Source organism: Phenylobacterium sp., assembly GCF_030679875.1.
In the GTDB taxonomy this organism is placed as follows: Bacteria; Pseudomonadota; Alphaproteobacteria; order Caulobacterales; family Caulobacteraceae; genus Phenylobacterium.
Genome location: NZ_JAUXSP010000012.1, coordinates 1 through 194,792, shown reverse-complemented (window position 1 = coordinate 194,792; position 194,792 = coordinate 1). Strand labels below are relative to the sequence as shown.

At 67.2% G+C, this 194,792-nt stretch carries 196 protein-coding genes and 3 tRNA genes; 130 read left to right on the top strand and 69 right to left on the bottom strand.

The features are described 5' to 3' along the window. The 39 genes from Q8K84_RS07940 to Q8K84_RS07750 form a co-directional block, all read left to right on the top strand. On the top strand, positions 1-71 hold a 71-nt coding region (locus Q8K84_RS07940), incomplete at its 5' end, for a hypothetical protein (protein WP_305282071.1). 192 nt (positions 72-263) lie between these two features. Next, positions 264-1,124 (top strand): GIN domain-containing protein, encoded by an 861-nt coding sequence (locus Q8K84_RS07935; protein ID WP_305282062.1) that lies wholly within the window; start codon positions 264-266, stop codon positions 1,122-1,124. A 289-nt stretch (positions 1,125-1,413) separates the two neighbouring features. Then, positions 1,414-1,722: a 30S ribosomal protein S10 gene (gene rpsJ, locus Q8K84_RS07930; protein WP_199616223.1), complete on the top strand. Its 309-nt coding sequence runs from the start codon at positions 1,414-1,416 to the stop codon at positions 1,720-1,722. Between the two features lie 12 nt (positions 1,723-1,734). Continuing rightward, complete coding sequence (gene rplC / locus Q8K84_RS07925) at positions 1,735-2,481, top strand: 50S ribosomal protein L3 (RefSeq protein ID WP_305282061.1); 747 nt, start codon at positions 1,735-1,737, stop codon at positions 2,479-2,481. Next, complete coding sequence (gene rplD, locus Q8K84_RS07920; protein ID WP_305282060.1) at positions 2,481-3,119, top strand: 50S ribosomal protein L4; 639 nt, start codon at positions 2,481-2,483, stop codon at positions 3,117-3,119. The genes rplC and rplD overlap by 1 nt, the downstream gene beginning before the upstream one ends. Continuing rightward, on the top strand, positions 3,119-3,418 hold the full coding sequence (locus Q8K84_RS07915) for a 50S ribosomal protein L23 (protein ID WP_305282059.1): 300 nt from the start codon (positions 3,119-3,121) through the stop codon (positions 3,416-3,418). Before rplD ends, Q8K84_RS07915 begins: the two co-directional genes overlap by 1 nt. Before the next feature lie 4 nt (positions 3,419-3,422). Continuing rightward, a complete protein-coding gene (gene rplB / locus Q8K84_RS07910) occupies positions 3,423-4,259 on the top strand; it encodes a 50S ribosomal protein L2 (protein WP_304755440.1) in 837 nt (278 codons plus the stop codon). A 3-nt stretch (positions 4,260-4,262) separates the two neighbouring features. Continuing rightward, positions 4,263-4,541: a 30S ribosomal protein S19 gene (gene rpsS / locus Q8K84_RS07905; RefSeq protein WP_305282058.1), complete on the top strand. Its 279-nt coding sequence runs from the start codon at positions 4,263-4,265 to the stop codon at positions 4,539-4,541. Between the two features lie 2 nt (positions 4,542-4,543). Next, positions 4,544-4,924, top strand: coding sequence for a 50S ribosomal protein L22 (gene rplV, locus Q8K84_RS07900; protein ID WP_304715935.1), 381 nt, complete (start codon positions 4,544-4,546; stop codon positions 4,922-4,924). Continuing rightward, a complete protein-coding gene (gene rpsC / locus Q8K84_RS07895; protein WP_293319372.1) occupies positions 4,924-5,676 on the top strand; it encodes a 30S ribosomal protein S3 in 753 nt (250 codons plus the stop codon). Before rplV ends, rpsC begins: the two co-directional genes overlap by 1 nt. A gap of 12 nt (positions 5,677-5,688) precedes the next feature. After that, positions 5,689-6,117, top strand: a complete 429-nt coding sequence (gene rplP / locus Q8K84_RS07890; RefSeq protein WP_293319370.1) for a 50S ribosomal protein L16 — start codon at positions 5,689-5,691, stop codon at positions 6,115-6,117. Next, the gene (gene rpmC, locus Q8K84_RS07885; RefSeq protein ID WP_305282057.1) at positions 6,117-6,311 is read left to right on the top strand and encodes a 50S ribosomal protein L29; all 195 of its coding nucleotides are present in this window, start codon (positions 6,117-6,119) and stop codon (positions 6,309-6,311) included. The genes rplP and rpmC overlap by 1 nt, the downstream gene beginning before the upstream one ends. A gap of 11 nt (positions 6,312-6,322) precedes the next feature. Further along, positions 6,323-6,574: a 30S ribosomal protein S17 gene (rpsQ, locus tag Q8K84_RS07880; protein ID WP_305282056.1), complete on the top strand. Its 252-nt coding sequence runs from the start codon at positions 6,323-6,325 to the stop codon at positions 6,572-6,574. 16 nt (positions 6,575-6,590) lie between these two features. Beyond that, positions 6,591-6,959: a 50S ribosomal protein L14 gene (gene rplN / locus Q8K84_RS07875; RefSeq protein WP_056018090.1), complete on the top strand. Its 369-nt coding sequence runs from the start codon at positions 6,591-6,593 to the stop codon at positions 6,957-6,959. Further along, positions 6,959-7,273, top strand: coding sequence for a 50S ribosomal protein L24 (rplX, locus tag Q8K84_RS07870; RefSeq protein ID WP_296567842.1), 315 nt, complete (start codon positions 6,959-6,961; stop codon positions 7,271-7,273). The genes rplN and rplX overlap by 1 nt, the downstream gene beginning before the upstream one ends. Further along, positions 7,266-7,823 (top strand): 50S ribosomal protein L5, encoded by a 558-nt coding sequence (gene rplE / locus Q8K84_RS07865; protein WP_305282055.1) that lies wholly within the window; start codon positions 7,266-7,268, stop codon positions 7,821-7,823. The genes rplX and rplE overlap by 8 nt, the downstream gene beginning before the upstream one ends. A 21-nt stretch (positions 7,824-7,844) precedes the next feature. Next, positions 7,845-8,150, top strand: coding sequence for a 30S ribosomal protein S14 (gene rpsN, locus Q8K84_RS07860; RefSeq protein ID WP_305282054.1), 306 nt, complete (start codon positions 7,845-7,847; stop codon positions 8,148-8,150). 9 nt (positions 8,151-8,159) lie between these two features. After that, positions 8,160-8,555 carry a 30S ribosomal protein S8 gene (rpsH, locus tag Q8K84_RS07855; protein ID WP_305282053.1) on the top strand — a complete coding sequence of 132 codons (396 nt, stop codon included), beginning with the start codon at positions 8,160-8,162 and terminating at the stop codon, positions 8,553-8,555. A 1-nt stretch (position 8,556) separates the two neighbouring features. Continuing rightward, positions 8,557-9,090 (top strand): 50S ribosomal protein L6, encoded by a 534-nt coding sequence (gene rplF, locus Q8K84_RS07850; protein ID WP_305282052.1) that lies wholly within the window; start codon positions 8,557-8,559, stop codon positions 9,088-9,090. 3 nt (positions 9,091-9,093) lie between these two features. Further along, positions 9,094-9,450 carry a 50S ribosomal protein L18 gene (rplR, locus tag Q8K84_RS07845; protein WP_305282051.1) on the top strand — a complete coding sequence of 119 codons (357 nt, stop codon included), beginning with the start codon at positions 9,094-9,096 and terminating at the stop codon, positions 9,448-9,450. A gap of 10 nt (positions 9,451-9,460) precedes the next feature. Further along, complete coding sequence (rpsE, locus tag Q8K84_RS07840; RefSeq protein WP_293319343.1) at positions 9,461-10,072, top strand: 30S ribosomal protein S5; 612 nt, start codon at positions 9,461-9,463, stop codon at positions 10,070-10,072. Positions 10,073-10,077: 5 nt separating this feature from the next. Continuing rightward, positions 10,078-10,257, top strand: coding sequence for a 50S ribosomal protein L30 (gene rpmD / locus Q8K84_RS07835; protein WP_370867854.1), 180 nt, complete (start codon positions 10,078-10,080; stop codon positions 10,255-10,257). Between the two features lie 97 nt (positions 10,258-10,354). Continuing rightward, positions 10,355-10,843, top strand: a complete 489-nt coding sequence (gene rplO, locus Q8K84_RS07830) for a 50S ribosomal protein L15 (RefSeq protein ID WP_305282050.1) — start codon at positions 10,355-10,357, stop codon at positions 10,841-10,843. 147 nt (positions 10,844-10,990) lie between these two features. Next, positions 10,991-12,343, top strand: coding sequence for a preprotein translocase subunit SecY (secY, locus tag Q8K84_RS07825; RefSeq protein WP_305282049.1), 1,353 nt, complete (start codon positions 10,991-10,993; stop codon positions 12,341-12,343). 60 nt (positions 12,344-12,403) lie between these two features. Continuing rightward, on the top strand, positions 12,404-12,976 hold the full coding sequence (locus tag Q8K84_RS07820) for an adenylate kinase (RefSeq protein ID WP_305282048.1): 573 nt from the start codon (positions 12,404-12,406) through the stop codon (positions 12,974-12,976). 219 nt (positions 12,977-13,195) lie between these two features. Further along, positions 13,196-13,564: a 30S ribosomal protein S13 gene (gene rpsM / locus Q8K84_RS07815; protein ID WP_305282047.1), complete on the top strand. Its 369-nt coding sequence runs from the start codon at positions 13,196-13,198 to the stop codon at positions 13,562-13,564. Positions 13,565-13,580: 16 nt separating this feature from the next. Continuing rightward, the gene (gene rpsK / locus Q8K84_RS07810; RefSeq protein ID WP_183777088.1) at positions 13,581-13,970 is read left to right on the top strand and encodes a 30S ribosomal protein S11; all 390 of its coding nucleotides are present in this window, start codon (positions 13,581-13,583) and stop codon (positions 13,968-13,970) included. 74 nt (positions 13,971-14,044) lie between these two features. Beyond that, on the top strand, positions 14,045-15,061 hold the full coding sequence (locus Q8K84_RS07805) for a DNA-directed RNA polymerase subunit alpha (protein ID WP_305282046.1): 1,017 nt from the start codon (positions 14,045-14,047) through the stop codon (positions 15,059-15,061). A gap of 48 nt (positions 15,062-15,109) precedes the next feature. Beyond that, positions 15,110-15,523, top strand: coding sequence for a 50S ribosomal protein L17 (gene rplQ, locus Q8K84_RS07800; RefSeq protein WP_305282045.1), 414 nt, complete (start codon positions 15,110-15,112; stop codon positions 15,521-15,523). 152 nt (positions 15,524-15,675) lie between these two features. After that, positions 15,676-16,629: a VOC family protein gene (locus Q8K84_RS07795; protein WP_305282044.1), complete on the top strand. Its 954-nt coding sequence runs from the start codon at positions 15,676-15,678 to the stop codon at positions 16,627-16,629. After that, positions 16,626-16,952, top strand: coding sequence for a helix-turn-helix transcriptional regulator (locus Q8K84_RS07790; RefSeq protein ID WP_305282043.1), 327 nt, complete (start codon positions 16,626-16,628; stop codon positions 16,950-16,952). The genes Q8K84_RS07795 and Q8K84_RS07790 overlap by 4 nt, the downstream gene beginning before the upstream one ends. After that, entirely contained in the window at positions 16,949-17,422 is a 474-nt protein-coding gene (locus Q8K84_RS07785) for an SRPBCC domain-containing protein (protein ID WP_305282042.1), read from the top strand. The genes Q8K84_RS07790 and Q8K84_RS07785 overlap by 4 nt, the downstream gene beginning before the upstream one ends. Positions 17,423-17,488: 66 nt before the next feature. Continuing rightward, positions 17,489-18,757, top strand: coding sequence for a TCR/Tet family MFS transporter (locus tag Q8K84_RS07780; protein WP_305282041.1), 1,269 nt, complete (start codon positions 17,489-17,491; stop codon positions 18,755-18,757). 66 nt (positions 18,758-18,823) lie between these two features. After that, positions 18,824-20,239 carry a Do family serine endopeptidase gene (locus Q8K84_RS07775; protein WP_305282040.1) on the top strand — a complete coding sequence of 472 codons (1,416 nt, stop codon included), beginning with the start codon at positions 18,824-18,826 and terminating at the stop codon, positions 20,237-20,239. 49 nt (positions 20,240-20,288) lie between these two features. Further along, positions 20,289-21,596 (top strand): replication-associated recombination protein A, encoded by a 1,308-nt coding sequence (locus Q8K84_RS07770; protein ID WP_305282039.1) that lies wholly within the window; start codon positions 20,289-20,291, stop codon positions 21,594-21,596. After that, complete coding sequence (locus Q8K84_RS07765) at positions 21,593-22,402, top strand: RluA family pseudouridine synthase (protein WP_305282038.1); 810 nt, start codon at positions 21,593-21,595, stop codon at positions 22,400-22,402. The genes Q8K84_RS07770 and Q8K84_RS07765 overlap by 4 nt, the downstream gene beginning before the upstream one ends. Positions 22,403-22,406: 4 nt before the next feature. Then, positions 22,407-22,892 carry a hypothetical protein gene (locus Q8K84_RS07760; protein WP_305282037.1) on the top strand — a complete coding sequence of 162 codons (486 nt, stop codon included), beginning with the start codon at positions 22,407-22,409 and terminating at the stop codon, positions 22,890-22,892. 55 nt (positions 22,893-22,947) lie between these two features. Next, positions 22,948-23,328, top strand: a complete 381-nt coding sequence (crcB, locus tag Q8K84_RS07755) for a fluoride efflux transporter CrcB (RefSeq protein ID WP_305282036.1) — start codon at positions 22,948-22,950, stop codon at positions 23,326-23,328. Then, on the top strand, positions 23,328-24,317 hold the full coding sequence (locus tag Q8K84_RS07750) for an RluA family pseudouridine synthase (protein ID WP_305282035.1): 990 nt from the start codon (positions 23,328-23,330) through the stop codon (positions 24,315-24,317). Before crcB ends, Q8K84_RS07750 begins: the two co-directional genes overlap by 1 nt. Here the strand turns inward: Q8K84_RS07750 and Q8K84_RS07745 are convergent. Continuing rightward, entirely contained in the window at positions 24,314-25,558 is a 1,245-nt protein-coding gene (locus Q8K84_RS07745; RefSeq protein ID WP_305282034.1) for a DUF1501 domain-containing protein, read from the bottom strand. The two genes, Q8K84_RS07750 and Q8K84_RS07745, sit on opposite strands and share 4 nt — an antisense overlap. Beyond that, positions 25,555-26,964: a DUF1800 family protein gene (locus Q8K84_RS07740; protein ID WP_305282033.1), complete on the bottom strand. Its 1,410-nt coding sequence runs from the start codon at positions 26,962-26,964 to the stop codon at positions 25,555-25,557. The genes Q8K84_RS07745 and Q8K84_RS07740 overlap by 4 nt, the downstream gene beginning before the upstream one ends. Before the next feature lie 83 nt (positions 26,965-27,047). On the opposite strand from Q8K84_RS07740, the gene Q8K84_RS07735 reads away from it, so the two are divergent. The 4 genes from Q8K84_RS07735 (at position 27,048) to Q8K84_RS07720 (ending at position 31,149) form a co-directional block, all read left to right on the top strand. After that, positions 27,048-27,779, top strand: a complete 732-nt coding sequence (locus Q8K84_RS07735) for an ATP12 family chaperone protein (RefSeq protein WP_305282032.1) — start codon at positions 27,048-27,050, stop codon at positions 27,777-27,779. Between the two features lie 91 nt (positions 27,780-27,870). Further along, entirely contained in the window at positions 27,871-29,397 is a 1,527-nt protein-coding gene (locus Q8K84_RS07730; RefSeq protein WP_305282031.1) for an acyl-CoA carboxylase subunit beta, read from the top strand. A gap of 103 nt (positions 29,398-29,500) precedes the next feature. After that, positions 29,501-30,307 (top strand): BON domain-containing protein, encoded by an 807-nt coding sequence (locus tag Q8K84_RS07725; RefSeq protein WP_305282030.1) that lies wholly within the window; start codon positions 29,501-29,503, stop codon positions 30,305-30,307. 44 nt (positions 30,308-30,351) lie between these two features. Beyond that, entirely contained in the window at positions 30,352-31,149 is a 798-nt protein-coding gene (locus Q8K84_RS07720) for an aminoglycoside phosphotransferase family protein (RefSeq protein ID WP_305282029.1), read from the top strand. Here Q8K84_RS07720 and msrB read toward each other — a convergent pair. Then, positions 31,146-31,637 carry a peptide-methionine (R)-S-oxide reductase MsrB gene (msrB, locus tag Q8K84_RS07715; RefSeq protein WP_305282028.1) on the bottom strand — a complete coding sequence of 164 codons (492 nt, stop codon included), beginning with the start codon at positions 31,635-31,637 and terminating at the stop codon, positions 31,146-31,148. The genes Q8K84_RS07720 and msrB overlap by 4 nt on opposite strands. Positions 31,638-31,714: 77 nt before the next feature. Between msrB and Q8K84_RS07710 the strand changes: the two genes are divergently transcribed. The 3 genes from Q8K84_RS07710 to Q8K84_RS07700 all read left to right on the top strand — a co-directional run bounded on the left by Q8K84_RS07710 (position 31,715) and on the right by Q8K84_RS07700 (position 34,473). Beyond that, a complete protein-coding gene (locus tag Q8K84_RS07710; protein WP_305282027.1) occupies positions 31,715-32,035 on the top strand; it encodes a heavy metal-binding domain-containing protein in 321 nt (106 codons plus the stop codon). Between the two features lie 11 nt (positions 32,036-32,046). Continuing rightward, positions 32,047-34,026: an acetyl/propionyl/methylcrotonyl-CoA carboxylase subunit alpha gene (locus tag Q8K84_RS07705; protein WP_305282026.1), complete on the top strand. Its 1,980-nt coding sequence runs from the start codon at positions 32,047-32,049 to the stop codon at positions 34,024-34,026. 84 nt (positions 34,027-34,110) lie between these two features. Continuing rightward, the gene (locus Q8K84_RS07700) at positions 34,111-34,473 is read left to right on the top strand and encodes a PRC-barrel domain-containing protein (protein WP_305282025.1); all 363 of its coding nucleotides are present in this window, start codon (positions 34,111-34,113) and stop codon (positions 34,471-34,473) included. A gap of 3 nt (positions 34,474-34,476) precedes the next feature. Here the strand turns inward: Q8K84_RS07700 and lipB are convergent, their stop codons facing one another. Next, complete coding sequence (gene lipB, locus Q8K84_RS07695) at positions 34,477-35,208, bottom strand: lipoyl(octanoyl) transferase LipB (protein ID WP_305282024.1); 732 nt, start codon at positions 35,206-35,208, stop codon at positions 34,477-34,479. A 72-nt stretch (positions 35,209-35,280) separates the two neighbouring features. On the opposite strand from lipB, the gene Q8K84_RS07690 reads away from it, so the two are divergent. The 6 genes from Q8K84_RS07690 to Q8K84_RS07665 all read left to right on the top strand — a co-directional run bounded on the left by Q8K84_RS07690 (position 35,281) and on the right by Q8K84_RS07665 (position 40,301). Next, complete coding sequence (locus Q8K84_RS07690; RefSeq protein WP_370867853.1) at positions 35,281-35,535, top strand: FliM/FliN family flagellar motor switch protein; 255 nt, start codon at positions 35,281-35,283, stop codon at positions 35,533-35,535. Between the two features lie 60 nt (positions 35,536-35,595). Next, positions 35,596-35,680 (top strand) — tRNA-Leu (locus Q8K84_RS07685). A gap of 55 nt (positions 35,681-35,735) precedes the next feature. Next, positions 35,736-37,157 carry a magnesium transporter gene (mgtE, locus tag Q8K84_RS07680; protein ID WP_305282022.1) on the top strand — a complete coding sequence of 474 codons (1,422 nt, stop codon included), beginning with the start codon at positions 35,736-35,738 and terminating at the stop codon, positions 37,155-37,157. A 67-nt stretch (positions 37,158-37,224) separates the two neighbouring features. Beyond that, positions 37,225-38,691, top strand: a complete 1,467-nt coding sequence (locus Q8K84_RS07675; RefSeq protein ID WP_305282021.1) for a lysozyme — start codon at positions 37,225-37,227, stop codon at positions 38,689-38,691. A 100-nt stretch (positions 38,692-38,791) separates the two neighbouring features. Next, entirely contained in the window at positions 38,792-39,958 is a 1,167-nt protein-coding gene (locus tag Q8K84_RS07670) for an isovaleryl-CoA dehydrogenase (RefSeq protein ID WP_305282020.1), read from the top strand. A gap of 136 nt (positions 39,959-40,094) precedes the next feature. Next, positions 40,095-40,301, top strand: a complete 207-nt coding sequence (locus Q8K84_RS07665; protein ID WP_305282019.1) for a hypothetical protein — start codon at positions 40,095-40,097, stop codon at positions 40,299-40,301. Between the two features lie 289 nt (positions 40,302-40,590). On the opposite strand, the gene Q8K84_RS07660 is transcribed toward Q8K84_RS07665, so the two are convergent. Beyond that, on the bottom strand, positions 40,591-42,360 hold the full coding sequence (locus Q8K84_RS07660) for a patatin-like phospholipase family protein (protein ID WP_305282018.1): 1,770 nt from the start codon (positions 42,358-42,360) through the stop codon (positions 40,591-40,593). A 46-nt stretch (positions 42,361-42,406) separates the two neighbouring features. On the opposite strand from Q8K84_RS07660, the gene Q8K84_RS07655 reads away from it, so the two are divergent. Genes Q8K84_RS07655 through Q8K84_RS07640 form a run of 4 tightly spaced genes read left to right on the top strand, consistent with a single transcriptional unit; the run spans position 42,407 to position 47,175 of the window. Continuing rightward, complete coding sequence (locus Q8K84_RS07655; RefSeq protein WP_305282017.1) at positions 42,407-44,014, top strand: carboxyl transferase domain-containing protein; 1,608 nt, start codon at positions 42,407-42,409, stop codon at positions 44,012-44,014. A 15-nt stretch (positions 44,015-44,029) separates the two neighbouring features. Beyond that, positions 44,030-44,869, top strand: coding sequence for an enoyl-CoA hydratase-related protein (locus Q8K84_RS07650; RefSeq protein ID WP_305282016.1), 840 nt, complete (start codon positions 44,030-44,032; stop codon positions 44,867-44,869). Then, positions 44,866-46,755, top strand: a complete 1,890-nt coding sequence (locus Q8K84_RS07645) for an acetyl/propionyl/methylcrotonyl-CoA carboxylase subunit alpha (RefSeq protein WP_305282015.1) — start codon at positions 44,866-44,868, stop codon at positions 46,753-46,755. Before Q8K84_RS07650 ends, Q8K84_RS07645 begins: the two co-directional genes overlap by 4 nt. 9 nt (positions 46,756-46,764) lie before the next feature. Continuing rightward, entirely contained in the window at positions 46,765-47,175 is a 411-nt protein-coding gene (locus tag Q8K84_RS07640) for a DUF1489 family protein (protein ID WP_305282014.1), read from the top strand. A 4-nt stretch (positions 47,176-47,179) separates the two neighbouring features. On the opposite strand, the gene panC is transcribed toward Q8K84_RS07640, so the two are convergent. Next, the gene (panC, locus tag Q8K84_RS07635; protein WP_305282013.1) at positions 47,180-48,037 is read right to left on the bottom strand and encodes a pantoate--beta-alanine ligase; all 858 of its coding nucleotides are present in this window, start codon (positions 48,035-48,037) and stop codon (positions 47,180-47,182) included. Positions 48,038-48,202: 165 nt separating this feature from the next. Here panC and Q8K84_RS07630 point away from each other — a divergent pair, with 165 nt between their 5' ends. Both Q8K84_RS07630 and Q8K84_RS07625 read left to right on the top strand, forming a co-directional pair. After that, positions 48,203-49,027, top strand: a complete 825-nt coding sequence (locus tag Q8K84_RS07630) for a division plane positioning ATPase MipZ (RefSeq protein ID WP_305282012.1) — start codon at positions 48,203-48,205, stop codon at positions 49,025-49,027. A gap of 73 nt (positions 49,028-49,100) precedes the next feature. Next, complete coding sequence (locus Q8K84_RS07625; RefSeq protein ID WP_305282011.1) at positions 49,101-49,481, top strand: molecular chaperone DnaJ; 381 nt, start codon at positions 49,101-49,103, stop codon at positions 49,479-49,481. A 23-nt stretch (positions 49,482-49,504) separates the two neighbouring features. Here Q8K84_RS07625 and Q8K84_RS07620 read toward each other — a convergent pair whose 3' ends face one another. After that, positions 49,505-50,770 (bottom strand): D-alanyl-D-alanine carboxypeptidase, encoded by a 1,266-nt coding sequence (locus Q8K84_RS07620; RefSeq protein WP_305282010.1) that lies wholly within the window; start codon positions 50,768-50,770, stop codon positions 49,505-49,507. A gap of 320 nt (positions 50,771-51,090) precedes the next feature. Here Q8K84_RS07620 and Q8K84_RS07615 point away from each other — a divergent pair, with 320 nt between their 5' ends. The 5 genes from Q8K84_RS07615 to Q8K84_RS07595 all read left to right on the top strand — a co-directional run bounded on the left by Q8K84_RS07615 (position 51,091) and on the right by Q8K84_RS07595 (position 54,488). Then, a complete protein-coding gene (locus tag Q8K84_RS07615) occupies positions 51,091-51,534 on the top strand; it encodes a phasin family protein (RefSeq protein WP_305282009.1) in 444 nt (147 codons plus the stop codon). A 100-nt stretch (positions 51,535-51,634) separates the two neighbouring features. Then, positions 51,635-52,096, top strand: coding sequence for a RidA family protein (locus Q8K84_RS07610; RefSeq protein ID WP_305282008.1), 462 nt, complete (start codon positions 51,635-51,637; stop codon positions 52,094-52,096). Then, the gene (locus Q8K84_RS07605) at positions 52,093-52,839 is read left to right on the top strand and encodes a glycerophosphodiester phosphodiesterase (protein ID WP_305282007.1); all 747 of its coding nucleotides are present in this window, start codon (positions 52,093-52,095) and stop codon (positions 52,837-52,839) included. Before Q8K84_RS07610 ends, Q8K84_RS07605 begins: the two co-directional genes overlap by 4 nt. Next, positions 52,836-53,987 (top strand): GNAT family N-acetyltransferase, encoded by a 1,152-nt coding sequence (locus Q8K84_RS07600; RefSeq protein ID WP_305282006.1) that lies wholly within the window; start codon positions 52,836-52,838, stop codon positions 53,985-53,987. Before Q8K84_RS07605 ends, Q8K84_RS07600 begins: the two co-directional genes overlap by 4 nt. 63 nt (positions 53,988-54,050) lie before the next feature. Then, a complete protein-coding gene (locus tag Q8K84_RS07595) occupies positions 54,051-54,488 on the top strand; it encodes an HIT family protein (protein ID WP_305282005.1) in 438 nt (145 codons plus the stop codon). A 76-nt stretch (positions 54,489-54,564) separates the two neighbouring features. On the opposite strand, the gene clpA is transcribed toward Q8K84_RS07595, so the two are convergent. The 5 genes from clpA to Q8K84_RS07570 form a co-directional block, all read right to left on the bottom strand. Continuing rightward, positions 54,565-56,889 (bottom strand): ATP-dependent Clp protease ATP-binding subunit ClpA, encoded by a 2,325-nt coding sequence (gene clpA / locus Q8K84_RS07590; protein WP_305282004.1) that lies wholly within the window; start codon positions 56,887-56,889, stop codon positions 54,565-54,567. A 10-nt stretch (positions 56,890-56,899) separates the two neighbouring features. Further along, positions 56,900-57,229, bottom strand: coding sequence for an ATP-dependent Clp protease adapter ClpS (gene clpS / locus Q8K84_RS07585; RefSeq protein WP_293322967.1), 330 nt, complete (start codon positions 57,227-57,229; stop codon positions 56,900-56,902). Between the two features lie 155 nt (positions 57,230-57,384). Beyond that, positions 57,385-58,659, bottom strand: a complete 1,275-nt coding sequence (locus Q8K84_RS07580) for a DNA polymerase IV (protein WP_305282003.1) — start codon at positions 58,657-58,659, stop codon at positions 57,385-57,387. Further along, positions 58,656-59,552 (bottom strand): ROK family protein, encoded by an 897-nt coding sequence (locus tag Q8K84_RS07575; protein ID WP_305282002.1) that lies wholly within the window; start codon positions 59,550-59,552, stop codon positions 58,656-58,658. The genes Q8K84_RS07580 and Q8K84_RS07575 overlap by 4 nt, the downstream gene beginning before the upstream one ends. A gap of 17 nt (positions 59,553-59,569) precedes the next feature. After that, the gene (locus Q8K84_RS07570; protein WP_370867852.1) at positions 59,570-60,298 is read right to left on the bottom strand and encodes a hypothetical protein; all 729 of its coding nucleotides are present in this window, start codon (positions 60,296-60,298) and stop codon (positions 59,570-59,572) included. Positions 60,299-60,409: 111 nt separating this feature from the next. Here Q8K84_RS07570 and Q8K84_RS07565 point away from each other — a divergent pair, with 111 nt between their 5' ends. Both Q8K84_RS07565 and Q8K84_RS07560 read left to right on the top strand, forming a co-directional pair. After that, complete coding sequence (locus Q8K84_RS07565) at positions 60,410-60,775, top strand: response regulator (RefSeq protein WP_300577463.1); 366 nt, start codon at positions 60,410-60,412, stop codon at positions 60,773-60,775. A gap of 6 nt (positions 60,776-60,781) precedes the next feature. After that, positions 60,782-62,146 carry a PleD family two-component system response regulator gene (locus tag Q8K84_RS07560; RefSeq protein ID WP_305282001.1) on the top strand — a complete coding sequence of 455 codons (1,365 nt, stop codon included), beginning with the start codon at positions 60,782-60,784 and terminating at the stop codon, positions 62,144-62,146. A gap of 89 nt (positions 62,147-62,235) precedes the next feature. Here Q8K84_RS07560 and rpmG read toward each other — a convergent pair whose 3' ends face one another. From rpmG to Q8K84_RS07540, 4 genes are all read right to left on the bottom strand, one after another. Beyond that, on the bottom strand, positions 62,236-62,403 hold the full coding sequence (gene rpmG, locus Q8K84_RS07555; RefSeq protein WP_111458827.1) for a 50S ribosomal protein L33: 168 nt from the start codon (positions 62,401-62,403) through the stop codon (positions 62,236-62,238). Between the two features lie 119 nt (positions 62,404-62,522). Further along, positions 62,523-63,356, bottom strand: coding sequence for a pirin family protein (locus Q8K84_RS07550; protein ID WP_305282000.1), 834 nt, complete (start codon positions 63,354-63,356; stop codon positions 62,523-62,525). Between the two features lie 6 nt (positions 63,357-63,362). Beyond that, the gene (locus tag Q8K84_RS07545; protein ID WP_305281999.1) at positions 63,363-63,920 is read right to left on the bottom strand and encodes an NADPH-dependent FMN reductase; all 558 of its coding nucleotides are present in this window, start codon (positions 63,918-63,920) and stop codon (positions 63,363-63,365) included. Between the two features lie 20 nt (positions 63,921-63,940). After that, complete coding sequence (locus tag Q8K84_RS07540; protein WP_305281998.1) at positions 63,941-64,651, bottom strand: NUDIX hydrolase; 711 nt, start codon at positions 64,649-64,651, stop codon at positions 63,941-63,943. A 151-nt stretch (positions 64,652-64,802) separates the two neighbouring features. Here Q8K84_RS07540 and Q8K84_RS07535 point away from each other — a divergent pair, with 151 nt between their 5' ends. Further along, on the top strand, positions 64,803-69,566 hold the full coding sequence (locus tag Q8K84_RS07535; RefSeq protein WP_305281997.1) for a DUF3320 domain-containing protein: 4,764 nt from the start codon (positions 64,803-64,805) through the stop codon (positions 69,564-69,566). 9 nt (positions 69,567-69,575) lie between these two features. On the opposite strand, the gene rnr is transcribed toward Q8K84_RS07535, so the two are convergent. Genes rnr through topA form a run of 3 tightly spaced genes read right to left on the bottom strand, consistent with a single transcriptional unit; the run spans position 69,576 to position 75,740 of the window. Then, on the bottom strand, positions 69,576-71,867 hold the full coding sequence (gene rnr, locus Q8K84_RS07530; RefSeq protein WP_305281996.1) for a ribonuclease R: 2,292 nt from the start codon (positions 71,865-71,867) through the stop codon (positions 69,576-69,578). Positions 71,868-71,927: 60 nt separating this feature from the next. After that, positions 71,928-73,067, bottom strand: coding sequence for an AAA family ATPase (locus Q8K84_RS07525; protein WP_305281995.1), 1,140 nt, complete (start codon positions 73,065-73,067; stop codon positions 71,928-71,930). Between the two features lie 6 nt (positions 73,068-73,073). Continuing rightward, positions 73,074-75,740: a type I DNA topoisomerase gene (gene topA, locus Q8K84_RS07520; RefSeq protein WP_305281994.1), complete on the bottom strand. Its 2,667-nt coding sequence runs from the start codon at positions 75,738-75,740 to the stop codon at positions 73,074-73,076. A 166-nt stretch (positions 75,741-75,906) separates the two neighbouring features. Between topA and Q8K84_RS07515 the strand changes: the two genes are divergently transcribed. Then, on the top strand, positions 75,907-76,089 hold the full coding sequence (locus Q8K84_RS07515; RefSeq protein ID WP_305281993.1) for a hypothetical protein: 183 nt from the start codon (positions 75,907-75,909) through the stop codon (positions 76,087-76,089). 4 nt (positions 76,090-76,093) lie between these two features. Here Q8K84_RS07515 and dprA read toward each other — a convergent pair whose 3' ends face one another. From dprA to ruvX, 5 genes are all read right to left on the bottom strand, one after another. After that, positions 76,094-77,188: a DNA-processing protein DprA gene (gene dprA, locus Q8K84_RS07510; RefSeq protein WP_305281992.1), complete on the bottom strand. Its 1,095-nt coding sequence runs from the start codon at positions 77,186-77,188 to the stop codon at positions 76,094-76,096. Next, a complete protein-coding gene (gene plsY, locus Q8K84_RS07505; RefSeq protein WP_305281991.1) occupies positions 77,185-77,841 on the bottom strand; it encodes a glycerol-3-phosphate 1-O-acyltransferase PlsY in 657 nt (218 codons plus the stop codon). The genes dprA and plsY overlap by 4 nt, the downstream gene beginning before the upstream one ends. A gap of 137 nt (positions 77,842-77,978) precedes the next feature. Next, positions 77,979-79,274 carry a dihydroorotase gene (pyrC, locus tag Q8K84_RS07500; protein ID WP_370867851.1) on the bottom strand — a complete coding sequence of 432 codons (1,296 nt, stop codon included), beginning with the start codon at positions 79,272-79,274 and terminating at the stop codon, positions 77,979-77,981. Beyond that, positions 79,274-80,251: an aspartate carbamoyltransferase catalytic subunit gene (locus Q8K84_RS07495; RefSeq protein WP_305281990.1), complete on the bottom strand. Its 978-nt coding sequence runs from the start codon at positions 80,249-80,251 to the stop codon at positions 79,274-79,276. The genes pyrC and Q8K84_RS07495 overlap by 1 nt, the downstream gene beginning before the upstream one ends. Positions 80,252-80,315: 64 nt before the next feature. Beyond that, the gene (gene ruvX / locus Q8K84_RS07490; protein WP_305281989.1) at positions 80,316-80,798 is read right to left on the bottom strand and encodes a Holliday junction resolvase RuvX; all 483 of its coding nucleotides are present in this window, start codon (positions 80,796-80,798) and stop codon (positions 80,316-80,318) included. Positions 80,799-80,929: 131 nt separating this feature from the next. On the opposite strand from ruvX, the gene Q8K84_RS07485 reads away from it, so the two are divergent. The 3 genes from Q8K84_RS07485 (at position 80,930) to gatA (ending at position 83,776) form a co-directional block, all read left to right on the top strand. Next, the gene (locus Q8K84_RS07485) at positions 80,930-81,859 is read left to right on the top strand and encodes a sulfotransferase domain-containing protein (protein WP_305281988.1); all 930 of its coding nucleotides are present in this window, start codon (positions 80,930-80,932) and stop codon (positions 81,857-81,859) included. 156 nt (positions 81,860-82,015) lie between these two features. After that, a complete protein-coding gene (gatC, locus tag Q8K84_RS07480; RefSeq protein ID WP_305281987.1) occupies positions 82,016-82,303 on the top strand; it encodes an Asp-tRNA(Asn)/Glu-tRNA(Gln) amidotransferase subunit GatC in 288 nt (95 codons plus the stop codon). Continuing rightward, on the top strand, positions 82,304-83,776 hold the full coding sequence (gatA, locus tag Q8K84_RS07475; RefSeq protein WP_305281986.1) for an Asp-tRNA(Asn)/Glu-tRNA(Gln) amidotransferase subunit GatA: 1,473 nt from the start codon (positions 82,304-82,306) through the stop codon (positions 83,774-83,776). 51 nt (positions 83,777-83,827) lie between these two features. Here the strand turns inward: gatA and Q8K84_RS07470 are convergent, their stop codons facing one another. After that, positions 83,828-84,112, bottom strand: a complete 285-nt coding sequence (locus tag Q8K84_RS07470; protein ID WP_305281985.1) for a hypothetical protein — start codon at positions 84,110-84,112, stop codon at positions 83,828-83,830. 124 nt (positions 84,113-84,236) lie between these two features. Between Q8K84_RS07470 and gatB the strand changes: the two genes are divergently transcribed. Next, a complete protein-coding gene (gatB, locus tag Q8K84_RS07465; protein WP_305281984.1) occupies positions 84,237-85,730 on the top strand; it encodes an Asp-tRNA(Asn)/Glu-tRNA(Gln) amidotransferase subunit GatB in 1,494 nt (497 codons plus the stop codon). Between the two features lie 69 nt (positions 85,731-85,799). On the opposite strand, the gene Q8K84_RS07460 is transcribed toward gatB, so the two are convergent. Further along, positions 85,800-86,324, bottom strand: coding sequence for an RcnB family protein (locus Q8K84_RS07460; protein WP_305281983.1), 525 nt, complete (start codon positions 86,322-86,324; stop codon positions 85,800-85,802). A 148-nt stretch (positions 86,325-86,472) separates the two neighbouring features. Then, positions 86,473-86,811 (bottom strand): RcnB family protein, encoded by a 339-nt coding sequence (locus tag Q8K84_RS07455; RefSeq protein WP_305281982.1) that lies wholly within the window; start codon positions 86,809-86,811, stop codon positions 86,473-86,475. Between the two features lie 296 nt (positions 86,812-87,107). Here Q8K84_RS07455 and Q8K84_RS07450 point away from each other — a divergent pair, with 296 nt between their 5' ends. Then, complete coding sequence (locus tag Q8K84_RS07450) at positions 87,108-87,383, top strand: sel1 repeat family protein (RefSeq protein WP_305281981.1); 276 nt, start codon at positions 87,108-87,110, stop codon at positions 87,381-87,383. Positions 87,384-87,410: 27 nt separating this feature from the next. Here Q8K84_RS07450 and Q8K84_RS07445 read toward each other — a convergent pair whose 3' ends face one another. Beyond that, complete coding sequence (locus Q8K84_RS07445; protein WP_305281980.1) at positions 87,411-88,166, bottom strand: polysaccharide biosynthesis/export family protein; 756 nt, start codon at positions 88,164-88,166, stop codon at positions 87,411-87,413. A 90-nt stretch (positions 88,167-88,256) separates the two neighbouring features. Between Q8K84_RS07445 and Q8K84_RS07440 the strand changes: the two genes are divergently transcribed. From Q8K84_RS07440 to rsgA, 4 genes are all read left to right on the top strand, one after another. Next, the gene (locus tag Q8K84_RS07440) at positions 88,257-89,759 is read left to right on the top strand and encodes a GumC family protein (protein ID WP_305281979.1); all 1,503 of its coding nucleotides are present in this window, start codon (positions 88,257-88,259) and stop codon (positions 89,757-89,759) included. A 70-nt stretch (positions 89,760-89,829) separates the two neighbouring features. Then, positions 89,830-90,531 (top strand): sugar kinase, encoded by a 702-nt coding sequence (locus tag Q8K84_RS07435; protein WP_305281978.1) that lies wholly within the window; start codon positions 89,830-89,832, stop codon positions 90,529-90,531. A 41-nt stretch (positions 90,532-90,572) separates the two neighbouring features. Further along, positions 90,573-91,799, top strand: a complete 1,227-nt coding sequence (locus Q8K84_RS07430) for an O-antigen ligase (protein ID WP_305281977.1) — start codon at positions 90,573-90,575, stop codon at positions 91,797-91,799. A 46-nt stretch (positions 91,800-91,845) separates the two neighbouring features. Next, complete coding sequence (rsgA, locus tag Q8K84_RS07425; RefSeq protein ID WP_305281976.1) at positions 91,846-92,913, top strand: ribosome small subunit-dependent GTPase A; 1,068 nt, start codon at positions 91,846-91,848, stop codon at positions 92,911-92,913. Between the two features lie 7 nt (positions 92,914-92,920). On the opposite strand, the gene Q8K84_RS07420 is transcribed toward rsgA, so the two are convergent. From Q8K84_RS07420 to Q8K84_RS07405, 4 genes are read right to left on the bottom strand one after another with little or no spacing between them, the layout of a single operon-like run. Further along, positions 92,921-93,697 (bottom strand): polysaccharide deacetylase family protein, encoded by a 777-nt coding sequence (locus Q8K84_RS07420; RefSeq protein ID WP_305281975.1) that lies wholly within the window; start codon positions 93,695-93,697, stop codon positions 92,921-92,923. Next, positions 93,697-94,617: a glycosyltransferase family 2 protein gene (locus tag Q8K84_RS07415; protein ID WP_305281974.1), complete on the bottom strand. Its 921-nt coding sequence runs from the start codon at positions 94,615-94,617 to the stop codon at positions 93,697-93,699. Before Q8K84_RS07415 ends, Q8K84_RS07420 begins: the two co-directional genes overlap by 1 nt. Further along, a complete protein-coding gene (locus tag Q8K84_RS07410) occupies positions 94,614-96,056 on the bottom strand; it encodes a lipopolysaccharide biosynthesis protein (RefSeq protein ID WP_305281973.1) in 1,443 nt (480 codons plus the stop codon). Before Q8K84_RS07410 ends, Q8K84_RS07415 begins: the two co-directional genes overlap by 4 nt. A 9-nt stretch (positions 96,057-96,065) precedes the next feature. Continuing rightward, on the bottom strand, positions 96,066-97,640 hold the full coding sequence (locus Q8K84_RS07405) for an exopolysaccharide biosynthesis polyprenyl glycosylphosphotransferase (protein WP_305282068.1): 1,575 nt from the start codon (positions 97,638-97,640) through the stop codon (positions 96,066-96,068). A gap of 214 nt (positions 97,641-97,854) precedes the next feature. Here Q8K84_RS07405 and Q8K84_RS07400 point away from each other — a divergent pair. After that, positions 97,855-97,944: transfer RNA gene (locus tag Q8K84_RS07400), tRNA-Ser, on the top strand. A 90-nt stretch (positions 97,945-98,034) separates the two neighbouring features. Here the strand turns inward: Q8K84_RS07400 and Q8K84_RS07395 are convergent. Continuing rightward, positions 98,035-99,462, bottom strand: a complete 1,428-nt coding sequence (locus Q8K84_RS07395) for a hypothetical protein (protein ID WP_305281972.1) — start codon at positions 99,460-99,462, stop codon at positions 98,035-98,037. Positions 99,463-99,826: 364 nt separating this feature from the next. Here Q8K84_RS07395 and Q8K84_RS07390 point away from each other — a divergent pair, with 364 nt between their 5' ends. The 7 genes from Q8K84_RS07390 (at position 99,827) to Q8K84_RS07360 (ending at position 107,918) form a co-directional block, all read left to right on the top strand. Next, positions 99,827-100,879, top strand: coding sequence for a sensor histidine kinase (locus Q8K84_RS07390; RefSeq protein ID WP_305281971.1), 1,053 nt, complete (start codon positions 99,827-99,829; stop codon positions 100,877-100,879). Between the two features lie 120 nt (positions 100,880-100,999). Next, positions 101,000-102,694: a GMC oxidoreductase gene (locus Q8K84_RS07385; RefSeq protein ID WP_305281970.1), complete on the top strand. Its 1,695-nt coding sequence runs from the start codon at positions 101,000-101,002 to the stop codon at positions 102,692-102,694. Between the two features lie 2 nt (positions 102,695-102,696). Then, positions 102,697-103,428: a sugar phosphate isomerase/epimerase gene (locus Q8K84_RS07380; RefSeq protein WP_305281969.1), complete on the top strand. Its 732-nt coding sequence runs from the start codon at positions 102,697-102,699 to the stop codon at positions 103,426-103,428. A gap of 47 nt (positions 103,429-103,475) precedes the next feature. Next, a complete protein-coding gene (locus tag Q8K84_RS07375) occupies positions 103,476-104,534 on the top strand; it encodes a sugar phosphate isomerase/epimerase (RefSeq protein WP_305281968.1) in 1,059 nt (352 codons plus the stop codon). After that, complete coding sequence (locus tag Q8K84_RS07370) at positions 104,531-105,682, top strand: Gfo/Idh/MocA family protein (protein ID WP_305281967.1); 1,152 nt, start codon at positions 104,531-104,533, stop codon at positions 105,680-105,682. The genes Q8K84_RS07375 and Q8K84_RS07370 overlap by 4 nt, the downstream gene beginning before the upstream one ends. Further along, the gene (locus Q8K84_RS07365) at positions 105,679-106,452 is read left to right on the top strand and encodes a TIM barrel protein (RefSeq protein WP_305281966.1); all 774 of its coding nucleotides are present in this window, start codon (positions 105,679-105,681) and stop codon (positions 106,450-106,452) included. The genes Q8K84_RS07370 and Q8K84_RS07365 overlap by 4 nt, the downstream gene beginning before the upstream one ends. Beyond that, positions 106,449-107,918, top strand: a complete 1,470-nt coding sequence (locus tag Q8K84_RS07360) for an MFS transporter (protein WP_305281965.1) — start codon at positions 106,449-106,451, stop codon at positions 107,916-107,918. Before Q8K84_RS07365 ends, Q8K84_RS07360 begins: the two co-directional genes overlap by 4 nt. Positions 107,919-107,927: 9 nt before the next feature. On the opposite strand, the gene Q8K84_RS07355 is transcribed toward Q8K84_RS07360, so the two are convergent. From Q8K84_RS07355 to Q8K84_RS07345, 3 genes are all read right to left on the bottom strand, one after another. Beyond that, on the bottom strand, positions 107,928-108,533 hold the full coding sequence (locus Q8K84_RS07355) for a DedA family protein (protein WP_305281964.1): 606 nt from the start codon (positions 108,531-108,533) through the stop codon (positions 107,928-107,930). 8 nt (positions 108,534-108,541) lie between these two features. Then, positions 108,542-108,778, bottom strand: a complete 237-nt coding sequence (locus tag Q8K84_RS07350; protein WP_305281963.1) for a hypothetical protein — start codon at positions 108,776-108,778, stop codon at positions 108,542-108,544. 76 nt (positions 108,779-108,854) lie between these two features. After that, on the bottom strand, positions 108,855-109,379 hold the full coding sequence (locus Q8K84_RS07345) for a sigma-70 family RNA polymerase sigma factor (protein ID WP_305281962.1): 525 nt from the start codon (positions 109,377-109,379) through the stop codon (positions 108,855-108,857). A gap of 218 nt (positions 109,380-109,597) precedes the next feature. Between Q8K84_RS07345 and egtB the strand changes: the two genes are divergently transcribed. Further along, a complete protein-coding gene (egtB, locus tag Q8K84_RS07340; protein ID WP_305281961.1) occupies positions 109,598-111,817 on the top strand; it encodes an ergothioneine biosynthesis protein EgtB in 2,220 nt (739 codons plus the stop codon). Between the two features lie 128 nt (positions 111,818-111,945). On the opposite strand, the gene Q8K84_RS07335 is transcribed toward egtB, so the two are convergent. The 4 genes from Q8K84_RS07335 to Q8K84_RS07320 form a co-directional block, all read right to left on the bottom strand. Next, complete coding sequence (locus Q8K84_RS07335) at positions 111,946-112,167, bottom strand: general stress protein (RefSeq protein WP_305281960.1); 222 nt, start codon at positions 112,165-112,167, stop codon at positions 111,946-111,948. Positions 112,168-112,339: 172 nt separating this feature from the next. Next, on the bottom strand, positions 112,340-113,692 hold the full coding sequence (locus Q8K84_RS07330) for an ATP-binding protein (protein WP_370867850.1): 1,353 nt from the start codon (positions 113,690-113,692) through the stop codon (positions 112,340-112,342). Beyond that, positions 113,689-114,438: a response regulator gene (locus tag Q8K84_RS07325; RefSeq protein ID WP_305281959.1), complete on the bottom strand. Its 750-nt coding sequence runs from the start codon at positions 114,436-114,438 to the stop codon at positions 113,689-113,691. Before Q8K84_RS07325 ends, Q8K84_RS07330 begins: the two co-directional genes overlap by 4 nt. A 56-nt stretch (positions 114,439-114,494) precedes the next feature. Beyond that, a complete protein-coding gene (locus Q8K84_RS07320) occupies positions 114,495-115,166 on the bottom strand; it encodes an MBL fold metallo-hydrolase (RefSeq protein WP_305281958.1) in 672 nt (223 codons plus the stop codon). 137 nt (positions 115,167-115,303) lie between these two features. Between Q8K84_RS07320 and Q8K84_RS07315 the strand changes: the two genes are divergently transcribed. Both Q8K84_RS07315 and hrpB read left to right on the top strand, forming a co-directional pair. Then, positions 115,304-116,740, top strand: a complete 1,437-nt coding sequence (locus Q8K84_RS07315; protein WP_305281957.1) for a sodium-dependent transporter — start codon at positions 115,304-115,306, stop codon at positions 116,738-116,740. Positions 116,741-116,773: 33 nt separating this feature from the next. Next, positions 116,774-119,206 carry an ATP-dependent helicase HrpB gene (gene hrpB / locus Q8K84_RS07310; RefSeq protein WP_305281956.1) on the top strand — a complete coding sequence of 811 codons (2,433 nt, stop codon included), beginning with the start codon at positions 116,774-116,776 and terminating at the stop codon, positions 119,204-119,206. A 31-nt stretch (positions 119,207-119,237) separates the two neighbouring features. On the opposite strand, the gene Q8K84_RS07305 is transcribed toward hrpB, so the two are convergent. Together Q8K84_RS07305 and Q8K84_RS07300 are read right to left on the bottom strand one after the other, a co-directional pair. After that, on the bottom strand, positions 119,238-120,026 hold the full coding sequence (locus Q8K84_RS07305) for an RNA methyltransferase (protein ID WP_305281955.1): 789 nt from the start codon (positions 120,024-120,026) through the stop codon (positions 119,238-119,240). Continuing rightward, a complete protein-coding gene (locus Q8K84_RS07300; protein ID WP_305281954.1) occupies positions 120,023-120,937 on the bottom strand; it encodes a class I SAM-dependent methyltransferase in 915 nt (304 codons plus the stop codon). The genes Q8K84_RS07305 and Q8K84_RS07300 overlap by 4 nt, the downstream gene beginning before the upstream one ends. Positions 120,938-121,102: 165 nt before the next feature. On the opposite strand from Q8K84_RS07300, the gene Q8K84_RS07295 reads away from it, so the two are divergent. Continuing rightward, a complete protein-coding gene (locus tag Q8K84_RS07295) occupies positions 121,103-121,738 on the top strand; it encodes a TetR/AcrR family transcriptional regulator (protein WP_305281953.1) in 636 nt (211 codons plus the stop codon). Positions 121,739-121,744: 6 nt separating this feature from the next. Here the strand turns inward: Q8K84_RS07295 and Q8K84_RS07290 are convergent, their stop codons facing one another. Beyond that, on the bottom strand, positions 121,745-123,835 hold the full coding sequence (locus tag Q8K84_RS07290; protein ID WP_305281952.1) for a lytic transglycosylase domain-containing protein: 2,091 nt from the start codon (positions 123,833-123,835) through the stop codon (positions 121,745-121,747). Positions 123,836-123,977: 142 nt separating this feature from the next. Here Q8K84_RS07290 and dapA point away from each other — a divergent pair, with 142 nt between their 5' ends. Genes dapA through Q8K84_RS07275 form a run of 3 tightly spaced genes read left to right on the top strand, consistent with a single transcriptional unit; the run spans position 123,978 to position 126,077 of the window. Then, positions 123,978-124,862, top strand: a complete 885-nt coding sequence (gene dapA / locus Q8K84_RS07285) for a 4-hydroxy-tetrahydrodipicolinate synthase (RefSeq protein WP_305281951.1) — start codon at positions 123,978-123,980, stop codon at positions 124,860-124,862. A 7-nt stretch (positions 124,863-124,869) separates the two neighbouring features. Next, positions 124,870-125,325: an SsrA-binding protein SmpB gene (gene smpB / locus Q8K84_RS07280; RefSeq protein WP_305281950.1), complete on the top strand. Its 456-nt coding sequence runs from the start codon at positions 124,870-124,872 to the stop codon at positions 125,323-125,325. Further along, the gene (locus tag Q8K84_RS07275) at positions 125,322-126,077 is read left to right on the top strand and encodes a GNAT family N-acetyltransferase (RefSeq protein WP_305281949.1); all 756 of its coding nucleotides are present in this window, start codon (positions 125,322-125,324) and stop codon (positions 126,075-126,077) included. The genes smpB and Q8K84_RS07275 overlap by 4 nt, the downstream gene beginning before the upstream one ends. On the opposite strand, the gene Q8K84_RS07270 is transcribed toward Q8K84_RS07275, so the two are convergent. Then, complete coding sequence (locus Q8K84_RS07270) at positions 126,074-126,733, bottom strand: uracil-DNA glycosylase (protein WP_305281948.1); 660 nt, start codon at positions 126,731-126,733, stop codon at positions 126,074-126,076. The genes Q8K84_RS07275 and Q8K84_RS07270 overlap by 4 nt on opposite strands. Continuing rightward, complete coding sequence (locus Q8K84_RS07265) at positions 126,720-127,319, bottom strand: NYN domain-containing protein (protein WP_305281947.1); 600 nt, start codon at positions 127,317-127,319, stop codon at positions 126,720-126,722. Before Q8K84_RS07265 ends, Q8K84_RS07270 begins: the two co-directional genes overlap by 14 nt. A 4-nt stretch (positions 127,320-127,323) precedes the next feature. Between Q8K84_RS07265 and folK the strand changes: the two genes are divergently transcribed. The 3 genes from folK to Q8K84_RS07250 all read left to right on the top strand — a co-directional run bounded on the left by folK (position 127,324) and on the right by Q8K84_RS07250 (position 131,058). Further along, positions 127,324-127,851 (top strand): 2-amino-4-hydroxy-6-hydroxymethyldihydropteridine diphosphokinase, encoded by a 528-nt coding sequence (folK, locus tag Q8K84_RS07260; RefSeq protein ID WP_305281946.1) that lies wholly within the window; start codon positions 127,324-127,326, stop codon positions 127,849-127,851. Positions 127,852-128,440: 589 nt separating this feature from the next. Next, positions 128,441-128,800, top strand: coding sequence for a DNA-directed RNA polymerase subunit omega (gene rpoZ, locus Q8K84_RS07255; protein WP_305281945.1), 360 nt, complete (start codon positions 128,441-128,443; stop codon positions 128,798-128,800). 23 nt (positions 128,801-128,823) lie between these two features. After that, positions 128,824-131,058, top strand: a complete 2,235-nt coding sequence (locus Q8K84_RS07250; RefSeq protein ID WP_305282066.1) for a bifunctional (p)ppGpp synthetase/guanosine-3',5'-bis(diphosphate) 3'-pyrophosphohydrolase — start codon at positions 128,824-128,826, stop codon at positions 131,056-131,058. A gap of 27 nt (positions 131,059-131,085) precedes the next feature. Here the strand turns inward: Q8K84_RS07250 and Q8K84_RS07245 are convergent, their stop codons facing one another. Further along, positions 131,086-131,631: a GNAT family N-acetyltransferase gene (locus Q8K84_RS07245; protein WP_305281944.1), complete on the bottom strand. Its 546-nt coding sequence runs from the start codon at positions 131,629-131,631 to the stop codon at positions 131,086-131,088. Positions 131,632-131,729: 98 nt separating this feature from the next. Between Q8K84_RS07245 and pyrE the strand changes: the two genes are divergently transcribed. The 10 genes from pyrE (at position 131,730) to aspS (ending at position 142,336) form a co-directional block, all read left to right on the top strand. Next, a complete protein-coding gene (gene pyrE / locus Q8K84_RS07240) occupies positions 131,730-132,314 on the top strand; it encodes an orotate phosphoribosyltransferase (protein ID WP_305281943.1) in 585 nt (194 codons plus the stop codon). Further along, on the top strand, positions 132,311-133,072 hold the full coding sequence (locus tag Q8K84_RS07235) for a pyridoxine 5'-phosphate synthase (protein ID WP_305281942.1): 762 nt from the start codon (positions 132,311-132,313) through the stop codon (positions 133,070-133,072). The genes pyrE and Q8K84_RS07235 overlap by 4 nt, the downstream gene beginning before the upstream one ends. Then, the gene (acpS, locus tag Q8K84_RS07230) at positions 133,069-133,467 is read left to right on the top strand and encodes a holo-ACP synthase (RefSeq protein ID WP_305281941.1); all 399 of its coding nucleotides are present in this window, start codon (positions 133,069-133,071) and stop codon (positions 133,465-133,467) included. Before Q8K84_RS07235 ends, acpS begins: the two co-directional genes overlap by 4 nt. Positions 133,468-133,593: 126 nt before the next feature. Then, positions 133,594-134,373, top strand: a complete 780-nt coding sequence (gene lepB / locus Q8K84_RS07225; RefSeq protein WP_305281940.1) for a signal peptidase I — start codon at positions 133,594-133,596, stop codon at positions 134,371-134,373. Between the two features lie 11 nt (positions 134,374-134,384). Beyond that, positions 134,385-135,083, top strand: a complete 699-nt coding sequence (gene rnc, locus Q8K84_RS07220; protein WP_305281939.1) for a ribonuclease III — start codon at positions 134,385-134,387, stop codon at positions 135,081-135,083. After that, a complete protein-coding gene (era, locus tag Q8K84_RS07215; RefSeq protein WP_305281938.1) occupies positions 135,080-136,012 on the top strand; it encodes a GTPase Era in 933 nt (310 codons plus the stop codon). Before rnc ends, era begins: the two co-directional genes overlap by 4 nt. After that, positions 136,012-136,743 (top strand): DNA repair protein RecO, encoded by a 732-nt coding sequence (gene recO, locus Q8K84_RS07210; protein ID WP_305281937.1) that lies wholly within the window; start codon positions 136,012-136,014, stop codon positions 136,741-136,743. Before era ends, recO begins: the two co-directional genes overlap by 1 nt. A 43-nt stretch (positions 136,744-136,786) precedes the next feature. Then, the gene (parC, locus tag Q8K84_RS07205; protein WP_305281936.1) at positions 136,787-139,036 is read left to right on the top strand and encodes a DNA topoisomerase IV subunit A; all 2,250 of its coding nucleotides are present in this window, start codon (positions 136,787-136,789) and stop codon (positions 139,034-139,036) included. 82 nt (positions 139,037-139,118) lie between these two features. After that, the gene (locus Q8K84_RS07200) at positions 139,119-140,447 is read left to right on the top strand and encodes a serine hydrolase (RefSeq protein WP_305281935.1); all 1,329 of its coding nucleotides are present in this window, start codon (positions 139,119-139,121) and stop codon (positions 140,445-140,447) included. A 107-nt stretch (positions 140,448-140,554) separates the two neighbouring features. Beyond that, on the top strand, positions 140,555-142,336 hold the full coding sequence (aspS, locus tag Q8K84_RS07195; RefSeq protein WP_305281934.1) for an aspartate--tRNA ligase: 1,782 nt from the start codon (positions 140,555-140,557) through the stop codon (positions 142,334-142,336). A 26-nt stretch (positions 142,337-142,362) separates the two neighbouring features. Here aspS and Q8K84_RS07190 read toward each other — a convergent pair whose 3' ends face one another. The 3 genes from Q8K84_RS07190 to Q8K84_RS07180 all read right to left on the bottom strand — a co-directional run bounded on the left by Q8K84_RS07190 (position 142,363) and on the right by Q8K84_RS07180 (position 146,372). Continuing rightward, positions 142,363-143,229 carry a pentapeptide repeat-containing protein gene (locus tag Q8K84_RS07190; protein ID WP_305281933.1) on the bottom strand — a complete coding sequence of 289 codons (867 nt, stop codon included), beginning with the start codon at positions 143,227-143,229 and terminating at the stop codon, positions 142,363-142,365. An 84-nt stretch (positions 143,230-143,313) separates the two neighbouring features. Next, positions 143,314-143,802, bottom strand: a complete 489-nt coding sequence (locus tag Q8K84_RS07185) for a pentapeptide repeat-containing protein (RefSeq protein WP_305281932.1) — start codon at positions 143,800-143,802, stop codon at positions 143,314-143,316. A gap of 74 nt (positions 143,803-143,876) precedes the next feature. Next, positions 143,877-146,372, bottom strand: a complete 2,496-nt coding sequence (locus Q8K84_RS07180; RefSeq protein ID WP_305281931.1) for a ribonucleotide reductase — start codon at positions 146,370-146,372, stop codon at positions 143,877-143,879. Between the two features lie 169 nt (positions 146,373-146,541). Between Q8K84_RS07180 and Q8K84_RS07175 the strand changes: the two genes are divergently transcribed. Both Q8K84_RS07175 and Q8K84_RS07170 read left to right on the top strand, forming a co-directional pair. Next, the gene (locus tag Q8K84_RS07175; RefSeq protein ID WP_305281930.1) at positions 146,542-146,937 is read left to right on the top strand and encodes an NADH:ubiquinone oxidoreductase subunit NDUFA12; all 396 of its coding nucleotides are present in this window, start codon (positions 146,542-146,544) and stop codon (positions 146,935-146,937) included. 10 nt (positions 146,938-146,947) lie between these two features. Continuing rightward, the gene (locus tag Q8K84_RS07170) at positions 146,948-147,544 is read left to right on the top strand and encodes a DUF2155 domain-containing protein (protein ID WP_305281929.1); all 597 of its coding nucleotides are present in this window, start codon (positions 146,948-146,950) and stop codon (positions 147,542-147,544) included. On the opposite strand, the gene aat is transcribed toward Q8K84_RS07170, so the two are convergent. From aat to Q8K84_RS07150, 4 genes are read right to left on the bottom strand one after another with little or no spacing between them, the layout of a single operon-like run. Continuing rightward, complete coding sequence (gene aat / locus Q8K84_RS07165; protein ID WP_305281928.1) at positions 147,490-148,137, bottom strand: leucyl/phenylalanyl-tRNA--protein transferase; 648 nt, start codon at positions 148,135-148,137, stop codon at positions 147,490-147,492. The two genes, Q8K84_RS07170 and aat, sit on opposite strands and share 55 nt — an antisense overlap. Before the next feature lie 5 nt (positions 148,138-148,142). After that, complete coding sequence (gene accC / locus Q8K84_RS07160; RefSeq protein WP_305281927.1) at positions 148,143-149,495, bottom strand: acetyl-CoA carboxylase biotin carboxylase subunit; 1,353 nt, start codon at positions 149,493-149,495, stop codon at positions 148,143-148,145. Positions 149,496-149,499: 4 nt separating this feature from the next. Beyond that, positions 149,500-149,970: an acetyl-CoA carboxylase biotin carboxyl carrier protein gene (gene accB / locus Q8K84_RS07155; protein WP_305281926.1), complete on the bottom strand. Its 471-nt coding sequence runs from the start codon at positions 149,968-149,970 to the stop codon at positions 149,500-149,502. 27 nt (positions 149,971-149,997) lie between these two features. Then, positions 149,998-150,435 (bottom strand): type II 3-dehydroquinate dehydratase, encoded by a 438-nt coding sequence (locus Q8K84_RS07150; RefSeq protein ID WP_305281925.1) that lies wholly within the window; start codon positions 150,433-150,435, stop codon positions 149,998-150,000. A gap of 89 nt (positions 150,436-150,524) precedes the next feature. On the opposite strand from Q8K84_RS07150, the gene thiS reads away from it, so the two are divergent. Both thiS and Q8K84_RS07140 read left to right on the top strand, forming a co-directional pair. Next, positions 150,525-150,725 (top strand): sulfur carrier protein ThiS, encoded by a 201-nt coding sequence (gene thiS, locus Q8K84_RS07145; RefSeq protein WP_305281924.1) that lies wholly within the window; start codon positions 150,525-150,527, stop codon positions 150,723-150,725. A 1-nt stretch (position 150,726) separates the two neighbouring features. Further along, positions 150,727-151,527: a thiazole synthase gene (locus Q8K84_RS07140; protein WP_305281923.1), complete on the top strand. Its 801-nt coding sequence runs from the start codon at positions 150,727-150,729 to the stop codon at positions 151,525-151,527. On the opposite strand, the gene Q8K84_RS07135 is transcribed toward Q8K84_RS07140, so the two are convergent. The 3 genes from Q8K84_RS07135 to Q8K84_RS07125 form a co-directional block, all read right to left on the bottom strand. Next, positions 151,524-152,237 carry a DsbA family protein gene (locus Q8K84_RS07135; protein WP_305281922.1) on the bottom strand — a complete coding sequence of 238 codons (714 nt, stop codon included), beginning with the start codon at positions 152,235-152,237 and terminating at the stop codon, positions 151,524-151,526. The genes Q8K84_RS07140 and Q8K84_RS07135 overlap by 4 nt on opposite strands. Before the next feature lie 75 nt (positions 152,238-152,312). After that, positions 152,313-153,752, bottom strand: a complete 1,440-nt coding sequence (locus Q8K84_RS07130) for a M48 family metalloprotease (RefSeq protein ID WP_305281921.1) — start codon at positions 153,750-153,752, stop codon at positions 152,313-152,315. Positions 153,753-153,799: 47 nt separating this feature from the next. Further along, complete coding sequence (locus Q8K84_RS07125; RefSeq protein ID WP_305281920.1) at positions 153,800-156,520, bottom strand: Rne/Rng family ribonuclease; 2,721 nt, start codon at positions 156,518-156,520, stop codon at positions 153,800-153,802. Between the two features lie 408 nt (positions 156,521-156,928). On the opposite strand from Q8K84_RS07125, the gene Q8K84_RS07120 reads away from it, so the two are divergent. From Q8K84_RS07120 to prfB, 3 genes are all read left to right on the top strand, one after another. Next, a complete protein-coding gene (locus Q8K84_RS07120) occupies positions 156,929-158,119 on the top strand; it encodes an N-acetylmuramoyl-L-alanine amidase (protein WP_305281919.1) in 1,191 nt (396 codons plus the stop codon). 102 nt (positions 158,120-158,221) lie between these two features. Further along, on the top strand, positions 158,222-160,606 hold the full coding sequence (locus Q8K84_RS07115) for a penicillin-binding protein 1A (RefSeq protein WP_305281918.1): 2,385 nt from the start codon (positions 158,222-158,224) through the stop codon (positions 160,604-160,606). Positions 160,607-160,692: 86 nt separating this feature from the next. Continuing rightward, a protein-coding gene (gene prfB, locus Q8K84_RS07110; RefSeq protein WP_305281917.1) for a peptide chain release factor 2 occupies positions 160,693-161,806 on the top strand; the annotation gives its coding sequence in 2 pieces (ribosomal slippage) (positions 160,693-160,761 and positions 160,763-161,806; 1,113 coding nt in all). Positions 161,807-161,844: 38 nt separating this feature from the next. Here the strand turns inward: prfB and Q8K84_RS07105 are convergent. The 4 genes from Q8K84_RS07105 to tyrS all read right to left on the bottom strand — a co-directional run bounded on the left by Q8K84_RS07105 (position 161,845) and on the right by tyrS (position 165,549). Next, entirely contained in the window at positions 161,845-162,372 is a 528-nt protein-coding gene (locus tag Q8K84_RS07105) for a polymer-forming cytoskeletal protein (protein ID WP_305281916.1), read from the bottom strand. Further along, complete coding sequence (locus Q8K84_RS07100; RefSeq protein ID WP_305281915.1) at positions 162,350-163,516, bottom strand: M23 family metallopeptidase; 1,167 nt, start codon at positions 163,514-163,516, stop codon at positions 162,350-162,352. Before Q8K84_RS07100 ends, Q8K84_RS07105 begins: the two co-directional genes overlap by 23 nt. Before the next feature lie 271 nt (positions 163,517-163,787). Beyond that, positions 163,788-164,258 (bottom strand): peroxiredoxin, encoded by a 471-nt coding sequence (locus Q8K84_RS07095; protein ID WP_305281914.1) that lies wholly within the window; start codon positions 164,256-164,258, stop codon positions 163,788-163,790. Between the two features lie 31 nt (positions 164,259-164,289). Then, positions 164,290-165,549 carry a tyrosine--tRNA ligase gene (gene tyrS / locus Q8K84_RS07090; protein WP_305282065.1) on the bottom strand — a complete coding sequence of 420 codons (1,260 nt, stop codon included), beginning with the start codon at positions 165,547-165,549 and terminating at the stop codon, positions 164,290-164,292. 255 nt (positions 165,550-165,804) lie between these two features. Between tyrS and Q8K84_RS07085 the strand changes: the two genes are divergently transcribed. After that, positions 165,805-166,932 (top strand): anhydro-N-acetylmuramic acid kinase, encoded by a 1,128-nt coding sequence (locus Q8K84_RS07085; protein WP_305281913.1) that lies wholly within the window; start codon positions 165,805-165,807, stop codon positions 166,930-166,932. A 1-nt stretch (position 166,933) separates the two neighbouring features. Beyond that, positions 166,934-168,250: an amidohydrolase gene (locus Q8K84_RS07080; RefSeq protein WP_370867849.1), complete on the top strand. Its 1,317-nt coding sequence runs from the start codon at positions 166,934-166,936 to the stop codon at positions 168,248-168,250. A gap of 15 nt (positions 168,251-168,265) precedes the next feature. On the opposite strand, the gene Q8K84_RS07075 is transcribed toward Q8K84_RS07080, so the two are convergent. Further along, a complete protein-coding gene (locus Q8K84_RS07075; RefSeq protein ID WP_305281912.1) occupies positions 168,266-168,916 on the bottom strand; it encodes an alpha/beta hydrolase in 651 nt (216 codons plus the stop codon). A 155-nt stretch (positions 168,917-169,071) separates the two neighbouring features. Here Q8K84_RS07075 and Q8K84_RS07070 point away from each other — a divergent pair, with 155 nt between their 5' ends. From Q8K84_RS07070 to Q8K84_RS07030, 9 genes are read left to right on the top strand one after another with little or no spacing between them, the layout of a single operon-like run. Further along, entirely contained in the window at positions 169,072-169,512 is a 441-nt protein-coding gene (locus Q8K84_RS07070; protein WP_305281911.1) for an Rrf2 family transcriptional regulator, read from the top strand. Then, positions 169,509-170,651 (top strand): cysteine desulfurase family protein, encoded by a 1,143-nt coding sequence (locus tag Q8K84_RS07065; RefSeq protein ID WP_305281910.1) that lies wholly within the window; start codon positions 169,509-169,511, stop codon positions 170,649-170,651. Before Q8K84_RS07070 ends, Q8K84_RS07065 begins: the two co-directional genes overlap by 4 nt. 10 nt (positions 170,652-170,661) lie before the next feature. Further along, a complete protein-coding gene (gene sufB, locus Q8K84_RS07060; RefSeq protein ID WP_305281909.1) occupies positions 170,662-172,131 on the top strand; it encodes a Fe-S cluster assembly protein SufB in 1,470 nt (489 codons plus the stop codon). A 26-nt stretch (positions 172,132-172,157) separates the two neighbouring features. After that, the gene (locus Q8K84_RS07055; RefSeq protein WP_305281908.1) at positions 172,158-172,529 is read left to right on the top strand and encodes a hypothetical protein; all 372 of its coding nucleotides are present in this window, start codon (positions 172,158-172,160) and stop codon (positions 172,527-172,529) included. Further along, positions 172,529-173,275, top strand: a complete 747-nt coding sequence (gene sufC / locus Q8K84_RS07050; RefSeq protein WP_305281907.1) for a Fe-S cluster assembly ATPase SufC — start codon at positions 172,529-172,531, stop codon at positions 173,273-173,275. The genes Q8K84_RS07055 and sufC overlap by 1 nt, the downstream gene beginning before the upstream one ends. Continuing rightward, entirely contained in the window at positions 173,272-174,309 is a 1,038-nt protein-coding gene (gene sufD / locus Q8K84_RS07045) for a Fe-S cluster assembly protein SufD (protein WP_305281906.1), read from the top strand. The genes sufC and sufD overlap by 4 nt, the downstream gene beginning before the upstream one ends. After that, positions 174,309-175,523: an aminotransferase class V-fold PLP-dependent enzyme gene (locus Q8K84_RS07040; RefSeq protein ID WP_305281905.1), complete on the top strand. Its 1,215-nt coding sequence runs from the start codon at positions 174,309-174,311 to the stop codon at positions 175,521-175,523. The genes sufD and Q8K84_RS07040 overlap by 1 nt, the downstream gene beginning before the upstream one ends. 5 nt (positions 175,524-175,528) lie before the next feature. Then, positions 175,529-175,888 (top strand): SUF system Fe-S cluster assembly protein, encoded by a 360-nt coding sequence (locus tag Q8K84_RS07035; protein ID WP_305281904.1) that lies wholly within the window; start codon positions 175,529-175,531, stop codon positions 175,886-175,888. A 15-nt stretch (positions 175,889-175,903) separates the two neighbouring features. Then, entirely contained in the window at positions 175,904-176,311 is a 408-nt protein-coding gene (locus tag Q8K84_RS07030) for an iron-sulfur cluster assembly accessory protein (protein ID WP_305281903.1), read from the top strand. A gap of 24 nt (positions 176,312-176,335) precedes the next feature. Here Q8K84_RS07030 and Q8K84_RS07025 read toward each other — a convergent pair whose 3' ends face one another. From Q8K84_RS07025 to Q8K84_RS07000, 6 genes are all read right to left on the bottom strand, one after another. After that, positions 176,336-177,145, bottom strand: coding sequence for an enoyl-CoA hydratase/isomerase (locus Q8K84_RS07025; protein WP_305281902.1), 810 nt, complete (start codon positions 177,143-177,145; stop codon positions 176,336-176,338). Positions 177,146-177,227: 82 nt separating this feature from the next. Further along, positions 177,228-178,283 carry a diguanylate cyclase domain-containing protein gene (locus Q8K84_RS07020; RefSeq protein ID WP_305281901.1) on the bottom strand — a complete coding sequence of 352 codons (1,056 nt, stop codon included), beginning with the start codon at positions 178,281-178,283 and terminating at the stop codon, positions 177,228-177,230. Between the two features lie 120 nt (positions 178,284-178,403). Continuing rightward, positions 178,404-180,032 carry a DEAD/DEAH box helicase gene (locus Q8K84_RS07015; protein ID WP_305281900.1) on the bottom strand — a complete coding sequence of 543 codons (1,629 nt, stop codon included), beginning with the start codon at positions 180,030-180,032 and terminating at the stop codon, positions 178,404-178,406. Positions 180,033-180,198: 166 nt separating this feature from the next. After that, positions 180,199-182,268, bottom strand: coding sequence for a DNA topoisomerase IV subunit B (gene parE, locus Q8K84_RS07010; protein ID WP_305281899.1), 2,070 nt, complete (start codon positions 182,266-182,268; stop codon positions 180,199-180,201). A gap of 138 nt (positions 182,269-182,406) precedes the next feature. Then, the gene (gene glnA, locus Q8K84_RS07005) at positions 182,407-183,816 is read right to left on the bottom strand and encodes a type I glutamate--ammonia ligase (RefSeq protein WP_305281898.1); all 1,410 of its coding nucleotides are present in this window, start codon (positions 183,814-183,816) and stop codon (positions 182,407-182,409) included. Between the two features lie 37 nt (positions 183,817-183,853). After that, positions 183,854-184,192, bottom strand: a complete 339-nt coding sequence (locus Q8K84_RS07000; RefSeq protein WP_293317003.1) for a P-II family nitrogen regulator — start codon at positions 184,190-184,192, stop codon at positions 183,854-183,856. Positions 184,193-184,429: 237 nt separating this feature from the next. On the opposite strand from Q8K84_RS07000, the gene Q8K84_RS06995 reads away from it, so the two are divergent. From Q8K84_RS06995 to Q8K84_RS06970, 6 genes are all read left to right on the top strand, one after another. Beyond that, the gene (locus Q8K84_RS06995) at positions 184,430-185,965 is read left to right on the top strand and encodes an acetyl-CoA acetyltransferase (RefSeq protein WP_305281897.1); all 1,536 of its coding nucleotides are present in this window, start codon (positions 184,430-184,432) and stop codon (positions 185,963-185,965) included. A gap of 4 nt (positions 185,966-185,969) precedes the next feature. Next, the gene (locus tag Q8K84_RS06990) at positions 185,970-186,539 is read left to right on the top strand and encodes a histidine phosphatase family protein (protein WP_305281896.1); all 570 of its coding nucleotides are present in this window, start codon (positions 185,970-185,972) and stop codon (positions 186,537-186,539) included. Between the two features lie 18 nt (positions 186,540-186,557). Next, positions 186,558-188,003: an NAD(P)H-hydrate dehydratase gene (locus Q8K84_RS06985; RefSeq protein WP_305281895.1), complete on the top strand. Its 1,446-nt coding sequence runs from the start codon at positions 186,558-186,560 to the stop codon at positions 188,001-188,003. Positions 188,004-188,103: 100 nt separating this feature from the next. Beyond that, positions 188,104-188,188: transfer RNA gene (locus Q8K84_RS06980), tRNA-Leu, on the top strand. Positions 188,189-188,332: 144 nt separating this feature from the next. Beyond that, positions 188,333-189,691 carry a trigger factor gene (gene tig / locus Q8K84_RS06975; protein ID WP_305282063.1) on the top strand — a complete coding sequence of 453 codons (1,359 nt, stop codon included), beginning with the start codon at positions 188,333-188,335 and terminating at the stop codon, positions 189,689-189,691. Between the two features lie 200 nt (positions 189,692-189,891). Continuing rightward, the gene (locus Q8K84_RS06970) at positions 189,892-190,506 is read left to right on the top strand and encodes an ATP-dependent Clp protease proteolytic subunit (protein ID WP_305281894.1); all 615 of its coding nucleotides are present in this window, start codon (positions 189,892-189,894) and stop codon (positions 190,504-190,506) included. Here Q8K84_RS06970 and Q8K84_RS06965 read toward each other — a convergent pair. Together Q8K84_RS06965 and Q8K84_RS06960 are read right to left on the bottom strand one after the other, a co-directional pair. Then, complete coding sequence (locus Q8K84_RS06965; RefSeq protein ID WP_305281893.1) at positions 190,503-190,757, bottom strand: hypothetical protein; 255 nt, start codon at positions 190,755-190,757, stop codon at positions 190,503-190,505. The genes Q8K84_RS06970 and Q8K84_RS06965 overlap by 4 nt on opposite strands. Before the next feature lie 118 nt (positions 190,758-190,875). Further along, entirely contained in the window at positions 190,876-191,493 is a 618-nt protein-coding gene (locus tag Q8K84_RS06960) for an HAD-IB family hydrolase (RefSeq protein WP_305281892.1), read from the bottom strand. Between the two features lie 377 nt (positions 191,494-191,870). Here Q8K84_RS06960 and clpX point away from each other — a divergent pair, with 377 nt between their 5' ends. Both clpX and Q8K84_RS06950 read left to right on the top strand, forming a co-directional pair. Beyond that, complete coding sequence (clpX, locus tag Q8K84_RS06955) at positions 191,871-193,133, top strand: ATP-dependent Clp protease ATP-binding subunit ClpX (RefSeq protein WP_305281891.1); 1,263 nt, start codon at positions 191,871-191,873, stop codon at positions 193,131-193,133. Positions 193,134-193,357: 224 nt separating this feature from the next. Next, positions 193,358-194,792: LON peptidase substrate-binding domain-containing protein (locus Q8K84_RS06950; RefSeq protein ID WP_305281890.1), on the top strand; the 1,435-nt coding region annotated here is incomplete at its 3' end.

Below are 194,792 nucleotides of genomic sequence, written 5' to 3'. Positions count from 1 at the left end.
GCCTGCGCTTCGCCATCCGCGAGGGCGGCCGCACCGTCGGCGCCGGCGTCGTGGCCAAGATCACCGAATAGTCGAAGGCCTCACAGCCAGACACGAAGGCCAAGGCCGTCGGGGGAAACCCCGGCGGCCTTTTCCTTGGGCTGCGAGCTTGCTAGAGCCCGGTGACCCCCGCGGGTGACGGCGATGTCATGACCGCGAATTAAGCTGTGCGGGGCGCCGTCCAGGGCTAGCTTTTCCCCAGATAGACAAAAGGGGAGCAGCCCATGGGCCGTTCGATCACCGTTTTCAGCCTGGCCCTCGCCAGTCTCGCCGTCGCCAGTCTCGCCCTCCCAGGCGCCGCTCAGGCCGCGTCCGTAGAGGTTCGCGATGCGGTCGCCCGGGTTGTGGTGACCCCAGAGGCGCGCAGCGATATCCGCGTCGATATCCTGACCACCAATCCCAGCCTGCCGCTGAGCGTCCGCACTCAAGGCGATCTCGTGCTGATCGACGGCAATCTGAACCGGGGCATCCGCGCTTGCGGCGCCAGGGCGGGCCGCCCCTCGGCGACCGTGACGGGTGTTGGCGAGGTGGCCTATGCCGACATGCCGCAGATTCTGATCCGCACCCCTATGGACGTGGATATCAAGGTCGGTGGGGCGGTGTTCGGCGCCGTCGGCCGAAGCCAGAGTCTCAAAATCTCCAACGCCGGCTGCGGCGACTGGACCCTGGCCAACGTCACCGGGGCCCTGGAGGCCTCGCAGGCCGGTTCTGGCGACATGCGCATGGGGTCGGCGGGCTCAGCCACCCTGCGCGTGGCGGGTTCAGGGGACATGGCCGTGCGTCGGGTCAACGGCCCCCTGGAGGCCGACGTGGCGGGCTCTGGAGACATCAAGGTGGCCCACGTGTCCGGACCGCGCCTGGAGGCCCGGGTGGCCGGCTCAGGCGACGTACAGGTGGGTGAGGGACAGGTCGACGCCATGACGGCCACTGTGGCCGGGTCAGGGGACGTCCGCTTTGACGGCGAGGCCGGCGCCTTGAAGGCCTCGGTGGTGGGATCGGGCGACGTCCGCGTCCGCCGGGTCCGGGGGTCTGTCGACCGATCGGTCATCGGATCGGGGGAAGTGCGGGTCGAGCAGGCATCTTAAGGGGAGGGGAGGGCTCGCAGGCCTTGACGCAGGCGAGTCGCCTCTGTACTACCGCGCTTCCTGTTGGACCGGCTGTGCGGCTTCTGTCGCAGACGCGGTCCGCGGAACGACCTTAGGCCGCGACATATACAGCGGTCTTGGGGGTAGCCTTCGCGGCGACGCGCGGGCCGAATTCGTTTTTGCGGGCTACGCGTACGGCGCCTCTTGCTTTGGGGGTTCCGGAGTTGGTCTTTGAAATGGTCAAAGTCACGCGGGCGGACCGCCGTCTGTAGGGAAAATTAAGAGCGATATGGATCGTCAGAACATCCGCATCCGGCTCAAGGCCTTCGATCACCGCGTGCTGGATCATTCCACGCGCGAGATCGTAAACACGGCTAAGCGCACCGGCGCCACCGTCAGGGGTCCCATCCCCCTGCCGACCCTCATCGAGAAATTCACCGTCAACCGCTCGCCGCACATCGACAAGAAGTCGCGCGAGCAGTTTGAAATCCGCACGCATAAACGCGTGCTCGACATCGTCGACCCCACCCCGCAGACCGTGGACGCGCTCATGAAGCTCGACCTGTCCGCTGGCGTGGACGTCGAGATCAAGCTCTAAGGGGTCCAGCCGATGCGTACCGGCGTGATCGCCAAAAAGCTGGGCATGGCGCGCTTCTTCGATGAAAGCGGCGTCCATGTTCCCGTCACGGTCCTGAGCCTCGAAGGCTGTCAGGTCGTGGCGCAGCGCACCCAGGAGAAGGATGGCTACGTCGCCCTCCAGCTCGGCGCTGGCTTCAAGAAGCCCAAGAACACCACCAAGGCCCTGCGCGGCCACTTCGCCAAGGGCGAGGTGGAGCCGAAGCGCACGCTCGGTGAATTCCGCGTGTCTGAAGACAACCTCGTCGATGTCGGCGCTGAATTGAGCGCTGAACACTATGTCCCCGGCCAGAAGGTCGATGTGACGGGCGTGACCATCGGTAAGGGTTTCGCCGGCGCCATGAAGCGCTGGAACTTCGGCGGCATGCGCGCCACCCACGGCGTGTCGGTGTCCCACCGGGCCCACGGCTCGACGGGGCAGCGGCAGGATCCGGGCAAGACCTTCAAGGGCAAGAAGATGGCCGGCCACTACGGGGTCGAGACCGTCACCACCTTGAACCTCACGGTCTGGCGGGTGGACGCTGAGCGCAACCTCATCCTGGTCAAGGGCGCTGTCCCCGGCTCGGAAGGCTCCTATGTCAAGATCCGCGACGCGGTGAAGTCGGCCCTGCCGGCTGACGCGCCGAAGCCGGCTGGCGTCCGCACGTCCGGCGCCCAGGCGTCCGCGCCTGCGGCCGAAGAAGCCCCGGCTCAAGAGCCGGCTGCGGAGGGGCAGGAATAATGAAGCTCGACGTCATCACCCTCGACGGCGGCAAGGGCGGCTCGATTGAGCTGTCCGACGCCATCTTCGGCATCGAAGATATCCGCGGCGACATCCTGCAGCGTTGCGTGACCTGGCAGCTCGCCAAGCGCCGCGCCGGCACCCACAAGATCCAGGTGCGCAACGAAGTCTCGCGCACCGGCAAGAAGATGTACAAGCAGAAGGGCACCGGCGGCGCCCGTCACGGCTCGCGCCGGGCGGCTCAGTTCGTCGGCGGCGCCAAGGCCCACGGTCCCGTGGTCCGCAGCCACGCCTTTGACCTGCCCAAGAAGATCCGCGCCATGGCGCTCCGTCACGCCCTGTCCTCCAAGGCCAAGGCCGGCGCCCTCGTGGTGCTGGACTCCGTGGTCATCACCGAGGCCAAGACCGCGGCGCTGCGCGCCAACTTCGCCAAGCTCGGCCTGACCAATGCTCTGGTCATCGCCGGTCCCGAGGTGGACGGCAACTTCCGGCTGGCCGCGCGCAACATCCCCAATGTGGACGTCCTGCCGAACGCCGGCCTGAACGTCTACGACGTGCTGCGTCGCCACACCCTGGTCCTGACCAAGGACGCGGTGGATGCGATCAATGCGCGGTTCTCTGAGAAGGAAGCTGCGTGATGGCTGAGCCGACCGCCCGCCACTACGACACCGTCCTGGCGCCGGTGATCACCGAAAAGGCGACCCTGCTTTCCGAGCAGAACAAGGTCGTCTTCCGGGTCGCCGCCGATGCGTCCAAGGATGAGATCGCCGCCGCTGTCGAAACGCTGTTCAAGGTCACCGTGACCAAGGTCAACACCTTGAACGTCAAGGGTAAGACCAAGCGTTTCCGCGGCATCACCGGTCGTCGTTCCGACGTCAAGAAAGCCATCGTGACGCTGGCCGAAGGCCAGTCGATCGACATTACTACGGGGCTCTGATCCGATGGCCTTGAAGCAATTTAATCCGACATCGCCTGGCCGTCGCGGCCTGGTGCTGGTCGACAAGTCCGAGCTCCACAAGGGCCGGCCTGAGAAGTCCCTCGTCGAGGGTCTGACCAAGTCCGGCGGACGTGGTGGCGGCGGCCGTATCGCGGTGCGTTTCCGCGGCGGCGGCGCCAAGCGTCTGTACCGCAAGGTCGACTTCAAGCGTCGCAAGTTCGACGTGGTCGGCGTGGTGGAGCGTCTGGAGTATGACCCCAACCGTACCGCCTTCATCGCTCTGGTGAAGTATGCCGATGGTGAGCTGGCCTATATCCTGGCCCCGCAGCGCCTGAAGGCCGGTGACGAGGTGATCGCCTCCGAAAAGGCTGACGTGAAGCCGGGCAACGCCATGCCTCTTCGCGGCATGCCCATCGGCACGATCATCCACAACATCGAGCTGAAGCCCCTCAAGGGCGGCCAGGTCGCCCGTTCGGCCGGGGCCTACGCCCAGCTGGTCGGCCGTGACGCCGGCTACGCTCAGATCCGCCTGAACTCCGGCGAGCTTCGGATGGTCCAGGACACCTGCATGGCTACGGTCGGCGCAGTGTCCAACCAGGACCATATGAACGAAGTCCTGGGCAAGGCTGGCCGCTCGCGTCACAAGGGCCGTCGTCCTCACGTTCGCGGCGTCGCCATGAACCCGATCGACCACCCCCATGGTGGTGGTGAAGGCCGGACCTCCGGCGGTCGCCACCCGGTGACCCCGTGGGGCAAGCCGACCAAGGGGCGCAAGACCCGCACCAACAAGACGACGGATAAGTTCATCATCCGCTCGCGCCATGCTCGGAAGGCCCGCTAAGTCATGACCCGCTCCGTCTGGAAAGGTCCGTTTGTCGACGGATACCTGCTCAAGAAGGCCGAAGCTGCTCAAAGCTCCGGCCGCAAGGACACGATCAAGACCTGGTCGCGTCGCTCCACCATCATGCCGCAATTCGTCGGCCTGACCTTCGGCGTCCATAACGGCCACAAGCATGTGCCGGTGATGGTCTCCGAAGAGATGGTCGGCATGAAGTTCGGCGAATTCGCTCCGACCCGGTATTTCCCGGGCCACGCGGCCGACAAGAAGGCCAAGAGGAAGTAGTCATGGCCAAGCAAGCGAAAGCGCGCCGCCTGGCGTCCGTCGAGGCCATGGCCAAGGTTCGGACCCTGCGGATCAGCCCTCAGAAGCTGAACCTGGTGGCCCAGTCGATCCGTGGCCTCAAGGTCCAGCAGGCGCTGAACGAGCTCGAATTCAGCCATAAGCGCATCGCCCGCGATGTGCGCAAGGCTCTGTATTCGGCCGTCTCCAACGCCGAGAACAACCACAACCTCGACATCGACACCCTCGTCGTCGCCGAGGCCTTCGTGGGCAAGAACCTGGTGATGAAGCGCTTCCATGCCCGTGCGCGTGGACGCGCCTCGCGGGTCGAGAAGCCCTTCTCCGAGATCACCATCGTGGTCCGCGAACTTGGTGAGGCCGCCTGATGGGTCAGAAAATCAATCCAGTCGGGCTTCGCCTCGGCATCAACCGCACCTGGGACAGCCGCTGGTTCGCCGACGGTCGTGACTATGGACGGCTGCTGCACGAAGACCTGAAGATCCGCAAGGAACTGAAGAAGCGCCTGCTGCAGGCCGGCGTTTCGCGCATCATCATCGAGCGTCCGCACAAGAAGTGCCGCATCACCATCTATGCGGCGCGTCCCGGCGTGATCATCGGCAAGAAGGGCGCCGACATCGACAAGCTCCGCAAGGACCTGTCGGCCCTGACTGATGGTGATGTGCACCTGAACATCGTCGAGATCCGCAAGCCGGAAACCGACGCCCAGCTGGTGGCCGAGAACATCGCCCAGCAGCTCGAGCGCCGGATCGCCTTCCGTCGCGCCATGAAGCGTTCCATGCAGTCGGCCATGCGCCTGGGCGCCAAGGGCGTCCGCATCAACGTTTCGGGCCGCCTCGGCGGCGCGGAAATCGCCCGGATGGAATGGTACCGCGAAGGTCGCGTTCCGTTGCACACCCTGCGTGCGGACATCGACTACGGTTTCGCTGAAGCCAAGACCACCTACGGCATTATTGGCGTGAAGGTCTGGGTCTTCAAAGGCGAAGTCCTCGAGCACGACCCCATGGCTCTGGATAAGCGCCTGGCCACCGAGTCCGGCCCGGCCGGCGAGGGTGGTGGCCGTGGTGATCGTGGCGACCGTGGCCCGCGCCGCGACCGCCGCGACCAGGCTGGCGCGTAAGGATTACTTGTCATGCTGTCTCCTAAGAAGACCAAGTTTCGGAAGCAGTTCAAAGGTCGCATCCATGGTGCGGCCAAGGGCGGCTTCACGCTGAACTTCGGCTCGTATGGCCTGAAGTCCCTCGAGCCGGAACGCGTCACCGCGCGCCAGATCGAGGCCGCTCGTCGGGCGATCACTCGCCAGATGAAGCGTCAGGGCCGGGTGTGGATCCGGATCTTCCCGGACCTTCCCGTCACCGACAAACCGGCCGAAGTCCGTATGGGCAAGGGCAAGGGGTCGGTGGAATATTGGGCCGCCCGGGTTCACCCCGGCCGTATCATGTTCGAGATCGACGGGGTTCCCGACGATATCGCCCGTGAGGCCCTGCGCCTCGGCGCCGCCAAGCTGCCGGTGAAGACCCGTATCGTCACCCGCATCGATCCTATCGCGGAGCACGCGTGATGAAAGCCGCTGACGTCCGGGGCATGAGCCCCGACCAGATCGCCGACTCGCTGCTGAACCTGAAGAAGGAGCAGTTCAACCTGCGCTTCCAGGCGGCGACCGGCCAGGTGGAGAAGACCCACCGAGTCAACGAGATCCGCAAGGACATCGCCCGGCTGAAGACCATCCTGCGCGGCAAGCAGGCTTCGGCCTAAGGAGACCATTGATGCCGAAACGTATTCTGGAAGGCGTGGTCGTTTCCGATAAGGGCGACAAGACCATCGTGGTCCGTGTCGAGCGCACCATCCTGCACCCGGTTCTGAAGAAGATCGTCCGTCGTTCGAAGCGCTATCACGCGCACGACGAGGGCAACACGTACAAGCTCGGCGAGCGTGCTCGGATCATCGAGTGCGCACCGAAGTCCAAGCTCAAGACCTGGGAGGTTCTGCCTAAGCAGACCGCCCAGTCAGCGACATAAGAGAGGATCGCTTCTAATGATCCAGATGCAGACTAACCTCGAAGTCGCCGATAATTCCGGCGCCCGTCGTGTGATGTGCATCAAAGTCCTGGGCGGCGCCGGTCGGCGTTACGCCGGCGTGGGCGACAAGATTGTCGTCTCCGTTAAGGAAGCCATCCCGCGTGGTCGCGTGAAGAAGGGCGACGTTCTGCAGGCCATCGTGGTCCGCACCTCGTCGGCCATCAAGCGCAAGGATGGTTCGGTCATCCGCTTCGACAAGAACGCGGCGGTGATCGTCAACAAGCAGAGCGAGCCGATCGGCACGCGGATCTTCGGCCCGGTTCCCCGTGAACTGCGCGCCAAGAACCACATGAAGATCATCTCGCTCGCGCCTGAGGTGCTGTAATGGCCGCAAAGATCAAGAAGGGCGACCGCGTCGTCGTCCTGACCGGCAAGGACAAGGGCCGTCAGGGCTCCGTCGTCCGCGTGATGCCGAAGGAAGAACGCGTCGTGGTGGAAGGCCTGAACATGGTTCAGCGTCACACCCGTCCGACACAGGGCGATCCCCAGGGTGGGATCAAGAACAAGGAAGCGCCGCTTCACGTCTCGAACGTGGCCATTGTCGACTCCAACGGTAAGCCGACCCGCGTCGGCTTCAAGGTGGATGGCGACAAGAAGGTTCGCGTCGCCAAGACGACCGGCGAGGTTATCAATGGCTGATCAGGCTTATGAACCCCGGCTGAAAACCGAATATCGTCAGCGCATCCGCGCGGCGATGAAGGAACAGTTCGGCTACACCAACGAAATGCAGATCCCCAAGCTGGACAAGATCGTCCTGAACATGGGCGTCGGCGAAGCGGTGGCTGATAGCAAGAAGATCCAGTCGGCCATCACCGACCTGACCAAGATTGCTGGTCAGAAGCCCGCGTCCACCCGCGCCCGCCAGTCCATCGCCGGCTTCAAGCTGCGCGAGAACATGGTGATCGGCGCCAAGGTGACCCTGCGCAAGGATCGGATGTACGAGTTCCTCGACCGCCTGGTGACCATCGCCCTGCCGCGGGTGAAGGATTTCCGCGGCCTGAAGCCGACCTCGTTCGATGGCTATGGCAACTACGCCATGGGCCTGAAGGAGCACCTGGTGTTCCCCGAGATCAACTATGACCAGATCGATCAGGTCTGGGGCATGGACATCATCGTCTGCACGACTGCGAAGACCGACGACGAAGCCCGACAGCTTCTCCGGGAATTCCAGTTCCCGTTCAACGCTTAGGAACGGGGAAGGATAGAAGACATGGCCAAGAAAAGCGCAGTCAACCGCAACGAGAAGGTCAAGGCCCTCGTCAAGCAATACGCCGAGAAGCGCGCCGCGCTCAAGGCGATCGCCAACGACGAGAGCCTGCCTCTGGAAGAGCGTTTCGAAGCTCGCCTGAAGCTGGCCGAGCTGCCGCGCAGCTCGTCCAAGGTGCGTATTCGCAACCGTTGCGACGTCACCGGCCGCCCGCGCGGCTACTATCGTAAGCTGAGGATGAGCCGGATCGCCCTGCGCGATCTCGGTTCGGCGGGGTTGATCCCCGGCCTCGTCAAGTCGAGCTGGTAGGAGGGGCCCATGGTGAACGACCCCATTGGCGATCTGATCGCCCGTATCAAGAACGCCGCGATGCGCGGCCGCAGCAAGTGCTCTACGCCGGCTTCGAAGATGCGCGCGCGCGTCCTCGACGTGCTGGCCGAGGAGGGCTACATCCGCGGCTATCAGCTGGTGCAGAAGCCAGGCGCCTTCCCGGAGTTCGAGATCGAACTCAAGTACTTCGACGGCGCGCCGGTGATCGTTGAGATCCGTCGCGTGTCCAAGCCGGGCCGCCGCGTCTATTCGTCGATCAAGGACCTGAAGCCGATCAAGAACGGCCTCGGGATCTCGATCCTGTCGACGCCCAAGGGCGTCATGTCCGACACCGCCGCCCGCGACGCTAATGTGGGTGGTGAAGTGCTCTGCAGGGTCTACTGATATGTCTCGTATCGGAAAGAAGACGGTTCCCGTCCCGAACGGGGTGCAGGCGACGATCGCCGGTCAGAAGGTCACAGTGAAGGGCCCCAAGGGGCAACTTTCCTGGACGGTCGCCGACGAGATCGAGATCCGCGAGGAAGGCGGCGAGCTGGTTCTGGCCAAGAAGGTCGAGACCACCCGCGCCCAGTCCATGTGGGGTCTGTCCCGCACCCTGGTCAGCAACATGGTCGTCGGTGTCACCGAGGGCTATGAGCGGACCCTGGAACTGGTCGGCGTCGGCTATCGCGCAGCGATGAAGGGCGAAGCGCTCTCCATGCAGCTGGGCTTCAGCCATGACGTCGAGATCAAAGCCCCGGAGGGGGTGGCCTTCGCCACGCCCAAGCAGACCGAAGTCAAGATCAGCGGCATCGACAAGCAGCTGGTCGGTGAAACTGCGGCCCGCATTCGCCGGATCCGTCCGCCTGAGCCTTACAAGGGCAAGGGTGTTCGTTACGCGGGCGAAAAGGTCCGTCGTAAGGAAGGCAAGAAGAAGTAAGCCATGGCGCTCTCTCCTCGTGACACCTCCAAGCGCCGCGCCGAGCGGAATCGCCGGCGTCTTCGCTCGCTCTCCAACGGCCGTCCGCGTCTGTCGGTCTTCCGTTCGGACAAGAACATCTACGCCCAGGTCATCGATGATGAACGCGGCGTGACCCTGGCGGCGGCCTCGTCCTTGGAAGGCGATAAGCCGGCCAAGGGCTCCGACAAGGACGCCGCGGCTCGCGTCGGCGCCCTGGTTGCTCAGCGCGCCATCGAAAAAGGCGTCAAGGACGTCGTCTTCGATCGGGGCGGCTACATTTTTCACGGCCGGATCAAGGCGCTGGCCGATGCCGCGCGTGAAGCCGGCTTGAACTTCTAGGGGTAAGCGAATGGCTCGTGGAAACGAACGCGGCGGCGGCGATCGCCGGGACCGCAATCGCGGGAACCCCGCTGACGATCGCGCCGACAGCGACATCGTCGAAAAGCTGGTGCACATCAACCGCGTCGCGGCGACCGTGAAGGGGGGCCGCAGGTTCTCCTTCGCCGCCCTGATGGTTGTGGGCGATCAAAAGGGCCGGGTCGGCTTTGGTCATGGCAAGGCGCGTGAAGTGCCTGAGGCCATCCGCAAGGCGACCGAAGAGGCCAAGAAGTCCATGATCCGCGTGCCGCTGCGCGAAAGCCGCACGCTGCACCACGACGGCAATGGCCGTTGGGGCGCGGGCAAGGTGATGGTCCGCGCGGCGCCTCCCGGCACCGGCGTCATCGCCGGCGGTCCGATGCGCGCGGTTCTGGAAACCCTCGGGGTCCAGGACGTGGTCGGCAAGTCGGTGGGCTCCTCCAACCCCTACAACATGGTGCGCGCCACCTTTGAGGCCCTCAAGGCCCAGGCGTCGCCGCGCCAGGTCGCCGCCAAGCGCGGCAAGAAGGTCAGCGATGTGATCGGCCGCCGTTCTGACGGCGCCTCGGCCGAGAGCGCCGTCGCCGCCGACGCCGAAGGATAAGCGATATGGCCAGCATCACTGTTCGTCAGACCGCCAGCCCCATCCGCCGGGCCAAGGATCAGCGCGCCACCCTGGTGGGCCTGGGCCTGAACCGGGTGGGTCGGGTCGCCACCTTGGATGACACGCCCTCAGTGCGTGGCATGATCCGCAAGGTGCAGCACATGGTTGAGGTGGTGGAGGGCTAGACCTTTCATCCCAAGACCCTGGCTCCCATATGGGGAGCTGGATTTCAGCCGAGTCGGGGCCATGCCCCGGCGACAGATCTCGTCAGGAGAGGCGACTATGACCAAGCTTAATGAACTTGCGCCCCGCGAAGGCTCCGTCAAGGGCCGCATGCGCGTCGGCCGTGGCCCGGGTTCGGGCAAGGGCAAGACCGGCGGCCGTGGCGTCAAGGGCCAGAAGTCCCGGACCGGCGTGTCCATCGCCGGGTTCGAGGGCGGCCAGATGCCGCTCCACATGCGCATGCCCAAGCGCGGCTTCAACGTCCATCGCCCGAAGGATTTCGCCGAGGTGAACCTGTGGCGCCTCGAGCAGGCCATTACGGCCGGCAAGCTGGACATCAAGTCGGCCATCGACGCCAAGGCCCTGGTGGCCGCCGGCGTTCTGCGCCGCGAGCGGGACGGGGTCCGTCTGCTCGGCAAGGGCGAGATCACGTCCAAGATCGACATCACTGTCTATTCCGCCTCGGCCTCGGCGATCGCCGCGGTCGAAAAGGCGGGGGGCAAGGTGACCACCCTGCGCCCGCAGGCTGAAGCCGAATCGGAAGGCTGAGGCCGACGGACGCCCCTAAGCGCTTTCCGCTTTCCGCCGGGCGACCGGCGGGGGCGGGGACGCATTCATCGCGCATCTGGCCTTGGCCAGATGACATGCGCCCGGGCCTCCCCTATGTGTGACCGGTTCTTAGACGCGGGGATCTAAATGGCTTCGGCCGCCGAACAACTCGCAGCCAATCTCAACTTCGGCGCCTTTCAGAAGGCGACGGAGCTGCACAAGCGGATCGGTTTCACGCTTCTGGCGATGATCGTTTATCGCCTGGGCACCTATATTCCGATCCCGGGCATTGATCCCATCGCCTTCGCCCAGGCCTTTGAAGGCCAGGCCAGCGGCATTCTCGGCATGTTCAACATGTTCTCCGGCGGCGCCGTGGAACGTATGGCGATCTTCGCCCTGAACGTGATGCCCTACATCTCGGCCTCGATCATCGTGCAGCTGCTCGGCGCGGTCTATCCGCCCTGGGAGAAGCTCCGGAAAGAGGGCGGGGAGGCTGGCCGCAAGACGCTCAACCAGTACACCCGCTATCTCACCGTCGTGCTGGCGGTGTTCCAGTCCTTTGGTATCGCCATGGGCCTGAGCGCGAGCCAGGGCCTGGTCCAGAGCCCGGGACCGTTCTTCATTGTCTCCACCGTGGTCACCCTGACCGGCGGCACGCTGTTCCTGATGTGGCTGGGTGAGCAGATCACCAGCCGTGGGGTTGGCAACGGCATCTCCCTGATCATCTTCGCCGGGATCGTCGCGGTCCTGCCGCGAGGCATCTGGCAGATGTTCTCCATGACCCGCACCGGGGCCCTGTCCGGGGTCGGTATGCTGCTGATCATGGGTATCGCCATCGCCGTGGTGATCGCCATTGTCTTCATGGAGCGCTCGCAGCGGCGGCTCCTGGTGCAATATCCCAAGCGCCAGCAGGGCAACCGCATGGTGGGCGGCGACACCTCTTTCCTGCCGCTGAAGATCAACACCGCCGGCGTCATTCCGCCGATCTTCGCCTCCAGCCTGCTGCTGCTGCCGACGACGGTGATGGGCTTCCTGGCGACAGCGGACCTGCCGCCCTGGGCGCAGTGGCTGCCCGGGACCGTCGGGGCCCTGCAGCATGGCCAGCCGCTGTTCATGGTGCTCTATGGCGCCCTGATCGTCTTCTTCTGCTTCTTCTACACCTCCATCGTTTTCAATCCGGACGACACGGCCGAGAACCTCCGAAAATACGGCGGCTTCCTGCCAGGAATCCGGCCCGGACGACGAACGGCGGAATATCTGGACTATGTGCTGACCCGTCTGACGGTGATCGGCGCGGCCTACATCACCATCGTCTGTCTGTTGCCTGAGGCTTTGATCGGATTTTACAACGCGCCCTTCTATCTTGGGGGCACATCGATCCTCATCGTGGTCACGGTCACCATGGATACGGTGACGCAGATCCAATCTCATTTGCTCGCCCACCAGTACGAAGGCCTCATCAAGAAGTCGAAACTGCGGGGCGGCCGCGGTCGGTCCTAAAGGAGGGCTGGTCGCCATACGCCGCGCCATTTCCGGCCGGTGGGGGAGGGTATTTCGAAAATGAATCTCATTCTGTTCGGACCGCCGGCGGCGGGGAAGGGCACCCAGGCCAAGCGGCTGGTGCAAGAGAAGGGCATGGTCCAGCTCTCCACCGGCGACATGCTGCGCGCGGCGATCGCTTCGGGCTCCGAGCTCGGCAAGCGGGTCGAGGGCATCATGCAGCGGGGCGACCTGGTCTCGGACGACATCGTGATCGCCCTGATCGAAGAACGTCTGGCTGAGGCTGAGAAGGCCGGCGGGGCCATCTTTGACGGCTTTCCGCGGACGCTCGCCCAGGCCCAGGCCCTCGACGCCATGCTGTCCAAGCGTGGCGCAAAGATTGACCTCGTCATCCGACTCAAGGTTGACGACCAGGCTCTGATGGAACGGATCGCCAGCCGGTATGCTGAGACGGGCCGACCTGACGACAATCCCGACAGCTTCAAGGTTCGCCTCGGAGCCTATAACGACCAGACCGCCCCCCTGCTGCCCTACTACCAGGACCAGAACAAACTGGTTGAGGTCGACGGCATGGAGACGATCGAGGCGGTGGCTCAGGCCATCGACCGGGCCATGGGGGCTCCGGCGTCCTAGGGCGCCGGGACCTTCGCAACCCAAAACGAAGGCTTCGGCATCCCCGGAGACTTCACCTTCGCCCACCGGGACCCACAGAAATGTGGCGTTCCGCCATTGACGGAAACGCAACGATCCATATAACGGAGCGCTTCCGCGAAAGGGCGCGAAGGACGCACGGCAACCTCCGGGTCGCCAGGCGCCGTTCGCGCATCTCTGCGTGACCAGGAGATTACCCCAGTGGCCCGCATCGCAGGCGTCAACATTCCGACTAACAAGCGCGTCGTGATCGCGCTGCAGTACATCCACGGCATCGGTCAGGCCAAGGCCGCCGAGATCGTCCATAAGGTTGGTCTCGAGCCCGCGCGGCGCGTGAACCAGCTGACGGACGCCGAGGTCCTGCAAATCCGTGAGACCATCGACCGCGACTACCTTGTCGAGGGCGATCTGCGCCGTGACACCGCGGTCAGCATCAAGCGTCTGATGGACCTGGCCTGCTATCGCGGCCTGCGCCACCGTAAGGGGCTGCCGGTTCGTGGTCAGCGGACCCACACCAATGCGCGCACCCGCAAGGGTCCATCCAAGCCGATCGCCGGCAAGAAGAAATAATAAGAGAGCTTAGCCGATGGCCAAAGAACCGGCGCGCGTCAAACGGCGTGAGCGCAAGAACATCACCTCTGGCGTGGCGCACGTGAACGCCTCGTTCAACAACACCATGATCACGATCACTGACGCGCAGGGGAACACCATCTCCTGGTCGTCGGCCGGGATGATGGGGTTCAAGGGCTCGCGGAAGTCGACTCCTTATGCCGCCCAGATGGCTGCCGAGGATGCGGGCCGCAAGGCCGCTGAGCATGGCGTCAAGACCTTGGAAGTGAACGTTTCCGGCCCGGGTTCGGGACGGGAATCGGCCCTGCGGGCGCTGCAGTCGGTCGGCATGACCATCACCACCATCCGTGATGTGACGCCGATTCCGCACAATGGCTGCCGTCCGCCGAAGCGCCGGCGCGTCTAAGGACTGGCCTCCGCATCCCCCAACGCCGGCCCGCGTTTCGCGGCCGGCGATCCTGCGTTTAGGGACACCCATCCGTGATCGAAAGAAACTGGAACGAGCTCATCCGTCCCGAGAAGCCGCAGATCGAGACCGGTACCGACGCCAGCCGCAAGGCCCGCATCGTCGCTGAACCTCTCGAGCGCGGCTTTGGCGTGACGCTGGGCAACAGCCTGCGGCGCGTGCTGCTCTCGTCGCTTCAGGGCGCGGCCGTGTCCGCCGTCCAGATCGACGGCGTCGTGCATGAGTTTTCCTCCCTCGAGGGCGTCCGCGAGGACGTCGTCGACATCGTGCTGAACATCAAGCAACTGGCGGTGCGCATGCACGCCGAAGGCCCCAAGCGCATGACACTGCGCGCCACGGGCCCGGGCGTGGTGACTGCCGGGCAGATCGAGACTCCCTCGGACATCGAGATCCTCAACCCCGACCACGTGCTCTGCACCCTGGATGACGGCGCCAATGTGCGCATGGAGTTCACCGTGCAGACCGGCAAGGGCTATGTGCCGGCTGAGATGAACCGCCCTGAGGACGCCCCCATCGGCCTGATCGCCGTGGACGCCCTCTATTCGCCGGTCAAGCGCGTCGCCTATCGCGTCGAGCCGACCCGTCAGGGCCAGAGCCTCGACTACGACAAGCTCATCATGGAAGTGGAGACCAACGGCGCGGTCAGCCCCGTTGATGCGGTGGCCTATGCCGCCCGCATTCTCCAGGACCAGCTGCAGATCTTCATCACCTTCGAAGAGCCGAAGAAGAAGGTCGAAGGCGAGGCCAAGCCGGAACTGCCGTTCAACCCGGCCCTGCTCAAGAAGGTCGACGAACTCGAACTGTCGGTCCGTTCGGCCAACTGCCTGAAGAACGACAATATCGTCTATATCGGCGACCTGATCCAGAAGACCGAAGCCGAGATGCTCCGCACCCCGAACTTCGGCCGCAAGTCGCTGAACGAGATCAAGGAAGTCCTCGCCGGCATGGCGCTGCACCTGGGCATGGATGTGCCCAACTGGCCGCCGGAAAACATCGAAGACCTCGCCAAGAAGTTCGAAGACCAGATGTAATCGCCTCGGCGCGTCGAGAGACGCCCCGACCTCCAAGGAGATACCGCCATGCGCCATGGTTATGCGCACCGCAAGCTGGGCCGGACCAGCGCCCACCGGACGGCCATGTTCGCTAACATGGCCGCCAGCCTGATCAAGCACGAGCAGATCGTGACCACCCTGCCCAAGGCGAAGGAACTGCGTCCCTTCGTTGAAAAGCTGGTGACCCTGGCCAAGCGCGGCGATCTTCACGCCCGCCGGATCGCCATCAGCCGCGTCCGCGACGTCGAGCAGGTGGGCAAGCTGTTCGCCACCATCGGGCCCCGTTATGGCGCCCGGAGCGGCGGCTATATCCGCGTGCTCAAGGCCGGCTATCGCTACGGCGACAATGCGCCCTTGGCCGTGATCGAGTTCGTGGACCGCGATCCGTCTGAAAAGGGCAAGGACAGCGGCCCCAAGGCCGAGGTCTACGGCGAGGACTAAGGTCCCGCGCGCATCTCCTGAGAATTTTGAGAAAGCCCCGGGCAGCGATGTCCGGGGCTTTTTCGTGCCTCGGCGCCAGCGGCGGGGAATAGGGCCTTGACCATATAGTTGCGAAACAGGAGAACTATTATAGAAAGATGGAAGGAATGGTCATGGACACCGCGCAACTGACGGCGACACCCATCTACCGCGATCCTCAGCAGGCCCTGGAATGGCTGGAGGCGGCGTTCGGTTTTGAGATCACGACTCTGCTGACCGATGAGCAGGGGGCCATCGCCCACGCAGAGATGGGCTTCCATGGCGCCCGCATCGGGGTTTCGGGCCCCTGGAGCGGCGGCCCGCTGGGACCCACACGCCTACAGAGCCCGGCGCTCCTCGAGGGGCAGGCCACCCAGCTCTGCCGGATTGATCTGCCCGAGGCTGTGGATATCGACGCCCACTGCGCCCAGGCCCGGGCGGCCGGCGCGGAGATCACCCAGGCGCCGGAGGACCAATTCTACGGCGCGCGAACCTACCGCGCCCTGGACCTCGACGGCCACGTCTGGACCTTCAGTCGGGAGGGCCGCAATGTTTCCACCGCAGAGATGGAGGCCGCCACGGGCCTGAAGGTGGTGATGATCCCAGATCCCGCGCCAGCCCAGGAGGCGCCCCGCTCGGCGGTCACGCCCTATGTCTCCTATGCCGATCCTGTGGCCGCCTATGACTGGCTGGAGCGCGCGTTCGGCCTTGAGCCACGGATCTATGTCACCGACGATGACGGGGGGCTCGTTCATGCGGAGATGGCCTTCCGCGAGCACACGATCGGCGTCTCCAAGGCCTGGTCGGAGCGGCACGCCACCCCCGGCGACATCGGCGGTCGCAACACCCAGTCGGTGCATCTGCAACTCGCCCAGGACATCGACGCCCACCATGCCAGGGCCGTCGCCGTCGGGGCGGAGATCATTCGGCCCCTGGAGACCCAGGCCTATGGTGACCGCACCTATCTGGCGCTCGATCTGGAAGGTCATATCTGGTCGTTCGGCCAGACGGTGGCGCCTATGTCGGTCGCTGAATGGGACGAGAAGCTAGGGACCCAGACCCGTCTGCGGCCGTCTGAGACCCCATGACCACGGCCCTGGACCGCACCCTGTCGGCCCTGGCTGATCCGGCCCGCCGTCAGGTGGTGGAGTTGCTGCGGGAAAGGCCACGCCCGGCCGGCGAACTGGCGCGGGAAACCGGCCTGTCGCCGCCGGCCATGAGCCGCCACCTTAAGGCTCTGCGTCAGAGCGGCCTGGTGGAGGACACCCATCCGGCCTTTGACGCCCGCGTCCGGGTCTATGCCCTGCGGCCCGAACCCATGGTCGAGCTGATGGCCTGGCTGGAGGAGAGCGAACGGATGTGGAGCCAGCAGCTCCTGGCCTTCAAGGCGCATGTGGAAGGCCAGCCGTGACGTCAAAGGTCTATGTCGCCCTGCGCGTAAAGGCCTCGCCGGCCCGCGCCTTCAGCGCCTTCGTCGAAGAGATCGGCGCCTGGTGGCGGCCGAATTCCCTCTTCCAGACCACGCCGCGGGCCCCGGGCCGACTGGCCTTTGAAGCGGGAGCAGGGGGCCGCCTCACCGAGACCCTGGCCAGCGGCAAGGTCTTCGAGATCGGGCGTATCCTTCACTGGGCGCCGCCGGAACGGCTGGTGTTTTCCTGGCGCCAGGCGAACTTTCCCCTGGACCTTCACACCGAGGTCGAGGTCCGGTTTGATCCCATCGGCGATGAGACCCGGGTCAGCATCGAGCATCGAGGCTTCACCCGCGTGCCCGTCGACAGCGCGGCCCGGCATGGCTTCCCTGACCAGGCTCTGCAGATGCGGCTGGCCGACTGGTGGACGCGGCAACTGGCGAGCCTGGACGCCCGTGTCGCGGGGGCGTAGGGGTCGTTCCGCTTTTGTTTCTAAGCGTCCATGGGGATGTGTGGTGGTGTTGCAGGGTGCGGGGCGATGAGTGCTGTGAGCGGGCCCAGGGGCGGCGGTCGGGCGGCCTTCGGATTCATCTTCGCCACGGCGCTGATGAACAGCATTTCGTTCGGGCTGATCATTCCGGTCCTGCCCAACCTGATCAAGGCTTTCACCGGCGGCGATACGGCGCAGGCGGCGGAGTGGAACGTGGTCTTCGCCGTGACCTGGGGGGCCATGCAGTTTGTGTGCGGGCCCTTGCTGGGTCTGTTGTCTGACCGGATCGGACGCCGCCCGGTGCTGCTGGTCTCCATCTTCGGCCTAGCCCTGGACTTTCTGATCATCGCGGTGGCGCCCAACCTCATGTGGCTTCTGGTCGGCCGAATCCTCAATGGGATGACGGCGGCCAGCTTCGCCACCGCCGGCGCCTATGTGGCTGATGTCACCCCGCCAGAGGGGCGAGCCAAGGCCTTCGGCTGGATGGGGTCGGCCTTCTCGTTCGGATTCCTGATCGGACCGGCCGTCGGCGGGGCGCTCGGCGACATTGATCTCCGGCTGCCCTTCTATGTGGCGGCCGGCCTGTCCCTGCTGAACGGCCTCTATGGCCTGTTCGTCCTGCCGGAATCCTTGCCGCCGGAACGACGGACCAGCCGGTTTGACCTGGCCAGGGCTAATCCCCTGGGGTCGCTTCGCCTGCTGCGCTCCCACCCGGATCTGCTGGGGCTGGCGACCGTCGGCCTGCTGTTCCAGCTCGCCCACACAGTGTTGCCGGCCATCTTCGTGCTCTACACCGGCTATCGCTACGGCTGGACCCCGTCGGTCATGGGGCTGGCCATGATGGCCACCGGCGTGGCCGGCGTGATCGTCCAGGCCTTTCTGGTGGGCCCAGTGGTGGCCCGGATCGGCGAGCGGGGCGCCCTGATGCTGGGGGCGGCGGCCGGGGCCGTGGGCTTCGCCTGGTACGGATTTGCGCCCACGGGTCTGCTCTACCTGGCCGGTGTTCCGGTCTTCGCCCTGATGAACTTCCTGATGCCCGGCCTGCAGGGCCTGATGACGCAGCGCGTGGCGCCCGACCAGCAAGGTCAGCTCCAGGGCGCCAATCAGAGCCTGCAGGGGATAGCCTCTATGATCGGTCCAGCCCTGTTCGGGCTCACCTTCGCCTGGTCGATCCGCCATGCCGACCTTGTCCAGGCGCCAGGCCTGGCTATTTACCTGGCCTCCGCCCTCCTGGTGATCGCCTTGATCCTCGGGACCCGGGTGGCGAGGTCGCCCCCCGCGGCCCCCACGACGGACGGGGTGAGCCCTGTGCTATAGGGCGCGTCATCATTGCGCCCGAAAGCTTCGCCAAACGGCGAGATCCGACTGTCCCACGGAGACTCCATGCGCGCCGCACGTCTGCTTCTTCCGGCCCTGGTTCTACTGGCCGCCTGCACTGATCCCGCCAGCCGCAGCGAGGCCCAGCCTGCGCTCGCCCAACCGACGCGCTCGGCGCCGGAAACCGCAGCCGACATGAAGACCTCCTTCGCCCCTGTGGTGAAGAAGGCGGCGCCGGCCGTGGTCAACATCTCGGCCCGGCGGATCGTCCGGCGGCAGGCTGATCCCTTCTGGGATATGTTTGGTCTGGGCGCCCCCCGGGGGCGAGTGGAGGGATCCCTGGGCTCCGGGGTCATCGTCCGCGCCGACGGGGTGATCATCACCAATAACCACGTGGTGGCCGGCGGGCAGGAGATCATCGTCGCCCTGGCCGACCGCAGGGAGTTCCCCGCCAAGCTGCTATTGGCTGATGAGCGCACGGACCTGGCCGTTCTGAAGATCGACCTGGGCGAAGAACGCCTGCCGGTCCTGGCCATCGATGACTCCACCGACGCCGAAGTGGGTGACCTGGTGCTGGCCATCGGCAACCCGTTCGGGGTCGGCCAGACCGTGACCAACGGCATCATCTCGGCGCTCAACCGCACCGCCGATCCCAGCGGCGACGCCGCGGCCAGCTACATCCAGACCGATGCGGCCATCAATCCGGGCAATTCCGGCGGCGCCCTGGTCGATATGGACGGCGACCTGATCGGCATCAACAGCTTCATCGTCTCCCGTTCGGGCACCTCCAGCGGCGTCGGCTTCGCCATGCCCGCGGCCATGGTCCGCCGGGTGGTGGAGACCGCCGTGGGCGGCGGTCAGCGGGTGGAGCGCCCCTGGCTCGGCGCGCGCACCCAGACCGTCACGGCCGAGATCGCCCGCTCCATCGGCATGAGCGCGCCGCAAGGGGTGCTGGTGGCCGACATCTGGCCCGGCGCCGCGGCGGCCCGGGCGGGTCTTCGCCAGGGGGACGTGATCCTGTCTGTCGATGGCCAGAGCGTCAGCGATGTGGGCGGGCTGAACTACGCGGTCGGCACTCGGCGGCTAGGGGAGACCCTACGCCTGGGGGTCCGTCGCGAGAACGGCGCCAACGCCGATATCAGCCTGCGGGCCGAAGCTCCGCCGGCCACGCCGGCCCGGGACGAGCAGGCGCTGAGCGGTCGCAACCCCTTTGACGGGGCCACCGTGGTCAACCTGTCGCCGGCGGTGGCCGACGAACTGGGGGTCGACGCCTTCCAGGGGCCTGGCGTGATGGTGATCCGGGTCGGCCGCGGCTTCTCCATGAACGCCGGACTGCGCCCGGGCGACATGATCCGTTCGGTCAATGGCCGCGAGATTCGCAATGTTCGGGATCTGGTGGCGGCGGCCGGGGCGGACACGGCCGCCTGGCAGGTGACAATCCTGCGCAATGGCCAGCCGGTGACGGCCAACTTCCGGCTCTGAGGGCGTTGAGAGCCGCGCGGGGGCGGCGCGCATTTGCTATGAGTCGCCCATGGCCGATCTCTTCGAAGCCGCCGGGCTGACCCCGCACGCGCCCTCGCCCTTGGCGGACCGGCTTCGACCGCAGGCCCTGGCTGAGGTGGTCGGGCAGGACCACCTTCTGGGGGCGGACGGCCCCATTGGCCGCATGGCCCAGGCGCACCGCCTCGCCTCCATGATCCTGTGGGGGCCGCCGGGCACCGGCAAGACCACCATCGCCCGATTGCTGGCCAAGGCGGCGGGCTATGAATTTCAGCAGCTGTCGGCGGTCTTCACCGGCGTGGCCGATTTGAAAAAGGCCTTCGAGCAGGCCCGCGCCCGAAGGCTGGCTGGCCAGTCGACCCTGCTGTTCGTCGATGAAATCCACCGCTTCAACCGCGCCCAGCAGGACGGCTTCCTGCCCTTCGTGGAGGAGGGCATCGTCACCCTGGTTGGCGCCACCACTGAGAACCCGTCCTTCGAGCTGAACGGGGCGCTGCTGTCGCGCTGCCAGGTCTTCGTGCTCAAGCGCCTGGACGACGAGGCGCTGACCGCGCTCCTGGCCAAGGCGGAGGCCTTCGAGGGCCGCGGCCTGCCGCTGGAGCCCGAGGCCCGCCAGGCCCTGGTGGCGCTGGCCGACGGGGACGGCCGCTACCTGCTGACGCTGGCGGAGACCCTGTTCAACATCGGCACGGCCAAGGCGCTCTCCACCAAGGAGTTGGGGGCGATCCTGCAGAAGCGCAGCCCGGCCTACGACAAGGACCGGGAGGAGCACTACAACCTCATCTCGGCCCTGCATAAGTCGATCCGCGGGTCAGACCCGGACGCGGCTCTCTACTGGCTGGCCCGCATGTTGGCCGGCGGCGAGGACCCGCTCTACCTCGCCCGGCGCCTGATCCGGACCGCGGCTGAGGACATCGGCGCGGCCGATCCCATGGCGCTCGTTCTCGCCAACGCCGCCAAGGACACCTACGACTTCCTCGGCAGTCCCGAGGGCGAGATCGCGCTCGCCCAACTGGTGGTTCATCTGGCCACCGCGCCCAAGTCCAACGCCGTCTATATGGCCTTCAAGGCCGCACAGAAGGCCGCCAAGGCCACCGGCTCCCTGATGCCGCCAGCCCACATCCGCAACGCGCCGACCCGGCTGATGCGCGACCTGGGCTATGGCAAGGGCTACGCCTACGATCACGACACCGAGGAAGGGTTCTCCGGCCAGAACTACTTCCCCGACGACATGGAACGCCCGGTCTTCTACCGCCCCAAGGGCGAGGGGGCCGAGGAACCGATCAAGGCGCGCCTGGATCGCTGGGCTGAGCTCCGCGCCCGGAAGTCTCAGGGATGACCCGACCTCCCGTGGCCCGCGCCACACGGCCGGCGCCGGCCCCAATTCTACTATCTGCCGAGGAGATCGCCTGGGTGACCTCGATGGTCATCTACGAGGACGATGATCTGCTGGCGCTCAACAAGCCGTCGGGCCTGTCAAGCCAGGGGGGGCGGGGCCAGGTCCATACTCTGGATGAACTGCTGTTCGCCTTCGCCAAGCCAGGCAAGGCCCGGCCGCGATTGATCCACCGGCTGGACCGGGACACGTCCGGCGTCATCCTGACGGCCAAGACCAAGCCCGCCGCCTCGGCGCTGGGCAAGGCGATGATGGCGCGACGTTTCGGCAAGACCTATCTGGCCGTGGTCAGCCCTGGCGCGCCGGAGCCCCGCGAGGGGCTGATCGACAAGGCGATGCGGCGCGAGGAGGTCGGCCGCGAGGCCTATATGCGGATCTGCGCGCCCGACGCCGAGGGGGCCGAGAGCGCTCAGAGCCGCTACCGCACCCTCAGCGCCGCCGCCGGCGCGGCCCTGCTGGAACTTTCCCCAAAGACTGGCCGCATGCACCAGCTTCGGGTGCATCTGGCTTCGATCGGCCGACCGATCGCCGGCGACGCGCGGTATGGCGGCGCGCTCAGACTGGGAGACCAGACCGCCGCGCGGCTGATGCTGCACGCCGCGGCCCTGGACGTGCCGCTGGCTGGGGGCGAACGCCTGCGGATCACAGCCCCGCCACCGGTCGATATGCAGACCTTTTGCGCCGGTCTGGGACTGGCGCTGCCCGCCGTCGAGGCGCCAAGGAACAGCGATAGGCCGCAGACGTTGTAGGGATATGAAGCACCTTATCGCCTCGCTGTCCCTTTGCGCGCTGCTCGGCGCCTGCGCCATGGCCGACACCGCCTATGGCCCTGCCTACGGCCCCCGCGGGGCGGGCTTCTCGGATTACCGGATCGAACCGGGACGTTTCCGCGTGACCTACCAGGGTGGTCCTGGCGCCCCGCCACAACAGGTCGCCGACTACGCCCTTCTGCGGGCTGCGGAGCTTACTGTCGCCGAGGGCTATGACTGGTTCCGCATCACAGATCGCGCCACCTCGGGCCGGCCCGGCGCCGGGCCGAGACTGTCAGTGGGCGCTGGTGGCGGTTCGCATGGCGGGCGCACCGCCATCGGCATGGGGGTGGGCACCAGCATGTCCTTAGGCGGCGGCTCCTCGGTGATCCAAAGCCTGGAGGTGGTGATGGGGCAGGGCCAGCGGCCCGCCGACCCCAACGCCTATGACGCACGGGGCGTCATGGCGTCGCTGCGGCCCCCTCTCTGAGCGCTGGGCGCAATCGCCGCTTGGCGGCGGGAAGTCTCCCCCGGCATAAGGGGCCATGGATAAGCTCTTTCTGGTGGCCATCGGGGGCGGGGCCGGCGCGGTGATGCGCTACCTCCTCGGCGTGGCCAGCCTGCACCGCTTCGGGTCCGCCTGGCCTATGGGCACCCTGCTGACCAATGTGTCGGGGGGCCTCCTCATGGGCCTTCTGGTCGGATGGCTGGCGCAGCGTAGCGGCGCCGACCAGGAGCGGATCCGCCTGCTGCTCGGGGTGGGGCTGCTGGGCGGTTTCACCACCTTTTCCGCCTTTTCCCTGGAGACGGCCTTGATGATTGAGCGCCGCGCCTACGGCGAGGCCTTTGGCTACGCCCTGGTTTCGGTGGTGGTGTCCGTCACCGCCCTGTTCGCAGGCCTGATGCTGATGCGCAGGTTCGCCTGATGCGTGAGGTCCTCAACATGGTCGTCGATCCCGCCGAGGGCGGGGTGCGTCTGGACCGCTGGTTCCGCCGCCGCTGGCCGCACCTGACCCAGGGCCAGCTGCACAAGCTGATCCGCTCGGGGCAGGTCCGCATCGACGGCGCTCGGGCCAAGCCCGATACCCGCCTGGAGGGCGGTGAGACGGTCCGCGTGCCGCCCCTGCCGGACGCCCCGGCCAAGGGCGACAGCCGCAAGGCCGTCGAGCTGCATCCCCGCGACGTGGCCTTCGTGAAGAGCCTGGTCATCTACGAGGACGATGAGGTCCTGGTGCTCAACAAGCCCTCTGGCCTGGCCGTCCAGGGCGGCACCAAGACCACGAGCCATGTCGACCGCCTGCTCGGGGCCTGGGGGGAGGGGCTGGCGCGCCCCCGGCTCGTCCATCGCCTCGACCGGGACACCTCGGGCGTTCTGGTGCTCGGCAAGTCGCCCTCGGCGGCGGCCAAGCTGGCCGGCGCCTTTGCGCGGCGCAAGGCGCAGAAGACCTACTGGGCCCTGGTCATGGGCAATCCGCGACCCACCGAAGGGGTGCTGGAGCTACCCCTGGTGAAGCGGGGCGTTGGCGACCGCGAGATGATCGTGCCGGCCGAAAAGGGCGACAAGGACGCCGACCCCGCCGAGACGGAGTTCGTGACCGTCAGCCGGGCCGGACCCCGGGCCGCCTGGATGGCCCTGCGGCCCCACACTGGACGCACCCACCAGCTCCGCGCCCACATGAAGGCCATGGGCCATCCGATCCTGGGCGACCCCAAGTACGGGGACGAGGCCTCGGCCCAGCTGTCAGGCCAGCTCAAGCTTCAGCTGCATGCCCGGCGACTGACCCTGCCGCATCCCTCCAGCGGCATGCTGATCCTCGAAGCCCCGCTCAGTCCGGAGATGAAGGCCGGCTTCGCCCGCTTCGGCTTTGACGAGCACGAGGCCGACCCTGAGCCCTTCGGCCGCAAGCGCCGCTAAACCAGGCCGAGAGCCGGCCGCGCCGCGGCGCTATCGGGAAAGACCGTGGTGTCCAGCGCCCGGCGCTCGACGCCCATATGGTCGGCCAGCACGCCCTTGAACAGGCTGCGCAGGTCAGTGGTGGCCGCTAGGTCGCGGTTATCGACCAGGCGGGCCTCCTGCAGGCCCGGCCAGTCGCCGATGATTCCGCCGGGCTTCAGCCCCCCGCCCAGCACCAGGGCGGTCGAGGCGGTGCCATGGTCGGTGCCCAGGGTGCCATTGGTTCTCGCCGTGCGTCCGAACTCGGTGACCACCAGCACCACCGTGTCGCGCCAGCCCTGACCCAGACCCTGGTGGAGTCCGTCCAGCAGGGCGTCCACATAGGCCAGACGCCGCGACAGCGCCCCGGCCTGATTGGCATGGGTGTCGAACCCGTCCAGGGAGATGGCGACCATGTCGGCGCCAGCCTCCTGCTGGACGAACCCCGCCACCGCCCCGCCCAGCCGGCCGGCCGCCTCACGGCTGTCCCCCACCAGGCTGCGGCTCAATTGTGAGGGGTTCGCCGCGCTGGACGTATCAGAGGTGTCCGCAGCCAGGCGAGCCAGATTGGCCTGGGCCAGGACCTCGGTCTTCAGCCCCCGGGCCAGGGCCGCGCTGAGCAGGGCGTCGTCGGCATAGAGGTCCTGGATCAGCATGGGCAGACGCGCCTGCGTCTCCACCGCCCGCCCCGGCGACCAGGACGAGGTGGCGACCTCGCCGCGCAGCACCAGGGGCGCCACCGGGCCCACTGACAGGCCCTCGACGGGCCCGGACCCTGCCAGGCTGGCCATGGCGCGGTTCAGCCAGCCTGAGCTCACATCGTCTCCCGAGGCCGCCTCCAGTCGGTCCTGGGCCTCAAAATGGGATCGGCCCACCGCGGGCATGGCGACCGCCGGGGCGATGCGGGCCTGTCCGGCTGCAAGCAGCCGGTGGACGGTCTTCAGCTCCGGATGCAGTCCGAAATCTCCGTCGACCCGGAAGGCGTCATCGGTGATCGCCAGTTCGCGCCGCAGGGCGACATAATTGGCGTCGCCGAGGGGCGGAGTGATCGACAGGCCATCGGCCGCGCCCCGCAGAATGACGAGGATGAACTTGCCCCGTCCCTGGGCGGCCATGGCGCCGCCGCCCCACATGTGCAGGCCGAGTCCCAGGCCCGCCCCGGCGGCCAGCAGGCGGCGGCGTGACAGGTTCAGGTGCGCAGGTGACAGGGCTGGAGGGATCATCGGCGCTGAAACTCCGGGCTCATGAGCAGGAGGGCGAAGCCTTCGCCGCGGGATTCGGCCCGCGCCACAGCCTTGGCCGTGGCTGGCGACAGGCGGGCGCCCAGGGCCTGGGCGGCGACCTCGGAGGGATCGGCTGGTCCGATCCCCCGCGGCGCGTAGCCCTGCGTCCAGACCAACCGCTTGATGATCCCGTCCGGCGTCGCCCAGGCGGCCTGCTCGTCGGACCAGCCCTCGGGCGAGGGGGCATGGAAGGGCCGGTGTCCCATGGCGGTCAGCATGGCGAGGTCCGCCGGCGCCTTGGGCGCCGCGCCCACGGCCCGCCAGCTGGAGATCATGAACTCATAGGGCGTCTTGAACTTGGCAGGGTCGGGCGTCCAGGCCTCGGGCGCGGAGATTAAGGCGGCGGCTACCTGGTCGAGGGCGCCATCGGTGTCTCGCCAGACCGTCTCCAACCGCGTCACCAGCGATGGCGGCGGATCATCGGCGACGAAATGACGGGCGATCTTGGGGGCGATAAAGCGTGCGGTCTCTGGGCGGGCCGCCAGGTCGTTCAGGATGGCCAGGGCCTGGGCCTCGCCTTCGATCTCATAACGAACCCCCATCACCGAGCGTGGTCCCGGCTGGTGGGCGATCTGGCGGAAATAGCTTTGCCCCACCTGCTCGGCGGGCCCGTTGAAGCCGCGGAAGGTCAGGCCGGTGAGCGCCCGGGCGAATTCGGTGACATCGGCCTGGGTGTAGCCGCCATTCACCCCGACGGTGTGTAGCTCCAGGATTTCCCGGGCCAGGTTCTCATTGAGACCGACCTGACGCCGGGAGGCCTTCGCCCCGGCCATACGCTGGGCCAGCGGGCTGTCGGGTCCCACCGACCCGTTCTGGTCGAGATAGAGCAGCATGGCGGGATGGGTTTCGGCGGCGACCAATAGGTCCGCAAAGCGGCCAAAGACGTTGGGGCGGACAGCGGCGGCCTCAAAGGGACCGATCGTGGCGGTGCGCACGAAATTCCCCGCGCCGACGGTGAAGTGGTTGGCCCAGAATAGCGCCCAGCGCTCGGCGAACCCCTGATCGGTGGTGGCGCCGGTCACCGCCCGCTGGAGGACATCGGCCGCGATCTGATCGCGCAGGATGGCGCGGCGAGCATTGAGCTCCGGTCGCAGGGCCTGCGCCTTGCGGTCCTGCTGTTGGTTGGCCCGCGAAAAGGCCGACTGCGCTTGGCGAAAGTTCTGCATGGCCTCGGCCCGCTCCAGCGGCAGGGCGCGGACGGGCAGGGCGGCGGTGAGGGGTCTGGTCTGGCCGAGGAGGAAGCCCTGCGGGTCGCTGCGCGCCGCTGCGATCTCCCCTGGCCGCGCGCCGAGGCCGAATCGGGTCGCCGCAATTGCGGCCTGGAGATCACGGTCGGGCAGGGCCATAAGGCGCCTCCTTGCGCGCGGCGGGGCGATCCCCCATTCCACGATCATCCACCCCATCTCCGTCGCATCCAATGGAGTCGAATTTGAGACGTGGTTATCAAGAGGCCGGCGACCGGCCGCGACGATTCTACAAGACCGTGTCCGTCTCCGAGGCAGAGGACGGCCATGCCATCCTGCTTGATGAGCGCCAGGTGCGCGGACCCCGGGGCGGTCGACTGGTCACGCCTACCCGGGCGCTGGCGGACCTGATCGCCGAGGAGTGGGCCGGGCAGGGCGAGACCCTGGACGTCGCCGGGATGCACGCCACGCGACTGGCCAATACCGCCATCGATTCCATTCCCCAGGCCCGCGAGGCCACGGCCCAGTCTGTGGCCGACTATGCGAGCTCTGACCTGCTCTGCTATTTCGCCCAGGAACCCGAGGCCCTGGTTCACCGCCAGACGGCCCACTGGGAGCCGGTGCTTCAACGGGCCGAGGGGGAACTCGGCCTGCAGTTTGTCCGCGCGGCCGGGATTATCCATTGTCCGCAACCGGAGGCCACCCTGACGAAGGTCCGCGATCTGGCGCGGTCCCTGGATGATTTCCATCTGGCCGGAGTGGCCTTCGGCGCCTCCCTCTATGGTTCCGGCGTCCTGGCGCTGGCCCTCCAAAGGGGCTGGCTGGATGGCGCCCAGGCGCTCAGCCTCTCGCGTCTGGACGAGATCTTCCAGGAGGAGGCCTGGGGCGTGGATGAGGAGGCCGCCGAGCGGGTCGCCCGCCTGTCGGTGGAGTCGGCCATGCTGGACGCCTGGTTCCGCGCCCTGGACGCAGGGTAAGGGCCAATTCTGCTGACGCGGGGTGAACTTGCGCGGCCTTGCGGCGCCCATTACGGCTGAGCGGTCAGTGGTCGCCAGGGAGGGGTTCGGCATGAAGCAGGTCCTCATAGAGCTCGAAGCCAAACGGGAAACCGCACGCCAGGGGGGCGGGGCCCGGCGGATCGAGGCCCAGCACGCCAAGGGCAAGCTGACGGCCCGGGAGCGGGTCGACCTGCTGCTGGACGAGGGGTCGTTTGAAGAGTTCGACATGTTCGTCGAGCACCGCGCCACCGACTTCGGCATGGCCGAGCAGAAGGTGCCCGGCGATGGCGTGGTCACCGGCTGGGGCACGATCAACGGCCGCACGGTCTTCGTCTTCTCCAAGGATTTCACGGTCTTCGGCGGATCACTGTCCAGCGCGCATGCGCAGAAGATCCTCAAGGTCCAACGCCAGGCCCTGAAGATGGGCGCCCCGATCATCGGCCTGTTCGACGCCGGTGGGGCCCGCATCCAGGAGGGCGTCGATTCCCTGGCCGGATACGCCGACATCTTCCTGGAAAACACCCTGGCCTCAGGGGTCATCCCGCAGATCGCCGTGATCATGGGCCCCTGCGCCGGGGGCGACGTCTATTCGCCGGCCATCATGGACTTCATCTTCATGGTGAAGGACACGAGCTACATGTACGTCACCGGTCCCGACGTGGTGAAGACCGTCACCCACGAGGACGTCAGCCACGAAGACCTGGGCGGCTACCGGGTCCACGCCATGAAGTCAGGGGTCGCCGACGGCGCCTTCGAAAATGACCTCGAGGCCATGACCCAGGTTCGCCGTCTGGTGGACTTCCTGCCCACATCGAACCGCGAGCGGCCGCCCGTGCGGACCAGCTTCGATGAGGCCGAGCGGGATGAGCCCAGCCTGGACAGCCTCGTGCCGGCCAATCCCAACAAGCCCTACGACATGAAGGAACTGATCTCGAAGGTCGTGGATGAAGCCGATTTCTTCGAGATATCCCCCGACTTCGCCAAGAACATCATCTGCGGCTTCGCCCGCATGGACGGCCAGCCGGTGGGCATTGTCGCCAACCAGCCGCAGGTGCTGGCGGGCGTCCTGGACATCGACGCCAGCCGCAAGGCCGCGCGGTTCGTGCGCTTCTGCGACGCCTTCGAAATCCCCCTGGTGACCTTCGTCGACGTGCCGGGCTTCATGCCGGGCACCCGTCAGGAGCAGGGGGGGCTGATCCGCCACGGCGCCAAGCTCCTGTTCGCCTATGCCGAGGCCACTGTGCCCAAGATCACCATCATCACCCGCAAGGCCTATGGCGGGGCCTATGATGTGATGAGCTCCAAGCATATCCGCGGCGACCTCAACTATGCCTGGCCCACCGCCGAGATCGCCGTCATGGGCTCCAAGGGCGCGGTGGAGATCATCTTCCGCAACCAGACCCCTGAGGAGCTTGTGGCGCGGGAGGCGGAGTACAAGGATCGCTTCGCCAACCCCTTCGTGGCTGCAGCCCGCGGCTATATCGATGACGTCATCATGCCCCATGGCACGCGGCGCCGCATCGTTCGCGGCCTGCGATCCCTCAAGGGTAAAACCCTCTCCAACCCCTGGAAGAAGCACGACAATATCCCGCTCTGAGGCCTCCCGCCTCAACGGGCGTGTCGGAACAAGGTCGGCCTGAACCTGTTGTCTTGAGAGAGCGCGACGCGCGCATCGAGACCAAACAACGGGAGAACCAGCCATGGCCGACAGGTGGACCGAAGACCAGGAATACGAACGCATTCGCCGTATGCGCGGCGACCAGGACCGGCGCTCGGGGCCCTATGGACAACGGGACGACGAGGCCCGCAGCTTCGCCCCGCAACAATCCCCCCGCGGCCCGGTGTTTGGCGAGCGTGAGAGCGGCGCCGCCTATGGCCGAGACGCCAGTGGGCGCACCCCACCTCGCGAGGGCGCTTCAGGGCCAGATCGCGACCGCATCTATGGCGAGGGCTATTTTGGCCAGGAAGGCTACGCGATGGAGCAGGGCGGCTTCGGCGGCCCGGCCGCCCCGCAGCAGTCCTCGACCCGTGACGCCTATGCCCGCGTCTATGGCGGCCACGAACGGCGGATCGACCGCGGGGACGACCGGGGCTTCTGGGATCGCACCAGTGACGAGGTGGCTTCCTGGTTTGGCGATGACGACGCTGAACGCCGCCGCGACCGGGACCACGCCCGCAGCCACCGGGGCCGCGGCCCCAAGGGCTATGTCCGGCCCGACGACCGAATCAGCGATGACGTCCATCACCACCTGGCCGACGATCCCTGGCTCGACGCTTCGGAGATCCAGGTCCAGGTGAAGGACGGCGAAGTGACCCTGAGCGGTACGGTGGATGACCGCCGGGCCAAGCATCGGGCCGAGCGCTGCGTGGAGGACATCCACGGGGTGAAGCACGTGCAGAACAATCTGCGGGTTCAGCCCCGGGTCGATCAGGCCTCCATCACCGGCCAGCCTGCCCGTATGGCCACCAACTCCACCCTCGCCAAGGTCACCGACGGCGAGGAATAGAGCCGAGATTGCCCCCGGCGCCGCAGCCAGCCTAGGCTCGCGGGATGGGCGGTGCTCTAGATGATTTCGAACCGTGGCTCGCCCTCTGGAACCTCGTTCCGGAGGGCGATGTCATGTTTATGCCAGTGACACGCTCACGTCTGCTTCCAGTGCGAGCGGGCTCGCAGGCCGCCATGCTGAAACTGGCCCACAGCCCCGATGAGCGTCGGGGCGGCGGCGTCATGGCCTGGTGGAACGGGCAGGGCGCAGCTCCAGTGCTCGCCGTGCAGGGCGAGGCGCTGCTGATGGTCCGTGCGCCGGGCGATACACTGGCGCCTATGGTTCGAGCCGGCCGGGATGAGGCGGCCACGGCGATCCTGTGCCAGGTGGTCGCCCGGCTGCATGCGCCACGGGACTCCCCACGGCCGGCCGCGCCGCCCCTGGCCAAGCTGTTTTCCGCCCTGACCCAGTCGGGCGACCCGACCCTGGCCCGCGCGCGTCAGGTGGCCGCAGGCCTGCTGGAGACCGCCCGTGACCCCGTGCTCCTGCATGGGGACATCCACCACGGCAATGTGCTGGACTTCGGCGCTGACGGGTGGCTGGCCATCGATCCCTGGGGGCTGGTGGGCGAGCGGGCCTATGACTACGCCAACATCTTTCCCAATCCCGACCTGGCCTCAGTCACCCTCGACCGCTTCGCCGCGCGCCTGGAACAGATCGCGCGGACGGCCGATCTGGAGCCGGCCCGGTTGAGGGCCTGGGCCCATGCTCACGCCGGCCTTTCAGCCGCCTGGCACGCCCAGGACGGCAGCGACCCGGCCACGGCCAGGGCGCTGCTCGCCCTCCTTGAGGCGGCCGGTTAGGCCGCGCCGCTATGGGCGTTGTCGCCACGGCCCAGGGGATCGCGCAGGGGCTCGCCGTCCGGCACAAACTCCAGCGACACCGAATTGATGCAGTAGCGCAGGCCGGTCGGGGGCGGGCCGTCGGGGAAGACGTGGCCCTGATGGCTGTCACACCGGGCGCAGCGGGTCTCCACCCGCACCATCCCATAGCTGACATCGCGCACGGCGATGACGTGGGCCTCGGTCATCGGGGCGAAGAAGCTGGGCCAGCCGGTGCCGCTCTCGAACTTGGTGTGGGCGCGGAAAAGGGGCAGTCCGCAGAGGCGGCAGCAGTAGGCGCCGTCTTCCTTGTTATCGAGCAACCCGCCGCAGAACGGCGCTTCTGTGCCATGCCGGAGCAGGACATCGGCCTCTTCCAGCGTCAGGTCGGCTTCCAGGGTCTTGCGTTCCGCAAGGTCGGGGGGCGTCAGATCAAAGGGCGTCGCGGGGGACTCGGCTGGCTTGGTCATGTGAGCCAATCTAAGGTCGCCCCCGACGGATCGGAAGGACCCCCTGTCAATTGGGGGCGATGTCGGAGAGCCCAGGAATGATCACCGCCACCACCCCGAGCATCGCCGAGCGCGAGATCGCAAGGACCCTTGGGGTCGTCACCGGAGAGGCGATCATTGGCGCCCACATCTTCCGGGACATTTTCGCCGGCATCACCAACATCATCGGCGGTCGGGCTGGGGGATATGAGAAGGCCCTGGGCGAGGCGCGGACCATCGCCCTGCGCGAAATGTGCGCCGAGGCAAGCGGCCTGGGCGCCGACGCGGTGGTCGGCGTCGACCTCGACTACGAGACCCTGGGGGCCGAGAACGGGATGCTGATGGTCAGCGCCTCGGGTACGGCGGTGAAGCTGCGTTGAGTTCAGTGACCATGTTTTCAAAAATCCTGATCGCCAACCGCGGCGAAATCGCCGTTCGCATCATCAAGACCTGCCGCCGGATGGGGATCGCCACGGTGGTCGTCTATTCCGAGGCTGACGCTGACTCCATGGCGGTCGAGATGGCCGATGAGGCGGTCTTCATCGGACCGGCCGCAGCGTCGGAAAGCTATCTGGTGGCGGACAAGATTGTCGCCGCCTGCCGCGAGACCGGCGCGCAGGCCGTCCATCCGGGCTTTGGCTTCCTGTCGGAAAACGCCGGCTTCGCCCGGCGGCTCGCCGACGAGGGCATTGTCTTCATCGGCCCCAATCCCGAGGCCATCGCGGCCATGGGCGACAAGATCGAGAGCAAGAAGGCCGCCGGCCGCGCCGGGGTCTCCACAGTGCCTGGCCATGTGGGGGAGATTTCCGACACCGCCCACGCCATCCAGATCGCCGAGGAGATCGGCTACCCGGTGATGATCAAGGCGTCCGCCGGGGGCGGGGGCAAGGGCATCCGGGTCGCCTGGACCCGCAAGGACGTGGAGGAGGGCTTCCCCGCCGTCCAGGCCGAGGCGAAGTCCAGCTTCGGCGACGACCGCATCTTCATCGAGAAGTTCATCGAGAGCCCGCGCCATATCGAGATCCAGGTGCTGGGCGACAAGCACGGCCATGTGGTCCACCTGTTTGAGCGGGAATGCTCAATCCAGCGGCGCAACCAGAAGGTCATCGAGGAGGCGCCCAGCCCCCTCCTGGACGAAGCCACCCGCAAGGCCATGGGCGACCAAGCCATCGCCCTGGCCAAGGCCGTCGGCTACGACAGCGCGGGCACTGTGGAGTTCGTGGCCGGGCAGGACCGCAGCTTCTTCTTCCTGGAGATGAACACCCGTCTGCAGGTGGAGCACCCGGTCACCGAGCTGATCACCGGGATCGACCTGGTGGAGCAGATGATCCGCTCGGCCGCAGGTGAGCCGCTGCCGTTCGCTCAAGGCGATCTTTCGATCAATGGCTGGGCCATCGAAAGCCGCATCTATGCCGAGGACCCCTATCGGGGCTTCCTCCCCTCCATCGGTCGGCTGGTGCGCTATCGGCCGCCCGAAGAGCGGACCGGCGCGGACCTCACGGTGCGCAACGACGCCGGCGTCCGTGAGGGCGACGAGATCTCCATGTTCTACGACCCGATGATCTCCAAGCTGTCGACCTGGGCGCCGACACGGCTGGCGGCGGTCGACGCCATGGGCGAGGCCCTGGAGACCTTCCATATCGAGGGGCTGGGGCACAACATCCCCTTCCTGGTCGCGGTGATGGACGAAGACCGGTTCCGGTCAGGCGACCTCTCCACCAGCTATATCAAGGACGAGTTCCCGGACGGCTTTCAGGGGACCGCGCCCACCTCACGCCAGACCGATATCCAGATCGCCGCGGCCTGCGCCATGCATCAGGTCATGAGCGAGCGCGCCTGGCCGGGCCGCGGCCGCCACGACTGGGTGGTCAATCTCGGCGGCGCCGATCACCCCGTGCGCCTCGGCGTCGAGGGGAAGACGGTCACGGTGGAGTTGACCGAGGCCGGGCGGCGCCTGGTGCTGTCCGATATCGACTGGCGGCCAGGCCGGCCGGTCTTTTCGGCCACCCTGGACGGGGCGCAGTTCAGCGCTCAGGTGCGGCCAGCCGCCGAGGGTTTCATCATCCGCCACCGGGCCGCTGAGGCTCGCGTGCTGGTGCTCACGCCCGTTTCGGCCCTGCTGCACAAGCGACTGCCCCCCAAGCTCGCCGCCGATACCGCCAAACTGGTGCTGTCGCCCATGCCTGGCCTTGTGGTCAGCCTCGATGTGGTCGAGGGCCAGGAGGTCAAGACCGGCGAGGTGGTGGCTATCATCGAGGCCATGAAGATGCAGAACATCATCCGCGCCGAACGGGATGGAACGGTGAAGATGGTCGGTCCCAAGGCCGGGGACTCCGTCGCCGCCGACGAGGTGCTGGTCGAGTTCGCCTAGACTGATCTCTGGAGCGTGGCCTTCGGAACACCGGCGCCTGTGGAGGGTTCCCTTGGGGAGACCCACCACACAAAGGAGCCAGACATGGCAAACGATCCCGCCGACCGCACCGACATGCGCCTGATCGCCGCCGACAAGGTGGAAGGCGTCAGCGTCTACAACCCCCAGGGCGAGAAGCTTGGCACGGTGGAGAACATCTTCATCGACAAGCACTCGGGCCAGGCCGAATTCGCCACCATGGCCTTTGGCGGCCTGCTGGGCATGGGCGAGAAGCACTATCCGCTGCCCTGGTCGGTCCTGACCTATGACACTGAGCAGGACGGCTTCGTCGTCGCCCTCGAGAAGGACACCCTCGAAGGCGCGCCGGGCTATGACAAGTCCCGCTTCAGCGGCGCCGACTATGGTTGGCGTGAGGAAGTGACCGGCTATTACGGCGCGACAGCCTAAGGCCTAAGGCAGGGACGGCGGCTCAGCAGCCGCCGTCGCGCCGAACAGGGATTCGAAGCCGGCGCGCAGAGCCGCGTCGGCTTCATCCATGGTGACCGGCAGCCCGAGGTCCACAAGGCTGGTCACCCCGTGCTCAGTGACCCCACAGGGCACAATGCCGGCGAAATGGCTGAGGTCGGGTTCGACGTTCAGCGCAATCCCGTGGAACGACACCCAGCGCCGCAGCTTCACGCCAATGGCGGCGATCTTGTCCTCCTGCGGCGCAAAGCCCGGCGTCCGACGCTCGACCCAGACCCCCACGCGACCAGGGCGGATGGCGCCCTCCACATTGAAGCGGCCCAGGGCCTCAATCACCCAGCCCTCCAAGGCGGCGACGAAGGCCCGGACGTCCCGGCGACGGGCGGTGAGGTCGAGCATCACATAGGCCACCCGCTGACCTGGGCCGTGATAGGTGAACTGTCCCCCCCGACCACTCTGAAACACCGGGAATCGGTCGGGCTGCAGCAGATCGCCCGGCTTGGCCGAAACCCCGGCGGTATAGAGCGGGGGGTGCTCCAGCAGCCAGACCAGCTCGCCGGCCTCGCCATTGGCGATCGCGCTGGCGCGGGTCTCCATCGCCGCCACAGCGGACTCGTAGTCCACCAGCCCCGGTGAGACGGCCCAGCCCACGGGCGCGCCGTCTGGGCGATGAAACTTTGTCGGGGACGGCTCTGGATTTAACGCGCGGTCAAGCATGGCAAGGGCAATGTGGGGCCTCAAGCCGCCGGCTGCAAAGTCGCAGATGAGGCGGCGCTCAGGGGTGTGGGTTTGTCCAGTCAGGTTCAGGCGGTCAATGTGGAGATCTCGGTCGTGCTCGGCCGTGCCTCCCTGCCGATGCAGCAGTTGTTGCGCATGGGCCGTGGGGCGGTGATTCCCCTCGACGCCACTGTCAACGAGGAGGTCTGGATCCTGGCCAACAATCATCCGGTGGCCCGAGGCGAGATCCAGATCAGCGACGACAAGATCGCCATTGCGGTCACCCGGGAGGCCAATGTGTTCGACTACATGGCCGGCGGAAGCTAAGGCGCAAAACTCTCCTTCACAAAGCAGCGGCGGTTTGCTACGCCCCGCGGCTCACCACGGGCGGTCGTGGCGGAATTGGTAGACGCGCAGCGTTGAGGTCGCTGTGGGGCAACCCGTGGAAGTTCGAGTCTTCTCGACCGCACCAGTGAGCCAGGAACAGCAGAAGCGGTAGATTTCGATAGCAGAGCAGGGGAGGCCAGATGAGCCGTGAACGGGCCGACCCTGCCGCTGAAGTCGAGATTGACCGCGAAGAAGACCTGGAAGACCTCGCCCTGGGCGAGGACTATGCGCTCAATCCGCAGTTCGTCTCCATGGTGGTGGACGCCGCTGACCGCGGTGACTCCGAGCGCCTGCGCGAACTGCTGAGCGCCCTGCATCCTGCCGACGTGGCCGACCTGATCGGCTTTCTGGCCGCCGATGATCGCAAGGAAATCCTGCCGCACCTGGATCCCGAGGCCCTGGCCGAGATCCTGTCGGAGCTGGATTACGAAATTCGCGAAGAGATTCTCGAGGCCGTCTCCCCCGAGGTCCTGGCCCGGGCGCTCGGCGAACTCGATTCCGACGACGCCGCCGACGTGGTCGAGGACCTGGAGGTCCACAAGCGGGCGGAGGTTCTGGCCGCCCTGCCCGAGGGCGAGCGCGCCGCTATCGAGAGCGCCCTGTCCTACGGCGAGGAGACCGCTGGCCGCCTGATGCAGCGCGAGGTGGTCGCCGCCCCGCAGTTCTGGACCGTCGGCCAGGCCATCGATCATTTTCGGCGCGAAGCCGACGACCTGCCCGAACTGTTCTTCGACGTCTATGTGGTCGATCCGTCCTACAAGCCGGTGGGCGCGGTGCCGATTAGCACCCTGCTGCGCAGCCGTCGCGACGTGCCCCTGGCCCAGATCATGGAGTCGCTGTCCGAAATCCCGGTCGATATGGACCAGGAGGAGGTGGCCTACATCTTCGACAAGTACCACCTGATCTCCGCCCCGGTGGTCGAGCCGGGGGGCCGCCTTGTCGGCCAGATCACCGTCGATGACATTGTCGGCGTCATCCATGAGGAAAGCCGCGAGGACATCCTGGCCCTGGCTGGCGTCTCTGACAGCGGCCGGCACGGCGGGGTCTGGGACATGGTCGCCTCGCGCCTGCCCTGGCTGCTGCTCAACACCCTCACCGCGGCCCTGGCGGTCAGCGTCATCCAGGGGTTTGAGGCGCAGATCGCCGAGGTCGTCACCCTGGCGGTGCTGATGCCGATCGTCGCATCCCTGGGCGGCAATGGCGCGACCCAGACCCTGACCGTGGCTGTGCGCGCCCTGGCCAGCCGCGAACTGTCTGCGGTCAACGCCGTACGCACGGTGAGCCGTGAGATGATCGTCGGCGTCGTCAATGGCGTCGTCCTGGCCGTGGTCACCGGCGTGGCCATCTATCTGATCTTCGGCGACCTCCGCCTCTGCGTCGCCTTCGCCGCAGCGATCGTCATCAACATGTTCGTCGCCGCGGCGGCAGGCGCCCTCGTGCCCCTGGCCCTGGAGCGGATGGGCCGGGACCCTGCGGTCTCATCTGCTGTCTTTGTGACCTTCGTCACCGACTTCACAGGATTTTTCGCCTTCCTGGGGATTGCCGCCCTGATCCTGTTGTAAGCGGCCCCTATCTTGCGGCTTGAGGCCCAGACCCCGTGTTTGTGTCTCAACATGGATCAGGACGGCCATGAAACCGCGTCACCAGATCTCCCGCGCTGCGATCGACCTGATCAAGCGCTTCGAAGGCTACCGAGCCAAGTCCGCCAGGCTGGCCGATGGTCGATGGACGATTGGCTATGGCCATACCCTGACGGCGCGGGAAGGGGCCGAGGTCTCTGAACGGGACGCCGAAGCCCTGCTGCTCTACGACCTGATCGCCGTGGCGCATCTGGTGAACGAGATCACCTACGCTCCCCTGACCCAGAATCAGTTCGACGCTCTGTGCTGCTTCGCCTTCAATATCGGGCTCGACAATTTCCGCCGCTCCGCCGTGCTTCGCCGGATCAATGAGGGCCAGCTGCTGCAGGCGGCCTGCGCCATGGAGTTGTGGCGCAAGGCCGATTTCGAAGGCGAACGGATTGTCATCGACGCCCTGGTGCGCCGCCGGGCCGCAGAGAAGACCCTGTTCCTGACGCCGATGGACGGCTGGGTGCCGGCCCCGTCGCCGATCCTCCGTCCCAATATTGACGCTGACATCGCCGGCATCGTGCCGCGGGACACGCCCCTGGCCGTGCGCGCCGCCCTCGATGGGCTGAACGCCGTGGCCGAGCGGGATCCAACCGCGGTTGTCCTGCGGCCGGCGCCGCCGGAAGACGAGGCCATAGCGCCCAGTCCCGCCCAGGCCGCCGCCGCGGCTGTCAGCTATCGCCTGGCCTCGATCTTCCGCGATGAGCCCGCCGAGCCGCAGGCCGCTTCGGAGACGCCAACGCCTAACCCCGTCCCTGACGCAGAGCCCGAGACGACCTCCGACGAGCCGCCTGCAATGGCCTCGCCGGTTGTGGACGCCCCGCCTGTGACGGAACTCGACGCCGAGATCCCTGAGGCGACGACAAGCCTTGCCGAAGACCTGCCCGCGCCTGCCGATCCTGCCGACGTGGAGCCCGAGCCCCCCCGCGCCGCGGCCCTGGCCAGTTGGGGCGGGACGGTCGGGCTGGTCGGCGGCGGGGCCGAGCGGGCCTTTGTTCTGACATCCCCGGACCTGGACCAGGATGAGACGCCGCAGGCCCCGCCCGCGGCGACCTCCGCCGGGACCTCGCGGCTGACCGACCCGATGCTGGCGGCCAATGATCCCCTGGAGGCGCCGTCTGCGCCCCCCGAGGCGCAGGCCTCGCCCGAGGAAGCGCCCCGTCTGTTTATCGACGACACGATTTCCGAACCGTCGGTCATGACCTTCGAACCTGTCCCAAGGCCTGTGGACCGGGCTGATCTCGGCGCTCTGCTGACCCTGGCTGGCGCGGGCCTCGCCCTGTTCGCCGGCGGCCTGTTCTGGGCGTTCAACGCCCGGGTCACCGACGGCGGGCTGATCAGCCCCCTGACCATCGGCTGGATCGCCGGGATCGCCGGGGTCGGCTTCTTCGGTGTCGCCGCCTATCTGGTGCTCCAGCGGCTGAGCGGCGGCGACGAGCTGGACGAGATGGGCGAAGGGCCGAACTGACGTCGATACCTGCCCTCGCGGGCAGGACCTGCCGCTAGGTGCGCAAACGGGGGGCGATTGTCCCCTCGCGAGGCTTGGCGGCCCGTGATAGCCCTTGGGCATGAGCACGACCTCCGGCCCCGCCCTCGAATTCGGCCTCGGCGAATCCGCCGACGCCATCCGTGAGACCACCGCCCGCTTCGCCGCGGGCGAGATCGCCCCGCGCGCGGCCGATATCGACGCCTCCAACACCTTTCCCCGAGATCTCTGGCCGCAGATGGGCGCCCTGGGACTGCACGGCGTCACGGTGGAGGAGGCCTATGGCGGGCTTGGCCTGGGCTATCTCGAACACGTGGTGGCCATGGAGGAGGTCAGCCGGGCTTCGGCCTCGGTCGGCCTGTCCTATGGGGCCCACTCCAATCTCTGCATCAACCAGATCCGCCGCTGGGGGTCTGAAGCGCAGAAGCAGCGCTATCTGCCCCGGCTGATCAGTGGCGAGCATGTCGGCGCCCTGGCCATGAGCGAGGCTGGTTCCGGCTCCGACGTGGTCTCAATGCGGCTGCGCGCCGAGCGCCGCGGGGACCGGTATGTGCTGAACGGGACGAAATTCTGGATCACCAACGGGCCGCACGCCGATGTGCTGGTGGTCTACGCCAAGACTGACCCGGAGGTCACGGGACGGGCCATCACGGCCTTCCTCATCGAGAGGACGTTTACGGGGTTCAGCTGCGCTCAGAAGCTGGACAAGCTGGGCATGCGCGGTTCCGACACCTGTGAACTGGTGTTTGAAGATTGCGAAGTGCCGGACGAGAATGTGCTTGGCCCCCTGGGCGGCGGCGTCGGGGTGCTGATGAGCGGCCTGGACTACGAACGCGCCGTCCTGGCCGGCGGCCCCCTGGGCATCATGCAGGCCTGCCTGGATGCGGTGCTGCCCTATGTGCGCGAACGCAAGCAGTTCGGCGCGCCTATCGGCTCGTTCCAGCTGATGCAGGCCAAGGTCGCTGACATGTACGTCGCCCTCAACGCGTCGCGGGCCTATGTCTATGCCGTGGCCAGAGCCTGCGACGCGGGCCGCACCACCCGGTTTGACGCGGCGGGCGCCATCCTGATGGCCTCGGAGAACGCGGTGAAGTGCGCCCTGGAGGCCATCCAGGCCCTTGGTGGGGCGGGTTATACGAAGGACTATCCCGTCGAGCGGCTTCTGCGGGACGCCAAGCTCTACGATATCGGCGCCGGGACCAATGAGATCCGTCGCTTCCTGATCGGCCGGGAACTGATCGGCGGGTGAGGCGGCGTGAAAGCGCCTGTCGACGGGGCTTGTGAGAACTTCAGTCTGAGGTTCGTCCGCCGCTGAGCGGTCGATTTGGGGGAACCCGGGGGCATGCCGACGGCTTGCCTATAGGGAAACCCAGAGGAGCCTCCCCATGCGCAAGACCCTGATCGCCATCCCTGTCGCCCTGTCCGCCCTGGCGCTGGCCGCCTGCGGCACCACCGTGACTGAGCGGGCCGCCACGGGCGCCCTGGGCGGCGCCGCCATCGGTGGAGCCGTAAGCGGCGACCTCACGGGCGCAGCGGCCGGCGCGGCCATCGGCGGTGTCGCCGGCGCGGCCACCACCGATCGTCGCAACTAAGGCGCGGACCACGCCATGATCCCGCGGCCCGGCTGAGCGCCGCTGGATATCCAGATACGAAAAAGGGCCGGCCCATTGTCGGGGCCGGCCCTTCCATTGTCGGACCGCAAGCGCGGCGGCCCGCAACCTTAGCAGCGCTTAAGCGCAAACCTCGTGGGAGGCCCAGGCCACGGTCACCGACTGCGACAAATGACAATGAGACACTGGATCACCTCCTTTCAGTTGTTGAACACCGACTCGAATATGGGGTCAGTTCCCAGGAATGGCAATTCCCCCAGCACACGGGCGTTTAGCGCCATCTTTTTCCTGTTCCCTCACACAGGGCCTCGCGGCGGCGTAGCTCAGTCACGGGCTTGGTCAGTCCATCCAGGGCCTGGCCCATGGCCAGGTATCCGGCGCTCACCGCCGGGTCGTAGGCTTCCCAGTTGCGAATTTCGACGCCGGTCATGTCCGGGGTCACCAGCAAATCCACACTCTCGCGCGCGGCGCGCAGGTCGCGGCCTGTGGGCACCGTGGCGGCGCGCATCAGTAGCGAGACGATGGGCGGACCCTGTCGCCAGGCGCCCGAGGCGATCCAGCGCAACACCGATTCTGGACGGGCGACGTCCCGGGCGGTGATGCTGCGCCCCCGGGTGACATCGACCCCGACCACAGGCCCCAGGTGCAGTGCGCTCATCACGTCGGCAGGGAAATTGTTCAGCACCGCCCCGTCCACCAGCACCTCATCGCCCTGAGTGGCGGGGGGCATGACCCCAGGCAGGGCGATGCTGGCGCGAAGGGCGTCCACCAGTCGGCCGCTACGGTGGATCTGATAGGCCCCGGTGGTCAGGTTCGATGAGACTGCGAAGAAGGGCAGCCAAAGGTCAGAAATGCTCGTATCGCCGAAGTGCTCATGCAGCCTGGCGCGCACCTTCTCGCCCCGGGTCATGGCCACCAGGGGAAAGGCGATATCATCCAGCGGGCTGGAGGTGACAAAGGCGTCGCGAATGCGCCGGTCAGCCTCCTCATCGGACCAGCCCATGCCCAGGCCTGCCGCGACGATGGCCCCCATGGAGGAGCCGCCGATGAAGTCGATCGGCACGCCGCGCTCCCGCAGGACCCGGATCGCGCCCACATGGGCATAGGCCCGGGCGCCGCCGCCCGACAGCACCAGCCCCACCGACTGGCCGGTCAGCACCCTGGCCAGGCGGGCCGCGTCGTCCTCGTCGTCCCGGCGCATGTGAAACAGTCGGGCCGGCTGGGCGGCCTTGACCCAGGCCTCCGACGTGCGCGGCGCGGGGCTTTCCCGAGGGTGCAGCAGGATCAGGTCGACCAGCTGATGGGCCTGCAGGGGCTGGGCTGGATGCAGGATGATGTTTGAGGGCGGCTGGGCCGAGGCCTTGCCGATCCGAAACAGTCGGTCCACCTGCCGGGCCACGACCGCCCGCCATCCCAGGTCCTGGCCCTCGGCGGCGTAGAGCACGAAGTCGTGGGTGCGCTCGACCTCGGAATACCATTCTGTCGGCGCCATGGCCGCCTCGACGCCCACGACGGTGACGCTATAGCCCTGGCGCATGATGTGGCGGGCGATCCGGTCCACCAGCGGACGCACCGCGACCGGTTGGCCGACGGTGACAAAGCCATAGACCGAAGGCTCGGCGCCCGTGGTGCGATGGGTTTGGCGGCGGCTGCGCCGGACAATCAGCTGGGCCAGTTCCAGCATCACGCCGGGGTCGTCCTCGGCGGCCTCCAGGAACAGGTCCCGGGGCAGGGCGAAGACTTCAGAATCCCGCAGGGCGACCACCCGCGCGGTGTGCGGAGTCCCTGACAGCAGGGACATCTCACCGGCCGGTTCGCCCGGGCGGATCACGCCGAGAAATTCCGGCTCCTGGCCCTCGTCCCGGCGGAAGGCGCCCAGGCGCCCGGCGCGGAGAAAATAGAGATGGTCGGCGGCTTCGCCCGGCTCAAACAGCACCCCGCCGCCGGGAAGCGAGAACCATGTGGCATCGCCTTCCACCTGTTCATTGAAGAACAGCTGGGCCAGGGCGGTGTCGCTGGGAAGGTCCGGCAGTCGTGCCACATCGGGGAGCCTAGCGCGCAACCGCGTGCGCGGCTATGCCATGCATATGACGAGGCTAACTTCCTCCATCGACCCGGCTTCCGAGGCATTTAAGACCCAGGCGCAGCTGAATCGCGGCCTGGTTGACCAACTTCGGGCTCAAACGGCGCAAGCCGCCTTGGGTGGGCCTGAGGCGTCGCGCATGCGCCACGAATCGCGAGGCAAGCTTCTGCCAAGGGATCGGGTGATGCGCCTGCTCGATCCCGGCGCGCCCTTTCTGGAGATCGGCGCCCTGGCCGCCCACGGTCTCTATGATGGTGAGGCGCCCGGCGCAGGCCTGATCGCCGGAGTCGGCAAGGTGTCCGGCCGCGAGGTGATGATCCTTGCCAATGACGCCACGGTGAAGGGCGGCGCCTATTTTCCGATGACCGTGAAGAAGCATCTGCGGGCCCAGGAGATCGCCCTGCAGAACCGGCTTCCCTGCGTCTATCTGGTGGATTCCGGCGGCGCCAACCTGCCGCACCAGGCCGAGGTGTTTCCCGACCGGGATCATTTCGGGCGCATCTTCTTCAACCAGGCTCAGATGAGCGCGGCGGGCGTCGCCCAGATCGCCTGCGTGATGGGATCTTGCACCGCCGGCGGCGCCTATGTGCCCGCCATGTCCGACGAGACCGTGATCGTCCGCGGGCAGGGGACGATCTTCCTGGGCGGCCCGCCCCTGGTGAAGGCCGCCACCGGCGAGGTGATCAGCGCCGAGGAGCTCGGCGGCGCCGACACTCACGGCCGGCGCTCCGGCGTGGTCGACCATGTGGCCGAGAATGACGAGCACGCCCTGGTGATCGTCCGCTCCATTATCGGCAACCTGAACACCACCAAGAGCCACGGGATGACCCTGGCCGAGCCGCGGCCGCCCGCCTTCGATCCTGAAGAGCTCTACGGGGTCATCCCCGGTGACGTGCGCGCGCCCTATGATGTGCGCGAGGTCATCACCCGCATCGTCGATGGCTCGGACTTCGATGAGTTCAAGGCCCTCTACGGGACCACGCTCGTCTGCGGCTTCGCCCGCATCTGGGGCTATCCTGTCGCCATCCTCGCCAACAACGGCGTGCTGTTTTCCGAGAGCGCGCTGAAGGGGGCCCACTTCATCGAGCTGGCCTGCCAGCGGAAGATCCCCCTGGTCTTCCTGCAGAACATCTCCGGCTTCATGGTCGGCGGCCGCTATGAGGCCGGCGGTATCGCCAAGGACGGCGCCAAACTGGTGACCGCCGTGGCCTGCGCCGAGGTTCCCAAGTTCACCGTCCTGATCGGCGGCTCCTTCGGGGCCGGCAACTATGGCATGTGCGGCCGGGCCTATTCCCCTCGCTTTCTCTGGACCTGGCCAAACAGCCGGATCAGCGTCATGGGGGGCGAGCAGGCCGCCAGCGTTCTGGCCACCATCCGCCGTGACGGCCTCGAGGCCCGCGGCGAAACCTGGTCGACTGAGGACGAGGCCGACTTCAAGGCGCCGGTCCGCAATCGCTATGAGACCGAGGGCGACCCCTATTTCGCCACCGCCCGCCTGTGGGATGATGGGATCATCGATCCCGCCCAGACCCGCGACGTGCTTGGCCTGTCGATTTCTGCGGCGCTCAATGCGCCAGTACCCGAGACGCGCTTTGGCGTCTTCCGCATGTGACGGAGCCTTTTGACCATGAGCCATCCCATCGCTGATCCCCTGGTGGAAGGTCTCGACACCGACGCCACCTCGCCCCTGGTGCGCCTGGAGGCCACCGTCGAGGGCGTCGCCATCGTGACCATCAACCGGCCCGAGCGTCGCAACGCCTTTGATGGCGCCCTGATCGCCGCCCTGTCGGAAACCTTCGAGACCCTGCACGGGGCCGAGCATGTCCGGCTGGTCTTCCTGCGCGGCGCGGGCGGCACATTCAGCGCCGGGGCCGATCTCGACTGGATGCGGGCGGCCGCGGGCCACACCGAGGACGACAACCGCGAAGACGCCATGGCCATGGCCAGGATGCTCAAGCTCCTGTGGGACATCCCGGCCCTGACCGTCGCCCTGGTGCAGGGCGGCGCCTATGGCGGCGGGGCGGGTCTGGCCGCGGCCTGCGACATGGCCATCGCCACGGCGGACGCCCAGTTCAGTTTCGCCGAGGTCAAGCTGGGCCTGGTGGCCGCCACCATCAGCCCCTATGTGGTCGCCGCCGTCGGTCCCCGCACGGCCCGCGGCCTGTTCGCCACGGGGCGCACCTTCGACGCCGCCCATGCTGAAAAGATTGGCCTGATCACTCAGGTGGTCGCCGATGACACGGCCCTGGACGCCGCCATCGCCGACCTCTCCACCGAAATGATGGCCTGCGGCCCCATGGCGGTGATCGAATCCAAGAAGATCGTCGAGCACGTGGCCTATCAGGAGATCGACCACGGCCTGATGGAGGACACCGCCAAGGTCATCGCCCGGGTGCGGGTGAGCGACGAGGGACAGGAAGGCGTGCTGGCCTTCCTCGAGAAGCGTAAGCCCCGCTGGTCCGAATGATCACGACCCTGCTGGTCGCCAATCGCGGCGAGATCGCCAGACGCATCTTTCGCACCGCCCGCCAGATGGGCCTTGCGACCGTCGCGGTCTATTCCGACGCCGACGACGGGGCCCTGCATGTCCTGGAAGCCGACCAGGCCGTGCGCCTGGGCCCGGCGCCGGCGCGGGACAGCTATCTGAAGGTCGAGGCCGTGCTGGAGGCCGCCCGCGCGAGCGGCGCCGACGCGATCCATCCCGGCTACGGCTTTCTCTCGGAAAACGCCGACTTCGCCGAGGCGGTGGTGGCTGCGGGCCTGACCTGGGTCGGCCCGCCGCCTGCGGCCATTCGCGCCATGGGGCTGAAGGACGCGGCCAAGGCCCTGATGACCGCGGCGGGCGTGCCGGTGACCCCGGGCTATCACGGCGAGAACCAGGACCCCGCCCACCTGGCCCGTGAGGCCGCGGCGATCGGCTATCCCGTGCTGATCAAGGCCGTGGCCGGTGGCGGCGGCAAGGGGATGCGCAAGGTCGAGCGCGCGTCGGACTTCGCCGAGGCCCTGGGTTCAGCCAAGCGCGAAGCAGCGGCCGCCTTCGGCGATGACCGGGTGCTGCTGGAGACCTATGTCACCCGGCCCCGCCACATCGAGGTGCAGGTGTTCGGCGACGCCCACGGTCAGGTGGTCCACCTGTTCGAACGCGACTGCTCCCTGCAACGGCGCCACCAGAAGGTGATCGAAGAGGCGCCGGCCCCGGGCATGAGCCCTGAGGTCCGCGAGGCCGTCTGCGCCGCCGCCGTCCGCGCCGCCCAGGCCGTGGACTATGTGGGCGCCGGCACCGTGGAGTTCATCGCCGACGCCAGCGAGGGCCTGCGCGCCGACCGCATCTGGTTCATGGAGATGAACACCCGGCTGCAGGTGGAACACCCTGTCACTGAGGCCGTCACCGGCCAGGACCTGGTGGAATGGCAGCTCCGCGTGGCGGCTGGCGAGCCTCTTCCCTTGCGCCAGGACCAGATCACCCTGAGCGGCTGGGCCATGGAGGCCAGGCTCTATGCCGAGAACCCCGCTGCGGGCTTCCTGCCGTCGATCGGCGATCTGGAGCATTTCGTGCTGCCAGACACCGTCCGGGTGGACACCGGCGTCGAGGCCGGCGGCACGGTCAGCCCGCATTATGATCCGATGATCGCCAAGCTGATCGCCCATGGCCCGACCCGCGAGGCCGCCGCGCGGCGTCTGGGAAAGGCCTGTGGCGAGGTTCAGGTCTGGCCGGTTCGGACCAATGCCGGCTTCCTCGCCCGCTGCCTCGGTGAGCCTGACTTTCTGCGCGGCGAGGTGGACACCGGCTTTATCCCCGCCCGCCAGGAGGCCTTGGCCCAGGCGCCCGACCCCAGCCCCGCCGTCCTGTCAGCGGCCGCCCAGGGCCTGTTGTCTCAGGCCCAAGCCTCGTCGGTCGAACCCGGCGGCCCCTGGAAGGCGCTGACGGGCTTTCGCCTGAACGCTGCGCCTGCGGCGACCCTGCGGCTCTACCGCGACGGCGCGCCCATTGCGGCGCCCCTGGCGGCGGGGCCTCTGTCCGCTGACGTCCTGCTGGACGCCTCTGGCGCCATCATCGTGTTCGAGGCCGGCGAGGCCTACGCCTTCTCGGGCGTAGCGCCCGCCGCCGTGGCGGGCGAGGGGCCCGCGGGCGACGGCGTCGTCATCGCCCCCATGCCGGGCAAGGTGGTGGCCGTGGCGGTGGCCCAGGGGGACGCGGTGGTTCGTGGCCAGACCCTGGTCACCCTGGAAGCCATGAAGATGGAGCACGCCCTGACCGCGGCCTTTGACGGCGTGGTCGAGGCGCTCTCGGTCTCCGCCGGCGATCAGGTCAGCGAGGGCGTGGTGCTGGCGCGGCTGACCCCGTCGGCCTAGACACCGGCCATGACCGTGCATCTGATCAAGCTCGTCGTCGGCTGCGACACCGTGGAGGATCTGCTGGACTGGCGCGCCTCCCAGGGGACCGCCGGCCAGCCCTGGATCCTGCGCACCCGCCAGACGCCAAAGCGGGCGGCTGAGCTCACCGATGGCGGCTCCCTCTACCGGGTCTACAAGGGCGCGATCCTGACCCGGCAGCTGATCCTGGATGTGACCACGGTGGGCGAGGGGCAGGACGCCCGCTGCGAGATGGTGCTGGACGAGACCCTGGTGCGGGTCGCGCCGACCCCGCGTCGGCCTTTCCAGGGCTGGCGCTATCTCGACATCAAGGACGCCCCACCGGACCTGGGCGGCGACAGCGGCCAGGAGACGCCGCCGGAACTGGCCCGCCAACTCCGCGAGGCTGGCCTCTGGTAGGGGCTCAGACGGCCCTATTGTCGATCAGCCGTGTCTGGCCCAGGTGGGCGGCGGCGAAGATGCGCACCACCCCCTCATAGGGCGGCGGACCGGCGGGGCTGAGGTCTCCGACCTGGCGGACCTCGAAATAGTCCACCCGTTGAAAGCCGTGCCGCTCCAGCGCCGCGCGCCCGGTGGCCTCGACCTTTTCCACCGAATCACCGGCCTTCAGCCGGGTCGCGGCGTCGGCCAGCACCGTGTTCATCATCCCGGCGACGGCGCGCTCCTCGGCGCTGAGATAGGCGTTGCGTGAGGACAGGGCCAGGCCATCTGCATCGCGGGCGATGGGCGCGCCGACGATCTCCACCGGCAGGTCGAGGTCGATCGCCAGCCTGCGGATCAGCTGCAGCTGCTGGAAGTCCTTCTCGCCAAACACAGCCACATCGGGCTGGGCCTGGTTGAGCAGCTTGGCCACTACGGTCGCCACCCCGTCGAAATGGCCGGGCCGGGCGGCCCCGTCCAGGGGCTCGCTGACCCCGGAGACACTGACCTTGGTGGCGTAGCCTTGCGGATAGATCTGGCTGACGTCCGGCGCGTAGAGCAGGTCGCAGCCGGCGCTGGCCAGCAGGGCTGAGTCACCCGACTCATTGCGGGGGTAGCGGTCGAAATCCTCATGGGGCCCGAACTGGGCCGGGTTGACGAAGATGCTCGCCACCACCCGCTGCGCCCGGGTCCGGGCCAGCCGCACCAGCGACAAGTGCCCCTCGTGCAGGGCGCCCATGGTGGGCGTCATGGCGACGGTGAGCCCTGCGGCGCGCCAGGCGCGAACCTGGGTCCGCAGATCGGCGACCGTACGGACGATGGGCAGGATATCGGCGGACATGGGGCCTCATCAGACTTCGAAAAGCAGCCCGCGGCTTATGGCCGACGCCTGGGGGGTGCGTCCATCCGTCCACAGGGCCAGGGGTCTGCCAAGTTGACGTGGCGGTCGGCATAAGCGTCTCGTTAACCTATAGGCCCGCCTGGCCGAATCGATGGAGCAGGACTGATGTCCCAACCCCGTGTGATCGTCGTCGGTAATGAGAAGGGTGGTGCTGGCAAATCCACCATCGCCCTGCATCTTGCCGTGGCCCTGATGTATGGCGGCGCCAAGGTGGCCGTCCTCGACCTGGATCTTCGCCAGCAGTCCCTGGGCCACTTCTTCGCCAGCCGAAGCGCCTGGCTGGCAGCCAATGAGGCTGAGGCGCCCATGCCTCTCGAATTCCCCTTGAGCCCCGATCTTGCGGTGGCCCCAGACGGGGAAGCCCTGGCCGCCTTCCATCAGGCCTTCGAGGCCGCCAATGAGGCGGCGGACTTCGTGCTGATCGACACTCCAGGCGGCGACACCGCCATCTCGCGGGCCGCCCACGGTCTGGCCGACCTCATCGTCACCCCGATGAATGACAGCTTCGTCGACTTCGACATGCTGGGCGTGGTCGATCCCGTCTCCCTCGATCTCAAGCGCCCGGGGCTCTACTCCGTCACCGTCTGGGACAGCCGCAAGGCCCGCGCCGTGGCCGACGGCCGCTCCATCGACTGGGTGGTGCTGCGTAATCGCCTGGCGCCGACCGAGGCCCGCAACCGCCGCCGCCTGGACGAACGGGTCAAGGCTCTGTCGCGCCGGGTCGGCTTCCGCGTCGGGCCGGGTCTGCGTGACCGGGTCATTTATCGCGAGCTCTATCCCTTCGGCCTGACCATCGCCGATCTGTCCCCAGCTATCCGTCCGGTGGCGATCTCGCTGCAGCACGTGGCCGCCCGGCAGGAGCTTCGCGCCCTGATCGGCGCGCTCGGCCTGGGCGAGGTGACCGGTCAGACCCTGATGGCGGCCGAATAGGCCCATGCTCTATCTGGCGCTAGGGTGCGCGGCCCTGGCCTTGTTCGTCTGGATGGGCCGCAAAGGCCGGCCAATGTTCCAACGTCGCGAGTGGCGGGTTCTGTCAGGACTGGCCAGCGTGGCGGCGTTTGCGGCCGCGGCCTTCCTGGCCGTGCGCGGCGGCTGGGCGTTCGCGCCGGTCCTGGTGGTGATGGGACTATGGCTGGCCATGAGCGCGCGCAGCGCAGGCGCAGGGCCAGGGCTCGGCGCAGACCGAAAGCCGCCGCGAGGGGGCAGGTCCGGCATGAGCGAGCGTGAGGCCCGTGACATTCTGGGGGTCGGCGCCGCGGCGGGGCCCGAGGAAATCCAGGCGGCCTATACGCGCCTGATGCGTCGCACTCACCCTGACGCCGGCGGCTCAGCTGGCCTGGCGGCCCAGATCAACGCGGCCCGCGACCGCCTGCTGCGGCCATAGCCCGCTTCGGTGGGTGAGCCGCCTCAGGCCGGTCCGATGACCATGCAGGCCTGGTTCTTGGCTTTCAGGGTCTCGCAGGCGGCCTTGGCCCGGGCCTCGGTCAGGCCGGAAAACCGCGCGCGATAGAAACCCGCCGTCGCGTCGGTGACCAGGGTCCCGGCGCCAGAAAAAGCCTCGGAGAACCGCCGCCGGCTCAGCTTCAGCTGCTCCTCGGCCAGAGACTTGGACTTGAACGCGCCGACCTGCACCTGCCACTTGCCGGCCGGCGGGGCCTGGGCGGCCGCGCGGCTGGGGGCGGGCGGGGGCGGGGCGGTGGCCAGCACGATCTTCAGGCCGTCCTGTTCGCCATCACCCTGTTCGCGGGAGGGGCGCATGATCGGGCCGGTGGGCTCGGGTTCGAACAGGTTCTGGGCCACGGTGATCCGCTCCCCCCGGGACCGGCGGTCAGCCACATCGAACCCGGTGAGCAGCAGGTCCTGGGCGTGATTGTCTCGGGCCGCCGTCGAGGCGCCGCCGAGGACCACCACGATCAGGCGCCGGTTATTCTTCACCCCGGAGATGGCGATATTGTAGCCCGAGGCGTTGGTGTAGCCCGTCTTCAGGCCGTCCACCCCGAGCTCGCGGCGCAGCAGGCTGTTGTGCCCGCGAATGAGGGTGCCCCGGAAGGTGAACTGCGACGTGCTGAACAGGGTGTAGTACTGCGGGAAGTCCCGCATGATCGCCCGCGATAGCACCGCCAGATCCCGGGCGCTGGACAGTTGCCGGCTGTCGGGCAGGCCCGAGGCGTTGACGAACGTGGTGGAGTCCATGCCGAGCTCACGGGCCCGCAAGGTCATCAGGGCGGCGAAGCGCGCCTCGCTGCCACCGAGCTTCTCAGCCACGGCCACCGCCACGTCATTGGCCGAGCGGATGGCCAGGGCATGCATCGCATCTTCCACCGTGATCGAATCGCCAGCCTTGACGAACAGCTTGGTTGGCGGCGCGGCGGCGGCCCGCGGCGAGAAGACCACGCGGTCTTCCAGGGTCATTTCGCCGGCGGCCAGCTGCTCGAACATCAGATAGAGGGTCATCACCTTGGTGATGGAGGCCGGGTAGCGGGCGCTGTCGGCGCGCTTGCCATAGAGGACCTCGCCGGTTTCGGCGTCCACCACGATGGAGGCGTACTTGGGCTGCTGCGCCGGCAATTGCAGATAGGGGATCTGGGCCTGGGCGGCCGGGGCTGAGAAGCCGACAAGGGTCGCCGCGGCGATGAGGCCGGCGAGAATCTGGCGGCGGGCGTGTTTAAGCATCGCGTCGTCCGTCACGTTTTGGGTTTCTGGCGAGCCCCCCGAGGTGCGCGCCAAGGATCAAAGGCTAACATGGCACGTCCCGCCTTGCGCGAGGGTAAACACCTGTTGAGCATCCCAAAAAGTCGCAGAGCCCGCGTATCAGGCGAGCGCCATGTCATTGTGCGGTGCACAAAAACTTGGTTGACTGCTGCGGTGCAGCATGAGATGTTGCGGTTGCGTAGAGCTTAGTATCGATCGAGCGTTCGCGTGGCCGCCGCCGCGCACCCTGACATCCCCCGCGCGGCCGCTGCCGCGCATCTGACTTCTGAAGGAGTTCAGCCATGGCCGCCGCCGACAACGCCAAGACCGCCAAGACCGCCGCCGAACAATTCTCCCTCGCGGGCAACCACGCCTTCAAGGACGCCATGGAGAAGTCCATGACCGCCCTCGCCGAGACTAACACCTATTCCAAGCAGAACCTGGAGGCCATCGTCGCCTCCGCCACGGCCGCCGCCAAGGGCGCCGAGGCCGTCGGCGCTGAGGCCCTGGCCTTCGCCAAGAAGAACGTCGAAGAGCAGATGGCCGCCGCCAAGACCCTGGCCTCGGCCAAGAGCCTGCAGGAAGCCATGGAGCTCCAGTCCGCCTTCACCAAGAAGGCGATGGAGTCCTACATGTCGGAAATGACCCGCATGTCGGAGCTCTTCACCGCCTCGATGAAGGACTCCATGAAGCCGATCAACGAGCGCGTCACCGCGACCGTCGAGCGTCTGCAAGCCGCCCGCTAAGGCGTGCTGGCGCCTCCGGGCGCCGCCTGAACTTCCAAGAGCCCGGTCCGGCGACGGACCGGGCTTTTCTCATGGCGATGCGGGCGCTACAGACTAGGGCATGTCCACCGTCGAAGAACGTCTGGCCGCGCTTGGCGTCCGCCTGCCCGAGCCCTCCGCCCCCGTCGCCAACTATGTGCCCTTTGTCCGGGCTGGCCGGTTCCTGCACATTTCCGGACAGGTGTCCCGCGACGCCCAGGGCGGCGTCACCGGCGTCGTCGGCGAGGATGTCGATCTGGACTCCGCGCGGTACGCCGCCCGCCTGTGCGCCATCAACCTGATCGCGCAGATGAAGGCGGCCTGCGGCGGCGATCTCGGCCGCGTGGTCCGGGTGGTCAAGCTCGGCGGCTTTGTCCAGGCGGGCCCCGACTTCTTCGATATTCCCCAGGTGGTGAACGGCGCTTCGGACCTGATGGTCGACGCCTTTGGCGACATCGGCCGTCACGCTCGCTCAGCCGTCGGCGTCTACCGCCTGCCGATGAACTTCGCCGTTGAGGTCGACGCCGTGGTGGAGCTGTCGTGAGGGACCGCTTCGGCGAGGCCTGGGACCTTCTGTTCCACCCGCCGGTGGCCCACCGGGGCCTGTGGACGCCGGACGGCGCCCCGGAAAATTCCCTGGGCGCGTTTCAGGCCGCCTGCGCGGCCGGCTACGGGATCGAGCTCGATGTCCACCTGTCGGCGGACGGGGAGGCGATGGTCTTCCACGACAACACCCTGACCCGGATGACCGGCGCCGAGGGGCGGTTGCGGGACCACACGGCCGCCGAGCTGGGGCAGATGTCCCTCAAGGGCACGGACGAGACCATCCCCACCCTGCTGGAGACCCTGGCCCTGATCGGCCACCGGGCCATGGTGCATATCGAGCTCAAGACTCCCTGGGGCGAGGTTGGCCCGCTGGAGCGCCGGGTCCACGAGATCATCATCGACCACGCCGGCCCGCTTTGCGTCATCGGCTTCAATCCCTATTCCCACGCCTGGTTCGCCGACCACTATCCGGGCGTCCTGCGGGGCCTGGATTCCTTCAGCTACAAGGACGTGAAGCATCTGAGCGAGGACCAGCGCCAGGCCTATGCCCGCCTCGAGCAGGTGGAAATCGCCCGCCCGCATTTCCTGGCCCTCGGCCTCGACATGCTGCCCAACGCCCGGGCCGACGCCTACCGGGCGCAGGGCATGCCGGTCGTGGCCTGGACCGTCCGCCAGCCCGAGCAGTGGGCGGCGGTGAAGGACCACTGTGACAACCTGATCTTCGAGGGCTTCCACCCGTGAGCCTGAAGCCGGCGGTCCGCGTGAACCGTCGCATCGCAGATATTGGCCGGGCGGCCTGGGAGGCTTGCGCCGGGGCCAGCGGCAATCCCTTCGTCGCCTACGACTTCCTCGACGTGCTCGAACAGGCTGGTTGCGCCGTCGAACGCACGGGATGGGGGCCCCAGCACCTGGCCATTGAGGACGAGGCCGGCGAGGTGGCGGCGGTCATGCCCCTCTATCTGAAATCCCACAGCCAGGGCGAATACATCTTCGACCACAGCTGGGCCGACGCCTATGAGCGGGCCGGGGGCCGCTACTATCCCAAACTCCTGTCGGCCGCTCCCTTCACCCCGGCCACGGGACCCCGCCTGCTGGTGCGCCCCGACATTTCAGCCGAGGCGGGCTACGAGATGCTGCTCGGGGGCGCCCTGACCCTTTGCCAGCAGATGGGGGTCTCTTCGGTCCACATCAATTTTCCCACAGCATCTGAGTGGGACTGGCTGGGCGCCCAGGGCCTCGCCCAGCGGCAGGGCCAGCAGTACCACTGGTTCAACAGGGGCTACGGGAGCTTCGACGACTTTCTGGCCGACCTGTCCTCTGGCCGGCGCAAGACCATCCGCCGGGAGCGTCGCGACGCCCAGGCGGGGCTGGAGATCGTATGCCTCACAGGGGCCGAGCTGACCGAAGACGCCTGGGACGCCTTCTTCGGCTTCTACATGGACACCGGCTCGCGCAAGTGGGGCCAGCCCTATCTGAACCGCCTGTTCTTCTCCCTGCTCGGGGAGCGGATGGCTGACAGGGTCCTGCTGATCATGGCCAGACGTGACGGCCGCTGGATCGCCGGCGCCCTCAATCTGATCGGCGCCGACGCCCTCTATGGCCGCAACTGGGGCTGCGTCGAGGACGTCCCGTTCCTGCATTTCGAGCTCTGCTACTATCAGGCCATCGAATGGGCCATCACCCGGGGGCTGGCGCGGGTGGAGGCCGGCGCCCAGGGCCAGCACAAGATCGCTCGCGGCTATCTGCCGACGCCGGTCTATTCGGCCCACTACATCGCCGATCGGGTCCTGCGCGGCCCCGTCGAGGACTTCGTGGCCCGGGAGAAGGCCGCCCTCGACGGCGAGATGGAATGGCTCTCTGAGGAATACTCCCCCTTCCGCCAGGGCTGAGGCCGTCGCCGGCCCGCCGGCGATTTGCTAAGCACGGGGATCAACGCCAGAGGAGCGCGCGCCATGAGCCTGGACGGGACCTACGACCCCAACAATATCTTCGCCAAGATCCTGCGCGGCGAGGCGCCCTGCGCCCGGGTGTTCGAGGACGACCACGTCCTGGCCTTCATGGACGTCTTTCCGCAGGTGAAGGGCCACACCCTGGTGATTCCCAAGCACTCCACCGCCCTGAACCTGCTTGAGGAAGACCCCGCCGTCCTCGCCCCGCTCATTCTTGGCGTCCAGCGGGTGGCCCGGGCGGTGCGCGCGGCCCTTGAGCCAGATGGGATCGTCATAAGCCAGTTCAACGGGACGGCGGCCGGCCAGACCGTCTTCCATCCGCATTTCCACATCCTGCCCCGGTGGGACGGGGTCGCGGTGGGCCGCCACGCTTCGGGCGGCATGGCCGACCCCGCGGAGCTCAAGGCCCTGGCCGAGCAGATCGCCGCCAACATCGCCTGATCCAGGCGTCCTTCGCGCCCACGAAAAAGCCCCGGCCGATTGGCCGGGGCTTTGACGTTTCAACAGGCCGTCCGCCTTAGTCGGCCAGTTCGGCCGCTGCGTCCTTGGACGGGTTCTCGATCGTCGGCGCCCCGGGCTCGCGGGCGTCGCCCTCGATTTCGAAGTCCAGCTTGCCGTCCTTGAGCACCACGCGGACGTGGCCGCCCTTGACCAGCCGGCCAAACAGGATCTCGTCGGCCAGTGGCTTCTTGATGTGCTCCTGGATGACCCGGGCCAGCGGCCGGGCGCCATAGAGCTCGTCGAAGCCGTTGTCGGCCAGCCAGCCGGCCGCCTCGTCGCTGGTCTCGATCGTCACATGGCGGTCGGCCAGCTGGGCCTCGAGCTGCATGACGAACTTCTGGACCACCTGACGGATGATCGAGGAGTCCAGCGGACGGAAGGCCACGACCGCGTCGAGGCGGTTGCGGAATTCCGGGGTGAAGACCCGCTTGATCGCCTCTTCGGCCTCGTGGTCAGCCTTGCCCCGGCCAAAGCCGATGGTGTTGCGCTGCGCATCGGCCGCCCCCGCATTGGTGGTCATGATGAGCACCACGTTGCGGAAGTCGATCTTCTTGCCGTTGGAGTCGGTCAGCACCCCGTGGTCCATGACCTGGAGCAGGATGTTGTAGACGTCCGGGTGGGCCTTCTCGATCTCGTCCAGCAGCACCACGGCGTGGGGATGCTGGTCGACGGAGTCGGTCAGCAGGCCCCCCTGGTCGAAGCCCACATAGCCGGGAGGCGCCCCGATCAGGCGGCTGACCGTGTGCCGCTCCATATACTCCGACATGTCGAAGCGCAGGAGTTCGATGCCCAGGGTCGAGGCCAGTTGCCGCGCGGTCTCGGTCTTGCCGGTGCCGGTCGGCCCTGAGAACAGGTAGCAGCCGATCGGCTTGTTGGGATCGCGCAGGCCGGCGCGGGCCATCTTCATGGCCGCCGACAGCTGATCGATCGCCTCGTCCTGGCCGTAGACCGCCCGCTTCAGGTCGGTCTCCAGCTGCTTCAGCGCCTCGGTGTCGGTCTTGGAGACCGACTTGGGCGGGATGCGGGCGATCTTGGCCACCACGGCCTCGATCTCCTTGACGCCGATGGTCTTCTTCCGGCGGCTCTCGGGCAGCAGCATCTGGCTCGCGCCGGCCTCGTCGATCAGGTCGATCGCCTTGTCCGGCAGCTTGCGGTCGTTGATGTACTTGGCCGACAGCTCGACGGCGGCCTTGAGCGCGTCGTTGGTGTAGCGGAGCTTGTGGAACTCCTCGTAGTAGGTCTTCAGGCCCTTGAGGATCTTGATCGTGTCCTCGAGCGTCGGCTCATTCACGTCGATCTTCTGGAAGCGCCGGACGAGCGCCCGGTCCTTCTCGAAGTGCTGACGGAACTCCTTGTAGGTCGTCGAGCCCATGCAGCGCAGGGCGCCGGAAGCCAGGGCCGGCTTCAGCAGGTTGGAGGCGTCCATGGCCCCGCCGCTGGTGGCGCCGGCGCCGATCACCGTGTGGATCTCGTCGATGAACAGGATGGCGTCGGGGTGATTCTCCAACTCCTTGACCACCTGCTTGACCCGCTCTTCGAAGTCCCCGCGATAGCGGGTGCCGGCCAGCAGCGCCCCCATGTCGAGGGAGAAGATGGTCGCCCCGGCCAGGACCTCAGGGACCTGGTTGTTGACGATCTTGCGGGCCAGGCCCTCAGCGATGGCGGTCTTGCCCACGCCGGGGTCGCCCACCAGCAGGGGGTTGTTCTTGGTCCGCCGGCACAGGATCTGGATGCAGCGCTCAACCTCGGCGGCCCGGCCGATCAGGGGATCGACCTTGCCCTCCTTGGCCTTCTCGTTGAGGTCGACGCAATAGGCCTCAAGGGCCTCGCCGCCGGTCTTCACCGAGGGCTTCTCCTCGTCGTCGGCGCCCTTGACGGGCTTGCTCTCAACGCTGGCGCCGGCCTTCTTGGCGATGCCGTGGGCGATGTAGTTCACCGCGTCGTACCGCGTCATGTCCTGCTCCTGCAGGAAGTAGGCGGCATGGCTTTCCCGTTCGGAGAAGATGGCCACCAGCACATTGGCGCCGGTGACGTCCTCCCGCCCGGACGACTGGACGTGGATGACCGCGCGCTGGATCACGCGCTGGAAGCCCGCCGTCGGCTTGGCGTCCTCCCCGTCATCGACCACCAGCGAGCGGAGCTCATTGTCCACATAGCCGGTGAGGGTGCCCCGAAGGGCGCCCAGGTCGACTTCGCAGGCGCGCATGACGGCTGCGGCTTCCTCATCGTCGATCAGCGCGAGGAGCAGGTGTTCCAGGGTCGCATACTCGTGCTTTCGCTCATTGGCGTAAGCGACCGCGCGATGCAGTGATTCTTCTAGGGGGCGCGAAAACGAGGGCAATCTGAGCCTCTCAATCCTTTTCCATGGTGCATTGAAGCGGGTGTTGATGCCGCCTGGCGGTATCTACGACCTGCGCGACTTTGGTCTCGGCCACCTCGAAGGTGAAGACACCGCAAACGCCCACGCCATACTGATGTACGTGCAACATGATCCTTGTCGCATCTTCGCGCGACTTGTTGAAAAACTGCTCCAGGACATAAACGACGAACTCCATCGGCGTGTAGTCGTCGTTCAGCAGCAGGACTCGGTACATGGACGGCTTTTGCGTCTTCGGCTTGGTCTGAGTGATGACCGCCGATTTGACGCCCGTCGACACATCACCTTGCTTGCGCTCGGCCATCGAAAACGTCTCCTGGCGGGAGTCTGGTTCCCGCCGCTAAGTGATTAGATATGGAAAAGGGACGCGTTTGAAAGGGTTGAAATCGTCGAACCCCGACCCCAAGCACCCGACGCCCATCTTTTTATCGTTCCGCCTGTAGGCTTTTTCGCCCCGCCTTACTCGTGATCGCGGGGTTTTAGGCGCAGGGCGCGACCGCGGGTCAGCGCCTGCGGCCCAAACCGCGCCCTTATGGCGTCGGCGGTGCGCTCCTCGGTAAGAACCCTCTGCTCGTCGTCGCCGAACAGCCCGCCGCCGGCCTGTGAGGCGGGGGAAAGCTCGCTCAGGCCCACCCCGATCAGGCGGAAGGTGCGACCATCGGCCTCGCGACGCAACAGTTCCCGGGCCGCGGCGAACAGGGTTCGGGCGGTCTGGGTCGGCTCGCCCAGCGCCCGCCGGCGGGTCAGCAGCCGAAAGTCCGGGGTCTTGAGCTTCAGGGTCACCACCCGGCCGGTGACGCCGGCGGCCCGGGCCTGGATCGCCACCCGCTCGCAAAGCGGCGACAGCCGGTCCTCCAGCGCGTCATAGGCGGCCAGATCGCTGTTGAAGGTCGTCTCGGCGCTGATTCCCTTGCGAACCTGATCGGGGTCCACCGGCCGGTTGTCACGGCCATGGGCCAGATCATGGAGTCGCAGGCCGTGGGCCCCGAAGCGCCGGGCCAGGTCCTTTTGATCGCACCGCGCCAGATCGCCGATGGTCTTGAGGCCGGCGGCCTCCAGGGACTTGACCATGGCTGGCCCCACCCCGGGCAACAGACCTACCGGCCGCGGGGCCAGGAAGGTCTGCGCCTCAGCCGCGCCAATCACTGAAAAGCCCCTCGGCTTGTCGAGATCGGAGGCGATCTTGGCCAGGAACTTGTTGGGGGCCAGGCCGATGGAGACGGTCAGGCCGGTTTGCGATTCGATCCTGGCCTGCGCCCTGGCCAGGGTCACCGCCGGGGGGGCGCCATGCAGGCGTTCAGTGCCCGACAGGTCCATCCAGGCCTCATCCAGCGACAGGGGCTGCACCAGGGGCGTCAGCTGCGCCAGCAGGCCCATGATGGTCTTGCTCTCGGCCTTGTACTTGGCGAAGTCCGGCTTGATCACCACAGCCTGGGGACAGGCGGCCAGGGCCTTGAACATCGGCATGGCCGAGCGCACCCCATAGACCCTGGCCATGTAGCAGCAGGTGGTCACCACCCCGCGGACCCCGCCGCCGACGATCACCGGCCGGTCGCGCAGCTCAGGCCGGTCACGCTTCTCCACCGAGGCATAAAAGGCGTCGCAGTCCAGATGGGCCATGGACAGCTGGAAGAGCTCCTCATGCGCCACCAGCCGCGGCGAGCCGCAGGACGGGCAGCGCCGGGCGACGGGCGCAGCGCCTGTCCACAGGCAGTCGCGGCACAGGGCGCTCATGGGCCGCCCAGGGGCCACAGCCAGGCTGCGCCCCTGACTCCGGATGAATCCCCGTGAACCGCTGGTCGGACTGGCGTGTCGAAACCGTCGGCGAAGACGTGCGGCGCGATGGCGGTTGGCAGCCGTTCATAGAGCTCAGCCACATTGGACATCCCCCCGCCCAGGACGATGACGTCGGGATCGATCAGGTCCGCCACCACGGCCAGGGCGCGTCCGAGACGATCGATGTACCGATGCAGGCTCGCCTGGGCCTCGGGCGCCCCTTCCCGGGCCAGGGCGATGATGTCGGGAGCCGCCAGTCCCGTTCCATGATCTCTGGCCAGGGCTGGACCAGAGATCCAGGTCTCCAGGCAGCCGCGCCGTCCGCACCAGCAGCCAGGGCCCGGATGCTCCTCCACCGTCGGCCAGGGCAGGGGGGTGTGGCCCCATTCGCCCGCCACGCCGTTTCGGCCTTCAATGAGCTTGCCATCCACCACCACGCCGCCGCCGCAACCGGTGCCCAGGATGGCGGCGAACACCACGCCCGCGCCTGCGCCGGCCCCATCGGCGGCCTCCGACAGGGCCAGGCAGTTGGCGTCATTGGCCAGACGCACGGGGCGCAGCAGGCGGGCTTCCAGGTCACAGCCGAATCGCTGACCGTTCAGCCAGACGGAATTGGCGTTGCGGATCAGGCCGGTGGCCGGGGAGATCGAGCCGGGCATGCCCACCCCGATCTGCCGGGCCCGGGCGCCAGCCTCGCGCTCCACAGCCGCCACCAGTTCGGCCACTACCGTCAGGGCCGGTTCGTAGGCGCCCGGATTGGGCGCACGCAGGCGGGCGAGGATGGCGCCGTCCTGGTCCAGGGCGGCGGCTTCGATCTTGGTGCTGCCGAAATCGACCCCGATGCGGATCATGGTCTCGCCCGGTCGGGTCAGGAGATGGAGTCGGCGATGGCGATGCGCAGGGCGTCCCAGTCGTCGATTCGGGTGTGCCGATCAGGCGCCGCCGGCGCCAGCGGGCGCAGGCGCGGGTCGGCCACATGCTGGAAGCGCGCGACCTTCGGCGCGGTCTCAGCCACCGAGTCCAGATTGGGCAGCAGATCGTCGATGAAGGCCGCCGGCCCCCGCACCTGGTCGGCCAGGGCCGCGGCCAGCGGCCCCTTGGGCCCCGTATTGAGCAACAGCGGATAGTCCAGCCCATGGCGGCCCAGCCAGCGGGCCCGGGCCAGGCGTCCCTGTCCGGGCGCATTGGTCAGGATCACCACCCCGGCCTGCTCGGCCAGCCGTCGCAGGGCCTCGGCCGCGCCTTCGGCCACCCGCATCTCGCCTGAGCCATAACGGAAGAAGTCGTCATAGTGTCGGCGGCCTTCCTCGATCGCCAGGTGCGCGTCCTCTCCAGGGCGATAGATGTTCTGGAACAGGGCGAAGCGTTCGACCCGGAACTCCAGGCCGCGGCCTTCCAGGAAGGCGCCGAAGCCCTCCATGAAGTGGCCCAGCACCTCATCCACATCGACGATCACCAGGGGACGGCCGGGGTCCAGCCCCAGGGCCTCCACCTGCCGGGCCCGGGCGGTGTCGCCGCCGGCCGCAGTTTGCCCTGCCGTCCGCGTTGGGGTCACGGTCTCAGCGATGGGCGGGGAAGGGTGCGACGTGTCGACCACTGGCTCTCTCGTGCGGCTAACGCCAGTTTAAGGATATCCGTGGGATCAATGGAACCAAAGGTGGGGCCGGCGACACATTCGCCGTCCGAAAAGAGCATCGTCGGGATGACCATGGCCAAGAAGGTCCTCATCGTCGAGGATAACGAGCTGAACATGAAGCTGTTTCATGACCTGCTCGACGCACAGGGGTACGAGACGCTGCAGACCCGCGAAGGACTGCAAGCCCTCTCTTTGGCCCGTGAGCACCGTCCTGACCTCATATTGATGGACATCCAGCTTCCCGAAATCTCGGGGCTGGAGGTCACCAAGTGGCTCAAGGAAGACGACGAGCTGGCCCACATCCCTGTGGTCGCCGTCACCGCCTTCGCCATGAAGGGCGATGAGGAGCGCATCCGCGAAGGCGGGTGCGAGGCCTACATCTCCAAACCCATTTCCGTGTCGCACTTCCTCGACACCATCCGCCGACTCCTGGGGTAGGCCACCATGTCCGCACGCATCCTTGTCGTGGACGATATCGAGGCCAATGTCCGCCTGCTCGAGGCCAAGCTGAGCGCCGAATACTACGAGGTGCTGACGGCCTATGATGGCCCCACAGCGCTGGCCATGGCCGCGGCCGAACAGCCCGACATCGTACTGCTGGACGTCATGATGCCCGGCATGGACGGCTTCCAGGTCTGCCGCCGGCTGAAGGACGACCCTGAGACCCGCCATGTCCCCGTTGTGCTGGTCACCGCCCTGGACGGCCGCGCTGACCGGATCGCGGGCCTTGAGGCCGGCGCCGACGAATTCCTCACCAAGCCCATCGACGACGTCATGCTGTTCGCCCGGGTGCGCAGCCTGACCCGGCTGAAGACCGTCATCGACGAACTGCGGGTGCGTGAGGCCTCGGGCCGCCGCATCGGCGTCATCGCCGGCGCGGGTTCGCGCCTGGGGGGCACAGGCGGCCGGGTGCTGATCGTCGATGATCATGAGCGTCAGGCCCAGCGGATTTCCGCCGAACTCTCCATCGAACACCGGCCGGTCATCGAATCGGAGCCGGAAAAGGCCCTGCTGACCGCCCGCGGACCTGTCGACCTGGTGATCGTCAATGTCACCGCCCGCAGCTTCGATGGCCTGCGGTTCTGCGCCCAGCTGCGCTCCGACGAGGCCACCCGCCACCTGCCGATCCTGGCCATTGTCGATTTCGACGAGCGGCCGCGGCTGATGAAGGCCCTGGACATCGGGGTCAATGACCTGCTGTCCAAGCCCATCGACCCCCAGGAGCTGTCGGCCCGGGCGCGGACCCAGATCCGCCGCAAGCGCTACACCGACTATCTGCGGGACAATCTCGACCATTCCCTGGAGCTGGCGGTCACCGACCAGCTCACTGGCCTGCACAACCGCCGCTACATGTCCGGCCAGCTCGAAGCCCTGGTCAAGCGCGCCGCCCATGGGGGCGAGCCGGTAGCGACCCTGCTGATCGACATCGACCACTTCAAGAAGATCAATGACGGCTACGGCCACGATGTCGGCGACGAGGTGCTGCGCGAATTCGCCGTGCGCCTGGCCTCGAACGTCCGGGCCGTGGACCTGCCCTGTCGCTATGGGGGCGAGGAGTTCGTGGTCGTCATGCCCGGCACCCGGATCGAGGACGCCGAGCGAATCGCCGAGCGCATCCGCCTCCATGTGGCCGGCTCACCCTTCCGGGTGGCGCACGGAACCGAGCTCCTGACCGCCACCATCTCCATCGGCGTCGCCGCCACCATCGGCCCCGAGGACACCCCCGACACCCTGCTCAAGCGGGCCGACGAGGGGCTCTATGAGGCCAAGTCCTCAGGCCGCAACAGGGTCATATCCCGGGCGGCTTAAAACGATCTGGGAATCGTCCAGGGTAGAAACGCAAAACGCCCGGCTGATCCAGCCGGGCGTTTTCTTGTTCGCGTGCGCGGACAGCGATCCTACTTGATCTTGCCTTCGCGGAACTCGACGTGCTTGCGCACGACGGGGTCGTACTTCTTCATGACCAGCTTGTCGGTCTTGGTGCGGGCGTTCTTCTTGGTCACGTAGAAAAAGCCGGTGTCCGCCGAGGAGTTCAGGCGGATCTTGATGGAAGCTGGCTTCGCCATGGTCGGTCCTCGCGGGGCCGGGCAAGCGCGCTTCCCCGGTCGTCAATTCGAATGAGCCGCGGACAATACGAATCCGCAGACCAAAGTCAATGCGTGAGGTTGGGTCAGCAGCCTACTGTTCACGCTCCCGCCGTCGTCAGCCGTCCCGTCTGATAATCCAGGAACGCCTGCCGGATCTCGTCCACCGTGTTCATGACGAAGGGGCCGTGGGCGACGACGGGCTCGTCGATGACCGGGGCGGCGTAGAAGAGGGCGCGGGCAGGCGTCTGGGCCTTTACGGGCAGGATGTCGTCGGCGTCCGCAGCATGGGCCCAGGCGTGCTGGTCGGTGCGGACGGGGGTGGCGGCGGCGGCGACCTTGGCCTCGCCCTCCAGGACCAGCAGGAAGCCCCGCCAGCCGGCCTTGAGGGGCAGGTCCAGGGTGGCGCCCGCCTCCAGGCGCAGATCCATCAGGGCGAGCGGCCAGAGGCTGCCATGGGGGCGGACCTGCCCGCCCAGGTCGCCGGCATAGAGCCGCACCTCATAGCCCTGGCCGGTGACCAGGGCTGTCTCGCTGGCCCGCTGATCGCCGTAGCGGGCCGGCGTCATCTTCTGGGCGGCCGGCAGGTTGAGCCACAGCTGCAAGGAGTGGACGCCGCCTAGCCCTGGCATCTCCGAATGCATCACCCCGCCGCCAGCGGTCATGAACTGGACGTCGCCGGCCTCCAGCTCCCCATGGGCGCCGGTGTGGTCCTCATGCAGCATCTGGCCTTCGAGGACGAAGGTCACCGTCTCCATGCCCCGGTGCGGATGGGTGGGGAAGCCGGCCGGCGGGGCGAACCAGTCCTCGGCCAGGAACAGGAAGGGGCTGTAGGGACGGTGGTCCTGCGGCGCGATGATCAACCGGTTCTGGTGGCGGGGACCCAGCACATTGCGCGGGCCGGCGGTCTCAATGCGCTCGACGGAGAGGGCCATGGGGGCTCAGCCTTTGATCTTGGCGATCCAGGCGGCGAACTTGTCGGCCCAGCCCTCGATGAAGGCGGCGAACTTGGGATCGGCAAAGCCGCCGTCTTCGGTGAAATGCTCGTCCTTGTGGGTGAAATAGATCTGCGGCATGCCCATCACCGCCACATTGATGGCCGTGAGCACGTTGCGCAGGTCAACTTGCGCCGCGGCCGTACCGACCGCGCCAGGGGTTGCGCCGGCGATGGCGGCGGGCTTGCCCGACCACACCCCCTGGCCTGGGGGCCTTGAGGCCCAATCGATGGCGTTCTTCAGCACCCCGGGCATGGAGCGATTATATTCCGGGGTCACGAACAGGACCGCATCGGCCGCCTTTATGGCGTCCTTGAAGGCGATGACGGCGGCCGGCGGGTCGGCCTCGTGGTCCTGGTTGTAGAGCGGCACGTCGGCATATTCGAGGATCTGCAGGTCGAGCTTGGCCGCCGCGGTCCTGGCGATGGCTTGGGCCAGGCGCCGGTTCACGGACTGGGCGCGAAGACTGCCGATGATGACAGCGACCTGGGGACGATCGGACATGCGGACTCCTGGATGGTTTTCTAGAGGTGGCCGAGCTTATGGCCCTTCACCCCGAAACGCATATAGGGGGACGGACGCTCCGGATCATCCAGGCGAAGCACCGCTTCCTTGATCATGGTCCGGGTGACCATGGGCAACTCCAGGCCCAGCGCATCGTCGAAATCGACCCAGGCGATCTCTTCCAGTTCGCCGCAGTCGGGCTGTCGGTCGAGGCTGACGAGCCGCTCGGCGTCGGCCATCAGGAACCAGGTGTCGAACCGCTTGGCCAGCATGGGCGGGGTCACCGCCCGGGCGATGATCTCCATGGCCTCCAGGTCGGCCATGGCCCCTTGCGCCAGGAACTCCCGCCAGGGGCCGACGCCGGGCCTTGATGGGGTCTTCTTGGCCAGCAGCAGGCCGGCCTCCTCGAAGGTTTCGCGGATGGCGGCCATGGCCAGGGCGCGGCCCCGGCCAGGCTTGATGTGCCGGTCGAACTTGGCCGCCACCTCAGGGCGCAGGTCGGTGGCGTAGGGGGCGCGGAAGTCGGCCCGGTCGATGCGGCCGCCGGGAAACACCCAGAGATTGGGCATGAAGTCGTGGCCGCTGTTTCGCTTGCCCATCAGGACACGGGGCTTGGCGGCGTCCCGGCGGACCAGGATGATGGTGGCGGCGTCCCGGGGCTTTACGGCTCGGGCGCCTTCGGGGCGCATGCGGCCGCCCTCGGGGCGGCGGGGAATCTCAGTGTCGCTCATGAAACAACTGTATGACCGCCCGGGGACGCAGAGGAAGCGTGACGTAAGGGAAGGGGGCGGGCGCCTCGCCGGGCCCGGCCGGTGCGACTGGCCTATCTCACTTCACTGATTGTAGAGTTCTGGCATTTGCAACCTCGGGGGGAGGCAGAGCATGGCCGCCGAAGGCGACGCCTCGATTTCCATTCGCGACCGGCTGTTGAAGGAGCGCAATGCGCTCCTGGACCTGTCCACGCGCAATCGTCTGCTGAACACGCCTCTGCGGACCAAGAACAATCGCGCGATCGAGATTGTGGATGAGAAGGCTTCCGAGGTCTTTCGGTTGCTCACCTCGAACAAGGCGCTCAGTTTTGTCCCGGGCGTCCAGCTAAGCGACTCGGAGCGCGCTGAACTTGATCCTGATGACGCTGTCACGGGCGGTATTCCGCAGCCGACGGATGACACCCTCGACGATGAGGGGCGAGCCGCCCGTCACGTCGATACACGCCTACAGACGCGCCTGACATCCGAGGGCCTGCAGAAGCGACTGTTCGATGTTTGGTACGACGCCCAGACTCTGGAGCAGGAACAGGGCGTCAACATTCTGTACCTGGCCCTCGGTCTCTTGAGATGGTTTGACTCCGACGCCTCCGACATCGCCAGGCATGCGCCGCTTGTCCTGCTGCCGGTGAAGCTCGAGCGGACCAGCGCGGCCGACAAATTCAAGCTGCGTTGGCGTGAAGAGCCGCCGTCTCCGAACCTGACGCTTCAGGCCAAGATGAAGGCGGAGTTCGCCCTCACCATCGAAGACTTCAAGGATGAGGACGAGGTCGATCTGGCGGGCTACTGCGCCCGGATCGCCGAAACGGTGGCCAACAACAAGCGCTGGGAGGTTCTGCCTGACTCCATGGTGCTGGGTTTCTTCTCGTTCTCGAAATTCCTGATGTACCGGGACCTCGATCCGGAGAACTGGCCCGCCGAAGACGGCATCGACAGCCGCCCGATGATCAGCGCCCTGCTGCGTGACGGCTTCCCGGAGAGCGCTGCCCTCGTGGGGGAGCACGACGCCATCGACGACGTCATCAAGCCCCTTGAACTCCACCACGTCGTCGATGCGGACAGCTCACAGACGGTGGTCATTGCGGAGGCCGCGGGTGGACGCTCTCTGGTGGTGAAGGGGCCGCCCGGAACAGGCAAATCCCAGACCATCACAAACATCATCGCCGCGGCCGTGGCGCGTGGGAAAAAGGTACTGTTCGTCGCCGAGAAGATGGCGGCGCTGGACGTCGTCCATCGCCGCCTTCGACAGGTCGGCCTCGGTCCGCTGACCCTGGAGCTTCATTCGAACAAAGCCAATAAGCGCGCTGTTCTGGAGGATCTGAGGCGGACGCGGGACGCACAACACAAGCCAGCACGGGGCGATCTGAGCGTCATCGAAAAGTTGGGGGAGACCAGCAGCGCCCTGAACGCGTTCGCCCGTCGGCTGCATGAACCGCTCGAGCCCAGCGGCCTCAGCCCGCATGCGATCTTGGGGCTCTTGGGGCGGTCGCAGGACTCGGCGGCGGCGGCCGGCTATAGGCTGGCGGGCGCTGATCAGTGGGGGCGGGAGGACATCGCTGCACGGCGAGCCCTCATCGTCGATGTGGCCGACCGCGCCCGTGTGCTTGGGCCAGTTCCGGCAAACATTTGGCGAGGCGTCCGTCGTGACGCCCTCGACCCGGTAGAGCGCGAGGCGCTTGGGGAGAAAATTCGTGCGCTGTCCGTCGCGAAGGCCGAAGCCGAGCGACACGCCATCCTCAGCGTAGACGCCTTGGGAGCCCCGCCGCCTCAGTCCGTCGGTGACCTGAAGCGGTCCCTGGCCTATCTTTCCGTGACGCCACTTCCGCCTCTTCTTGATCGTTCCGCGCTGACCTCCCCCTTATGGAGCGACCTCGACGCCCTGCAGCGGGTGATCGAAATGGGCCGCACCTATGTGAACGCGTGGGGAAAGGCCGAGGCGGCATTCAACGAGGCCGGGCGAACCGCAGACTTTGAGCCTATTCGCGTAGCGGTCGTCACCAAAGGGGCGAGCCTGTTCCGTTTCCTCGATGGCGGCTATCGCGCTCAGATCGCGCTGCTCCGATCTTACCTGACAACACCCTTGCCCAAGTCCTCCGCCGAGAGGGTTGCGCTGATTGATCGCATGACGAGCGCCCAGAGCGCCAAGGCCGCCTTCGCCGCCGCCGAACCGGTCGGAGGCGCATTCGGTTCGGCCTGGAAGGGAGAGCGATCCAACTGGGACCAGCTCGACGTCATCCTGGCGTGGCGTCGTGCCCATGCCGCTCTCCCGGCATCCCTATGGAGCCGACTCGCAGATCCCGGGGACCTGACGCCGATCGAGGTCGCGCGAGCGGGCCTGGAGGCGGGACTGTCGGACTTTGAGGCAAGACTGGAGGCGGTCTTCGGTGAACTCGATCTTGATATCAAAAGGGCGTTTGGCGTCAGCGCCGTCGCAGATATAGCGCTTGAGGGTCTCGCCGACCGTCTGGCCGCGTGGCTCGCGGATCTTGAGGGTCTCAGCCGCTTCATCGCCTTTGCATTACGCGCCAGAGTACTGAGCGATCTCGGCGCGGCCAGTCTGGTCGACGGCCTGCATGACGGGCAACTCGATCACAGGACGCTCGGGCCAGCCTTCGAGCGGGCATATGCGGAAGTCCTGCGCGTTGCTCTGTTCGCCGCCTGGCCCGAACTGCGCGCCTTCGACGGCGACAGCCACAACAATCAGGTGGCCGCCTTCCGGCAATTGGACAGGGCGAGGATCGGACTTGCTCAGGAGCAGATCGTCGCCGCCCACGCCGAAGGGCGTCCGCGGGGCTCGGCGGGGATCGGTCCACTCGGCGTGCTCAACGCCGAAATCGCCCGCAAACGGGGCCACAAGCCCATTCGTGTTCTGCTGGACCAGGCCGGACCAGCGATTCAGCAGCTCAAGCCCGTCTTCATGATGAGCCCTCTGTCCGTCGCTCAGTTTCTGAAGCCGGGCGGTATTCAGTTCGACCTTCTGGTCATGGATGAAGCCAGCCAGATCGAGCCGGTGGACTCGCTGGGGGCCATTGCTCGCGCCAAGCAGATTGTTGTCGTCGGTGACGAGCGCCAGCTGCCGCCAACCGCATTCTTCAAAAAGCTGACAGGCGAGGAAGACCCCGACGAGGCTGATGACGCCGTCATCATCCAGGCCAAGGACGCCGAAAGCATCCTCGAGCTTTGCCTGGCCAAAGGCCTGCCTCATCGAATGCTGAGCTGGCACTACCGCTCAAAGCATCAATCCCTGATCGCCGTCTCCAACCGAGAGTTCTACGAGAACAAACTATTTATCGTGCCCAGCCCCTATGACGCCGTCGCCGGCATGGGGCTGAAGTTCAATCTTATGAAGGACACCGCCTATGACAGAGGCGGAACCCGGACGAACCCGATGGAAGCCAGGGCCATCGCCGAGGCCGTCATCCACCACGCCCGCACCAGCCCCGAGCAGACCTTGGGCGTCGCCACCTTCTCCGTCGCCCAGCGGCAGGCGGTCCTGAAGGAACTGGAACTGCTGCGACGGGAGAACCCCGACGTCGAGGACTTCTTCAGCGGCGCCTCTCACGAGCCGTTCTTCGTCAAGAACCTCGAGAACATCCAGGGCGACGAGCGCGACGTCATCTTCATCTCGGTAGGCTACGGCAAGACCGAGACGGGATATCTCGCCCACGCCTTCGGCCCCCTCAGCGGTGAAGGCGGAGAGCGGCGGCTTAACGTTCTCATCTCGCGAGCGAAGCTGCGGTGCGAGGTTTTCTGTAACTTCACCGGCGCCGATATCGACCTGGAGAGGTCGAGGGCCAGGGGCGTCGCGGCGCTCAAACTGTTCCTGACCTTCGCCGAGACAGGCCACTTCGGCCTGGGCGAAGCTACGGGCGAGGACTTCGACAGCGAGTTTGAAGCCCATGTTTGTGCGCGGCTTCAGGCTCTCGGCTACGCCGTGAAGCGTCAGATCGGAGCATCCGGATTCCGGGTGGACCTGGCCGTCTCGGACCCGGACAAGCCGGGTCGCTTCACCCTCGGGATCGAGTGCGACGGCGCCCAGTTTCATTCGTCTCGGTCAGCGCGCGATCGGGACCGGTTGCGTCAGCAGGTCCTTGAAGCTCATGGCTGGATCATTCACCGGGTCTGGAGCGCCGACTGGTATCTGCGTCCGAACACCGAATTGCAGAAGATCGAAGACGCCATCTCCGCCGCCAGGGCAGAATGGTCGGCTCGCGACGAGGACGGCTACAGGCCTGCGCGCGCCGTGCCGTTGTCATTCGAGGTCGAACAGGTCGCCGATGATCTCGATCTCGTCACGGCCGTTGTGGAGACGGGCGCCGCCTATGCGGCTGGCGGCAGCCACTATGTGGAAGCCGACTTCCCCGTCATGCGAACCGTCGAACCTCACCTGATCTCTCTGGCCCAGATGGCGGCCTATGTCGTGAAGATCGTGGAGATTGAGGGACCGGTGCACCTGGACGAAATCACTGCGCGCATCCGCATACTCTGGGGATTGGGGCGTGCTGGTTCGCGAATCCGCGCGGCCGTGGAGCGCGCGGCCCTGGCGGCGGTCCAGGCTGGATCGATAGTTGGTGGACCCTTCTACTCGGTCCCGGGACAGGTCGTGGGGACCAGAGACCGGTCCTTGGTCGGATCTCAAACTCTCCGTAAGCCAGATGCGCTTCCGCCCGCCGAGATTGACCATGCCCTCTTGACGATCGTCGACACCAATTTCGGCGCGGGCCGCGACGACCTCGTACAGGCGGCGTCGCGCGCGTTCGGCTTCGCAGCGACGAGCGCGCGGTTGCGGGAGGTTCTCAGTGCTGGGATCGAAAGACTGGAAGCGAGCGGCGCCGTGACGTCAAAGGGCGACCTGATCGTGCGGACGGCTGCAGCTTGACCTAGGACGCTACCGCCGCCGGTGCTTGCCCCCCTGGCGGGGCAGGGGCGGACGACCGGCCTTGCGGCGGATGCCCAGTCGCGGCCGCGGGGCGGTGGGATCTGGCGCGGCGGGCTCGCTCAGCATCTCGAACAGCAGGCCCCCGGTGATCGGGGTCGCCTCGCGCAGGCGCACCTCGACGCTCATGCCCAGCGGCCAGCGGGCGCCGGAGCGCTCGCCCACGAGCGCGTGCATCTTCTCATCGTGGATGAAGAACTCGTCCCCCAGATTGGAGATCGGGATCAGTCCGTCGGCGCCGGTCTCGGCCAGGCGGATGAACAGGCCAAACCGCGTCACCCCGGTGATGCGGCCGGCGAAGGTCGCGCCCACCCGGTCGGCCAGGAAGGCGGCCACATAGCGGTCTGTGGCGTCGCGCTCGGCGGCCATGGCCCGGCGCTCGGCGTGGGTGATTTCCTCGGCCGTGCCGCGCATGTGGGAGATGTCCCAGTCGCTCAGACCATCGGGGCCGCCGGGCAGGTTGAGCCCCAGGGCCTTGATCAGACCCCGGTGGACAATGAGGTCGGCGTACCGGCGAATAGGCGACGTAAAGTGCGCATATCGGTCCAGATTCAGACCGAAATGGCCGATATTGTCGGTGGAATAATGGGCCTGCATCTGGGTCCGCAGAACCACCTCATTGACGATCTCGGCGTTCGGCCCCTCCCGCGTCAGGTCCAGCAGCCGGTTGAACCGGTCGGTCCGCGCAGCCTCGCCCTTCGACCAGTTGACCGAGATCGAGCCCAGAAATTCCGCAAGAGAATCAAGCTTCTCCGGGCTCGGCGCGTCATGGATCCGGAAGATCAACGGCATCCGCTTGGCCTCCAGCGTCTCGGCCGCGCAGACATTGGCCTGGATCATCATCTCCTCGATCAGCTTATGCGCCTCAAGGGCCGGCCGCGGCGTGATCGAAGCCACCTTGCCGTCGTCGCCGATGACGATCCGGCGCTCGGAGCTTTCGATGGCCAGGGGCGAGCGGGCCTCGCGGCCCTTCTTCATGGTCAGATAGGCGGCCCACAGGGGCTTGAGGATGGGGTCCAGCAGGGGGCCGGCCTTGTCGTCGGGCTGGCCGTCGATGGCGTCCTGGGCCTGTTCGTAGGCGAGCTTGGCGGCCGAGCGCATCAGGCCGCGGACGAACTTGTGGCTGCGCTTGCGGCCATTGCGGTCGAACACCATGCGCACGGCCATGCAGGCCCGGGTCTCGCCTTCCCGCAGGGAGCAGAGCCCATTGGACAGCCGCTCGGGCAGCATGGGCTCCACCCGGTCGGGGAAGTAGACGCTGTTGGCCTTGTCCCGGGCTTCCCGGTCCAGGGCGCCGGCCGGACGCACATAGGCGGCGACGTCGGCGATGGCGACCCAGACGATCCAGCCGCCTTCATTGGCCGGGTCCTCGTCGGCCTGGGCGAACACCGCGTCGTCATGGTCGCGGGCGTCGGCGGGGTCGATGGTGATCAGCGGCAGGTCCCGAAGGTCCTCGCGGCCAGCCAGGGTCGGGGCCTGGGCGGCCTCAGCTTCGGCGATGGCCTCGTCGGAGAAACCGGTGGGAATGCCGTGGCTATGGATGGCGATCAGGCTGGCGGCGCGGGGCTCGTCCTCGCGGCCGACCACCTCCAGCACCTTGCCGCGCTTGGGGCCGTGATGGCGCTCGGCGGTCCCGACCTGGGCCAGGACCAGGTCGCCGTCCTTGAGCTGGCCGTCGTCAAAGACGATGAGACTTTCCTTGGACTTGCGGTCCACGGGCTCGATGCGGACCTCGCGGCGAACCTTGCGCACCACGCCCAGCACCCGGTGGGCGCTCTGGCCCAGGCGCTTGATGAGGCGGGCCTCGGTCTCGCCGCTCTCCAGGGTGACAAAGCGGACCAGCAGGCGGTCGCCAAGCCCTGGCGCCCCGGCCACCACCTCGGCCTGGTCTGGCGCCAGGTGAACCAGGGGCGTGTCCTCAGCCCCCTTGGTCAGGCGCACCAGCAGCTCGCCGTCGGTATCGCGCTCGACCACGTCGACCACCCCCACAGGAGGCAGGGCGCCGGCCTCGGCCACGCCCTTGCGGCCCCGGCGGCCGAGAACCCCCTCGGCCTGCATCTCCTTGAGCATTTCCCGCAGCGCCCGGCGGTCCACGCCCTTGAGCCCGAAGGCCCGGGCCAGTTCGGCGCGATCGGTCTCGCCGGTCTGGCGGATGAACTTCTGCAGGGTCTCGCGATCAGGCATGCCCTGAGGGGGACGCGAGGCAGGGCGCGAGGCAGGGCGGGGGGAGCGGGGCTTGGCCATGGCCCCTTCTAACGCGGGAATCGCCCGTCGGCTTCACCAAGTGCGACGGTCAGAGCGGCCTCAGTCGTCCTCATCGTCGCGAAAGGCCCCGAACAGGGTCAGGCCCTCAATGGTGGTCGCCCCGTCGACCTTGCAGACCGTGCGGACCGCGCCGTGGTCCCTCAAGGCCTGGGCCAGGCCTTCGGAATGGGTGACCAGCCAGACCTGGGTGCGTTCGGCGGCCTTGGCGATCAGGGCGGCCAGGGGCGCCATCAGGTCGGGGTGGAGGCTGGCCTCGGGCTCATTGAGGGCGATGAAGGGCGGCAGGCGATAGGCCAGCAGGGCGCCGGCCAGGGCCAGGAAGCGCAGGGTGCCGTCCGACAGCTCGGCGGGCTCGAAGACCCGGTTGGGAAACTCAGGCAAACGCAGCCCGAAGGTGGCGGTCCGCTCAGGCTGCGGCAGGTCCAGGACCGCGCCGGGAAAAGCGTTGGCCACCGCTTCGTCCAGGTCGCGTCGGTCTGCGCGGATATGGGCCAGGGTGGCGAAGACCGCGGCCAGGTTGGCGCCGTCCGAGGCCAGGGTGGGCGCAGCCACCGCGACGCAGGGACGTCGCAGGGGCGAGTCCGCGTCGGTGCGGACGTCATGGTAGAAGCGCCACTCCAGCAGGGTGCGCCGCACAGCATCCAGCTCCGGATAGCGGCCAGGATCCTCCAGGCGCCCGAGCAGGGTCTCGGGGGCGAGCAGATCGATGTCGAGGTCTGCAGGGCGGCCCTCGGCGTCTCGGGCCATGACGGCGGCGTTGCGCCGCTCCACCAGACGCGAACGGCGCTGGCCAGACAGATAGGTCAGGGTCTCGACCTTGACCTGGGGCTCGAGGTTGAAGGCCGCCGCCGTCACCCTTTGCGGGAAGCCGACCTCGACCTCGTAGCGAAAGGCGCTGTTGCGGCCGCCAGGGGCCGCCAGGGTGACCGACAGGGCGATCCGGGCTGGGTCCCTGGCCTTGCGGGGGCCCGCCCACATGGCCAGGTCCAGGCCTTCGCTCGCCAGCCGCGCGCCGAGCTGGTTCTGAGCGGCGGCCTGCAGCAGGTCGAGCGCGCGGTAGAGGTTGGACTTGCCGACGCCATTGGCGCCGACAAACACGTCGAGCCGCGACATCGGATAGGTGATGGCCTTCAGCGACCGGTAGCCCGAGACCGTGACCTCGCGGACGGGCAGGTCCACCGGCGCCTAGCTCGCCACGGTCTTCTTGGCGGGCGCCTTTTTGGCGGCCGGCTTCTTCGCGGCCGGCTTTTTAGCCGCCGTCTTGGAGGCCGTCGTCTTAGGGGCTGCGGCCTTCTTGGCGGCGGGGGCCTTTTCCGCCTTGGGCTTGGCGGCGGCCTTCTTGACCGGCTTCTTCTTGGTCCCGCCCTTGGCTTCCCGTTCGGCCAGGAGGGCGACCGCCTGTTCCAGGGTCACCTCCTGGGGATCGCCGCCCCGGGGGATGTTGGCGTTGGTGGCGCCGTGCTTGATGTAGGGCCCAAAGCGGCCAGACAGGATGCGCACCGGCGCCCCGTCGGCCGGGTGGACGCCCAGGTCCTTCAGCGCCGCAGCCTCGCCGCGGCGTCCCTTGCCGCCGGCCTTCTTCTCGGCGATCAGCGCCACGGCGCGATTGAGGCCGACCTCGAACACCTCGTCGATGCTTTCCAGATTGGCGTAGGCGCCATTGTGCTGGACGAAGGGGCCGTAGCGGCCAAGCCCCGCCAGGATCATCTGACCGTCCTCGGGATGGGCGCCCACCTCGCGGGGCAGGCGCAGCAGGCGCAGGCCCTTTTCCAGATCCATGGCGGCCGGCGACCAGGTCTTGGGCAGGCTGGAGCGCTTGGGCTTGTCGCCCTCGCCGAGCTGCACATAGGGGCCAAAACGTCCGTTCTTGAGGTGGACGATCAGGCCGGTCTCGGGATCGGTCCCCAACTCCCGGTCAGCGTTGGCCGCATCGGCCTCGTCGCCCTCGCTCTGGGCGATGGGGCGGGTGAAGCGGCATTCGGGGTAGTTGGAGCAGCCAATGAAGGCGCCGAACTTGCCGGTCTTCAGGGACAGCTGGCCCGTGGCGCAGGTCGGGCAGGCCCGGGGATCGGAGCCGTCGGCCTTCTGCGGGAAGATGTGGGGGCCGAGCGCCTCATTGAGGGCGTCCAGGACGTGGGTGACCCGCAGTTCGGAGATCTCGCCGACGGCGGCGTGGAAGTCCTGCCAGAACTCCCGCAGCAGCACCTTCCAGTCCAACTCCCCGGCTGAAACCAGGTCGAGCTTTTCCTCAAGGGCGGCGGTGAAGTCGTACTCCACATAGCGGCGGAAGAACTGCTCGAGGAAGGCGGTGACCAGCCGGCCCTTGTCCTCGGGCACGAACCGGTTCTTGTCCATCTTCACATAGTCGCGGTCCCGCAGCACGGTCAGCACCGAGGCGTAGGTGGACGGCCGGCCGATGCCGAGCTCCTCCATCTTCTTCACCAGGCTGGCTTCGGAATAGCGGGGCGGCGGCTCGGTGAAGTGCTGGGCGGCCCGGGCGGCGGCGACCTTGGCGGCCGCACCCTGAGACACCTGGGGCAGGCGGCCGGACTCTTCGTCGTCAGCGTCGTCGCGGCCCTCTTCGTAGACCGCCAGATAGCCGTCAAACAGGATCACCTGACCGGTGGCCCGCAGGCCCGTCTGGCCATCGGCGCTCTCCAGCTCGATGGTGGTCCGCTCAATGCGGGCGCTTTCCATCTGCGAGGCGATCATGCGCTTCCAGATCAGTTCATACAGCCGCCCCAGATCACCATCCAGGCGCAGGGAGCCCGGATTGCGGCCGAGGCTGGTGGGGCGGATGGCCTCGTGGGCCTCCTGAGCGTTCTTGGCCTTGGTGCGATAGATGCGGGCCTGTTCGGGGACATAGTCCTTGCCATAGACCCCGGCGATCACCTGGCGGGCCTCGTCCAGGGCCTCAGGAGCGGCCTGGACGCCGTCGGTCCGCATATAGGTGATCAGACCGACGGTCTCGCCGCCGATGTCGATGCCCTCATAGAGTCTCTGCGCCGCCTGCATGGTCCGCTGGGCTGAGAAGCCGAGCTTGCGCGAGGCTTCCTGCTGCAGGGTCGAGGTGGTGAAGGGCGGGGCGGGCGAGCGCTTGGCCGGTTTCTTCTCCACTGAGGCGACGGTGAAGCTGGCGGCCTTGACCGCGGCCTTGGCGGTCTCGGCGGCGGTCTCGTCGCCCAGGTCGAACTTGGTCAGGCGCTTGGCCTGGTGCTTGACCATGCGGGCGACGAAGGGATCGCCGCCGGCCGACACATCGGCGTCGACCGTCCAGTACTCCTGGGTCTTGAACCGCTCGATCTCGAGTTCGCGGTCGACGATCAGGCGCAGGGCCACCGACTGCACGCGACCGGCCGAGCGGGAGCCCGGCAGCTTGCGCCACAGGACCGGCGAGAGGGTGAAGCCCACCAGATAGTCCAGCGCGCGGCGGGCGAGATAGGCCTCGACCAGCTCCATGTCGATGTCCCGGGGAGCCTTCATGGCTTCGGTGACGGCCGACTTGGTGATGGCGTTGAACACCACCCGCTGGACCTGGGCGCCCTTGATGACCTTCTTTTTCTGAAGGACCTCCAGCACGTGCCAGGAGATGGCCTCGCCTTCACGGTCGGGGTCAGTGGCCAGGATCAGGCGGTCGGCCCCCTTCATCGCCTCAGCGATATCGTTGAGCCGCTTGGCGGACTTGGCGTCCACGTCCCAGCTCATGGCGAAGTCCTCGTCCGGTCGCACCGAACCGTCCTTGGGGGGCAGGTCTCGGACGTGGCCGTACGAGGCGAGGACGATGTAGTCGCCGCCCAGGTACTTATTGATGGTCTTGGCCTTGGCCGGGCTCTCGACGACGACGACGTTCATTTATGGAGCTTTGACTGGAGGTTACGCGAGCAAAACGCCCGGAACACAAAGGCGCGAAAGGTGGGCCGGGGGGGAGGGCGATGTCAACCGGCCTAAGAGCTCAACCTTAAGTATTGCTGTAATCGTATTTGGTGCAGGTCTCGAATCTGCGTAGGTGCGGTGCTTGATGATCGCGCCACTTCCGCCCGACGCCTCGCCGCAGCAGGTTGTCCTCTTTATCGAGGCGTTGCTCCGCGACCTGTCGGAGCTGGCGGCTGTGAAGGGATACCGCGGCCTGGCGACCACCTTGATGGTCGCCGCCCTCGAGGCGGCCCGGGCCTCAGCCGGAGCGCCTGACGCAGAGATCTGAGGCCTCATGCCGTCGCCGCCATACCGCCGGGCAGCAACTCGGCGCGGCCGGCGAGGGCGAGCTCCACCAAGGCGGCGGCCACCGCGCCGGGCTCGCGACCGGTGGCGCGGACAAGCTCATCCCGCGACACCGGCGTCGGCGACAGCAGGGCGGCCACCTTCTCTGTCAGGGCCGCATCTGAGTCTGTGATGACAGCGGCGCCTTTGAACGCGGCCCCGGGGTCCGCAAGACCGCCCAGGGTCTCAAGCGCCCGCAGGACGTCGGAGACGCCTTCGCAGAGCGCCGCGCCCTGTCGGATCAGGTCGTTGGTTCCCCGCGCCCGGGGATCGAGGGGGGAGCCGGGGACGGCCAGGACCTCCCGGCCCTGCTCGGCGGCCAGCCGGGCGGTGATCAGGGAGCCGGAGCGCAGCTCCGCCTCGACCACCACCACGGCGCGGGAAAGACCGGCGATGATCCGGTTGCGGCGGGGAAAGTCGCGCGCCTGGGCCTGACGACCCGGCGGGTGCTCAGCCACTACGCACCCCTCGGCCACCAGCCGGTGGTAGAGGTCGCGGTGCTCCGGAGGATAGATGTCGTCGATCCCGCCCCCCAGCACGGCGATCGCGCCATGCTCCAGGGAGCCCTCATGGGCGGCGCCGTCGATGCCGCGGGCCATGCCCGAAACGACCACATGTCCGGTCTGGCCGAGCTCGGCGGCGAGGCCCCGGGCAAATCGCTGGCCCGCGGCAGACGCCACCCGCGCGCCGACGATGGCGATGATGGAGCGGTCGAGGAGGCTGGCGTCGCCCCGGGCCCAGAGCAACGGCGGCGGTGGGTCGAGGGCGGCCAGCGCCTGGGGGTAGTCGGGATCGCAGGCGCAGATCAGCTGGGCGCCCAGGGCTTCGCCGGCGGCCAGTTCGGCCTCGGCCGCCGCGATGGTGGGAATGGCGGGCGGACGGCTGCGCCCACCCCGCCGGGCGAGCTCGGGCAAGGCCTCGAGAGCGCGTCCCGGCTCGGCATAGCGGCGAATCAACTGGTCGAAGGTGACCGGGCCGACGCCCTCGGCGCGGGCCAGCCGCAGCCAGTCCCGCCGGGCCTCGGGCGAGAGCGCCTGGGTCATGCGGCGTCGGCGGGCGGCGGCGCCTTGTCGCCGCCGATCCGTGGCTCCTGGCCCTTCAGGAGACGGCCGATATTATCCTTGTGGCGAACGAAGATCAGCACCGCCATGACCACCGCCAGGACCGCCACGGGATAGGGGCGATCGGTGAGGAAGACATAGATGGGCGCCAGCACCGCGGCCGTGAGCGCCGCCAGCGAAGACATGCGGAAGACGAGCGCCATCAGGATCCAGGTGGCGCCAGCGAGGAGGCCGACGGGCCAGGCCGCCGCCAGCAGGGTGCCAAAGAAGGTCGCGACGCCCTTGCCGCCCTTGAAACCCAGCCAGACCGGGAAGATGTGGCCGATGAAGGCCGCGCCCCCGGCCAGGGAGGTCAGGGTGGCCTGCACCCCCTGCGGGGCGTTCCTGGTCAGGCTCCAGGCGATGAAGACGGCGATGGCGCCCTTGCCCCCGTCGCCGAGCAGGGTCAGCAGGGCGAGGTCCTTGCGCCCGGTGCGCAGGACATTGGTCGCCCCGATATTGCCTGAGCCTATGGACCTCACGTCGCCGGCGCCGCCCAGGCGGGTGGCGATGACGCCGAAGGGAATCGAGCCCAGGAAATAGCCGCCGATCAAGGCGACGGCGATGAGCATCGGGCTGAGCTGGTCGGTCGGCATGGCGTGTCCCCCGTGTTTTCTGTGGCCCTAGTCGTAGCCGCGCCCCGGGGCGCCGTCACGGTCGCGCTTCTCGTTGCTGTTTTGTTCCAGAACGCGCGGCTTGGCAAGATGGGCTGGCCAGACGGGGCGTAGGCCGGTCAGTCTCGCCGATAGACGACGCGGCCGTCCACCAGGGTCATGCGTACGACCCCCTGCAGCCGGCGACCGTCGAACGGAGAGTTCTTGGACTTGGACTTTAGGTCTTCCAGTTCCACCACCAGGGGGGCGGCCAGGTCGCAGAGAACGAGGTCGGCCGGCGCGCCCTTGGCCAGGCGCCCGGCGGGCAGGCCGAGCAGTTCGGCGGGCCGGCTGGTGACCTTGGCCATCAGGTCGATGAGCGGAATGCGTCCCTCGTGGTGGAAGGCCAGCAGGGCCGGCAGCAGGGTCTGCAGGCCCACGGCGCCGGGGGAGGCCTCATCATAGGGCAGGCGCTTATCCTCGGCGGGCGCGGGCGCATGGGCCGAGACCACGATGTCGATCAGGCCCGACGCCAGGGCCTCGATCACCGCCTGGCGGTCATCCTCGCCGCGCAGGGGCGGATCGACCTTGCAGAAGGTGCGGTAGTCGCCGATGTCCACCTCGTTGAACGACAGGTGGTTGATCGAGGTGGTGGCCGTGACGTCCAGACCCCGAGCCTTGCCGCGCTCCAGGCTTTCCAGGGCGCAGGCCGTGGTGATCTGGTCGACCAGCAACCGGCCGCCGGTGAGCTCGACCAGGGCGAGGTCGCGCTCCAGCATGATCTTCTCGGCGATGGTGGGGACCGAGGGCAGGCCCATGCGGCCGGCCAGCTCGCCTTCGGTGGCCGCGGCGCCGGCTGACAGCCAGGGGTCGGCCGGTCGGTGGGCGACCAGGACGCCGAAGCTGCGGGCATAGGCCAGCAGGCGGCGGAAGACCTTGGAATTGACGATCGGATGGTCGGCGTCGGTGACATAGACGCAGCCCGCGTCGCGCATCAGGCCGATCTCGGCCATTCGCTCGCCGGCCAGGCCCTTGGTGGCGGCGCCGGCGGGATAGACGTGGACCAGCTCAATGTCCCGGGCCCGGCGCAGGATGAAGTCCACCACCGAGGGATCGTCGATGGCGGGGGAGGTGTCGGGCTGGACGACGATGGAGGTGACGCCGCCGGCGGCCGCGGCGAGGGCGGCGGACTTCAACGTCTCCTTGGGCTCGGCGCCCGGCTCGCCGGTCTTGACCCGCAGGTCGATGAGGCCGGGGCTGAGCATGGCGCCGCGGGCGTCCAGGGTCTCGATATCGTCCGACAGGTTTCCCAGGTCGCCGCCGAAGACCACCTCGGCGATCTTGCCGTTCTTGACCAACAGGGCGCCGCGTTCGTCCTGGCCGGACGCCGGGTCAACAAGGCGGGCGTTGAGGATCGCCAGGGAACGAGGGGCCATCAGTCGTTGTCCAGTCGGGCCGAAAGGCAGGCCAGCACCGCCATGCGGGCGGCGACCCCCATCTCCACCTGATCCTGGATCAGGCTGACGGCCAGGTCGTCGGCGACCTCGGAATCAATCTCCACCCCACGGTTCATGGGGCCAGGATGCATGACCCGGACGTGAGGGGCGGCGCAGGCGAGCTTTTCCCGGTCGAGGCCGAAGAAGCGGAAATACTCCCGCTGTGACGGGGCGAGCATCCCGTCCATGCGTTCCAGCTGCAGGCGCAGCATCATCACCACGTCGCAGCCGGCGATGCCCTTGCGCAGGTCGTGGAAGACTTCCGAGCCCCAGCGGTCGGCCTCGGCCGGCATCAGGGTGGGCGGTCCCACCAGGCGGACCTCGGCGCCCATCATCTGCAGCAGGCCGACATTGGAGCGCGCCACGCGGCTGTGCAGGACGTCGCCGCAGATGGCCACCCGCAGGCCGGCGATCCGGCCAAAGGCCCGGCGCATGGACAGCGCGTCCAGCAGGGCCTGGGTGGGGTGCTCATGCTGGCCATCGCCGGCGTTGATCACCGAGCAGGACACCTTCTGCGCCAGCAGGGATGCGGCGCCGGAGGAGCCGTGCCGCACCACCAGCAGGTCCGGCTGCATGGCGTTCAAGGTGACGGCGGTGTCGATCAGGGTCTCACCCTTGGAGATGGACGAGGCCCGCGGGCTCATATTGACGACGTCGGCCCCCAGCCGCTTGCCGGCCAGTTCGAAGGAGCTCTGGGTGCGGGTGGAATTCTCGAAGAACAGGTTCATCAGCGTGCGACCCTTGAGCAGGTCGAGCTTCTTCGAGGTCTGGCGGTTGAGGGCCACAAAGCCGTCGGCCAGGTCCAGCAGGTCACTGACCTCGACGGGGTTCAGGTCGACCACCGAAAGGAAATGGCGCCTGGGAAAGGGGAAGGTCTTCCCCAGGACGTCGATCAGACCGGAATTGGGCGTGCTCATGAGAGCGCCCTCTTAAGGGCGGCGGCGAGCTTCGCCAAGGCGCCAGTCCGTGCGCGGCCCATTCCTAGCCCTCCGCCGGGGGCAGGTTGCGCAGGCGCTCCAGGGCGCCCTGGAGGATCCAGGCCGCGGCGGTCTTGTCCACCACCTCGCCCCGGCGGGCCCGGGTCATGTCGGCCTCGTCCACGAGCATCCGGTTGACCGCCATGGACGACATCCGTTCGTCCCAGAACGCGATGGGCAGGTCGCGCAGCCGCAGCAGGTTGCGGGCGAAGGCGCGGCTGGACTGACAACGGGGCCCCTCCGTGCCGTCCATATTGACGGGCAGGCCGATGATGATCCCCAAAGCCCCACGGCCGTCCATCAGGGCGAAGAGCTGCTCGGCCTCCTGGGTGAACTTGGTCTTGCGGATCAGGACCAGCGGCGAGGCCACCATGCGCAGACCGTCGGAGACAGCGACCCCGATCGTCTTCTCCCCGAGGTCCAGGCCGATCACAGGGGCGATCGGCGGCAGGGCGACGGGCAGGTCGAGCAGGTCGATCACGGGCATAGGGCGCTCATATCACCAGCGCCTTGGGGCGCCACTCGATTTCGGGCGCCGGGGCGGCCGGTTCATCGACCTGCGGTATTGGCCAAGGTGGAGCTTGGCGATAGACCCGCGGGACGAGACGGGGGACGAACATGCCGACGACGGGGACCATCGCCTGGCCGCGCAAGACGCGGGATCTGCACAACCACCATATGGATTCGACGGTCTGGGATCGCTTCGCCTTCCGCGAAGACGACGTCGTCGTGGCGACCTACGCCAAGTCCGGCACAAGCTGGACCCAGCATATCGTCGGTCAGATGGTGTTCGCCGGCGACCCCACCGTGAAGGTGGGCGAGATTTCGCCCTGGGTGGATTTGCGGATCATGCCGCCCAACCTGCTGGATATCCTGGAAGGCCAGACCCACAGGCGCATCCTCAAGACCCATCTGCCGGTCGACGCCCTGCGGTTTTCGCCACAGGCCAAGTACCTCTATATCGGCCGGGATGGTCGCGATGTGGTCTGGAGCCTCTACAACCATCATGCCGGCGCCAATCAGCTTTTTTACGACGCGCTGAACGACACTCCTGGCCGTGTGGGTCCGCCGATCGAACGGCCGGACCCGGACATTCGCAGGTACTTTCAGACCTGGCTTTCAGAGGACGGCGCGCCGTTCTGGCCCTATTGGGAGAACATCGCCTCCTGGTGGGCGATCCGCGATCTTCCCAATGTCATGCTGGTCCACTTCAGCGATCTGAAGCGGGATCTCGAGGGCGAGATGCGCAAGATCGCCGCCTTCCTGGAGTGCGATGTCCCTGAGGATCGCTGGCCGCAGATCCTGGAGCACTGCTCGTTCGACTGGATGAAGGCTCATGCGGAGAACGTGGCGCCCTTGGGCGGCGCGGTGTTCGAGGGGGGCGCGCAGACCTTCATCAACAAGGGGGTCAACGGCCGGTGGAGAGACATCCTCACCCCGGGGGACGTCGCGGCCTATGAGGCCCGGGCCCTCGCCGAGCTGGGCCCCGAATGCGCCCGCTGGCTGGCCGAGGGGCAGGGCGCTGTCAGCGATCCTACAGGGGCCTGAAGCCGCCGACACTCACCCCTGCCGCGCCGGGCGGCAGCGGAATTTCGAGTTTCGCGCCGCTGGCCGTCGGCGCTCTGGCGCCAAGAACGGCGCCGGCCGCTTGTCAAAGGCCTGCCACCGCGGCTAACCCACGGGTCAGATTGCAAGGAGGCCCCCATGGCCATCGACGCGGCGACCGTGCGCAAGGTCGCCAAGCTGGCGCGCATCGCCGAACCTGAAGAGCGTATCGAGCCCCTGGCCCGGGAGCTCAACGGCATCCTGACCTGGATCGAGATGCTGAACGAGGTGGACACCGATGGGGTCGAACCCATGACCTCGGTGGTCCATCAGGGCCTGCCCATGCGTGAGGACGTGGTCACCGAGGGCGGCGACCCGGCCAAGGTGCTGGCCAATGCGCCCAAGTCGGCCAAGGACTTCTTCGTTGTCCCCAAGGTGGTGGAATAGATGAGCGACCTGACCAAGCTGACCCTCAAGTCCGCCCTGGAAGGTCTTGAGTCCAAGGCCTTTTCCTCCGTGGAGCTGACGCGGGCCCATATCGAGGCGGTGGAACAGGCCAAGGCGCTGAACGCCTATGTGCTGGAGACCCCGGACAAGGCGCTGGCCATGGCCCAGGCCAGCGACGCGCGCCGCGCCCAGGGCCAGGCCGGCGTCCTCGACGGCGCGCCCCTCGGGATCAAGGATCTGTTCTGCACCGAGGGCGTGCGCTCTACCGCCTGCTCGAAGATCCTCGGCGACTTCCAGCCCACCTATGAGTCCCAGGTCACCGCCAATCTGTGGCGTGACGGGGCGGTGATGCTGGGCAAGCTGAACATGGACGAGTTCGCCATGGGCTCCTCCAACGAGACCAGCGCCTTCGGCCCGGTGATCAATCCCTGGCGCGCGAGCGGCGAGACCACGCCGTTGACGCCCGGCGGCTCGTCCGGCGGCTCGGCCGCCGCGGTGGCGGCCCAGCTGTGCCTGGGGGCGACAGCCACCGACACCGGGGGCTCCATCCGCCAGCCCGCCGCCCTGACCGGCACGGTGGGGATCAAGCCGACCTATGGCCGCTGTTCACGCTGGGGGGTGGTGGCCTTCGCCTCGTCTCTGGATCAGGCCGGCCCGATCGCCCGGACGGTGGAGGACGCCGCCCTGCTGCTGACCTCCATGGCCGGACATGACGCCCGGGACTCCACCAGCCTGGACGTGGCCGTTCCTGACTTCGCCAGCTTCGTGGGCAAGTCAGTGAAGGGCATGCGGGTGGGCATTCCCAAGGAATACCGGGTCGACGGCATGCCGGCCGAGATCGAGAAGCTCTGGGAGCAGGGAATCGCCTGGCTGAAGGAGGCCGGCTGCGAGATCGTCGAGGTGTCGCTGCCCCACACCAAGTACGCCCTGCCAGCCTATTACATCGTCGCCCCAGCCGAGGCCTCTTCCAACCTCGCCCGATATGACGGCATGCGCTACGGCCTGCGGGTGGACGGCGCCAATCTGACCGAGACCTACGAAAAAACCCGCGCGGCGGGCTTTGGCGAGGAGGTCAAGCGCCGCATCCTGATCGGCACCTATGTGCTCTCTGCGGGCTATTACGACGCCTATTATCTCAAGGCCCAGAAGGTCCGCCGTCGCATCGCCGACGACTTCGACCAGGCCTTCGAGAAGGTGGACGCTTTGCTGACGCCCACGGCGCCCTCGGCGGCCTTCCCCCTGGGGGAGAACGCCGATGACCCGGTGGCCATGTACCTGAACGACATCTTCACCGTGACGGTGAACCTGGCGGGCCTGCCGGGCATGAGCGTGCCAGCCGGCGTTGACGCCAAGGGGCTGCCCCTTGGTCTGCAACTGATCGGCCGGGCCCTGGACGAAGGCTCGCTGTTTTCGCTTGGCGGGGTGATCGAGCAGGCCGCAGGCGTCACGGCGCGGCCAGACCGGTGGTGGTAGGCGCCCCCGCCCGGGCCACGGGGCGCCGGACGGAGGCGGTTACGCTGGACTTCAGTCGGTGGCCAGCTCGCTCTTGATGGCCGCCAGGGTGTCGTCGGTGATCATGCCTTCGGAAAAGGGCTTGAGCTCGACAAGGGTCATGCCCTTGAACATGTCGTAGGAGGGATGGGTGCTGATGCCGGGAATGTGCTTCTCCAGCACGGCCTTGGCCTTTTCGTCAGCGACCAGTTCAGCGACGGAATTCGATTCGACGGTGAGTGTCGACGCCGCAGCGCCGGAGACGGCGGCGAACGTCAGCGAAAGGGCGAGGGCGCCCGTCATAAGAGCCTTGCGCATGGATGGAGTTCCTCCCTGGAACGGCATTGTTGCCGAGGCGGAGTGAGCGGCAGGCGCGGTCGTTTCGCAAGAGGGATTAACTTGGCCGCTTCCGCACGGGGACGGCTGGCTCTAGGAAGGGCGCATGACTGAGAACACCAAGTTGATCCAGGGCCGCACCGGTCCCTGGGAAGTGGTCCTGGGGCTGGAAATCCACGCCCAGGTCGCCTCCAACGCCAAGCTCTTCTCTGGCGCCGCCGTCGGCTTCGGCGCAGGCCCCAACGCCCAGGTGAGCCTGGTGGACGCCGCCATGCCCGGCATGCTGCCGGTGATCAACCGCCGCTGCGTCGAGCAGGCCGTGCGGACGGGCCTTGGCCTCAAGGCGCAGATCAATCTGACGTCCACCTTTGACCGGAAGAACTACTTCTATCCGGACCTGCCCCAGGGCTACCAGATCAGCCAGTTCAAGGACCCGGTGGTCGGCGAGGGCGAGGTCTTGGTCGAGTTGGACGACGGCGAGACCATCACCGTGCGGATCGAGCGGCTGCACCTGGAGCAGGACGCCGGAAAGTCCCTGCACGACCAGGATCCGGACTCCACCTATGTGGACCTCAACCGGGCCGGCACCGCCCTTATGGAAATCGTCTCGCGCCCCGACATGCGCAGCGCGCCGGAGGCTGCGGCCTATGTGAAGAAGGTGCGCACCATCCTCGTCTATCTGGGCACCTGCGACGGGGACATGGAGAAGGGCAATCTGCGGGCCGATGTGAACGTCTCGGTCTGTCGTCCGGGCGCCTATGAGAAGTTCCGCGCCACGGGCGACTTCAGCCACCTGGGCACCCGCTGCGAGATCAAGAACGTCAATTCCTACCGCTATATCCAGCAGGCCATCGAGTACGAGGCCCGCCGGCAGATCGAAATCCTCGAGGACGGGGGCAAGATCGACCAGGAGACCCGGCTGTTCGATCCCGGCAAGGGCGAGACCCGGTCCATGCGCTCCAAGGAAGAGGCGCACGACTATCGCTACTTCCCCGATCCGGACCTCTTGCCCCTGGTGCTGGATGAGGCGTGGGTCGAGGCGATCCGGCTGAGCCTGCCGGAGTTGCCGGATCCGAAGAAGGCGCGGTTACAGGCGGAGTATGGCCTGTCGGCCTATGACGCCGGCGTGTTGGTCGGCGAGCAGGCGCGAGCCGACTTCTTCGAGGCTGCGGCCAAGGGGCGCGACGCCAAGCTGGTGGCCAACTGGGTGACCAACGACCTGGCCGCCCGCCTGACCGCCGCCAACCTCGACATCGAGGACAGCCCGATCAGCGCCGGCGAGATCTCAGACCTGGTCAAGCTGATCGAGGATGGGGTCATTTCGTCCAAGATCGCCAAGGACGTCTTTGAGCGCATGTGGGCGGGCGAGGGCGCGCCGGCCGAGATCGTCGAGAAGCAGGGCCTGACTCAGGTCTCTGACACCGGCGAGCTTGAAGCCATCATTGACGGCTTGATCGCCGGCAATCCGGCCCAGGCCGAGTCGGTGAAAGACAAGCCCCAGGCGATCGGTTGGTTCGTCGGTCAGGTGATGAAGGCCACCGGCGGCAAGGCCAATCCCGGGACCGTCAACCAGTTGCTCAAGGCCAAGCTCGGCCTCTGAGGCCGCAGACCGTTGCGCCACAAGAAAGGGCCCCGGATCGATGATCCGGGGCCCTTGTCGTTGGGAGACTCAGCGGTTGCTGATGATCTCGAAGATGATGCCGGTCGCGACCGCAGCCAGCAGATAGTCGTTGCCCACCTGGTGCCAGGCATAGCCCCGCGGCGGCGGGCGCAGGCGATAGCGGTGGTAGTCGTTCACAACATAGCCGCGATAGTGGGGCGGCAGGACCGCGCCACGCCGCCAGGAGACATAGCCTGGCCGGTATTGCGGGTGGCTGTAATAGACCGCCGGCGGTGGACCATAGGACCAACGGTTCTGATAGTAGTAGCCGTTGTAGTAGCGCTGATCCCAGGCCTGATGGCGCGGTGGCTGGTAGTGACGACTGTTGTACTGGTGGCCGCGCTGGTCGTAGCGGTGGTCTCGCCGGTCGTAGCGGTGATCACGGCGATCATCGCGCCGGTCTCCATGGTCGCCGCGCCGGTCCGCGTGATTTTCACGGCGGTCCCAGGACTGGGCCTGGGCGGCGGTGGCAGACGCCGCGATCGGGCCCGCAACCGCAGCCAGGGCCGCGAGACTCAAGATTAGACGTCTCATTTTACGTCTCCGTTTTTCCTGCGGGCCCGCCGGAGCGGGCCGCCACATCCCCCGATAGGAGAAGAATGGGGCGGCCCCCCTGAACCGAAACTGAACAGTTAAGTCAGGTTTACCATCTCGGCTGGCGAGGGCCTAAACCCCTGGCCGGCTAGTTGAACAGGCTCCGCACCACTTCAGCGATGAGGCCAGTCTGGGTCTGCGCCAGATAGACGTCATCGCCAACCCTCACCCACTCATACCCGGCAGGCGAGGGGCTGAGGCGGTGACGCGCCGGCTCTGTGATGTAGTACGACCTGTCGGTGACATAGGCGTTCGGTATGTGCTCGCCGCGATTCCAGTGCTTCTTGGCCTGGCCCGGTGGCATGCCGTGGGGGTGAGCCTTGGCGGCGGCCTTACCCCGATGATGGTCATGTCCCGGCTGGGCCAGGGCGCTCATGGGCATGGCCAGCGCCACAACCGCTGCTGCGGTGATCAATACGGGTCTCATGGGTGGCTCCTCAGACGAATCCCTCATGTATGGAACGTTCCGCGCGGCTATCGGCTCCCAAATCTGCGCCGATCGCCACAGTCAAGCTCCAGGCGCGTTCCGAGCTGTGCCGTTAACTGCGCGTAGACAAAGGTTTCACAGCAGTAAGCGAACTGAAGTCTGTCAGAATGTCGCATGAATTCGAGTTCTTTTGCGACTTAACCATATGTTCAGTCGATCTCGACTTTTGTAGCGGCATGGATAGCGGGGCTGGGGCGTCAGAACGCCGCCCGCCGCTGGTTGAGGACGTGAAAGTCATGTTTGCGAACGTGGAAGTGGGACAAGCCGAAGGCCTTCCCCTGCCGGGCCCCGAAGCCTCGGGGGACGAACTGTTCCGGCTTGGGATGCTCTATTCGACAGGGCAGGGCGGCGCGCCGCTGGACTATGTGTCGGCGCACATGCTGTTCAACCTGGCGGCCATGAAAGGCTCTCTGGAAGCCAAGGTCTACCGCAAGGAACTGTCCCAGGAGATGGCGTCCGAAGAGGTGGCCGAGGCCCAGCGCGCCGCGCGGGAATGGCTGGCCCAGGGCTGAAACCCCAGGCCGCCAGATCAGGCGGCCTCAGTTCAAGCCCGTTTCGTTGAGGGCGTAGCTGAACCCGAACTGGATCGGGGAAAGGTCCCGGAAGTACTGCTGGACGAACAGCCCTGCGTTGGCGACCCCGCTGCGGGGCACGTAGACGATATCGAACCGCCGCAGGGGCACGAGGTCGGTGGTGGGCCGACGCAGGCCAGCCAACAGGTCGGCGGTCCGCATCATGCCCTGGCCGTCGGCGCCGCGGCGAATGATGATCACCTTGCTGCGATCCGCAGTCGTGCTGAAACCCCCCGCCTGAATCACCGCGCGCAGAGCATCGGCGTCGCCCTGCATGTCATAGACGCCAGGCGCGCCCACCTCGCCCCCGACAAACACCTTGAGCGGCGCCGCCTTGGCCGTGACGAAAACGTCCGGCCGCAGGAGATGAGCGCCATAGGCCTGGGACAGGGTCGCTTCGAGTTGCTGGGTCGTCCGATCGGCCGCCATCACCGGCGGGATCAGGGGCGCCGTGATCCGGCCATCGGGCTGGACCGTCACGGTCTTGGTCAGTTCTGGCGCTGAGGGGATGCTCACCTCAATCTCGTCGCCGGGATAGAAGCGGTAGGCCGGCTCGAAGTCCGTCCATTGCGCGTAGGCGATGTTGGCGAACTGGGCCTCATGGGCCGGTGGAGCCAGGCCGACGCGCTCAGCGCCGGGCACACGGCTGACGCCGCCGCAGCCAGCCACCACGAGGGCGACGGTGAGGCTTGTCAGGGCGCGGAATCTACGACGGATCAGCATGGCCCCAGGGTTAACAGGAATGGGTAACGAAGTCTTAAGCGCGGGGGGCGAGGGTCCCGCCAAGTGTCACCTGGGATCACCGGATTCGCTATGGCCGCGACGAGCGCCTGGACCATCAGAACGCCTGACGCCACGCCCCGGTCGGAATGGGTGGCGCGGCCACGGTATGCGCCGTCGGATTTCGTCGCGCTCCTGTGGCGTGAGCGCTACCTGATGCTGGCCGTGTTCGCCGTGCTGTTTGTCATCGGCGCGGCCCTGGCCATGACCCTGAAGACCACCTATCCGGCCAGTTCCAGCATCCTCGTGCGGTTGGGGCAGGAGTATGTCTACGAGCCCCGGGCCGGCGACGCCGGCCGCGGCGCGGTGCCGGACTCCGCTCAGGTCATCCAGTCCGAGACCGAGATCATCGGCTCAAGCGAGCTGAAGCAGCGGGTGATCGACCGTCTGGGCCTGATGCGCATCTATCCAGAGCTGGCCCGGAAATTCGCCGACGCCCCCGAGGCCGAAAAGCGCGTCATCATGGGCCAGGCGATCCGTGGCATGGAGACGGGTCTCAAGATCCAGACGGCGCCGGACACCCCGATCGTCCGCCTGATCTTCACCCACGAAGATCCCAAGACCGCCGCCCTGGTGCTGAACACCCTGCTGGAGGAATATCTGATCTTCCGCCGGACGGTGCTGGTTGAGTCCAATATGCCGGCCATGGCCCTGCAACGACAGGCTTTCGAGACCCGCCTGCAGGATGCCGACGCAGCCTATGAGGACTTTCTGACCAGCAACCGGATCGCCGATTTCGTCGCCGAAAAGGCCGCCCTGTCGCAGTTGCAGTCGCAGATCGAACAGCAGAAGTACCTCACTGAGGCCCAGCTACAGGACCGCAGCGGCCGACTGGCGGCCCTGCAGGGGCAGATGGGACAGGTCTCGCAGGAGGTCGGTCTCTATCGCGATGTGAACAACGCCGCCTCTGACAAGCTGGTCGAGCTGAAGCTGCAGCGGGAGGATCTGCTGGGCCGCTACCGCTCTGACGCCCAGCCGGTCCGTGACCTGGACGCCCAGATCACCCGCCTGGAGGCGGGCATCGCCGAGGGGCGCACCACCGGGGACGGCGCCCGGCGTATCGGCATCAACCCGGTCTTCCAGACCCTGCAGACCGAACGCATTCAGCTCCAGTCCGAGGTGGCCGCCCTGCGGCAATCCCTGGCCGCGCTCAACACCCAGATGAGCCAACTGCTGGATCGGCGGTTGAGGCTGGCCGAGCTGGAGCCGCGTTTCCAGGCGCTCAGCCTGGATCGGGACGTCCTGCAGGCCAATGTCCGGGACTTCGCGGTCCGCGAGGAACAAGGCCGGGCCGCCCGGGAGATCGCCGCGGCCTCCAACGACAATATCCGCATCGTTCAGCGCGCCACCGCCCCGGCCCGGGGCTCGAGCCTGAAGAAGCCGGTTCTGGTGCTGGCCTTTCTGTTCGCCGGCTTCACCGCCCTCTGCGCGGGCCTTCTGCGGATGTTCCTGCGGCCGGGCCTGCCGACGCCGGCTTCGGCCTCACGCACCCTGGACCTGCCGGTCCTTGGGGTCGCGACCCTGAAGACCGCCTGAGATGATGATCCCTGCGCGGCATGACGCTTTCCGTTAGGCTCGCGCCAGTGTGTGCGCGGCGATTCGAGTCATGGTGAACCTCAACGCCGAGATGGCTGAGCTATGGGCGTCCCTTGGGGCGCCTGCGGCCGGTCGCGCCCGAACCATCCAGATTGTCTCGGCCAGACGCGGCGAGGGGGCCTCGACGGTGGCCCGCGAACTCGCCTTCTTCGCTGCACGGCGGGCGGGTCGCTCGGTGTGGCTGGTGGATCTCGACCTGATGGCCTCGCCGCAGCACGCCGCCGTGGTCGCCGAGAGCGACCGCTATGGGCTCATGGGCCAGCCGGCTGCCGCCAGCCCCGACGGCTCCATCTTCTTCTCCATTCAACCTGCGGCCCAGGGGCCGGACGGCAAGCCCTGGCCCGACGCCCGCTATCTTGCGGCGCACCGGGTCGGCGCGGCCCGCTGGTGGGTCACGCGGTTCCGGCGCGAGGCCCTGCGGGGTCGCCAGGCGGTCCATGTCCTGGGCGATGGCGACTATTGGAACGCCCTGCGTCGGTTCGCAGATCTGATCATTGTCGACTGCCCCTCGGCCGACCGCTCCCAGGCGGCCATGACGGTGGCGCCCTTCATGGATCAGACCCTGATGGTGGTGGCGGCTGATGAGGCCGATGTCCGGGCGCCAGCCTTGCTGCGCGACGCCCTGACCGGCGCCGGCGCCGATGTGGTCGGCCTGTTCTTCAACCGCGCGACGGTGGAGCCTCCGCCGTTCGCCCGCGCCTTCCTGCGGTGAGCGGGCTTTCCTACGCCCCTGTTCTGGCGCCTGCGCCGCCCTTGACGGCTTGGCGCCTGCTTCTGGCCGGCGCCTCCGTCTTCCTGCTGCTGGTCTATAGCCAGGCCTGGGTCTTTCCGCTGATGGGCGAACAGGCCGACACCAGCCAGGGCGGGCTGATCCGGGCCCTTTATCTTCCGGCCTATGCGGCGGGTTTTCTGCTGCTGGCGGTCTCCCCGGGGGCCACCTTCCAGGCCCTGTTGCGCCAGCCTTTCCTGGTCGCCCTGATGCTGCTGGTGGCGGCTTCGACCCTGTGGTCGATCGCCCCGGACCAGACCCTGCGTCGGGTGTTCGCGGCCTATTGTTCGGCCCTGGGCGGTGTGGTCCTGGCCTCGCGGTTGAAATGGTCGGAACTGGCCGAGGTGGCGGGGGCGTCCTTCGCCATCCTGGCGGTGGCGTCCCTGGCGGCGGCCGTGGCCCTGCCATCTGTGGGAATCATGCAGGAGATCTTTCCCGGCGCCTGGCGCGGCCTGTGGTCAGAGAAGAATGCCCTTGGCGGCAATATGGCTCTGGGCTTTGCGATCATGGGCGCTGCAGCCATGCTGAACCCGCGTCGGCGGATTATCTGGTGGGGGTTTGCGGGGCTCGCCCTGCTGCTGACCCTGATGTCGACCTCGAAGACCTCCCTGGTGGCCTTGGCCCTCGGACTGGGCGCCCTGATCTTCGTGGCCATCGTGCGGCGCGGGCCGGCGACGCGGGTGGCCATCCTCTGGCTGGCCATCGTCGGGGTCGGGATGGGGCTCGGCGTGATCGTGTTCGCTGCGGACGCCATCTTCGACCTGCTGGGCAAGGACGCCACCCTGACCGGCCGTACGGAAATCTGGGCCGCGGCCATGACCCAGATTCAGAGCCGCCCCTGGACCGGCTTCGGCTTTGGCGTCGTATGGGATGATCTCGGCCCCTGGGCGCCCCTGGCCCAGATGACCCGGGATGCGGGCTTCACCCCGCAGCATGCCCACAATTCCTGGATCGAGCAGTGGCTGGGCATGGGGATCCTGGGCCTGGCGGCCTTCGCCCTGTTCTACGCCCAGACTGTGCTTCTGGCGGTGGTGGCCCTGTTCCGCGATCCGGGCGCCTATCTCGCCGCGCCGTTCCTGATCGTCTACAGCCTGATGACCATCACTGAGAGCATCGCCGTGAGCTATAACGACTTTCGCTGGGTGCTGTTTCTGGCGGTCGCGGTGAAGCTGGCCTGGCCCGACCGTGAGATCGAGGCGCGACGGGGATGAGGCCGGCGCAGACCAGACTGTTCCCGGCCTTGAAGGACCCGCGCCATTGCTGACCTCATACGGCTGGAACGAGGCGCTTGAGCGCAACTTCGCCGCCTTCGCGCTGGAGGGCCTGACCCCAGCGCGGGTGGTCATTCAGCATCGCGCCCGGTTCGTGCTGATGGGCGAGGGGGGAGAGTTCTCCGCCGAGACCGCCGGCCGGTTCCTGCACAACGCCTCGACCACCGGGCTTCCGGTCGTCGGGGACTGGGTGGCGGTGGAGCGTCAGGCCGGAGACGGCGTCTCGACCATTCATGCTGTGCTGCCCCGGACCAGCCAGTTCGTCCGCAAGGCCGCCGGTGTGGTCGACAAGCCCCAGGTGGTGGCGGCGAACTTCGACGTGGTCCTGCTGACCACGGGGCTGGACACCGATTTCAACCTGCGCCGGATCGAGCGCTATCTGACGGCGGCCTGGGGCACCGGCGCCCAGCCGGTGGTGGTGCTGACCAAGGCCGATCTGGTGGACGACGTGGCCGAGAAGGTGGCCCAGGTGGAGGCCGTGGCGCTCGGCGCGCCAGTGCTGGCCCTGTCGGCGCCGACAGGGCAGGGCCTGGACGCGCTGAGGGCCTATCTGACGCCGGGGACCACGGCCGTGATGCTGGGCATGTCGGGGGTGGGCAAGTCGACCCTGGTCAACGCCCTGGCCGGGGAGGCTCGCCAGGCTGTGGGAGAGGTGCGCGCCACCGACGGCAGGGGCCGCCATACCACCACGCACCGGGAGCTGGTCCTGCTGCCTGCAGGCGCCCTGATCCTCGATACGCCCGGCATGCGCGAGCTCGGCCTGTGGGATCCGGGCGAGGCCAACGCCCAGACCTTCGAGGATATCGAGGCCCTGGCCCGCCAGTGCCGGTTCCGAGACTGCGGCCATGTGGCCGAGCCTGGCTGCGCGGTCCAGGCGGCGCTGAAGTCCGGCGAGCTCTTGGCCGAGCGGCTGGAAAGCTATCGCAAGCTGGGCCGAGAGGGCGCCTTCATCGAGCGCAAGGAAGATCCGGCCGCGGCCATCGCTCATCGCAAGCTGTGGGCCAACCGGGCCAAGACCGAGCGAAGGCGTCGGCGGGCCGAAGAGGAAGGCTGAGCGGTCCTCAGGCCGCCGCGGTTTCGATACCCAGGCGTTGGGCGCCTTCGGCCACGGTGACGATCTGCATTCCGCTCATCTGCGCCCGGTCGATGAGCCGCGCGAGTGCGTCTGGGGTGCAGCCCCAGGGCGACGGGTCAGAACGAACATCGTGGGTATAGAGGATCAGCCAGGCGTTGCGCGCCTGGGCTTTGGCCAGCCAATGCTCAGCGATGGCCTCGCCGTCCGGACCCTCAATACCGACAGCTGGAGCCTGGTTCAGGTCGGTTCCGGCCTCAATGACCCCATGATGCAGGGCCCGCAGGAGGCCGTAGCTGCGGCTGAGCGCCCCCTTGGGACCGGCGGCGACATCCCCATAGGGATAGGCGAAGTTGGTGATCGGGCCGGCGCCCCAGTCGGCGAGCGCCGCGCGATTGCGCGCGGCGTCAAGATCGGCGACGTCGCCTTCGGCCTGTCCGCAGTCCAGGTGGGAATAGGTATGGCAGGCGATCTCGTGACCGGCCTGCGCCAGACGGGCATAGTCTGCGGCCGGCGCGAAGCGCCCCATGGGGCCCTCGGTCCCGGCCAGACCCGCCGACACATAGAAGACGCCGCGAGCGCCCCGGGCCTCCAGCAGGCGCGCGCCGGCTTCCGTCGCCGTCAGGGGCGCGTCGTCAAAGGTGAAAGAGACCATGGGCGCGCCGGGCCCCCGGGCCAACGGGCGGCGGTGAGCCAATCGCACCAGTCGGCGGCGGAGCTTCCCCTTCAGGGTCCGGTCAGGCTGGTAGGCGTCGGCAGGGGACATCAGACGGCCTCGGCATAGAGGGCGGCGCGATAGAGACGCATGGCGAAGGCGCGGCTGCGCAGCGGCGCCAGGTCGTTCAGCGCAAACACCTTGATCAGTGGTCGCCAGAGCCCACGCAGGGGCACGCGGCGCAGGAGCTTCGCGGCGCGGTAGCTGGGATAGGCGCTGACCACCTCAGGATGGGCGGCTACCACCCGGGCGAAATTGGCGGCGGACTGTTCGTACTTGGCCGCGATCATCGGGGCTGGATCGAGACCCAGATGGGTGGCGGTATTGTCGATGTGCGTGATGGGCCAGCGGCGGGCGACCCGCATGCCCCACTCCACATCCTCCCAGCCCCAGCCGGCGAACCCCTCGTCGAAACCCTCGGCGGCGAAAACATCGCGGCGCACGAGGAGGTTGGAGGTGAAGACGTGCTTTTCCGGCGAGAGGCTGCGTTGCGCCGCGCTCAGGCAATCGCTGTGCGCGGCCATGGCCCGGTGCAGCGCCTGATCACGGCGCGGCTCGACCTGATCCAGGGAAAACCCGCCAAAGGCCACGGCGGGATCGTCGGTGGCGATGAGGCCCAGCCAGGCGCTGAGGAAGCCCGCGCTGTCAGGCGCCATATCGCTGTCGAGGAACAGGAAGTGGGGCGCCCGGGCGTGGCTGACCAGCCGGTTGCGGCCCTTGGCGCGACCCTCATTGAGACTGAGCGTGACGAGGCGGGCGGGCAGGGGCAGATCGGCCACAGCAGCCTGTACGGCGCGGCTCAAGGCGGGGTCGGCGGTGCCGTCGTCCAGCAGGACGATCTCGACGGCCGCAGCCTCCCGTCCCAGGGCTGCGAGCAGCGGGCAGGGGTCATCGCCCTTGAACGGGATCAGCACCGAGAGCCGGGGCTGGGCGCTGTCCCAGAGGGCGTTGCTAAACAGGGTTGCGCTCATGCCGGCCTCGCCTTCAGGTCACGGATCAGGGACAGGCCGCGGCTGCGCAGGGCGCCGGTGTCGAGGGCGAAGGTGATGGCCCCGAAGACCAGACCGCCAAGCCCCGCCTTCAGCAGCAGTTCGGCCCAGCCCCCGAGGGCTGGAACCCGGCTGACCACAAGGGCCATGACGGCGGTGGCCCCCAGGGTCTGGGCGAGGGGCAGCCAGGGGATGGGCAGGACCAGGCTGCGGGCGCCCAGGATCATCGAGGCCGCCAGTCCGAGCGCGTAGCTGGCCAGGGTCGACCAGAGGGCGCCGTCCAACCCGAAGCGGGGGATGAGGATCAGGTTCAGGACAAGGTTGGCCACCGCCGGGATCGCCATGGCGGCCAGCAGCAGCGAGGTGCGCTGGCCAAGCGTGAAGGCCTGATGGAAGTAATAGGTGGTCAGTCCCGCCAGGAGGCCGCTGAGCGCGATCCAGGGGGTGACGTGGGCTGCGCCCTCGGCCAGATCTCTCCCGACCATCAGCTGAGCCAAGGGGGCGGCCACCAGGGCCAGGCCCACGGCGGCCGGCACACAGAGCAGCAACATGAGGCTGGCCTGTTCCCGGGCGGCGCGGCCAAGCTCGCCGGGCCCGCCACGCTCCAGGGCTGCGATCAGGGCCGGCCCGCCAGCCGCCCCCAGCCAGATGAACAGGACGTCCAGGGTGCGGTTCGCGAGGCTGTAACCGGCGTGATAGACCCCGACGGCGGCCTCATCGAGGAAGGCGGCCAGCAGGAAGCGGTCGGTGGTCGACAGGACCAGGGCCAGGATCAGGGACAGGGCCACGGGCACGCCATAGCCGAGGTAGGACTTGACCCGGGGCGCCTCGAACCGCCCCTGCCGGCTATGGGCCAGCTCTGAGGGCAGGGTCCAGGCCATGCAGACCGCCGCGGCGACGCCGAAGCCGATGATGGGCGCTGCGCCGCCAAAGCCCTGCCATGCCAGGATCGCGCCAACCCCGAAACCGCCGAGGGTCTGGATGATGTCGATCGAGGCCGCGCCGGCCACCTCGCCCGCCGCCCGACGGCGTTCCTGGGCGAGCTTGGCGAAGGTGCGCGGCAGGACAGCCAGGACCCCGCAAACCACAGCGAGCTTCAGCCCTGGCGACATCGGGATGAGCAGGGCGGCGAGGAGGGCGATGGGCAGAATGATCAGCAGGGCCAGCCAGGTGCGATAGACGGTAGCTGCATGGTCGCCGCCGCGGCCCTTGTCGGCCTCGCCGACCCAGAACCGGGCCATGGCCGCCTCGTTCCAGGTGAAGATGGCGGTGTGCAGCAGGCTCATGACCGAGAAGCCCAGGGCGTAGTCGCCAAACTGGGAGGGCTCAAGCAGGCGGGTGAAGGTAACGATCGTCGCCAGGCCCACCAGGCCCTGAATGATGTTGACCGGCAGGTAGCCGACTACGCCGCGCCAGAACATCGGGCCCGCCTAGCGCACGGCCTGCCGATCCCCGAGAAGGCAGGGGATGGTCATGGCGATGATGTAGATGTCCAGCCAGGCGGACTGTCGCTCGATATACTCAATGTCCAGCTCGACACGGCGGCGGACGTCTTCCGGGGTGTCCACAGGCCCACGGGAGCCGTGAATGGCGGCCCAGCCGGTCATGCCGGGTTTCATGCGGTGGCGATGGGCGTACTCGGCCACCAGGCGCGCGGATTCCACATCGCCGGTCATCATGCCGATGGCGTGGGGCCGCGGTCCCACCAGGGACATCTCACCGCTCAGCACATTGAAGATCTGCGGAAGTTCATCGAGGCTGGTGCTGCGGATCAGCCGGCCCACCCGGGTGACGCGGTCATCACCAGCCTGCACCTGGCGGCGCGCATTGGCGTCAGCCACGTCATGGCGCATGGAGCGGAACTTCCAGACCACGATCTCTTCGTTGTTGAAGCCCTGGCGGCGCTGGGTGAACAGGATCGGTCCTGGGCTGTCGAGACGGATCGCCAGGGCGACCAGGGCCATGATCGGCAGGGCGACAATCAGGGCCAGGACCCCGACCGCCAGATCCAGGGCCCGCTTGACGATGGACCGGCCGAGATGGCGCGGCAGGCCAGAGACCCGCGCCAGGGGCAGGTCGCTGATCGGCGCTGTGTGGTGGGGCGAGATGGCGTCGGCCGGGACGAGTTCGTCCTCCAGCAGAAGACTGACCTCATTGGGCAGGGGACGCAGGGCGGCGATCACCTGTCGCACGCGCTCCTGAGCGCCGGTCGGCACCGCGACGACGACCCGGTCCACATAGGGCATGATGCGGTGGCTGAGCAGGGCCTGGGTGTCGCCGAGCACCGGCACCCCGCGCAGGGCCTCTGGCGTGCGGGCAAGGCGGTCATCGAACACGCCGAGAATATTGACCTCGCCAGACTTCAGCGCCTGGCTGATCAGCCGCTCGGCCGCCTTGGTGGCGCCGACAATCACCACATTGGGGGTCAGGCGACCCTCGGCGCGCCAGCGGCGGACGCGAAGCCACCACAGGGCGTGAAGGGCGTAGAGGCCGAGAAACGCCGCCACGGTCCAGACGGCAAGCTGGGCCAAGACGACGCCCAGGGGCAGGAAGGCGGCCAGCATCAGCACGGCGGCGCCCACGGCGAGCGCCACCGCCACGGAGGTCCTGGCGAGATGGTAGGACAGACCCTGCCGGGCCCTGAAGGCATAGAGGTCGAAAAGGCTCAGCGTCGCCATCACCGCCAGGGCGGGCGCGGCATAGACGCCGGCCTGTCCGCCGCCGACCACGAAGGCCGCCAGGGCGCAGAGGCTAAGCCACAGGCCGTCGATCCCCTGGAAGGCCCAGGCATAGGCCTGGCCATCCAATCGCTTGCGTGTGGGGCTCAGCCGCCCAGGCCGCATGGGCCCGCGCCGGTCACGGGCCGGGGCGACTTCCGCTGGCGGCAAGGCCTCATCGAAGCCTGAGGCGAAGTCGGAATCGTCCTGGGCCGGCGTCCACGTCTCCGAGGGCGGGGCGGATGGCGCCCCGTCATCACGTCGGGGAAGGCGAACGAGGTTGGACATTCTGCGCACGGGACCTTTGAGCTCCCGCCCATTATGGGCTGCGCCTCTGATCGACAGGTTAACCGCCGGCCTCGCCCTGTTTCCCATGCCGATGATTTTGAGCCGTTGCCCCCGGGCCACGGTTTCGGCTATGCAGTCCATCCTTCGAGACCGCCCGGGGATTCACCTTCCTGGCCGAGCGCGGAGGACGGGAGACAACCCGGTTCTAATCAATGGTGACGTGGCCGAGTGGCTGAAGGCAACGGTTTGCTAAATCGTCATACCTGAAAGGGTATCGAGGGTTCGAATCCCTCCGTCACCGCCACTTTTCAGACATTCCGAGGTCTTGACGTCGGGCCCACCGCGGCGCCCGTCAGGGCGCGCGCGGTGAGCGCAACATTGAGGGCTCTGCCCGTTAGTAGGGGTTTCCGCCGGGGATCCGAGCGCTGAGGGCTTCGAAGCGGCGATCGAGGTCGGCCTGTTCAGCGCTGGTCATGCCGCCCTGGCTGTACTGGGTCTCCAGCCGCGCGATCTCACTGAACTCAGCCCGCAGGCGCGCAGCCTGCCAAGTGCTGAGCGCACGGTTGCGCAGGCCTGCGCTGATACGAGCCTCGACCTGGGCCTGACGCTGGCTGATGCTCTCCCAGCCGTACTGATCGTACTGCCCCTGGTTGGGAATTCGCGCCCTGAGCGCCTCGAATCGCCGGTCGAGATCGTTCTGTTCGGCATTGGTGATTCCGCCCTGGCGATATTGGGTCTCCAGCCGCGCGATCGCCTGGAACTCCGCCCGCAACTGGGCGGCGTCGCGGACGGTCAGGGTGCGATCACGCAGAGCCGCGTCGATGCGAGCGTCAAATTCAGCCTGAGCTTGGCTCGTGCCCTGCCAGCCATACTGATCTGCCTGGGCAGAGCCTGGAATGCGCGCGTTGAGCGCGTCAAGGCGACGGTCCAGGTCGGCCTGCTCGGCGCCGGTCACGCCATTGGCGCGATACTGGGTCTCCAGGCGCGCGATCGACTGGAATTCGGCCCGCAGCCGGGCGGCGTCCTGCGAGGTGAGGGTGCGATCGCGCAACGCGGTGTCGATGCGCGCCTCGATCTCAGCCTGCCGCAGGGTGACGCTCTGCCAGCCATACGGATTGTCCTGGCGCTCAACGGGGAGGCGGGCGGCCAGGGCGCTGAACCGTCGGTCGAGATCGGCCTGCTCGGCGCTGGTCACGCCGCCCCGGCGGTACTGGGTCTCAAGGCGGATGATCGCTTGGAAATCTGAGCGCAGGCGCGCGGCGTCCTGGCTGCTCAGGCTGCGGTCGCGCTGACCGGCGTCAATGCGACTTTCCAGCCATGCCTGCCGGCTGACGATCGGAATCCATCGCCCATCGGCGCCATAACCCGAACCGGGTTGACCATAGGGCGGACCCGACCCGGGTTGGTCGAAGCCAGGCTGGCCCCAGACTGGATCGCCGCCGCCGGGGTTACCGGCGGTCTGATCGCCGTTGACGCCCAGGAGGGCTTGGGCGATCGCGCCGAGGACGCTCCCGGCGGTGGCGCCCTGAGTCGCGGGTTGATCGACATATCCCCCCGCATTGCCTGTGGCGCCCTGGCAGGCCAGCACCCCGCTGCGGTTCATCAGCTCGCTGCGGCATTGGGGATAATAGATGCTGCTCCAGCGATAGCGGCCCTGATCATCGCGACACTCGGCGGTGACATAGCCGGTCTGCATGGTCTGGATGTTCTGACAGGACCCGCCCAGACTGGCGGCCGGGGATCTGTACTGCGCCTGGGCGCCGGGAGCCGAGGCGGCGAACAGGCCCGCTGTCAGGGCGGCGAGGGTCAGTAAACGGGTCATTGGGGGTCTTTCACGCTAGGGCGGGTTGGGGCGTGGGGCCCTCCGACGAGGGCGCCGAGCGCTCGGCAGAGCGCCCAAGCTTCGCCCTGTGATGTCATGAACGCGCGCCCGACCGCTTCGTTGCGATCTCCCGTGGGGCATAGGCGCGCAATGAGGCATAGGCCCCGATGCGCTATGCAAGCCTGCCGTTCTGACCTCGGGAGTGGGTGGCTGAGGTTTTGGATATTTCCACGCCGCCGAGCCCCCCATGCTAGACTTGTGAAACCCGGGCGAGACTTCCTGGGCGATCGACGTTGCCCATCGCCACCGGTCTACCGGCTATGGATTGCGCACCGCGAGCCTCCGGCGAGCTGAAAGGACGGCTATGGCGGTCCATCACGACGCAATGCAGAGCCTGGGCCTGGCGATCGTCGCCTCCTCAACCTCGCCCCTGGTGCTGCTGGATGGGGACCTCATGGTCGTCGGCGCCAGCGCCACCTTCTTCCGCGCCTTCCAGATTAAACCGGCCGATGCGCCGGGACGGCCTCTGTTTCAGCTGGGGGGCGGGGAGTGGGACGTCCGCCAGCTTCGCTCCCTGCTTCTGGCCACAGCGTCCGGCGCCGCCGAGATCGACGCCTATGAAATGGACCTGGCCATCGGGCCGGGTGACCCGCGTCGGCTGGTCCTGAACGCCCAGAAGCTGACCTTCGGGGACGCCACGGCCGCCTACATCCTCCTGTCGGTGGTCGATGTCACAGATGCACGCCTGGCGGCCAAGCTGAAGGACGACCTGTTGCGGGAAAAGGCCATCCTGTTGCAGGAGCTGCAGCACCGGGTGGCCAACAGCCTGCAGATTATCGCCAGCGTCATCCTGCAGAGCGCGCGCCAGGTGTCCTCGGACGAGTCACGGCTTCATCTGACCGACGCCCATAATCGGGTGATGTCGGTGGCGGCCCTGCAGCAACAGCTTTCGGCGTCCCGCCTCGGCGCGGTCGAGCTGCGCGCCTATTTCCGCAAGCTGTGCGACAGCATCGGCGCCTCGATGATCCGCGACCACGATCAGCTGGTGCTGGAGGTCAAGGCCGATGACAGCACCAGTGAAGCCGATGTGTCGGTGAGCCTGGGGCTGATCGTCACCGAGTTGGTGATCAACTGCCTCAAACACGCCTTTCCCGGCGGGCGTCTCGGCAAGATTGAGGTTGGCTACGAGTCGAAGGGGCCGAACTGGATCCTTTCGGTGTCCGATGATGGAGTCGGTATGCCCAAGGACGTCGCCAGCGTCACGCCGGGGCTGGGCACCAGCATTGTCGAGGCCCTGGCCAACCAACTGGACGCGAACGTGCACGTGGCGAACGCCCATCCCGGTACGATCGTGTCGGTAGCCCATACCGAGGCCGTGCCCGGCCCGGCCTTGGTGGAGGCGGCGAACGAGACCTAGGCGCTGATACTCTGGCGCTCCAGACGTTGTCGCCCCTGCGTCACCCTCGCGGCGTTCCAGGTTGGGTTTGCGCGACCCTCGCCCCCCTGACATGCTCCCGGAAAAGTCAGGGGAAACGGCATGGGGTTCGATGCGATCGTCGTGGGCTCGGGCATCAGCGGCGGCTGGGCGGCCAAGGAGCTCTGCGAGCGAGGCCTGAAGGTCCTGATGCTGGAGCGCGGGCCGCACATCGAGCATGGCGCCGACTACAGCCACGACCTGGCCGCCCAGCTGCGCCGTCGCGAGGACCAGGTGCCGGCCGAGGAGCTGGAGCTGCACCATCCCTATTATCCCGGCGTCAGCTACGCCCTGTTCAACTCCAACCGGAAGTTCTGGGCCAGCGACCACGACCACCCCTATGAGACTGCGCCGGGCAAGCCCTATCGCTGGATCCGTGGCTATCACCTGGGCGGGCGCTCGATCACCTGGTGGCGGCAGTCCTATCGGCTGGCGCCGCAGGACTTCGAGTCCAACCTCAAGGATGGGCATGGGGTGGACTGGCCGATCCGCTATGAGGACCTGGCCCCCTGGTACGACCATGTGGAGGCCTTCGCCGGGGTGTCCGGCGACTATGACGAGATCGACCATCTGCCCGACGGCGACTTCCTGCCGCCCTATCCGATGAATGTGGTCGAGGAGGCGGCCAAGGGCGCCATCGAGGCGGCCTTCCCCGGGCGACGGATGATCATCGGGCGGGCCGCCCAGCTGTCGCGGGTGACCAAGATCCACCAGGACCTGGGACGGGGCCGCTGTGAGCAGCGGATGCGCTGCGTCCACGGCTGTCCGTTGGGGGGCTATTTCTCGACCCTGGCGGCGACGCTGCCAGCGGCGCAGAAGACCGGCAATCTGACGGTGATGACCGACACCATCGTGGCCGGGGTCGACTACGATCCCGCCGCGGGACGGGCGACGGGGGTGCGGACGGTGGACCGGGTGGGCAAGGCTGGCCGCACCTTTCAGGCGAAGATCATCTTCCTCAACGCCTCGACCATCGCCTCGGCGGCGATCCTGCTGAATTCGCGCTCTGAGGCCCATCCCCGGGGCCTGGCCAATGGCAGCGACCAGGTGGGGCGCAATCTGATGGACCATGTGAGCTGCGAGAGCATCACCGGCCGCTATCCGGGCTTTGAGGACGTGCATGATCCCGCCGACCGGCCCACCGGCGTCTACATTCCCCGCTACGCCCAGATCACCGAGGGCGAGAAGCCCTATCTGCGCGGCTTTGGCCTGCAGGGCGGGGCCGGGCGGACGCGGCGGATCGAGGCCCGGGCCATGGGTGGCGCCGAGCGTGAGGAGGCCGGCGGCGGCAAGCCCTGGTCCATGGCGCTGACGCCGTTCGGTGAGGTGCTTCCCTGTGCGGAGAACCGGGTGACCCTGTCGGCGTCGCGGACCGACCAGTGGGGCGTGCCGGTGCCGGTGATCGACGCCGCCCATGGTCGCAACGAGCAGGTGATGATGCGCGAGGCCGCCCGGGACGCCTATGAGATGCTCAAGGCCGCCGGCTGCGTGGACATCACGCCGTGGGAGGCCGCCGGCGAGAAGATCACCCCGCCCGGCGACCGTATCCACGAGATGGGAACCGCGCGGATGGGGCGGGACCCTGCGACCTCGGTGCTCAATGGGTGGAGCCAGGCCCATGAGGTTCCGAACCTGTTCATCACCGACGGGGCGGCCATGACCTCCTCGGCCTCGATGAACCCCTCGCTGACCTATATGGCGTTGAGCGCCCGGGCGGCGAACCGCGCCGCCGACCTGCTGCGCGATGGAGCCCTGTGACCATGGACATTGGCCTGCAACTCTACACCCTGCGTCGCGCCTTCCGGGATGACCCGCTGGACACCCTCGAGCGGGTGCGGGCGCTCGGCTATGACGAGGTGGAGCTGGCCGCGCCCCTGGACATGGACTTCTCCGCCTTGCGGGCGCGGATGGACGCCATCGGCCTGACCTGCCCCTCGGCCCATGTGGGGCTGGATGACCTGCGCCAGCGGCCGTCCGAGGTGTTGAAGATGGGTGAGTTGCTGGGCTGCCGGTACCTCGTCCTGCCCTTCCTGACGCCGGACCAGCGCCAGTGGGACGAGGTGATCCCCGCCCTTGATGGGCTGGCCCGCACGGTGGTCGCAGGCGGCTTCGGCTTCGCCTACCACAACCACGATTTCGAATTCGAGGGACCAGAGGGCCAGCGGCCCTATGACCGGATCCTGGCCGAGACCGATCCCGAACTGGTGGGTCTGGAGCTTGATCTCTATTGGACGCAGCAGGCCGGCGAGGACCCCCTGGCGATGCTGGCCAGGCTGAAGGGCCGGCTGAAGATGGTCCACCTCAAGGACATGGCGCAGGACGGCGACATCGCCGACGTGGGCGCGGGCGTCATGGACTATGGCGCCCTGTTGGAGGCGGCGAAGGCGGCCGGAGCTGAGCACTTCATCGTCGAGCATGACCGGCCGGCTGAGCCGTGGGACAGCGTGGCTGCGAGCCTCGCCCATCTGCGAACGCTGACCCAGGCGGCCTGAACCCTGAAGACCCGGATCAGCCGGGCGAGCTACGAGAGGCGGAGACCATGAAGACCATCAAGGGGCCAGGGCTGTTCCTGGCGCAATTCGCCAGCGATGAGGCGCCGTTCAACACCCTGCCAGGCATCGCTCGATGGGCGGCCGAGATGGGGTTCGTGGCCGTGCAGATCCCTACCTGGGACCGGCGACTGTTCGACCTGCAGCTGGCCGCCGAGAGCCAGACCTATTGCGACGACATGAAGGGGATGCTGGCCGACGCCGGGGTGGAGATCAGTGAGCTTTCGACCCACAGCCAGGGCCAGATGGTGGCGGTCCACCCGGCCTATGACCCCCTCTATGACAGCGGCGTCCCGCGAGAGGTGAGGGGGAACCCCGCCGCCCGCCAGGCCTGGGCGGAAAACCAGCTGATGCTGGCGGCCAAGGCCTCGCGACGGCTGGGCCTCAATGCGCACGTGACCTTCTCAGGCTCGCTGGCCTGGCCCTACATCTATCCCTATCCGCAGCGGCCGGCCGGACTGATCGAGACGGCTTTCGACGAGCTGGCGCGGCGCTGGCGGCCGATCCTGGACGCCTTTGACGAGGCGGGCGTCGATCTCTGCTACGAGATCCACCCTGGCGAGGATCTTTTCGACGGGGCGACCTTCGAGATGTTCCTGGAACGGGTGGACAATCATCCCCGCTGCAACATCCTCTACGATCCTAGTCACTTCCTGCTGCAACAGCTTGATTATCTTGCCTATATCGACATCTACCATGAGCGGATCAAGATGTTCCACGTCAAGGACGCGGAGTTCAATCCGACCGGCCGCCAGGGAGTCTATAGCGGCTACCAGCCCTGGATTGACCGGGCCGGGCGTTTCCGTTCGGTGGGCGATGGCCAGGTGGACTTCGTAGGCATCTTTTCCAAGCTCGCGGCCTATGACTTCGACGGCTGGGCGGTGCTGGAGTGGGAGTGCTGTCTGAAGCACTGGGAGGACGGCGCCCGGGAGGGCGCGGCCTTCATCGCCGATCACATCATTCGCGTCACGGACCGGGCCTTCGATGACTTCGTGGCCACCGATGTCGATCAGGCCGCCAACCGACGGCTGCTCGGGCTCGACCGTTGAGCCGCGCAGGCGTGCTGCGCCTGGGCATGGTCGGCGGCGGACCGGGGGCTTTTATCGGCGGCGTCCATCGCATGGCGGCCAGGCTGGATGGACGCTGGTCCCTGGTCGCGGGCGCCTTCTCGTCGGACCCTGCGGTCTCAGCTGAGTTCGGGGCGTCGCTCGGCCTGTCGCCTGAGCGCGCCTATGGCGACTGGGCCGAGATGGCGCGGGCCGAGGCCGGGCGCCAGGACGGCATCGATGCGGTGGCCGTGGTGACCCCGAACCACCTGCACGCCCAGATCTGCGCGGCCTTCCTGGCGGCGGGCGTGCCGGTCATCTGCGACAAGCCCCTGACCATCGACCTGACGAGCGCCAAGGCCCTGGCGGAGCAGGTCGCCGCAAGCGGGCTCCCCTTTGTCCTGACCCACAACTATTCCGGCTATCCCATGGTGCGCGAGGCCCGCGCCCTGGTGGCGGCCGGCCGGCTCGGGCCGCTCCGGGTGGTCCAGGTGGAGTACGCCCAGGACTGGCTCGCCCGGGCGCTTCCCGGCAACCGGCAGGCCGACTGGCGGGGCGACCCGGCGCGGGCGGGGCCCGGTGGTGCGCTGGGCGACATCGCCACCCACGCCTTTCACCTGACCCGGTTCGTCACCGGTCAGGCGGTCGCGGCCCTGAGCGCTGATCTCTCGACCTTCGTCCCTGGCCGCCGCGTCGACGACAATGTCCATGTCCAGCTGCGGTTTGAGGGCGGGGCCCGGGGCCAGCTCTGGGCCAGCCAGGTGGCCGTGGGCGCGGCCAACGGCCTGCGGCTGCGGGTGTTCGGCGAGGATGCGGGCCTGGAATGGTCGCAGGAGGAGCCGGACGTGCTGCGGTTTACCGCCCTCGGCGAGGCGCCGCGCAGTCTTCGTCGAGGCGGTCCTGGCCTGTCGGACGAGGCCCAGGCGGCCACCCGGCTGCCGGCCGGCCACCCGGAGGGCTACCTAGAAGGCTTCGCCCAAATCTATGCGGACGCGGCAGAGCTGGTCGCAGCCCATCATGAGACGCGCGCGCCGGACGCCCTGGCGCGCCTGGCGCCTGGGATTGATGACGGGGTGGAGGGCGTCGCCTTCATCGAGGCCGTCCTGAAGAGCCACGCCGCGGGCGGCGCCTGGACCGGGATTTCTGCATGACCGACTTTCGGCAATCCTTCGCCTGGTGGTCCTTTACCACTGGCCGGGAGGTGGACGGCCCGGCCTTCCTGGCGCAGATGGCGGCCGCCGGGGCGCAAGGGGTGGAGATGGCGCCTGAGAGCCTGTGGCCCGCAGCCCTGGACGCCGGCCTGGCGCTGGTGACGCTGACGGGGCATCAGCCCCTCGAGATCGGCTTCAATGATCGCGATAACCATCTGAAATTGCAGGATCAGGTGCGCAGATCGATCACACTTGCCAAGACCCACGGGGTGGAAAAGGTGATCGTCTTTTCGGGCGATCGCAAAGGCCGTTCCGACGCCGAGGGTATCGCTGCCACTGTCGAGGGCCTGGCGCCCCTGGCGGAGGAGGCCCAGGCGGCGGGCGTCATGCTGCTGCTGGAGCTGCTGAACTCCAAGGTCGATCACCCGGATCAGCAATGCGATCACACCGCCTGGGGCGCAGAGGTGGTCACCCAGGTGAACGCGCCGGCCCTGCGGCTGCTCTACGACGCCTATCATATGCAGTTGATGGAGGGGGACCTGCTGCGGACCATTCGCGCCCATCTCCCCCTGATCGGCCATATCCACACCGGCGGGGCGCCGGGACGGCGGGATCTGGATGACCGCCAGGAGGTGAACTGGCCCGCCATCGCCGGGCTGCTGCGTCATCTCGGCTATGAGGGCTGGATCGGCCATGAGTTCGTGCCCCGGGGCGACCCGGCCGAAGCGCTGCGACAGGCGGTCGGACACTTCGCGGCGCCAGCCCGATGAGTCTTGAAACGGCGTCGGCCCGTCCGGCCGCGGCTACGCTTAAGCCCCCCCGGCGGGTCAAGCTGGCCTACAGCCTCGGGGGCGCGGCCGACGCGGTGTTCACCACGGCGACCGGCTTCATCTTCTTCTACTATACCGCGGTCCTGGGGCTCTCTGGTTCGCTGGTCGGCGCGGCGCTGTTTGTGGGCCTCTGCGCTGACGCCGCGGTGGATCCGTTCATCGGCTCCTGGTCAGACAATCTGCAATCGCGGTTTGGCCGTCGGGCGCCGCTGATGTTCGCCGGCGCGCCCTTGACGGCCCTGGGGCTTGGCCTGTTGTTCAGTCCGCCAGAGGGCCTGCCGGAAATTCTGCTGTTCGCCTGGCTGACCGTCGCGTCGGTGGCCGTGCGAGCCTTCATCTCGGTTTTCTGGGTGCCGTTCCTGGCCTTGGGGGCGGAGATGGCCGACGGCTATGTGGAACGGTCCAGCATCGTGGCCTGGCGGGTCGTGGTGGGGATCATCACCAGTATTCTGATCACGGCCCTGGCCTATTCGGTGTTCTTCGCCGGGGAAGGCGGCCTGCAAAGCCCTGACCGGTATCCCGGTTTCGGCTGGTCAGTCGCGGCCCTGCTGCTGGTGGCCATGACGCTCTGCTGCCTCGGGGTCTATCGCTTCGCCGCGGGTCTGCCTCGGGTGAAGTCGGTGGATGTCTCCATGGCCCGCCGGCTGCCCGGAGAGGTCGCGGAGATCATGCGAAACCGCTCCTTCCGCATTCTCTTTTTCTCGGCTGTGATCTTCTACGCTGCGGTCGGCGCCAACGGCACGCTGAACACACACAGTCAGATCTTCGTATGGAAGCTGCGGCCGGAGATGATGCAGTTTGTCGGCTACGCCTATCTGGCGGGCATTCTGGCCGGCATCCCTGTCACCCCGCAACTGACGCGGCGACTTGAGAAACGCACCGTGGTCCTGGCGGGCCTCGGACTTGTGCTGGCGTCCTGGATCGTGCTGCCACTGATCTGGGTCAGTGGTCTCTATCGGCCGGAAGGGGCGGAGGCGACCATCGCCCTGGCCATTAACAGCGCCATGGCCGGGGTGGGGGTCGGATTTGCGATGATCGCCTATCCTTCCATGATGGCCGACGCCGCCGATGAGCACGAGTTCCTGTTCCACAGGCGTCGGGAAGGACTCTATTTCGCCGGCCTGGGGTTCGCCGCCAAGGCGGCGTCGGGGGTCGGGGTCCTTGCCGCGGGCCTCGCCCTCGACGCCCTGCGCTTCCCCCGTGACGCTGGGCGGGCGGTCGGGATCGAATTGCCCGCCGACGTCCTGACAAGGCTGCTGCTCGCCTGGGGCCCAGGTTCGGCGCTGGTGGCCCTGGTCGCGATGGCGCTGTTTGCCCCCTATGCGGTAGGGCGTCTGCGGCACGAGGCGATCACGGCTGAGATCCGCGAGCGGCGGCAGGCTGAGGGCGGGATTGCCGACACCTGAGCCGGCGGTTCAGACCCTGCTCAGCCGCCGCCTCCAGATCAGCACAGCCAGGACGATGACGACGGCGCCCGCAAGGAGTGGCTCGATCAGTCCGGGGGGAAGCAGGCTCACGCCTCGGGCGGCGAGATATCCAGGGGCCAGCATCACGGGGATCCAGACCAGCGCGCCGATCACATTGGCCGCCTGGAAGGGCAGGCGTCGCATTCTGAGCATGCCGGCCGCAAGCGGGACCAGCGAGCGGATCGGCCCGGTGAACCGCCCCAGAATCATGGTCGCGACCCCGGCCTTGCGGATAAACAGCCGGGCGCGGGCCAAGGCGCGACGGCGGGGCTTGAGCAGCCGATGACGGAGGGTGGACGGGCCCATCCAGCGGCCAAGTTCATAGGAGATGGCGTCGCCCAGCACCGCGCCCACGACGGCGTAGGCCAGAAGGGGGCCGGGCTCCAGGAGACCTGCGCCCAACATCGCCCCGATCATCAGGAGCAAAGGGGTGGAGGGCACGAAAAACCCCACAAAGGCCAAGCTCTCGGCGAACACCAGCAGGCCGATGACCAGACCAGCCTGCTCAGGATGGTCCTGCAAGAGGGCCGCGAGCCGTCCGGCGGGGCCGTCCACGGCGCGCCCTAGGGGCGCTTCACCGGGTCAGGAGACGGTTCGGCGGGAGCCCCCAGATCGTTGTCCGGCGCTGTGGGATGGCCAAGCTTCTTCACATAGGCCTTGTGCTCGCTGACCAGGGCGCTCGGTGCGGGGTGGGCTTCTTCAGCGCCCAGACCAAAGGCTTGGGCGCCTGGCTTTGTGTCGTCGCCGTTGTCGCGGAGGCGCGCGTCCGACGAAGCGGGGGGCTTGGGATGATCGGCCATGTTTACCTCCAGCGCAGGTGAGCAGTCCGCTTCAACCCCTTTGAACTGAATGTCGTTCCGCGGGATGGCCAGATGTTCAGAGGGTCGCCGCATCGCTCGCTGGCGCAGTTTCCCCCTCGCTGTCCAGCAGGCGCTGGAGCTTGATCCGGGCGCGATTGACCCGACTCTTGATGGTTCCGATGGCGCAGCCGCAGATCTCGGCGGCCTCTTCGTAGCTGAGGCCCGCCGCGCCGACGAGGATCAGAGCCTCTCTGTGCTCGTCGGGGAGTTGAGCCAGGGCGGACTGCAAATCCTGCATGGCGAGGCTCCAGTCCTGGCTCGGAGGACTGCGCAGCAGCTTGGCGTAGTCCCCATCCTCGTCGCGGACCTCCCGGCGGCGACGATTGAGCTGGGTGTAGTAGGTGTTGCGCAGGATGGTGAAGAGCCAGGCGCGCAGATTGGTCCCCGGCTCGAACCGGTCGCGATTGCTCCAGGCCTTGATGAGGGTGTCCTGCACCAAATCGTCGGCGTCAGCCCCATTGTGGCAAAGGGACCATGCGAAGGCGCGGAGGGCCGGGATCATGGCGACCACCGAATCTCGCCAGCTATTCAAACCGGTCATCGCGTCCTCGTGGCGACCACCGAGCAGCTCCTTGGCCTCGGTCAGACGTCCAACGTGGTGGCGCTTTTTCCGTTCCGGGTTGCGCCCGGCCCGGGGTGACCCGACTTTAGGAACATGAACCGCCAGCTTGGCGTTCATCATCAGCCTGCGCGACCATCGCGAGCGGGCAGGTCCAACCTCGGTCTGGGGCGGACCCATGCGGCAGGGGAGGGGGTGGAATGGCGCCTTCAGACGACGCAACCATAGTCCTTCGTCCGGCTGAAGCGACGGCGGGGGGGCTGCTCGAGCGCTATCTGGCCCTGCGGGCCCGGACCCAGCATCTGGTGCGCGACCTCTCGGCGGAGGACCAGTTGGCCCAGTCAATGCCGGATGCGAGTCCGGCCAAGTGGCACTTGGCGCACACCACCTGGTTCTTCGAGACCTTCCTGCTGGGACCCAACCTTGAGGGTTACCGGCCCTTTGATGAGCGCTTCGGCTATCTGTTCAATTCCTACTACGAGACGCTGGGGCCCCGTCAGCCCCGCCCGGAGCGGGGGTTGCTCACCCGTCCGTCGCTTGAGCGCGTGATGGCCTATCGGGCGCATGTGGACGAGGCCATGACCCGGCTTCTCCTGTCAGGCGCCGAGGGCTTGGGGGCGTTGTTTGACCTGGGAGTGGCCCATGAGGAGCAGCATCAGGAACTGATCCTCATGGACATCCTGCATCTGTTCGCCCAGTCGCCGCTCAAGCCAGTCTATGGTCGAGGCCATTCGCCGGCGCCGGGCGCAGCCCCGTCTGACCTGGCCTTCGTGGGCTATGCCGGCGGTCTTGTGGAGATCGGCCACGGCGGCGACGGGTTCGCCTTCGACAACGAAGGACCGCGGCACAAGGTCTTCCTGGCGCCATTCAGTCTGGCCGACCGGCTCGTGACGAATGGAGAGTGGCTCAGTTTCATGGCCGACGGCGGCTATGATCGGCCTGAGCTTTGGCTCTCAGACGGCTGGTCACAGGTGCAGAGCGAAGGTTGGCGAGCCCCCCTCTATTGGGAGCATGGGCCTGAGGGCTGGCAGGCCATGAGCCTGCATGGCCTGCGCCCGGTAGACCCGGCCACGCCGGTCAGCCACCTCAGTTATTTCGAGGCCGAGGCCTATGCGGCCTGGGCCGGCGCCCGGCTGCCCACTGAGGCCGAGTGGGAGCATGTGGCCGCTCAACTGCCGATCCGGGGCGTCTTTTTGGCCCGCGGGACCCCGGCTCCCGCCGCGGCCGAAGGGGGGACAAGCGCGCCGCGGCAAATGTTTGGCGACCTGTGGGAATGGACCCGAAGCGCCTACGCGCCCTATCCCGGCTTCGTCTCGGCGCCCGGGGCGGTGGGGGAGTACAACGGCAAGTTCATGAGCGGCCAGATGGTGCTGCGCGGCGGCGCCTGCGTCACACCCCCCGGCCACGTGCGGGCCACCTACCGGAACTTCTTCCACCCTCATCAACGTTGGATGTTCTCAGGCCTCAGGCTCGCCCGGGATGGCGCTGCGCCGGCGCCCCGGCGCAGCGCGTTCGAGGCTGACGTGGTGGCGGGTTTGTCCCGGCGTCAGAAATCCGTGCCCCCGAAGTACTTTTATGACGCCCCGGGCTCGGCCCTGTTCGAGGACATCTGCGGTCTGCCGGAATACTACCCAACCCGCACTGAGCTCGCCCTGCTGCGGGAAGTGGCGCCGCAGCTGACGACCCATGTTCCGGGCGGCGCCGCCCTGGTGGAGTTTGGCAGTGGCGCGAGCCTGAAGACCCGCGTGCTTCTGGACCATGCGCCGCAGATCGCGGTCTACACGCCCATAGACATCAGCCCCAGCGCCCTGGAGAGCGCCGTCGCCAGCCTGAGCGCCGACTATCCAGAACTTGAGCTCTCGCCGCTGGTGGAAGACTTCACGATCGCGCTGGATCTGCCGGGCGCCGCACAGAGGCGGCCGGCCTTCGGATTTTTCCCAGGCTCGACCATCGGAAATCTTCTGCCGGAAGAGGCTGTGGAATTTCTGGCCAACGCCCGCCATCTGCTGGGCCCCGGCGCACGCTTTCTGGTCGGCGCGGACTTGGTGAAGGCGGCCGACGTCCTCGTCGCCGCCTATGACGATGCGCAAGGGGTGACCGCAGCGTTCAACCTCAATCTGCTGACGCGGATGAACCGCGAACTGGGCGCCGACTTCGACCTGAGCGGATTTGCCCATCGCGCGGTGTGGAATGAACCGAAGTCACGGATCGAGATGCATCTGGTGGCGGTGCGCGATCAAAGCGTGACGGTGGCGGGACGCCGGTTCGACTTCGCCGAGGGCGAAACCATCCACACGGAAAACTCGCATAAATTTACGCCGGAGGCTCTGTCGACCCTGGCGGCTCAGGCAGGCTGGCGACTTGAGGCGCAGTGGATCAGCCCGGCGCCCGAGTTCGGGCTTTTCCTGCTGGTCAATTAGCCGTCCCTTCCGGTGGGGCGGAGCCACGTCCAAAGCGAAATCTGAACCGGCGGGATCAGATTTCGCTCAAGACGTTCGCCATTTGCGGCCATCAACCGCCGTGGTTCAAGGACCTAGGACTCCGGGATTTAAGACTCCGGGGTATCGTCAGCCTCGCGACGCCCCCCGCCGCGGGAAGCTTCACCGCCCTTACGGCCGGCGGACGCGGCCAGATCACGATCCTTGGCGAAACTGCGCTTCTCGCCAGGAACGCTGGCGCCGCCCTTGCGCGCGATTTCGCGGCGCCGCTCAGGATTCATAGCGGCGAAGCCACGACGGGCGCGGGGGGGATCTTGGTCGGCAATGCTCATGGGGTCACTCCTAATAGGCGGCGTTGGCGCCCTGGCGACCCTCCCGATCCGGAGGGGCCGATAAGGCTCCGCTCTAGCAACCCGCGAGCCTCACCAGGAGTTGCGTCCCCGAATCTCTGAATTTTCGCAGCGGCTTACTCTCGCTGCAGCAGGCGGGCGCGACCCCCCAGGGTCACGCGGGCAGCAGCACCCGGGCGGTCAGACCGCCGCCGGGACGGTTGGTCATGGTGACGTCTCCCCCGTGGCTGCGGGCGATGGACCGGACCACGGCCAGGCCAAGGCCGATCCCCCCGGTGCCGCGACTGCGGGAGGGCTCCCGACGATAGAAGGGCTCGAAGATCCGCTCCATTTCGTCCTCTGGGATGCCTGGTCCCTCGTCCTCGATCTCGATGACCACGGCGCGACCCTCGATGATCACCCGGGCCCGGGCCCGGTCGCCGAACTTCACGGCGTTCTCGACCAGGTTGGTGACCAGACGACGCAGGGCGATGGGGTCGCCCTCGATGACCACCTTCTCGGCCCGCTCAACCTCGATCGCCGCGCCGGTCTCGGCCATTTCATCGCAGACGCTCTCCACGAGGGAGGCGAGCTCAAGTCGGGTGCGCTGGCCGGGTTTGGTGGCGTCGCGAACAAAACCCAGGGTGGCGGCGACCATGGCTTCCATCTGGTCGATGTCGGCCGCCATCTTGCCGCGCTGGTCCTCCGGCGCGTTTTCGATCCGGAATCGCAGGCGGGTCAGAGGCGTCCGGAGGTCGTGAGCAATGGCGCCCACCATGGCGGTGCGATCCTGGACGTAGCGGCGCAGGCGCTCCTGCATCTGGTTGAAGGCGCGCACGGCCACCGAAATCTCAGCCGAGCCATGGATCGCAAGGGGCGGCGCTTCGGGGTCGCGGCCCAGGCGCTCTGCAGCCTCGGCGAACAGGCGGAAGGGCTTGGACAGCCGTCTGGCGAACATCCAGGCGATGGGCGCCATGACAAGCGCCGAGAGCAGGAACCAGAGCAGCACCCGCTGCTGCCAGACATTGAGGCCGAGGCCGCGCTCCGGGCGCACCACGGCCCACTGGCCGTCGGGGCGTTTCATGGCGATCTCGAATGGCGCCACCAGGAACCGGTCTTCCTGGCCCTCGCCGCCAGCCCGCTCCATGCGGTCCCGGACGATTCGAAACACCCGTCGATCGGAGATAGGCAGACGATAGGTCTTGGCGATGACCAGACTGCTCTTGGCCACGCCCAGGTCCTTGGCGAGCTGGTCACGGGCCCAGATCATGCTCTCGGCGGTGGACTGGCCATCCGGCGGCGTATTGGTCAGCTCATATTGCAGGTCTCGCCGCTCGATCAGATCGCCGGGGTGACCCTGCAGGGCGGCGGCGATTTCGGAGAAGCGATAAAAGTCCGGCACCGGGGGGGGCAGGTTGAACAGCAGGAAGACGCTGATCGCCTGGGCGGTGATCAGGCTGACGCCGACCAGCATCAGCACCTGGACAAAGAGAGAGGCGGTGGCGCGCCGGTCGCGCGTTCCGCTCACGGGCGCTTCACCTTGGGGGTGAACATGTAGCCCTCATTGCGGATGGTGCGGATCAGGTCATGGCCGCCGCCATCGTCCAGCTTGCGGCGCAGGCGGCTGATCTGCACGTCTATGGCCCGGTCAAAAGCGTCGGAATCCCGTCCCCGGGCGAAGTCCAGCAGTTGGTCGCGGGTGAGCACGCGCTGGGGGCGCTCGACAAAGGCGCGCAGCAGGGAGAACTCGCCGCTCGACAGGTTGACCACCACCCCCTGGGGCGAGCGGAGCTCCCGACGAACCAGGTCGAGGCGCCAGCCGGCGAATTCGCAGGCCGCGCCAAGGTCCTCGCCGCCGCCATGCCTTGTCTGTTCGGCCCGGCGCAGAACGGCGCGGATGCGGGCCAGCAGCTCCCGCGGATTGCAGGGCTTGGAAAGATAGTCATCGGCGCCCAGTTCCAGGCCGACGATCCGGTCGGTGTCCTCGCCCATGGCCGAGAGCATGATGATCGGCGGGGCCTCGCCGACCGCCAGCCTGCGACAGATCGCCAGGCCGTCTTCCCCAGGCAGCATGACGTCGAGCACGATCAGGTCGACCGCATCACGTTCCAGCGCCTGCTCCATCTCCCGGGCGTCGCCGGCCGTAGTCACCGCATAGCCGTGGCGGCCCAGGAAATCGGAGACCACGTCCCGGATGCCGGGATCGTCGTCGACCATCAGAATGCGGGCCGTGGGGCCGGGCGCTTCGGTGGGGGGCGTCTGCATGCGGGCCATTCTTGGGCTCCCGGGTAACCGTCAGATTTCATGCCTGAAAAGGCGCCTGCGAGATATCAGCGCGCCAGGACCTGGTCGGCGACAAAGGGATTGCTGCGCCGCTCGGCGCCAAAACTCGACATCGGTCCGTGTCCGCAGACAAAGCGGACATCATCCCCCAGCGGCCAGAGCTTGCCGGTGATGGCGTCTATCAGGTCCTGGTGGTCGCCTCGGGGAAAATCGGTGCGACCGATGGAGCCCTGGAACAGGACGTCGCCCACCTGGGCGAAGCGGGCCTGGCGATGAAAGAAGATCACATGCCCCGGCGTGTGGCCCGGGCAGTGATAGACCTCGAACTCGGTCTCGCCGAGGCTCACCACATCTCCATTCTCCAGCCACCGGTCGGGGGTGAAGGATCGGGCCTCCGGCATTCCCCATCTGGCGCCGTCACCGTCCATCTGCTCGATCCAGAAGGCGTCGTCCCGATGGGGGCCTTCAATGGGGACGCCGGTGGCGGCTTTCAGCGCAGCGGTCCCCCCGGCATGGTCGAGATGGCCATGGGTGATCCAGATTTTCTCCAGGGTCAGGTCGTTGTCGCTCAGGGCCTGGAGCAGGCGGGGGACCTCGCCGCCGGGATCGATAATGGCGGCCTTCTTCGTCTTGACGCACCAGACAATGGTGCAGTTCTGCGCCAGGGGGGTGACCGGCGCGATCAGGGCCCGGATGGGCGGATCTTGGGCTTGCGACATGGCGGGACCTTATCGGCGCAGGGCTTTCTCGCAAGGGGACGCGGTCCCTAGGCCGGGTGCTTGATTGTTCGCGCAACGCTGGCCAAGGATAGGGTTTCGGCGTCGGGGTGACGCCTTTTCCCCGGGGCAGAAACGTCATGGTCGCCAGCATCGCCGCTCCTGGTCAGGCCCATTGGTCATCCAAGGCCGCCTTCATCCTGGCTGCGGTGGGCTCGGCCGTCGGCCTTGGGAACCTGTGGCGGTTTCCGTCGGAGGCCGGCGCCAATGGCGGCGGGGCCTTCGTCCTGATCTACATCCTGTGCGTGGCTCTGATCGGGGCGCCGCTGCTGCTGGCCGAGACTCTGATAGGGCGGCATGGCCAGCGCTCCACGGTGGGCAGCACCAAACTTCTCGCTCGGCAGTCCAACGCCAGCAGCGGCTGGGCGGCGCTGGCGGTGATCGGCATGATCGCCAACTATCTGATCCTGACCTTCTACAGCGTCGTCGCCGGCTGGGTGCTCTACTTCATCTGGACCTCTGGCGGCGACGTGGCGCGGACCATCGCCGCGGGCCAGCCTTTCGCGGGGGCCTATTCGAACCTCACCGTGGACCAGGTGCGCCAGCAGATGCCGGACCTGTTCTCCGATCCGGTGAAGATGAGCATCGCCCACTTCCTGTTTGCGGCGGCGACGACCTTCGTCGTCGCCCGCGGGGTCAAGGGGGGGATCGAGGTGGCGGCCACATGGCTGATGCCCGCCTTCTTCGTCCTGTTGCTGGGCATCACCATCTATGCCGGGATCAGCGGAGACTTCGCCGCCGCTGTAGCCTTCCTGTTCACGCCGGATTTCGAACGCGCCCTGCAGCCCCAGGTGTTGAACTCGGCGCTCGGCCAGGCCTTTTTCTCCCTCAGCCTCGGGGGCGGGGCGATGATCGCCTATGGCGCCTACGCCTCGCGCGACACCAATCTTGGCCAGACCTCGGGCATTATCTCCGCCGCTGACACAGGGGTGGCGATTATCGCGGGTCTCGCCATCTTCCCGATCGTCTTCAGTGTCGGGCTGACGCCGGACGCCGGGCCGACCCTGATGTTCCAGACCCTGCCGGCGGCCTTTCACAGCATGCCGGGCGGAGCCCTGGTTGCGCTGGCCTTCTTCGTCCTGGCCCTGTTCGCGGCCCTGACCTCGTCGGTCTCCCTGCTGGAGATTTCCACGGCCTATCTGGTGGAGCGGTTCAAAATGAGCCGGACGCTGGCCGCCTGTCTGCTGGGCGGCAGCTTCTTCCTGATCGGCATGGTCTCGGTGCTGTCGTTCAATGTCTGGGCCGATCATCGGCCGCTGGCCTTTGTGCCGGGCTTCACCAACGCCAACTGGTTCGATGTCTTCGATGGGGTGACTGGCCGCATTCTGTTGCCCCTCTCGGGGCTGATTACCGCGGTGTTCATCGGCTGGATCGCCGACCGCAAGCTGGTGGACGAGGAGACCGGCCTGCAGAGTGGCCCCCTTCTGCCGCTCTGGCGGTTCCTGGTGGCCTGGCTGTGCCCGATCGCGGTCTTCCTGATCCTGCTGTTTGGCCTCTTCCCGCAGCTGATCAGCTAGGGAGCGTCTGCCGTCCCGCCTCCTGGGCCCCACTTGTTGCCGATCCATGATGTGCTGGGGGCGTTGCAGGACGCCCTGAGCGCGGGTCCGCGCGCTGTGCTGGTGGCCCCGCCTGGCGCCGGCAAGACGACCATCACGCCGCTCGCCCTGATGGATGCGCCCTGGCTCGGGGCCGGGCGGATCATCATGCTTGAGCCCCGCCGGTTGGCCGCCCGCGCCGCGGCCGAGCGCATGGCGACGACGCTCGGCGAGGCTGTCGGGGAGACGGTCGGCTTTCGGGTGCGGATGCAGTCCAAGGTTTCGGCCCGCACGCGGATCGAGGTGGTCACCGAGGGGGTCTTCACCCGGATGATCCTGGGCGATCCGGGTCTGTCGGGGGTCGGCTGCGTGATCTTCGACGAGTTCCATGAGCGCAGCCTTGACGCCGATCTCGGGCTGGCGCTGGCCCTCAACGCCCAGAGTCTGCTGCGGGACGACCTGCGCCTGCTGGTCATGTCGGCGACCCTGGACGGGGCCGCCGTCGCGCGGCTCATGGACGGCGCGCCCGTGATCGAAAGCGAGGGACGCGCCCATCCAGTGGAGACCCGCTACCTCGGCCGCAACGAGACCCTGCGGATCGAGGACGCGATGGTCCGGGCCATCGAGCGCGCCCTGGCCGAGGAGGCTGGCGGGGTGCTGGTCTTTCTGCCCGGCCAGGGGGAGATTCTGCGCGTGGCCGAGCGGCTGGCTGAGCGCCTGCGCCGCGACGACGTACTGATCGCGCCGCTCTATGGCGCCCTGGACCCCAAGGCACAGGACCGAGCCGTGGCCGCCCTGCCACCTGGCCTGCGCAAGGTGGTGCTCGCCACATCCATCGCCGAGACCAGCCTGACCCTGGAAGATGTCCGGGTGGTGATCGACTCAGGCCTGGCTCGTGTGCCCCGCTTCGACCCCTCAAGCGGCTTGACCCGCCTGGCCACGGTCCGGGTCAGCCGAGCCGCGGCCGACCAGCGGAGAGGCCGTGCGGGACGTACCGCGCCCGGGGTCTGCTACCGGCTGTGGGATGAGGCCGAGACCCGGGCGCTGCCGGCCTATGCGGATCCTGAAATTCTCGACGCCGACCTTTCCGGCCTGGCCCTGGATATGGCGCGATGGGGGGCGAAATCCGCTGATGATCTCGCCTTCCTCGACCCGCCGCCCAAGGCCGCCCTGGCCGAGGCCCAGGCGCTGCTGCGCCGACTTGAAGCCGTCGATCGGGCGGGGGTGCTGACCCCCCATGGGGAGGCGCTCGCCGACATGCCATTGCCGCCGCGCTTGGCGCACATGGTGCTGCGGGCCGCTGACCATGGTCAGGCCGAGCGTGCGACGCGGATCGCGGCCCTGGTCACCGAACGGGGGATCGGCGGGCGCGACGCCCACCTGACCCATCGGCTGGAGGCCTTTGACCGGGATCGCTCGCCCCGTGCCCGGGACGCGCGCGCGCTGGCCACGCGATGGGCCCGCGGGGTGAGGAGCGGCAAGGCTGAGCCCCTCAGTGATGGTCAGATGCTCGCGCTCGCCTATCCCGAAAGGGTCGCCAAGGCCCGCGGGCCGCAGGGAGAGTTTCAGCTGGCCACCGGGCGGGGCGCCTTTATCGAGCCTGGGGACGTCCTGGCCCGCGAGCCCTGGCTGGCGGTGGCTGAACTGGGGGGCGGTGATCGCCGGGACAGGATCCTGCTGGCCGCGCCCCTGACCGAGCCGGAGATCCTGGCGGCGTTCGCGTCCATTCTGGAGACCGAGGACCGTATCGAGGAAAGCCCGGGCGGACGTATTCGCGCGCGGCGTCTGACGCGGCTGGGCCGATTGGTGCTGCATGAAAGCCTCGATGACAATCCGCCGCCGGGCGTGGTGGCCGCCGCCCTGGCCGCGCGCCTGAGACGGGAGGGCGTCAGCGGCCTTCGCTGGGGTCCCGGGGCGCTGGCCCTGCGACGACGGATCGCTTTTCTGAGGGCGCTGGATCCTGTGACCTGGCCGGACCTGTCGGACGATGCGCTGCTCGCCGCCCTGGACGACTGGCTGACGCCGCTGTTGCAGGGATTACGTGGGCCGGGCGACCTGACGGCGGACCTGCTGGACGGCGCCCTACGCAGCTTCGTGCCATGGGATCTGCAGCGCAGGCTGGAGTCCGAACTTCCCACCCACTGGACGGCGCCCACCGGCACGCGCGCCCCGATCGACTATGAGGCCGAGGGTGGACCGCGGGTCGATATCCGGGTGCAGGAGGTGTTTGGACTGGACGCCCATCCCATGGTCGCCGGCCGGCCCTTGACGCTGGCCCTGTTGTCGCCGGCGCGTCGGCCGATCCAGCTGACCCAGGACCTGCCGGGCTTCTGGCGCGGCTCCTGGCGGGACGTGCGCGCCGACATGCGCGGGCGCTATCCCAGACATCCCTGGCCCGAGGACCCGTCGGTCGCCGACCCGACCACACGGGTTAAACCGCGAAGCTAGGGCAGGCGACCCGCTCGCGTCACCACGCGCCTCAACTGGCGGCGTAGATCATCACGCCGGTGGCCACCGACAGGTTCAGGCTGTCGGCCCGGCCGCGCATGGGGATCTTGACGTTGACATCGCAGAGGCCGGCCATTTCCGGCGGCAGACCCTGCTGCTCATTGCCCATCAGGATCAGGGCCGGGTGGACATAGTCGGCGCTGCGATGATCGACCTCGGCGCTCAGCAGAGTGCCGACCACCGAGCCTGGCCAGTCTCTGCGCCAGGCGGTGAATTCGGCTTCTGTCGCCCGGGCGATGGGGACCGCGAAGATCGAGCCCATGGTGGCGCGCACCGCCTCCACCGAATAGGGATCGCAGCACTCCCCCACCAACACGACGGCGCCGCAGCCAGCGGCGTCGGCGGTTCGGATGATGGTCCCCAGATTGCCCGGATCACGCACCCGGTGCAGGGCGACCCAGGCCTTGGCCATCCGGGGCTGGAGGGCGGTGAGGGGGGTGAAGACCTGAGGAAAGACGCCGACCACCGCCTGCGGATTGTCCCGCCGGGAGACCTTGGCGAGGATGTCGCCCGTGACCTCGATCACCTCGCCGCCGGCGTCCTGCGTCGCCTCTGCGGCGGCGCGCAACAGGGGGTGGTCGGCGGCGTCGCGGCCATAGAGGAGGATCTCCGGCGCATGGCCGGTCTCCACGCCCTCGGTGACGTTCTTAAGCCCCTCGGCGACGAAGAGGCCGGTCTCGTCGCGGGTCTTGCGCAGGTGCAGGGCGCGGACGGCCTTGACCGTGGGATTGGTCAGGGAGGTGACGATCCGCCCGCTCACGAGGCCCACCGGGCATAGAAGGACAGGCCGATCTCCCGCTCGCCGGACTGTTCGGACAGGGCTAGCTCACCCCACTCGATGGTCCCGCCGCGGTCAGCCAGACGGTCGGACAGCAGGCCAGCCAGGGCGGCTCCGGAGATGCGCGCGGCGTAAGCGTTAAGAATGAGGAATGAAGCATTTTCCGAAAGAAGTTCAGCGCATAGGGCGGAAAGCTCAGGCAAGTCCTCAAACAGCCGCCACACCTCGCCGGTCGGGCCCCGCCCGTATTTGGGGGGATCGAGGATGATCCCTTCATAGCGCGATCCACGGCGGACCTCGCGCTGAACATAGCGGCGGGCGTCTTCGCAGATCCAACGAATTGGACGGTCGGCAAGGTCTGAAAGCTCGGCGTTCTCCCGAGCCATGGCGATGGCCTTCTTTGAGGCGTCCACATGGGTGACCGCCGCGCCCGCCGAGGCGCAGACCAGGCTGGCGACCCCGGTATATCCGAACAGGTTCAGCACCCGGGGCGGTTCGGCCGAGGCCTGGGCGTGGTCGCGGATGCGGGTCTCCAGCCACGCCCAGTTGGCCGCCTGTTCGGGAAAGAAGGCGAGATGGCGGAAGGCGGTGAAGCGCGCGTTGAAGCGGGCCTGGCGCCAGGACATGGCCCAGGCCTCAAGCGGCGGCCCCTGGAATCGCCAGCGGCCGGCGTCTTCCTCATCGCTGGGATCGAAGATGGCGTCGGCGGCGGCCCAGGTCGCGGCGTCCAGGCGCGGCGCCCACAGGCACTGGGGCTCGGGGCGCACGACGGTGTAGGGGCCGTAGCGCTCCAGCTTCCTGCCATCGCCGGAGTCCAGCAGGGCGTAGTCGGCCCAGCCGGTGGTGCGCATGACGCCTGGGGCTGGGGCGACGAGGGGGCGTCTGGAGGTCATGAGACTTCGATTACGAAAAACCCGCCCCGCGCGCCAGGGGATGAAACTCTATAGGGGGCGGTATGGCGGGCTGCGGCTGAAAAGACTGGCCAATCAGGCGCGGGGTTGTCACAGGGGTGAAATTGGTTTCCGCTGACCTGCTGTGTTCGAGGGGGATTTGAGTTGGTGAGCGTCAGCACCACACCGCGCCGGTCGGCCCGCAAGGCCAAGGGTGACGGCCACCTGCGCCGCGCCGAAATCCTGGAGGCCGCCGAGCGCATCTTCGTGGCCGAAGGCTATGACGGTGCGACCATCCGGCGGATCGCCGAGGAGGTCGGGGTCTCGTCCACCGCCCTCTACATGCACTTTCCGGACAAGGCCTGCATCCTGCTGGAGATCTGCCAGGGGGTGATGCAGGAACTGCTCGACCGCAACAGCCAAATCGCCGAGCGGCCGCTGGACGCGGTCAATCGCACGCGGATGATGCTGGACGCCTACATGCGCTGGGGGTTCGAGCATCCCAACGCCTATCAACTTGTCTTCTCCGGAACCCATCCCTTCCCGCAGGGCGCCGATGGCACGGACGCCACCGCGGAGCTGGCGACGGCCTGCTACGACAAGTTCAGCGGCGTGGTCCGCGAGATCGCCGCTGAGGGCCGCCTGCGGCTCGGTGACGGGGACAGCGCCGCCCAAGCGCTCTGGGCGGCCTGCCACGGGGTTGTCGCCCTGCGGCTTTCGCGCCCGAACTTTCCCTGGCAGCCCGAGGATGAGCTGATCCAGGTGACCATCGAAGGCCTGCTCAACGGCCTGACCGTCGACTGAGCCCGCCTATCGCGCCGATGCGGCCGCTGTCGGGCGGGCATAGGCGTAGCCGCCCTGGGCGAGATCCTGAGAGAGGGTGATCTTGGCCGTGCCGTTGTTCAGGCGCGCGCGGTAGACTTGCGTCCCCTCCATCACCCGCATCACGTAGTTGCGCGTCTCTGAGAACGGGATGCACTCCACGAAATCGATGGGATCGGTGCCAGCGCCCCGGGGATCCCCACAGAAGCTGACCCATTGGTTCGGTCGTCCGGGACCGGCGTTGTAGGCGGCGATGGCCAGGGGATAGGAGCCGCTGAACTGGCTCAGCATCTGCGAGATATAGGTCTGGCCCAGGCGCATATTGTAGTCGGGATCATTCAGCATGCCGACCGAGTAGGACAGGCCAAGCTGACGGGCGACGATCTGGGCGGTGGCCGGCATCACCTGCATCATGCCCAGGGCGCCAGCCGGCGAGCGGATCAGGGGGTCGAAACCACTCTCCTGTCGGGTGATGGACAGGGTGAGGGCCAGTTCAGGGGCGTTGGACACCTGCGGCGGGGTCCGGTGCGGATAGCCGCGCAAGGGCAGGACATGGCCCAGGGTGGCTGCGCCACGAACCACCAGCATTGAGCCTGTCTGGTCGCCATAGCCCCTGGCCATGTCGACGATCAGGGCCTGCTCGGCGCCATTGGGCACGGTGTCCTTCAGGTGCAGGGCGAAGGTGCGGAACAGGCTGGCCTCGCCGATTTCGTTCAGCCGTCGGGCGGCCCGGACCACGTCACGGCCTTCAAACCTGGCCCGATCAAACTCCGTGATCTCTGGCTCGGGCGGCAGGGTCATGGTCCCGTCGCCGACCTTCTCCCCGGCCAGCTGGCCGTAGAAGGTGGTGTTGTGCTCGCTGGCGGCGGCATAGAAGCGCTGAGCGCCTGGGGCGTCGCCCATGGCCTCGTGCGCCCGACCCCGCCAATAGAGGGCCCGGCCGCGCGTGATGGGCGAAGACCCGATCTCGGCGATGGCCGCGAAGTGGCGGTCGGCGAGCTGGGGATTGTTCAACCGCCGCAGGGCGATCCATCCCGCATAGAACTCGGCTTCGGCAGCCGAGGCGCCGACGGTGAGCCCGGTGTTGGCCGAGGCGCGATAGGCGTTGCGGAAGTCACCGGCCCGCAGCGCCGAAAGGGTCATGGGATAGCGTTCGCGCCAGACACGGCTGGCCGCCGCGGTCACCTGCGCCTGATCCGGCGGCAGGGGCGCCAGCAACTCATAGGCCCGGGCCTCCTGGCCTCGAGCGCGATGATAGGCCGCTCGCTCAAATACGATCCCGGGATGGGCGGCCTGGCTAGGGGTCAGCCGGGCAAGCTGCGCTTCGGCGCCGGCCGATCCGTTGCGCAGGGCGATGCGGGTCTCGGCGACGGCCCGTTCATCCTGGGGGAGCAGGCCGATCATGGCCTGGGCGGCGGGGCCCTGTTGCCCGTAGAGCAACCGGTCGGCGCGACGCACGTGATCCTCAGGCCGCAGATAGCCGCCGAACTGGGCGAGCATGGATGTCTGGACGTCGGCTTCGAACACCTCGTCGCGCCAGAAACGCCGGATCAGGGCGGTGGCCTCGGCCTGTTGGCCGGTGGCGTTCAGGGCGCTGGCCAGGGCCATGGCCCCGCGGGCGCTCGCGGGCGCCTCGCCGCCGAACCAGGCGATGGTCTGCTGGGGGGACATGCCTGACGTCGCCAGGAGTTTCTCGGCGGTCTCCTGGCGCCCGGCGCCCCGGGGCCAGCTCGCCAGGTCGCGTCTGGCCTGATCGGCCTGGAAAAACCCCACCGATTCGCCGGCGACATCCATCAGCGCCCAGGTGGCGATGTTCTTGGCGACCGGGTCGGACATGGCCTCGACCAGGCTGCGGGTGGCGGCCACGTCCCGTCGCCGCGCTGCGGCGAGCGCCTGGCGTAGCAGTTGATTCTCGCTGGCCGACAGCGGGGCCAGCGGCGTGCGCTGCACAGGCTGCAGTTCAATAGGCCGGGGAAACGGGTCTGTCCCCGTGGCGCGAGGGGTCTGCGCATGGGGAACGCCCACCACCAGGAACAGGGCGGCGGCGGTCAGAAGGGTCTTCGGCGCAAGGACGTGCAAACAGAAACTCCAGGCTCTCGCCCCCCTCACGGGAGATGCGGGGCGATACGGGCGGTTGCGGCCAGGGCCACGCCGGACATATTGTCCGCGCAACATCATAGGCCGCAACAACATGCGGCGCTTTCACGGCTTTTTGCAGACAATGTCCGAACCTTTATTCAGGGGCGTGATGCCGGCCCTGGTGACCCCCTTCCGTGATGGCGCGGTGGACGAGGACACCTATGTCGCCCTCATCGAGCGCCAGATCGCCGGCGGCGTTCACGGCCTCGTGCCCGTCGGCACCACGGGCGAGACCTCGACCCTGTCCCATGACGAACACCGCCGGGTGGTCGATCTGTGCATCAAGACGGCCGCGGGCCGGGTGCCGGTGATCGCCGGCGCGGGGTCCAACTCGACTCGCGAAGCCATCGAGCTGGTCAAGCACGCCAAGGCGGTCGGCGCCGACGCGGCCATGGTGGTGACGCCCTATTACAACCGTCCCAGCCAGGAGGGCATGTACGCCCACTATGCGGCGATCAACGAGGCGGTCCAGCTGCCAGTGATCATCTACAATGTCCCCTCGCGCACCAGTGTGGACATCTCCAACGAGACCCTGGGCCGGCTTTCCAAGCTGCCGAACATCGTCGGCGTCAAGGACGCCACCGGCGACATGACCCGGCCGACCATGCAGCGCCTGCTGTGCGGCGCCGACTGGGTGATGCTGTCGGGGGATGATCCCAGCGCGCTGGGCTATATGGCCCATGGGGGCCACGGCTCGATCTCGGTCAGCGTCAATGTGGCGCCGGACCTCTGCGCCACCTTCTACAACGCCGCGCTCAGCGGTGACTGGAAGACCGCGCTCTACTGGCAGGACCGGCTCTACCGGCTGCACCGGGCCCTGTTCACCGACGCCTCGCCGGGCCCGACCAAGTTCGCCATGGCCCATCTGGGCCTGTGTTCGGAAGAGGCGCGCCTGCCGATCACGCCAGCCTCGGAGGCCTCTCGCCAGGAGGTCCTGGCGGCCATGCGCGACGCCGGACTGATCTGAGGGCGTCATGGTTGGAAAACCCATCGCCGAGAACCGGCGCGCAAGGTTCGACTACTTCCTCGACGACTCCATGGAGGCCGGCCTGGCGCTCACCGGCAGCGAGGTGAAGTCCCTGCGGGCGGGCAAGGCCAATATCGCGGAGTCCTATGCGGCGGTGGAGGGGCGCAACATCGTGCTGATCAACGCCGACATCCCGCCCTACGCCAAGGCCAGCCACTTCAACCATGAGCCGCGCCGGCCGCGGAAACTGCTGCTGCATCGCAAGCAGATCGACCGGCTGATCGGCGCGGTCCAGCGGGAAGGGCGCACCATCGTGCCCACCAAGCTCTATTGGAACGACAAGGGGCTGGCCAAGCTAGAGATCGCGCTGGCCAAGGGTAAGAAGCTGCACGACAAGCGCGAAACCTCCGCCGAACGGGATTGGGCCCGCGACAAGGCCCGGCTGCTCCGCGACAAGGGGTGAGCCTGACCGCGCCCATACCGGCCGAGATCGAGGCCATCGAGCGGGCGACCATCGCCACGGTGGCCCATGACGCCCATGAGGTGATTGGCCCCTGGATTCTGGGCCTTCGCCCCGGCGCCATCGGCCGGGCCCATGCCGCAGCGCCGCTGGCCCACACCCTGGTCCGCGATGACGGGCTGATCGCCCGGATCGAAGCCGCCTATCGCGCCCGGTCCATGTCGCCCGTGTTCCGCCTTCCCGAAGTCGACGGCCTGACCGGGGTGGCGCAGGCCCTGGCCGAGCGCGGCTATGTCCCGCATCAGCCGACCCTGGTGATGGGCGCCGAGCTGGCCAGGGTCGGTGAGGTCGCTGATCCGAGCGAGGTCGTGCTTCTGGAGACCCCCAATGAGGCCTGGGCTGCGGTGTTTCTGGGCCAGGGTTTCGATCCCGAGGACGGCGCCCAGCGGGTGGCGGTGCTGTCGCAGTCGCCCGGCGCCGTATTCGCCGCCGTGCGCGATGGGCAGGGGACCCATGCGGTGGGCGTGCTGAGCGTACATGAAGGCTGGGCCAGTCTGCACGGCATGCGCACCCGCCGCGATCGCCGGGGGCAGGGGCTGGCGGGTCGGGTGGTGGCGCGGCTGGCTCAGGCGGGCCTGGAACGTGGTGCGACGCAGGCGTTCCTGCAGGTCGAGGCGGACAATGCCCCGGCCTTGGCCCTCTATGGCCGGGCCGGCTTCACGCCGCTTTGGCGCTACCACTACTGGCGGCTCTAGGCGTCCAGCAGGGCTCGGGCGCGGACGAAGATGTCCTCAAACATCTGCGGCGTCAGGCGGCCGGTGTTCGTGTTCAGCCGCGAGCAGTGGTAGGAATTGATCACCGTATAGGGGCCGGCCTGGAACTCAGACCCATGGCCGCCGACGCCGGCCGAGGCCTTCAGGCCCAGGGCCCGCAGGACGTTGCGCCGGGACACATCGCCCAGGGTGACGATCACCTTCAGGTTTGGCAGGCCGTCCAGGCGCGCCGTCAGGAATGGCCGGCAGGTGGCTTCCTCCAGCGTCTCGGGCTTGTTGCCCGGCGGGGCGCAGCGCACGGCGTTGGTGATCAGGCAGTCGACCAGCTCTAGGCCATCATCGGGGCTGGCCTCATAGGTCCCCCGCGCAAAGCCCTGTTTCAGCAGGGTCTCAAACAGCAGCACGCCAGCAAAATCGCCGGTGAAGGGCCGCCCCGTGCGATTGGCGCCCATGCGTCCGGGCGCCAGGCCCACCACCGCCAGCCGGGCTGCGGGATCGCCAAAGGACGGCGCCGGGCCGTTCCACCAATCGGGGTGGGCGTCGCGGTTGACTTGGCGATAGGCGACCAGCCTGGGACAAAGTGGGCAGTCCCGGGGCGGCTCGGCGGCGTCGCTCACGGCCGGCTCAGGCCTCGGCATCCGCCTCGGTCTCGCTCTGGCTGGTCATCCGGCTTTCCTGGATGAAGCGCGGCAGGCGCGAGGGCCGGCCGATAATCTCCGACAGGTCGGCCAGATCGATGAAGGCGTCGGCCTGGCGGCGCAGATCATCGGACGCCATCGGCGGCTGCGACTTGACGGTGGAGACCACGGTGACCCGCGCGCCCTTGCGCTGAACCGCCTCCACCAGACAGCGGAAGTCCCCGTCGCCGGAGAACAGCAGTAGATGATCGGCGTGCTCGGCCATCTCCATCATGTCGACGGCGATCTCGACATCCATGTCGCCGCGCCAGCGCTTGCGGCCTTGCGCGTCGGTGTATTCCCGGGCCGGCTTGGTCACCAGGCGGAAGCCATTGTAGTCCAGCCAGTCCACCAGCGGGCGGATGGGGGAGTACTCCTGGTCCTCCACCAGGGCGGTGTAGTAGTAGGCCCGCACCAGCACGCCGCGCTTGCGGAACTCTTCCAGCAGCTTGCGGTAGTCGATGTCGAAGCCGAGTCCCTTGGCCGCCGAGTACAGGTTCGCGCCGTCGATAAAGAGGGCGAGCCGATCGGTGGGGTAGAAGGTCATAAGCGTGGAATTCCTTGAAAGCGGCGCGGGGTCGGGCTGGGACGGAGCGGTGGTGATCGCCCTGGGCAGTAATCTCGCCGGAGATTTCTCGTCCTCGGAAGCCCTTCTGGAAGCCGCCCTGGCGCGTCTGGATCAGGCGGGATTGCCTGTTCTTCATCGGTCCCGCTGGTGGCGCTCGGCCGCCTGGCCGGACCCCTCAGCCCCGGAGTATCGCAACGGCGTCGCCATTGTCGAGACGCCGAATGAACCGAGTTCGGTTCTGCGTACCCTGTTTTCAATCGAGGCGGAATTCAACCGGGAAAGGGCAGGGCGCAACGCCCCGCGCACCCTGGACCTCGATCTGATCGCCCACGGGCGGACGGTGATCGAGGCTGCAGACCTGATCCTGCCCCATCCCCGGGCCCACACCCGCCTGTTCGTCATGGGCCCGCTCGCCGAGATCGCCCCGGACTGGCGCCATCCGGTGTCTGGGCTGACGGCGCGGGAGTTGGCGGCGGGGGCCAGCGTGGGGTGCGACGCGCGGGCGGGGTGAGGGGACTGGACGGTGAACGCGGCTGACTAATCTTGTCGCGCTCCGGCAGAGCAAAACGCTCGAACATCAGTGGCAAAGCGGAGATCTCCCGTCTCCAGCGCGGTGCCTACAGCAGCTTCGCAGTCGCCTGCCCGTAGGAAGTTCATCGTAGCTTCCCGGGCTCCAATGACGCGCTGTTGCGCTGCTCGAGCCTCACGCGCCTCTCTGTGCGAACCGAATGTGCAACCGGCGATTAGCCAGTCGTTGCCTGCGCAAGCCATATTGGGGGCAGACGAGCTATCGCGAGTTGCGCAGGTGAACTCTCCCGCAGCGCCAACCGCGCAAGTTGTGGTGGCGCCTTCAGCGGCCAAAAGCATAGCGAACACCAAGACCAGCATTTTGTGTCCCCATTCCTACACCGAAGGCACAGATTGCTGGAAATTGGGGACACACACCACTCTGCTGATCCCGGCGTCCGGTGGCCCACCAGATGGATGCCTGCCTGCCGCTACACCTGGCGCCGCAGCTAATGCTAGAGGGTCCCCTGCGGCATTGCACAATCGGACCAAACCGCCTATTTTGGCCGGTTCTAGATCAGATTGAGGATTCCATGGCCCGCGTCACCGTCGAAGATTGCGTTCAGAAGGTTCCGAACCGGTTCAACCTGGTTCTTCTGGCCGCCCATCGCGCGCGCGCCATCTCGGCCGGCGCCCAGCTGCTGGTTGATCGCGACAACGACAAGAATCCGGTCGTCTCCCTGCGGGAGATCGCCGACGACGTGGTCGACGCCGAGGAACTGCGCGAAAACCTGATCTCCAGCCTGCAGCGTGTGGACGAGCACACCGAAGCTGAGGAAGAGGCCGAAACCCTGGCCCTGCTGGCCGACCCGACCCATGCCCAGATGAGCGAGCTGGAACTGATCCGGGCCCTGCAGAGCGACCGGGATGGCGGTCAGGAGGAGCGGTACTGAGCCCCGAAGGCGCAGACCCTCTTATCGTCCAGGCGGCCCAACCCGTCGCCGAGCCCAAGGACGCGCCCGCTCCGGCGCGTCCGCCCAGACTGCTTCGCCAATATGAGCTGATCGACAAGGTCCGGTCCTATGACCCGACCGCTGACGAGGCGCTGCTGAACCGCGCCTATGTCTACGCCATGCGCATGCACGGCTCGCAGAAGCGGGCCTCCGGCGATCCCTATTTCGCTCACCCCATCGAGGTGGCGGGCATCCTCACCGATTACCGCCTCGACACCGCGACCATCGTCACGGCCCTGCTGCATGACGTGATCGAGGACTGTCCGGTCAGCCGGGCCGATATCGACCAGCTGTTTGGCGAAGAGATCGGCGAGCTGGTGGAGGGCGTCACCAAGCTCTCCCAGCTCGAAGGCAATTCCGAACACACCCGGCAGGCGGAGAACCTGCGCAAATTCATCCTGGCCATCTCCAAGGACGTGCGCGTCCTGATGGTCAAGCTGGCCGACCGGCTGCACAATATGCGCACGCTGGAGTTCATCAAGAACCCGGCCAAGCGCGAGCGGATCGCCCGGGAGACCCTGGACATCTATGCGCCGCTCGCCCGCTCCATCGGCTGCCACCGCATCTGCACCGAGCTGGAGGAGTTGGCCTTCATCCACCTGAACCCGGTGGCCCGCGACGCCATCGGCCGGCGGCTTTCGGCTCTGCGCCAGGAGCAGGGTGGGGCGGTCTCGGTGGTCTCCGACGAGGTGCTGGGCAAGCTGGCCGGGGCCGGAGTGCCCGCCCGCGTGTTCGGCCGCGAGAAGCATCCCTTCTCCATCTGGCGCAAGCTGCAGCGCAAATCGATTGGCTTCTCCCAGCTGTCGGACATCTACGCCTTCCGGGTGATCGTCGATTCCGAAGAGGACTGCTACCGGGCGCTGGGCGTCATCCACCGGGCCTGGTCCAGCGTGCCCGAGCGGTTCAAGGACTACATCTCCACGCCCAAGCGGAACAATTACCGCTCCATCCACACCACGGTGGTCGGGCCCAAGGGCATGCGGATCGAGATGCAGATTCGCACCGAGGCCATGGACCGGGTGGCCGAGGACGGGGTCGCCGCCCACTGGCGCTACAAGAACGAGAGCTATGGCTTCGACGCCGAGGCCCAGGCGGCGGCGGGCGGGCGCGACCCGTTGGTCAATCTGCGCCACCTCGTCCAGCTGCTGGAGCATGGCGGCGACGTCGACGAGCTGGTGGAGCACGCCAAGCTCGAAATGTTCCTCGACCAGGTGTTCGTCTTCACGCCCAAGGGCCGGCTGGTCAGCCTGCCGCGAGGCGCCATGCCGCTGGACTTCGCCTATGCGGTCCACACCGATGTGGGCGACACCTGCATCGGGGTGAAGGTCAATGGCGAGCTGCGCCCCCTTCGCACCCTGTTGCAGAACGGCGACGTGGTGGAGGTGATCCGTGGGGCCAAGCCCGTGGTGCCGCCGGACTGGCGCTCGCTCACCGTCACCGGCCGGGCCCGCTCAGCCATCCGCCGCCACATCCGCCAGAGCGAGAAGGACGAGTTTACGAGACTCGGCCGCGCGACGGTCGAGCAGACCTTCGAGCGGGCCGGAAAGCGCCTGGCCGATGTCTCCCTGCGCCCGGCCCTGGACCGTTTCGCCACGGCGGCGGACGACGATCTCTTTGAGGCTGTCGGCCGTGGCCGGGTGACCCCGACCCAGGTGCTCGACGTGGTCTTCCCGGGCCTCAACGCCCAGGAGCGGGAAGCCGCCACCGCCCAGCGCCGGATCGAGGGCGGGGCCGGCGCCCGGCTCTATGTGCGCGGCAGCGGCCTGACCCAGGGCCTGATCCTGCACTTCGCGCCCTGCTGCAGCCCGGTCCCCGGGGACCGGATTGTCGGCATCCTGGACGCCGAGGGCGGCGGCCTGGCGGTGCATACGATCGACTGCGCGACGCTGGCCGAATACGAGGACCGCGAGGAGGTCTGGCGCGATCTGCAATGGACGCCGGAGGCCGAGCGCAACACCATTTCCCGCGCCAGTCTGGCCGCGACCATCAAGAATGCGCCGGGCATGCTGGGGCAGGTCTGTACGGTGATCGGCGAGGCCGGCGGCAATATCGTCAACCTGCGCATGCACCACCGCCAGCGGGACTTCTTCGACGTGGACTTCGACCTGGAGGTCAAGGACGCCAAGCACCTGACCCATATCGCCGCGGCCCTCCGGGCCAATCCCAGCGTCGAGACGGTGGATCGGGCCAAGGGGTAAAACGCCCGGCTCAAGCCTGCGCTCTGCTCAGGCTGGCTGTGGCGCCCGCCAGGTCCAGGGGGTCTTGGCGCCAGGGAAGGTCTGCGGCGTGCAGCGCAGATAGAGGCTGTCGGCCCAGGTGTGGCCCAGCAGGTAGGTCTTCTTGGCGCTGCCCACCACCACAAAGCCCAGCCGCTCCAGCAGCCGTCGTGAGCTGTCGTTCTTGGGGTCCACATCGGCGGTGGCTTCGGTCAGGCCGCGCTGCTGGAAGGCGCGCGCGATCACCGCCGACACCGCCTCATGGGCATAGCCCTGGCCCTGCGCCCCGGGATGCAGGATGTAGCCGATCTCCGGGTCGGCCCAGAAGCCCACCTTGCCCACCACCTCGCCGGCCTTGGTCTCGACGATGAAGTCGTCATTGCGGGTGGCCATCATGCCGTCAAGCCAGAGCCGGGTCTCGTCCAGCTTCTCATGGGGAAGGGTCGACCAGAACGCCATGGCGTGGGCCGAGGACAGGATCTCGTGCATCGCCTCAAGGTCACTGACCTTGGCGGGACGCAGCCTCAGGCGCTCGGTCGTGATAATCCCGGGCATGGGGGCGCTCGGCTCCTGCGAATCTCCACACCCATATTCGCGGGCGCAGGTGACATCTAGTTCGGCCTCAGATAATTCGCCCACAAGGAGGCGCCCAAATGACCACTGACGAAGTCCTTGAGGAATTCCGCGGCGCCGGCGCCCTCCGAGAGGGCCACTTCGTGCTCTCGTCCGGCCTCCATTCGGCGGTCTTTTTGCAGAAGAATCTGGTCTTCCAGTATCCTGACCGGACTGAGCGGCTGTGCAAGGCCCTGGCCGAGCTAATCCTGCGCGAGGTCGGGGAAGTTGATGTGTGCGTCTCGCCGGCGGTGGGGGGCATCATTCCCGGCTACGAGACCGCCCGCCAGCTGGGCGTGCCGTCGATGTATGTGGAGCGGGTCGACGGGAAACTGCAGTTCCGCCGGGCCTTCGCCCTGAAGCCAGGCGCCCGGGTGGCCATGGTCGAGGACATCGTCTCGACTGGCCTGTCCTCGCGCGAGTGTGTCGAGGCCATCCGTGAGGCTGGCGGTGAGGTGGTCTGCGCTGCGGCCCTGGTGGATCGCTCGGGCGGCCGCGCCGATCCTGGCGCGCCCTTCCTGGTGCTCGCCCGCCTGGACGTGCCGGCCTACCCCGCAGACCAGCTTCCGCCCGAGCTGGCCGCCATACCCATCGAGGATCCCGGCAGCCGCAGGCTGGGCGCATGAGCCGCCCCCTGCGCCTGGGCGTCAATATCGACCACGTGGCCACGATCCGGAACGCCCGGGGCGCGACCTATCCTGACCCGGTGCGGGCCGCCGAGATGGCCCTGATGGCCGGGGCGGACGGGATCACCGCCCACCTGCGCGAGGATCGCCGGCACATCTCTGACGCGGATATCGACGCCCTGGCGGTGATCCTCAAGCGCCGGGGTCGGCCGCTGAACTTCGAGATGGCCGTGACCGCCGAGATGGAGGCCATCGCCCTGCGTCACCTTCCCCACGCAGCTTGCCTGGTGCCCGAACGCCGGGAAGAGGTGACCACCGAAGGCGGGCTGGACCTGATCAAGGGGCGCAACAATGTCGCCCCGGTGGTGGGCCGGCTGGCGGCGGAGGGCATCCGCGTCTCCTGCTTCATCGACGCCGATCTCGCTCAGGTCGCCGCGGCCCAGGCCATGGGGGCCCAGGTGGTCGAGCTGCACACCGGCGCCTATTGCGACGCCGTCCGCGACGGAGATCCCCTTGCCGGCGCCCTTCTGGACAGGCTGGCGACCGCCGCGATCGAGGCCGAGCGCCTGGGGCTGGAGGTCCATGCCGGACATGGGATCGACTACCAGACCGTCAAGCCGATCGCCGCCATCCCCCAGGTGGTGGAGCTCAATATCGGGCACTTCCTGATCGGCGAGGCGATCTTCATCGGCCTGCCGAGCGCCATCGCCCAGATGCGGGCCCTGATGGATCAGGTGCGCGGGGAGAAGGCGGCGTGATCATCGGTCTGGGCTCCGACCTCGCTGACATCCGGCGTATCGAAAAGACCCTCGAGCGGTTCGGCGAGCGGTTCGTCCGACGCATCTTCACCGAGACCGAACAGCGCCGCTCCGAACGAAAGCCTGACAAGGCCGCCAGCTACGCCAAGCGGTTCGCCGCCAAGGAGGCCTGCTCCAAGGCCCTGGGGACCGGGTTTCGCCGCGGGGTCTTCTGGCGCGACATGGGGGTGGCCAACATGCCGTCCGGCGCGCCGACCATGGCGCTTTCCAACGGGGCGCTGAAGCGGCTGCAGGAGATCACGCCGGCCGGCCATCGGGCCGTGGTGCATGTGACGCTGACCGACGATCACCCCTACGCCCAGGCCTTCGTCATCATCGAGGCCGTGCCCGAATAGCCGCAGGCCCGCGGCGAATGGGCCATAAGGCCTGCTTCTGGGGGCGCCGGCTTGCTACCGGACCGCCCAGACGATAGCTAATCCCATTCCGCGCGCTCTTTGTCGCGCGCGCCCCAAGGATACCGCATGAGCGACAACGTGCAGATCGCGCCGGTTTCGGAGAAGCCCGACGCCATCCAGGAGATCGTCGAGATCGTGAAGACGGTCGTCTACGCCCTGCTGATCGCCCTGGTCCTGCGGGTGCTGTTCTTCCAGCCCTTCACCATTCCGTCGGCCTCGATGGAGCCGAACCTGCTGGAAGGCGACTACATCATCGTCTCCAAATATTCCTACGGCTATTCCCGCCACTCCATTCCCTTCAGCCCGCCGCTGTTCGAGGGGCGCCTGATGGCGCGTGATCCGTCCCGCGGGGACATCGTGGTGTTCAAGCTGCCCCGGGATGGCCGCACCGACTACATCAAGCGTCTGATCGGCATGCCCGGCGACCGGATCGAAATCCGCGGCGGCCAGATCATCCTCAACGGCCAGCCCGTCCCGCGGGAGGCCATGTCCCCAGGAATCATCGACACCGGCTACGGCTTCACCCGCGAGGTCATGCGCTACCGCGAGACCCTGCCGGATGGCCGGACCTATGTGACCTATGACCTGGGTCCTGATGGGGAGATGGACAACAAGGGGCCGTTCCTGGTGCCCGAGGGCCACTATTTCTTCATGGGCGACCATCGGGACAATTCCCTCGACAGTCGCGCGCCGGAGGAGATCGGCGTGGGCTATGTGCCGGCCGACCATCTGGTGGGCAAGGCGCAGGTGATCCTGCTGTCCTGGGAACGCGGCGCCTCCCTGTTCAAGCCCTGGACCTGGGTCACCGAAGCCCGGCCCGGTCGGTTCTTCAACATCCTTCAGTGATCCCTGCGCCCATGAACCGGCGCGCGGCGGCCGTCGCTGAGCTCGAGGCGAGGATCGGTCACCAGTTTGTAGACCGCGACCTGTTGGAACGGGCCCTGACCCACGCCAGCGTCGGCGAGGGTGCGACCAAGGTGCGCCACTATGAGCGCCTGGAGTTCCTGGGCGACCGGGTGCTGAACCTGATGGCGGCGGAGCGCCTGATGGAGCTGGACGCCGAGGCCCGTGAGGGCGAACTCAGCCGGCGGCTGGCCAATCTGGTCAACTACCAGGCCTGCGCCACGGTCGCCCGGGACATCGGCCTTGGCGAGGCATTGCGCCTGTCGGCCAGCGCCACCAAGATCGGGGCGCGGGACTCCGACACCGTCCTGGGGGACGCCTGTGAAGCGCTGATCGGGGCGCTCTATGTGGACGCCGGCTTCGAGGCCGCCCGCACCTTCTTTGTGCGGTTCTGGGCCGAGGCCTTCGCGGGCCTAGAGTCCCCCCGGGGCAAGGATCCCAAGACCCAGCTCCAGGAATGGGCGCAGGGCCAGGGCCTGCCTTTGCCGACCTATGGCGTGGTCGCCCGAGAGGGGCCCGACCACGCGCCCGCCTTCACCGTCGAGGTGCGGGTCCAGGGTTATGATCCCGAAGCCGCCCAGGGGCGTTCAAAACAGGAGGCCGAGAAGGCCGCCGCCCTGGCCATGCTGTTGAAACACGAAGGACCACAATGACCCGCGCCGGCTTCGTCGCCATCATCGGAGCGCCCAATGCGGGCAAGTCCACCCTCACCAACCGTCTGGTGGGGGCCAAGGTCTCCATCGTCACCCAGAAGGTCCAGACCACGCGCTTTCCCGTCCGCGGGGTGGCCATCGAGGGCGAGAGCCAGATCGTGCTGGTGGACACGCCCGGCATCTTTGCGCCGCGCCGTCGACTGGACCGCGCCATGATCCGCTCGGCCTGGGGCGGGGCGGAGGAGGCCGACGCGGTCGTCCATCTCATCGATGTTCAGGCCGAACTGGCCGTGGGCGTGGCCGAAGGCAGTCCAGCCGACCGCCGGGCGGTGATCGATGTTCAGACCATCATCGAGGGGCTGAAGGCGTCAGGCCGCAAGGTGATCCTGGCCCTGAACAAGATCGATGGGGTCAAGCGCGAGCGGATGCTGGCCCTGTCCCAGCGCCTGTTCGACACCGGGGTCTATTCCGAGGTGTTCATGATCTCGGCGGCCGACGGGTCAGGCGTCGATGATCTCAAGCGCCGGATGGCCGAACTGGTGCCCGAAGGGCCCTGGCTCTATCCGGCCGAGCAGACCGCCGACCTGCCGGCGCGCCTGCTGGCGGCGGAAATCACCCGCGAGAAGCTCTATCTGCGGGTCCACGAGGAACTGCCCTATGCGGCGGCGGTGGACACCACCGCGTTCGAAGAGCGCCGCGACGGCTCGGTGCGGATTGAGCAGACCATCTATGTCCAGCGTGACAGCCAGCGGCCCATCGTCCTGGGGAAAAACGGCCAGACCCTGAAATGGATCGGCCAGAAGTCCCGTGAAGAGCTGGCTGAGCTGTTTGATCGGCAGGTGCACCTCTTCCTGCATGTGAAGGTGGACGAGACCTGGGCCGACAAACGCGAGTTCTATGGCGACGTGGGCCTAGATTTCGACGTCTGATGGAGTTCGAGGACGACGCCTTCGTGCTCTCGGCCCGGGCGCACGGGGAGACCGGCGCCATTGTCGACCTGCTGACCTCCGAGCACGGCCGGTACGCCGCACACGTGGCCGGTGGGGCGTCGCGCCGCCTCAAACCCTTTCTGCAGCCAGGCGCCCAGGTGCGGGTTCGTTTCCGCGCCCGGGTGGCCGAGCAGCTGGGGGCAGTGACCCTTGAGCCCATGGGGGAGGGGCCCGGCGCCCTGTTCGACGATCCGCTGGCCCTGCACGGCCTCTCGGCCGCGGCCGCCGTCGCCGCCGGCGCCCTCCCAGAGCGCGAACCCCATCACGGCGCCTATCTGGCCCTGGAGTCGCTCATCTCGGCCCTGGCGATCCCGGACATCTGGCCGGCCGTTTTCGTTCGCTTCGAGGCCGGGCTGCTGCAGGACCTGGGCTTTGGCCTGGACCTGTCAAAGTGCGCCGCCACTGGATCGATGGACGACCTGATCTATGTCAGCCCCCGCACGGGCCGTGCGGTGAGCGCCCAGGCGGGCGAGGCCTATAAGGACAAACTTCTGCGCCTGCCGCCCTTCATGCTGTCAGCCCAGTGGGGACTCGACGCCGGCGATATCGGCGCTGGCCTGGCTCTGACCGGCCATTTCCTGGAGACCTTCATCTTCAATCCCCTCAACCGTCCCCTGCCGCCAGCCAGGGTCTGGATGATTGACCGGCTGTCGGACGCTGAGCGGCTGTGACGAGCCGGTCCCGGCGCGCTAGAATCGCGCCGACGGAGAATCAATGAGCAAGCATACCCCCCCGCCGTTCGACGGTGACGGCGACCGCATCATCGACGAGCCCCTGACCGAAGCGCTTTCACGGCGCTATCTGGCCTATGCGCTCTCGACCATCACCGGCCGCGCCCTGCCAGATGTGCGCGACGGGCTGAAGCCGGTTCACCGCCGGCTGCTGTTCGCCATGCGGCAACTGCGCCTCGACCCTAATTCCTCGGCCAAGAAGTCCGCCCGGGTGGTCGGCGACGTGATCGGTAAGTACCACCCGCACGGGGATTCTGCGGTCTATGAGGCCCTGGTCCGCCTGGCCCAGGACTTTTCCCAGCGCTACCCACTCATCAATGGCCAGGGGAACTTCGGCAATATCGACGGCGATAACGCCGCGGCCATGCGCTACACCGAGTGCAAGCTGACCGACGCCGCCCAGCTGCTGCTGGACGGGATCGACGAGGACGCCGTCGACTTCCGCTCCACCTATGATGGGGAAGACGAGGAGCCGGTGGTCCTGCCGGCGGGCTTCCCCAACCTGCTCGCCAATGGCTCCAGCGGCATCGCTGTGGGCATGGCCACCTCGATCCCGCCGCACAATGCTGGCGAGCTGATCGACGCCTGCCTGCTGATGCTGGACGCTCCAGACATCAGCACCGCCGATCTGATGGTGCATGTGAAGGGGCCTGACTTCCCCACCGGCGGCGTCATCGTCGAACCCCACGCCTCCATGGTGGAGACCTATGAGACCGGCCGGGGCGGCATCCGCACCCGGGCGACCTGGTCGCGGGAGGATACCGGGCGCGGGACCTACCAGATCGTCATCACCGAGATTCCCTATCAGGTGAAGAAGGCCGATCTGGTCGAGCAACTGGCCAATCTGATCGAGAACAAGCGCGCGCCGCTGCTGGGGGACGTGCGCGACGAGTCCGCCGAGGACGTACGGCTGATCCTGGAGCCCAAGAGCCGGAACATCGAGCCCGAGGTCCTGATGGAGAGCCTGTTCAAGCTCTCCGATCTTGAGACCCGGTTTCCGGTGAACCTGAATGTGCTGGACGCCCGGGGTACGCCGCGGGTCATGAGCCTCAAGGAGGCCCTGCGGGCCTTTCTCGATCACCGGCGCGAGGTGCTGGTGCGCCGCGCCCGGCACCGGCTGGCCAAGATCGAGGCCCGGCTGCACATCCTTGATGGCCTGCTGATCGCCTACCTCAACCTTGACGAGGTGATCCGCATTGTCCGTCACGAGAGCGAGCCCAAGGCTAAACTGATCGAGACCTTCAGCCTGTCCGAGCTGCAGGCCGACGCCATCTTGAACACCCGCCTGCGGCAGTTGGCCCGGCTGGAAGAGATGGAGATCCGCCGGGAGCATGGCGAGCTGTCGGAAGAACGCGACGGCCTGCTGAAGCTACTGGAGTCAGAGGCCCGGCAGTGGAAGCTGGTCGCGGTGGGCCTCAAGGAGGTCCGCAAGGTCCTGGGTCAGGAGACCAAGCTGGGGGCGCGCCGCTCGATCTTCGCCGATGCGCCCGACGTGGACGCCGAGGCGGCCCTGGAGGCGATGATTCCCCGGGAGCCGCTCACCGTCATCCTGTCGGAGCGGGGCTGGATCCGGGCGGCCAAGGGCAAGGTCGAGGATCCCTCCGAGCTGAAGTTCAAGGAAGGCGACAAGCTCGCCTTCATCGTCCCGGCCGAGACGACGGACAAGCTGCTGATCCTGGCGTCGGACGGTCGCTTCTTCACGCTGGGTTGCGACAAGCTGCCGTCAGCCCGTGGCCATGGGGAGCCCCTGCGCCTGATGATCGATCTGGAGGACCAGGTCGATATCATCGACGTATTCGCGCACAAGCCAGGCGTGCGCCGGGTCCTGGCCTCCAAGGCGGGCTACGGTTTCATCCTCAACGAGGATGATGCGGTTTCAGGCCGTCGGGCGGGCAAGCAGGTGCTGACCGTCGACAAGCGCGGCGCCGTTCCCACCCTACGGGTGATCGGCGACCACATCGGTGTCGTCGGGGATAATGGCAAGATCCTGATCTTCCCTGTGACTGAGCTGCCAGAGATGCCCCGGGGCAAGGGGGTCAAGCTGCAAGCCTACCGCGAAGGGGGCTTGCGCGACGCCACCGTCTTCCCCGCCGAGAGCGGCGCGATCTGGATCGATACGGCCGGGCGCACGCGGGTGTGGGTCGAGTGGCGGGACTGGCTGGGCCGCCGGGCCGGCGCGGGCAAGCTGGCGCCCAAGGGCTTCCCCGCCAGCAAGCGGTTCAGGCCCAAGTAGCCTGACTAACGACCAGCTTGGCCATTGTCGCGGGCATGATCTCGTCTAGGTTCGGCGCCGAACGCTTGGGGAGAGCCAACACATGCTTGGACGTCATCATCTGGCCATGGCGGCCGCCGCTGTGGCCCTTTCGGTCGCGCCTGCGCCCGTCTTCGCCCAGCGGGCGCCGGCCGCCCTGGCGCCGGCTTCCAGCCCGGAGTCCGTGGGCTTCTCGTCCGAGCGGCTGAGGCGGCTGGACGCCGCCATGGCCAAGGCCGTGGCCGACGGCCGGGTGGCGGGCATGACGACCCTGTTGGCGCGCCACGGCAAGGTGGTCGCCTTCAACACCTATGGCCAGGCCAACCTCGCCGAGGGCCGACCCCTGCAGAAGGATGCGATCTTCCGCATCTACTCCATGACCAAGCCGATCACCGGCGTGGCCATGATGATCCTCTTCGAGGAGGGGCGCTGGCGCCTGGATGACCCGGTCAGCCGCCACCTCCCTGAACTGAAGGACCTCAAGGTGATGACCGGGGTGGACGCCCAGGGCGCGCCGATCCTCGAGCCCGTGACCCGCGAACCCACCATGCGCGAGCTGATGAGCCATACGGCGGGCTTCGGCTACGGGCTGTCGGATGAGCATCCGGTGGATCGCCTGTTCCAGGAGTCCCGGGTCCTGGGTTCAGGCTCTCTCCAGGAAATGGTGGAGAAGACCGCCGCCATCCCCCTGAAATTCCAGCCTGGGACGGACTGGAGCTATTCCATCGCCGTCGATCTCCAGGGCCGCATCATTGAACGGCTCAGCGGCCAGACCCTCGGGCAGTTCATGTCCGAGCAGATCTTCACGCCCCTGAAGATGACCGACACCGGCTTCCATGTTCCGGAGGCGTCCACCGCGCGACTGGCCGCGGTCTATGTGGGCGATCCCAAAAGCGGGCGGCTGATCGAGGCTCTGGAGCTGGCCGGCGCGCCGGCCCAGGACTTCACCAAGCCCCCGGCCATCGAATCGGGCGGCGGGGGACTGGTCTCGACCGCCGCCGACTTTGCCCGCTTCGCCCAGATGATCGCCAATGGCGGCGAGTTGAACGGGGTCCGCATCCTCGCCCCGGCCACGGTCGAGTTGATGGGGACCGACATGATCCCCGCCCAGGCCCTGGTCTCGTCCAATGGCTCTGTGGGTCTGCGCTTCAACGAGGCGGTTGGTTTTGGTCTGGACTTCATGGTCGTCAAGGACCCCAGAAAGGCTGGCGGGCTTGAGGGCGAGGGCACGCTGAGCTGGGGCGGGGCGGCCGGCACCTGGTTCTGGGTCGATCCGACCAACGACGTGGTGTTCATCGGCATGATCCAGCGGTTCGGCGGAACCGGCGGTCCTGACCTGGGCGCGGCGACCCGGACCCTGGTCTATCAGGCCCTGACCGACCCGGCGAAGTAGGGGCAGGGGCCGAAGGGCCGGCTTCGCGCCGGTCCTTCGCCTTGACAAGGCAGGCCCCGCATGCGCCCTTCCGCGCCTCGTTTTCCCTGCATTTTCTGCGACTCCTCATGCACCCATATCGCTCCCATACCTGCGGTCAGCTTCGCGCTGGCGACACAGGCCAGACCGTTCGCCTTTCGGGGTGGATCCATCGCAAGCGCGACCATGGCGGTCTCGTCTTCGTGGACCTGCGGGACAATTATGGCCTGACTCAGCTGGTGCTGGCGCCCGATACCCCTGGCTTCGCCGCGGTGGAGCGTCTGCGGGCCGAGAGCGTGATCTGCATCGACGGCGCCGTCGTCGCCCGCACGCCGGAGACCGTGAACCCGAACCTGCCGACCGGCGAGATCGAGGTGCAGGTCAAGGGCGTCCAGGTGCTGTCGGAAGCCGCCGAGCTGCCCCTGCCGGTATTCGGCGAGCCGGACTATCCTGAGGAGCTACGCCTCAAGCACCGCTATCTCGACCTGCGGCGTGAGACCCTGCATCGCAACATCCTGCTGCGTAGCCAGGTGATCGCCTCGATCCGCCGCCGCATGACCGACCAGGGCTTCAACGAGTTCCAGACGCCGATCCTGACGGCGTCGTCGCCGGAAGGCGCCCGGGACTTCCTGGTGCCTTCGCGCCTGCATGCGGGCAAGTTCTACGCGCTGCCCCAGGCGCCGCAGCAGTTCAAGCAGCTGCTGATGGTGGCGGGCTTCGACCGCTATTTCCAGATCGCGCCCTGCTTCCGCGACGAGGATCTGCGGGCCGACCGCAGCCTGGAATTCTACCAGCTCGACGTGGAGATGAGCTTCGTCACCCAGGAAGACATCTTCGCGGCCATCGAGCCGGTGATGCATGGGGTGTTCGAGGAGTTTTCCAGCGGCAAGCCGGTGACCCCCTATCCCTTCCCACGCATTCCCTATCGGGAGGCGATCGCCAAGTACGGCTCCGACAAGCCTGACCTGCGCAACCCGATCCAGATGCAGGATGTGTCCGACCACTTCCGCGGCGGGGGCTTTGGCCTGTTCGCCCGCATCCTGGAAGACGCCAAGAACGCTGTCTGGGCGATCCCTGGCCCCAAGGGCGGCAGCCGCGCCTTCTGCGACCGGATGAACTCCTGGGCGCAAGGGGAGGGCCAGCCGGGCCTCGGCTACATCTTCTGGAGCGAGGACCAGGGTGGCTGGGGCGGCCCGATCGCCAAGAACCTGGGGGCGGAAAAGACGGACGGCCTGATGAGCGCGCTGGGCCTGGGCCAGGGTGACGCGGCCTTCTTTGTCGCCGGCGATCCCAAGGTCTTCTACAAATTCGCGGGTTCGGCCCGGACCAAGGTCGGGACCGACCTGAAGCTGGTGGACGAGGACCGGTTCGAATTCGTCTGGATCGTCGACTTCCCGATGTTCGAGATGAACGAGGAATCCAACCACGTCGACTTCTCGCACAACCCCTTCTCCATGCCCCAGGGCGAGATGGAGGCGCTGCAGACGAAGGATCCGCTCGATATCCTCGCCTATCAGTACGACATCGTCTGCAACGGCTATGAGCTGTGCTCTGGCGCCGTGCGAAACCATCGGGCCGACGTGATGCTCAAGGCCTTCGAGATCGCCGGCTATAGCGAGCAGGTGGTCGAGGCGCAGTTTGGCGGCATGCTGAACGCCTTCCGCTATGGCGCCCCGCCGCACGGGGGGCTTGCGCCCGGCATCGATCGCATCGTCATGCTGCTGGCCGGCCAGACGGCTATCAGAGAGGTCATCGCCTTCCCGCTGAATCAGCAGGGGCAGGACCTGTTGATGAGTGCGCCGTCAGAGGTCGACGAAAAGCAGCTGAAGGAACTCAGCCTGCGGCTCGCCCTGCCGATCAAGCCCGCCTAGGGGGCCCGAGGCCCCTCGGGCGCGGCTCAGTCCACGGCCACCAGTCGCCGGGGCGCCGGTGGCGCGGGTGGGGCCGGCGGCGCCGGAGGGGCTGCGATGTGGACGGTGATGCGCCGGCCGCCGCAGGCCCTGACCACCAGTCCGGACGGCGGGCGGGTCGCGCCGTCGCCGCAGGCCTCGTCCAGTTGCGCCTGGGTCAGGTTGCGCGCCCTCGACAGGTCCACGCCCGCAATATTGGTGCGGTCCAGGCTGGCGCGGCGAAAATCAGCATTGGCGAAGGTCCCCCCGCGCAGGTTGGCCATGTCCAGTTCGGCGCCCCGGAACGAGGCGCCGTCAAACCGCCCGCCAGACAGGTTGGCGGCGGTCAGCTCACTATCATCGAAACGCGCGCCCCTGGCGTTGACCCGGGCCAGGTTGACGCCGTTGAGCTCGGCGTCGTCCAACCGGGCGTCAGACAGATTGGCGGCGACGAAGGTGGCCCCCAGGCCCTCGATCCCGCGCAGGTTGCCGCCATGAAGGTTGGCGCCGCCGAAATCGGCGCCATTGAGTTCAGCACGACGCAGGTCAGCGTCCGTGAGGCTGGCGCCGGCGAAACTGGCGCCCATCATCCGGCTTTCGGAGAGATCGGCGCGAGACAGGTCGGCCTTGTCGAATACCGATCCGTGGAAGAGCGCGCCGCGCAGATCAGACCCAACCAGGGCCGCAGCTGTGAAGTCCGCGCCCATGAACCTGGCGCCGGCCAGCTTGCGCCCCGATAGCTCGCACTTTTCGCAGGAGCCGCCGAAGGCGACCATCTTGGCCACGGCCTTGTCGCTGGTCATGCCAAGCGCGGCGCCAGGGATCAGCCCCGCCAGAACAGCAAGAAGGGTGAGAAGGCCAGTCAGCCGGGTCATTGAGGCGGTACGCTCCTTGTCCGAGAGGATCATCTGGGACGGGCTGACCGGAAAGACCACTTAATTCCCAGTAATTTTACGACCTTAGCAGGCAGGGACGCGCAGTCCGCCCGACAAGCGGGTGGCGGCGTCGCCGCAGGCCTGGTTCAGCTGAGCCTGGGTGAGGCCTGTCGCCTGCTGCATTTCAGCGCCGGAGAAATTGGTCCCAGCCAGCCGCGCCCCGCGAAAATTTGCGCCCTGAAGGTGGGCGCCGACAAAGCTGGCGTTGGTCAGGTCAGCTCCAGCGAAACTGGCGCTGGATAAGACTGCGCCATAGGCCTCGACGTCGCGCAGGTCGGCGCCGGCGAAATTCGTGCGGTTCATAATGGTCAGGCTGAGATCGGCCTGGCGAAGCCGGGCGCCGGAGAGGTTCTTCCCCTTCATGGTCAGGCCGCCGAGGCTGGCCTGGAACAGGTTGCACTTGGGACAGTTTGCGCCAGCCCTGACCTGGTTGATCTGGCTGGCGTTCTGCGCGGCCGCCGGCGCGGACATGGCCAGCACGGCGAGAAGGGCGAGGGGTCCAGACAGTCTCATCGGCGGCGCCTTGCATCATACAGAACTGAAGTCCCTAGCCCGTGCAAGCTTAAGGCCAGGTGTGCGGGGCGGGCTCAGCCGGTGGCGTCGTCGAACCGTCCCGCCCGGGCGCCGCAGGTTTCGCAGATCAGGCTCGCCCCCTTTCGCACCACGGCAATGTCGCCGCAGGCCGGGCAGACGTCAGCGGCCTGAGCGCCGGAGGCGCGTGCGGCGCGATGATCGGCCAGAGACAGGACGACGAGGTTGTCCGGAGCTGCGCCCCTGGAGAAGCCCTTGGAGATGTAGCGCGAAGCCGGCTGTGGCTCCCCGGCGGCCAGACCGGGGTCGTCGGCCTTGCCCCGCCCCAGGCCGTCGGCGTTCAGCTCGTCGGGATCGGCGTTGGCGAGGTCGTCACGGCCCAGATAGGAGACCCCCAGCTCCCGGAACACATAGTCCAGGATCGAGGTGGCCGAACGCACCGAGTCGTTTCCGGTGACGGGACCGGCCGGTTCGAAGCGGGTGAAGACAAAGGCCTCGACGAACTCGTCCAGGGGCACGCCGTATTGGAGGCCGATGGAGACGGCGATGGCGAAGTTGTTCATCAACGACCGGAAGGCGGCCCCTTCCTTGTGCATGTCGATGAAGATCTCACCGAGCTCGCCTTCGTCGTACTCGCCGGTGTGCAGATAGACCTTGTGGCCGCCCACCGAGGCCTTCTGGATGTAGCCCTTGCGACGATCCGGAAGCTTGCGGCGTGCGCGCTCGCGCTCCACCACCCGTTCGACCACGCGCTCGACCGTGATCTCTGGCGTTGGCTCCGCTCGTGCGGCGGTCTCGGCCCTGGGGGCCTGACGCGGGGCGGGAAGGTCCAGCTGGTGGTAGGCGCCGGGGTCGGCGCGGGCGATGCGCACCAGGGGGACGCCGGCGTCCCGGGCCTGGGCGATCAGGGTCTGGACATCGTGGGGCGTGGCGTCCCAGGGCAGGGTGAAGTCAGCCTGGGCCGGGCGCGCCAGAGCTGGAGTCAGGCAGGCCAGCATGGCGAGATAGGGGCCAGGGCCCAGGTCATCGGCCGTGAGGAATATGCTTCGCTGATCGGGTCCCAGTTCCGGCCCGTCAAGCCGACTGGCGCCGAGGGCGTGGGCTTCGGCCAGGGCGATGTCAGCCTCACTGAAGCCCATGACGCGCAGGGCGTCAAAGCGCGGATCATGGAGGTCTTCGCCCGGGGCCCCAAGCACATCGGCCAGGAACCCCTCTCCGACGACTTCGGGCCGGAAGGCTTCGCTCAGGGACGCGCAGTAGGGCAGCGCGGCTTCCACGGCGCCGATCTCGTGGTCGGTGAGCCCCCGGCCAAGCAGAGCGGCATGGTCAATGCCCGGGGCGTTTTCGAGAGTGCCGTGACCGAGCAACCGCCAGCGGGCGGCGTCCAGGTCAGCGCCCACAGCGCGCAGGCCGCACAGGGCGGCTTCGCTCATCACCCGGACGACCTGACCGTCGGCGGTTTCGGCGAAGGTGACCGGCCCCTCCCACGGCTCTCCGGCGGGACTCGCCCCGCCGAGCATCAAGGCGAGCTCTGGGTCCTCATAGAGGGTCAGGCCGCCGACCAGGCGCGGGCAGGCCAGGCGCGCGGCCCGGCTGGCGCGGTCATACAAGCGAAAGGCCGCTTCACGCCCGACTTCGGAATCGTAGGCGTGGCCGTGGGCGGCCAGCCAATCGGCGAGGCCGGCAAGACCCAGGGCGACGGGCTCGCCGTCAGCCATGGCCGCCAGGGCTGTGGCCAGGAGGCCCACGGCGCGCTGGAAGCCGTCGTCGTCGAAGTCCTCGCCGGTTCCAAAGGCCATCAAGGACAGCGCCCCGTGGGCGACGGGGGCCTCGGACGCCTCAGCTGTGGCGATGGTCAGCCGGCCGGTTTCCCAGGCCGCAAGGGCCAGCAGCCGCTCCAGGGGCGCCGACGGCGCGTCATTCACGCGGGCCAGCGCCTGAGGCGGAACGGGCGGGGTGGGCAGGCTGACGGGCAGGCGGGTCTCGCCAGCGCGGGCCAGGGTGATGGCGTCAAGGATCGCCGCATCGGAGACACCCGCCGCACGCGCGGCTTCGGCGGCCCGGGCCAGGCTCGGATTTCGCTGCGGATCAGCGCAGGCGTCGGGATCGCCCTGGCAACGATGGACGGCGTCCACCAACCCCTGCCGGCTGGCGGCCAACGCCAACCCCGCCTCACGGGACGCCGTCAGTCCCCTGTGCTCGGCGCGGAACCGCGCCAGTCGCTCAGTCAGATCGCCGTCATTCGAGAGCTCGATCAGCGCAGAGACCGCCACGGGCCGCAGGGCGATCCGTCCGGCCATCAGGCCCGCGCCCAGTTCACGTCGGAACCGGCCCCGTGCGCCCACCCCTTCGAACAGGCCCTGTCTCTGTCCCGCCTGAACCAGTTCCTCGGCGAAACGGAAGATGGCGGCCGGCAAATCAGGCTCGCCGCCAGCCCAATCAAGCCAGGCCTCGACCTGGGCGTTCGGCCAGGAGGCGGGCGCCAGGACCTCGACAACATCGCTGCTGCGTTCGAGCGTCCGACGCTCCATCTTGCCGCTCTCCAGACTCATGACAGACTCCCTCATCGGGCAGCCTAGGAACCCACCCGCCCGCGGGCAATAGATGTTGCGTCTGACGGGGCGTTCATCCCCAACATGTTGAGCGATGCGGGGCGCTGGACGGGTTGCGGGCAGGGACCTATAGTCCGTCCGAAATTCCTGCCAGCCGGGTCAGTCCAACGTGTTCAAAGCGATCTTCACCTGGTGGAACGGCGCGACTCTCGGCGCCCGGTTCCACATCGGCCGCCGTGGCGTCTTCGTCGGCCAGGACGACTATGGCAGTCGCTATTATGAGGCCAAGGACGCCTCGGACTCCTATGACGGCCGCAAGCGTCGCTGGGTGATCTATTCCGGCTATGCCGAGGCCTCGAAGGTTCCGGCTGAATGGCATGGCTGGCTGCACTACACCTTCGATGAGCCGCCGACCGTCCAGCCCCTTCTGCGCCAGCCGTGGGAGAAGGATCATCGTCCCAATCTCACCGGCACAGTCCACGCCTATCGGCCCCAGGGCTCGCTGGCCCGCGGCGGCGAACGCCAGCGCGCGACGGGGGACTATCTTCCCTGGACGCCGGAATAGACGCCGCCAGATGCGTCATGCGCGGCCCCTGCTCCTTGGCCTCGGTCTGGCCGCTTTGACGGCGGCGGGCGCCGTTGTGGCCCAGACCACACCTGAGGCTCCGGCGCCGGCGGCGACCCCGGCTCCTGCGTTGCTCACCCCTGAAGCGATCGCCCCGCTTCCCGTGCCGCCGCCAGAACCTGCGCCTGAAATCAGGGCTGAGCCGGAGCCCAGGGCGCAACGCGCGCCGGAGCCACCGCCCGAACCCAAGCCGCCGATGAAGCGGGCGCGCTATGACGTCGCCATTATCCAGGCGCTCGACAAGGTCAGCGCTGAGACCATCCGCTTCGAAGCCCCGGTCGGTCAGCCGATCCGATACAAGAGCCTGGTCTTCACGGTCAGGGCCTGCGAGCTCTCGGCCCCCGATGAGCGGGCCCCCGACGCCATGGCCTATATGACGGTGGACTCACAGCCCCGCGCTGTGGCCGGTCGACCCACACCCCCGGCGCGCCAGACCTTCCGAGGGTGGATGTACGCCGCCGCCCCAGGCCTCAACCCGCTGGAGCATCCGGTCTATGACGCCTGGCTGATCACCTGCAGGGCGGCGACGCCGGCCAGCGCGGGCTGATCCCCGAAATCGGCCGGCTGCCCCAGGGCTTCGGCCAGGCGCTGGTGATAGACGGCCCTTGAGATTTCCTCGGCCTTGAACTGTGTCAGGTGCTCGGTGATGAACTGAGCATCCAGCAATCGGTAGCCGCCAGTGATCAGTCGCGCGACGAGATGGACCAGGGCGACTTTCGAGGCGTCCGTCTCTCTGGAAAACATGCTCTCACCGAAGAAGGCCGCGCCAAGCGAGACGCCATAGAGCCCACCCACCAGGCGTCCCACCCGCCAGCACTCGACACTATGGGCGCAACCCATGGCGAAGAGCTGGGCATAGAGATCGCGTATAACGGGGTTGATCCAGGTCTCGTGGCGATCAGGCGCGGCCTCGGCGCAGAGGGACACCACCTGGTCGAAGGCGGTGTCGAACCTGATTTCAAACGGCTCTGCGCGAACCGTCCTCGCCAGCCGACGGGGTACATGGAACCCCGCCAGCGGCAGGACGCCGCGATGTTCTGGATCAACCAGAAAGATCTGGTCGTCGTCGCGGGCGTCGGCCATGGGAAAGACGCCGCGGGTGTAGCAGGCCAGCAGCTGAAGCGGGCCAAAGGCGTCCATGGGGCTTAAGCTTCGTCGGCCTGAGCCTTGATCCACTTTTCCAGCCAGTGGATGTTGTAGTCGCCGGCGATGATGTCTGGCTGGTGGATCAGGTCCTGGAAGAGTGGGATCGTGGTGTCCACCCCGCCGACCACCATCTCACCCAGGCAGCGATTGACCCTGGCGAGGCACTCCTCACGGTCACGGCCGTGGACGATGAGCTTGCCGATCAGGCTGTCGTAGTAGGGCGGAATGACGTAGCCCGCATAGACCGCCGAATCGAGGCGAACCCCAAGACCGCCAGGGGCGTGGAAGTCGGTGACCTTCCCCGGCGACGGCGTGAAGGTGCGCGCATTCTCAGCGTTGATTCGGCACTCGATGGCGTGGCCTTCGAAGACGACCTGTTCCTGGGTGAACGAAAGCGGCAGGCCCGCGGCGATGCGGATTTGCTCCCGCACCAGATCGATCCCGGTGATGGCTTCGGTGACGGGATGTTCCACCTGCAGGCGGGTGTTCATCTCGATGAAGAAGAACTCGCCGTTTTCGTAGAGGAACTCGATGGTGCCGACGCCGAGATAGCCGATGGCCTTGATCGCATCGACGACCACCTTGCCGATCTTGGCGCGGGCCGTGGCGTCGAGAGCCGGGGAGGGGGCCTCCTCGAGGATCTTCTGGTGACGCCGCTGCAGGGAGCAGTCGCGTTCGCCGAGGTGGCAGACATTGCCGAAGGAGTCGGCGACGACCTGGATCTCGATATGACGGGGCTTCTGGAGGTAGCGCTCCATGTAGACCGCGTCATCCCCGAAGGCGGCCTTGGCCTCGGTGCGGGCGGTGGAGACGGCCTCGGCCAGACTCTCGCTGTCCAGGGCCACCTTCATGCCGCGACCGCCACCGCCGGCGGCGGCCTTGATCAGGACCGGAAAGCCAATCTCGGCGGCGGCGGCGATCGCCTCCTCCTCCGTGGTCAGCGCGCCGGCGGAGCCTGGCACCACGGGAATGCCGGCCCGCATCACCGCCTGCTTGGCCGTGATCTTGTCGCCCATCATCTGGATGTGCTCGGGCTTGGGCCCGATGAAGGTGAAGCCATGGGCCCCGACGATGTCGGCGAACCGGGCGTTCTCCGACAGGAAGCCATAGCCCGGATGGATGGCCTGAGCGCCGGTGATTTCCGCCGCGGCGATGATGGCCGGGATGTTGAGGTAGCTTTTGGCGGCCGAGGCCGGACCGATGCAGACGCTCTCGTCGGCCAGGCGCACCCACATGGCGCCGGAATCGGCCTCCGAGTGGACGGCGACCGTGGAGATACCCATCTCCTTGCAGGCCCGGTGGATGCGCAGGGCGATTTCGCCTCGATTGGCGATCAGGATTTTTTCAAACATCGAACTACTCGATGATGACGAGCGGCTCGCCGAACTCGACGGGCTGGGCGTCGGAAACCAGGATCTCGACCACCTTGCCGGCCCGGGGCGCCGGGATCGGGTTCATGGTCTTCATGGCTTCGATAATCATCAGGGTCTGGCCAGCCTGGACCGCGTCGCCGACCTTGATGAAGCTGGGAGAGCCTGGCTGAGCCTGCATATAGACCGTGCCCACCATCGGTGAGTTCACGGCGTCGCCAGCGGCGCGCACGGGCGCCGCGGGGGCGACAGGGGCCTCCGCCGCAGCCGCTGCCATCGCCGGCGCCGCCGGAGCGGCCACGGTGGCGGTGACCGAAATCTGCCGGGCCACGCGGACCTTTAGGCCGTCGCGCTCAACCTCGATTTCCGACAACCCCGTTTCGGTGAGGATGTCGGCCAGTGTGCGCACCAGACGGGCGTCAAGCGGATCGGCGGAAGCCTTGGGGCTGCTAGCCATGGAAGGGACCCTTGCTGCTGGGAGGCGTCAGGCGCTGAGACGCGCCGCGGCCTCAACGGCCAGTTCATAGCTCGCCACGCCGAAGCCTGACACGACTCCTGTCGCAGCGAGGGACACATAGGTGTGTCGGCGGAACGTCTCGCGCGCCGCCGGGTTCGAAAGATGGCATTCGACGATCGGGACCTCGAGGGTCTTGAGCGCGTCGAGAAGCGCCACAGAGGTGTGACCATAGCCGGCTGGGTTGATCACCAGGGCGCTGGCGGCGGTTCGCGCCTCCTGCACCCAGTCGATCAGCACACCCTCATGATTGGACTGTCGGAACACGAGGCTCCGGCCAAGCGTGTCGGCGCGGCGCTCGCAGGCCATGCGAACGTCGTCCAGGGTCTCTTTCCCATAAATCTGAGGCTCGCGGACGCCCAGGAGGTTGAGATTGGGGCCGCTCAGCACATAGATCGGTTTGGACATTCGGCTCCGCCGGCGATTCCGCTGTCTTGTAACGGTCGCAGGCGGGGGTCACAAGCACCGCAAGCTGCGCGGCGCGGCGAGAGTTGAGCATGAACCTGACCATCAACGGGGAACCTCGGGCCTTCGAGCCCCTTCCGCACCTGGCCGCCCTGGTGGCCGCCCTCGGGCTCGATCCCCGCAAGGTGGCCGTGGAGCGCAATCTGGAGATCGTGCCGCGCTCGGCCTATGAGCAGACCCCGGTGGCCGACGGCGACCGGATCGAGATCGTGCACTTTATTGGAGGCGGCTGACATGGACGACACCGGGACCCGCGCCCTCAGCGCCGAAGACACCTGGAGCGTGGCTGGTCGGACCTTCTCCTCCCGGCTCATCGTCGGTACGGGCAAGTACAAGGACTACGCCACTAACGCCGCCGCCGCGGAGGCGGCGGGCGCGGAGATCGTCACGGTGGCGATCCGCCGAGTGAACCTGTCGGACCCCAGCCAGCCCATGCTGGTGGATCATGTGAAGCCTGACCGGTTCACGTTCCTGCCCAATACGGCCGGTTGCTTCACGGGCGAGGACGCCGTGCGCACCCTGCGTCTGGCCCGGGAGGCGGGGGGCTGGAACCTCGTGAAGCTCGAGGTGCTGTCCAATACGAAGCATCTGCTGCCAGACATGGAAGAGACCCTCAGGGCCCTGAAGCTGCTGATCTCCGACGGCTTCGACGTCATGGTCTATTGCAGCGACGATCCGGTCTATGCGCTCAAGTTGGAAGAGGCCGGGGCCGCAGCCATCATGCCGCTCGGCGCGCCCATCGGCTCGGGCCGCGGCATCCAGAACATGCTGAATCTCGGTCTGATCATCGAGCAGTCCAAGGTGCCGGTGCTGGTGGACGCCGGCGTGGGTACGGCGTCGGACGCGGCCGTAGCCATGGAACTCGGCTGCGACGCCGTGCTGATGAACACCGCCATCGCCGAGGCGCGCGATCCGATCCTGATGGCCAGCGCCATGCGCCATGCGGTGATCGCCGGGCGTGAGGCCTTCCTGGCCGGGCGGATGCCCAAGCGGATGTACGCCGATCCGTCCTCGCCGTTGGCGGGGCTGATCTAGCCCGCGATCTTCTCGGCCTGGGCCGCCGTGATGGCGGCCTTAACCGCATCCATGTCGGCGCCGGAAATCAGGCGGTCGCCGATCACGAAGGCCGGTGTCCCGTTGATGCCGAGACTGGCCGCCAATTCGTGGGTGTCGACCAGCTGCTGCTGGATCGCCGGGGCCTGGGCGGCCTGTCGGGCGGCGGCCGGGTCGATCCCCACGGCGCGCAGGTGGCGATCAAGCGCGGCGTCGTCCAGGGACTTTTCGGCCATCAGCCGATCATGCAGCTCGAGGGTCTTAGGCTTGGCCAGATCGGTGAGCATGATGGCGGCGGTCTCGTCCGACTGTTCCCCAAAGATCGGAAACTCCTTGAAGACCACCCGCACATCGGGGTTTTCTTCAATGATCTTGGCCATCTCGACCGCGGCGATCTTGCAGTAGCCGCAACGGTAGTCGAAAAATTCGGTGACCGTGATCGTACCATTGGGATTGGCGACAAAGTCTCGCGGGTCCCGTTCAAGGGCCGCCCTCTGGGTCTCAATGGCCGAGGTCGCAGCCTGCGCCGCCTCGACCTCCCGCTTTTCCCCAAGCTTCTGTACGGCTTCCTCAATCACCTCGGGATGTTCGAGAAGATAGGCGCGCACCCGCTCGCCAAAGGCGTCGTCAGCGCCGCGGTCGCAGGCGGCCAGCGCCAGGGTGGAGGCGCAAAGCGCGGCAAGTACGGGCAAGGAATTTCTCATCAGGAGTCCAGATAGGGGTGTTTGGCGCCGGATGCGACCCAGGCGCACGGGAGTTGGCCAGGCTTATCGCACTGAACCGGAGGAAATCGCGCCTTCCTTGGCCAGTTCGCGCAGGTCGTCGCGGGACGGGTTGGAGGTCAGGACAATGTCCGTCGCCCGCCGCCACTCCGGGGTGTCCCGGGTCAGCAGATCGCGGGCGCGCATGGCGAAAACCCGCGCCTGCTGGCCGTTGCCGATGTGGAAATTGTACTCCGCGGTAGCCAGTCGCGCTGAGCCGTCGTCGCCACGCCGGTCATGCGCCTCGGCCAGGAGACGCCAGGCCACCGCGTTGTCATTCTCCTGAGTCAGGGCCCGGCGCAATTCGTCGATGCCCTCATTGAGCTTGGCGTCATCGTTCATCGCGATGAGGGTCTGGCCGAGATTGACCCGGAGCAGGGGGGCCTCCGGCATCAGCTCCACGGACTTGCGCTGGGGTTCCTCGGCCAGCGCGGTGCGGCCGAACTCAAACAGGATCTGGCCCTTGAGCTCCCAGAGATAGGCGTTTTCCGGTTGTTCGCCGAGCAGCACCTCGATCAGGCGGAGCGCCTGGTCAGGCTCCTTCATCTGATAGTAGGCGATGGCCCGGGCGTAGCGGGCTGGATAGCTCGTGTCTGTCTCGCTGTATTGGACGATGGCCCGCTGCGGGTTCAGGAACCCCTGCAGCTTGGCCTGCATGATGCGGTGGCGCTCCATGGCCTCTTCGCTGTCGACCTTTTCCCAGTCCGGCAGCGTCTCGGCCTTGCGGCGCAGGGTGTCGATCCGCTCCGAAGACAGGGGGTGGCTGCGGAAGTAGGCGTAGCGCCGCGCCTCCTGGAAGACCTCCTGGTAGCGGAAGTTGTCAAAGAACTCGACGAGCCCCCGGCCCGACAGGCCTGCACGATCAAGGATGTTAAGCCCGGCCTGGTCAGCGCGGCTTTCCTGTTCGCGGCTATAGCCCAGGGCCGCCAGGGTCCCGAACTGGCTGGCGCTGCCCATCAGGGCGATGGCGGCGTCGCCTGCGCCGGCGAAGGCGGCCAGGACCCCCAGGCCCATGGTGAGCAGGAAGGGCTGCATGCCGGCCCGCTGCATTTCGCCTGAGCGTGCGCTGTGGCCGGCGGCCAGATGGCCCACCTCGTGGGCGATGACGCCCTGAAGCTGATTGGGGTTCTCTGACTCCAGGATCAGGCCGGTGAAGAAGCCCATGGTGCCTGGAGCGGCAAAGGCGTTGAGCTCGCGGCTGCCGATCAGCAGGATCTCGATACTGTCGGGATTGATCCCGGCGGCTTCGAGGATGGGCCGGGAGTCGGCCTCCAGAATGGCCTCGATCTCGGTGTCCCTGATCAGGGAGAGGCCCTGCTGGGCCTGGGCCGCCACAGGCGCGACAGCCAGGGTCGCGGCCAGGGCCAACCGCGCGGCGAGACGCCGAAGGGGCGTCAGGCGCCGCGAAAACCAGTCAGGGTTCTGAAAAAGCAGGGGGGAGGCCATGCACACTCTCTTGCTCGCTTCCCCCCTACTCATCTCAGACTAACCCGTCAGCCGCGCCGCCACCAGCCACGGCGGGGCTTGGTCGGCGGAGACGTGATCTCAGCCGGATCGGCGGTCACTGGCGGAGCGGCCTCGGCGGCGGCCTCGACCGGCTGAGGGGCCGGCGTGGCCACGGGCTCCGGCTTTGGTTCGGGTTCTACCTCAGGCGCTGCCGCAGACTCCGCGGCCACCGGGGCGAGGACCTCGGCGTCAGGGGTGGCTTCAGCCCCGATTTCCGCCTTGGGCTCGGCCTTGCGGCGGGTGCGGGTGCGCTTGGGCTTGGCCGCCTCGACCAGAGGCGTCTCTGCCGGCGTAAGTTCTGGCTGCGCCGTCGGCTCTTCTGCGACCGCAACCTCTGGGGCCACATCTGGAGCGGCCTCAACCACGTCGTCAGCCGACGTTTCGGCTGCAGGCTTGGCCTTGCCGCGACTGCGACGGCGCTTGGGCTTCTCGCCAGGCTCCGGGAGTTCAACCCAGACGTCGTCCTGGCTGGATGCTTCGACCAATGGCCGCGCCTCATGGGCGTCAGACGCGTCCGACGCGTCAGGCGACGATGCCGACGTCGGTGAGGCCGCCGCCGAGGTCAGTTCCGGGACCGCCATTCGCGGGTCTTCGGAGAGGTCGAACCAGACGAAGGGATCCTCGCCATAGGGCACCCAGGGGCGGACCCAGGCGAAGGCCTCGCCGGGACGGTCCTCACGCAGCCGGCGGCCGCCTCGGCGCCCCCGGCGGCGGCGTCGGCCGCCGTTCTCGTCTTCAAGGCGGACGTCGGCCTCAGGAGTCGCGGGACGATCTTCTTCCTCCCGGCGGCCGCTGCGCCGACGGCGCCGGCGGCCGCGGCCGCGGGTGCGACCGTCAGACTCCTCGTCACCGGTTGACTCGCCACGAACCTCGTCCTCGTCCTCGTCGTCCTCATCCTCGTCGTCGTCCTGGACGGCGACCTTGGCGGCGACCTTGGCGGCGCGGATGGGCGCCTCGTCTTCTTCGTCCTCGTCCTCGTCTTCGTCCTCCTCCTCATCTTCGAAGGAGTCGTCGTATCCATCGTCCTCGAGGAGATCGAGTTTCGACTTGGCCGAGGTGAAGATGACGGCGTGATCGGGTCGGGTTTCGCTGGCGGTCCGCTCGATCTCGTAGTCGGCGTGAGGCATGGCGTCATCCACCACGACGGTGACGAACAGCCCGAAGGTCTCGTGGATGCGGGCCAGATGCGCCCGCTTCTCGTTGAGAATGTAGAGCGCCACGGCGCGGGGCGCCTTGAGGGTGGCTTCGCCGCCGCCCTTCAGGGCCTCGATTTCCAGGGCGCGCAGGGTGGCCAGCGCGCTGGATTCCACCGAGCGCACGCGACCGGTGCCGTTGCAGTGCTCGCAGACATGGGTCGTGCCTTCCAGCACCCCGGTCCTGCGGCGCTGACGGCTGATTTCCATCAGGCCAAAACCGCTGATCTTGCCCATCTGGATGCGGGCGCGGTCGTCCTTCAGGGCGTCCTTCAGCTTCTTTTCGACAGCCCGGTTATTCTTCGACTCATCCATGTCGATGAAGTCGATGACAATCAGGCCAGCGAGATCGCGCAGACGGAGCTGCCGGGCGGTCTCTTCGGCGGCCTCCATGTTCGTCTTCAGCGCGGTGGCTTCGATGTTGCGCTCCCGGGTGGACTTGCCCGAGTTCACATCGACGGCCACCAGGGCCTCGGTCTGGTTGATCACCAGGTAGCCGCCCGAGCGCAGGGGCACGACGGGGCTGTAGATCTGGGAGAGGTGGTCCTCGACCTTGAACTTCACGAACAGGGGTTCGGGGTCGCGGTAGAGCTGCACCTTCTTGGCCTGGGACGGCATCAGCATGCGCATGAAGTCCCGCGCGTCCTTGAAGCCGGCCTCGCCCTCGACGAACACGCCGTCGATGTCCTTGTCGTAGAGGTCACGGATCGCCCGCTTCACCAGGTCCTCTTCCTCATAGATGAGGGCGGGCGCGATGGAGTGCAGGGTGTTCTCGCGAATATTTTCCCACAGGCGCAGGAGATATTCGTAGTCGCGCTTGATCTCGGCCTTGGTGCGCTTGGCGCCGGCCGTGCGGACGATCAGGCCCATGCCCTGGGGCACGTCGAGGCCCTGGACGACGCTCTTGAGGCGCTTGCGATCGGTGGCCGTCGTGATCTTGCGGCTGATGCCGCCGCCGCGGGCCGTATTGGGCATCAGCACGCCGTAGCGGCCAGCCAGGGAAAGATAGGTGGTCAGGGCCGCGCCCTTGTTGCCGCGCTCCTCCTTGACGACCTGCACCAGCATGATCTGCCGGCGGCGGATCACTTCCTGGATCTTGTACTTGCGCATCAGTCGCCGGCGGCGCCGGGCGACCTCTTCTTCCATGACATCGTCTTCGTCGACGACGGCTTCAGCGTCTTCATCATCGGGATCGGCGGACCGCGCGGACGGCTCGAAGGATTCCTCCTCCTCGGCTTCCTCGCGCATCAGCGCCTCCCGGTCGGCGACCGGGATCTGATAGTAGTCCGGATGAATTTCATTGAAGGCGAGGAAACCGTGACGGTTGCCGCCGTATTCAATAAACGCCGCCTGGAGACTGGGCTCCACACGGGTCACCTTGGCGAGGTAGATATTCCCTCTGAGCTGCTTGCGGTTTTTGCTCTCGAAATCGAAATCTTCAACACGGTTTCCGTCGATGAGAACCACACGCGTCTCTTCGGCGTGGGCCGCATCGATAAGCATCTTCTTCGACATTTAGTGAGTCTCCACGGCGCGCCACGAAACTTGCGTTCGGGCGCTGCCGGCTAATCATGAGGGCGCGCGCAGGGTCTCTGTTCACAGCGACGGAGGCGGCCGCGAGGCCGGCCAGACGCCAGAATGGGGCTCGTGCGACGCTGCCCATGGGTGTGTCCTAGTCACGCCTGCAAGGCGGGGGATCGGTGGAGCGTCGTCGCCGAACTTCAGTCGGGCCGACGCAGGTGTTCGCGCTGAAGTAAGGCGGGCATGTGAGTCAGGCCCCTCCTTGCGCGGGGCGACTTTGCAACACCGGAGGAAAAAAGGAAAGCGGTCCTCGTGAGCGCCGGGCGCTTAACCCTTTTTCCACGGCGATGGGCTCTAAGGGAGGTTCAACGTCGCAGAAACGTTTGGTGGGTGTGTAAGCGTATGCTCGCAAGGCTGGGCAAGATCTTCAGGAAGGCGCGACTGCTCTGCGCCGGTGTCGCTGTGGCGACCCTGGGCGGTCTGGCGGCGGTCGCTGTGTCGCATGCTGCGGCCCCTGGAGCAGATGTGCTCGGGGTTCGACTAGGCGGCAACGGGGCTGAGACACGTCTGGTCATTGACCTGGATCGCGGCGCCACCGGGAAGGTCAGTCAGGACGGCGCCGATGGCCGCGTGGTCATGTCTTTGCCCGGTGTTGACGCCAAGGCCAGCCTTCAAGGTTCCGGTCGCGGCCTGGTCAAGGCCTGGATGATTGACAACTCCCAGGGTTCGGCCCGCCTGCAGGTGGACCTGAACGGGGCTGGTGTGATCAAGCGCCGATTCCTTTTGCCGCCCGCGGATGGCGTTGGCCACTACCGCTATGTCATCGATATCGCCTCCGCCGGCCCGCCGAGCGCCACCTTCATTTCGCGGCCCGCCCGCAGACCGGCCGCTCCAGCCGCCAAGCCGCTGCCGCTCAAGAAGGTGGTGGTCATTGATGCAGGGCATGGCGGCAAGGACTCCGGCGCCCGGGGTTCACGGGGACTCGAAAAGGACGTCAATCTCGCCGCGGCCCTGGCCCTGCAAGCGCGCCTGGAGCGCAGCGGCAAGTACAAGGTCGTCATGACCCGCAGCAGCGACGTCTATGTGCCGCTGGAGACGCGGGTGCAGGTCGCCCGGCGGGCGGGTGCAGACCTCTTTATCTCGCTTCACGCCGACGCCGGCGCTGACGCCTCCACCCGCGGGACCTCGGTCTATACCCTCTCCGAGCAGGCCTCGGGTCGGGCGGCCAAGTTTGTCTCCAAGGACGATTGGTTCATGAACACAAGCCTCAGCGGCGGTGATCAGGGCGTGCGCGACATCCTCTTTGACCTCACCCAGCGGGCGACAAAGAACCGCTCGGCGACCTTCGCTGAACTGGCGCTGCAGCGGGCCGACTCGCACATGCCTCTTCTGCGTCGCAGCCACCGAGACGCCGGCTTCGTCGTCCTGCTGGCGCCAGATGTCCCGGCCATCCTTCTTGAGATGGGCTTCATGACCAATGTGCATGACGAGGCCAACCTGTTGGACGTGGGCCGGCGCACGCGGTTCATGAACAGCATCGGCGATGCGATCGACGACTATTTCCTGCAGCAAGGCCAGCTGGCGGCCCGCTGATCGCGCCCAAGGCCTGCTGCGTCGTCGCGGCCGTTGGCGCCCGGCTTGATGCGCGTTAGATGACGGTCTGATGGGCGAGGGCGCCTGCGGAGGTCAGCACAGTTGCATCCCCCTGAGAGATGGGTCGCGATCGCCGGCGTTGCGGTTCTGAGCCTGATCGCCGTGGCGGGCTTCGCCGTAGCGATCTACGCCGCATGGTTGTTCCATGACATGCCCGACGCGGGGGATCTGGTGGATTACCGTCCGCCGACCTCGACCAGAGCCTATGCCTGGGACGGCACGCTGATTGGCGAGTTCTCCCGCGAGCGTCGGATCTACGTGCCCTACGACCAGATGCCTCCGCACATGGTCCAGGCCTTCATGGCTGCCGAGGATCGCAACTTCTTCCAGCACAGCGGCGTCGACGCCATGGGTCTGACCCGGGCCATGATGAAGAACGTGCTCAATGCCGCCCAGGGGCGCCGCCTGGAAGGCGGCTCGACCATCACCCAGCAGGTGGCCAAGAACGTCCTGCTCACCAGCGACGCCACCATCGGCCGCAAATTCAAGGAAGCGGTCCTGGCCCAGCGACTGGAGAAGACGCTGAGCAAGGAACAGATTCTCGAGCTCTATCTGAATGAAATCTGGCTCGGCTATCGTTCCTATGGGGTCGGGGCTGCGGCCTATAACTACTTCGGCAAGTCGATCACTGACCTGACCCTGGCTGAGGCCGCCTATCTGGCGGCCTTGCCAAAGGGCCCGCAGAACTATCACCCGCAGCGGCGCAAGGCCGCGGCCATCGCCCGCCGCAACTGGGTGATTGGCGAAATGGCTGATCTGGAGTGGGTGACTGAGGCTCAGGCCAATGAAGCTCTCGCCCAGGATCTTGTCGTGCAGCCGGCGCCGACCCGAGCCAAGTACCGGGACGCCGACTATTTTGTCGAAGAGGTCCGCCGCCGGGGCATAGAGACCCTTGGCCCGCGGCTCAACGAGGGTGGCTACTATATGCGCACCACCCTCGATCCAGCGCTGCAGACCGCCGCGCGGGCCGCATTGATGGATGGACTTGAGGCCTATGATCGGCGGCATGGCTGGCGGGGAGCCTGGGGCACGGTAGAGTTGGAAGCTGGCTGGCAGGCTGTTGCGCGTCAGGCCGCCGCGCCTGCGGAGCGGCGACAGTGGCGGGCGGCGGCGGTCACCCGTGTCGCGGGCGGCGACGTGCAGGTTGAGGTGGCCGAGAGCGCCGCCGTCGGCGCATTGGCGGCCCAGGACGTCACCTGGGCCCGGGCGGGCAAGGGGCTTGCCGTCGGCGACTTGGTTTTTGTCGAACCACCGGCGGCTGAGGGCGGGGCCTTCCGGCTGAAGCAGGTGCCTCAGGTCAATGGCGCTCTGGTGGCCATCGAGCCCCATTCCGGGCGGGTCCTGGCCATGGTGGGCGGCTATTCCTTCTCCCTTTCGAGCTTCAACCGCGCAACTCAGGCCATGCGTCAGCCGGGTTCGGCCTTCAAGCCGATCGTCTATGCCGCAGCCCTTGAGGACGAGTACACGCCGGCCAGCGTGGTGATGGACTCCATGATCACCCTTAAGGGGGCGCGGGAGGGCGAAACCTGGACGCCGGAGAACTACAACCGCCAGTACTACGGCGCGCTCACTCTTCGACGCGGCCTCGAATTGTCGCGGAACGCCATGACCGTCCGCCTGGCCCAGGGGGTCGGTATGCGCAAGATCAGCGACCTAGCCGTTCGGATGGGTGTGGTGGACAGAATGGACCCGGTCCTGGCCATGTCGCTGGGCGCCGGCGAGACCACGCCCTTCCGGCTTACCGCCGCCTATGCCGCGTTCGTGAATGGCGGCCGCAGGATTGACCCGCACCTGATTGAACTCGTCCAGGACCGCGAGGGAAAGGTCATCTACCGGGCGGATCGTCGGGATTGCCCACGCTGCGTCGCTGGGTTCAATGGCGACGAAAGTCCAAGGGTTCCCCTGTCAGGCGAACAGGTGATGGACCCCATCACCGCCTACCAGATCACCTCCATGCTGCAGGGCGTGGTCCAGCGCGGGACAGCGACCTCTGTGTCCGTGCTGGGACGTCCGGTGGGGGGCAAGACCGGCACGACCAACGAATATCGGAGCGCCTGGTTCGTGGGGTTCACCCCTCAGATCGTGGCCGGGGTTTTTATCGGCTTTGATGACAACCGCCCCCTTGGCTTTGGCGAGACCGGCACGACGGCGGCGACGCCAATCTTCACCTCCTTTATGCAGCAGGCCATCAAGGGCATGCCGGAAGCTGACTTCCAGGAGCCGGAAAACGCCAAGTATGCGACGGTGCGGGGCATTCGGGAGGCCTTCCGCCCCGGCACCGAGCCGCGCGCGCCGACCCAGACGGTGACCCCTGGGACCAGCGGGCCCATGCCCTATAACAAGGTGTGGCCCGAGGGGCGGGTGAGCGGGGCCGGCAACGCCGGGGAGGCGGCAAGCCCTGCCGACGACATGAGCGGATTGTATTAGCCAGAAGGTCGCGTTATCCCGCAGCCCCTTGAATCGCCTGCCGCCGCTCGGTCGCAGAGATCATCACCGATTGCCAGGAGCGATCCATGAGAGCGGATGTCGAGGCCATGTCGGCCGACATCGAGCAGTCCATTGGACTGCTCAGGAGGCGTCTTTGACTGGGAACCAGCCCTCCGTCATCTGGATGAGCTGAACGCCCGGGTCGAGGATCCGAGCCTTTGGGATAATGCGGCCGAGGCCCAGGCCCTGATGCGTGAACGCCAGCGCCTGGCCGGACAGATCGACGCCGTCCGGTCGCTGGAGCGGGGCCTTGAAGACGCTGTCGCCCTGGCGGAGATGGCCGACGAGGAGGGCGATGAGGCCAGCCTCGATGAGGCTCGCGCTGAGCTGAAGGCGATCAAGGAGCGCGCAGCCCGGGCCGAGCTTGAGGCGCTTCTGTCGGGTGAAGCCGACGGCAATGACGCCTATGTGGAGATCAACTCCGGGGCGGGCGGCACCGAGTCCAACGACTGGGCGGGCATGCTGCTGCGGATGTACACCCGCTGGGCGCAGCAGCATGGCATGGGCGTGGAGTTGGTCGAAGAGACTGGGGGCGAGCAGGCCGGGATCAAGTCGGCGACGCTGCAGGTCAAGGGCCCCAACGCCTATGGCTGGCTGAAGACCGAGGCCGGTGTGCATCGCCTGGTCCGGATTTCACCGTTCGACGCCAACGCAAAGCGCCACACCAGCTTCGCCTCGGTCTGGGTCTTCCCTGTGGTCGACGACACGATCGAGATCGAGATCAATCCGGCTGACGTGCGCACCGACACCTACCGGGCCTCAGGCGCCGGTGGCCAGCACATCAATAAGACCGACTCCGCGGTGCGGCTGACGCACATCCCGACCGGCGTTGTCGTGGCCTGTCAGGCGGGGCGTTCACAGCACCAGAACCGGGAAGAGGCCTGGAAAATGCTGCGGGCCCGGCTCTATGAGCGGGAACTTCAGCGGCGCGAAGCCGAGCAGCAGGCTCTGGAAGACCAGAAGACCGATATCGGCTGGGGTCATCAGATCCGTTCCTACGTCCTGCAGCCCTATCAGATGGTCAAGGATCTCCGCACGGAGGTGGAGACGTCAGACACCGATGGCGTGCTGGATGGGGACCTTGACCCCTTCATGGGCGCGTCACTCGCCCAGAGGGTGGGGATCACGCGGGAGGCCTAATACAGGCGCCGCCAAGCCTGTCGAGTAGATGGGCCTGACTAGAAAACAGGCTTGGGCTGCGGCGCGCCGCCGACCGTTGCGATCGCCGGGGCGGGGCCTTCAAGGGCCACCGGCGCGGGCTTGGGCGGGGCTTCTGCGGGTGGCGGGGGCGGCCGCTGGAACTTCAAGCTGCGGCCCTGGAAGAAGGCGCCCGTCTCCATGGCCAGCTGTTCGTGGGTGATGTCGCCGTCCACATAGCAGGTGCCATAGAGGCGGACCTGCTTGGCGGTGATGGCGCCGATGACCCGACCCCGGGCCTCGACCGCCTCGGCATAGATCGAGCCTTCCACATGGCCGGTGTCGCCGATGGTCAGCTTGCCAATGCGGATGTCCCCCCGGACAATGCCGTCGATGTGAAGTTCACCTTCGCCGCTAATGCCGCCTTCCACCGTCAGGTTCTCGGCGATGAGCGAGGCGACGGTTGGGGTCTTGCGCACCGTTGCGCCCTCAGACAGGGCTGGCGGCGGCGCGTCGAGCCGAGCCGGAGACTTGGTGGTGTCCGACTTAGTCGGCTGCTTGCTGAACATACTCGCCCGCCTTGACAAAACGGCTGGGGTTCTGGGCGCGGCCATTGACCCAGACTTCATAGTGGAGATGAACGCCCGTGGAGCGTCCGGTGGAGCCCATGCCGCCGACCCGTTGGCCGACCGCCACACGCTGGCCTGGCTTCACGGCGATGGCCTGCATGTGGGCGTAGCGGGTCTTGAACCCTTGACCGTGGTCGATCTCGACGGTGTTGCCATAGCCGGAGCGAACACCCGCAAAGGACACGACACCGGGGCCGGTGGCCAGGATGGGGGCCATGAAGCCGCCCCCGAAATCCAGGCCCGAATGGAAGGCGGGGCGCTTCGTGAAGGGGTCGAAACGTACGCCAAAGCCACTGGACTGGCGTCCGCCGGCAGTGGGTTTGGCGAGTGGGAGTCTTTCGGCGGCCGTGTCGAGGGCGCGGGCCTCGGACAAATTCGTGGCCGCATGCTGGATGCGGGCGGCGAAGTCCTCATCGACATCCAGGACAGCGGCGAGAGCCTTGGGGTCGCGGGCCTCGATCAGCGGACCGCCGAGGGCGCCGGACTTGGGCGAGTAGCTGTTGGGGCTGAGACCGGCCAGGCGGAACGCCATCCGCAGGCGTTCGGCCCGGCCTTTGGCGAAGGAGTCCGCAGAGTCCAGAAGTCGTTCCTGGCTGGCGCGAACCAACTCCACACGTCGGACCGGGTCAGTGGTCCCGGCCTCGGTGGCGGCGCGCTGGATCTCAGGCGCCAGGATCTTGGCCGCCCCCGGCGTGTCCCTATAGTCGCTGAGCAGCATGGCCAGGGCGGCATGACGACGCTCAACCGACAGGGCGAGATCATCAATCGAGCCGTTGGTGGCGTTGAGTTGAGCCACAGCGCTGTTCAAGCGCGCCTGCCGGTCCGCGATCCATCGCTCATATTTGGCTTCGGTGCGGGCGATCTCCTGATCGCTCGCCGACATCTGCATGGCGTTGACCATCATGGCCGCCGTGCAGATTCCCATCCAAAGCGCGGCGGCGGCGACCGCGCCAGCGCCCAGGATTTGCTTGGGGGTTGTCAGAACATAGGCCCGCATCTCACCGCCGGAACGGACGTAGAGATGACGCTCGGGGAAGAGCTCTTCGAGCGAACGGCGGAGGCGCGTTATGCGTTTCATGCTCATCGCTACAGTTACCAGGAGCAGCGATGACGATATGCAATGAGATGGATAGCGCGTGCAAGACCCTTCGCGCCGCGAGGGAACAAAAGCCCAGCTTCGCTCAGACTCGCATCATCTCGTTAAACGAGACTGAATCGTCGCGCCACACGGATCAGACGCAGGCAAGACACGCTCACTGACATTCCCCAGGCACGCGACAATTCTACAACACAGTCCGCCTCGGGACGGTTCCGCTAAGGGGCGGAGAATTCTCATTCCGCCCCCTGGGGACACGCTACGCTTTGAGGGCCTGGGCGGCCTTTAGCACCGCCTCGGCGTGGCCGGGCACCTTCACCTTGCGCCAGAGGCCAGCGATCTTGCCCTCGCCATCCACCAGGAAGGTCGAGCGGTCGATCCCCATGTACTTGCGGCCGTACATGCTCTTTTCCACCCAGACCCCGAAGGCCTCGACCACGGCGCCACTGGGGTCCGACCCGAGCTGGACCTTGAGACCATGCTTGGCGGCGAACTTGCCGTGGGAGGCGAGGCTGTCCTTGGAGACCCCCAGCACGGCGGCGCCCGCCGCGGCGAAGGCGTCGATCTGTTCGGAGAAGTCGATCGCCTCCTTGGTGCATCCCGAGGTGTCGTCCTTCGGATAGAAATAGACGACCAGGGTCTGGCCGGCGAAGTCGGCCAGCCGGATCGGGCCTTCCGGACCCTCCAGTTCAAACGCGGGCGCCGAGGCGCCGATTTCCAAGTCAGCCATGGATCATTCTCCTTAGCGGGCCGCCGTCTGGTCAGACGGGGCGGACCAGCACGATCTTCTTCTTGCCCGCAGACAGCTTTACGACGCCGTCGACGAGGTCGGATGCGTCCAGGGTGCGGTTGGCGTCCGTTTCAGCCTTGTCATTGACCCGCAGTCCGCCGCCCTGCGCCAGGCGCCGGGCCTCCCCGCGGGAGGTCGCAAGGCCCGCATCAACGGCCAGGGCGGCCAGCACGACGCCCGCATCCAGGTCCGCCCGCGGGATTTCGAAGCTCGGGAGGTCGGTTGAAAGTTGGCCCTGTTCGAAAGCGGCTACAGCCGCGGCCTCAGCCGCCTGAGCGGCCGCCTCCCCATGCAGCAGGGTGGTGGCGGCATTGGCCAGCACCTTCTTGGCCTCATTGATTTGGGCGCCTTCGAGGCCTTCCAGACGGGCGATCTCTTCGAGGGGCAGGTCGGTGAACAGCCGCATGAAGCGACCGACATCAGCGTCCTCGGTGTTCCGCCAGAACTGCCAGTAGTCGTAGGGGCTCCGCATGTCGGCGTTCAGCCAGACCGCCCCGCCGACGCTCTTGCCCATCTTCTGGCCCGAGGCGGTCGACAGCAGGGGTGTGGTCAGGCCAAAGGCCGGCTTGGCGTCGACGCGGCGGATGAGTTCGACCCCGTTGACGATGTTGCCCCATTGGTCAGAGCCGCCCATCTGCAGGACGCAGCCGTAGCGGCGCTCAAGCTCCAGGAAGTCCACCGACTGCATCAGCATGTAGTTGAACTCGAGGAAGGTCATCGGCTGTTCGCGGTCCAGCCGGTTCTTGACGCTGTCGAAGCTGAGCATGCGGTTGATGGTGAAATGGACGCCGTAGTCCCGCAGGAACTGGACGTAGCCAAAGCGGTCGAGCCACTCGGCATTGTTCACCATCACCGCGTCGCTCGGCCCGTCGCCAAACACCAGGAAGCGGCGGAAGACGGCCTGGATGCTGTCGATGTTTTCCTGAATTTGCGCGTCGGTCAGGAGGGGGCGTTGGCTGTCCTTGTCAGTGGGATCGCCCACCTTGGTCGTTCCCCCACCCATCAGCACCACGGGCTTGTGGCCCGCCTGCTGCAGGCGCTTCAGCATCATGATCTGGATCATGTGGCCGACGTGCAGGCTGGACGCCGTGGCGTCGAAGCCGATGTAGGCGACGATGGGGCCAGCCAGACAGGCGGCGTCCAGCTCCGCCGGATGGGTGATCTGGTGGACGTAGCCGCGCGTCTGCATCAGACGCAGGAATTCGGATTTGAACGCAGGTTCGCTGGTCATGGCGCCGGGCTTCGAGTGGGAAGGCCCGGGCTCTAGCACGCTGGGATCGGATAGTTCGAGAGTCATCTGAAGGGTCTCCGGTGGGCGGGGCCGGAAACGCGGGGTTCGAAGGGTTCGAAGGGCGCGCCGACCGTGATGGCGGGCGCAAGAGATCGATCCGCGCCGCTTAGGGGGCGCGGTAATAGAGGCCGGTGATGGCGCTGCGGTCGATCATGGCGGCTAGCTAGCGGCGCCCAGCCATGGCAGTCAAGGCGGATGCGCGTATTGGGATTCATGACCGGCACCTCCCTCGACGCTGTCGACATGGCGGTGCTGGAGACCGATGGCGAGACCATCGAAGCCTTTGGCCCGGCTGGGGAGCGCAAGCTGACCGAGCCGGTGCGGAAGCTGGTGCTGGCCGCGACGGAAGCGGCCAGAGGCTGGGCGCGGAACACGCCCGAACCCGCGGTGTTCGCCGAGGCCGCCGCGGCGATCGCCCGCGAGCACCTGGAGGCGGCGGAGGCCTTTCTGGGTGAAAACGACCTGAGCTGGTCTGATATCGACCTGATCGGAATGCATGGCCAGACCGTCCTGCATGAGCGGCCAAAGGACGGTCAGGTTGGCCGGACGGTGCAACTGGGCGACGCCGCCTGGCTCGCTGAGCAGACCGGTGTGCCCGTGGCCTTTGATTTCCGGTCGGCCGATGTGGCGGCTGGCGGGGAGGGGGCGCCTCTTGCCCCGGTCTACCATCTGGCCCGGGCCCGGGCCTCGGACATGGCCCCGCCGCTGGCGGTCCTGAATGTGGGCGGGGTGGCCAATGTCACCCTTTGGCCGGGGGTGGGCGAACTGGTGGCCTTCGACACGGGGCCCGGCAACGGCATGATCGACCTGTTGGTGCAGGCGCGCGGCGCCGGCCGATTTGACGACAAGGGCAACTATGCCAGCGTCGGCCTGGTGGATGAGAGCCTGTTGCGCGCCCTGCTGGCCCATCCCTATTTCGACGCTCCGCCGCCCAAGTCCCTTGATCGCTACGACTTCTCGCTGGAGCCCCTTGAGGCGCTCAAGCTCGAGGACGCCGCGGCGACCCTGGTGGCCTTCACCGCCGAGGCCGTGAAGCGGGGCTTTCAGAAGCTCTCGGTGAACCCTGAGGTCGTCATTGTCTGTGGCGGCGGCCGTCATAATCCAGAGATCATGAAAGCGCTCCGCGAACGCCTGAAGGCCCAGGTGCTCAGCGCCGAGGATGTCGAGTGGCGCGGAGACTCCATCGAGGCTGAGGCCTTCGCCTATTTGGCCGCGCGAACAGCCCGGGACCTGCCGATCTCCTTTCCCCAGACCACCGGGGCGCCCAACCCCATGAGTGGCGGCCGAATCGCCCGGCCCGCCGTCCCGATTTCGGAGCGCTGAGATGAGCCAGATCTTCACCAAGGTCGCCCTGATGGGCGCCGCTATGGCCGCGCTGTCCTGGGGCGGCCCGGCGCTCGCCCAGGATAGTTCGCACAAGGTCGCGGTGTTCGCCGCCGCCGAGGCGCTCCAGCCCAAGGTGGTCGCCTGGCGTCGGGACATCCACCAGCATCCGGAGCTGGGCAACCGGGAGTTCCGCACCTCGGCCCTGGTGGCCGAGCACCTGCGCGCCCTGGGCTATGTGGTGAAGACCGGCGTCGCCCATACTGGCGTGGTGGCGACCCTGAAGGGCGACAAGCCCGGGGGCGTGGTCGCCCTGCGCGCCGACATGGACGCCCTGCCGGTTGAGGAGAAGACCGGCCTGGCCTTCGCCTCGAAGGTGGTCGGAGAGTACAACGGACAGCCGACCCCGGTGATGCACGCCTGCGGCCATGACGCTCATGTGGCCATTCTTATGGGGGCGGCCGAGGTGCTGGCGGGGATGAAGGCCGAGATCGCTGGAACCGTCGTTCTCATCTTCCAGCCCGCCGAGGAGGGCCCGCCCCCAGGGGAGGAGGGCGGCGCCGCCATGATGGTCGCCGAGGGCGTCCTGACCAATCCGCGGCCCGGCGCCATATTTGGCCTGCATGTCAGTCCAGGCGAGGTGGGGGCCATCGCCTACCGGAGTGGTCCGATGATGGCCGCGGCGGATTCCTTTGAGATCCGGATCAAGGGCAAGCAGACCCATGGCGCGCGCCCCTGGGATGGCGTCGACCTGGCTTCGCTGAGTTCCGAGATCGTCCAGGCGTTCAATCAGATCGCCGCGCGCAGGCTTGATGTGGCGCGCTCGCCCACCGTGATCACCGTGGCGGTCATCCAGAGCGGCGTGCGCCACAACATCATCCCAGAGGATATGATGATGGGCGGAACCCTGCGCACCTTCGACCCGGAGATGCGCACCGCCACCATCGCCCAGATGCAGGCCGCCGTAGACAGCATCGTGGCGCGCTATGGCGCGAAGGGCGCCCTGGCCATGGGCGGGGCCACGCCTGTGGTGAGCAATGATGCCGATCTGGCCCGGCTGATGGCGCCGACCCTGGCGGCCGCAGCGTCAGGCCCGGTGGACCCCGACACCGGCAAGATCACCGGCGCGGAGGATTTCGCCGAGTTTCAGGCTGTCGTCCCGGGGCTGTTCTACCGGCTGGGCGTCGGCTTTCCGCCCGGCACCAACCATTCGCCCTTCTTCACGATCGACGAGGCGGCCTTGGAGGTGGGCGTGCGGGCGCAGGTCCTGACGGCCCTCGACTATCTGGACAAGGTCGCCGGCGGCCCGGCCGACTGACGTCGGCGCGGCGGCTCAGGCCTCCAGGGCGGCCAGACGCTTGTCGAGATAGGCGCCGACGCGGGTTTCGACCTCCACCAGACGTTCGGTCCAGAAGTGGTTGGCCTGATCGACCAGGTCATAGTCGATGACGATGCCCTTCTGGGTGCGCAGCTTGGAGACCACGCGCTCCACCTCGACCGGCGGGGTGACGGTGTCGGCCGAGCCCTGCAGGATCAGGCCTGAGGCCGGGCAGGGCGCCAGGAAGCTGAAGTCATACATGTTGGTGGGCGGCGAGACCGAGATGAAGCCGTCCGTCTCCGGCCGACGCATCAGAAGCTGCATGCCGACCCAGGCGCCGAAGTCGTAGCCGGCGACCCAGCACTGGGAGGCGGCTGGATTGGTCGATTGCAGCCAGTCCAGCGCCGTAGCCGCATCAGCCAGCTCGCCAATGCCGGAGTCGAACTCGCCCTGGCTGCGGCCGACGCCCCGGAAATTGAAGCGCAGGACCGAGAAGCCCCGCTTCATGAACAGGTGATAGAGCTGGACGGCCACCGGATTGTCCATCTGGCCGCCGGCCTTGGGGTGGGGGTGCAGGATCAGCGCCACCGGCGCGTTCTCCGTCTTTCCCTGGGCGTACCGCCCCTCGATCCGCCCGGCCGCGCCCGTCAGAACCACCTCTGGCATGCCATCCTCTTATGCCGCCGAATACTTGACTACTGCGCTTGGTCTTCCTAGATCGCATCCATGCGTTCAGTCGGAAAATTGAGCCCTGCGAAGCCGCGGCTTGTAGCACAGCCTCGATCTGATGCGCGGGAAAACTGCAAGGCGGGCCTGACCAGATGCGCTTGAGCACCAAGGGAAGATACGCGGTCATGGCGATGGCGGACCTCGCCCGTCGTGAGGGCGACAAGGCCGTCGCCCTGGCGGAAATCGCGCAGCGGCAGGAGATTTCGCTCTCCTATCTTGAGCAGCTTTTCGCGCGCCTGCGCCGCCAGGGACTGGTCGTCAGCGCCCGCGGCCCCGGCGGCGGCTATCGGTTGGCGCGGGCCGCCAGCGAGACCAATATTGCTGACATCGTCCTGGCGGTGGACGAGCCTCTCAAGGCCACCCGCTGCAGCAAAGACGCCCGCAAGGGCTGCATGCTGAGCGGCGAGAAGTGCCTGACCCACGACCTGTGGGACGAGATGGGGCGACAAATTCACGCCTATCTTGAATCCGTGAGCCTCGCCGATGTGGTCAGCGGACGCCTGGGCGCGCAGGCCCGGACGGAGGCCGCATGAATTCCGTCTATCTTGATCACAACGCCACCGCGCCGATCCGGCCGGAGGCTCTGGCGGCGGCGACCGCGGCGCTCGCCGCAGGGGGCAATCCGTCGTCGGTCCATGCCGTGGGGCGTGCGGCCCGGGCTCGGATGGAGCAGGCGCGCGCCCAGGTGGCCGCCCTGATCGGTGCGCCGGCTTCGACGGTCGTCTTCACGTCCGGGGGCACGGAGGCCAATGCTCTGGCCATCGAGAGCGCCGTGGCTGGTGGTTGCCGCCGCTTGCTTGTCAGCGCCATCGAACATGATGCGGTGCTGGTGACCGCCAAGGTGTCCGGCGCCGAGGTCGACCTTCTGCCCGTGCGGTCCGACGGTCGTCTTGATCTGGAGGTGTTGGCCGCCCGGCTGTCGGCGTGGGACCCCGCCGATGGCCGACCCTTCGTCGCCCTGATGCTGGCCAATAATGAGACCGGAGTGATCCAACCGGTGGCCGAGGCCGCTGTCCTGGTGCGGGAGGCTGGCGGCTGGCTGCACGTCGACGCTGTCCAGGGCGCCGGACGGATCGCGATCGATAGCCGCGCCCTGGGCGCCGACACCCTGGCGATCTCCAGCCACAAGCTGGGGGGACCTGGGGGCGCGGGCGCCCTGACCTTCGGGCCCCGGGCCAATCTGGTCCGTCGCCTGCATGGGGGCGGCCAGGAGCGTGGCCGCCGGGCGGGCACCGAAAATGTGGCTGGGCTGGCGGGCTTCGGCGCGGCGGCTGAGGCGGCCTTGCGCGATCTCGATGGCGCGGCTTCTCAGTCTGAGTGGCGTGACACCGCCGAGTCCGCTCTTGTCGCTGCCGGCGCCGTGACCATCGGCGCACAGTCGCCCCGCCTGCCCAACACCTTGTGTGTCGCCGCCCCCGGCTTTCCGGCGGAATTGCAGGTCATGACCCTGGACCTGGCCGGGATCATGGTCAGCGCCGGTTCAGCCTGCTCTTCGGGCAAGGTCAAGGCCAGCCACGTCCTCATGGCCATGGGCCTGGACGACCTGGCCGGCGCAGCGATCCGTGTCTCCGGTGGCTGGTCCACCGGGCCCGATGACTGGAAACTTATGGTCGAGGCCTGGATCACGGCCTACGACCGCCACGCCGCGCGCCGTCGCGCGCCTGCGGCCTGAAGGAAGACATATGCCTGCTGTCAAACAGACCGTCGATCATGTGGAGTCCCTGGAGCGTTACCAGCATGGCTTCATCACCGCGATCGATCAGGAGTTCGCGCCCAAGGGCCTGAGCGCCGACATCGTCCGCTTCATCTCCGCCAAGAAGCAGGAGCCGGAATGGATGCTGGAATGGCGGCTGGCGGCCTATGAGCGCTGGCTGGCCATGGACGAGCCGGACTGGGCCAAGGTCAACTACCCCAAGATCGACTATCAGGACTCCTACTACTACGCCGCGCCCAAGGAGAAGATCGGGCCCATGAGCCTGGATGAGGTGGATCCGGAGATTCTGGCCACCTACGCCAAGCTCGGCATCCCCCTGCGCGAACAGGAGGTCCTGGCCGGCGTCCAGGGCGCGCCGAAATATGCGGTCGATGCGGTGTTCGACAGCGTCTCGGTGGTCACCACCTTCAAGAAGGAACTGGCCGCGGTCGGGGTGATTTTTTGCTCGTTCAGCGAAGCCGTCCGCGAGCATCCGGAGCTCGTGAAAAAGTACCTGGGGACGGTGGTCCCGGCGTCGGACAACTATTTCGCCTGCCTCAACAGCGCGGTCTTCTCCGACGGCAGCTTCGTCTATGTGCCCCCCGGCGTTCGCTGTCCGATGGAGCTGTCGACCTATTTCCGCATCAATGCGGCCGAGAGCGGCCAGTTCGAGCGGACCCTGATCATCGCCGACAAGGGCGCCTACGTCTCATATCTGGAGGGCTGCACGGCCCCCATGCGGGACGAAAACCAGCTGCATGCCGCGGTGGTGGAACTGGTCACCCTTGATGATGCGGAGATCAAATATTCCACTGTCCAGAACTGGTACCCGGGGGATCCCGAGACCGGCAAGGGCGGCATCTACAACTTCGTCACCAAGCGCGCCGACTGCCGTGGCGATCGCTCCAAGGTGTCCTGGACCCAGGTGGAGACCGGCTCGGCCATCACCTGGAAGTACCCCTCCTGCGTCCTGCGCGGGAAGGACAGCGTCGGCGAGTTCTACTCCATCGCCATCACCAATGGCCGCCAGCAGGCCGACACCGGCACCAAGATGATCCATCTGGGGGAGGGGACGCGCTCGCGGATCATCTCCAAGGGCATCTCGGCGGGGCGGTCGTCCAACACCTATCGGGGCCTGGTCTCAGCCCATCCCAAGGCCAAGGGCGCGCGCAACTTCACCCAGTGCGACAGCCTGCTGATTGGCAAGACCTGCGCGGCCCATACAGTGCCCTATATCGAGGCCCGCAACGGCCAGTCGGTGTTCGAGCACGAGGCCACCACCACGCGGCTGTCGGATGACCAGCTCTTCTATGTGATGCAGCGGGGGCTCTCTCAGGAGGAGGCGGTCCAGCTGCTGGTCAACGGCTTCGTCAAGGACGTGCTGCAGGAGCTCCCCATGGAGTTCGCCGTGGAGGCTCAGAAGCTCGTCGCCATCTCTCTCGAAGGGTCCGTCGGATGACCCAAGAAAAAGCTCGGACCCTGTCTATGACTCTGAAAGCCGCCTTCGAAGCCGAACACGCCCGCAGGGAGGCCGAGCGCCTGGCCCGCGAGGCGGCCGAACAACAACGGCAGGCTGAGGATCTGGCGCGCGCCGAGAGCCTGGAGGCGGCTCTCGCCCAGGACGCAGACTTCCTGACCGGTCGCGGGATCAGCCTGGAACGCCGTCGCTACACGGTGACCTTGGATCACGCCGACTACCGGATCGCCGCCTATTTCGAGGACGGACAGGTCAGCGTGACCGCGTCCGACAAGCGCAATGCGACCACCTCTGCGGCGCCGCGCAAGCAGCAGTTCGCCGAGAGCGTCGACGACGCGGTGCTGATCATGGCGCAATTCCTGGCTGACGAGACCCGCTGATGCTGTCGATCAAGAACCTGCACGCCCGTGTCGAGGCGGCTGAAATCCTCAAGGGCCTGAGCCTGGATCTGCCAGCCGGCGAGGTCCATGCGATCATGGGGCCCAATGGGGCGGGCAAGTCGACCCTGTCCTATGTGCTGACCGGCAAGCAGGGCTATGAGGTCACGCAAGGGACCGCCACCCTGGACGGCGAGGACCTGCTCAGCCTGGAAGCCAATGAGCGCGCGGCCCGGGGGGTCTTCCTCTCATTCCAGTATCCCCTGGAGATTCCTGGGGTGCCGGCCATGACCTTCCTGCGCACCGCCATGAACGCCCAGCACAAGGCGCGCGGCGAGCCGGAGATCAGCGCCACGGACTTCCTGAAGCGCGCCCGTCAGGTGGCGGGGCAGCTGAAGATGGACTTCGACATGCTCAAGCGGCCTCTGAATGTAGGCTTCTCGGGCGGTGAGAAGAAGCGGATGGAAATCTTTCAGATGGCGATGCTTTCGCCCCGGCTGCTGATCCTGGATGAAACCGACTCTGGCCTGGATATCGACGCGCTGAAGATCGTCGCCGATGGGGTCAACGCCCTGCGCAGTCCAGACCGGGCCATGCTGGTCATCACCCACTATCAGCGCCTGCTGGACTATATCCGCCCCGACAAGGTCCACGTCCTGGCGGCGGGTCGTATCGCCGCCACCGGCGGCCCCGAACTGGCTCACGAGCTGGAACGGGAAGGCTATGACAAGTATGCGAGGGCCGCTTGACCCTTTCACTGGCCCTTGAGGCGCGGGACGTTTCGCAGCTGCCCAGCCGCCGGGATGAGGATTGGCGTTGGACCGACCTGCGCGGCCTGATCCGCGAACTGCCGGTTCCGTCGCCGGAAGCGTCCGCGGACGCTTCCGGCCCCTTTGGCGAGTTGGGCGAGGCCGAACTCCTGGTGGTCAACGGACGGGTTCAGGGGGATCTGGGCCTGCTCAACGTGGCCGAGGGCGAGCAGCGGGTGGTCCGGCTGCGGTTCGTCTCGGCCACCCAGGCGACCAGCCATGGGGTGAAGCTCACCGCTGACCTGAAGCCTGGCGCCCGACTGACCCTGCTCGAATCCTATGAGGGATTGGCGCCGGACTATCTCGTGGACGCCGATCTGAGCTTCCGGCTGGGGGCCGGCGCGCGCCTCGAACGCATCGTGCTGGCCGGCGACGACGCCGAAGGCGTCAGCGTCAGCCTCGCCTCGGTTGATCTCGCGCCTGGCGCCGACTTCGCCCAGACGGTGCTCACCGATGGCGCGCGGCGCCAGCGCCTGGAGACCCGCGTGGAGCATCCGGGTCAGGACGCCAAGGTCCGGATGGACGGCGCCTATCTGGTCGCGGATCGTCGCCACGCCGACCTGACGACGGCCGTCACCCATGCCGGCGCCGATGGTGAGACTGAGCAACTGATCAAGGGTGTGGTGGCCGACCAGGGCCGCGGCGTCTTCCAGGGACGGATCACGGTCAGCCCTGGCGCCGATCGCACTGATGCGCGGATGGGACACCATGCCCTGCTGCTGTCGGACCGGGCGGAGGTCAACGCCAAGCCGGAACTACTGATTTTTGCGGACGACGTGGCCTGCGCGCATGGCAATACGGTGGGCGCCTTGAATGAGGACGCCCTGTTCTACGCCCAGCAGCGTGGCATTCCCGAAGCTGAGGCCAGAGCCATGCTGACCGAGGCCTTTATTGGCGAGGTCATTGATCGCATCGTCCATGACGGCGCCCGCGAGGTCGCCCGCGCCTGGGCCGCTGAACGGCGGGTGGGCTGATGGCGTTCGATGTCGAGGCGGTTCGCGCCGAGTTTCCCATCCTGCAACGGCAGGTGAACGGCCAGCCCCTGGTCTATCTGGACTCCGCCGCGTCGGCCCAGAAGCCGCGGGCGGTGATATCGGCCATGAGCCAGGCGATGGAGACCTCCTACGCCAATGTTCACCGTGGCCTGCACACCCTGGCCAATGAGACGACCGACGCCTTCGAGCAGGCGCGGGCTTCGGTGGCGAGGTTCATTGGCGCCGACATCGATGAGGTCGTCTTCACCAAGGGCGCGACCGAAGCCATCAATCTGGTGGCGGCGGGTCTGGGGGCGAGCCTGAAGGCCGGCGATGAAATCCTGCTCACCCAGATGGAGCATCACGCCAACATCGTGCCGTGGCACTTCCTGCGGGAACGTCTGGGCGTCGTGCTGCGGTTTGCGCCGGTCACCGAGGCCGGCGAACTCGACCTGGCGGCCATGGGCGAGATGATGGGGCCGCGAACCCGGATCGTCGCCTTCAGCCATATGTCGAACGTGCTGGGGACCATCAACCCCGCCGCCGAGATCATCGCCATGGCTAGGTCGGCCGGCGCCCTGACCCTGGTCGATGGGTGTCAGGCGGTCGTGCATCAGGTGGTGGACGTCAAGGCGCTGGGCGCGGACTTCTACGTCTTCTCTGGTCACAAGCTCTATGGCCCCACAGGGATCGGCGTCCTCTACGGCAAGCGCGAGCGTCTCGCCGATCTGCCGCCGTATCAGGGGGGCGGGGAGATGATCGCCCAGGTCTCCGAGGAGGCGATCACCTATGCCGAGTCTCCGCACCGGTTCGAGGCCGGGACCCCGGCCATTCTCGAAGCGATTGGCCTGGGGGCTGCGATCGAATGGCTGAGCGGTCTGGATCGCGAGGCGATCGCCGCTCACGAGGCGGTCCTCTATGACCGGGTTCTAGAACAGCTCTCCGGCGCCAACTGGCTCCGGATCATCGGCGAGGCGCCGGGCAAGGGCGCCATCCTGTCCTTCACCATGGAGGGCGCGCACGCCCATGACGTGGCCCAGATTCTTGACCGATACGGGGTCGCTGTCCGAGCGGGCGCCCATTGCGCCGAGCCTCTGATGCGACGCTTTGGCGTGACCTCCAGCGCCCGGGCCTCATTCGGCCTCTACAACACCGAGGCGGAGGCCGACGCCTTCGCCGCCGCCCTTTTCAAGACTCAGACCTTTTTCGCGTGAACGCCATGGATGACGCCCCCGCAACCACCGCCGCCGCCACGCCCCTGTCTCAGGGGGAGCTGGACAAGTTGACCGATCAGCTGATCGGGCAGCTCAAGTCGGTCTATGACCCAGAGATCCCTGTCGACATCTACGAGCTCGGCCTGATCTACAAGGTCGACGTCTCCGACGACAAGGACGTGGCCATCGACATGACCCTGACCGCGCCGGGCTGCCCGGTGGCGGGCGAAATGCCCGGCTGGGTGCATGATGCGGTGATGGAGCTCAGCGACATCCGCTCCTGTACGGTGGAGCTGGTGTTTGACCCACCATGGGACCCTTCGCGTATGTCTGACGAAGCCAAGCTTCAACTCAACATGTTCTGACCCCATATCCTGATCATGGAACCTCTCAACCTCGCCCCCGCGCCCCGAGCCCGCCGTCCCCGGCCCCAGGTCGTCTCTCTGACCGAGGCGGCCGCTGATCGCGTGCGGGAGATCATGGGCCGGGCCGAAAAGCCCTATGCCGGCCTGCGGGTTGGCGTGAAGAACGGCGGATGCGCCGGGCAGGAGTACGTCCTCGAATATGCCGAGGCCGCCGGAGCCCTGGATGAGGTGGTGCAGGACAAGGGCGTGACGATCCTGGTGGAGCCCAAGGCCGTGCTGTTCCTCATCGGCACCGTCGTGGACTACGAGACCAGCGCCCTGTCGTCCAAGTTCGTCTTCCGCAATCCCAATGAGACCGACGCCTGTGGCTGCGGCGAGAGCGTCACCATCGTGCCCCTGGCCGAGGACGGGGCCGAGGCTTAGCGCGGCTCAATCGCGCCCGGACCTCTACCGGCCCTGGAATTGGGCCGGGCGCTTCTGGAGGAAGGCGACGACGCCCTCGCGGGAATCCTCGGTCATGCCTGCTTCACGCTGGATGACCCGTTCGGCGTGGAGTTGTTCGGCCCATGCGGCGTCGAGGCCGTCCCAGACCAGTTTGCGGATATAGCCCAGGGCCTTTGGTCCGGTGGCCAGCGCCTTCGCGAGGTCCATGGCCGTGTCCATCAGTTCGGCGTCGGGGACGCAGCGATTGATCAGGCCCCACTGCAGCGCCGTGGCCGCCGGCAGTTTTTCGCCCAGCAGGGTCAGCTCCATGGCGCGGGCCTTACCCACCAGGCGGCTCAGCAGGTAGGTCGCGCCGCCATCCGGGACCAAGCCAATCCGCCGGAAGGCCTGCAGGAAGTAGCCGCTCTCGCCCGCCACGATCAGATCGCCCATCAGCGCCAAGGAACACCCGATCCCGGCGGCGGCGCCGTTGACGGCGGTGACGATGGGAATGGGATAGTCCCGCATGCGGGTGACGAAGGGATTGTAGACGGTCTCCAGCGCGCTGCCGGAGTCCCGCGCCTGGGCCTGCATCTGGTCCTGAGCCGCGGGCGCATCGGCCCGCCCTGTCAGGTTGGCGCCGGAACAGAATCCACGACCCTCGCCAGTGATGACCACGCAGCGGACGCCGGACTCTGGCTCGGCGAATGCCGCCAGCGCGTCATCGAGCTCGGCCATCAGGTCGAGGCCGGCGGCGTTCAGGGTGGAGGGATCGCACAGGGTCACCACCGCGACCCCATCGGCGACCGAAGTCTTGATCTTCTGATAGGCCATGGCGGGTTCCTCTGGTGCGCTTGGATCGCGATCCTGGAGGAACCTACGTTGCGTCAGCCAAGGAGGGAATGGGCAGACGGCCTCAGGCGGCGTCGGACAGGGGCTCGGCCATGCTGACCCGGTTGCGACCACCGTGCTTGGAGGCATAGAGGGCCGCGTCAGCTCGTTCCATGAGGCTGTGGGCGGTCTCTCCCAGCGGGCGCTCGGCAAAGCCCGCTGAGACGGTGATATTGCCGAGATCCTCGTTGGTGGAGCGGCGCTTCAGCACCCTCGACCCTATCTCCTCGCGAATCGCTTCGAGCGCGGCCGACGCGGCCTCCCGCTGCTCGCCGGGGAAGATGATCGCGAACTCCTCGCCCCCATAGCGGGCGGCAAGCCTGGGGGTCGCGCCGACCCGGCCGATGACGCTGGCCACATACCGAATTACCTGGTCCCCGGTCTGGTGTCCCCAGGTGTCGTTGAAATTCTTGAAGTGATCGATGTCGATAAGGGCCAGGGTCAGGCCGCCTCTGCCAGCGTCCGCCTCCTGGCAGGCCCGCTCCAGTTCTTCGTCGAACGCCTTGCGGTTCGCCAGATTGGTGAGCCCGTCGGTCGTGGCCTCGCGGCGGACCAACTCCAGATGTTCACGCAGCCGGGCGACTTCGCTGCTCGATTCGCTCAGACGTTTTTCCAGGAACTGGTTTTCCTGCTGCACCCGCTGGGTGGCGCCAGCCAGGGTCTTCACTGTCGCCTCAAGGCTCGCCACATCCTTTTCGGCGGCCAGGGACTGACTGGCGGTGGCCAGGGTGAGGCCATAGGCCTTGCTGGACTGCTTGGCGGAATCGATGGCTGCGGAGACCGAGGCCAGTTCGCGGCTCAACTGGTCGCCAGTGTCTCGAATCTGCTCATTGAGCTTGGCCTTCGGCAGATACAGGGCCGCCAGCTCTTCGCTGACGAGGTCAGTGAACGCCGTCCCGGCCGAGAGCATCCGGGTCATTTCCTGCCCGAGGGGCGCATCGGGCGCAGCGAGGAAGTGGATCCAAAGCTCGAAGTTGACCGAGGTCGGCCAGACCCGATGGCGTTCCATTTCGGCGATGGCCTTTCGAGCCAAGCCAAAGCCTTCCGGACCCCTGAGCCTTATCTCGAGTTCATGAGACATTGACTGACTTTCCTGCCCACCGCCGCCGACCCGCGGCGCCACGGATTCCCCCGTACTTCGAGCGCTACCCTAGGGAACAGAGTCAAACGAGCGGTTAAGGTCGAACGCCGGTCTTTAACTTCAGTCGTCTCGGGTGGGCGTGGGCCGCAGCAGGAAGGCCGGCGTTTCACCGCCGAACCCACGGACGCCATTGCGATGATCGTCGGCCTCATCACGGGCTTTGACGCCGCGGATCGGCCGCTCGGTCGGGCGAGCAGATCGGCGGGGAGCTGGCTCAGGCGACTCGGCATCCTGCGGGGCGGCCTCAAAGACCTCAGCGGAGACTGGGGGCGCCTCGGCCTGCACGGCGGCGGGGGCTTTCTTTTCGCCCCGCGTCCGGGGGCTGCGGGTGCGGCTGCGGGCACGCGGCCGCTCCTCGTCGGTCGAGGCGACCTCAACCGGCGGGGCAGGGCTCTCGGCCACAACGACCGCTTCCGCGGCGGCTGGGACGGGGGCTTCACCCTCATCGCGAGCCGGACGACGGCTGCGCGAGGGGGAGCGCGATTCGCCCCGGCGACCGTCTCGGCTGCTTGAACTGCGACCGCCACTGCGGCCGCGCTCGTCGGTGAGACTGGCCCAGTCCAGATCAAGGGGAGCCATCTTGGGGGTCTGGCCGATCAGCTTCAGCACCTTGTCCAGGGACTTGGAGTCCGCGGGGGTGACGATCATGTAGGTCTCGCCGGTCCGCCCGGCGCGACCCGTCCGCCCGATCCGGTGGACATAGTCGTCGGCGTGGTGGGGGACATCGTAGTTGAACACGTGGCTGACAGCCGGAATGTCCAGGCCACGGGCCGCCACGTCCGAAGCCACCAGGAGCTTCAACTCGCCCTTGCGGAAGCTCTCGAGGGTCCGGGTGCGGGTCGCCTGATCGAGGTCGCCGTGGATCGGGGATGCGTCGAAACCGTGGGACTTGAGCGACTTGGCGACGATGTCGACCTCGGTCTTCCGGTTGCAGAAGACGATGCCGTTCTTCACGTCGGCCCGCTCGGCCAGGGCGCGCAGGGCCGCGCGCTTGGCCTTGGAATCGGAAACCGGAAGTTCGGTGATGTACTGGGTGATGGTCTCGGCGGTCGTGGCCGGGCGGCTCGCCTCGATCCGGGTGGGATCGTTGAGGAACTGCTTGGTGAGCCGGGTGATCTCCGGCGGCATGGTCGCCGAGAAGAACAGCACCTGACGCCGAGGCGGGGTCATTTTGAAGATTCGCTCGATGTCGGGAATGAACCCCATGTCGAGCATGCGGTCGGCCTCGTCGACCACCAGCATCTGAACCCCGGTGAGCAGCAGCTTGCCGCGCTCGAAATGGTCCAGGAGCCGGCCTGGCGTGGCGATCAGGACGTCGACACCCCGATCGAGCTTGGATTCCTGGTCGCCGAAGGACACGCCACCAATCAGGAGGGCCCAGCTGAGCTTGTGGTACTTGGCGTACCGCTCAAACGACATGGAGACCTGGTCGGCCAGTTCCCGCGTGGGGGCGATCACAAGGGCCCGGGGCATCCGAGCCTTGGAGCGGCCGGCCGCAAGCCGATCGATCATCGGCAGGGTGAAGGCCGCGGTCTTGCCCGTTCCGGTCTGGGCGATGCCCAGCACGTCGCGGCCCGCAAGGGCGACAGGGATCGCCGCCTCCTGGATGGGCGTGGCGGTGGTGTAGCCGGTTTCGGCTATGGCCTTGAGCGTCGATTCCGACAGGCCCAGAGAAGCAAATTCAGTCATTCAGCGGCTAATCAAGATCAGCAGACGCGAACCTCGCGCCGCGGATCGGCAAGCGCGTCGTTATCGAGGCGCGCCGCGGAACATAGGCGTAAGCGCTTTCAAGTCAACGCATCAGGCGCCCTGGCCAGGGTCAGCGGTGCGATTGTCCGCCCGGGGGTGGTCCTGGTCACACGTCGAGATCTTCGGTGGCGAATTCGGCGTTCTCCTGGATGAACCGGAACCGCAGTTCAGCCTTGCGGCCCATGAGAGCCTCAACAAGGTCGATCACCGCCTCCTCGGCGCGGGGCAGGGTGACCCGGGCCAGGATCCGCTTGGCGGGATCCATGGTGGTCTCCTTGAGCTGGGCGGGCATCATCTCCCCCAGGCCCTTGAACCGGCCGATCTCGGGTTTCTTGCCCTTGAACTGGGTGGCCAGCAATTCCTCACGATGGGCGTCGTCGCGGGCATAGACCGTCTTGCCCCCATGGCTCAGCCGGTAAAGCGGTGGCAGGGCCAGAAACAGCCGTCCGGCCCGGATCAGGCCGGGCATGGTGCGGTAGAAGAAGGTGATCAACAGCGAGGCGATATGGGCGCCGTCTACATCGGCGTCGGTCATGATGACGATGCGCTCATAGCGCAGGTCCTCTTCCTTGAACCTGGCGCCAGGCTGGACCCCGAGCGCCAGCATCAGGTCGCTGAGCTCCTTGTTGGCGCCGAGCTTGTCGGCGCCGGCGGAGGCCACATTGAGGATCTTGCCGCGCAGGGGCAGGATGGCCTGGGTGCGGCGGTCGCGGGCCTGTTTGGCCGAGCCGCCGGCCGAATCACCCTCGACCAGAAAAAGTTCGGTGCCGTCAGAAGCCTGGATTGCGCAGTCGGCCAGCTTGCCCGGCAGCCGAAGCTTCCGCGTGGCCGAAGCCCGGGCTACGTCGCGGTCCTTGCGGCGCTTCAGCCGCTCCTCGGCGCGCTCGATCACGAAGGCCAGCAGGGTGCTGGCGGCCTTGGGCTGGGCCGTCAGCCAGTGGTCGAAGGGGTCGCGCAGGGCGGCTTCCACCAGGCGCTGAGCGTCGCTGGAGGACAGGCGCTCCTTGGTCTGACCCTGGAACTCTGGGTTCTTGACGAAGACGCTGATCAGGGCGCCGGCCTGGGCTAACACGTCCTCGGCGGTGATCACCGCCCCACGCTTCTCGTTGGTCAGCTCCGCATAGGCCTTGAGGCCGCGGGTGAGGGCGGCGCGAAGGCCGGCTTCATGGGTCCCGCCCTCAGGGGTCGGCACGGTGTTGCAGTAGGAGCGCATGAAGCCGTCGGCCTCGCCAAAGCCGTCGGCGGTCCAGGTAATGGCCCATTCCACAGCCCCGGCCTCGCCCTGCCGCGTGAAGCGGCCGGCGAACGGCTCAGGCGTGACAGTCTCGAGCTTCTCCACCTGTTCGGCGAGATAGTCGGCCAAGCCGTTGGGAAAGCGGAACACCGCCTCTGCAGGGGTTTGATCCTGCAGGCGCGCGGGGTCGCACTTCCATCGGATCTCCACGCCGCCAAACAGATAGGCCTTGGACCGCGCCATCCGGTAGAGCCTGGCCGGCTTGAAGGCCACGCCCTCGCCGAAGATCTGCGGATCAGGCAGGAAGCGGATCATGGTGCCGTGCTTGCGGCTGGGCTGGCCCTTTTCGATGGGGCCCAGGGGCTTGCCGCGGGCGAAGGCCTGGCGCCACTCGAAGCCATCCTTCCAGGCCGTCACCTCGACTCGTTCAGAGAGGGCGTTGACCACTGAGACGCCGACGCCGTGCAGGCCGCCGGAGGTCTCATAGGCCTTGCCGGAGAATTTCCCCCCCGAGTGCAGCACGGTCATGATGACTTCCAGGGCCGACTTGCCCGGGTGCTTGGGGTGGGGGTCGACCGGGATGCCGCGGCCGTCATCCTTGACGCTGAGATAGCCGTCGGCGTCGAGGTACACCTCGATAAATTTGGCGTGGCCGGCCACGGCCTCGTCCATGGCGTTGTCCAGCACCTCGGCGAACAGGTGGTGCAGAGCCCGCTCGTCGGTGCCGCCAATGTACATCCCCGGCCGCTTCCGCACCGGTTCCAGCCCTTCGAGGACCTCGATGTCCTTGGCCGAATAGCCGCCGGCGGGCGAGCTCTCAGCAGTCTGGCCGGGGGGCGGGGGCGGACTTGGCCTCGGCTCATGACTCTGCGCCAGGGGCGAAGCCGGAGCCGGGTTCAGAGCGTCATCAAAGAGGGAGGCTTGGGGAGGGGCCTTGGACATTGGCTCGGAAGCTGGGGCGATTCGGGAGGACCCGGTATGAATCGGGCTGGAAGACAAATCAATGCGCAGGCCAGGGAATGGAAAAAGGGCCGCAGCGTCGGCTGCGGCCCCTTCCCAGGTCAGGTCAGAACCTGAAGCTTAGCACTTGTAGTACATTTCGAACTCGACCGGGTGCGGATGCAGTTGCAGGCGCATCACTTCTTCCATCTTCAGTTCGATGTAGGCGTCGATGAAGTCGTCATCCATGACGCCGCCCTTCTTGAGGAAGGCGCGGTCCTTGTCGAGGTTCTCAAGCGCTTCACGCAGGGAGCCGCAGACTTCCGGAACCTTCTTCTGCTCGCGGGGGGGCAGGTCATACAGGTTCTTGTCCATGGCCGGGCCCGGATCGATCTTGTTCTCGATCCCGTCGAGGCCGGCCATCAGCAGGGCCACGAAGGTCAGGTAGGGGTTGCCCATCGGATCAGGGAAGCGAGCTTCGATCCGCTTGGCCTTCGGGGAATCCACATGCGGGATGCGGATCGAGGCCGAGCGGTTGCGCGACGAATAGGCCAGCTTCACCGGGGCTTCATAGCCAGGCACCAGGCGCTTGTAGCTGTTGGTGGTGGAGTTGGCGAAGGCGTTGATGGCCTTGGCGTGCTTGATGATGCCGCCGATGTACCAGAGGCAGTCCTGGGACAGGCCGGCATACTTGTCGCCGGCGAACATGGGCTGGCCGTCCTTCCAGATCGACTGGTGGACGTGCATGCCCGAGCCGTTGTCGCCGAACATCGGCTTGGCCATGAAGGTGGCGGTCTTGCCGTAGGCGGCGGCCACATTGTGGATGACGTACTTATAGAGCTGCATCCGGTCGGCCATGGTCAGCAGGTCGTCGAATTTCAGGCCGAGTTCATGCTGCGCCGGCGCCACTTCGTGGTGGTGCTTTTCAGGCTTCATACCCAGCTCGCCCATGACGGCCAGCATTTCGCCCCGGAGATCCTGGGCGGAGTCGACCGGGTTGACCGGGAAGTAGCCGCCCTTGGGGCCGGGCCGATGGCCCATATTGCCTTCGGCATATTCCTTGGACGAGTTCACCGGCAGTTCGGTGGAGTCGAAGGCGTAGCCGGTGTTGTGGCCCGCGGTGGACCAGCGCACGTCGTCGAACAGGAAGAACTCGGCCTCAGGGCCAAAGTAGACGGTGTCGCCGACGCCGACCGACTTGACGTGGTTCAGGGCAGCCTTGGCGATGGAGCGCGGATCGCGGTTGTAGGGGGTGTTGGTGTCGGGGTTCAGCACATCGCAGAACAGGCACAGGGTGGTCTGCTGATAGAAGGGGTCGATATAGGCCGAGTTGAGGTCCGGCCGCAGCTTCATGTCGGACTCGTTGATGGCCTTCCAGCCGACGATCGACGAGCCGTCGAACATGGTGCCGTCGGTCAGGAAGTCGTCATCGACCAGATCGATGTCGAAGGTGACGTGCTGCATCTTGCCGCGGATGTCGGTGAACCGGACGTCGACATATTTGACGTCCTTCTCAGCGATCATATCCAGAATGTCTTTGGCGGTGGTCATGGCGGTTATCCCCTAACTCGCGTGATAGGTCAGAACGTCAAACCGCAAGCGCGCCGGTTTCCCCGGTGCGAATGCGCAGAACCTCGATGATTTCGGAGACAAAGATCTTTCCGTCTCCGATGCGGCCCGTACGCGCCGCGGTGGTGATCGCTTCCAGAGCGCTGTCGAGCTGGTCGTCGGCGACCACCACCTCGATCTTAATCTTGGGCAGGAAATCCACGACATACTCCGCGCCGCGGTACAGCTCCGTCTGCCCCTTCTGCCGTCCGTAGCCCTTGGCCTCAAGCACAGTCATGCCCTGGACGCCCAATTCCTGCAGGGCTTCCTTCACCTCGTCGAGCTTGAAGGGTTTGATGACGGCTTCGATCTTCTTCATGGGGCCTCTTCGGACTAATCGCGCCGCCCTGCGCGGGGGGTTGAGGCGACGGAGCATGCCCGGCCGCCGGGCGACAAGAGGCCCCCCGGCCGGAAGATCGGGGGGAGCGCTCGAAATCGCCCCGTGCGCATGAAATAGGCGCCGGGCGCCTATAAGTTGTGCGACGCGGAAATGGCCTTGTGAGCCGCCAATAGCCCCCTAGGATCGCCCGGCGCAGTTGGGTGCGGAGGCGTAGCAATGGACGATAGAACCCCAGTTCTGATCGGGGCGGGACAATTCACTTACCGGGGCGAACCGCAAGTTTCCCCGGCGCCGACCCAACTGCTGAAGATTGCGGCGCTCGCCGCGGCCAAAGACGCCGGCCTGTCCGAGGCGGCCCTTCGGACCCTAGATAGCTTGGCTGTGGTGGGGTTCACCGTCGATGCCCCTGGGGGTGGCCGACCGACGCCGCACAGCGCCAATCCGCCAGCGAGCCTGTCGCGCGCCCTCGGCGCATCGCCTGACTGGTCGGTCTATTCTCACATGGGCGGCAATAGTCCCCAGCAGCTGATCAACCTGCTGTGCGAGCGCGTCTCCCGCGGAGAGACCAGCCTGGGGCTCGTGGTGGGCTGTGAGTTCCTGGGGTCGGCCACCAAGCGTCTGACCAAGGCGATTGGCTTCGACGACTGGGGTGAAGACCTGGACCAGGCGCCGCCGGAGCGGATCGGCGATCCGCGGCCCGGGGCGACCCCCTATGAGGCGCGCCATGGCCTTGGTCGCCCGATCAACACCTATCCCCTCTTCGAGAACGCCCTGCGGGCCCGGGACGGGCGCAGCATCCCTGAGCATCAGGCGCGCCTTGGCGCCCTGTTCGCCCCGTTCACGGAGGTTGCGGCCCGCAACCCTGACGCCTGGTTCCCCATTGCGCGCACGCCAGAGGAACTGGTCACCGTCACCGAGCGCAACCGGATGGTCGGCTTCCCCTACACCAAGTATCTCAACGCCATCATGGATGTAGACCAGTCGGCCGGCGTTCTGGTCGCCAGCCTCGCCAAGGCCCGTGAACTGGGCGTGCCGGAGGACAGGCTGGTCTATCTGCATGGCTGCGCCGACGCCGCCGACCTCTGGTATCCGCTGGAGCGGCAGAATTTTCATTCCAGTCCCGCCATGCGCCTGACCGGCGCGCGCGCCCTGGAGATGGCCGGCGTCGGCCTCGACGCCATCGGGATCATCGATCTCTATTCCTGCTTCCCCATCGCCGTGGAGATTGGCGCCGAGGAACTGGGCCTCGCCCTGGATGATCCCCGCGGTCTGACCGTGACCGGCGGGCTGCCCTATGCCGGCGGGCCTGGGAACAACTACGCCATGCACTCCATCGCCGTGATGATGCAGCGCCTGCGCGCCGCCCGGCACGACTATGGGCTGATCACCGCGAATGGCTGGTTCCTGACCAAGCAGTCCACCGGCGTCTATTCCTGCCGCCCGCCCAAGGGGCCGTTCGAGCGCCAGGACCCATCGATCATCCAAAGACAGATCGACGCCCTGCCGCATCCGGTTGTCACAGAGACTCCGCAGGGTCGTGCAGTGATCGAGACCTACACGGTGGTCCATGGCCGGGAGGGGTACATGATGGGGATTGTCGTGGGTCGTGACGAAGCTGACCGTCGGTTCGTCGCCCATACGCCATCCGATGCCGCCGTGTTGAAAAGTCTAGAAGCGGTGGAATCCGTGGGCCGGCCCGGTACGGTGGGGCCAGCCCCTGAGGGCCAACGCAATCTCTTTGTCCCGGACTGAAGTCATGCCCCGCCTCTATCTGATCCGACACGGAAAACCCGCCGCCACCTGGGGGGGGCACGACGACGATCCCGGCCTGGACTCGACCGGGCAGGACCAGGCGGCCGCTGCGCGGGACTTCCTGCTGAACCTGCCGGAAGACCAACGTCCGCGCCGGGTGGTGTCCTCGCCCCTGGCCCGGTGTCGGGAGACCGCAGACCCAACTGCGCAGGCGCTGGGAGTCCAGGTGGAGATCGACCCTGGGGTCGGGGAAATCCCCACCCCATCCAGCCTGGCGGCGGACGCGCGCGGGGCGTGGCTTCAACAGGCTTTCCAAGGCGACTGGCGCGAGATCAAGGGTGATCTGGACTATGACGCCTGGCGCCGGCAGGTGGCTGAGGCCCTGCATCACCGGGGCGACACCGCGGTGTTCAGCCACTTCGTGGCCATCAACGCCGTGGTTTCGCTCCTGACCGGAGAAGACCGGGTCGTCAGCTTCCGTCCAGATCACACCTCGATCACAGTCTTGGAAACCGACGGTAAATCCTTGACCTTGGTTGAGAAGGGGCGCGAAGCCTCCACCGGCGTACTCTAGTCGATTGCCGGAGGTCCCGTGGCGGCCAAACAGATTTTGACCGTGGCCGAGATGGCGGCGGCCGATCGTGCGGCGGTCGCCGCCGGAACCTCGCCCCTGGACCTGATGGCGCGGGCCGGGGCGGCTGTAGCCGGGGCGGTGGTGTGTCGGTTCGCGCCCTGCGAGACCCTCGTGCTCTGTGGGCCTGGCGACAATGGCGGCGATGGCTATGTGATCGCACGGCTATTGGCCGAACAGGGCTGGCCTGTGCGGGTGGCGGCTTGCGCAGCGCCTCGTTCGGAGAGCGCCAGGATCATGGCCGCCCAGTGGCGCGGCGCGACCCTGGACCTCGCAGGGGAGGTGGAGGCCGAGCTCTATATCGACGCCCTGTTCGGCGCGGGCCTGTCGGGACCACTCACGGGGGACGTCGCCCGGGTCGTCCAGCACCTTAACGCCACCCCGGAGCGGGTGGTGGCGGTGGACGTTCCGAGCGGTCTTCCCGGCGACACGGGCCAGCCGCAAGGCGTCTGTGGTCGTGCGGCTCTGACGGTGACCTTTCATGCCCGCAAGCCGGCCCATGTGCTGGAGCCTGGTCGGGGACGATGCGGTGAGGTGATCGTGGCCGATATCGGGCTTTCGGGCACAGAGGCCAGCCTGTTTGAGAACGGCCCGGAGCTCTGGGCGCAGCGCTTTCCCTGGCCCACAGCCGCCTCGCACAAGCATGCGCGGGGCCGGCTGGTGGTGGTCAGCGGCTCAGCGTGGAACACGGGAGCGGCCAGGCTCGCCGCGCGGGCCGGTCTGCGGATCGGGGCAGGGGTCGTGACGGTCCTGTCGCCGATGGACGCCCTGGCGGTAAACGCCGCCCACCTCGAAGCCATCATGCTGCGCCCCTTCGACACCGAGGCGGAGCTGGAGGTTCTGGCCACAGAGGTGGACGCCGCCGTCATCGGCCCCGCGGCCGGGGTCAATGAGACGACCTTGATGAACGTCCTGGCCCTGGCCCGCACCGGCGCGGCCCTCGTGCTCGACGCCGACGCCATCACCGTCTTTCAGCAGGACCCCGAGGAGCTGTTCTCCGTCCTCGACCGCGACGATGTGCTGACCCCTCATCCCGGCGAGTTCGAGCGCCTGTTTCCCGGGGTGATCGATGCGGCGCCGGAGAGAATCAGCGCGACCCGCCGCGCCGCCCAGCTAGCCGACGCCGTGGTCCTGCTGAAGGGGCCCGACACCGTCGTCGCCGCCCCGGATGGTCGCGCCGCCGTAGCGCTGAACGGCTCGCCCTGGCTCGCCACCGCCGGGAGCGGCGATGTGCTGGCAGGCTTTATCGGCGGACTGGTCGCCCAGGGTATGGACAGCTTTGAAGCCGCCTGCGCCGCCGCCTGGATCCATGCAGAGGCCGCGCACGCTCATGGTCCTGGCCTGATCGCCGAGGACCTGCCCGGGCTGACCCCGACTGTGCTTGAGACCCTTTACGTCGCCCGATAGCCTCTCTTCGCCCCAGGCGGGCTGGGCGGGCCGCCGCCAGGTCCTTACGGCCATTCATCTTGACGCGAGGGGGCAAACCGCCGATGGCAGGCGCCGGAACGCGGGCGTGGCGGAACTGGTAGACGCACTGGATTTAGGTTCCAGCGCCGCAAGGCGTGGAGGTTCGAGTCCTCTCGCCCGCACCAACCTTTGCTCTTGGACAGGGGAGGCGCCCGTGACATAAGGGCGCCCTCCCGCCGCCTCGACGTAGGCGGCGCTTTCCGTTTCACCATTAGGCGGACCGTCAAGAGCGCGTGACAGCGCCCCGGAGTCCGGAAGCAAGAATGTCGATGCAGATCGTTGAAAAGTCCGGTGAAGGCCTGAGCCGCGTTTACGGCGTCACTGTTCCGGCCGCCGACCTGGCCGAACGCCTGGATGCGCGCATCACCGAGATCACGCCCCAGCTCAACATCAAGGGCTTCCGCCCGGGCAAGGTGCCGCCGGCCCACGTGCGCCGGGTGCACGGCAAGGCCCTGATGGCCGAGCTGGTTGAGCAGGCCATCACCGAGTCCACCCAGAAGGTGCTCGAAGAGAACAAGTTGCGCCCCGCCGGGGAGCCCGACCTGAAGCCCGATGGCGACCTGCAGGATGTGGTGGACGGCAAGGCCGACCTGTCCTTCGAGATCGCTCTTGAGATCATGCCGGAGTTCGAGCCCGTCGATCCCGCCACGCTTGAGCTGGTGCGTCCGGTCTACAAGCCCGGCGACGACGAGGTCGATGAGGCCCTGGCCGAACTGGCCAAGCAGAATCGCAGCTTCGAGCCGCGCACCGGCAAGACCGTGAAGGCGAAGGACGGCGACCAGCTGACCATCGATTTCGTCGGCAAGATCGATGGCGAGGCCTTCGAGGGCGGGTCGGCTGAAGGCGCCCAGCTGGTGCTCGGTTCCGGCAGCTTCATTCCCGGCTTTGAAGAGCAGCTGGTCGGCGCGAAGCCCGACACCGACGTGGTGGTCAAGGTGACCTTCCCCGAGGATTATCAGGCCGCGCATCTGGCCGGCAAAGAGGCCGAATTCGAGGTCAAGGTGACCGCGGTGTCGGCGCCTGTGGACACCGTCGCCGACGACGCCTTCGCTGAGAAGCTGGGCATCGAGAGCCTGGACAAGCTCAAGACCCTGCTGCGGGACAATATCGAGCAGCAGTATGTCAGCGCCTCGCGCTTCAAGCTGAAGCGGGCCCTGCTGGACGCCCTGGACACCAAGCACGACTTCCCCTTGCCGCCCAAGATGGTCGAGGCCGAGTTCGCCGCGATCTGGACTCAGGTGCAGCAGGACAAGGCCGGTGAAACCCTGCCGCCGGAAGACGCTGAGAAGACCGACGAGCAGCTCAAGAGTGAGTACCGCAAGATCGCCGAGCGCCGGGTGCGCCTGGGCCTGGTCCTGGCCGAGATCGGCCGTGTCAACAATGTGCAGGTCACTGAGCAGGAGCTGATGGAAGCCATGCGTCAGGAGGCCATGCGTTACGGTCCCCAGGCGCAGCAGGTGTTCGACATGTTCCGCCAGAACCCCAACGCCCAGGCCCAGCTGCGCGCGCCGATCTTCGAGGACAAGGTCGTCGACCTGATCGTCGGCAAGGCCAAGGTCGAAGACAAGGACGTCAGCAAGGACGAGCTGATGGCTGAGGACGATCTGCCGGAAGGCTACGGCGAGTAAGCCTTGCGTTGCGCCCAAGCGGCGCGACAATGTGATTGCGGATCCCGGCGTGGCCTGCAGGCGGCGCCGGGATCATGCATTTTAGGGCTTCCGAAAGGGCCGACGTCGGAGGGTCGCCTTGCATCCGGCCGACGCAGACGCGATATCGGAAGGGACGGCGGCGATCTGACGTTCGCCAATCGAGAAGGGCTCTTAAGCTTATGCGTGACCATGTGACCACCGCGCTCAACCTCGTGCCCATGGTGGTCGAACAGACCAGCCGCGGCGAACGCGCCTTCGACATTTTCTCCCGGCTGCTGAAGGAACGAATCATTTTCCTCAACGGCCCGGTCGAGGACGGCATGGCCGCCCTGATCTGCGCCCAGCTTCTCTATCTGGAGTCCGAAAACCCCAAGAAAGAGATCTCGATGTACATCAACTCGCCCGGCGGCATCGTGACGTCCGGCCTGGCGATCTATGACACCATGCAATACGTGAAGAGCCCGATCTCCACGGTCTGCATGGGCATGGCGGCGTCCATGGGCTCGTTTTTGCTGATGGCCGGCGAGAAGGATCAGCGGATTTCGCTGCCCAACGCCCGGATCATGGTCCACCAGCCGTCCGGCGGCTACACCGGCAAGGCCTCGGATATCCAGCGCCACGCCGAAGACATCATCAAGACCAAGGGCCGGCTGAACGAGCTGTACGCCAAGCACACCGGCCAGCCCATCGAGGTGGTGGAGCAGACCCTAGATCGCGACCACTTCATGACCGCCGAGGAAGCCAAGGCCTGGGGTATTGTCGACCACGTCTATGAGCGTCGCTCGGAAGACTAGAGACGGTCTCGCGCGGCGCTGAGCAGCGCCGCGCGTCCCGCCTCCGCGGTGACGTCAAATCGGTCGAACTGCACCGCGCCCTTGCCCCTCAAGTCGGCATACAGACCGGTGGGGTCTTCATGGAAGTGCAGGAAGGCCCGACCCCGGCGGTAGAAAATACCGCGCCTCGTCTCCTTGAGCCCGGGCAGGGCGCGTATCTCGGCGAGCAGCAGCTCTAGCTGATCGAGGGCTTCGGCGCGGGCGTGTCGCATGGGGCGTGGTCCTCAGCGATCAGCGCGGCCCTCCCAGGCCATTGGTCTCGCATGGTCCGCACCATCTTTCCCGATTCAGCTGTTGGCGCGCGACCCTGTTTTGGCGCGCGACCAAGCGTCAGGGGCTTTCCTTGAACACCCTGTAGCCGGACTCCTCGGCGATCTTCAGCATCTCACGGTCGCCGCTGGTGTCCCCATAGGCCGCCCGCAGGCGCAGGTCCGGCCCAAACACCGCCTGAAGCCGGGCGACTTTTTCGGGGCCCCGGCAATTGCGCCCGTCGAACATGCCGGCCACCCGATCTTCGGAGTCGAAGGCGAGCCGGGTGGCGATCAGATGATCTGCGCCAAGCCCGCGAGCGAAGGGCTGAACGATGATGTCCGGCGAGGCGGTGACGATCACCATGGTGGCCCGCCGGCCGCGCCAGCGTCGCCAGGTGTGCAGGGCGTCGGGGCGAAGGAGGCGGGGCGCATAGGCCTCGGCGAAGGCTCTGGCCTCGGCCTCAAGCTCCGCGCGGGGAACCCCTAGCAGGAACTCACGCACGGCCGCGGCCTTGATGCGGCCTCGGTTGCGATGAAACAGATAGGCGCCGCCGGACGGCGCAAGGCGACGCATGCCGCGGGCATAGCGCGCCGCGCCGGCCCGCCAGCGGAGGAAGGCGGTAAAGCTGTCCTTCGTGGTGATCGTGCCATCGAAGTCGAAGGCCACGACGCCCGTGTCGTCAGCCGGATCGTCCATGATTCCCCCAAATACGCGGCTTGCGCCGAAATAACGCAGTCTGGTCCCTGGACTGCAACTGTCCGGGCGGTCCCTGCCAGAACTGGGCCGCGACGTCCTCGGCTGAGCTGGGGCCATTCCCCTTTTCCTGTAAGGGAGTCGTGGGGTGACTTGCGCCAATCCGATACAATCCCATCTAGAGATTCGAAATTTCGCGCCATCTGGCCGGGCGGGTCGTCTGACGCGGCAGGTCCAGCAAGGCTTGTGATCCTGGCGCGGATCGGGGAATGTCAAGGATTGGACAACCCCCGGCGCGTATCCTGCAAGGACGGCAGGAAAACGCCGCCCGCGCCACGGGTACGGTTTCGACCGTCGTCGTCGAGAGAGTGAGACTGAACATGACCAAGGCCGCGAGCGGGGACTCAAAGAGCACGCTGTATTGCTCCTTCTGCGGAAAGAGCCAGCATGAAGTCCGCAAGCTCATCGCGGGCCCCACGGTGTTCATCTGCGATGAATGCGTCGAGCTCTGCATGGATATCATTCGCGAGGAGCACAAGATCTCCTTCGTGAAGTCGAAGGATGGCGTCCCGACGCCTCGGGAGATCCGCGAAGTCCTCGACGATTACGTGATCGGCCAGGACCACGCCAAGAAGGTCCTCTCGGTGGCGGTCCACAATCACTACAAGCGCCTGAACCACGCCACGAAAAACAACGACGTGGAGCTGGGCAAGGCGAACATCATGCTCATCGGGCCGACCGGCACGGGTAAGACCCTGCTGGCCCAGACGCTGGCCCGAATCATCGACGTGCCCTTCACCGTGGCCGACGCCACGACCCTGACCGAAGCCGGCTATGTCGGTGAGGACGTCGAAAACATCATTCTCAAGCTGCTGCAGTCGGCCGACTACAATGTCGAGCGGGCCCAGCGCGGCATCGTCTATATCGACGAGGTCGATAAGATCAGCCGCAAGTCGGACAATCCCTCCATCACCCGTGACGTGTCCGGCGAGGGCGTTCAGCAGGCCCTGCTGAAGATCATGGAAGGCACGGTGGCCTCGGTTCCGCCCCAGGGCGGCCGCAAGCACCCACAGCAAGAGTTCCTGCAGGTCGACACCACCAACATCCTGTTCATCTGCGGCGGAGCCTTTGCGGGCCTCGACAAGATCATCTCGGCCCGCGGGCAGGGGACCTCGATCGGCTTCGGCGCCAAGGTCTCGGACCCCGACGATCGGCGCACCGGCGAAGTCTTCCGTCGGGTGGAGCCTGATGACCTGCTGCGCTTCGGCCTGATCCCTGAATTCATCGGCCGACTGCCGGTGATCGCCACCCTGGACGATCTGGATGAGGACGCCCTGGTCAAGATCCTGACGGAGCCCAAGAACGCTTTCGTCAAGCAGTACCAGCGCCTGTTCGAAATGGAGAATGTCGGCCTGACATTCACCGACGACGCCCTGAACGCCATCGCCCGGAAGGCGATCGCTCGGAAGACCGGCGCTCGGGGTCTTCGCTCGATCCTTGAGGGGATCCTGCTCGACACCATGTACGAGCTCCCGACCTATGACGGCGTCGAAGAAGTCGTGGTCAACGCCGAGGTGGTCGAGGGGCGCGCTCAGCCGCTGATCATCTATGCGGAGCGTCGGGACAAGGGCGGGGCGGCCTGAGGCCCCCCCTGATCACGCATTTCTGTTGCGGCGCCGAAGACAAGTTGTCACGGCCCGGCCCGGCGCCGCTTGAACCAGCGTCCGAAGCGTCCACATAAATAGACTGAAGAGACCGCCACGTCGGCGGACGGACCGCCCGACTCAGGCGCATCGTCTGAAGTAACCGCGGCCCGAGGGTCGAGCCCTGCTTTTATTTCGAGGGGGCCGACCGGGAGTGAAAGCATATGTCTGAGACCAAGAAGACCCTTCCTGTCCTTCCGTTGCGGGACATCGTCGTGTTTCCGCATCAGCCCGTGCCGCTCTTCGTCGGACGGGAAAAATCCGTGCGGGCGCTCGAAGAGGCCATGCGCGACGATGGCAAGGACATCCTTCTGTTGACCCAGAAGGACAAGGACGACGACGATCCGTCGCCCATCGCCATCTATGAAATCGGCGTGGTCGCCACCATTCTGCAACTGCTCAAGCTGCCGGACGGCACGGTCAAGGTGCTGGTCGAGGGCAAGACCCGTGCGGCCGTCGCGCGCTACACCGATCAGGCCGACTACTATGAGGCCGAAATCGCGGACCTGCCCGAGGATGCCCAGGCGTCCCCCGAGGCCGAGGCCCTGAGCCGCGCCGTGGTTGAGCAGTTTGAATCCTATGTGAAGCTCAACAAGAAGGTTCCGCCCGAGGCCCTGGCGGCCATGCCGCAGATCGATAATCCCGGCGAGCTGGCTGATCGCGTGGCCTCTCACCTGTCGGTGAAGATCAGTGAGAAGCAGGCCCTGCTCGAGATCTTCGACGTCGTTAAGCGCCTGGAGAAGGTCTACGCCCTGATGGAGGGCGAGATCTCGGTCATGCAGACGGAGAAGAAGATCCGCAATCGGGTCAAGCGTCAGATGGAAAAGACGCAGCGGGAATACTACCTGAACGAGCAGATGAAGGCGATCCAGCGCGAGCTGGGCGAGCAGGACGACACCCGCGACGAACTCAACGAGCTGGAAAAGCGCATCAAGAAGACGCGCCTCTCCAAGGAGGCCCGCACCAAGGCTGAGGCGGAGCTGAAGAAGCTGCGCTCCATGAGCCCGATGTCGGCCGAGTCCACGGTCGTGCGGAACTATCTCGACTGGCTGCTCTCGATCCCGTGGGGCAAGGGCAAGCAGAAGCCCATCGACCTGACCCGGGCGGAGGAGATCCTCGACGAGGATCACTACGGCCTGGACAAGGTGAAGGAGCGGATCCTGGAGTATCTGGCCGTTCAAGCTCGCACTGGCGCGCTCAAGGGCCCGATTCTGTGTCTGGTGGGCCCCCCTGGCGTCGGCAAGACGTCTCTTGGCCGCTCGATCGCCAAGGCGACGGCGCGGGAGTTCGTGCGCGTGTCCCTGGGCGGGGTGCGTGACGAGGCCGAGATCCGCGGCCACCGCCGGACCTATATCGGCTCCATGCCGGGCAAGATCATCCAGTCGATGAAGAAGGCCAAGACCACCAACGCCTTCTTCCTGCTGGACGAGATCGACAAGATGGGCGCCGACTATCGCGGCGACCCAGCCTCAGCCTTGTTGGAGGTCCTCGATCCCTCGCAGAACTCGACCTTCGCCGACCACTATCTGGAGGTCGACTACGACCTGTCGCCTGTGATGTTCGTCACCACGGCCAACTCGCTCAACATGCCCCAGCCCC

Bases quoted from the DNA above. Each gene is read 5' to 3' on its own strand.
- Q8K84_RS07935 (WP_305282062.1), top strand. From the start codon at position 264: ATGGGCCGTTCGATCACCGTTTTCAGCCTGGCCCTCGCCAGTCTCGCC.
- rpsJ (WP_199616223.1), top strand. From the start codon at position 1,414: ATGGATCGTCAGAACATCCGCATCCGGCTCAAGGCCTTCGATCACCGC.
- rplC (WP_305282061.1), top strand. From the start codon at position 1,735: ATGCGTACCGGCGTGATCGCCAAAAAGCTGGGCATGGCGCGCTTCTTC.
- rplD (WP_305282060.1), top strand. From the start codon at position 2,481: ATGAAGCTCGACGTCATCACCCTCGACGGCGGCAAGGGCGGCTCGATT.
- Q8K84_RS07915 (WP_305282059.1), top strand. From the start codon at position 3,119: ATGGCTGAGCCGACCGCCCGCCACTACGACACCGTCCTGGCGCCGGTG.
- rplB (WP_304755440.1), top strand. From the start codon at position 3,423: ATGGCCTTGAAGCAATTTAATCCGACATCGCCTGGCCGTCGCGGCCTG.
- rpsS (WP_305282058.1), top strand. From the start codon at position 4,263: ATGACCCGCTCCGTCTGGAAAGGTCCGTTTGTCGACGGATACCTGCTC.
- rplV (WP_304715935.1), top strand. From the start codon at position 4,544: ATGGCCAAGCAAGCGAAAGCGCGCCGCCTGGCGTCCGTCGAGGCCATG.
- rpsC (WP_293319372.1), top strand. From the start codon at position 4,924: ATGGGTCAGAAAATCAATCCAGTCGGGCTTCGCCTCGGCATCAACCGC.
- rplP (WP_293319370.1), top strand. From the start codon at position 5,689: ATGCTGTCTCCTAAGAAGACCAAGTTTCGGAAGCAGTTCAAAGGTCGC.
- rpmC (WP_305282057.1), top strand. From the start codon at position 6,117: ATGAAAGCCGCTGACGTCCGGGGCATGAGCCCCGACCAGATCGCCGAC.
- rpsQ (WP_305282056.1), top strand. From the start codon at position 6,323: ATGCCGAAACGTATTCTGGAAGGCGTGGTCGTTTCCGATAAGGGCGAC.
- rplN (WP_056018090.1), top strand. From the start codon at position 6,591: ATGATCCAGATGCAGACTAACCTCGAAGTCGCCGATAATTCCGGCGCC.
- rplX (WP_296567842.1), top strand. From the start codon at position 6,959: ATGGCCGCAAAGATCAAGAAGGGCGACCGCGTCGTCGTCCTGACCGGC.
- rplE (WP_305282055.1), top strand. From the start codon at position 7,266: ATGGCTGATCAGGCTTATGAACCCCGGCTGAAAACCGAATATCGTCAG.
- rpsN (WP_305282054.1), top strand. From the start codon at position 7,845: ATGGCCAAGAAAAGCGCAGTCAACCGCAACGAGAAGGTCAAGGCCCTC.
- rpsH (WP_305282053.1), top strand. From the start codon at position 8,160: ATGGTGAACGACCCCATTGGCGATCTGATCGCCCGTATCAAGAACGCC.
- rplF (WP_305282052.1), top strand. From the start codon at position 8,557: ATGTCTCGTATCGGAAAGAAGACGGTTCCCGTCCCGAACGGGGTGCAG.
- rplR (WP_305282051.1), top strand. From the start codon at position 9,094: ATGGCGCTCTCTCCTCGTGACACCTCCAAGCGCCGCGCCGAGCGGAAT.
- rpsE (WP_293319343.1), top strand. From the start codon at position 9,461: ATGGCTCGTGGAAACGAACGCGGCGGCGGCGATCGCCGGGACCGCAAT.
- rpmD (WP_370867854.1), top strand. From the start codon at position 10,078: ATGGCCAGCATCACTGTTCGTCAGACCGCCAGCCCCATCCGCCGGGCC.
- rplO (WP_305282050.1), top strand. From the start codon at position 10,355: ATGACCAAGCTTAATGAACTTGCGCCCCGCGAAGGCTCCGTCAAGGGC.
- secY (WP_305282049.1), top strand. From the start codon at position 10,991: ATGGCTTCGGCCGCCGAACAACTCGCAGCCAATCTCAACTTCGGCGCC.
- Q8K84_RS07820 (WP_305282048.1), top strand. From the start codon at position 12,404: ATGAATCTCATTCTGTTCGGACCGCCGGCGGCGGGGAAGGGCACCCAG.
- rpsK (WP_183777088.1), top strand. From the start codon at position 13,581: ATGGCCAAAGAACCGGCGCGCGTCAAACGGCGTGAGCGCAAGAACATC.
- rplQ (WP_305282045.1), top strand. From the start codon at position 15,110: ATGCGCCATGGTTATGCGCACCGCAAGCTGGGCCGGACCAGCGCCCAC.
- Q8K84_RS07795 (WP_305282044.1), top strand. From the start codon at position 15,676: ATGGACACCGCGCAACTGACGGCGACACCCATCTACCGCGATCCTCAG.
- Q8K84_RS07790 (WP_305282043.1), top strand. From the start codon at position 16,626: ATGACCACGGCCCTGGACCGCACCCTGTCGGCCCTGGCTGATCCGGCC.
- Q8K84_RS07780 (WP_305282041.1), top strand. From the start codon at position 17,489: ATGAGTGCTGTGAGCGGGCCCAGGGGCGGCGGTCGGGCGGCCTTCGGA.
- Q8K84_RS07775 (WP_305282040.1), top strand. From the start codon at position 18,824: ATGCGCGCCGCACGTCTGCTTCTTCCGGCCCTGGTTCTACTGGCCGCC.
- Q8K84_RS07770 (WP_305282039.1), top strand. From the start codon at position 20,289: ATGGCCGATCTCTTCGAAGCCGCCGGGCTGACCCCGCACGCGCCCTCG.
- Q8K84_RS07765 (WP_305282038.1), top strand. From the start codon at position 21,593: ATGACCCGACCTCCCGTGGCCCGCGCCACACGGCCGGCGCCGGCCCCA.
- Q8K84_RS07760 (WP_305282037.1), top strand. From the start codon at position 22,407: ATGAAGCACCTTATCGCCTCGCTGTCCCTTTGCGCGCTGCTCGGCGCC.
- crcB (WP_305282036.1), top strand. From the start codon at position 22,948: ATGGATAAGCTCTTTCTGGTGGCCATCGGGGGCGGGGCCGGCGCGGTG.
- Q8K84_RS07750 (WP_305282035.1), top strand. From the start codon at position 23,328: ATGCGTGAGGTCCTCAACATGGTCGTCGATCCCGCCGAGGGCGGGGTG.
- Q8K84_RS07745 (WP_305282034.1), bottom strand. From the start codon at position 25,558: ATGATCCCTCCAGCCCTGTCACCTGCGCACCTGAACCTGTCACGCCGC.
- Q8K84_RS07740 (WP_305282033.1), bottom strand. From the start codon at position 26,964: ATGGCCCTGCCCGACCGTGATCTCCAGGCCGCAATTGCGGCGACCCGA.
- Q8K84_RS07730 (WP_305282031.1), top strand. From the start codon at position 27,871: ATGAAGCAGGTCCTCATAGAGCTCGAAGCCAAACGGGAAACCGCACGC.
- Q8K84_RS07725 (WP_305282030.1), top strand. From the start codon at position 29,501: ATGGCCGACAGGTGGACCGAAGACCAGGAATACGAACGCATTCGCCGT.
- Q8K84_RS07720 (WP_305282029.1), top strand. From the start codon at position 30,352: ATGGGCGGTGCTCTAGATGATTTCGAACCGTGGCTCGCCCTCTGGAAC.
- msrB (WP_305282028.1), bottom strand. From the start codon at position 31,637: ATGACCAAGCCAGCCGAGTCCCCCGCGACGCCCTTTGATCTGACGCCC.
- Q8K84_RS07710 (WP_305282027.1), top strand. From the start codon at position 31,715: ATGATCACCGCCACCACCCCGAGCATCGCCGAGCGCGAGATCGCAAGG.
- Q8K84_RS07705 (WP_305282026.1), top strand. From the start codon at position 32,047: ATGTTTTCAAAAATCCTGATCGCCAACCGCGGCGAAATCGCCGTTCGC.
- Q8K84_RS07700 (WP_305282025.1), top strand. From the start codon at position 34,111: ATGGCAAACGATCCCGCCGACCGCACCGACATGCGCCTGATCGCCGCC.
- lipB (WP_305282024.1), bottom strand. From the start codon at position 35,208: ATGCTTGACCGCGCGTTAAATCCAGAGCCGTCCCCGACAAAGTTTCAT.
- mgtE (WP_305282022.1), top strand. From the start codon at position 35,736: ATGAGCCGTGAACGGGCCGACCCTGCCGCTGAAGTCGAGATTGACCGC.
- Q8K84_RS07675 (WP_305282021.1), top strand. From the start codon at position 37,225: ATGAAACCGCGTCACCAGATCTCCCGCGCTGCGATCGACCTGATCAAG.
- Q8K84_RS07670 (WP_305282020.1), top strand. From the start codon at position 38,792: ATGAGCACGACCTCCGGCCCCGCCCTCGAATTCGGCCTCGGCGAATCC.
- Q8K84_RS07665 (WP_305282019.1), top strand. From the start codon at position 40,095: ATGCGCAAGACCCTGATCGCCATCCCTGTCGCCCTGTCCGCCCTGGCG.
- Q8K84_RS07655 (WP_305282017.1), top strand. From the start codon at position 42,407: ATGACGAGGCTAACTTCCTCCATCGACCCGGCTTCCGAGGCATTTAAG.
- Q8K84_RS07650 (WP_305282016.1), top strand. From the start codon at position 44,030: ATGAGCCATCCCATCGCTGATCCCCTGGTGGAAGGTCTCGACACCGAC.
- Q8K84_RS07645 (WP_305282015.1), top strand. From the start codon at position 44,866: ATGATCACGACCCTGCTGGTCGCCAATCGCGGCGAGATCGCCAGACGC.
- Q8K84_RS07640 (WP_305282014.1), top strand. From the start codon at position 46,765: ATGACCGTGCATCTGATCAAGCTCGTCGTCGGCTGCGACACCGTGGAG.
- panC (WP_305282013.1), bottom strand. From the start codon at position 48,037: ATGTCCGCCGATATCCTGCCCATCGTCCGTACGGTCGCCGATCTGCGG.
- Q8K84_RS07630 (WP_305282012.1), top strand. From the start codon at position 48,203: ATGTCCCAACCCCGTGTGATCGTCGTCGGTAATGAGAAGGGTGGTGCT.
- Q8K84_RS07625 (WP_305282011.1), top strand. From the start codon at position 49,101: ATGTTCCAACGTCGCGAGTGGCGGGTTCTGTCAGGACTGGCCAGCGTG.
- Q8K84_RS07620 (WP_305282010.1), bottom strand. From the start codon at position 50,770: ATGCTTAAACACGCCCGCCGCCAGATTCTCGCCGGCCTCATCGCCGCG.
- Q8K84_RS07615 (WP_305282009.1), top strand. From the start codon at position 51,091: ATGGCCGCCGCCGACAACGCCAAGACCGCCAAGACCGCCGCCGAACAA.
- Q8K84_RS07610 (WP_305282008.1), top strand. From the start codon at position 51,635: ATGTCCACCGTCGAAGAACGTCTGGCCGCGCTTGGCGTCCGCCTGCCC.
- Q8K84_RS07595 (WP_305282005.1), top strand. From the start codon at position 54,051: ATGAGCCTGGACGGGACCTACGACCCCAACAATATCTTCGCCAAGATC.
- clpS (WP_293322967.1), bottom strand. From the start codon at position 57,229: ATGGCCGAGCGCAAGCAAGGTGATGTGTCGACGGGCGTCAAATCGGCG.
- Q8K84_RS07580 (WP_305282003.1), bottom strand. From the start codon at position 58,659: ATGAGCGCCCTGTGCCGCGACTGCCTGTGGACAGGCGCTGCGCCCGTC.
- Q8K84_RS07575 (WP_305282002.1), bottom strand. From the start codon at position 59,552: ATGATCCGCATCGGGGTCGATTTCGGCAGCACCAAGATCGAAGCCGCC.
- Q8K84_RS07565 (WP_300577463.1), top strand. From the start codon at position 60,410: ATGGCCAAGAAGGTCCTCATCGTCGAGGATAACGAGCTGAACATGAAG.
- Q8K84_RS07560 (WP_305282001.1), top strand. From the start codon at position 60,782: ATGTCCGCACGCATCCTTGTCGTGGACGATATCGAGGCCAATGTCCGC.
- rpmG (WP_111458827.1), bottom strand. From the start codon at position 62,403: ATGGCGAAGCCAGCTTCCATCAAGATCCGCCTGAACTCCTCGGCGGAC.
- Q8K84_RS07550 (WP_305282000.1), bottom strand. From the start codon at position 63,356: ATGGCCCTCTCCGTCGAGCGCATTGAGACCGCCGGCCCGCGCAATGTG.
- Q8K84_RS07545 (WP_305281999.1), bottom strand. From the start codon at position 63,920: ATGTCCGATCGTCCCCAGGTCGCTGTCATCATCGGCAGTCTTCGCGCC.
- Q8K84_RS07540 (WP_305281998.1), bottom strand. From the start codon at position 64,651: ATGAGCGACACTGAGATTCCCCGCCGCCCCGAGGGCGGCCGCATGCGC.
- Q8K84_RS07535 (WP_305281997.1), top strand. From the start codon at position 64,803: ATGGCCGCCGAAGGCGACGCCTCGATTTCCATTCGCGACCGGCTGTTG.
- rnr (WP_305281996.1), bottom strand. From the start codon at position 71,867: ATGGCCAAGCCCCGCTCCCCCCGCCCTGCCTCGCGCCCTGCCTCGCGT.
- topA (WP_305281994.1), bottom strand. From the start codon at position 75,740: ATGAACGTCGTCGTCGTCGAGAGCCCGGCCAAGGCCAAGACCATCAAT.
- Q8K84_RS07515 (WP_305281993.1), top strand. From the start codon at position 75,907: ATGATCGCGCCACTTCCGCCCGACGCCTCGCCGCAGCAGGTTGTCCTC.
- dprA (WP_305281992.1), bottom strand. From the start codon at position 77,188: ATGACCCAGGCGCTCTCGCCCGAGGCCCGGCGGGACTGGCTGCGGCTG.
- plsY (WP_305281991.1), bottom strand. From the start codon at position 77,841: ATGCCGACCGACCAGCTCAGCCCGATGCTCATCGCCGTCGCCTTGATC.
- pyrC (WP_370867851.1), bottom strand. From the start codon at position 79,274: ATGGCCCCTCGTTCCCTGGCGATCCTCAACGCCCGCCTTGTTGACCCG.
- Q8K84_RS07495 (WP_305281990.1), bottom strand. From the start codon at position 80,251: ATGAGCACGCCCAATTCCGGTCTGATCGACGTCCTGGGGAAGACCTTC.
- ruvX (WP_305281989.1), bottom strand. From the start codon at position 80,798: ATGCCCGTGATCGACCTGCTCGACCTGCCCGTCGCCCTGCCGCCGATC.
- Q8K84_RS07485 (WP_305281988.1), top strand. From the start codon at position 80,930: ATGCCGACGACGGGGACCATCGCCTGGCCGCGCAAGACGCGGGATCTG.
- gatC (WP_305281987.1), top strand. From the start codon at position 82,016: ATGGCCATCGACGCGGCGACCGTGCGCAAGGTCGCCAAGCTGGCGCGC.
- gatA (WP_305281986.1), top strand. From the start codon at position 82,304: ATGAGCGACCTGACCAAGCTGACCCTCAAGTCCGCCCTGGAAGGTCTT.
- Q8K84_RS07470 (WP_305281985.1), bottom strand. From the start codon at position 84,112: ATGCGCAAGGCTCTTATGACGGGCGCCCTCGCCCTTTCGCTGACGTTC.
- gatB (WP_305281984.1), top strand. From the start codon at position 84,237: ATGACTGAGAACACCAAGTTGATCCAGGGCCGCACCGGTCCCTGGGAA.
- Q8K84_RS07460 (WP_305281983.1), bottom strand. From the start codon at position 86,324: ATGAGACGTCTAATCTTGAGTCTCGCGGCCCTGGCTGCGGTTGCGGGC.
- Q8K84_RS07455 (WP_305281982.1), bottom strand. From the start codon at position 86,811: ATGAGACCCGTATTGATCACCGCAGCAGCGGTTGTGGCGCTGGCCATG.
- Q8K84_RS07450 (WP_305281981.1), top strand. From the start codon at position 87,108: ATGTTTGCGAACGTGGAAGTGGGACAAGCCGAAGGCCTTCCCCTGCCG.
- Q8K84_RS07445 (WP_305281980.1), bottom strand. From the start codon at position 88,166: ATGCTGATCCGTCGTAGATTCCGCGCCCTGACAAGCCTCACCGTCGCC.
- Q8K84_RS07440 (WP_305281979.1), top strand. From the start codon at position 88,257: ATGGCCGCGACGAGCGCCTGGACCATCAGAACGCCTGACGCCACGCCC.
- Q8K84_RS07435 (WP_305281978.1), top strand. From the start codon at position 89,830: ATGGTGAACCTCAACGCCGAGATGGCTGAGCTATGGGCGTCCCTTGGG.
- Q8K84_RS07420 (WP_305281975.1), bottom strand. From the start codon at position 93,697: ATGTCCCCTGCCGACGCCTACCAGCCTGACCGGACCCTGAAGGGGAAG.
- Q8K84_RS07415 (WP_305281974.1), bottom strand. From the start codon at position 94,617: ATGAGCGCAACCCTGTTTAGCAACGCCCTCTGGGACAGCGCCCAGCCC.
- Q8K84_RS07410 (WP_305281973.1), bottom strand. From the start codon at position 96,056: ATGTTCTGGCGCGGCGTAGTCGGCTACCTGCCGGTCAACATCATTCAG.
- Q8K84_RS07405 (WP_305282068.1), bottom strand. From the start codon at position 97,640: ATGTCCAACCTCGTTCGCCTTCCCCGACGTGATGACGGGGCGCCATCC.
- Q8K84_RS07395 (WP_305281972.1), bottom strand. From the start codon at position 99,462: ATGACCCGTTTACTGACCCTCGCCGCCCTGACAGCGGGCCTGTTCGCC.
- Q8K84_RS07390 (WP_305281971.1), top strand. From the start codon at position 99,827: ATGGCGGTCCATCACGACGCAATGCAGAGCCTGGGCCTGGCGATCGTC.
- Q8K84_RS07385 (WP_305281970.1), top strand. From the start codon at position 101,000: ATGGGGTTCGATGCGATCGTCGTGGGCTCGGGCATCAGCGGCGGCTGG.
- Q8K84_RS07380 (WP_305281969.1), top strand. From the start codon at position 102,697: ATGGACATTGGCCTGCAACTCTACACCCTGCGTCGCGCCTTCCGGGAT.
- Q8K84_RS07375 (WP_305281968.1), top strand. From the start codon at position 103,476: ATGAAGACCATCAAGGGGCCAGGGCTGTTCCTGGCGCAATTCGCCAGC.
- Q8K84_RS07365 (WP_305281966.1), top strand. From the start codon at position 105,679: ATGACCGACTTTCGGCAATCCTTCGCCTGGTGGTCCTTTACCACTGGC.
- Q8K84_RS07360 (WP_305281965.1), top strand. From the start codon at position 106,449: ATGAGTCTTGAAACGGCGTCGGCCCGTCCGGCCGCGGCTACGCTTAAG.
- Q8K84_RS07350 (WP_305281963.1), bottom strand. From the start codon at position 108,778: ATGGCCGATCATCCCAAGCCCCCCGCTTCGTCGGACGCGCGCCTCCGC.
- Q8K84_RS07345 (WP_305281962.1), bottom strand. From the start codon at position 109,379: ATGACCGGTTTGAATAGCTGGCGAGATTCGGTGGTCGCCATGATCCCG.
- egtB (WP_305281961.1), top strand. From the start codon at position 109,598: ATGGCGCCTTCAGACGACGCAACCATAGTCCTTCGTCCGGCTGAAGCG.
- Q8K84_RS07335 (WP_305281960.1), bottom strand. From the start codon at position 112,167: ATGAGCATTGCCGACCAAGATCCCCCCCGCGCCCGTCGTGGCTTCGCC.
- Q8K84_RS07325 (WP_305281959.1), bottom strand. From the start codon at position 114,438: ATGGCCCGCATGCAGACGCCCCCCACCGAAGCGCCCGGCCCCACGGCC.
- Q8K84_RS07320 (WP_305281958.1), bottom strand. From the start codon at position 115,166: ATGTCGCAAGCCCAAGATCCGCCCATCCGGGCCCTGATCGCGCCGGTC.
- Q8K84_RS07315 (WP_305281957.1), top strand. From the start codon at position 115,304: ATGGTCGCCAGCATCGCCGCTCCTGGTCAGGCCCATTGGTCATCCAAG.
- Q8K84_RS07300 (WP_305281954.1), bottom strand. From the start codon at position 120,937: ATGACCTCCAGACGCCCCCTCGTCGCCCCAGCCCCAGGCGTCATGCGC.
- dapA (WP_305281951.1), top strand. From the start codon at position 123,978: ATGTCCGAACCTTTATTCAGGGGCGTGATGCCGGCCCTGGTGACCCCC.
- smpB (WP_305281950.1), top strand. From the start codon at position 124,870: ATGGTTGGAAAACCCATCGCCGAGAACCGGCGCGCAAGGTTCGACTAC.
- Q8K84_RS07270 (WP_305281948.1), bottom strand. From the start codon at position 126,733: ATGCCGAGGCCTGAGCCGGCCGTGAGCGACGCCGCCGAGCCGCCCCGG.
- Q8K84_RS07265 (WP_305281947.1), bottom strand. From the start codon at position 127,319: ATGACCTTCTACCCCACCGATCGGCTCGCCCTCTTTATCGACGGCGCG.
- rpoZ (WP_305281945.1), top strand. From the start codon at position 128,441: ATGGCCCGCGTCACCGTCGAAGATTGCGTTCAGAAGGTTCCGAACCGG.
- Q8K84_RS07245 (WP_305281944.1), bottom strand. From the start codon at position 131,631: ATGCCCGGGATTATCACGACCGAGCGCCTGAGGCTGCGTCCCGCCAAG.
- pyrE (WP_305281943.1), top strand. From the start codon at position 131,730: ATGACCACTGACGAAGTCCTTGAGGAATTCCGCGGCGCCGGCGCCCTC.
- Q8K84_RS07235 (WP_305281942.1), top strand. From the start codon at position 132,311: ATGAGCCGCCCCCTGCGCCTGGGCGTCAATATCGACCACGTGGCCACG.
- lepB (WP_305281940.1), top strand. From the start codon at position 133,594: ATGAGCGACAACGTGCAGATCGCGCCGGTTTCGGAGAAGCCCGACGCC.
- rnc (WP_305281939.1), top strand. From the start codon at position 134,385: ATGAACCGGCGCGCGGCGGCCGTCGCTGAGCTCGAGGCGAGGATCGGT.
- era (WP_305281938.1), top strand. From the start codon at position 135,080: ATGACCCGCGCCGGCTTCGTCGCCATCATCGGAGCGCCCAATGCGGGC.
- recO (WP_305281937.1), top strand. From the start codon at position 136,012: ATGGAGTTCGAGGACGACGCCTTCGTGCTCTCGGCCCGGGCGCACGGG.
- parC (WP_305281936.1), top strand. From the start codon at position 136,787: ATGAGCAAGCATACCCCCCCGCCGTTCGACGGTGACGGCGACCGCATC.
- Q8K84_RS07200 (WP_305281935.1), top strand. From the start codon at position 139,119: ATGCTTGGACGTCATCATCTGGCCATGGCGGCCGCCGCTGTGGCCCTT.
- aspS (WP_305281934.1), top strand. From the start codon at position 140,555: ATGCACCCATATCGCTCCCATACCTGCGGTCAGCTTCGCGCTGGCGAC.
- Q8K84_RS07190 (WP_305281933.1), bottom strand. From the start codon at position 143,229: ATGACCCGGCTGACTGGCCTTCTCACCCTTCTTGCTGTTCTGGCGGGG.
- Q8K84_RS07185 (WP_305281932.1), bottom strand. From the start codon at position 143,802: ATGAGACTGTCTGGACCCCTCGCCCTTCTCGCCGTGCTGGCCATGTCC.
- Q8K84_RS07180 (WP_305281931.1), bottom strand. From the start codon at position 146,372: ATGAGTCTGGAGAGCGGCAAGATGGAGCGTCGGACGCTCGAACGCAGC.
- Q8K84_RS07170 (WP_305281929.1), top strand. From the start codon at position 146,948: ATGCGTCATGCGCGGCCCCTGCTCCTTGGCCTCGGTCTGGCCGCTTTG.
- aat (WP_305281928.1), bottom strand. From the start codon at position 148,137: ATGGACGCCTTTGGCCCGCTTCAGCTGCTGGCCTGCTACACCCGCGGC.
- accC (WP_305281927.1), bottom strand. From the start codon at position 149,495: ATGTTTGAAAAAATCCTGATCGCCAATCGAGGCGAAATCGCCCTGCGC.
- accB (WP_305281926.1), bottom strand. From the start codon at position 149,970: ATGGCTAGCAGCCCCAAGGCTTCCGCCGATCCGCTTGACGCCCGTCTG.
- Q8K84_RS07150 (WP_305281925.1), bottom strand. From the start codon at position 150,435: ATGTCCAAACCGATCTATGTGCTGAGCGGCCCCAATCTCAACCTCCTG.
- thiS (WP_305281924.1), top strand. From the start codon at position 150,525: ATGAACCTGACCATCAACGGGGAACCTCGGGCCTTCGAGCCCCTTCCG.
- Q8K84_RS07140 (WP_305281923.1), top strand. From the start codon at position 150,727: ATGGACGACACCGGGACCCGCGCCCTCAGCGCCGAAGACACCTGGAGC.
- Q8K84_RS07130 (WP_305281921.1), bottom strand. From the start codon at position 153,752: ATGGCCTCCCCCCTGCTTTTTCAGAACCCTGACTGGTTTTCGCGGCGC.
- Q8K84_RS07125 (WP_305281920.1), bottom strand. From the start codon at position 156,520: ATGTCGAAGAAGATGCTTATCGATGCGGCCCACGCCGAAGAGACGCGT.
- Q8K84_RS07120 (WP_305281919.1), top strand. From the start codon at position 156,929: ATGCTCGCAAGGCTGGGCAAGATCTTCAGGAAGGCGCGACTGCTCTGC.
- Q8K84_RS07105 (WP_305281916.1), bottom strand. From the start codon at position 162,372: ATGTTCAGCAAGCAGCCGACTAAGTCGGACACCACCAAGTCTCCGGCT.
- Q8K84_RS07100 (WP_305281915.1), bottom strand. From the start codon at position 163,516: ATGAGCATGAAACGCATAACGCGCCTCCGCCGTTCGCTCGAAGAGCTC.
- Q8K84_RS07095 (WP_305281914.1), bottom strand. From the start codon at position 164,258: ATGGCTGACTTGGAAATCGGCGCCTCGGCGCCCGCGTTTGAACTGGAG.
- tyrS (WP_305282065.1), bottom strand. From the start codon at position 165,549: ATGACCAGCGAACCTGCGTTCAAATCCGAATTCCTGCGTCTGATGCAG.
- Q8K84_RS07085 (WP_305281913.1), top strand. From the start codon at position 165,805: ATGCGCGTATTGGGATTCATGACCGGCACCTCCCTCGACGCTGTCGAC.
- Q8K84_RS07080 (WP_370867849.1), top strand. From the start codon at position 166,934: ATGAGCCAGATCTTCACCAAGGTCGCCCTGATGGGCGCCGCTATGGCC.
- Q8K84_RS07075 (WP_305281912.1), bottom strand. From the start codon at position 168,916: ATGCCAGAGGTGGTTCTGACGGGCGCGGCCGGGCGGATCGAGGGGCGG.
- Q8K84_RS07070 (WP_305281911.1), top strand. From the start codon at position 169,072: ATGCGCTTGAGCACCAAGGGAAGATACGCGGTCATGGCGATGGCGGAC.
- Q8K84_RS07065 (WP_305281910.1), top strand. From the start codon at position 169,509: ATGAATTCCGTCTATCTTGATCACAACGCCACCGCGCCGATCCGGCCG.
- sufB (WP_305281909.1), top strand. From the start codon at position 170,662: ATGCCTGCTGTCAAACAGACCGTCGATCATGTGGAGTCCCTGGAGCGT.
- Q8K84_RS07055 (WP_305281908.1), top strand. From the start codon at position 172,158: ATGACTCTGAAAGCCGCCTTCGAAGCCGAACACGCCCGCAGGGAGGCC.
- sufC (WP_305281907.1), top strand. From the start codon at position 172,529: ATGCTGTCGATCAAGAACCTGCACGCCCGTGTCGAGGCGGCTGAAATC.
- Q8K84_RS07040 (WP_305281905.1), top strand. From the start codon at position 174,309: ATGGCGTTCGATGTCGAGGCGGTTCGCGCCGAGTTTCCCATCCTGCAA.
- Q8K84_RS07035 (WP_305281904.1), top strand. From the start codon at position 175,529: ATGGATGACGCCCCCGCAACCACCGCCGCCGCCACGCCCCTGTCTCAG.
- Q8K84_RS07030 (WP_305281903.1), top strand. From the start codon at position 175,904: ATGGAACCTCTCAACCTCGCCCCCGCGCCCCGAGCCCGCCGTCCCCGG.
- Q8K84_RS07025 (WP_305281902.1), bottom strand. From the start codon at position 177,145: ATGGCCTATCAGAAGATCAAGACTTCGGTCGCCGATGGGGTCGCGGTG.
- Q8K84_RS07020 (WP_305281901.1), bottom strand. From the start codon at position 178,283: ATGTCTCATGAACTCGAGATAAGGCTCAGGGGTCCGGAAGGCTTTGGC.
- Q8K84_RS07015 (WP_305281900.1), bottom strand. From the start codon at position 180,032: ATGACTGAATTTGCTTCTCTGGGCCTGTCGGAATCGACGCTCAAGGCC.
- parE (WP_305281899.1), bottom strand. From the start codon at position 182,268: ATGTCCAAGGCCCCTCCCCAAGCCTCCCTCTTTGATGACGCTCTGAAC.
- glnA (WP_305281898.1), bottom strand. From the start codon at position 183,816: ATGACCACCGCCAAAGACATTCTGGATATGATCGCTGAGAAGGACGTC.
- Q8K84_RS07000 (WP_293317003.1), bottom strand. From the start codon at position 184,192: ATGAAGAAGATCGAAGCCGTCATCAAACCCTTCAAGCTCGACGAGGTG.
- Q8K84_RS06995 (WP_305281897.1), top strand. From the start codon at position 184,430: ATGGACGATAGAACCCCAGTTCTGATCGGGGCGGGACAATTCACTTAC.
- Q8K84_RS06990 (WP_305281896.1), top strand. From the start codon at position 185,970: ATGCCCCGCCTCTATCTGATCCGACACGGAAAACCCGCCGCCACCTGG.
- tig (WP_305282063.1), top strand. From the start codon at position 188,333: ATGCAGATCGTTGAAAAGTCCGGTGAAGGCCTGAGCCGCGTTTACGGC.
- Q8K84_RS06970 (WP_305281894.1), top strand. From the start codon at position 189,892: ATGCGTGACCATGTGACCACCGCGCTCAACCTCGTGCCCATGGTGGTC.
- Q8K84_RS06965 (WP_305281893.1), bottom strand. From the start codon at position 190,757: ATGCGACACGCCCGCGCCGAAGCCCTCGATCAGCTAGAGCTGCTGCTC.
- Q8K84_RS06960 (WP_305281892.1), bottom strand. From the start codon at position 191,493: ATGGACGATCCGGCTGACGACACGGGCGTCGTGGCCTTCGACTTCGAT.
- clpX (WP_305281891.1), top strand. From the start codon at position 191,871: ATGACCAAGGCCGCGAGCGGGGACTCAAAGAGCACGCTGTATTGCTCC.